Below are 230686 nucleotides of genomic sequence, written 5' to 3' on the forward strand. Positions count from 1 at the left end.
TGATTTTAAGCTTCTATTCGGTGATTGCCGGCTGGGCGATTCACTACACTTGGCTGATGCTAACCGGCTCACTGGTCGGTGCCGACGCTCAGACCATTAGCACTGGCTTTGACGCACTACTGGCCGCCCCTGGCCTAATGACGCTCTATCACACTCTTTTCATTGCCGCGTCCGCGCTGATTGTCGGCATGGGGATTCATAAAGGCATCGAATCAGGCCTTCGCATTATGATGCCCGCGCTGTTTGTGATTCTGTTGGTGGTGCTGGCCTACGGCGTAGTGAATGGCGATATAGGTGCCGCTGCCAGCTTCCTGTTTACCTTTAATATCGCCGACCTCAGCCTTGAAGGCTGGCTGCAGGCCATGGGCCAGTCATTCTTCACCCTTAGCCTGGGGATGGGGGCAATTATGGCTTACGGCGCTTACATGCCCAGCGAGATCTCACTAACCCGCACCGCCTTTGCTGTTGCCATCGTCGATACCGCCGTGGCGATGGTGGCGGGCCTGGCCATTTTTGCTCTGGTGTTTGGCGCCGGTCTGGAAACCGGGCAAGGCCCTGGGCTGATGTTTGTTACCCTTCCGCTGGCGTTTGCCGAAATGCCGTTTGGCGCTTTGGTCGGCGGCGTGTTCTTTATTCTGGTGCTAGGCGCCGCTATCAGCTCCTCTATTTCGTTGATCGAGCCCGTCGCGGCGTTCCTGGTGGAGCGTTTCGACATGACCCGCCCACAAGCCGTTACCATTATGGTGATTGCCGCCTGGGCAATGGGTCTGTTGACGGTGGTTAGCTTCAATATGTGGGCCGAGGGGACGATTTTCCATAGCCTGTTTGGGCGCAGTGCGTTTGAGTTTATCGAGCTACTCACCAATATATTTATGCCGGTGGGCGGCCTGCTGATAGCCCTATTCGCCGGTTGGGCGCTAACCCAGAGCGAAGTGATGAAGGAACTGGGCAGCAGCGTCACTTGGTTTAAATTCTGGCGGTTTCTGGTGCGCTTTGTGGCCCCCGCCGCCGTAGCCTTTGTGTTTTTACGCACCATTCCTCAGGTGGATGGCTATCTTATCCCCACCCTCGGCGCACTGCTCATTATTGGTGCCTTTGCAGCCAGTCAGCGGTGGCTGAAAAAACCACGACAAACAACTTAATAACAGTGTGCAGGCGGCTTAATTAGCCGCCTGTATCGCGTGGAGACACCATGACCCCTCTTATTGAAGTACAGCGAGTCAACAAAGCGTTCGGCGGCCTACAGGTGATTAATGACTGCTCCATTCAAGTGGAGAAGGGCTCCATTACCGGGATGATTGGCCCCAACGGCGCGGGGAAATCAACCTTGTTTAATCTCATTGCTGGCGCCCTGACGCCTGACAGCGGCCATGTGCTGCTTGATGGAGAAGACATTACCTCGCTCAGCGCCGACCAGCGCTTTCATCGCGGCTTATTGCGCACCTTTCAGATCGCCCACGAGTTCAGCCAGATGAGCGCGCTGGAAAACCTCATGATGGTACCGCCCAAGCAAGCCGGTGAAGACCTCTTCAGTGCCTGGCTAAAGCCTGGCAAGGTGCAGCGGGAAGAGGCTGAGGTGCGCCGTCGTGCCCTGGAAGTCATCGACTTTGTTGGCCTACACCATGTACGCAACGAACTGGCGGGTAATTTGTCCGGGGGGCAAAAGAAACTGCTGGAGCTTGGCCGCACCATGATGACCAACGCCAAGATCGTGCTACTTGATGAGATCGCCGCCGGGGTGAACCGCACCCTACTGGGCGATTTGATCGGTAATATTGAGCGGCTCAACCGCGAAATGGGTTACACCTTCCTGGTCATTGAGCACGATATGGAGATGATTGCCCGCCTTTGCGACCCGGTTATCGTGCTGGCTCAGGGCAGCGTGATGGTGGAGGGGCATATCCACGACATCCAGAATAATCCTGAGGTCATCGAGGCCTACTTCGGTACCGATGCCGCTTAAGTGTGACGTTTTCTCCCGTTAGCCAATTAATATAATGATGTCGCTGCCAAGCGACCTTGCTGGAATACTTTCATATGTCATCAACAACCAGGCCATTAATCGACGCACGGGATGTGCACGGCGGCTATGGCGGCATGAACATCCTTAACGGGGTGAACATGACGCTGGCAGCCGATGAGGTCGGTGTTATTGTCGGCCCTAACGGGGCGGGTAAATCCACCATGCTGAAAGCGGTCTTTGGCCTGCTGCATGTTAATCAGGGCGAAATACTGCTTAACGGCCAGCCAATCCAAAACCTGCCGCCTAACCAGTTAGTGCAGCGCGGCATGGGCTTTGTACCCCAGGAGAAGAACGTTTTTCCCAGCCTTTCGGTGCAGGAAAACCTGGAGATGGGTGCCTTTTTAAAGCCGCAAAACGTCAAGCGCATGCTCGCTCAGATCTACGAGTTTTTCCCACCGCTATACGAAAAGCGCCGCCAGCCTGCCGGTGAGCTTTCCGGTGGACAGCGCCAAATGGTCGCCATGGGCCGCGCCCTGATGGCCGAGCCGAGCCTACTGTTGCTGGACGAACCCACCGCGGGGCTGTCGCCACTGTATATGAATGAAATCTTTGACCGCGTCAAACAGATCAACGCCGCTGGCGTGGGTATTTTGATGGTGGAACAGAATGCCAAACAGGCACTCGCGATAGCCGATAAAGGCTTTGTGCTGGCCGCTGGTCAAAACCGCTTTACCGACACCGGAGCGGCCCTTCTCGCCGATCCTGATGTCGCCAAAAGCTTTTTGGGCGGCTAGCCCCAGGGAGATACACGTGAACGAACTGGTTTTTTTCATTAATAATGTGGTGATTTCGGGCAGCGTCAGCGGCTCCATTTATGCCATCGGGGCAGTTGGGGTAACGCTGATTTTCAGCATTATGCGCTTTGCCCACTTCGCCCACGCCGACATGATGACCTTCGGCGCCTTTATGGTGCTGTTACTCACCACGCTATTTCCGGCGGCTGGCGCCAGCCTAGGTGTACCCACCGCCGTGCTAATGCTGCCTCTGGCGATGCTGCTCACCGCCGCTTTGGCCGTGGGGATCGACAAAACCTTCTATAAGCCGCTACGCGCCCATGGGGTAAAGCCAATCGTGTTAGTGATTGGCTCACTGGGTGTCACGTTAATTTTGCAGGGTTTGATTCGCCTGTTTTCCGGTACCGGCGGGCAGAGCCTCTATGTAGATGATCGCAAGGAGATCTTTCGCCTGGCGCTACCCTTTGAGGGCGCCCGGGCGCCGATTGTGGTAACCGAACCGCAAATCTACCTGTTTGTGATTACCCTCGTCGCCGTTGTGGCGCTGCACCTTTTTCTTAACCGTTCGCGGCTGGGCAAGGCAATGCGCGCCATGTCGGATAATCCTGAACTCGCCCAAGCATCGGGGATCAATACCAATACCATTGTGGCGGTAACCTGGATCATTGCGGGTGCCCTGGCCGCCATTGCAGGAACACTGCTCTCCCTGGATGTCACTTTCAAGCCCGACTTAAGCTTCTTCCTGCTACTGCCTATTTTTGCTGCTGCCATCGTGGGCGGTGTGGGCCACCCTTATGGGGCGATTGTCGGTGGCTTTGTGGTCGGCTTTGCCGAGACACTGGCCGTGTTCAACTGGAACGTGCTACTACGTCCCTTCCGCGACAGCCTGCCCGCCTGGCTCGAGCTACCGTCGAATCTGGCCTTTGTGGGTACCGAGTACAAAATTGTGGTGCCGTTTTTCATTCTGGTAGCCATTTTGGTGTGGCGTCCCACCGGACTCTTTAAGGGCAAGGTGATCTAATGAGCAACTCAGAAAAAACGCGCAACCCTGCCTACACTCCCCAAGACGCCACGTCTGCCCGTCGCTTCCCGCTGCGCGAGCTGATTCTGTTTGGTGTGCTGCTCGTAGCGGTTTTGGCGGTCTACGCCATCATGGGCGCCGCCTACAGCACGCGCATGCTGGTAGAAGCTGCCTGCTACGCCATCCTCGCGCTAGGATTAACCATCCAGTGGGGCTATGCCGGTCAGTTCAACGCCGGGGTAATGGGCTTTGTCGCCCTGGGTGGCTTCTGTGCGATGTTTTTCAGTGTACCGGTCAACGATGCCTTCTGGGGCACGGCGCTACCCGGCGAATTTGGCCGCGTGCTGCTTTATGGCGCAGCCGCTATTGTATTGATTGTTGGCGCCAGCAAGCTGGATCGACTGGGCGTACCCAAGCCCCTGCGTACATTTATCGCGGTGGTGCTGGGTGTCGTGCTTTACCTCGTGGTGATTAGCCAGCTGCGTGAAGTCACTGATGCGATTGAAAGCCAGGCAGGCTTCGTCGGTGGGCTGGGCTTACCGCCCTGGATCGGCTGGATTGTCGGTGGCGCGCTGGCGGGTGGCGTCGGCTACTTTATTGGCCATATCTGTTTGGGCTTACGCAGCGACTACCTAGCCATTGCCACCCTGGGCATTGCCGAAATCATTAAAGCGTTTTTGAAAAACTCTGATTGGCTGACCCGAGGCACCGCCACGGTGTCACCGCTCCCCTGGCCAACGCCGGGCCCTGCCGAGCTGGGGTTTACCCTATCGCGAGCGATTTATCTTTCGTTTACCGCGGTGATCATTGCGGTGATCTTCTTTCTGCTCAATCGCGCCTACAACGCCCCCTGGGGTCGTATGATCCGGGCGATTCGCGATAATGAAGTCTCCGCTGCGGCGATGGGTAAGGACATCAACAAACGGCGTCTGGAAATCTTCGTGCTAGGCTGCATTCTGATGGGCTTGGGCGGCGGCATACTGGGCACCTTCAACAGCCTCTTCGACCCTCAAGGCTACCTGCCGCTTAACCATACCTTCCTGGTGTTGGTGATGGTGATACTTGGCGGGCCGGGCAATAACCTGGGCACTATTTTTGGCGCTGTGGCAGTGTACATTATCTGGATTATGTCCGAGCCCCTGGCGCTGTTCTTAATGCAGCTAGCCGTGGCCTTTGGCGAAGGCGCTTTCGGCTGGGATGCACCAGGCAATATGGATAGCCGCGCCCTGCAGGCACGGGTGCTGGTGATTGGCTTATTGATCACCATGGTGCTGCGCTTCGCGCCCAAAGGGCTACTACCCGAGAAAATCAAAAGTCACAGTTGATGGGACAATTGATATGACCGATGAGCTAAGCCCGGCGCGCCAGATCTGGCGCGCTTTCGGGCAGCAACAGGTCACCAAGCGCCTTCAGTACGACAAGTTTTGGTAACAATCAATACTCGTATAACGAAAAGCGTGGGGTGGGGCTCACTCACTGATAATCTCCCAATGGCCCGACTTATCTGACCCTACTCTTTTCAACCTGCCCGCTTGCTGTAACTTGGCCATCGCACGGCCAATAGTACGTATGTCTTTCCCTGTGGTGTCGGCTATTTGCTGGCGAGTAATCGCCGGGTTGTGCTGAATTAACGCCATGATCGCTTCAGGTGTTTTTAGCCCAGAGACATTTACAGGGGCGTTTACAGGGACATTTACAGGGGCGTTTACAGGGGCGTTTTGTACTAGTGTCTGAGCGATGACCGATAACATAAAATGAATAAAGGGCGTGCTCTCGGCTTGCTGATCCGCTTGTTCGAGCGCTTGGTAATAGCGCTGCTGGTTGTCTTTGATAACGCTTTCCAGCGGCAACGATAAAAACAGCGGATGCCATTGCGACAAAATCAGCGTTTGCCACAAGCGTCCCATGCGACCATTGCCATCGTTAAAAGGATGGATAAATTCAAACTCGTAATGAAATACACTGCTGGTAATTAAAGGATGGTCTTTAGCCTGTTTTAGCCAATGGGTTAAATCCGCCATTAGCCCCGATACCTGATGAGCAGGTGGCGCAACATGATGTACTACATTCCCTTTGTGGATGCCCACCCCTTTATGCCGAAACTCGCCAGCATTTACCAGAATATCCGACATCATCAAGCCATGGGCGGTGAGTAAGTCATTGATGCTATCAGGTTGCAGCTTGGGTAAGGCATCGTAAGCCTGAATCGCCCCTTTGACCTCAGCCAACTCGCGCACACTCCCCATCACGCGCTGGCCGTCTACAATCGCGGTGACCTGCTCTTCAGTCAGGGTATTGCCTTCAATCGCCAACGTTCCGGTAATGGTTTTAATGCGGTTTTGCTTGCGCAACTGAGGCGAAGCATCCAGTGCATTAGCGTTCAGTCTGCCCACTTGCTCGCTGATCTCTGCGACCAGATTGAGAATATCGGCGGTGATGGTAAACGGGGGTTTATAACTCATGGGTTTAATCATCCCCCCACACATTCAGAATTTAATTCTGATCCTATCACACGTGGAATTGCAGGGAAGATTAAGGACAACAAGGTGGGCCATGCCAAATAAAAAATGCCCGACTTAATAAGCCCGGCATTTTTAACACTAATGCTGAGAATTAAAGATCAACCTGACCTTTGCTGGTAAAGGTGCCGTCTTCCACAGCCATCTCGACCACCACGCCAGGCACGTCGCCGTTGTCATCGAACTCATGCGAGCCAGAGGCGCCTTCGTAGTTGATATCGGTACCTGCGGTAATCAACTCAACCGCTTTTTCCCACTCGCCGGGCAGAATGACCTCGCCGGGGGCGCTGGAAACACTACGCAGCGCTTCGGAAAGGCCTTCACGCTCCGCGCTGCCGTTCTGCTCAATCGCCAACGCGATCAGGAAAGCGGCATCGTAGGCCTGGGCGGCAAATACTGCGCTTGGATCGAAGTCAGCAGCTTCGGCGGCTTCGATAAAGATATCGGTACCGGGCAGGTCAGGGCTGCCGGGGCGCGTGGCGATCATGCCATCCAGCACGTCTGCACCGATGGCTTCAATAAGGCTATCGCCGACCATGCCGTCAGCACCTACGTACTGGGTAAACATACCGCTTTCATAGGCTTGGCGCAGCACGGTCTGACCCGAGGTGTCGGCGTAGGCCAGCACGACGAGAGTATCCACGCCACTGACTGACAGTGAGCCTAGCTCAGAGCGATAATCCGCGCGGTTATCTTCGTGGGCAAGGTTCTCAGTAATCTCACCTCCGCCGGCTTCAAAAGCAGCGCTAAAGGCGTCAGAAAGCCCCTGACCATAATCATTGTTGACATAAGTGACCGCCACTGCGTCGATACCTTTTTCAAGCAACAGCTTGGCAAGAATCTCGCCCTGGAAAGCATCCGACGGCACGGTACGGAAGACGAGATCATTATCGTCCAGCTCAGATACCGCAGGGGCAGTAGAAGCGGGCGACACCATCAACACACCACCGGGAATGGCGGCGTTATTAGCCGCAGCAATGGTCGCACCAGTACACAGCGCACCGACAATCGCGGTGACATTTTCAGAGTTCACCATGCGGTCGGCGGCGTTAGAGGCAGCCGATGCATCGGAACAGGTGGTATCACCAGACGGCATCACCAACGTTTGGCCATCTAGAATGCCGCCCTGCTCATTGATCTGCTCTACAGCTAGCTGAGCACCTTCAAAAATGGGTGGCGTTAAACTTTCGATTCCCCCGGTAAAGCCGCCCAAGAAGCCAACTTTGACCTCTGCCTGTGCGAACCCGGTCATTGCCAGGGTTGAGGCCGCCACAGCGGTGGCTAATGCGCGCTTATTGATCATATTATTTGTCGCTCCCAGTGTCGTAAAAAGTTGTGCAATTTTTTAGTGTGCCTCAGCGGACAATCGTTAAGGCTGCTATTAATCTGGAACTGGAACGGCAAAAACACAAGCAACGCTTTCTAACGCTCCTCGCCTTCCTCAAGATATCGCCTGCGTTCAGCGAGCTGCTTTTGAAGGCGTTTGCGTCGGTAAAGCCGCACCAGCGCAATCGTTAACGCAGTGATCAGCATGGCGGCCAACACCACACCCTGCCAGGGGCGAGCCGCATTGCCCATCACCGTTTCCAGAGTCATTATCAGGATCAAGCCAATCGCCTGGGATCCGATCGCTAGTGCGCGCAGCTTATCGAAAGCGGGTGGGGGCATAACGTCTCCGTAATTTTCAGCTCAAATGATATGGTCTCCTAGTGTACCTGCTTCGCAGCATGCTTAACTGGGAACCCAAATTAAAAACCTACGTTGAAAACCTGAACGGGAAATCCATGAACGCCATTGCTCTCGGCCCGCTACTGATTTCGCTACCACGCCTGTACGCCGTTGGCTGCGCGCTGCTGCTACTGCTCTGCGCGCGCTTCTTGCTAGGGCTGCCTCGCCCGGCTCAGCAGCGCTGGTTTACCGGGCTTATTATTGTTTGGTTAGTGGGCGCTCGGGTGGGCCATATCCTGCTCAACCTGGATAGCTATAGCGCCGCCCCGCTTGAAGCGCTCAAAGTGTGGCAACCCGGCTACCATGGCCTATGGGGGATGACGGCTGGCTTGGTATGGACGGCCTGGACGCTGCGGGCGCGGTTATTGGCTATGGGCGGTGCAATGGCCATGCTGGTCGCCGCCTCCAGCCTATGGCTGGTGCTGGTCACCCTGGCGCCCCTGGGCAATGACTTTGCGGTTGACGCCCTACCGAAGATCACCCTTGAGGATGTGGAAGGCAATGACGTGCATCTGCCCTCACTGACCGACAACGCTGACCTGATTATCGTCAACCTGTGGGCGACCTGGTGCCCTCCCTGCCTGCGTGAAATGCCGCTGCTCGAGGAGGCCGCAAAACGCGATGGTGTCAGCGTGGTGGTTGCTAACCAAGGCGAAGACCTACTGCCCATGGTGCGCTACCTGGATGAGCAGCAGCTTGAATTTCGCTACGCCCTGCGTGACCCCAGCCAGCAGCTGATGGCGCTTTTTCAAGCACCGGGATTGCCCACCACAGTGCTGTTCGACGGCCAGGGGAACACCCTGGATATCCACGTTGGCGAGCTTACTCGCGCCCAGCTGGATAGCTGGTTACAAGATTGATGCCGATACACCTTAATCCCCCCGCTGCTTTGCGTTAGAATCCCCCGCCCTGTTGCTGCCGGCGCTCACTACCGGCGGCAGTCGACCCGTTTTGCAGACTCTCCCGAGGCATCATGAGCGATTTTTCTCCCGGCCAACGCTGGATTAGCGACGGCGAAGCCGAGCTTGGGCTCGGTACCGTGCTTAACTGCGACGCCCGTAGCGTTACCATTTTGTTCAGTGCCAGTCAGGAAACCCGTACCTACAACACCCGCCAAGCCCCGCTGACCCGCGTTATGTTCGGCAGTGGCGACCGCGTACTCTCTGCTGACGGCTGGCAGATCGTTGTCGATGACAGCAAAGAGTCCAACGGCCTGATCACCTATATCGGTGAAGACAAGGAAGGCAATCTGCGCGAGCTGCCCGAGGCCAAACTCGCCGATACCATGCAGTTCGACCAGGCTCGCGACCGCCTGCTGACCGGCCAGGTCGATCGCAACGACTGGTTTGATTTGCGCTTTCGTACCCTGCACCACTATCAACGTATCGAGCAGCACAGCGCGCTAGGCTTTTCCGGGCCGCGCATCGATCTGATACCCCATCAGCTCTACATTGCCAATGAAGTGGCCAACCGCCATGCACCCCGGGTACTGCTGGCGGATGAAGTGGGCCTGGGTAAAACCATTGAAGCTGGCCTGATTCTGCACCGCCTGCTGCTCAATGGCCGTGTTGAGCGGGCGCTGATTCTTGTGCCCGACAGCCTCACTCACCAGTGGCTGGTCGAGCTGCTGCGGCGCTTTTCGCTCAACGTCTCGCTACTGGATGAAACCCAGAGCCAGGCCCACGGCAGCGCCAACCCCTTTGAGAGCGCCCAGCTGGTGCTAGCGAGCCAGGGCTGGCTATTTGCCAACCCTCAGCGTCAAGAGCAGGCACTGGCCAGCCAGTTCGACCTGCTGATTGTTGACGAAGCGCACCACCTCGACTGGAGTGAAGAAGGCAGCGGCCCCGGCTATCGGTGCGTTGAACAGCTTTCGGCGGTGATTCCCGGCCTGCTGCTGCTCACCGCGACCCCCGAACAGATGGGTATCAAGAGCCACTTTGCCCGCCTGCGGTTGCTGGATAGCGAGCGCTACCACGATCTTGAGCGCTTCAAAGCCGAAGAGAGCCACTACACCGAAGTGGCCCGCGCCATCGACGCCTTGGAGGCACTGCCTGACGACCCTAGCGCCCGTAGCGACGTCTCCGCGGTAGCCGATGACCGCGACAGCCAAGCGCTGCTGGCCATCCTGTGCAACCCAGAGGCAAGCAAAGCGCAGCAGGACACCGCTCGCGCCCAGCTCAGCGAAGCGCTGCTGGATCGCCACGGTACCGGTCGAGTGATGTTCCGCAACAGCCGCCGTCACGTAGGGGGCTTCCCGGAGCGACGCCTCAACCTAGTGCCCTTAGCGCTGCCTTCGGCCTACCGTCGCGTCGTGCGCCGCTTAGAGCGCGATGATGATTACCTTGACGAGCTGCTGATCGAGACCGGCATGGATCACCCCGACGTGCTGATCTACCCCGACGCGGCCTACCGCGAGCTCAGCAATGACCCGCTCAACGGCGAAGACTGGTGGCACATCGACCCGCGGGTTAACTGGCTGCTGGAAAAGCTCAGCGACGACAGTGAGAACGGCTTCGCTAACGAAAAAGTTCTGGTCATTGCCCACCACCGGGAAACCGCCGAAGGCCTTGCTGAAGGGCTACGGGTACTGGGTGGCTACCACGCGCCGGTGTTCCACGAAGACCTCTCTCTGATTGAGCGTGACCGCGCGGCGGCGGCGTTTGCCGATGAGGATGAGGGCGTACAGGTGCTGGTCTGCTCGGAAATTGGCTCAGAGGGGCGCAACTTCCAGTTCTGCCGTCACCTGGTGATGTTCGATATGCCTCAGCATCCGGATCAGCTCGAACAACGCATCGGCCGCCTGGATCGCATCGGTCAGCGCCACGCCATTGAACTGCATATTCCCACCTTCGAAGGCAGCCCCGGCGAGCGCCTGCTGCGCTGGTACCACGAAGGTATGGATGCGTTCAGTGCCCCCCATGGGGTCGGCAACGAGCTGTTTGATGCCTTTGGTGACGCCCTGGCTGATGCCTTGCTGGATGATGAGGCACTTGACGAGATCATCGCCGAAACCCGCACGATGTTTAGCGCCAAGCTGGCGGAGCACGATGCGGGCCGCAACCGACTGCTGGAGCTCAACGCCTGCCGCCCCGCCCGCGCTCAGCAGGTCATCGACGCAGTGCGCGAGCTTGATGATGACGCCGCCCTGCCGCGCTATCTTGAGCGAGCGCTGGATATTTTTGGCGTGGATAGCCAGGACATCGGCAAGGGTTTAATGCACCTGCAGCCCAGCCAACATATGCTGGATGGCCTACCGGGTCTGGTTAAAGGTGAAGAGGGCTTTACCGCCACCTACAGCCGCTCCCAGGCGCTGGCCCGTGACGATGTGCAGCGGCTCTCCTGGGAACACCCACTGCTGCGTGAAATGATGGGTCGGGTGCTGGATGGCACCATGGGCAACTCGGCGCTGGCTCTGCTGCGCCACGACGCCATTCCCAGCGGCCGCTTGATGGCCGAGCTGGTGTTTCGCACTCACTGCCCGGCACCCAAGAAGCTGCACCTTAACCGCTTCCTGCCACCCACCGCGGTGCGTTTGCTGCTGGATGAATCGGGCGCCAACCTGACCAGCAAGATCTCCTTCACCGGCTTGGGCAAAAACCTGCAGAAGGTCAACAAGTCGCTGGCGCGGGATTTGATCAAGAGCCGTCACGACCAGCTGCGTGAACTGCTAACGCAGGGTGAAGGCGAAGCCGAGCGCCAGTTGCCCAGCATCGTCGAGAACGCCGAAGCGCGTATGCGCACTCAGTTGGACGCCGAGATTGCCCGCTTAACCGCCCTGGCTGAGCACAACCCGGCGGTGCGCAGTGCGGAAATCGACGCGCTAAAAGATGAGCGCAAGGCACTTAGCGAAGCCATTGAAAACACCCGCCTGCGGCTGGACTCAGTACGGGTGATTATCACCGTTGATGCCGACCGCTAAAGGATCGCCTCAAGCGCCTTGTCCAGGGTGGGGTATTGGAAGCTAAACCCTGCCTCTTCCAGGCGCACGGGGCGCATATCTGCTCCGGTCAGCAGTAACCGCGACATTTCTCCAAAGCCCGCTTTTAATACAAAAGCGGGTACTGGGAAAATGGCCGGGCGATTGAGGTGACTGGCCAGGGTTTTAGTGAAGGTGGCATTAGTCACTGGATGCGGGGCACAGCCATTGAAGGCACCGCTCAAGCCCTCTTGATTGATGAGAAACAGGATCGCCGCGACTAAATCGTCGCGGTGGATCCACGGCATAAACTGCTCGCCGCTGCCAAAACGGCCACCCACCCCCCACTTAAACGGCGGCAGCATCTTCTCCAGGCTGCCTCCACCCGCCTCTAGCACTAGGCCAATGCGCACAATTGCCAGCCGCACGCCCATGGCCTCAATAGGCTTAGCGGCTGCCTCCCACTGTTTGCACAGCCGATGGGCAAACTCATCGTTAGGCATGGTCTTCTCAGTCACCACGCGCTTGCCCTGATCGCCGTAGTAGCCCATCGCTGAACCCGACACCATCACCTTGGGCAGCGGCTGGCCGTTAGCTTTGAGCTGCTCGCAAAGCGCCACCAACTGCTCGGTCGCCGCCACCCGGGAGTTAATCAGCTTGGCTTTCTGCTCATCGCTCCAGCGCTTGGCGGCAATCGGCTCACCGGCCAGGTTAACCAAGGCGTCCGGCGGCGATTCAATAAACGCCTGGGCGCTATCGCGAATGTCACAATTGTTCGGCAAACGATCCCGCACTTGGTGAGGCGAGCGGGAGACCACCTGCACCTCGTGACCCTGTTCAACTAACTGCCGGCATAGTCGCTGGCCGACAAAGCCACTGCCTCCGGTGATTAATACACGCATGGGGTTTTGCTCCTGTTGGTGGCATCGTTGAAATCCTGCATAGCCGCCTGGCCGACACTTACCTATCAGGCTAGTTCACGCGGCCGTCAGGCGCACAATGATGATCAAAAGCGCTGCTTATCGCTGGCGCTATGCGCAGCCATCAACTACTTGCGCACATGATTTCTTATACAATGCAAGTGGCCTGGCTCTGTGCGGCGACAGCTTCCGCGACGGCCGCGTTGAGGATGCTTGGCTATCCGGCCACCGTTTAGGAAAGGCGCTAATAGGCCGGTCGGTTCAATAAAGAGCGAGCTTAAATGATTAAGAAGGATTCTTATAAAGGTTGTACCGGGTAGCGACAAGTTGTACAAATGGGCATACAGTATCGTGCTAATGTTTAGTTTTTAAATCAGGCAACCTTTAAATGGAACATGAATCACCTTCGCCGCGGCGAACAATAACAAGCCCCTGCAGCGCCGCGCTGCAGTCAACGAAGAGGTACTGGCGCCCATGAGTCTTAAGGCGACCCACCCCCCCGATACGCCACTCTATCCGATACGCGAGGTTTCTCGCTTAACTGGGGTGAATTCGGTCACGCTTCGCGCCTGGGAACGACGTTACGGGCTAATTCGCCCCCAGCGCACTCCGAAAGGTCATCGTCTTTACGCTCAGGACGACATCACCCGCATCGAACGCATCCTGCAGTGGCTCAATCGTGGTGTGCCGGTCAGTCAAGTCGCCGACTTGCTTGACCAGCCAGAAACAATTGAAGCCCCGTCACCTGATGCCGGAGACTGGGCGAGCCAGCGCCAGCAGTTGCAAGCTATTATCGAAGCGTTGGATCTCGCCAAGCTGGAGGCGTTTTATCATCAGAGTTTGGCGCTCTACCCACTGAGCGTGGCCATTAATGAACTCTGGCAGCCAGTTATTTTGACCTTAGAAGCCAAGTGGGCCATTCAGGCAGACCAGCTTGTTCGCCGCACGTTGGAAGCCTTTCTGCGCAGCCAGGTGGGCATCCGCTTGCACTATGCCAATCAGGCTACCCGTGGCCCGCTGATTCTACTCAACGCCATGCCCGACGACCCCGGCCCGCTGTGGGTACTGATGTCGGCGCTAATGGCCAGCGAGCAGGGCTACCGGGTGCAGATGCTTGACCACTCGCTGCCGCTTGAGGATCTTCCCCAGGCAGTGGCGCGGCTGCACTCGTCCATGGTGCTGCTCTCTAGCGGTCAGCGGGAGAGCGATAGCTATATCAACCAGGCGCTGCCTAAAGCGGCTGAGACGCTTAACGTACCCATCGGCGTATGCGGCGAAGTGGCTCGTCTGCGCGAAAACGATTTGCGCGATGGGCCAGTACACATGCTGGGCGATGACCTGCCTCAGGCGATTGCCCGGTTGCGCCCACTGTTACGCGAGTCTGGCGTACTCTAACCAGCGCGCCTTCATTCTGGCCGTTCGCCTTCGTGGCGACCGGCCATTTTTTTGTGTCGCAGGAGGCTCCTATGACCGGAAAGCCTATAAAGCATCAGTTGATATGGCTGCGCAGCGACCTGCGTATTGACGACAACAGTGCCCTCGCCGCCGCCGCGGTTAAGGGCCCTGTGATAGCGGTGTTTTTGCGCAGCATTCCTCAGTGGCAAGCGCATGGCCACGGCGCTAATAAGCTGGATTTTTGGGCGCGCGGCGTCGCTAGCGTCAAAACGGCGCTTAACGGTTTGAATATTCCGCTGCTGCATCGCGATATTGAACGTTATGACCAGGCACCCGAGGTGCTGCTTGAGATCGCTCGCGAATATGATGTTGAGCAGTTGCACTTCAATCACGAGTACGCGCTCAATGAGCGCCACCGCGACCAGGCTGTGCAGGACGCCTTTAAGCAGGCCGGGATTACCGCACATGGCTACCACGATGCCATAGCGTTTGCCCCCGGCAGCCTGCTAACCGGGAAGGGCGACTACTACGGGGTATTTACACCGTTCTCCAAGGCGTGGCACAAGCAGGTCAGCGCTGATCAGTTGGCGCTGCGCGCGACGCCACAGGTACAAGCGGCGCTGGATATTCAAAGCGACCCGCTGCCTGAACTGCCCGAACTTGATAGCTCCCCTATCGATGGGCGGCTGTGGCCTGCCGGTGAAAATGCCGCGGCGGATAACCTAGCCCGCTTTCTGCGTTTTCGGGGCCGCCACTACAACGCCCAGCGCGACCTACCCAAGGTGCGCGGCACCAGCGAACTATCGCCCTACCTGGCACTCGGCATGATCTCCCATCGCCAGTGTCTACAAGCAGTGATGGCAGAGAACGGCGGGGATTTAGCCGATGGCGATATTGGCCTTACGACCTGGGTCAACGAGTTGGTCTGGCGGGAATTTTATCAGCACGTAGCGGTGGGGTTTCCGCAGGTATGCCGTTACCAGCCCTTTCAGGAGCATACCAAGCAACTAGCTTGGCGTGACGATGACGAAGGCTTTCAGGCTTGGTGCGAGGGGCGTACGGGATATCCCATTGTTGATGCCGCCATGCGCCAATTAGTGAACACCGGCTGGATGCATAACCGACTGCGCATGATCACGGCGATGTTTTTAAGCAAGCACCTCCTGATTGATTGGCGGCGCGGCGAGGCTTTCTTTATGAAGCATTTGGTGGATGGTGAATTCTGCGCCAATAACGGCGGCTGGCAATGGGCGGCCTCTACGGGTACTGATGCTGCGCCCTACTTCCGTATTTTCAATCCCACCACCCAATCCACCCGTTTTGATGCGGACGGTGAGTTTATTGCCCACTGGCTGCCTGAGCTTGCCAAACTACCCGCCAAAGCGCGCCACGCGCCACCTCAGGATCTGCTTAGCGACGTCGATTATCCAGCGCCTATTGTCGATCACAAGGCAGCACGTCAGCGCGCCTTAGAGGCATTTAAATCGCTCTCTAAATAAATCTGTTGTAGCAACTACTAGGGAGACCGTGATGGCTGAGCCTGCGGTATTAGAGGCGTTCTGCGCCTTTTTCAATAAACTAGACAATACCTGTACAGAAAAGCTATACGAGGTATATACTGAAAATATAATTTTTAGTGACCCGCTGCACCATATTGAAGGTCGCGACGCGTTAGCGCTTTATTTTTCAACCATGTATGAAAATGTCGAGCAGTGCCACTTCACTTACCACACTCGACAGTTACAGGGTCAGCAAGCATTTGTCACCTGGAGCATGACGTTTATTCATCCCCGATTGGCAGGTGGCCAGCCGGTCAATGTGGAAGGCTGTAGCGCACTTACCTTTGCCGCCGATGGGCGCGTTGAGCGTCATCGCGATTATTTTGATGCGGGCGCCATGCTTTACGAACATTTACCGCTGATGGGAAGCGCCATTCGCTGGTTAAAAAAACGCCTTGCCTAAGCGATAACATCACCGCAGGGAACCCGAGGAGGCTTAATGAGCACATGGAAAACGCCCCAACGCATTTGGTTAACCGGTGCCACCTCCGGCATTGGTGAAGCGCTTGCGCGTAAGCTCATCGCCCAAGGCCACCAGGTAGTGCTTAGCGCGCGCAGTGACGAAGCACTCGAAGCTCTGTGCCGGGGCCACCCCAATGCCCACCCTCTCCCGCTGGATATCAGCGACCGTCAAGCAGTGCTCAAGGCGGGTAACGACATCCGCGAGCAGCTCGGGGCGTTAAATTTGGCGCTCTTTAATGCCGGCACCTGCGAATATCTGAATGCTCAGCAGTTCGATATGGACTTAGTCGAGCGGGTTTTGAAGCCCAATCTATTCGGCACTTTGTACGGCGTCGAAGCCGCACTGCCGCTGTTGCGCGCGGCGCGCAAAGAGGGCCTCCTGGCTCGGTTAGCCGCCACCTCCAGCGCTTCAGCCTATTTACCGCTACCTCGTGCGGAAGCCTATGGGGCGTCTAAAGCCGCGGTAAGTTACTTTTTAGAGTCGCTGCGCTTAGACCTTGATCAGGAGGGCATTGAGGTCAGCCTGATCCACCCTGGCTTTGTGAAAACGCCGCTCACCGAACGTAATGACTTCCCTATGCCGATGCAGGTAACGGCAGAGCAAGCAGTTGATGCCATTATCGCGGGGCTGGTGAAGGGGCGGCTGGATATCCACTTTCCACGCCGGTTTACCTATCTGGTCAAATTGCTGGGCATTTTGCCCCCCACTGTGCGCCGTCAGATTGGCCTGCGCATGACCCGCAGCCAAAAGGAGTCGTCATGAGCGCCATGGCATCGCAAAGTTCTGGGGCATCACAACGTATTGCCATTGTTGGCAGCGGTATTAGCGGCATGGCAGCAGGCTGGTACCTCTCCGCCCAACATGACGTCACGCTGTTTGAAGCAGATTCACGCCTGGGAGGGCACACCGCCACCATGGACGTGAACGTTGCGGAACACTCCTACGCTATTGATACCGGCTTTATTGTCTTTAACGACTGGACCTATCCGCACTTTCAGCGCCTTATGGCCACCCTGGGCGTCGCCTCACAAGCCACCGAAATGAGTTTCTCGGTACATGAAACAGCGCGGGACTTTGAGTACAACGGTCATACCTTGGGCTCGCTGTTTGCCCAACGACGCAATTTGTTTAATCCCTCTTTTTATCGCCTGCTGGGCGACATTCTGCGCTTTAACAAGCAGGCCACCAACGCGCTGGAGAGCCAACAGCTTCCCGAATATATAACCCTGGGTGAATACCTGGATCGCAACCACTACAACCGCGATTTTCAGCAGCGCTACTTACTGCCCATGGGGGCTGCCATCTGGTCGGCCAGCATCAGTGATTTACGCGCTTTCCCGCTGGCGTTTTTTGTGCGTTTTTTTCGCAATCACGGCCTGCTATCGGTCAACCATCGCCCCCAGTGGTACACCCTGGTGGGCGGTTCGAAAAGCTATATCCCCGGTCTGACGGCGCCCTATGCATCGCGTATTCACCTCAATACACCGGTCACCCGAATTACCCGCAACAGTACCGGCGTTAGTATCACCACGCCCTCCGGAACCCAGCGCTTTGACCAAGTAGTGCTCGCCTGCCACGCCGACCAGGCCCTGGCCATGCTGGGCGACGCCAGCGGCGACGAGAAAGCGATCCTCGGCGCCATGCCGTACCAGGATAACGAAGTGGTGCTACATACCGACACCGCCCTGCTGCCGCGGCGCAAGCGCGCCTGGGCGAGCTGGAATTACCGCCTGGATCAGCGCGATAGCGAAGCACGGGTATCGGTCACTTACGCTATGAATATCCTTCAACGGATAGAGAGCGACACCACTTTTTGCGTGACCCTGAACGACAGCGCCAGCATCGATCCCAGCAAGGTGCTGGGCCGCTACACTTACGCACACCCCCAGTTCACCCTGGCTGGCCAAGCGGCTCAGGCACGACACGCCGACATTTCGTCTACGGCCCATCGCACCCACTTTTGCGGTGCTTACTGGCGTAACGGCTTCCACGAAGACGGCGTGTGGAGCGCACTGCGGGTGGCGCAAGCGTTAGGCTGTGATGAAGCCGCCCCGCCGCCTGCGCCACCTTCCGCGCTACCTGCCCATGAGCTGCTAACGCCGCAAGGTGTCGAGGGGCTGAGTTGATGGCTAGCATGCTGACTGAAATGACAGCTGGGATAACCACCCAGCCACGCTCGCGTATTTATCGTGGCACCCTACGCCACCGGCGCTTTACGCCCAAATCCCACGCCTTTAGTTACCAGCTATGGATGGCCTGGCTGGATCTGGACGAGCTGCCCGAGCTGTTCGACAAAGTGCCCGGCTTTAGTACCCGTCGCCCTGCGCTGGCACGCTTTCGCCGCGAAGACTATCTGGGCCCGGTTGACCGCCCGCTAAAAACCGCCGTTCGCGAAGAGCTAATTCGGCAGTTGGGAAGTGCACCTAATGGCCGTATCTGCGTGCTTACCCAGCTGCGTACATTAGGCTGCATGTTTAATCCTATTTCCGTCTACTACGCCTACGACCATCTGGGGCGACTGACAGCCGTATTGAGTGAGGTCACCAACATGCCCTGGCGGGAACGCACCCGCTACGCCAGCGCGTTGGATCCCTCACGCCATAGTCACCAAGCGCATTTCGATAAAGACCTCCACGTCTCGCCGTTTAACCCCATGGAGATGACTTACCGTTGGAAGTTTAATGCACCCGGCGAAAAGCTCTTTCTGCATATGGAAAATTGGCAGGATCAGCAGTGCCATTTTGATGCCACGTTGACCCTTGACGCCTCACCCGCCACCCGCGGCACGTTGCTAAAAGCCTTGGCTCGCCAGCCATGGATGAGCCTGAAAACCATTGCGGGTATTCATTTTGAAGCACTTCGCCTGTGGCTGAAGCGCGTCCCCGTTTATAACCACCCCAAGCGCAAGGAGACTTCAAAGTGACGACCCTGCGTTCCACGCCCCCTAACCTTCAACCGGTTGCCGAAAGCCGCTTAACCAAGTGGCTAAAGCCACGCCTAATGGCCCAACTGGACACCTTTCGCGGCGGTCGTATCACCCTGATTGAAGGCGATCAGTGTCATCACTTAGGTCAACAAGGCCCGTTGCAAGTGACCGTGGTGATTCGCCACTCTCGTGCCTGGAAGCGCCTTGCCTTTGGCGGTACAGTGGGGGCTGCAGAATCGTACATGGACGGCGATTGGGACGCCGACGATCTGGTCACCCTGGTACGGCTGTTCGCTGCCAACCTTGAGCATGTGAATGGGAAAATGGAGAACGGCAGCGCTCGCATTGCCCGCTGGCTGCTGGGTGCCGCCTACCGCTTTCAGCGCAACAGCCTAACTGGCTCGAAACGCAATATTGCCGCCCACTACGATATTGGCAACGATCTGTTTTCGACGTTTTTAGATCGCCACCACTGGATGTATTCAAGCGCCGTGTTTCCCTATCCCGAAGCCAGCTTGGAAGAGGCCTCTACCTACAAGCTCGACTTGATGCTGGAAAAGCTCGATGTGCAGCCCGAGCATCACCTGCTAGAGATTGGCACTGGCTGGGGAGGGCTGGCGATTCATGCAGCCAAAACCCGTGGCTGCCGTGTCACCACAACCACCATTTCGGACGAGCAGCACGCCCATACAGCAAAACGCATCATGGAAGAGAGGCTGGAGGACAGAATCACCCTGCTTAAGCAGGATTACCGGGAATTGACCGGCCGCTATGACCGGCTCATTTCGGTAGAGATGATTGAAGCGGTGGGGCATCAGTACCTCGATACCTACCTCAACAAGCTGGATAGCCTGCTGACCGACGATGGGCAGGCCATGCTGCAAGCCATCACCATCCGCGATCAGCGCTTTGAAGAAGCTAAACGCGATATGGACTTTATCAAGCGCTACATTTTTCCTGGCGGCTTTCTTCCCTCGCACCACGCCATGTTAACCAGCGTTATGCGTAAAACGTCGCTGAACATCGTCGCGCTGGATGAAATTGGCCCGCATTACGCGCGCACATTACGCGAGTGGCGCCACCGCTTCGAAGCCAGCCTGGAGCAGGTGAGAACACTGGGCTACGACGAGCGCTTTATTCGCATGTGGCGTTACTACCTGTGCTACTGCGAGGGTGGTTTTATCGAGCGCTCCATCGGCACCTGCCACCTACTGCTGGCGAAACCCGCGGCGAAACCCCTTCCGCTCACAGGCGCGCTCTAAATGGTATCGTGCAAGTGGCAGACGCTGGTGTTGAATGCCCTGCGCTTTGAGGCTGGCTGGCTACTATGCGTACTCGGTGGTTCATGGGTAGCAGCCTTTGCAGGGGGCAGCCTGTTGGCCTGGCATCTATGGCGCTGCGCGTGGCCCGGAGAGTGGCGCTTTATCGCCGGATTTGCGCTGCTGGGACTAGTGATTGATGGAGGCTTGCAATTACTAGGTGGTTTCAATTTTAACGATCAAACGCTGGTGCTAGGGCTTCTGCCGCTATGGCTATGGATGCTCTGGCCGCTGTTTGCCACCCTGGTCTATCACTCACTGGCCTGGCTGTGGCGCTACCCGCTGCTAGCCGCGCTATGTGGTGCCATTAGTGGCCCACTCTCTTATTATGGCGGCGCACTACTGGCAGAGGTGACCCTGTCGGCTTGGTTACTGCCCGCTCAGGCGCTCGTTTGGGCGTTGCTTTGTGTGGGTATTAGCTATTTTAAGCCTATGAGGCAGAGGGAACGGTGACTGGTGCAGGCACCAGACGTTTTTCCAACTCAGCGGCGGCAAGCGGCCGAGCAAAGTAGAACCCCTGTACGGACGTGCACCCGGCATTAACCAAGAACTGACACTGCTCTTTGGTTTCAACACCTTCGGCAATCACTCCTAGCCCCATGCCTTCCGCCATCGCTAGCACCGCCTTAACAATCGAGGCGTCCGCCTGATCGTGCGGCAGCTCTTTAATGAAGGCCCGATCGAGTTTAATTTTGTCCACCGGCAAGCGCTTCAAATAGCCAAGCGACGAATAGCCCGTACCAAAGTCGTCGATGGCAATCGCAAAGCCTTGATCCCGTAGCGCCTGCAAGCGTGGCCCCATATCCCCCGCACGCTCGTCGAGTAGCACCGACTCCGTCAGCTCTAAGCCAATTTGCGAAGACTTCAGTTGGTAACGCTTTAGGCAGGTCGTCAGTTGGCTCTCCAGGTCACCTTGAAACAGCTGCAGTGCCGAAATATTGACCCAAATTGTTAGCTTGGGCATAGCACTATTACGCCAATGGGCCTGCTGGGCACAGGCTTTTTCGATCACCCAGGCTCCCAGTTGACTCATTAAACCATGCCTCTCGGCCAACGGAATAAAGTCGCCTGGGGAAATCATGCCATCCTTGGGATGGCGCCAACGCAGTAACGCCTCCATGCCCACCAACTCGCCGCTGGCAGGGTCATGCTGGGTTTGATAATGCAGTTCCAACTGGTCACCGGAAATAAGCGCGGCGCGCAGGTCACTGACCAGCGCCAGTTGAGGATTATCCTGCTTATCCAGCGCCGGGCGAAAGCGCTGACTTAAGTTACGTCCTAGCCGTTTGGCGCTATAAAGCGCCGACTCTAAGCGCTGGAAGAGTACGCCGGAGTCGTTACCATCTTCAGGCACGCGACAGCTGCCAATCGTGAGCCCTAAGCGCAGCGAGTGGTCGTTAATTTCAAAGGGCCGACTCATATGCTCACGCAGGGTGGCTACCCACTGGTCGTGATCGTCAAAAGTGGTGGTACGGATTACCATAAACTCATCGCCGCCCAGGCGCCCTACCACGCTCCCTGCTACATAGCCTGTTAGCCGCTGGGCAAAACGTGCTAACAGCCGATCACCCTGCTCAACCCCCAGGCTATCGTTGACTGATTTCAAACCATCTATATCCACCAGCGCCATATCCAGGCTCTCACCTGCGCGTAAATGGCGCAGCCGAGAGGCAAGCAGATCGTGGAGACGGCGACGGTTAGGCAGCCCAGTGAGAGGGTCCTCATAGCCGATACGGCGTAAATCGCGCTCACGAGCTTTTTGTGCCGAAATATCGGCAAACAAATTAATAAAATGGGTAATGTTGCCGCGTTTGTCGGTCACGGCACGGACTTTTAGCCACTCGGGGTACTCGTCGCCGTGTTTACGGCGGCTCCACATTTCACCTTCCCAGCGGCCGGTGCTTTTTAGCGTACTCCAAAACGTTTGATAAAAGGCTTTGTCATGGCGCGGGGCTGCCAGTGTCTCCAGCTTCAGCCCTTGAATCTCTTGGCTGGCATAGCCGGTAATTTCGGTAAATGCTGGGTTAACCACCATCACGCGATTTTGCGCATCGCTAATCACCATGGCATCGCTGGCAAGTCTTAACGTATCTTGCGACAGTCGCAGACGTAGCTGCTGTTGACGCACTTGTTTCCAGGCGTCCCACAGCCCAAGCGCGACCAGCGATGCTGCCACCAGACGTAGCATCGCATCAGGTATCCAAACACAGGCGGGAAGCGCCGTCAGTGCGACCCAAACTAACGGACGATTGAGTGAAACAGGAAGCCACATGGCGATTCGCTATACCCTATACAAATTAACTCAGATAAAAATTAGCGTTAGGTGCCATGCTGATCATGCCGCCTAATAAGTCACTTGGATACTCTATATTACGGCAATGGAACACTTATTGTGCATAATCGGTTATTAATGAGCCAAGCCGCTCACTTTTAGTGCTATCGGCCAACCCGCTAAAATCTCTAGTGATGGACGATAAATAGCCTGTTACGTGCATTCAGCGGTTTCGGGAAGTAGACTAGCCACACAACCAATTTGATATTCGGAACGATTCAGTGACCAAGCAACATTCCTTTGATCGCGAAGAACTGCTGGCCTGCTCCCGCGGCGAGCTATTCGGCCCCGGAAATGCACAGCTCCCGGCTCCTAACATGCTGATGCTTGATCGCATCAAGCACATTCACGAAGAGGGCGGTGAGCATGGCAAGGGCGAGCTGATCGCCGAGCTGGATATCACGCCTGACTTGTGGTTCTTTGACTGCCACTTCCCTGGGGATCCCGTTATGCCTGGCTGTTTAGGGTTAGACGCCATGTGGCAGCTAGTCGGGTTTTACCTGGGCTGGCTAGGCCACCCTGGTCGCGGACGTGCGCTTGGCTGCGGCGAAGTTAAATTCAGCGGACAGATCCTGCCGGATGCACAAAAAGTGACCTATAGCATTAATATTAAGCGTATTATTACCCGACGTCTTATCTTGGGTATCGCCGACGGCACCGTAACCGTCGACGGACGCGACATTTATCAGGCTAATGATCTGCGCGTTGGCCTATTTACCTCCACTGCGAATTTCTGAACAGGAGGCTCCCATGCGACGAGTGGTAGTCACCGGCCTTGGCATCGTATCGTGCCTTGGCAACGACCAACGACAGGTCCTGGACGCGCTCAAAACTGGGCGTAGCGGTATTCGTTTTAAGGAAGAGTATGCCGAGCGTGGCTTCCGTAGCCATGTGGCAGGCAGCGTCGATATCGATCTTGAAGCACTCATTGACCGCAAACTGCTCCGCTTTATGGGCGACGCGGCGGCCTATGCTTACGTTTCTATGGCCCAAGCCATCGAAGACGCTGGACTAAGCGAAGCGCAGGTCTCCAACGAGCGTACGGGGCTTATTGCGGGCTCTGGCGGTGCTTCAAGCGCTAATCAGGTTGAAGCAGCCGACATACTGCGCGAAAAAGGTCTGCGCCGCGTTGGTCCTTATCGCGTCACTCGGACAATGGGTAGCACTGTGTCAGCGTGCTTGGCAACGCCGTTTAAAATCAAAGGCGTCAATTACTCCATCTCTTCTGCCTGCGCGACCTCCGCACACTGTATTGGCAGCGCGATGGAACAAATTCAGCTTAACAAGCAGGATGTGGTATTTGCCGGTGGCGGAGAAGAGGAGCACTGGACCCTCTCCTGTTTGTTTGATGCCATGGGTGCGCTCTCTACCCACTACAACGATACCCCTGAAAAGGCCTCACGCCCTTACGATAAAGCTCGTGACGGCTTTGTTATCGCCGGCGGCGGTGGCATGCTGGTGTTGGAAGAACTCGAGCACGCTAAAGCCCGCGGCGCCAAGATCTATGGCGAACTGGTGGGTTACGGCGCGACTTCTGACGGCCATGATATGGTCGCCCCTTCGGGAGAAGGTGCTACGCGTTGCATGCGTCAGGCGATGGCAACGGTCGATGGTGATATTGACTACATCAATACCCATGGCACTTCGACACCCGTCGGCGATGTTGCCGAACTGAAGGCGATACGCGAAGTGTTTGGGAATACAACACCCGCCATGAGCTCGACCAAATCGCTCACCGGCCACTCCCTGGGGGCTACCGGTGTACAGGAAGCGATCTACTCACTGCTGATGATGCAACACAACTTTGTTGCCGCCTCAGCGAATATCACCGATTTGGATGAGCAGGCCGACGGCTTTGATATTGTCACCGAACGCCGCGATGACGTGACGATAGAACGTGCCTTGTCTAATAGCTTCGGCTTTGGCGGTACCAATGCGTGTTTAGTCTTCCAGCGTTTCAACGACTAACGCTACGGCTACTCGCATGATAAGCATAAAAACGGCGCCCATTGGGCGCCGTTTTTATGCTCAGGCTTTTATGTACAGGCGTAACGTATACGCAAAAGACGGTTACCGAGAGGTAGGCCGTGGCACGTCTGAAATTTCCTGTAACTGCGCTTCAATCCACGCCTCGACGTCTGCGAGCACTTCATCGGGCATACGCCCGGCTGTTTCAATCGGCTTACCAATGCGCACACGCAGTACGCCTGGCCGCTTAACCCAGTGGCGGCCTGGCCAGCGTTCACCCGCATTATGAGCCACCGGCAATACCGGCACCCCTGCCCGACACGCCACCACGCTACCACTTTTGTTATAGCGTTTGCGGATGCCTGGATCTACCCGTGTCCCTTCAGGAAAAATCAGTACTGAAAGCCCCGTTCCCAAACGCTCGACGCCTTGAGTAAGCACTTGCTTCATCGCCCGTGCTGGTTTCGAGCGGTCCAGACTAATCGGGCGAAGCAGACGCAACCCCCAGCCAAAGATTGGCAGGCGCAGTAATTCGCGCTTTAACACGGTACATACCGGTGGCTTCATCACCTGTAGAAACACGGTTTCCCACTCACACTGGTGGTTGGCTTGAATCACACACGGGCCACTGGGCAGGTTTTCCCGCCCTTGGATGTCGTAGCGCACCCCACAGGCAATACGAAACCACACCATCAAAAAGTAGTTATACAAGTTAAGCAATCGGTAGCGGCCAGACAGTGGAAGAAACGGCGCAATGGGCAGAAACAGGATGCCGATCATCAGCATGGCCAAAAAGTAGCCAGCATAAAAGACCAAGCTGCGAACCACATTTATCAAGCCGACGCTCCTGTATTGCTGACACGGTTACTTTCACGGGTTAAACACCACGTATCCAACATACGCCCAGCCTCTAACCGCCACGGTTTTTGATGAACGCCAAACACATCCAGCACACGCCGGCAGTTCAAAACGCGCCGTAGCTTTGCATCATGATGATGTTTAAGCGGCTGAACCTCGCCGAGGGTAATCTGCTCACCGCGCCCCTCAAGGTGCGTTAACAGCTGAGTACGCACCATGGAGGTAAAGGTAAAGGCGCTGACCGGCTCGGTGCCAGCAAGATGGTAAGCCCCCCAAGCCTCAGCACCGCTGACCTGCTGCTGTAGCATGCCAATCAGCGCCATGGCAACGGCATCCGCGGAGGTCGGGCAAAAAATCACATCCTCCGCAGCGCGCACTGCCTTCCCGAGTACCAAATCACCAATGATGTCATTTAGCCACGCATGGCTTCCTTCCAGCGCAAACAGCGGGCCTAAGCGCACAATCAAATGACGCCGAAACTCCGCACGGATGCGATCACCGGTCTGCACCAGACGGCGCAAGCTATCATCCCGTGGCGCGGGCACCACATGCTCATCAATGGGGACATCCAAACCATCTTCATAGAGCTGATCGGAGACACACCATATCAACGCTACGTCTTGCGCCTGGCAGGCATCCAGACAAATATCTACCGCATCGGCATGCGCCGTCACATCCGCTGGCGCCATATTCAGTGGATGGGCCAACGGTGGAATAATCACGGCGTCGGGGGCTATCGCCTCAAGACGAGAGGCGGTAATGATTGTACCCTGTTCAATGACTAACTCCGTATCGGCGCGACGGCTTGCTTCCCGAGCCAGTGCCAAGTTTAAGCAGTGGCCGGCATCCAATATCAAAAGTTTCACAACCATCCTCTGCACAATTTACAAACATTAGTGCCAACCACCCAGTCGTACAAGATAAGGCTCATGGCTGCCGCTCGGCGACAGGAGCGGTACACTTTACTGGTTCTCGCCCCCCGTAGGAAGCCTCCTCACCGCCGTGACCGACGAATTTGGCCGCTATTACGGTCAGAATAAACCGCGTGAAAAACCAATCTTAAATAGCTGCATAATGGATATTATCAGAGTAAAGCGCCTTAAACACTGGTGACGAGATGGAATCAACCATAGTCTATTGCTTAAAAAACTAATAACTCTCTAATGACATTCTTGACTATATAGGCAGTAAAAAGAGTTCAAATAGTAATCAATCATCAACTCCAAAAAACTAAATCCTCATTATAAGATAATTATTTTTTTAGCCATATTTCTAAACAACTTACCAAACACTCATATTACATGAGCTATAACCCTCTACTTTCTAAAAATAATATTTAATAAACCAACCAAACAATACAACAACATTAGAAATTTAACCCTTGTGAGATATGAGAGGTTAACTAAGGTAGAAAATTGTAACGAGCATGGAGCCGAGGTGGCCACTACACGGCTCATGGGGATCTGATGCTCAGCACCTTCTCAATATCAACAACCCTAATATGCCAGGTGTTGCCTGCAATTAGCTAATTACATCACAGGGGTGTCTTATGTTCTCTATTTCTTGGGTCGATGCAGCGAGTGGTGAAGTCCAGCGTGGCTTAAACAGCGCACAGACAGTGGCAGTAGATGAAATAGAAAATAGTGCAATCCGTATCATTCCTATCATTAATACCCCCCTTGATTCGTTATCTCTTACGGAATCAATCGAATTAACCATCATTAATAGCGAGGGTGAGTCACTAACGCTCACGAAAACATCTCCACCTTTTATCTTCGATAACCTCCCTAACCTTACCAATGGTGACGTTCAACTACTGATTAGCGCACTCGACAGTGGAGGCAACTTAATTGAAGCTGGCAGTGAGGCGGTCACCTTTGAAGTCACCGAAAGCCTTCCCGTGCCCCCTGTTTTCATCCCCATCCGTATTCAGGCAGAAGATACCGACAATACAGATGGCGACAGCAACTATGCTGTTATGACAGGCGGCGTGACCACGTCCGCCGTCGGTGAACCCAATGCCGTTAATGCTGATGGCAATGCCTATGCCGATTTTGTCGGCCCGAGTGGTGAAACTCTTACCTTCAATATCGATGTCCCGGAGGCGGGTGAATATGAACTGGCGGTAAGCTACGCCTTGAGTCGAAACAACGATGCTGTCGCCAGCGAACGTAACCGCCCTCTGCGTCTAGAAGTGAATGATCAGTTGGTTGATCGCATGTTTGACCTACGCAGTACCAGCCCCGAAGGCAATAATAATGCAAGTGACTTCACTACCTTCGCTGAACGCACCATTATTGTGCAGCTTCAAGAGGGGCAAAACAGCGTCAGCTTTACGTCCAATGGCCTCAGCGGCCCCAATGTGGATTATCTCGAGATCCGCAAACCCGCGCTAGGCAGTCAGGTGATCCAAGGCGAAGAGCTTTTTTTGTCACCAGAACCCGACCTAACCCCAGATGGCATCGATACCAATCGCCCGGTGACTACCGCCAATATCGTAAGCCTCAACGACACCTTTCGAGTAGGTGCCGAAGAGGCTAGCTACCTGGATTGGGCATTTGGCAATGTAGATGCTTATGGGGAATTTGTTTATCAAGCCCCCGTCGCGGGCACCTATTCCATGACCGTAACCTATGCCAGTTCCAGCGGCAGGCCGCTTGATTTGTCGCTGGTCGAAGGCAGCGGCTTAACGAGTATTGGCACCTTTGCATTTGCAGAAACAACGCCCGCCCTTTATATGCCCGATGATCTCGGTGATCTGCCCAGCGGCGTAACTACCAGTACGCCCGCTGCCACGCAATGGGAAGGTTGGACGACAGAAACACTCGAATTCACGCTAGCCGCTGGCGAAAACTTACTGCGGCTGGGCGGCCGCGCCAACGGCCCCAATATCGATAAAATTGAGATGGCGTTGGTGGCGGCAGAGCCTTCCGCACCCACCGCCCTGCTGCTAGATAACAACAGCGTGCTGGAAAACCAGGAAGGCGCCGTTATTGGTCAGCTCATTGTGGAAGACCAGGATGACGACACCCATAGTTTTACTGTCAGCGACGAGCGCTTCGAGGTAGATGTCAGCGGCGTATTGCGCTTGAAAAGCGGCACAAGCCTTGATTTTGAAACGACAACCTCGGTCAGCGTCGAGATAACCGCCACTGACCCGGCGGGTGCGAGTGTTAGCGAAACATTCGTCATTGCCGTTGGTGATGTTGAAGATAGCGTTACACCTCCTCCCGAGCCCGCCGATCCCATCCGTTTACAGGCGGAGGCGTTCGATACTGCCACAATCTTCACCATCGAGAACATCGCCGCCGCCGATGGCGGCCAAGCTATTCGCTTACCCGGCAGCAACGAAGGCACGGCCAGCTATGCACTTGATGGCAAGGTGGCTGCCGGTACCTATACCATCATCGTCGGCTATATCGACGAGAGCGATGGCGAAAGCACTGCTCAACTGAGCATCAGCAACGCCGAAGGCGAAAGCTTCAGCGGCGATTGGACGTTTGACGACGATGCCGACAGCGGCAACGGTGTTCAGCCGCAAAACTTTCGCACTGCCACCTTTACCGACGTGACCGTAGGTGATGACGCTACCCTGTCACTCAGCGCCAGCTCGACGGCGCTGGAGTACGCACGCATCGACTATATCGAGTTTGTGCCCACCGGCAGCGTAGATCCGGAGCCCACTATCCTGCTGGGCATTGCCGATGCCGACCCGTTGGTAGAGAGTGGCGATGAAGGCGTCACCACGCTGAGCTTTGCGTTGAGCGCCTCAAACGCTTTTAGCGGTGACGTGGAGCTTACCCTGGAAATTAATGGCGTTGCCGACACCCGCACGGTCACCTTCACTGACGGGGTCGCCACCCTAGCGGTTGATGTCGCCAACGACGACGAAGATAACGGTAGCGAAACCGTCACGGTCGCCCTTATCGGCGCCACCGATGACAGCTTCGCCATCGACAGTACCGCCGCGACGGCCAGCGGTAGCGTCAGTGAAGATGACGAAGCGGTAGTGCCTGCCGATCCCATCCGCCTCCAGGCGGAAGCGTTCGACACTGCCACGACCTTTACCATCGAGAACATCGCCGCCGCCGATGGCGGCCAGGCCATTCGCCTGCCCGGAAACAGCGAAGGCACCGCCAGCTACGCCCTGGAGGGCAAGGTGGCCGCCGGTACCTATACCGTCATCGTCGGCTATGTCGACGAGAGCGACGGTGAAAGTAGTGCCCAGTTGAGTATCGGTAACGCCACCGGCGAGAGCTTCAGCGGCAATTGGATCTTCGATGACGACGCTGACAGCGGCAACGGTGTTCAGCCGCAAAACTTTCGCACTACCACCTTTGCCGACGTGACCGTGGGCGATGACGCTACCCTATCGCTCAGCGCCAGCTCGACGGCGTTGGAGTACGCGCGCATCGACTATATCGAGTTTGTGCCCACGGGCAGTGTAGACCCGGAGCCGACTATCCTGCTGGGCATCGCCGATGCCGATCCGGTGGTAGAGAGTGGCGATGAGGGCGTCACTACGCTGAGCTTTGCATTGAGCGCCTCAAACGCTTTTAGCGGTGACGTGGAGCTTGCCCTGGAAATTGATGGCGTTGCCGATACCCGCACGGTCACCTTTATCGACGGTGCCGCCACCCTAGCGGTTGATGTCGCCAACGACGACGAAGATAACGGTAGCGAAACCGTCACGGTCGCCCTTATCGGCGCCACCGGTGACAGCTTCGCCATCGACAGCGCCGCCGCAACAGCCAGCGGTAGCGTAAGCGAGGATGATGCCGTTCCAGACACTGTCGCGCCCATCGTTATCCAGGCAGAGGATGCTGCTCTGGTCACCGTCAATGATAGTGGCCTACCCTCCAATGCCGATTTCACGCGAGTGGTAGATCCTAATAATCCCGATGCCTTCACTAATTACCGCGAAGGAGCCGTCGGTGGTGCCTATATGGACTTTGGCACAAACCCCGGCGACGAAGTTATCTTCAACGTTGAAACCGAGGTAGCTGGCACCTACACCGCGGTAATTCGTTACGCCAACGGTAGCGCAGGGCCCCGCCCCCTTGACCTAATGATCAATGGAACGCCTGTTCCCCAAGCGGCTTTCCCGCCGGCAGTCAATGATGGCGTCAACGACCCATGGGATAGCTGGCTAGAGCTTGAAGTGGAGATGGAGCTTCAAGCTGGCCCCAACAGCGTCTCATTTGCCATACCGGCAGTGGCCGATGGCGGTGTCAATAACGGCCCCAATATCGATCAGATTATCTTCAACTACCAGCAGGACGACGGCGGTGAAGCACCCACCGAGCCCTTCCTGTTTGAGATTCAGGGTGAAGCGCTCACCATCGACGATGATGAGCCTACCCCTGATACAGTGGTTCGCGACGCTAGCAATCCCGAAACCAATGCAGCCGCTGGCCCGGACGGCCTATGGGATGGTTTTACCGGCAGCGGCTACCTCGATATGGGCAACGAAGCCGGTGATGCGGCCTTCTTTGAGGTAGCCGTCGAAGAAGCGGGCACTTATACCCTGAATGTGCGCTATGCCAACGGTGATGGCGCCGGGGCTAGCCGACCGATGACTCTCCTGGTAGGTGGCGCCCCCCAGGGCCAACTGGCCTTCCCCACCACTGGCGCAGGCAACGACGGCTGGGTGAATTGGCAAGACGCCACCATTGAGCTGGAACTGATGGCGGGCAACAACACCATCCGGCTGGAGAACGTCGGTAATGCCGGCCCCAATATTGATAGCCTGAGCGTCAGCCGAGAGGGTACTCAAGAGCCACCGGTTGTCGAGCCAGGTGAGCGCTTTGCCGTCAAGATTAATTTCGAGCCCGATGGCTTTGCCACTCCGGAAGGCTATATCGCCGATACCGGCTTAGCGTTTGGCGATCAATCCGTCGAGATCGATGGCCAAGTTTACCAGTACGGCTGGGTTACCGAGGCCTCCATCGCCGATGGCACCGAAAATGGCACTATACCGATGGCGATCAATACCCTCTCCAGTGTCGCCGTCAACGACCGTACCGATGAGATTGCCGGGCTTGATCCTCGCCAGGGCACCTACGCTCACTTCGACCAGCCTGCGGAAGGCTATGTACGCGCCGGATGGGAAATGGAACTGGACGACGGCTATTATGAGGTCACGATTTCTATCGGCGATACCTCAGGGCCTTACGACAGCGTCAATCTGATCAACGCCGAAGGTGAGCAATTCAGCACCCCCTTTACGCCGTTCCGGCCCGATGATTTTCCAGCCGACAATAGCCCCAGCAACGACACCGAAGGCTTCCGCTCCGAGTTGGTCACCCGCGTGGTACAGGTTACCGATGGCCGCTTGACCCTAGATTCGATTGGCCTTGGTGATAATACCGAGGTCCAGTATATCGAGATCCAGTCGATTCCCGACCTGACACCGGAGGATGACCGTGAGGCACCGGAAGATTACGCCTTCTTCACCGACCCGCGTGCTATCGCCGGAGTGGGCGAGAACGAGATTCGGGTCGAGTTAGACGCCGAAGACGGCACGCCCCCCACCGGCGTCGATCCCGATTCGGATATTTTCGTGGGCATCTCGGTCGTCGATGGCCGTGGTGGTGCTCTGCTGGAAAGCTTAGGTGACGGCTCCGTACGGCTCTTCGAAACTGTCAGCGGCGAAGAGGTAGCTCTCAACGTCAACACTACCGGCGGCTTCGATTCGTTGACGATTTCTCCCAACAGCATGCTCAAAGAGTTCACCAGCTACACCCTGGTCATCGAAGGCTTTCAGGATCGTGGCGCCAATGACGACCCAGACGCACCGACCCGGGAATTTCAGAAATTCACCAACACTTTTGTCACCGGTGAAGCCTCTGAAATTGTGCCAAGAGAAGTAGCGTTCAACGATGTCATTGAGCTCAACGGCGCTGCTGACAACGCTTACCAATTCACCTCGCTGGAGCTATCACCTGATGGTAGCAAGATGTACATCTCGAATATGCTGGGCGAGATCAAGCGTTACGACGTTAACCCGCAAACCGGCGCGCTCTCCAATGAGCAAGTGTTGGCACTCGACTATTTTGCAGGGGATTCGGCAGGATCGCGGGGCATTATCGGCCTAACCTTCGACCCTACCGATCCCAATGTCCTGTGGGTAAGCGATAACTATCCGATTCCACTTGAAGGGCGTGATAATGGCGTCCCCGATTTCAGTGGACGCATTTCCAAGATTACCCTGGAAGAAGGTGACGCTTTCAACGCCACTGCTGAAGCCTATATCACCGGACTGCCGCGCTCCAACGGCGACCACGTTACCAATAGCCTCGAATTCCGCGCCAACCCCGAATTCGACGCCAACACCAACCCAGACGTACCGAGCCACTTGCTGTATCTACTTCAGGGATCGAACTCGGCGATGGGGGCACCCGATAGTGCTTGGGGTAACCGTCCGGAGCGCCTGCTCAGTGCCGCTGTCATGGAAATAGATCCGACCCGTGAAGCGCCAGCAGGTGGCTTTGATGTAACCACCGAGCCCTTGCCTGAGGATGGCTTCAACCGCCGTTTCACCGACGATGACGGCGTTGATTTCAAGGCAGACCCGATTGCCATGGGTGATGACCGTTTTCTGGTCTTCGCGGCCAACGGTACCGCAACAGTAGAGGATTCCGATGGTAACTTGATCGAGAGTTATTATGATCCTTTCGCCGATGACGCTGTGGTCAAGATTTTTGCCACCGGCGTACGCAATGCCTATGACCTGGTGTGGCACTCCAATGGCAATCTCTACATCCCGACCAACGGCTCGGCGGCCGGCGGCAACGTACCGGATGACCCCTCGACGCCGCAAAATGAGTACGTAAGTAACGTCGAAAAACAGGACGACTACCTGTTTACGGTTAAGGAAGGAAGCTATTACGGACATCCCAACCCCCTGCGCGATGAGTTTATCCTCAATGGCGGTAACCCAACCGCAGGCAACGATGCCAACCAGGTAGGTAACTACCCTGCCGGCCAAGACCCTGACCCCAACTACGACATCGAGGGAATCTATTCGTTAGGCGAGAACCGTTCTCCCAACGGCGTCACCGAGTACACCAGCGGCGTGTTTGGCGGCAACCTGCAAGGCAGCGTGCTGTTCACCGAATATTCTGGTGGTGACGATATACGCTCCATTACTTTCGACGCCGCAGGCAACATCACTGGGGACGAAGTGCTCCGCGATGTGAATGGTAACGTTATCACCTACATAGACCCGCTGGATATTATCGAAAACCCGGCCACCGGCCAGCTCTACCTGCTGACGCTGAACCGCAACAACGGTCAGAGCCAGATCATTCGCCTCGACCCAGCGCCAGGTGGCGTCATTGTCGATCCTGAAGAGCCTGATGATGAGCTGGTGTCGCTACTCACTATTCAGGCAGAAGACAATACGCCCAACGATGGTACCAGCGTATCAATTGCTCAAGGTGGTGGTGCTGAGATTCAGATCCGCACGGTGAATAACCCCGAAGCCAACCAGCCAACCGGTGTGCGCCCTGGCGCCTTCGGTTTGGACGGTAACAATGATGATACCGATGGCGTATTAGGCGGCTATGCCGATTTTGGCAGTACGAATAGCGACTTTATCACCTTCAGTTTCGAGCTATCAGGGGCCGATGCGGGTGATTCAGTGCTGCGAGTTCGCTACGGTAACGGCGACACCGTAAACCGCCCGCTGGAAGTGTTCGTCAATAATGTCAGCGTGGGCACCTTCAACTTCAGCCCGCCAACGGGTGTGACCGGCGACGACGCCTGGAACGAGTGGCTAACGCTGGATATCCCAGCGTCGCTGGTATCAGGGCTTAATACGGTACGCTTCCAGGCCGTCAATAATACGGGCCCCAATATCGACCAGTTGGAGATCCTACAGGCCCCCGAAGACACATCGCCCGGCTACACCGACTACGAAGCTGAAAACGCTCAGCTCGATGGGCCGGTGATTATCACCAACAGTGAGGATGACCGCAACGCCTCGGGTGAAGGGTTCGTCGATTTCAATGGCACCAGCGACCAGAGTATTACCTGGACAGTAGAGGTCGATGAGGCTGGCACCTACGACGTTGGCTTCCGCTATGCCCTGGCAGCCTCCAAGGCTGACCGTCCAATGGTAGTCACCGTCAACGGTATCGATATTGGCACGCTCAATTTCCCAGGTCAGAGTAACGAAGCTGAGGATAACTGGTTCTTCCAGTCAACCGAGTTAACCCTGGGCACAGGCAGCAATACTATTACCGTCACAGCCCCGGGGGCCAATGGCCCCAATGTCGACCTGCTGCGCATCGCGGATACCCCATTGGATACCTTCGAGCCCGTTTACGCAGACATTGATGGCAGTGGCCGTATCGAGCTTGAAAGCGGCGATAGTGCCCGGGCTGTCAATGACCGTACCGCCGACTTCTACTTCACGGTGAATGAGGACGGCGCCTACAAACTTGACCTGGCCGCCAATGCGGGCGCACCGGATGGTGGTGCGTTGACGCTGCTGCTCAACGGGCAGCCGGTGGATGAGATGAGTTTCCCAGGCGTTGGCGAGGCCGGCGAGCAGTCCGCCTATATCGAGCTTCAGGCGGGACTCACCTACAACCTGCGGGTTGTTTCCACGGCGGATGGCGTCGATGAAATCGACTACCTCGATATCTCGCCCGCCCCCGGCAACCCCGATGCGGATATCGGTATCCAGAGCAACGATGCGGCCTACTACTCCGACCGCTTGCACTTCAGCTACCTGGAGAACGACAGCGCCTCCAACCCTAACCGTGACTATAAAGAGGATGCCACGGTCACCATCAGCAATACCGGCACCAATGAGCTGGTCTTTATTGACACCGATCTTGATGGCCCCTTCACTCTCGTCGATCCCGATATCTTCGCTGGCCTGACACTGGCTGCAGGAGAATCGATTGACGTGCAAGTGCTGTTTGACCGCGCGGCCTATACGCCACCCACTAACGATGCCGGCGACGGCGTCTTCGAGGGAACGCTGCGCCTGGTCACCAACGATGCGGACACCCCCGTCGCCGAAGTGCACCTGGCAGGCTTCTGGCAGGCGCGTGACGAAGGCGGCTGGGAGCCCAACGTCAACGAGGTCTGGGAAGTGTTCGGTTTTGGCAACGTCATCCAGGGGCTAACCACCGTAGGTGGTGGCGAGAACTCGGTTCTCAACGACTTCGACCTTTACCGGCCGGTCAATGATGACGAGGTGATGTCACGTTACTGGAAGATAGCCGATGGCTTCGAGTCGGCCACGATTACCCAGTTGGCGGCCTACCACGGCAACGGTGGAGCAACACTGGGGATTCATAATCCCGGCAATAAAAACCAGGATATTATCCTTTCCGATCATGCAGGCGACAATAACCAGTCGCTACTGCCTATCAAGGCCAATGGACAATTCGCGACGGCAACGTTCACTCGCGACCAAATCCCCGACGGCTGGATCGGTAACGATATCTTTGGTATCGAGGTTGCCAATCTCTCAACCGACCCGTCGCTCAATCCCACTGGAGGCGGCACGGTACCGCCAGGGGCGGAAGACATCGAACGTGGCTATACCGTGCGGGTATTCCAGGCACTGGATGCCAATGGCAACGTAATCCCTAACACCTACCTGGGCGTGATGGATTACACCGGCATCAACTATGACTACAACGACAACATGTTTGTCATTGAAGGGATCTCACCGGTTTCCGGCGGCGAGATCTCCATCACCAACCTGGATGGGGTACCCTCGGATGATCGCCTGGTGATGAGCCGAATAGAAAACCCGGCCAACGCCAGCCAGGTGTTCCACGACGAATCGACCTTTACCATCACCAACGATGGCTTCGCCGACCTGGAGATCAGCAGCCTGGCAATTTCCGATCCGAGCCTATTTGAGATCGTGGGAGCCACCGAAAACCTGATCATTCCCGCCGGCGGCACACTGGATGTCACCGTTCGCTTTATCGCCGAGGATTTCGATGACGGTACGCTGTATGAGTCCACGCTGACCATTAACTCAAACGACGGTGATGAGGGAACCAAAACGATCCAGCTGGCGGGGATTGCCCAGGGCCAGTCGGAGAATGGCCAGGAGCCGCTGGTACAGGAGATCATCGACGCCTTCGGCTTCTCGACCAATGTAGCCGAGGGGCAGATGAATCAGGGCGGGCTGGTGGAAGCGAACGGGGATGAGATTCTCTCGCCCTACTTCCAGCGTGCCGACGGTCAATCGCCGATCAAGATCACCCAGTTGGCGGCATATCATACCCAAGGCGATGTGGCGCGACTGTTTATCCACGATGTGGATAGCCGGGATCGTGACGAGATACTGGCCCACGACGAGCAGGATGGGCAAACGCTGCTGCCGCGGGCACTCAATAGTGGCGACTTGCTGACCACCACCACTCTGGATCGGGACGCGCCCTTTGGCTTCTTTGCGGACATTACCGGTCGCCAAGGCTACATCTCCTGGTCTGACCCCGATGCCAACCTCTACGAAGACACCATCGATGCTATCGGCAGCCCCGGCACCAACCTGAACTGGGACGAAAACGACGGCCACCTGATTCGCGTCTACGTAGCGAAAGACGCAGCAGGCAACGTCATTCCCAATACCTATATCGTGATTCAGGACTATGCGGGGGTGAACTACGACTACAACGACAATATCTTCCTGGTCGAGAATGTTCAGACCTATGACCCCACCGGGGTGGAGGATGCCGATGGCAACGGCCGCATCGATCTCTATGACGACAGTGACGGCGATGGCATTCCGAACTTCCTGGATGACCAGGCACCTGTAGAGCAAACTGCTTACAACACAGGCGAAACGCCGTGGACACTCGGGGCGGATGGATTGACGCTGGAAGCCAAGCTGTTCGATAACGGTGGCCAGGGCGTGGCCTACAACGACACCACCACCGCCCATCAGGGTGCAGCGTTCCGCTCCGACGAAGCGGTGGATATCTCCAACGGCACCGAAGCCTTGGGTTATATCGCCGATGGCGAGTGGGTCGAGTACACGCTCAATGTTGAAACGGCAGGCACCTATGCACTGAGCTTCCTCACCTCGGCAACATCAAATGGAAAATCCATCACCGCCGCTTTTGAGCAGGATGGCAACTTCCAGAGCAGTGCCTCGATCAACCTGCCCAATACCGGCAGCTTCACCAGCTTCCAGACGGTTGGCCCACTGGAGTTCGATCTTGATGCTGGCGAGCAAGTGTTGCGACTGACGTTCAACGGCGGCCAGCTTGACCTGCAGTCGTTCAGCTTCGAGGCGATCGACCTGGGAGAGGAGGAGCAACAGCCCTTCAACACCAACCAAACGCCATGGCTGGTAGAGGATGAAGGCCTCGTGCTGGATGCCGTCAACTACGATAGCGGCGGTCAGGATGTCGCCTACAACGACAGCAGCGAGAATCAGGAAGGTAGCAACTTCCGGGGCGATGGCGTGGACATCGTCGGTGACGGTTCGGCCATCGGCTGGATCGAAAACAATGAGTGGGTCGAGTACACGCTCAATGTGGCTCAGGCAGGCACTTACGAGCTCTCCTTCCTCTCGGCGCTGGGGTCGACCGGTGGTGCCGCACGCTCCATTACTGCGTCCTTCGCCCAAGGAGATAGCCCTTACACCACCGCCTCGCCGGTCAGCGTGAACTACAGCGGCAGTTGGACGACCTTTGTACCCACCGACAGCGTACAGGTAGAACTGGAAGCCGGTGAACAGGTGCTGCGCTTAACCTTTAACGGCGGCTCCCAAGACCTGGCCTCGTTCTCACTCGCCCCGATCACTACTACCGGCAGCCAAATACCCTTCAATGACAGTGGAACCCCCTGGGAGGTGGGCGACAGCTTCACGCTGGATGCCGCACTATTTGATGTCGGCGGTGAAGGCATCTCTTACAGCGATAGCGATCCTCAGCAAGAAGGTAGCAATTTCCGTGAAGGCGGCGTTGATATCGTCGGTAATGGCACAGCGATCGGCTGGGTTGATGTTGGAGAATGGGTTGAGTACACCATCGACGTGGCCCAATCCGGCACTTACAGCCTATCGTTCCTCGCTTCGACTCCCTCAAGCGATGTCACCATCACTGCCGCCGTCGAAAAAAATGGGGCGTTCTATCTGGAAGCCAGCTCACCGCCGCTGCCCAACACTGGCTCCTGGAGCAACCCTGTTGCCAGTGACGGTATGTTGCTCGATTTACAGGCCGGGGAGCAGACCCTGCGGTTAACCTTCAACGGGTCAGCGGGCAGCGACTTGATGGACTTCCAATCATTCACCCTTGAACGTGAGAACGTACAGCAAGCCTTTAACGAGGAGGGCACCCCCTGGTTGATTGACGACGACGGCCTGTTTCTCGACGCTATCAACTACGACCAGGGTGGCGCGGGCATAGCCTACAACGATAGCAGCGAAACCCAACTGGGTAACGCCAGCATTCGCGGCGAAGGTGTGGATATTGTTGGCGACGGTGAGGCCATAGGTTGGATCGCCAATAATGAATGGGTAGAGTACACCGTCGATGTCGTTGAAGCTGGCGAACACACCTTCTCGTTTATTACCGCGACACCTTGGTCTGGCCGCAGCATAACGGTCGCCGCTGAGAAAGATGGCGTGTTCTACGCACAAGCCTCCCCGCTTAGCGTTCCCAATAGCGGCGACTGGGGAAACTATGTCCAAGGGCCGGAGGTGACGCTCAACTTGCAGGAGGGGGAACAAGTAGTACGGTTAACCTTCAATGGTGGCTCAATGGATCTTCAATCACTCATCATTGAGCAAAGCGAGAACCAGCCCTCAGCACTAAGCCTTAATAGCGGTGAAGATGCCCTGGGGGTGACGGGAGTTCAAGAGCCATCAACGAGTGAGCTGTTGTTCTAACCGCGGTTACCAAGCCTGGTACGCAATATAGCCCGCTTTTTAGCGGGCTATATTGTGATCTCGTTAATCGTTTTAGGCGTTTTGCGTCTTTAGAACGGGATCTCATCGTCGAAGTCGTCGAAGTTACCCGGATCCGGAGCGCCGTAGCTGCTGTTCTGCTGGTTGGGCGGTGGAGCCTGGTTGCCCTGGTGCGGTGCTGGCTGAGCGGGCCGTGGTGGCTGTTGTGGGCTCTGCCCGCCAGGGTAGTTATTTCCGCCTTGAGGCGCACCACCCTGAGGGGGATAGCCGCCTTGGTGATTAGCAGCAGGATTATTTTGAGCCGGCGCATTCTGGGGGGCGTTCTGAGGAGCGTTCTGGGAATAGTTATTGTGCGGAGCGCCACCGCCCTGGTAATCACCGCTACGGCCATCAAGCATCTGCATATCGTTGGCAACGATTTCCGTCGAGTAGCGATCTTGCCCATTCTGATCCTGCCACTTACGGGTTTGCAGGCGCCCTTCAATATAGACTTTGGAGCCTTTTTTCAGGTACTGCTGGGCGATCTCAGCGGTTTTATTGAACATCACCACGCGGTGCCATTCGGTGCGCTCTTGGCGTTGACCGCTTTGGCGATCCATCCAGGTATCAGTGGTGGCCAGGTTTAGGTTGGCCACAGCGGTGCCGCTGGGAGTGAAACGCACCTCTGGATCCTGCCCGAGGTTGCCAATCAGAATGACTTTGTTAATGCCGCGAGCCATAAGGCGCTCCTTTAATAGCTGTCATGTAGAGTTTATTGCCAACCGCCGCCACACTTCATCGGCACGGCTGGATTAAGATTTGGGGGGTGCCATGAGCTTGTTCAACGCCGCCTGATCGAGCTGCTGGCGGTTCACCTTTAAATAGACCAAACGCTCTTCTGGCACCACCATTACGTCTTCGACGCCGACCACATCGGCTAAGTGTTCCATCAACAGGTCGAGCGCATCTGCCTGGGTCTCGTGTAGCGCCACCACTTCGCTGGAGAGCGGGGGCGGTGCGGGCATCCGCCACATGGCGATCCACCAGCATAGCGCAAGCCCAGCACAGCCAATAAAAACCGCGTTGAGGCCACCGTAATGCGCCAGTAAACCGCCTAGCGTACCGCCTAAAAAAGCGCCTAAAAATTGGCTGGTGGAGTAGACCCCCATCGCGGTACCTTTGGCGCCCGCCGGGGCTAACTTACTGAGCATGGAAGGTAGCGTCGCTTCCAGCAAGTTAAAGCCGGTGAAGAACACAAACAGCCATACAAACAGCCAGTAACTTGGCGAGAGTGGCAACCCCAGCCCGGCCAAACTAATCACAATAGCGCCGATCGCAACCAAGCACATCAAACGCATGCGCTGCTGCTTCTCGGCCACAATTATCAGCGGCACCATGGCCACAAACGATAGCGCCATAATGCCAAGATATGCCAGCCCGTGATACTCAATCGCTACACCGGCGTCTAGCAGGCGAAAAGGTACCGCGACAAATATCGCCATCAGCACTAAATGCAGGGCAAAAATCGACATATCCAGCCGCCATAAATCGGGGCGGGTGATGACACTTTTAAACTGCTGGCGATCCATGCCCACATCGCGGTGACGTCGCCGCCGCGGCGCGGCAGGCACCCAGCGCCATAGCACCAGCAGCCCCACCAGCGTTAGTAGCGAGGTAAACCAGAAGACCCCAGCCAGCCCAGCCCAGGCGGCAAGCCATGGCCCCAGCACCATCGCAATCGCAAACGAAACGCCAATAGAAAGCCCAATGGTGGCCATAGCGGCGGTGCGCACTTCTTCACGGGTTTGATCCGCCAGCAGCGCCATAATCGCCGCGGCAACGGCACCGCCACCCTGCAGCGCTCGCCCGGCAATCACACCAATAATGGTATCGGATAGAGCGGCGACCACGCTGCCGAGTGCAAATATCAATAGCCCCATGGCAATCACCCGCTTACGACCAATGCGGTCAGAGAGTAAGCCAAACGGGATTTGCAGCGTTGCCTGGGTTAAACCATAAATCCCCAGCGCCACGCCCACGAGTAGCGGGGTCGAACCCTCAAGGGTGTCGGCATACAGCGCCAACACCGGCAGCACCATAAACAGACCCAGCATGCGCGATGCATAAAGCCCGGCCAAACCACTGATCGCACGTCGTTCAGAGGCCAGCAATAGTGCGGAAACCTTGCGCATAATGCCCTTTTATATGGTGGTTAAGCATGTGGTGAGTCAGAGTGGATTGTGACAATCCTCTATTCTAGCGGTTTGGGCTGGCGCTGGAAACGTCGCGAGTTGCCGCAGGTTATCTTGGGTTATGAAAGCGGTTTTGCCGGGAGGGTGCCGACAAACGTATAATCACGCTTTTGCCGCGCGATTCGAGGTGTTGATGGACAGCATTCTGGTCAGGGGTGCCCGCACCCACAACCTCAAGCAGATCGATGTGGAGCTGCCCCGTAACAAGCTGATTGTGATTACCGGCCTCTCCGGCTCGGGTAAATCGTCGTTAGCATTCGACACCCTTTACGCCGAGGGGCAGCGCCGCTACGTGGAATCGCTCTCCACTTATGCGCGCCAGTTCCTGTCGATGATGGAAAAGCCCGATGTGGATCACATCGAAGGGCTGTCACCTGCGATCTCCATTGAGCAGAAGTCCACTTCCCACAACCCGCGCTCGACCGTGGGCACCATCACCGAAATTTACGACTACCTGCGTCTGCTGTTTGCGCGTGCCGGGACGCCCCGCTGCCCAGAACATGGCGAAGACTTGGAAGCCCAGACCATCTCGCAAATGGTCGACCAAGTCATGAACCTCGCCGAAGGCACCAAGCTGATGCTGCTGGCGCCGGTAGTCAAAGGCCGCAAAGGCGAACATTTACAGTTATTAGCCGAGCTGCGCGCCCAGGGCTTCGTACGCGCCCTGGTCGATGGCCAAGTGCTGGAACTGGACGACATCGCCCCACTGGATAAGCGCAAAAAACACGATATCAGCGTCGTCGTTGACCGCTTCAAAGTGCGCGACGACCTTGCCCAACGTTTGGCGGAGTCCTTTGAAACCGCGCTGAACCTCGCCGACGGCACCGCCATGATTCACTTTATGGACGGTGAACGCGACGATATTGCCTTTTCATCGCGCTTTGCCTGCCCGGTGTGCGGCTACTCGCTGGCGGAACTTGAGCCACGCATGTTCTCGTTCAACAATCCTGCGGGCGCCTGCCCTACCTGCGACGGGCTAGGCGTACAGCAGTACTTCGACCCGGACAAGCTCATCAGCCACCCGGAGCTATCGCTTGCCGAAGGCGTGATCAAAGGCTGGGATCGGCGCAATATTTACTACTTCACCCAGCTCCAGGCACTGGCCAAGCACTACGGCTTTGAGCTGGAAACGCCCTGGCAAGAGCTCGCCCGCCACGAGCGGGAGGTTATCTTAAACGGCAGCGGCGACGAACAGATACCGTTTGTGTACGTGGGTGATCGCGGCCGTAAAGTGACCCGCGAACACGCTTTCGAAGGCGTACTGCCCAATATGCAGCGCCGCTATCGGGAAACCGAATCCAATATGGTGCGCGATGACCTGGTCAAATACATCGCCGTACAGCCCTGCGCCACCTGTAATGGCTCGCGCCTGCGTAAAGAGTCACGCCATGTTTACGTGGATGATCACAATATCGCCGAGATTGTGCGCTTTCCGATTGGTGAGGCGTGGCGCTACTTTGCCGACCTAAGCCTGCCAGGACGCAAAGGTGAGATCGCCGATAAAATCGTCCATGAGATTCACGCCCGGCTAGAGTTTCTGGTCAACGTGGGGCTGGACTATCTCAACCTGGAGCGCAGTGCCGATACCCTTTCCGGCGGTGAAGCCCAGCGTATCCGTTTAGCCAGCCAAATCGGCGCAGGCCTGGTCGGGGTCATGTATATTCTCGATGAGCCGTCGATTGGCTTGCATCAGCGCGACAACGACCGACTGCTGAAAACCCTTGAGCGACTGCGTGACTTAGGCAATACCGTGATTGTGGTAGAGCACGATGAAGACGCTATTCGCGCCGCCGACCACGTGCTGGATATCGGCCCAGGTGCGGGTGTGCACGGCGGTGAAATCGTTGCCCAGGGCACCCCGCAAGACGTGATGGACAACCCCAACTCGCTGACCGGCCAATACTTATCTGGCTCCCGGGAAATTGCCGTGCCGCCCTACCGCATACCCGGCAATCCAGAAAAGCAGCTGATTGTGCGCGGCGCTACCGGCAATAACCTGCAGAACGTCACCCTTAGCCTGCCGCTGGGGCTGTTTATCGCCATCACCGGCGTTTCCGGCTCAGGTAAATCGACGTTGATCAACGGCACCTTGATGCCGATTGCGGCGCGCGAATTAAATCGCGCGACAACATTGACCGCCGCGCCCTATGAGAAGATCGAGGGGCTCGACCAGCTTGATAAAGTCATCGATATCGACCAGAGCCCGATTGGTCGCACGCCACGCTCCAACCCGGCCACCTATACGGGTATTTTTACGCCGATTCGCGAGCTGTTTGCGGGCACCCAAGAAGCGCGTTCCCGGGGCTATAAGCCCGGTCGTTTTAGTTTTAACGTCAAGGGTGGGCGCTGCGAGGCGTGCCAGGGCGAAGGCATGATCAAGGTAGAGATGCACTTTCTGCCGGATATCTACGTGCCCTGCGATGTCTGTAAGGGCAAACGCTACAACCGCGAAACCCTGGACATTCATTACAAGGGTAAAACCATCCACGAAGTGCTGGCCATGACGGTGGAAGACGCCCTGGAGTTCTTTAGCCCAGTGCCCGCCATTGCACGTCGCCTGCAAACCTTGCTAGATGTAGGCCTTTCCTACATTCGCTTAGGGCAGAGCGCCACCACCCTTTCCGGTGGCGAAGCGCAGCGGGTTAAACTCGCCCGTGAATTGGCCAAGCGTGATACCGGCAAAACGCTGTATATCTTGGATGAGCCCACCACCGGCCTGCACTTTGAGGATATTCGCCAACTGCTGACGGTACTTCACCGTCTGCGCGATCACGGCAATACCATCGTGGTGATTGAGCACAACCTGGATGTGATCAAAACCGCCGACTGGATTGTCGATCTTGGCCCCGAAGGGGGTTCAGGTGGCGGACAGATCATCGCCGAGGGCACGCCGGAACAGCTCGCCAAACAGGACGTTTCGCATACCGGCCGCTTCTTAGCGCCGCTGCTCGCGCGAGGCAAGCGTGCAACGAAGCGTTGACGCTGGTTTTCGAGGGGTGAGCGCTGCTCACCCCAGGCTAAATAGGTACGCTAGTTAGCCTATTTGGGCGACGCAGTAGATGGCCACATCGTTTATAGTGGCGGGCAGATAATCGTTAGCAGTATTATCCAATCCTGTGCTGGAGGGATACGTCGTGGGTCAGGAAAACAGCTGTATTATTAAGCACTTCAATCACTACTGCTCATTAAGCGATGATGAGAAGGGATTGCTCATGGCGCTAGAGGAGAGCCCAACCAATATTAAGTCGGGCACGCTACTCTGGGAGATGGGCGATGCGGCCAATGAGTTTTGCACGCTAAAAAGTGGTTGGGCCTACTCCTACCGTCACTTAGAGAATGGTGACCGACAGATTCTCGAAGTGTTTTTGCCGGGCGATATCATCGGGTTGCGCGAGTTTGCCTTCTCGCAGCGGCTTGAAAATGTGCGCATGATTGATGATGGCGTGATTTGCCATTTCCCGCATAAACGTATGCTGGAAATATTTCGCCAGTCGCTGCCTCTCACCTCGGTGATGTTTGCCATTGGCAGCCGTCAGCAGGCGCTGCTCACTGAGCGCCTCGTCACTCTGGCCAGACGCAGTGCACGTAAGAAAATGGCGCATTTTCTGTATGAAATGTATTTAAGGCTGCGCCAAACCAACCCGGATATTAGCAACCAGTTCCGCCTGCCGCTCTCACAGGAGCAGTTAGCCGATGTGCTCGGGCTAAGCCCGGTACACGTTAGCCGCACCTTTACGGCGCTTAGTGAAGACGGCCTAGTATTTCGCGACCGCCACCATGTCACCATTCCAGACTTATCCGCGCTATGCACCGAAGGTGAATTTGACGATTGCTACCTCACCGACAATGTCCGGCCACTGTTAGGCGATTCCGCCTGAGAAAACTAACCACACTTTGACCAGCCGCAGCCAGCATAGCAGGTCGGGCAGCCATCCATCATGATCAGCTCACCGCGGCACTCGGGGCAGTTACCCACTATGGCTGGGCCACTGCCTTCAGGCTTTTTTCCCTTCGTTGCCTTATCACCGCCAATCGACTCCACCGCGCCTGTTTCAATGGGTGCATCATTAGCTTCGTCTTCAGCACCGGGCTGCCAAGCGTGGCCGTGAGCCATACGATGAGCATAACGCTCTACCAGCTTTTCAACCGGCACCTGGTTGCCATCCCGATCTAGAAAACCGCGGCGATAAAGAATCTGCTGAATCGACCAGGCAATCGCCGCCACTTCCGAATCGTGGAACATTGGCTTATTCCAACGGTTCATACCACAGCGTACCAAGCCTTTGTCCCAGGCCACTTTGCGTAGATCCGCCACCGCTTGGGTGACGTAACCACCGCGGGCCGCCAGCGAAAGGCTGCGCATGGTCGCGGTGATCCACTGGTGCTCGCTGGAGAGCTGCCCTGACGGAAAAAAGAACTCCACCGGGCGCTCAATCACCACGCGCTTACTGCCAATCACGCCTTCCACTGGCATAAACGACACCAGCAAATAGACTTTTTTACGCCCTTCCGCGCCTACGTATGAAATCTTTTCAGACACGGCTTCCAAAGTGCCTTCCGGACGGGAAGGTATACGTACCGTTAGCGGATCTTCATCTTGTAGCTCAGGAACGGGAACGGCCTGCTCCTGCTGCTTGATACGGTAACCAACAATTTTTGAGGTAATTTCTACAGCCATGGTGTTCTCCACTTAGCAAAGGTGTGCGTTTTTAAACAGATGGCGCTTAACGCGGCATCACCATTTGCCGTAGGTGCCTTCTTTTAAGCCATCAAAGAGGTTGGCAGCGTTATGCTCTTCACCGTCGTAAATCACCTTCTCATCCCCGGCTAGTTCGAGGGTTTCACCGTTTTCCAGTTCAAATACGTAGGTCGTGTTTTTAAGATCATCTTCCCGCACGAGCACGCCCTGGAAAGCTTCGGGATTAAAGCGGAAAGTAGTGCAGCCTTTTAAGCGGCTTTCATAAGCCTGCAAATAGAGGTTCTGGAACTGTTCAAAGGGGAACTCGGTAGGCACATTGACCGTTTTCGAGATCGCTGAATCCACCCAGTGCTGGGCGGCGGCCTGAACGGCAACGTGCTGTTCGGGAGATATCGCATCGGCGGTGACGAAGTAGTCAGGCAGGTCGCTGTCCACCGCATCAGATGCAATAAAGTGACGGTAGGCGGCCAGTTCAAAGGAGACGACTTCGACCTGCTCTTTGGTCTTCTTGCCCGACTGAATAATATTGCGGAAATAGCGGTGCGAGAAGGAGGGTTCGATACCGTTGGAGGCATTGTTACCCATCGACAGGCTGATCGTGCCGGTCGGCGCGATCGAGCTGTGGTGGGTGAAGCGCGCACCGTGCTCGGCTAGCTGTGACACAAGCTCCGGCTCCAGCTCGGCCACTTGGGCCATGTACTGACTATAACGGGCGTGTAGGATACGCCCCGGCACTTGATCGCCCACTTCGTAGCCATCTTTGGCCAACTGAGGCCGCTCGCGCAACATTTTGGGAGTAATGGTGTGCTCCTGCTCAAGCACCGGCGCCATGCCTTTCTCTTGGGAGAGCTCCAGCGCCTGCTTCCAACCCTCTATCGCTAAGTGCCGGCTCACCTCATCAGTGAACACCAACGACTGCTTAGAACCGTAAGGGATTTTGAGCATGGTGAGCGTTGAGCCTAAGCCCAAAAAGCCCATACCGTGACGGCGCTTGGCTTCTATTTCACGCTGCTGCTGGGGCAGCGGCAAACCGGCAATCTCGACCACGTTATCGAGCATACGCGTGAAGATCGCGACCACTTTGCGGTAGCGTTCCCAATCAAAGCGCGGCTCGGCGCCGAAGGGGTCGATCACGAACTTGGTTAGGTTGACAGAACCTAGCAGGCAGGCGCCTTCTGGCGGCAAGGGTTGTTCGCCACAGGGATTCGTCGCACGGATATCTTCGCAGAACCAGTTATTGTTCATGCGGTTAACCTGGTCGATCAGGATAAAGCCAGGCTCGGCGTAGTCATAGGTGGAGGACATAATGGTGTCCCACAACTCCCGCGCTTTAATCACTTCGACAATGCGGCAGGCGACGCGGCCTTCGGCATCGACCGTGTAGCCCTCTTCAACTACCGGCCAGTCACGGTAGATCAAGTCTTCCGCTTTGACATCCTCTTTTTCACCGGGGTGCAGCGGAAAAGCCAGCGGCCAGTCAGCATTGTTCTTGACCGCTTCCATAAATTCGTCGGTGATCAGCAAGCTGAGGTTAAACTGTCGTAGGCGCCCCGCTTCGCGCTTGGCCTGAATAAACTCGCGCACATCTGGGTGGCCCACATCGAAAGTACCCATCTGAGCACCACGCCGACCACCAGCAGAGGCGACGGTGAAGCACATCTTGTCGTAGATATCCATAAACGCCAGTGGGCCGTTGGTGCCCGCGCCAGCGCCGAATACGAACGCGCCCTTATGACGCAGCGTCGAGAAGTCGTAGCCGATACCCGCCCCGGATTTCAGCGTCATACCCGCATCAACCACTGAGTCGAGGATATCGCGCATGGAGTCACGAATGGTGCGGGAGACAGTGCAGTTAATCAGGCTCACCGCAGGCTTGTAGGCCTCAGCCCCCGCGTTGGAGAGAATACGACCGGCAGGAATCGCGCCGTTTTCCAACGCCCAGCGAAATTTGGGCAACCACTCTTCCGCTTTATCTCCCTCCACCGCTGCCAGGGCACGAGCAACCCGTTCAAACGTAGCACCAACGTCCTGATCAACGGGTTGGCTATGACGATCCTTAAGACGGTATTTGGCGTCCCATATTTCCCGCGAGGGGGCCTGCATAGGGACATCGTTAGAGGTCTTCATAGCCTTGGCAGCGGTGCTCATGTCGCAAAACTCCTTCACAGCGAGGGTGAATTATAGCGCTCAAATAGGGCGATTATACGTAGCATCGAAGTGAAGTATAGACGTGACCTCCCACCATATGAGGCACTTTTTTTAATTTTTTCTACCATATATAGGAAAATCAGCGCGTTACTATTTTGCCAATCCCAAACACGATATAGACTGGGGTTTTGGGTTAAATGGCTTTGATCATGTCCGCAACTCACTTCCTGCGCTCTCCATCCCAGTATCTTTGCACGCTCACGTTTACCGTTGTGGCGATAGCGACCATGTGGATGGTCGCTACGCCCGTCGCTAACGCGACCACCTTCAATACTGACGATGTGGCCACCCACGACCATTGGCAGTCAATGACGCTCTCACTGGGGGGCGAACGCCACTATCGGGCGGTAGAAACCCACAGCTACTCGGATGCGACGCTGAGCTTGAATGCCACCTCGGGCGTTTGCGATTTACCCTGGCTGGAGATGCGCGTCACCCTTGAGCAGCAGCAGGGAGAGAGCCGTACAGTAAACCTGGTGCCCACTCGGCTGCGCATCGATGAGCGGCCCGTTATCGACACCATGGCGGAATTTATCACTGAGCGCGGCGATGACGGGTTTTATGCTCACTTTTATTTAAGTGACTTGGCATCACTGATGGCCGACATGCGCCAGGGGGAGCAGCTATTTCTCGGCTTCGACCAGGACGAGCGCGAGCCGTGGTATATGACCTTTAGCCTAAAAGGCGCCGATGCGGCGATCAACCGGATGCTCACCCAGTGTGAAGGTAGTGGCACCTAAAGGTTTGCTTAAATCAGCACCACAGGCTCAAGCGCCATTTCAACGCGGTTGCGTCCGCCATGCTTAGCGCGGTACATGGCGTCATCAGCCCGGGAGATAAGGGTTTTACAGCTGTCACCCGGCTGCCAAACGGCGACACCGATACTCACTGTAACCGTTTGCTCAACGCCCTCTATACGCAGCTCTTCTACCAGCGAGCGCAGCCGCTCAGCCAGGCCAGTGGCGGCATCAACATCGGAATGAGTCGCCAGCACAATAAACTCTTCGCCTCCCCAACGGCCCAGGTGGTCGCAGCCACGCAGCGAGCTTTCCACTAAGCGCGCCAGGGCCACCAGCACATCGTCACCCACGCTATGGCCGTGAGCATCGTTGATCTGCTTAAAGTTATCCACATCGAACAGTAGCAAGGCAAAAGCGGCCGCATAGCGCCTGGCAGCCACCAGCTCTGCATTGATCGCTTCTTCGATGCGGTAACGGTTCCACACCTTGGTTAGAGGATCGAAATGGGCTAATTGCTCAAGACGTTGGTTGGCTTCGGCAAGGGCTTTGCGTTCGTGCTCCAGGTGCATATTCAGTGAGCTAATTTCATAGGCAGAAATCGCCAGCGTCAGGTCTTCCCCCAAGTCTACCGCCGCTAAGCGCTCTACCCGCAGCCACGCTTCACTTCTGCCGACTACCTCTTCAGACCAAGCAACCGATGGAGCCAATATCACGGCCGGTTTAGGGTTGGTTGTAGGCTGCATCGCCCAATACAGCGTTTCCACCTGCTCGGGGCGAAAAAAAAATCAGCCAGGCGCGCTGGGTCGAACTCATTGGCAGCGGCACTGCTAGAGCCCCACACTGCTCGGGCATGGCTAGCGAAGCGGTTAACGTCTCTTTGCCGATTTCGCGCGTGCACCAAGGGCCGCTATGTACATGAGTTCTTTCCAGGCGCAGCACAAACTGGCTTATCGCTTCTGGAGTCGGCGTCACACCCGCTTGATAAGCGCCACCATTCACCCACAGCACCACGCCATGGGCGCGAAACAGCTTCATCCAGATAGCCGCCTGCTCATGAAGTAACTGTTGGGGACTTTGCGGCTCGCTGCGCGCTCGCGCACTGAGCACGAGGCTATCCTGAACCCGTTGTAGGTAGCGGGCTTCTTGACGCGCCCGTAGCAACAGCATGCGCTGGGTGGCCATTTGCACGAGGGTGCGAACGGCATCACGCACGGGGGGGTCAACCGAGTGCGGTGCTGGCGAATGGCAAAACACTAGACCCCATAAGCCAGTATCCCCCTGCATGGCCAAACTGAATGACCCACGCACCCCCAGGCGATTTAAATATCGCTGCCGCTCAGGGGCAGGGGCGCGTAAAAAGCTGCCGCTAAGGCTCACTCCCGAGTAGGCGGGAGTCAGCGTTTCAGGCGGCGCATCGACGTCTTCAATTAACCGAACGGGGTAATGTTGGTAACTTTTGCGTAAGGCGACAGGGAAGTCGCTTGAGGGGAAGCGCTGACCCAACAGCGAGGGCAGCTGGTTGCCCAGCGCTTCGGCAACCATTAAACCATGCCAATCACTGTCGAAATGGCACACGGTGACGCGATCATGGCCGGTGAGCTGTTGAATAGCGTTAACCAAGCAGTCGAGCAGCTCTTCCTGGTGGGTTGCGTCGGCTAAATGCATCAGCCGCTCATTGACTGTGCCAAGCAGGCGGCGCTTACCTTGGGGGTTGAGTGGCTCAATCTCGACGATGACCTTCCCACCTGCTCGGTAAGCATAGAGCTGAAAACGCATGTTGCTATGCTTGGAACGAATAAACACCAGCGGGCCGGAGAGTTTCTGCTGCCCCTGCAACTCGCGGCGCACCCGCTGGCTTAGCCGTTTTCCTAACACATAGGCAAGAGTGTGCGGCCCATTTTCAGGGCGCTCAATACCGGTCAAGCGGGTTAAGTTGGTGCTACTGGCTTGAATGCGGCGACAATCGGCATCTAAAACCAGCAGAGCTCCAAACGACTGCAACCGCGGGTGGTACATGGACACAAACGTGGCCTCGCAATCTATTCACCCTCGACCTGCTGCCTTAGCAACAACTCTACGCGACGGTTGGCAGCTCGGCCCTCCGCCGTTGCGTTCGGTTCCATGGGTTGGGTGTCGGCATAACCGACGGCCCGCATACGAGAGATATTGAATCCTTGGCGCTCTAAATGCCTCACCACAGCGATAGCCCGCGCTGATGAAAGCTCCCAATTAGAGGGGAAGCGGGCCGTTGAAATAGGCACGCTGTCGGTGTGGCCTTCTACCGAAATCTGACCGTCAAAACGGGTCAGCACATCGATAAGGCTTTCTACCACCTCTTGCCCACGGGAAGTCAGTACAGCTTGACCGCTGGGAAATAAAAGGCTGGTATCAATACGTAACGTGACCCCTTCACTCCCTTGCGAAACACTGACACCGGGGATGTCGAGCCCATCAAACTGCGGCTGAACCCCTGAATGGCGGGGCTGAATACCAGTGGCTAGAGACGCCAGCGGCAATGATGATACAGCGCTAGCCGAGCGCATGAAAGCAGTATCAGCCGCCTCACCGCCTCCCGGCGGTGTCAGTGAAAGCAGCAGCACAAAGAGCGTGATTAGCAGCGTCAGCACATCCAAATAGCTGGTTAGCCAACCCTCGTCACCATCGCCTGGCGACGGCGTCATTTCCAGTGCGTGGCGCGTATCACGGTCAAGCATCTGGCCTACCCCTTCGCCGCCGCACTAACCGACGAATCAGGCCTTGGTTTGACGCTGTTATCACGGATCTCATCGTGATAGTTAGCTACAAACGAGTTGAGGGTCTCTTCAATAAACGACGGCAGGCGGCGCTTGGTAATCAGCGAAATACCTTCCAGCACCATGTTCATGGTAATCAGCCGCTCTTCGGTGCGGCGCTCGAGTTTCACCGCAATCGGCTTAAACACCAAGTTGGCGAGTAAAATGCCGTAGAAGGTGGTGAGCAGGGCCACCGCCATGCGCGGGCCGATCACCTGCAGGTCGCCTGCGTCCATGACTTCCAGCATATTGACCAGCCCCACCAGGGTGCCGATCATGCCAAATGCGGGTGCGTAGGTGGCCATGGTACGGAATATTTGTGCCTCGGCATGCTCACGCGCTTTAAGACGGGCAATGCGCCAACGCAGCATGTCAAAAATTTCATCCTCTTTGGTGTTGGCAATGACCAGTTGGATCCCGGTACGCAAAAACGGGTTTCGGGTATGCTCCAACTCGCGCTCGACCGCACGTACATCGCCCTTAAACCAGAGTCGCGACATATCCACCAATTCGCGGATATCGTCACGCATATAGGTATTTTCGCGCCGGAATACCAAGCCCACCAACCGTACGACGCGGAGCACCTCTTTCAGCGGATAGCTGATAAAGGTTGCCGCTAGGGTACCGGTCACCACAATGGCCAAACCCGGCAAATTGATAAAACTTTCAGGGGACTCTGCGGTGAAAAACAGCACGCTCACCAACAGTAGTATGCTGGCAAATATGCCTATCAGCGTCGAAGGGTTCATCCACGGCTCCTTGCCGGTCACAAGTGAGTAAAAAGAGGTGTTATGCCGAGTCGTGTAAACGCGCGCGTAAGCGGCTGACGGCTTGGCTGTGCAGTTGTGAAACGCGTGACTCCGTGACGCCCAACACAGCCCCTACTTCCTTAAGGTTGAGTTCTTCTTGGTAGTACAGCGCCATTAGCAGCTTTTCACGCTCTGGCAGCGCTTCAATTGCCTCAATCAACGTTTGTCGTTGCTGGCCGTCTAGCAACTGCTCGAACGGTGAATTAGCCAATTCATTATTGCTAGGCTCGCCACCGTCGGCCACCAGCTCTTCAAACGGCAACAGTTGACCACTGTTGGTGTCGTTGAGGAGCTGCTGATACTCACTCAACGGCATTTCAAGGTGTTGGGCGATTTCGTTCTCTTCTGGTGCCCGTCCGAGCTGTTGCTCTAATTGACGAACGGCACTGTCAACCGCTCGCGCTGAGCGGCGCACGCTGCGGGGCAACCAGTCGCGGGTACGTAATTCATCCATCATTGCACCGCGAATACGCTGACTGGCAAACGTCGCGAACGTTGCCCCCTGGGTGGCATCGAAGCGCCCCAGCGCTTCCAGCAGCCCTACCATCCCGGCTTGAATAAGGTCGTCGAGCTCAATACTGGCTGGCAAACGGACCTGAAGCGTCAAGGCCTGACGTCGTACCAGTGGCATGTATTGCGTCAACAGCTCACTCTGTTTGATCCTGCCTTGTGCTGTGTACATCCTCTCGCCTCGCGTCTATCCAGCCTTCACTGATAGTTCACAATCATTTGCAGCCCCTGGACACGAACAGGCCGCTGCCCCGGACGTAAAGCGAAGCGAAAATGCAACGGCGCATCCGCGGCAAACCCCGCCAGGGCAGTGGTAGTCCCCCGCATGCCAGCTAACGCAACGCACTGCTCAGGATGGCACAGCCAAGCGTTTAATAACGCACCAGGGGGATATTGAAACTGCCAATGAATACGCCCGAGCTGTGCTGACTCCACATTGTTAGCAGCAGCAGGTGGGGTAGCGTTTTGGCTAGCGCTTGACCGATCACTCATCGCTACCATCAGACCTGGTATCTGGCTGCTCCAGCTACCGGGTGTCGCCTGGGCGTTTCCCGTTACCCCTGCTAGTAGACACCCTGTCAGCAGTACTGGGCTCAGTAGCAGTCTCCCTCTTAATAGCCAGCTTAGCATGCTTGGTCTCCTCGGCAGAGTGCGCTCATCGTGCAAGTACCAACAGCTCCATATTTAAGTAGTAATCAGCTGCCTCACGCAAGTTATTGAGCAACCCTTGACGCGGCAAGTGCGGCTCGTGGAGCGCCAGCAAACGGCGCGGCCCGCCACGCTCATGTAGTTGACGCAAGGTACGGAACATGGAAGCAAAGGTATCGGCATCGCTACTGATCCACAGTGCCCAACGGCTGTATTGATCGCAAAGTTGGGCTAGGTCGGCCGTTTCGGCCATGACGATATGAATATCCCAATCCTCAGGATCACCGGCCCAGCTTCGACCTAACGTCGACCACTGCCCTAATCGTGCTTTAACCTTGTTCACCTGGGCTGCACCACTACCCGGTAGTCCGACCACAATAAGCGGAATTTTGGGCCGGTGCGCTACCACCGTTGCTGGCTCTTCCACCGCTGCAGTTGTCGGCTTTAACAGAGAGCTAGGCTGTTCAGATTCCGGCACGTGTTCTGCCGCCGCAACATCAACTGTACCCTCAGCTTGCTGCTGTTGGCGCTGCAGGTTTGCCCACTTGCGTAGACCCGATGCTTGATCCTGTTCGCTCACGCCACGCCCTCTCGACTAACACTGCCCATTTGACGAATCGCATCTCGTGCCATAAAGGCGTAGACCAGTGCATCAAGCATGCCGGTATCGCGGCGGCGACGGCTGTTGCCTAATAGGTTGAGCAGATCGCCACGCAGCGTCTGCGCCTCCTCATCATCAGCAACATCGAGATGCCCGGCGACCGATGCCACACCGCTGGCCATCAATAGGCGAACTTCAGCATTTAGATCCCCGCTATCGGCCTCTTTTAACTGCTGCCACGCGCGACGCGTCAAGGCGGCCAAGCCTTCGCTTTGCAGCTGGGTTAACAGCAGTGAGAGCACCTCTGCTCCTAGCCGAGCGGGGGTAAGCCAGTAGCGGCGCGCCACTACTTTGGCGCTTTCCGGATCGCGAACTTCACCGAACCAGGCGAGTAGCGCCGTGCCGCTGGCGTCCTCGACTTCGGCGTAGGCAGTCCACAGTTGCACCGATTGGCCACGAAAACGCACGCCCACATGGTGCGTTAGCACACTGTCACTAAATAGCTGGCGGATAGATTGACGTTCGTGGTGAAAGCGTAACCGATGACTGGGGGCCACTTGGCTGACCCAGGTCAAGTGCTCGGCTTCCAGCCACGCTAGTGCATCCGGTTCAGGGAAGCGCGGTAGTAAGTGCACCGCAACGCCGCTCGATGCCGACAGAGCGGCTAAGCGTGGCTGCCACCCTGCGGCGTGGCGATGCTGCAGCCAGGGTAGCGCCAGCCAGGCACCATCCGTGTCCAGGCCAATGTCCGGCATTGCCCAGTCGCAGCCGCGCTCATTGCGCCGCGGAAACCACGCCATCCCTAAGGTGGTCTTTGCCGCTGGATAACCGGCAAGTAATGCATCCAAATGTGTTTCCTGCAAACGACTAGGCAGCGAAGCTAGGTTCCAGATCTCTTCTAATTCCGCAAACCCCGTGACGCGTTGGCGCAACCTCGCCAGTAGCGACGACAAACGACGCCCTTGGCCCAGGACATCCCGCGACCAGCGCGGCATTCCCATCGGCGCATCGGCACTTTGCACCCGTTCACGCTGAGGTGTCGCGGTACTCAGCGCTTGATCCACTAGCGCATCGGGGGCGGCAAGGGCCATATCTTCGGGCACCTGCTGGCCATTAGAGCCAAACAGTACGCGCATCCCGTGACGCATAATAATATCTAACACTGGAGCCAGACGTCCCGCCTCATCCTGTTTGGTGATAATACAGTCATCTAACTCTGCGCCCGCCGCCCGCGCGGCCTGACGGTAGCGCAGCACCACTTCTTCGAGGGTTTCCGGTTGGCTGGCAGCATTGAGTAGCAGCACCAAACGTACCCGCGAGCGTCCGCCTTGCAGGTGGGCAATCTGCTCTATCACCCGCTGGTCACGCTGACTCATGCCTACGGTGTCGATAATTACCCACTGCTTGCCCTGCAGGCGGCCCAGCAAATCGTCGATGGGCTGTTCGGCATCCAAGGCGTACATCGGGGTATCCAGCAGGCGCGCATAAATGCGCAACTGCTCATGGGCACCGATCCGGAAGCTGTCGGTGGTAACCAGCGCTACCGGGCGCGTGCCGTGGCGCATCACAAAACGAGCGGCCAGCTTGGCGGTGGTGGTGGTTTTACCTACCCCCGTTGGCCCCACCAGGGCAACAATGCCGGTTTGGTCGAAAAAGCTTGCTTCATCGTTGAGTACGTAAAGGCGATCCATTAACTGCTGTCGCAGCCACTGCAGTGGGGCTTCGCTATCGCCGTCTAACCTGGTTAGCGATGCAGGCAACCCAGCCAGCAGTTCATCGGCAATTTCGCTGCTAAAACCCACATTCCACAGCAGTTGACGCAGCCGTGCAGCCGTTCCGGTGGGCGCTGCTGGCGATGGTGAAGCAGTATGGGTTGACTGGCTGTTTGCCAGCAGCGCTCGCATATCCTGCATTTCGCGCAGTAAGCGCTCGCTCATCGCCTGCATGGGGTCTTGCGCTGAAGGTGCTGTCGGCGTTTCGGGTGGTGCAGGTTCTGGTGAGGGTTCAAAGTGGTCAATGGCTTCATCCGCCATCGCTAAAATTTCAACGCCCCCTTCGGTACGCCGATTTGCGACAATCAAGGCGTCTTCACCGAGCGTTTCACGCACTTGGCGCATCACATCACGACTATTGGCTCCCACGAAACGTCTAACGCTCATGATTTACCCTTGCCTGTTCTGAAAATGGACGACGCTAGCCTATCACGGCGTGCCATCTTTAACGTCCGCCGACCACTGTGGTCACTCTTAATGTGCGATCGTCGGGAATTTCAGCCTGGGACAGTACCGACATATGGCGTAACCGGCGGCGTAAGAAGCGCGACAGCACCGCCCTTAGCGAATGTTGCACAACCAACACCGGTGGTTCGCCTGAGCTTTCGTGACGCTCCAGCGCCTGCTGCGCCTGAGTCATCAGCGTTTCTGCCAAACCGGGCTCCATGGCGCCGTTGCCATTCATGGCCTGTACCAGCACTTGTTCCAGTTGGGCATCCAGCCCCATGACATTGAGTGTCTCCTGCCCCGCAAACCACTGCTGGACAATGGCGCGCCCCAGCGAGACTCGCACCAGCGCCGTCAGCTCATTAGGATCTTTTTGCTGGGTGGCGTACTCGGCCAGGGTATCGAGAATAGTGCGCATGTCGCGGATAGAGACATCTTCGTCGAGCAGGTTTTGCAAGATACGCTGCAGTACCGTCAATGAAATAGCTTTGGGGATCACCTCTTCGACCAACGCTTTTTGATCATCGCCCATTTTATCCAGCAACTTCTGTACTTCCTGACGGCCCAGCATCTCGGGTGAATGACGGTGCAACAAGTGGTTCAAGTGGGTCGCTATGACGGTACTGGCATCCACAACGGTGTAGCCATACACCTGGGCATGCTCACGCTGGTTGCTATCAATCCAGACAGCGGGCAAGCCAAAGGCGGGATCCTGAGTATGGGTGCCCTGCAGCTCGCCCGATACCTGCCCAGGGTTAATCGCTAGCCATTTGCCCGGCTGTGCCTCAGCGCGACCAATCTCGGCGCCTTTCATGGAGAGCACATAGGCGTTCGGCGGCAGCTCCAAATTATCGCGGATATGCACCACCGGTGGCAGGAAACCCACTTCTTGGGCAAACTTCTTACGTACGCTCTTAATGCGCCCGAGCAGCTCGCCTTTTTGACGCGAGTCCACCAGCGGGATTAAGCGATGGCCCACTTCCAGGCCAAGCGTATCGACCAGTTGCACATCTTCCCAACTCGCTTCGGGAGTCTCCTGTAAAGGCACCGGTGCCGCGGCAATCTCCTCCTTGACCAACGCCTTCTCTTTTTGGCGCGTTAACAGCCATGCCAGGCCAGCCAACAACGCGGTAAAGAATAGAAATACGAAATTGGGCATGCCAGGTACCATACCCAGCATGCCCATCACCACGGCAGCCAAAATCAGTACCTGAGGATTAACGAACAATTGGCTAAGCATTTGCTGGCCAATATCTTCGTTCGTATCCATGCTGACCCGGGATACTGTGACACCCGCGGCGGTGGAGATCACCAAAGCAGGGATTTGCGCCACCAGGCCATCGCCAATCGCCAACAACATATAGGTCTGACCAGCAGCGCCAAAGCTCATATCGTGCTGCAGCATGCCAATCATCAGCCCGCCGATGATATTGACCACCATAATCACCAAACCGGCAATGGCATCGCCACGGACAAACTTACTTGCGCCGTCCATGGAACCAAAGAAATCCGCCTCTTGAGAAACCTCCGCGCGGCGCTTTTTGGCGTCTTCTTCGCCGATCAAGCCGGCGTTCAGATCGGCATCGATGGCCATCTGCTTACCCGGCATCGCATCCAACGTAAAGCGCGCACCCACTTCGGCAATACGGCCAGCACCTTTGGTGATAACCATAAAGTTGATGATGACAAGAATCAGGAAGACCACTAGGCCAACAGCGAAATTACCGCCGACCAGAAACGCCCCGAACGCTTCAATGACCTTACCCGCAGAGGCGCCGCCTTGGTGGCCCTCCATCAGCACCACACGGGTAGAAGCCACATTGAGCGACAGGCGCAGCAGCGTAGTAAATAGCAACACGGCAGGAAACGCCGCAAAGTCCAGCGGCTTCTGCGTAAACATGCTGACCATTAACACCATAATGGCCAGAGCGATATTGAAGGTGAAGAGTAAATCCAGGGCAAAGGGGGGCAAGGGCACGATCATCATGCCCAAAATCATGAGGATGAGCAGCGGCCCGACCAGCAGCTTCATGCGCACATCACCCATCCAGTCGCGCCGACCTACTAGCTGACTCAAGCCTTTCATGGTTGCGCCTCATTACCACCGGCGCCATGCCCGGGGCTTTCCATCTCCGGCGGAACCGGCAGGTTATCGGGGGTTGGGGGCACCTCGCCTCCTTGTTGTGATACTTGCTTGAGGCGGTAGGCCCAGGCCATTACTTCCGCCACCGCGGTATACAGTTCGGCAGGTACTTCTGCATCTAGATCGACGTGATGATACAGGGCCCGCGCCAATGGTGCTGCCTGCAAGCGAGGCACGCCTGCCTCTTCAGCGATTTCGCGAATGCGCGCAGCCACTGCGTCGGCGCCTTTTGCCACCAGCCGCGGGGCGCCCATACTGCCTTCCTGATAAGTCAGTGCTATCGCGTAGTGCGTAGGGTTGGTAATGATGACATCCGCTTCGGGTACTTTGCTCATCATCCTGCCCCGCGCCATGGCCTGCTGCTGCTGGCGAATGCGTGCTTTCACTTGCGGGTCGCCTTCGGACTCTTTGTGCTCACGCTTAATCTCTTCCTGACTCATGCGCAGCTTCTTAGCATTGTCCCAGAGCTGGAAAGGGACATCGATCAAAATGACCACGATCAACACCAACACCATTAGCCCAGCTGCCTGAGCCGCCATGCTTAGGGCATTGGTCAGCGCTTGCTGGATAGGCTGATCCATTAGCGCCATAAATTTGCCGATGTTGAAATACAAAAACGTCGCAGCCACGCCCCCCACCAGAAACGATTTGGCAATCGCTTTTGCCAATTCGATCAGTGCCTGGGTGGAGAAGATACGCTTTACGCCCTTAATAGGGTCTAACTTGGAAAACTTGGGCTGCATCGATTTACCCGATATCAGCCAGCCCCCCATCAGCCCAGGGGCTACTAACGCAATGATGGCTAACAGTAAAAACAGCGGCATCATGGCAAATAGCGTGCGCTGACCAAGATCCAGCGCATTGACCAGCATCGGCGTACTTTCCATTGCCTGGCGGCGCTCAAACAAGAAAGCTTGTTCCATCACCGCACCCAATTGGTCGTAGAGCATGTTGCCCATGCTATAGAGGCCAATCACACCACCCAGCAAAAGTAAAAACGTATTTAACTCGCGGGAACGGGCAACTTGGCCCTCTTCACGGGCTTTCTCTTTCCGCCTGGGCGTGGCCTCTTCGGTCTTTTCCTGGTCGCTATCGTTATCTGCCATACGGGTATCCGGCCAGGTGAAGCAAAGCTTATCACGTATTCAGCCGTCCATAGGGACGGCTGAATGGCGTACTTGCGTGCCCAGAGGGCGTTTAATAACGCATCTTAGAAGCCTAATTCGTCCAATAAGTCGTCTACTTGATCTTGCCCAGAGACGGTATCAGGGACATTATCCTTCACTTGCGGCCCATTCAAAAGCTCTTCGTTACGCCGTGCACTGTCGCTTTTCCACTGATCCTCGGCCTTGCGCTGCAGCGTTTCTCGTGCATGGGCGCCCGGCGCGTTATCGATCAACACTTGCACCAACTGATGTTCGATCTCATGGATCACGTCCATCATCTTCTTAATCACTTGGCCGGTCAGGTCCTGAAAGTCCTGAGCCATCATGATTTCCATCAGTTCTTTGTTAGTCGCTGAAACCACATCGGGTACTTCGCTAAGATAAGTGCGTGTCTCGACAACGAGCGCTTTCGCCTCATCCAGCTCTTTCGGTGCTTCAAACCACTCGGCCCAGCGCTTATCCAGCGCTTCCGCCCGGTCTGACAACTGATCCTGCAGCGGCTGCGCACGGTCAACGGCATTGAGCGCTCGATCTGCTGCCTGCTCCGTCATGGTGGCGACATAGTGCAAGCGGTCGCGTGCATCGGGGATGGCTTCGGCCGCCTTCTCAATCTCTTTATCAAGCCCCAGTTCACGCATGTTTTCGCGCAGCATACGCGTCAACTTACCGATGCGATGAATTAAGTCTTCGGCGGCTTGTTCGGACGATTGGGCAGAATCGGACTGCTCATTCTGGCTCATAACGTTGTCTCCTCGTTAACCAAGCACATAGGCCCAGTTGCTCACATACCCAGTTTGTCGAAGATCTTATTGAGCTTCTCTTCGAGGGTAGCGGCAGTGAACGGCTTGACGACATAGCCGTTAGCGCCCGCCTGAGCAGCCGCTATAATGTTCTCTTTCTTCGCTTCTGCGGTCACCATCAACACAGGAAGGTCTTTCAAGGCGTCATCCTGACGGATCTCCTTGAGCATCTCCAGGCCATCAAGGTTCGGCATGTTCCAATCGGAAACGACGAACTCAAACTTGCCGGCACGCAGCTTATTGAGCGCATCTTGTCCATCTTCGGCTTCATCCACGTTGGTGAAGCCCAACTCCTTAAGCAGACTACGTACGATCCGACGCATGGTGGGAAAGTCGTCTACAACCAGGAAACTCATATTCTTATCTGCCATGGGTCATCCTCTAATCAATCAGTATATGGCACAAGGGCGACTGAAAAGTACAGTCAGGGGTTTAAAACGGCTACTTTGAAACGGCTCTTTCAAAACGGTTCTTCAGAATTCCTCCCACTCTTCGTGGTCGCTGCGCTGCGAGGCTGGAGCTGGGCAACGAGCTTGCTGGTCGGCCCTAGGCGCAGGCATAACGTCCGTTGCTGGCGATGAGGAAGGCAGCGCCTGATGGGACGCCCCCTGCATACCTAACAGCTTAAACACGGCTACGGCTTGCTCCAACCGGTTGGCCTGTTCCTCAAGGGAGGCCGCCGCCGCAGAGGCTTGCTGTACCAGCGCGGCATTTTGTTGGGTGACTTGATCCATCTGGCCCACGGCTTGGCTGACTTGCTCAATACCGTCACTCTGCTCTTGGGAGGCAGCGGAGATTTCATCCATGATGTCGGTAACACGGCGTACTGCAGTAACCACATCCGACATCGTGGTACCGGCCTGCTCGACCAGAGTGGAGCCTTGCTGAATTTGTGTTACCGAGGCATCAATCAGGGTTTTAATCTCTTTGGCCGCATCCGCACTGCGGCTGGCCAAATTACGCACTTCCCCCGCCACCACCGCAAATCCGCGACCTTGCTCGCCGGCGCGGGCGGCCTCTACCGAGGCGTTGAGAGCCAGAATATTGGTTTGAAAAGCAATTGAGTCAATAACGCTGGTGATATCGGCGACTTTTTTCGAGCTGGTGGAGATACCGTGCATAGTTTGCACCACTTGCTCCACCACTTGTCCACCGCGCTCAGCCGTGGTGGAAGCGTCTGCTGCCAGGGTGCTGGCTTGACGAGCATTGTCGGCGTTCTGTTTTACCGTCGCGGTCATCTCTTCCATGCTGGCCGCGGTTTGTTGAATCGATGCCGCCTGCTGCTCTGTACGTGAGGAGAGATCAGCGTTGCCGCTGGCAATCTCACGGGTGCCGTGGTGAATTTCGTTACTGCCTTCACGCACCCGGCCAACGATATTGGTGAGGTTTTGCTGCATGGTGCCCATAGCACCAAACAAACGGCCAATTTCATTTTTACCTGCTTCCGGCAGCGGGTTAGTCAAGTCCGCCTCAGCAATCGCATCCAGCCGTTGGATTGCGCCTCTTAGCGGCGCAATCACTGTACGGCGTAAACCTAGGTAGATTACCAAAGTCATCAGTAAGGCAAAAATCACCGCTCCAGCATTGATCATGGCAAACAGATTGCCTTGGGCATCCGCGTCAGCGCGAATGGTATCTACCCGCTGGAAGCCGTAGGCGACAAACGCCGTCATACTTTCAGATAAGCTATTTATCGGCTCTACCAGCTCATCGCGCAGGTTGTTGTAGCTGGTTAAATCCATATATTCAAAGGTGTCGTGCTGTTGTTTAACTAGCCCCATTACGGTATTAAAATCTTCAATTAGGGTGTTCGCCAATGCCTCGCCTTGCGGTGAAAATGAGTTTGCCGCAAAGCGCTCGAAACGCTTTTCAGAACGCTCAATGCGATCAGCGGCAACGGCAACCTGCTCATTGGATTGCTGGGTCTGTCCTACCATCAGGTAGTTGGAGGCAGTTTCCATAGCCAACATGGCTTGGTTAAGCAACGAATCGGCACGGTTAACCTCATTTAACTGCGCATCGCTGATACCGCTTAGCGTGGCTAAGTTATTTTGTGAATTGCGATCGGCCACCACACTCAAGCCCGAAATCATTAAAATCAGCACGACAAAGCAGCAAAGCGATGTGACCACGGCGGCGTGAATACTCAAGTTGCGCAGTAAACGGTTCATTGTGATTTCCCTTGCGAGCTTATTTAGTTTTTATGATTACTAACTTTTTATGAATTGCACTACACACGCTGGGCGCGGCCGGAGGCGGCGATCAGCGCCATCATTCGCGAGGGAATGTCATCTAACGCCACCACTTCCACAGCCCCCCCGACAGCAATAGCTTCACGGGGCATACCGAAGACCACACAGGTCTGCTCATTCTGGGCAATGGTGGGCGCACCCGCCTGGCGCATCTCTAGCAGCCCTGCCGCACCGTCCTTACCCATGCCGGTCAAAATAACACCGATGGAGTTCTTGCCCGCATGCTGAGCCGCTGAATGGAACAGCACGTCTACCGAGGGGCGGTGGCGATTAACCGGTGGGCCGCTATCTAACCGCGCTACGTAGTTGGCACCGCTACGCGCTAACTTAAGGTGTTGATCCCCTGGGGCGATATAAGCGTGCCCAGGTAGAATCCGCTCGCCGTCGGCGGCCTCTTTCACCGTAATCCGGCACAGCCGGTCTAAGCGTTCCGCAAACGAACGGGTAAAACCGCCAGGCATATGCTGGGTAATCAAAATCGCCGGGGCGTTGGCGGGCAGCGGCTCAAGTACCGCACGAATCGCTTCGGTGCCCCCCGTAGACGCGCCAATAATGATCAGCTTTTCACTCGACACTAAAGGGGCTTTCAGGGCTTCCGGTGGCGGAGTGTTTTTATGCCGCGCCTGACGGGGCCGCGAGCGCGCAGCGGCGCGCAGTTTTTCGGCAATCTCGTCAGCATACTCCATCATCCCATTGCGGATGCCCAGACTCGGCTTGGCGACAAAATCCAGCGCGCCAAGCTCTAGCGCACGCAGGGTAATCTCCGAACCGCTTTGGGTGAGCGACGACACCATCAATACCGGCATAGGACGCAGGCGCATCAAACGCTCAAGAAAATCCAAGCCATCCATACGTGGCATTTCCACATCAAGGGTGAGCACATCAGGATTGTGCTGCTTGATCAAATCCCTGGCGGCAATGGGGTCAGGCGCTACCGCAACGACTTCCATATCGGGCTGGGAATTAATAATTTCCGTTAACAAATCGCGAATTAGCGCCGAATCATCGACACACAACACTTTGATCTTGGCTGCGCTCAAAGCACGCCTCCTCTTGCTGTAGACGCCTGATGTGTTATTGCAACCGCCGGAGCCACAGCGCCTAAAGCGATTATAAAGACACGATAGTTATTCATTTTTTGGCCAGGTTATAAACGGTTTGACCACGCAGCTTGAATGCGTCGCTGATATACGAGAAGTTTTCCGAGTGGCCTGCAAACAGCAAGCCATCGGGCTTCATCAGTGGTGCAAAGCGCTTAAGAATTTTTGATTGAGTATCTTTATCAAAATAAATCATGATGTTTCGGCAGAACACGGCATCAAAAGGGCCTTTAATTGGCCATTGCGGCGCTAGCAGGTTCAGTGGCAAAAACTCCACCAGTGCGGATACTTCTGGGCGAATCCGTGCAAAGCCCGCATGGTTACCCGTTCCTTTCTGAAAAAACCGCTTTACCCGTGCCTCATCGATCTTGCGCACCTGTTCCAGGGGATAAACGCCAGCGCGAGCCCTGGCCAACGCATCCGTATCAATATCGGTGGCGATCACTTTGGCCTGCGACGCTTTAGCGCCCAACGTTTCTAACAATGTCATTGCCAGCGAGTAAGGCTCCTCCCCGGTGGAGGCGGCCGAACACCAAATAGTGACCGGGTCTTGTTTATTCTTTATATGCTCAGCCAACAGCGGAAAATGGTGCGCCTCACGAAAAAAGGCCGTGAGGTTAGTGGTCAGTGCATTGGTAAACGCTTCCCACTCCTTGGCTTCTGGCTGACGCTCCAAGCGCACCAAATAGTCGGTAAAGCGTGTCATGCCATGGTGGCGTAGCCGCTTTGCTAGGCGGCTATAGACCATTTCACGTTTATGCTCAGCCAGCACAATGCCGGCGCGCTGATAAATCAGCTCGCGAATCCGTGTAAAATCCGCATCCGTCAGTACTAGATCGCGCTCAATCTGACTGCTCGATGTCCACTGACCTGCGTCTACCACCCGTTCACGTTGTTCGGTCAAAACGCTTCCCACTCCTCTGCTGAGGCTGCCTGCCGTTTAACGGGCGAATTCGGCGACGATGTGCTAGGCAACTGAGCAGTGTGCTTAGTCGCTGTCACTGCTGGCGGACGTAGCGCCCCCTGACTGTTTAATCGAAACGCTTCCACCGATAGCGCTAATAGCCCCGCCTGCTTCTCAAGCGAGACCGCCGCGCGTGCAGTTTCCTGTACCCGCACCGCATTACGCTGGGTACCTTGATCCATCTCTGCTACTGCTTGATTAACCTGGGCAATACCATGGCTCTGCTCTTCGGAGGCGGCTGAAATCTCGTGCATGATCTGCGTCACACTGCGCGCGGCTTCCGCCACTTCGCTAATCGCAGCTTCGGCTTTGGTGACCATACTGGCACCCGCACTTACCTCACGGTTAGAGCCATCAATCAGACCGCGAATTTCTTGGGCGGCACCAGCGCTACGGCCAGCCAGGTTACGCACTTCTTCGGCCACCACCGCAAAACCACGCCCATGCTCGCCGGCCCGAGCCGCTTCTACCGATGCATTCAGCGCCAGAATATTGGTCTGAAACGCGATCGAATCGATAACATTGATAATATCGGCCATCTGCTGGGAGCTTTGGGTAATCCGCTGCATGTTGTCGACTAACTGTGTCATCAACTCGCCAGTATTCGTTACCTGGATAGCATTGTTATCGGCTAGACGACGGGCTTCTTGAGCGTTCTCACTGTTTTGCCGCACAGTGGCAGTCATTTCTTCCATGCTGGAGGCGGTTTGTTGCAAAGAGGCCGCCTGCTGTTCAGTACGCGACGACAGCTCTTCGTTGCCGCTGGCAATGTCCTGGGCAGCCGGAGTGACCACATCAATACCGCTTTTGACATCGGAGATGATACTGCTGAGGCTTTTGCGCATAGTATTCAGCGAGTCCATCAATTGGCCCACTTCATCGCGTCTCTGGGTGGGGACTTTAGCGGCCAAATTACCGCCAGCAATTTGCAGCGTAAAACCTGCAGCACTTTTTAGCGGCCTGGTAATCGCCCTCAGAGTAACCATGCCGATCAAAATAAGTAGCAGTAAACCAATTCCAAGTACTATGGCTTGAGCGCTCAGCATCGTAGTTTGACCTTGCTGAGCATCAACGGCCATGGCCTCAGCTGCCTGCTGTTTCTGGGAAATCAGTTGATTAACCATGCCTGACAGGATGCGGCCCTCGCTGGTCATGACGCTAATCACAGCATCGAGACCGGTAAAGGCTTGGTAGGTCTCTTCTGCCTGAAGCACGCTGGCCGCCTGGCCCATGCCGTTCTGCAGGAAGGTCTGTAGCTGCTGGTCAAACTCGGTGGCAAGCTCAGTCGCATTGACCTCACGGGAATAATACTCCTGCCACACCTCAGCAACCTCTGCGGCGCTCTCCTCAATGCTTTCACCCATCTCGAAGCGTTGATTGATCAGTTCCATACGCTCTGGCTCAATCATCGCCTGGCGGGTTTGGGCAATGGTTTGATCGATTTTCTGCAGGCGAATAACATCACGCAGACCGTCATTATTCAGTTGCCCCAAGCGCTCGCCGGAGACATTCAAACCATACAGACCAAGCCCACCGCTGATTAATAACAACAGCCCTGCAACGACAATCATGCCTACCAATTTGGCACGAATGGTGTCGAGGCGTACCCGGGCCAAACGCTTAATCACACCTTTCTGGCGTAACCGGCCTTTATCTAAGTAAAGCCGCTTGTTGCGGCCTTCGCGTATTTCAGCGTAGGCCCGCTCGGCCTGCTCAATGGCTGCGCGGCTGGCCTGTACACGTACCGAGGTGTAGCCCACGACTTGCCCATCTTCAATAATCGGCGTAACGCTGGCATTTACCCAGTAGTGGTCGCCATTTTTGCAGCGGTTTTTGACCAGCCCTCGCCACGTTTCCCCCGTTTTGACGGTTTTCCAGAGGTTTTCAAAGGCTGCCGGCGGCATATCCGGGTGGCGTATCAGGTTATGCGGCGCACCTATCAGCTCTGCGTGTTCAAAGCCGCTAATATCGATAAACGCAGGGTTGGCATAGGTGATGCGTCCCTTGGTATCGGTACGCGAGACTAGGAAGTCGTCTTCTTTTAGTTCGATTTCACGCTGAGAGACTGGTTGGTTATTACGCATGGTGTGCCTTTTTTTAATGTTTTATTTTTCAAAAAGAGTGCGCCTGCCCTACCAAGCAAATTAAAACGATGACCACTCTTCTGTTTCTGCTACTGGCTGTGGACGCCTTGTTGCGGGTTTTGACGCTGCCGCTGGCAATACAGCCGGAGTGCACGGGGCAGATAATTCAGTGACCCGAAAGCGCTCAACCGCCTCGCGTAAGCGTGCGGCTTCGCTTTCAAGTTCATTGGCGCTGCGCGCGGCTTGCTGCACCAGTTGAGCATTTTGTTGCACAACCTGATCCATTTGCGCCACGGCCTGATTCACTTGGCCAATGCCGCTACTCTGCTGCTCAGAAGCGGCGGCGATTTCATCCATGATATCGCTGACGCGCTGCACAGCACCCACGAGATCCTGCATGGTTTGTCCAGCTTGATTGACCCGCTGAGTGCCGGTATCTACCTTGCTGAGCGATGTATCAATCAGCGTGCGAATCTCTTTGGCGGCAGCGGCGCTGCGACTGGCTAAGCTACGTACTTCCTGTGCCACCACGGCGAACCCTCTGCCATGCTCGCCAGCACGCGCCGCTTCCACCGAAGCATTCAGCGCCAGAATATTGGTCTGAAACGCAATATTATCGATAACGGTAATAATATCAGCGACTTGATGAGAACTTGCGCTTATGTCTTGCATGGTGCTGACGATCTCACCAACCTCTTCTCCACTACGGCGGGCTGTCAGGGTCGCGCTCCCGGCCAATTGGCTGGCTTGGCGGGCATTTTCAGCATTATGACCCACCGTTGAGGCTAACTGCTCCATGCTGGAAGCCGTCTCCTCTAACGAGGTGGCCTGCTGCTCGGTGCGCGAAGAAAGGTCGTTATTGCCGCTGGCTATTTGCTGAGAGCGCTCATAAATCGATGTACCGCTGGTGCGCACGGTACCTACCGTTTGCGAGAGTGAGCTCTGCATATGGGCCATGGCGCTATAAAGCCGCCCTATTTCGTTATTACCCGGAGAGGTAATGGCCTGGCTTAGATCCCCCTGGGCCATACGCTCAAAATAGCCCACCAAGCGATCTAGCGGGCGCAACACATTGGCCGTCACCCCCCAGATAACCACGATTACCGTGGCGATAGTCATTACGACTATCCCGAGTAGTGCCCAGCGAATTGTCGCGGCAAAAGCACTGAAAGCGGCCTGTTGTGCCTGCACATCGTCAGAGGCCTGCACGATTGCTGCACCATGGTGCAGGGCATAAAGACCAATACCACTGGCAATTAAAACAAGCACCGAAAGTGTCGCTAGCACTAAGCCCCAACTCAAGCGCACCGTCATATTATTCATTAATTGCCGCATTCGCTGTGTCACGCCCTTTTCTCCACGCACAACCGGCACTCGCTGGCACTTTCCGTAGCGCGAGAATGCATCATTGAGTAGAACTGATTTGGCACGCTCCCTGTGCCATGTTTTTTAGTCTTACTGGTTGCTGGTGCTTTCCACCAGTGCCATCTCGTCGCTGGTGAGCAACTTATCGATATCCACGAGTACCAGCATGCGGTCATCCAGACTACCCAAACCGCTCAGGAAGTCAGACGAGAGCGTGACACCAAATTCTGGCGCCGGTTTAATCTGATCAGGGGTCAGTGTCATCACGTCGGAAACGCCGTCCACTACGATGCCGACCACCCGGTCTGCAACATTGACCACGATCACCACTGTTTGGCCACCGTATTCGACTTTATCAAAGTGAAACTTAATGCGGAGATCTACGATTGGCACAATGACGCCGCGCAGATTAGTGACCCCTTTGATAAATTCAGGTGCATTGGCAATCCGGGTTACGTTTTCGTAGCCACGAATTTCCTGCACTTTCAAAATATCAATGGCGTACTCTTCATCGCCTAATGAGAACACTAGGAATTCGCGGTTTTCGGCTTCTGCGGCTAGTACCGCACCATTGTTGGCTTGACTCATGACGGCTCAGCCTCCTTAAAAGATGAAAGGTTTTGATTGTTTACTACTTTTTTGCCTGCCTCTTTTTTATATCGGCTCAGGCGGTGTAAACCAGTAATATCCAGAATCAACGCTACACTACCGTCACCTAAGATGGTCGCGGCCGAGATCCCTGGTACTTTGCGGTAATTGTCTTCCAGATTTTTGACCACGACCTGCTGCTGTCCGATCAACTCATCGACCAACATGGCGTAACGACGGCCTTCGCCCTGCACAATGACAGCGATGCTTTTGGTCGGGTCGGTAATCGCATTCTCGACGTTCAGCACTTCGTGAATGGCAATCACGGGCAGATATTCGTCGCGGACTTTGATCACCACGTCGTCACCGGCCATGGCGTACATATCGTCTTTGGCGGGCTGCAGTGATTCAAGTACGGTAGAGAGCGGAAGAATAAACGTCTCGCCGCCGACCTTGATCGACATACCGTCCAGAATGGCCAACGTAAGCGGCAACACGATACGGGTGTTGGTGCCTTCACCTAGCTTCGACTGGATTTCAACCCGACCGCCCATGCTCTGAATGTTGCGCTTCACTACATCCATGCCCACGCCACGCCCAGATACGTCGGTCACTTCATTCGCCGTTGAGAAGCCGGGAGCAAAAATGAGCTGGAAGACCTCTTCGTCCGACATGGTGTCCGACACATTGAGGCCGTTTTCGCGCGCCTTGGCTAGCAGGCGTTCACGATCCATGCCGGCACCATCATCGCGCACTTCAATCAAGATATTGCCACCCTGGTGACGTGCGGAGAGGGTTAATTTGCCAACACGCGGCTTGCCAATGGCTTCGCGCACATCGGGCATTTCCACGCCATGATCGAGGCTATTGCGCACCAGGTGCGTTAACGGATCAGTGATCCGTTCGACCAAACTCTTATCCAGCTCGGTCGACTTGCCTTCGGTAATTAATTCGATCTCTTTACCCAGCTTACCGGCGGTGTCGCGCACCACGCGGGGGAAGCGACTGAATACAAACTCCATGGGAATCATGCGAATAGACATGACCGCTTCTTGGAGATCACGGGCGTTGCGCTGCAGTAGGCTCATGCCATTTTGCAGTGAGGCATTGCCCACCGACTGATCTTCTAAATCGCTAACCGTTTGATCGAGCATCGACTGGGTGATAATCAGCTCACCCACCAAGTTGATAATTTGGTCGACTTTATCTACCGATACGCGGATTGACGAAGACTCGGCGGCAGCTTTTTTGGGCTTCTCTTTGGCAGCAGGCTTTGGCGCGCTTGCCTTAGAGGCCGTGCTTTCTGCCGGCGCTTGCGGCGCTGGGGCTGCAGGCGTCGAGGCTTCTGGCTCGGCTGGGGCTGGCTCAGTAGCGACGCCCTCAACAGCCGTAATCTCAATCTGATCAGGTTCGATAATAAAGCACATGACCGCTTCAATATCGTCAGCACTGTCGCTGCTTTTGAGCACTACCTCGTAACGCTTTGCGTCGCCTGACTGGGACTGCACTTCACCGAGCTGCTCTAACTCTTCAACCAGCAAAATGCGGTCTTTATCTTCAACGTTGAGCAGTGCCACTAGCAGATGGCCGTTCGAGGACGCCTCTGCATTATTACTGTTTGCTTCCGCGTCGTTTTCACTTGGCACAGGCGTCGGCGCAGCCTTGGGCTCAGCAGCAGGAATAGTCGGCCCATCGAGCTGTTGGCCAATTTCGTCCAAGGCAATTTGCTGCAGCGTTTGGCAAATGCGTTCAAATGCCTCTTGATTAGGCTCCTCTTCGCTGCGGTAGGCATCGAGTTGCTCATGCATGATGTCTTTAGCCTCTAAAAAGGTATCCACGAGGTCGGCTCGCAGCGTCAGTTCGCCTTTACGTGCGTAATCGAGGAGGTTTTCCAAAATGTGCGTGGTTTTCTGTAGCACGGTAAAACCAAAGGTTCCCGCCCCCCCCTTGATCGAGTGGGCGGCACGGAAAATAGCATTGAGCTGCTCACTGTCTGGATCATCAACATCCAGCTCCAGTAAATGCTGTTCCATATCCGACAGCAGCTCTTCAGCCTCTTCAAAAAAGGTGTCAAAAAAATCCGCTATATCCATACACCGCTCCACCTTAACGTCGTCTTTTATGACAGGCTCAGATCACTCTTGCGCTTGAACCTGAGGCTCGTCTTGTTGTGTTGATTCAATTTGCGCTTCGGCTGAAGCTTCTAGTGCTTCGATTGAAGCTTCTGGCGATGCATCTCCCGACTCCATTACAGTAGGATTGCGAATCGCATCAGCAATTTCCGGAAACAACACCACCAGCTCTATGCGTCGATTGATAGGATCGGTTGGCTCAGTCTCGGGCAATAACACACGATCTGCAAAGCCAGACACGCGAAGTAACTGACCTGGATCAAAGCCACCCGCAATAAGCTCGCGGCGCGACGCATTAGCGCGATCATTGGAAAGTTCCCAGTTACTGTAACCACGATAGCCTCCCGCATAGGGGACGCTATCGGTATGCCCGCTGATACTTAGCTCATTGGGAAGCTCATTTAGCAGCGGTGCGATGGTACGTAACAAGCTGCGCATATAAGGCGCCACTTGGTCGCTACCCAGCTCAAACATGGGCCGCTGGTCGGTATCGAGTAGCTGTATGCGCAGCCCTTCGCGGGTCAAGTCAAACCGCATTTGATTGCGCAACTGGCGCAGCTCGGGATCTCGCTCAATGGCCCGTTCAATACGCTCTTGTAAATCCCGGAAAAAGTTTCGTTCCTGCATGCTTGGACGAGTGCGCTGAAGGCTATCAATGCGCGCCCGCTCCCCATCGCTATGCGTGGGATCGGGCCCGCCGCCGGGAATCGCGCTGGTGCTGCCCGAACGATCGCCACCGGTTATCGCCGTCACCAGGGGGGTGCTAAAGTACTCTGCCACCCCCTTGCGCGTCTCTTCACTGGAAACGCTCAAAAGCCATAGCACCAAAAAAAAGGCCATCAGAGCAGTCATAAAATCCGCTAGGGCAATTTTCCAGGCACCACCGTGATGAGCATGGACGACTTTTTTGCGTCGAATGACAATCGGACGCTTGTCACCACCCTTACTCATGCGTTACCGGCCTTTTTTGCATCCCTTACATACTCTTCAAGCTCCGTAAAACTAGGGCGCTCGGCGGCAAACAGTGCCTTGCGACCAAATTCAACAGCCAACTGCGGCGCATAACCGTGCAAGCTAGCGAGCAGCGTAATGCGAATACACTGGAGCATTTTTTCGGCTTCTTTCGCCTGCCGTTCGATGTAACTTGCCAGCGGACTAACAAAACCATAGCCCAGCAAAATACCCAAGAAGGTGCCCACTAGCGCTTGGCCGATCATCACACCCATCTGAGTCGGCGTAGCATCGGCGTAGGTGAGTGTTTTAACGACCCCCATTACTGCCGCCACGATGCCGAAGGCAGGCATGGCATCGCCGACTTTGGCAATGGCATCGACAGGAATATGAGCTTCCTGCTCAAAGACCTCAATCTCGTGCAGCATCAGCTCATCAATTTCCATGGGTTCCATGCCACCGCTTACCATTAAGCGCAGATAGTCCGTTAGAAAATTCATGATATGAGGATCAGCCAATACCGTAGGATGCTCTTGAAACAGCGGGCTCTCCTCGGGATTATCAATATCCCGTTCAATGCCTAACATGCCTTCACGGCGAATTTTGGAGAGTAATTTATACTGCAGCGCCATCAGCTCCATATAAAGTTCTTTGTTATATTTTTTGGCGCGCTTGAGCCGGGGCAAAATTTTAAAGGTCGCTTTAATCGCTTTGCCATTGTTCGCTGCGATAAATGCACCAACCCCGGCTCCGCCAATAATCAGCAGCTCAAGAGGTTGATACAAGGGGCCTAAGCTGCCACCTGCCAGCACATAGCCACCAAACACAGATAGCAATACGATTACATAACCTAGAGGTATCAGCACAAGCAGGATCCTTGCGGTATTCAGTATTAAATTAGGGAACCAAAACTTAGCCACCTGATCTGATGTTTAAGCAATGTTCCATTCCAAGCATGTCTTAGCCCTATTATACTAGGGCCAGACGTCTGTTTAATGAAAAAGCACCACTGGCTTTTAGGCCTATCTAAGCCAATACACTTATTTCTTGTTAGTACTCATTACTGTCTTATACCCTACTTCACACCATCAGTGATGTAATCGCAGAGATTGTTACATTTTTTCACTATTCTCCCGCTGTGCTTTGCGCGTTTTACCCGCTCTTGAGGGGGGCTGACAAATACCGCACACATAGTGTTGAGCGGGGCTATGAGCGTGCGCCACAAACTGCCCAGTGCAACGCGTACACTGATTAAGCTGGAGCAAATCACTCTCGAAAAAGCGTATCAGCGTCCACGCACGGGTTAACCCGAGAACCGGCTCCACCTTTTCCAGCGACATTTGCTCGTCATAGAGCCGATATGCTTTGACAAAGGCATCGATGCGATCACAGCCTGCCGCCTCCTTCAGGCTTAAATAAATGTTGTAAAACAGCGACGAATGCACATTGGGAAGCCAAGTAATAAACCAGTCGGTGGAAAAAGGCAGCATGCCCTTAGGCGGTGACATGCCACGCACTTCCTTATACAGCTTGATCAAACGCGTGCGGCTTAATTCCGTTTCTGTTTCCAGCACCTGAAGGCGCGCACCCAGCTCAATCAATTCGATTGCCAGCTGCACTTGGTGCATTTCATCGACCAAGCTTTTCTGGCTCACTTCTCGCCTCCCGATGGCATTGGCTCGAATGCATCGCTTGCCAACAGCAGTGATGCATGAAGCCCTGCCAACCCCTGATCGCGGGGATTATCTGTAAGCTGTTGAAGCCGCTCGGCACTCGTTTGGCTAAACCGGCACAATAATTGGCTGGTTCGTGCCAACTTGGTAAGCTGGCGAGCATTAAGCGAGACAATCAGCTCGGCAACATCGCTGTCTATTTTTAAGCGAAACATAGCAGCCTCACGATCTTCATCAAGCAAGCGCTGCGCCAGAAGCAAATAAGCTAAATTAATTTCCTGAATTTCATCGAGAAAGTTGGTTTGACTCATAATGTCCCATTAAACGACTCAGGCGCGGTGTTGTGACCATTATACTGGCGCCATTAATGACTTTTTATTACCTACCCTCATGGTTGCATACAATGTCTGTAAATGGCTACTCAGGCGTTTCACGATGAGTTAGCCCTTCCTCTGATAGTTCGAACACCCACACCAGCAGTTCTGCGACAATTTGATAGAGACTTGCCGGAATTTCCGCATCCAGATCTAGCTGCATTAAAAGCGCTACCAACTCAGGCGCATTGTGCACATAAATACCCTGACGCTGAGCTTCAGCCATAATACGTTCGGCCAGATCACCATAGCCTTTCGCCACTACCCGTGGAGCACGGTCATTATCCTGGTAAGCCAGGGCAACAGCTTGACGGCGTCGCTCACCCGGCGTAGCCATGGGGTGCCTCCGCTTCGATATGGCGCGCGCGAAGCTGCACTTTTTGTAAGTCCAAGGCGCTAAGGCGCTTCTCTAACGCGGGCAGTCCAGCGTCAATACGCTGATAAACGTGCGTACTTTCGGTGGTGAAATCGATGCTTAACACGTTTCGATAGAGCCATAGCGACGCGCTGAATGCCCCTAAACTGGGAACATCGAGCTGCATATCAGAACGCCATCCACCGTCTGGCTCTCCCCCCTGCTGTTTTCCTTCCTGGCCCTCTTCACGAGCAGGCAAATTGATTACTAAAGCCATAAAAATGCCTGCCCAGACATCACCTTCCCAGCGAATAGACGGCATCACCAACATTTCAAGCTGGTGGCGCACCAGGCTCTGTAGGCTTTCGTGAACGACCTCGCGAGCCGGTCGATTGGCCATCAGATCGCTCATCTCCCTAGCCTGGCTATACTCCGCCCTTGCCTGATGGCTGTCGCGCGCCTCGCCAGGCATAGGGGCCGGCTGGGCAGGATTAGTCGACACCTGCGAAGCAGCCCCTTGAGCGGGGGTAGTGGAGGCAGCAGCCGTCGAGCCAGTTGCTAAAAAATGGGACGCGCTCGCCAACCGAATCGCTAAGCCTTGCTCATGAGTAACAGGCACTAGCGGCACGTTGGGTAAAATAGCCATGCCTCCCTGCCCTACCGGGGGAGCTGCCAAAGGCGCTCCCGCCCCCACCTGCGTAAGCGCCTGTGCTGTCAGGGGCGCTCCAGCTGACTGCGTAGGCATTTGTGGGGTCAGTGGCACCCCAACTGAGACAGCTGTAGACAAGGCAGACGCCGTCGAAGGCGCTGCAGCTGGGAGCGACACATTCGGGCCTGTCGATAAAAGAGGAGTCAGCGGACGAGGGCCGGATTGCATTTGCGGTTGGTTCATTAGCTGCTGGCGGGTTCCCTCACCCTGAAACCAGCGCTTTAGATGCGACTCATAAAACAAACCACTATCGCGAATACTTGCCTCTAAGCGTGTTGCCACTGTACTCGCTGCTGGCGCTTCCTGACTGGTGATAAGAGGTGCTTCGGGCCGCATTACCGAGGGAGGGGCTGGAAAGCGCAGCAGCACGTCGGCGATTGTTCGCGCTGCAGGACTAAAATGGGTCTGTGTTGAACCTGTCGTCGAAGGCTGCGCCTCACCTCGGGGTAACGTTCGCCCCCCATCAAGAGGGTGCGGTAAACGCTTTAGGTCGCCTAGCGGCGATGTCGACGCACGGCCATCCAGATTGGCATCACCCATTACGGCACGCGGCCCCTCGCCGGGTGAAACGGGCTTCACAGGCTGACTCAATGCCCGCTGCAGCGACAACTCGCCTTGCCGCCCAAGCACTTGGTGCAAGAGCGTATCAATCAGAGGGGTAATACCACTCACGATGACCTCGTGGAATCAGCATCATCGGCGTCATAAGCTACCGGAGCCCCTTGCTGTGGTGCGTAGGCCCTATGTAAATTCCGCTGACGCTGGGATACCCCTATGAGCTTACCCAGCTCATCACGGCGCGCCACCAAACGACGCCGTATTTCCACATCGTGCTCAAGGATGCGCTCCAGCAGTTCTGCCTTACGCTGCTGAGCAGCGGCATCAAGCACAACGGTGGTATCCAGCTCACGCAACTGATCCACCAACATTACATAGTTGGTACGCTGATCAATTAGCTCTGCCCACTGTTCGCCATTAGCCAGTTCGTGCATGTGCTCAACGCGGCTCAATAGCGTTTCATAGCTAGTGAGCAGCGTCTGTTGAGCATTTTTATCACGAGCGGATATAGGAGCTGACATTATTGCCTCACGCGCTCTGCTGTTGACCAATATCACGCCAGGCTGAGGCGATATCTTCGAGCAGGCGTTCGGCCTGATTTAAGCTCTCTTCATCGTTACGCAGATTCGCCGCCAACAGTAGGCGCGAAATATAGTCATAAAGCGACGCTAAGCGCTCAGCAATCTCGCCGCCCTGCTCTTGATCAAGAGCCGCTGCGAGGCCATTATTCACAATATCCAACGCCTTCGTTATCGACTTGCCTTTTTCGGCTGTATTACCCGCCTGGATATGGATGCGTGCAGCACGAATAGCGGCCTGGGCGCCGTCAAACAACATCACAATAAGCTGATGAGGATCTGCCGACATCACTCCGCTTTCTACGCCAACACGCGCATAAGCGTTAGCTCCCCGCCCATAGGCGGCGCCACCGCGAGAGTAAGTCATAAGCGGAACTCCTGTGCGTGATTTTATGCTCACCCTCGATTGGGTGAGACCACGATTATTAAAAGGTAAAAATAAACGGCACTACTAGTAACTATCGGCGTGAGTCTGGGGGACTTTAACGGCTTACAACGCTTTTTTCAGCGCAGCCCATGACATCGACCAACTGCCATCACGCATTCACTTCATTGCCACTCAAGTAGACACTGCGATCTCACCGACGGTTCGCCCAAGTCGCTCAGCGATATTGCTCCGCACGACCACTCCCACATTGTCACGCATTGGCGGCTCGACCTGTGGCGCAAGCAATACCTCCGTGGGGTTGCCTTTAGCATCAAGACGTAAGATCCACCCCTTCTGCTGGCTAGAGAAGTGCGCCAGCGAACCTATTGGCAATCCCTTGAAATGATCGATATAGCGTTTAATCCAGCGCATATCAAAATGGTGTGGGTGCTGCAATAAATGCCGGTAAATTTGCTGTGCTGTTTTAGCCGGACGATCTGCACGATCACGCCGCATAGCCTCTACTACGTCGACAACGGCACTCGCCTTAGCCAGCTCACTGAGGTCAGCCCCACTCAATCCACTTGGATACCCACTACCATCCATACGCTCGTTAACCCCCCCAATCACCGCCTGGACAATACCCGCCGACAGCCATTGGCAGTTATGTAAACGGTCTAGCAACAGCTGGACATGCTCACTGATCGCCTCTCGATGCTTAGCTTCAAAGTGCGGCGCCTTGAACAGCACCTGAGGCACAAGCGCCTTGCCAAGATCGTGAATAAGACCGCTGGCCACTATCGCCTTGCGCAACTCGCGAGGCATGCTGGCACCCACAAAATCGAGCAAATGCACAGCCACAGCAATACCGTGGCGCACTATTAAAGGCTCGGGAGATAAGCAACGTGAAGCGAACAGCAGCGCCTCACGATCCTCTTCATGAAGACCCAATATGCGATCAGCATAGCGGGAGAGCTGACGCCCATCGATATCGCTACCTTGTTGTAACGACAGCAACTGTGTATCCAGGTAGGCAGCGACCTTGACAAGCCGACGCGCCATAGGTGTCGCGTAGCGCTTGACATCACGCCGCCCAAGCAACTCTCCTGCACCCGGTCGCTTGCTTGGCAGCGCGAACAGCGGAGAGGGCTGACGCTCGTTTTGTTCTTCTTTTTTATAGCGTGCCGCTTCGCGCTCTATTTCGCACACGAAATACCAAATTTGCCGCTCTTGCTCCGCACTACACTCAACGAAGTTAAAACCGACGCGCAGCAGATGACGCTCAGCGTCGGTTTTTTGATGACGAGCCTCTCCAAGCACTTCAAAGTAGGTGCCGTCGGGGAAGGTAAACGCCAACTTTAGCGGGCTAGCGGCTCCCGCCAGCAGCCCGCTAGCGGCCAATGGCAATTCAAGCTGGCAGCCATCCTGGGACAAATCCCTCAACTCACCCTCTATCTCGGCATCACCACCATACAAACCTGTCGACACCACCATCCCCATGCGCAGCTCAGCACGGAAGGACTCACGACGCTGCAGCACTTCCAACGATGCAGGATAATCACTGCAACACAAAAAGCGCCCCCCGGCCTGACGCGTCTCCGTCAGTTGCAGGAGCGGCGTTTGCAGCACTTTCCCCTGCGCCTGCCCGCGCAAGTAAAACGCAGCACCACCCTGTAAATGGTGAAGTAAATAGTCAACAGAGGAAAGATCCATCACCAATGCTTGGCCCTGGTGCTGCTCCATCAAGACAATGGGCTCTGGACGAGCTCCCGTCGCAGCAAGACAGAGCGAAACGCCACCGGTTTCGATCAAGGTATTCAGCAGAGACTTGATCACTGTTGTACTTACTATTGTTTCAAACTCATCCTGCTGCGCCACCATTCTCGCCTCGCTTACTCTTATGCGTTAATTAGTTCACCGCAAACTCGAGAAGCATATCAGATGCCCACAGCATGGCGTATGCACAAAAAGCCATCTTTCTCATGCTTATTAGGCGGGCTATAGAAAAGCAAAGAGACAGAGCGTGTAGTGTCGACGCTACCAATAACAAGCAAACACAATGCCATGCCAGTAAGCGTAAAGTTTTTCAGCATCCTGCCGATACCAATGTAGAAACGCTTACTAACTAGCAAAAAACCGAGCTATGGCTGCCGTTTCACGCTATCGCACCACTAACTGGCTGCCAAAGCTGACATTAAAAAGGAACGTGCCCCATGAGCTCACTACCCACCGAAGTAATAACACCACTGTCATCGCCCCTAACTCACTTAAATCCCCGCCAGCGGCTAGAAAACACACTGGCTCAGCTAGCGACAACCAACACTCAGCTTATAAGCGCAGATACCACCGAACAGGAAACTTCTGCCAAACAGAAAACTTCTGCCAACGAACTCGTCGCACCCATTCAACGCATCAACGAGATAATGCGCCCACATGGCTTAGAATTCGAATTAAGCGAAGAAACATCACGCGTGATCACGCGAGTCGTAGACAGGGAGTCTGGCGACGTCATACGCCAGATCCCAGCAGAAGAAGTACTCAAGATTGCCGAGCGACTTGAAGAAATGCAGGGACGAATAATCTCAATTGAAGCCTAATGCGTGACGTAGACAACCCTACACTTGCATGTTCATAACATCACGATATGCAGATACCAAACGATTGCGAACCTGAAGCCCCATTTGAAACGCAACGCTGGCCTTCTGCATGTCAACCATCACGTCATTGAGCTGCAAATCAGGATCACCCGCCTGAAAAGCCATCGCCTGACTGTTAGCCGTCTGCTGAAGTCGGTTAATGCGCTGAATCGAGGCCTGCAGCTCACCACCAAAACCGCCCTGCCCGACAGCCGCTGACGCCTGCGCACCACTAAGGGGCTGCGTGGATGCCGCTTGAGTCGCCATGCCTTGCATCTGCTGTAGCGCAGCCTGTATTGCGGGAGTACTCATACGCTCACCTCAATTCGCAAAAAATATCTAATGCAAAAAGCCTAACACCAAAGCGCCCCGCCTCATACGGACAAATGCGCATAAAAAGCGAAGCTTATCGTTCCTTTATGCTCGACTAGTCACCGGATAATGACTGTCATCACAATTCCGCCTCATCTTTTTGGCGGATAACCGCGATCGACGGATATAGCCTATGCCTTCTTTGGTGATGCGCCTGGGCCGACACCAGTTTTGCCTGCCCCTCTGGAGGGTCGCATGAGCGAAACCGGTGCAACGGCAGGCCGTCAAAACAGTACGAATCAAGCCGCTCCCCGCAGTGGAAATATCAATAGTGGAAGCAACGGTAGTGGAAATACCGAACGCGACACCAGCGGCTCAGCTTTTGAGCGTACGCTGAAACAGCTGCGTGGCAATCCGCTAGTCGCACTGCTTATCGCAGGCGCCGCCTCAATTGCTATTGTGGCGGCTCTATTTATGTGGGCCAGTAGCCCTGAGTACCGCGTGCTGTATAGCAACCTAAGCGAAGCTGATGGTGGCAGCATCATCAATGAGCTCGATACCCGCGGCATTCCTTACCAGTTCAGCGAAGGTGGCCAGGCATTAATGGTGCCTAGTGATCAAGTCCACACACTGCGCCTGCAGCTTGCTGAGCAGGGGTTACCCCGCGGGGGCAACCTTGGCCTTGAACTAATGGACAGCCAGGCATTTGGGATTAGCCAGTTTGCCGAGCAAATTAATTACCAGCGAGGTCTTGAAGGTGAGCTTGCGCGCTCAATCGAATCGCTGGGGCCGGTGGAAAGCGTGAGAGTGCACCTCTCCATGGCCAAGCCATCAGTCTTTATTCGCGACCGTGAGCCAGCTAAAGCATCCGTTGTGATGACTCTTCTACCAGGCCGGGTTTTAGGTGAAGGTCAGGTCAGCGCGATCGTTCATATGGTTTCGGGCAGCGTGCCTGACCTAGCCGCTGAAGATGTCACGGTGGTTAATCAGGATGGCCGACTGCTGTCTGCCGAGACAAGCAACGGTAATGACCTGGATGGTTCACAGCTTGAATATATTGTCGAGGTTGAGCGCTCTTACCAGCAGCGTATTGAGCATATTCTAACGCCCATCTTGGGTCGTGATAATGTGCGCGCCCAGGTTGCAGCGCAAATCGACTTCTCTCGACGCGAGCAGACCTCTGAACGCTACGGGCCCAATCAACCCCCCAACGAAGCAGCCGTACGTAGCCGCCAGCTAAGCCTTACATTTGACGGTGAAGACCCATTGGCCACCGGCATTCCAGGCGCGCTGAGCAACACGCCGCCAGGCACACTGCCCTCCCCCATCAACCAGCCGGAGGGCGAGGAAGAGGATGCTAATCAGCAAGAGGATGTGCCCCCCGAAGCGTTGCGCAACTTGCGTCAGGATGACGTCATCAACTACGAAGTTGATCGCAGCATTGAGCATGTCCAGCATCGCCTTGGTCAGATAGAGCGGCTATCCGCCGCGGTGGTCGTAAACTACCGTTCGGAAATGAACGATGAAGGCGAGTGGGTCGACGTTGCGCTAACCGATGAAGAAATTGCCCAGATTGAGCGTCTAGTTCGTCAAGCAATGGGCTTCTCGCAACTGCGAGGCGATGAAGTGGAGGTCGTCAACTCTCCCTTCGCGCGCAGTGTCGAGGAAACCGCGGAGGTCGAATGGTGGAAAGATCCCAGCGTTCTGTCACTGGCTGGCAAGGTAGGTCGCTACCTATTGGTTGCCCTGGCGATTCTATTGCTCTACCTGCTGATTTTGCGCCCCTTAATTAAACGCTATACCCAAACACCGGTTATGGCGGCAGCAACGCCCGGCGGCACGCTGGCCGCCAGCGTAGGCGGTGAAGATGATGACGAAGAAGGCGAAGAGCCATCAGGCGAGAGCGATGAGACCTACGCCAAGCCGAAGCGTCGGCGTAAAACCTCACTCTATGAGCATAACCTCAATGACCTGCGTGAAATGGCTCAAGAAGACCCCCGCATGGTCGCGATGATCATTCGTAGCTGGATGAATGCCAATGAGTAGTTCAATTGCTGAAATGAACGGGGCTCGCAAGAGCGCCATCTTATTGCTTGCACTCGATGAAGACAGTGCCGCTGAGGTCTTTAAATACCTCGGCGCTGCGGAAGTGCAAGAAATCAGTATGGAGATGGCCCGGCTGAACCAGGTCTCCCATGACGACATGAAGGCGGTGCTCGAAGCATTCCATAAAGAGACCGAAGAGTTTGTAGCGCTTAATCTTAACTCCAGCGATCACATTCGCTCAGTGCTGACCAAAGCACTGGGCAGCGAACGCGCGACGAGTCTGATTGAAGATATTCTAGAGACCACTGGCAATAATTCGGGCATTGACGCGCTTAACCTCATGGAAGCCTCCATGGTGGCCGAACTCATTCGCGACGAGCACCCGCAAATTATCGCAACCATTCTAGTTCACCTGGATCGTCATCAAGCCTCCGACATCCTTGAGCTATTCGAGGAAAAACTGCGCAATGACGTGGTTCTTCGTATCGCTACTTTCAGCGGCGTTCAGCCCGCCGCACTGCAAGAGCTGACCGAAGTACTCACTAGCATGCTGGACGGTCAGAACCTCAAGCGCAGCAAAATGGGCGGCGTAAGAACCGCGGCCGAGATCCTCAACTTGATGAACTCCTCCCAAGAAGAGACCGCCATCGAGACCGTGCGTGCGCACAGTGAGGATTTGGCTCAGAAAATTATCGACGAAATGTTCTTGTTCGAGAATCTGCTCGACCTCGACAACCGCGCTATTCAAATGGTGCTCCAAGAAGTCGATACCAACTCGCTGGTGGTGGCCCTTAAAGGGGCTCAGGACGCCTTGGTGGACAAATTCCTGCGTAATATGTCACAGCGCGCTGCCGATTTAGTTCGTGAAGATATGGAAGCCCGCGGCCCGATCCGCGTCTCTCAGGTGGAAACCGAGCAGAAGGCTATATTGCAGGTCGTTAGGCGCTTAGCTGATTCTGGTGAAATCGTCTTGGCAGGTGGAGACGACGAGTATGTCTAATACTCACTCGCCGAAATTTGATCGCCATGGCGATTGGCGCCGCTGGCAAATGGAAGAACTGGCGTCCACGAAGAGTAGCCATGCCTCAGAGGGCGAGGTACCCACGGCCCATCAACGCAAAGTACAGGCGGCACAAAAAGCGGCTGAACTGGCACGCCAACGTGAAGAGGATGAGCGCCAGGCACTGCACGAGCGTATTCGTCAGCAAGCCGAAAAAGAGGGCTATGACGCAGGCTTTGAGCAGGGTCGCAAAGAGGGGTTGGAAAAGGGGTTAGCAGACGCTGCCGAACAGGCCAAAAAAGAGCTAGAAGCACAAATCCACAAGACCGTTGCGCCGCTGGAAACACTGGGCAAACAGTTTTCAAATGCGCTTGAACGCCTTGATGACACCATCGCCTACGACCTGGTTGAGTTAGCACTGGCCACCGGCAAACAACTTGCTAGCGATGCCCTACAGGACACACCTGAACAAGTTTTGGCCATTGTCCGCGAGCTTCTGCACACCGAGCCTCCCTTGGTAGGCCAGCAACGTCTTTGGCTTAACCCCGATGATCACGCTTTAGTAGAGGAGCACTTGGGTAATGAGCTCAGGGCCGCCAATTGGAAGCTCCAGCCTGATGACCAACTGGCCCGTGGCGGGTGCCGGGTAACCAGTGCTCAGGGTGAAATTGACGCAACCTTTGAAAGCCGTTGGCACGCTATTCAAGCCCAATCGCGCAAACGCGGTCTCAATTCTCCACCCTCCTCTAACGTCCCTTCATCCTAGGCGGATACGCTATGGCAGATACCACCTGTCCCCATCAACATCGCTGGAATAAGGCATTGCGACGCACGCAGCAGCGTGTTAGCCATCTGCCTCGCTACCGCAATAACGGCCGCGTCATTCGTGCGACGGGAATGGTGATTGAAGTGGTTGGGCTACGTGTCGCCGTAGGTAGCGCCTGTCGGATTGAATTGCCGGGCAGCGACGGTCGCTTGTCCGACAGCGATAGGCATGCCGAAGCGGAAGTCGTCGGCTTTTCTGGTGATAAGCTATTCCTGATGCCCTTGGAAGAGGTCATAGGGCTAATGCCTGGCGCTCGCGTCGCGCCTCTTGATGAAAGCGGCAACAACAGTGCCCGCCGCTTCCCTATGGGCGATAGTCTGCTGGGCCGGGTACTGGATGGCAATGGCAATCCGCTTGATGATCGGGAGGGCATCGATGAGATACCTCGAGCAACACTCAGCTCGCCGCCGCTTAATCCGCTTTCTCGCGCGCCAATTGATGCGCAAATTGACGTAGGCATTCGCGCTATTAATGCGCTGCTTTGCGTAGGTCGCGGTCAGCGTATGGGGCTATTTGCAGGCTCCGGTGTGGGCAAGTCAGTATTGCTAGGCATGATGGCACGCTACACCAAGGCCGATGTCATTGTGGTGGGCTTGATTGGTGAGCGGGGCCGTGAAGTACAAGACTTTATCGATAACATTTTGGGCCCTGAGGGTCGACGGCGTGCTGTTGTCGTCGCCGCCCCCGCTGATACCTCACCGCTACAGCGCTTACAGGGTGCCGCGTATGCGACTCGCCTGGCAGAAGGTTTTCGTGACGAAGGTCGCGATGTCCTGCTGATCATGGATTCGTTAACCCGGTACGCCATGGCACAGCGGGAAATTGCCCTGGCCATTGGTGAGCCACCCGCTACTAAAGGTTATCCGCCGTCGGTTTTTGCAAAGCTGCCCGGCTTAGTGGAGCGCGCAGGTAATGCTGAGCGTGGTGGTGGTTCCATTACGGCGTTTTATACCGTGCTAACCGAGGGCGATGATCAACAAGATCCTATTGCCGATTCTGCTCGCGCCATTCTAGACGGGCATATCGTGCTGTCGAGAACGCTAGCGGAAGCAGGTCATTATCCGGCCATCGATATTGAAGCTTCAATTAGCCGCGCAATGACCTCCATCGCCTCAGCCGATCAGCTTCAGGAAGCACGAGTGTTCAAACAGCTCTTCTCGCGCTACCAGCGTAACCGGGATCTTATCAGCGTGGGGGCCTACAGCCCTGGCCATGATCCCCAGCTCGACGAAGCAGTGAAACGCTTTCCATCGTTGGAAAACTTCCTTCAACAGAATATTGATGAGTGTGCAACGCTTGCCGATGCTCGCCAAGCGCTGCACGCACTGGTAGGAGGACGCACATGAGTACTTCCCAGCTCGAAATGTTAACCGACTTAGCCAGAGGTGCCCGCGACCAAGCGGGTAAAGTACTGGCACAAGAGCGACAAACGGAGCAACAAACGACCGCTCAGTTACAGTCGCTACTGAGCTATCGGGCGGAGTACGCTGAGCGCTTGCAGAAAGCGATGCGTGACGGCATTGACCCTGCCACTATGTACAACTATCAGCAGTTCTTAGCCTCTTTGGACGCGGCCCTAAGCCGCGCTCGACAAGCGTTAGCGTCTCAACAGGCAAGCGTTGAACAGAGTAAAAAGAACTGGCAACAAGAGCAGCGAAAGCTCTCTTCCTACGATACACTGGCGTCGCGTCGACTACTTGAAGAGCACCGCCGCAGTGAACGTCATGAACAAAAAACTAACGATGACTTGGTGACAAGCCGCGCGGCTCGTCAGCATAACGACACTCCGCATTAGCGGGGCCAGGGAACTGAACATGAACATTCACCAGTTGCTTTCGGTCAGCCAAAATTCGCCTCAGACGCAGTCTCAAGGCACTTTCGGCCAACAAGACACAGCTAAGGGCGTATTTCATCAAACGCTGTTGCAAGCGTCTGGCGCTCAGCGATTATCAGCGTCTGCTTTCAGTGAAGCTGCTGCTTCTCATACGCCGCGATCGCAAGCTCAGCTAAATGAACTCAGCTCTCTTTTGTCGGATGCATCAGCTGACGATGTAGAAAATTTGAGTGAAGTCCTGCAAACCCTGGGACTGGATGTCAGTGAGCGCGATTTGTCTGAATTATTGGCTCAGTTGCAACAGCCGAGCTCAGAGGTCAGCCTAGAAACGCTAGGTCTAGATGCTGGAGAAGCATCGACTCCCCTTGACGAAATTGCCGGCCGTCTCGCGCTAATGGCATCTTTTACGGAAAGCAGGCCTGAGTTGGCTTCACCCGCTGCCCCAGCCACGCTGGAAGCAATCGCTGAACAGTTAAATATTAGTCAATCGGAAGCGGCACAGCTGGTCAATTCCAAGGGACTCAAGACAATTGCCCAGTATCTAAGTATGGATAAAAGTGGGCCTGGGCAGTCTATCGACCCAGCCGCGCTGGAAGCCATTGCTGATAAGTTAAATATTAATCAAACGGATGCTGCACAGCCTATCGTCCCAGCAGAGCTGAAGGTCGTCGCTGAGCAGTTAAATATTAGCCAAACGGAAGCAGCACAGCTGGTAGATTCCAAGGGACTCAAGACAATTGCCCAGTATCTAAGCATGGATGAAAGTGGGTCTGGACAGCCTATCGACCCAGCCACGCTGGAGGTCATTGCTGAACAGTTAAATATTAATCAAACGGATGCTGCGCAGCCTATTGTGCCAGCAGAGCTGAAGGCCGTCGCTGAGCAGTTAAATATTAGCCAAACGGAAGCAGCACAGCTTGCCTCCACGCTAAATGCGCTGGCTGGCCAGCTACAAAGTACCTCCCCCCGCTCGGCAGAGTCGGCTCAGTTAACCAATGCCCGTTCGCCTGTCGCCGAGCTCCAGGCAGCCTTAAGGCCACAGCCTGATACGTTCTTTACTCAAATAAACACTGGTAATGCAGCTCAGCAGGCTAACTCCCCCACTGCAGCCACGCAGATCAGTAGCGAAGCCCTGATGTCCGCTCTATTGACAGGAGACGGGGCTTCGAAAGCAAGCCCAAGCAGTGAGCACTTGCTTACTGGTTTATCGTTAAATACCGGCAGCAGTTCGGTAGCTACATCGCAATCTAGCCAGGGCTTTTCGCCCACTGTCGCGCCGACAGCGGCCACTTTAGCGACACCTGTCACCAGCCCCGCCTGGCCACAGCAGTTAAGCCAGCAGTTAGTGCAGATTTCACAGCGCGGTGGCGAGCAGCACGTTCAGATGCAATTGAACCCTGCAGAATTAGGGCCGCTGTCTATCTCCCTGAAGTTTGGTGAACAGGGGGCGCAAGCGCACTTTTTGTCCGCCCATGCCCAGGTACGCCAAGTGCTCGAACAAGCGATTCCCCAGCTGAGGGAAGCGCTGGCTGAGCAAGGCATTTCGCTAGGCGAGACATCGGTTGGCGAACAGCGTGACCCCAACGAGCAGGCTTTTGCTCAATCAGGCGGCAAACAGGGTGCCGAGGCTGGGAGCGGCAACGGCGATATAGGCTTGGATGAATCACTTACCCAAAGCACCGAGCGCAGCCCGCTAAGACTGGATGGGCGGGTCGATCTATACGCCTAAGCATTGACAGAGTGCATGACCATTCTAGAACTACAACGATTAATACGCTCATAAATACGTACGTGAAATAGCTAAACCAAAAGATAGGCTTGCCAAATAAGCCTGTTCATTTCATCACCAGCATGCGCTTTAGGCATAATACATTGCTAGTGATACGCATGGAGTTCACAGGAATCGCAAATGGCAGAAAAAAGCGGCGGGTCAAAAAAACTGCTCTGGATAATGATCATCCTGGTCTTGCTGTCGTCAGCAGGCGCAGCGGCAGCTATTTATATGGTAATGGATCAGCGTGATGACGGTTCAGAAGACGCTGAGATGCAGCAAGCGATGGAGCGCGAGCCGCCTATTTTTATGCGTATTGAACCCTTTACCGTCAATCTTGCCGATGACAGTTATGGTTCACGCTTGCTCTATACAGGCGTGACTCTTCGTGTGGGTAATGAAGAGAGTAAAACCATTCTAGAAGAGCATATGCCTCAAGTACGCAGCCGTTTGCTGATGCTGCTATCCGGCAAGCAGGCTGATGAACTTACTTCCTCGGAAGGTAAGCAGCAGCTTGCACAAGCGATTGTTGATCGACTCAACGTCCCGCTGACGGAGAATCAGCCGCCACTTGATTTGCGTGAAGTTTTATTCACCGAATTTATTGTGCAATAACCTCGGGAACTGGAGCCGTTCATGTCACAGGACGATCTACTGTCCCAGGAAGAAATAGATGCCCTGCTAAAGGGCGTTAGTGGAGACGATGAGCCATCGGCTTCATCTTCCCATGCGTCAGATGAAGCCCGGGTTCGCCCTTACGATCCGTCGACCCAGCATCGCGTTATTCGTGAGCGTTTGCATGCGATTGATTTTATCAACGAGCGCTTTGCTCGCTACTTTCGTACTGGCCTGTTTAACCTACTGCGGCGTAGCGCGGACATTACCGTCGAGTCAGTTCGCTATCAAAGCTTTAGCGAGTTCTCACGTAATGTTCCCGTGCCTACCAACCTGAACATTGTGTCGATGAAGCCACTGCGGGGTTCAGCGCTCGTCGTATTCCCCCCCAATCTCGTTTTTATGGTGGTGGATAACCTTTTCGGTGGTGACGGTCGTTTTGTCACTAAATCGGACGGTCGGGAGTTCACTAATACTGAACAGCGTATTATCCAGCGCCTGCTCAATCTCGCTATTGATGCATACCAAGAGGCCTGGAAAGTCGTTTATCCGCTGGATGTCAGTTTTTTACGCTCAGAAGTGCAATCAAAGTTTGCCAACATTACCAACTCACCCAATGAAATTGTGGTGAACACCAAGTTCAACATTGAAGTGGGCAACCTATCTAGCAATTTTCAGATATGCATGCCGTACGCCATGATTGAGCCGCTACGCGACTTACTAGCTAACCCAATTAATGACAGCAATCACGACCAAGACGGCAGTTGGTCACGCCGAATGGCAAGTGAGCTGCGTCAGTCGGAAGTGGAGCTAGTCGCTGAATTTGCTCAGATACCCAGCCGTATCGCCCATGTGATGGGATTGAAAAAAGGCGACGTGCTGCCGTTAGACATTCCAAGTTCAATCACCGCAAGCGTTGACGGGGTGCCCGTCATGGAGTGCGAGTACGGAAGTCAACGTCAACAGCATGCACTGCGTGTGTTACATATGATTGACCATGCCGCTATGAATAATGCATCGTCCAAGGACTTCATTAAAGGGTCTACGCGACAGAAAGCCAAGGAATCCAAAGCATGACTGATCCCAATAAGCCTGATCAGAACGTCTCTGACGACGATTGGGCGGATGCCATGTCCGAGCAAGAAGAACCCACCTCCAGCGCCGATGCTGCCAGCGAAGAGGAAGATCCTTGGGCAGCCGCAATGGCGGAACAAGAAGCTGCTGAAGAGAGCGAAGAAGAGACAGCTGCTGCCCCAGAAGAGCCCAAAGCACCTGCAGCGAAAGCGGCAAGTGAGGATATCTTCCGTCCGTTGAGCCCAGACAGCGGCTCTTCCCAGGCGCGTGAGCTTGAGATGATCATGGATATCCCGGTGAAGCTCACCGTGGAACTCGGCCGTACAAAGCTAACTATTAAGCAGTTACTGGAGTTGGCACAAGGGTCTGTTATTGAGCTTGAAGGACTCGCCGGAGAGCCGATGGATATCTTGATTAACGGCTACTTGATTGCTCAAGGCGAAGTTGTTGTGATCGAAGATAAGTACGGCATTCGGATTACTGAAATCATCACGCCTTCTGAACGTATTCATAAATTGAACCGATGAGCGTTGCAACCTCTTCGGCGCAGAATGGTTCGCTCGATGCACTAGGTAACGGTGGCGAGGCATTGGTAGGGATGGCCGTTTTGGGCAAGACTGCCGCGGCTTTAGCTCTCGTTATTGCGATCATTTTAATCTGTACAGCGCTTTTAAAGCGCTGGAGCAACCATACCACTCGCCATGGCGCCCACCTGCGCATTGTGGGCAGTACGGCTGTGGGAAATCGTGAGCGTATCGTGATTGTTGAAGTAGAAGATACCTGGTTGGTTGTTGGAGTGGGAGGTGGCCGAATTACTAAACTCCACGAGCGCCCGGCCCCTGAAGAGCGCCCGCCAACCGCATCAGCTCCGCCTTCCTCACGCTTTGCGCGTCGTTTATCCAAAGCGCTAGCCGCAGGCCGTCGCGACTCGTCTGCGCCCACCGATCCACATCAGACGCCATGAGGTACCGGATGCACCTTTTTTGGCCCTGTGTTTTGAAGAACCGTTTTTTGAAGAGCCATGTTTTGAATAGCAAAACGGCTAAACCGTTCATGATGTGGCTTGTGTTTGCTGTCGCGTGTTTTATAGCCAGCCCTGTGCATGCACAACAGATTCCCGGCATTATTTCTCAGCCGCTTGATGACGGGGGCCAGCAGTGGTCATTGTCGCTGCAAACCCTGCTTTTCCTAAGTTCTCTAGCGTTTTTGCCCTCCATGCTGCTGATGATGACGAGCTTCACTCGTATCATCATTGTGCTTAGCCTATTGCGGACAGCGATGGGCACCCAGGCAACGCCGCCCAACCAAGTGCTGTTAGGGATAGCGCTGTTTTTAACTTTTTTTATCATGTCACCCGTATTGGCCCAGGTATATGACAACGCCTGGGTGCCGCTGACTAATGAGACGATAAATTTTGAAGAGTTTTTACTGCTGGCTCAGGATCCATTTCGGGAATTTATGCTCGCTCAAACCCGAGAGCCGGATCTGGCACTGTTTGTTCGCCTAGCCGATGTGGGCCCCATGCAAGGCCCGGAAGAACTGCCAATGCGTGTCTTGCTGCCCGCCTTTGTCACCAGTGAACTAAAAACGGCCTTTCAAATCGGCTTTACCATTTTCATTCCGTTTTTGATCATTGACCTCGTGGTGGCCAGCACATTGATGGCATTGGGGATGATGATGGTTCCGCCCATCACTATCTCATTACCTTTTAAACTGATGCTGTTCATTTTAGTGGATGGCTGGCAGCTTATTATTGGCTCGATGGCAGAAAGCTTTTACATGATATAGCGCGTTATACCGCACATTGTTTATACAGCCCACAGGAACCCAGCTATGACACCCGAGATGGTGATGAGCATTGCTTATCAAGGAATGCGAGTAACGCTTCTACTTGCTGGCCCCATGCTGTTGGCGGCGCTATTCACCGGCCTTATCATCAGCTTATTTCAAGCCGCGACTCAGATAAATGAAATGACACTAACCTTTATTCCTAAAATTCTGGCTGTGTTCGCGGTGTTGGTATTAGCAGGCCCATGGCTGATTGGCTTAATTACCGATTTTACTCACCGCCTATTTACTAATATCCCCAGTATGGTGATGTAGCGCTATGGTGGAAGTCACTTTCGCACAGCTGCAAGGGTGGCTAGTGGCTTTTTTATGGCCGTTTGCGCGCATTACAGCTTTCATGGCAGCGTCGCCTCTATGGGGCCACTCCAGCGTTCCCAACCAAGCCAAAGTAGGTTTGGCAGCCTTAATTGCCATTGTCATCGCGCCGATTTTACCGGCCATGCCGGATATAGCTGTAATGTCCTGGGCAGGCGTGGGGATTATGATCGAACAGATTCTAATCGGCTTGGCGATGGGGCTCGTCATGCATATCATGTTTGCGGTTGTTCAAGCGGCGGGGGATTTTATCGGTCTGCAAATGGGCCTAGCGTTTGCGAGCTTTTTTGATGCTTCGAGTGGTACCAACATTATGGTGCTCTCACGCATTCTCTACATGATCACTCTGCTCATGTTTTTGGCCATGAATGGTCATCTGATGGTGCTTGAAACCTTGATTATGAGCTTCCAAACGTTGCCCATTGGCATTGGGACATTCAACCCAGATGCGTTTATTTTGTTATCTCGTTATGCGGGCACGATTTTTGCGTCGGGAATGTTATTGGCGCTACCGCTGGTGGGCTCCCTGCTGACCATCAACCTGGCACTGGGCATACTGAACCGTTCTGCCCCCCAGCTCACCGTCTTCAATATCGGCTTTCCTACCTCTCTTATCGTGGGGCTAATATTAATGATGGTGCTCATGACCGACATTAACCGCTTTCTACAGCGGTTGTTTACGCAAGGCCTAGGGTTTATGCAGACGTTAATCGAAACGATGGCGCCCTTAAACTAAAATTCCCCTGTTTTCATGACGTTTTAGCCATAAAAACAAGGGAATAAGCAGAACTCCGCGACACGCAAGCGATAAGGTGCCGTAATAATTGAGCTACACTACATATAGTTAAACAACGATAAGCCTTTAATATCTACAAACGCTTTTTGTGCTGCCTGCATACCAACTTGTCGCAAACTATACTCAGATATTGCCTCAGTGTAATCCAGATCGACTAAATCCGATAGCGTTTGATCGTAGTTCAGCATTCGATTACTGCTTACCGAATCGATAACATCAAGCTCATTCAAACGCGCCCCAGCGGAAGCGCGCACGGTTAGAACATTATCCAAACTATTGTCCAGATCGCGCATAGCAGTATTCAAAGTATTACGCTGATCGGCTTTTTTGGTGGCATTATCAGCAGGGTTTTCTAATACGCGAATGGCTTCTTCCATAGTGCGAAACAGGTCGGCACCACGAACATCACCCCCTGATTTAGCAACCAGTATTTCATCATCCGGCGCAGGTGTACCTTCAAGGCTAATCGATAAGCCACCGAACTCTAATGAGAGAGAACCCTCTTCGCTAATATCATCTGTCCAGTTGCCAGAGCTTAATGCTGCCCCATCCGTGTCGTTGTCCACCCAAGTATCCGTTTCATTATCAAATCGTTGAACCTGATATGTTGGATCAGCAGCAGTTCCATCAAAACTGACACGGTAATCACTACCGTAATCAGCGTCATTGACGTCAAGAGTTTGGGGCCCGCGAAATGTCACATTACCTTGATTCAGAGTGCCATCTTCTTTCTTTGCTTCTGCTACATATCCAGCACCGCTGGGTACACTTTGGAAGATAGTCACGCCATTATCAGCTACCGGTATCAAGCGCGTAGAATCTACACGCTGTTCGCGTGTATTCGTATCGCCTCTATATTCCACACTACCGTCAGCAGACTTCACAAAGGGTGGAGTATTATCTTTATAACCACCAAACAAATAACGACCGTTACCATCGGTAGAATTCGCTTGGCCTATCAGTGTTTCATAAACGCCTTTAAGCTCGCTGGCGATGGACTCGCGGTTTTCGCTAGTTAGCGTGTCGCTAGACGCCTGAATCAACAATCCTTTGGCACTTGTTATTGCATCACTAACGCTATTGATAATATTTTCAGTCTGCGACAGCGAATTACGGGCGGATACGCGAGAATCTGAAAATTGTTCAGTAACCGCCTTTGCCTGATCAACGCCAATCGCCCGCGAGGCGGCCTGTGGGTCGTCGGATGGGTTAACCACACGTCGGCCGCTGGCAATCTGCTGACTGACCCTCATCAGGTCACTTTGTTGGCGGTTCATGGACGCCGTGCTTTGCTCAAACATGGTAACGGTACTAATACGCATCACTTAAGCTCCCGAATTAACCGCGCAGGTTCAAGATGGTGTCCATCAGCGTACCTGCGGTGTCAATCACACGCGCATTGGCCTGATAGTACTGTTGGTAACGGATCAAGTTAGCAGCTTCTTCGTCTAGATTAACTCCAGACTCTGATTGCTGTACGGCACGCAATTGATCGGTAAGGCCTTGACGAGCATCCAAATTAACTTCTGTAATGTTGGTTCGGTTACCAACATCGCTGACTATGGATGCATATGCACCGGTGACCGTTGCGCTAGCACCGACAATAGATTGGGACTGCAGGTCTTGCAGCGCTAAAGCATTACGGTTATCGCCACTGGCAAAAATAGTCTGGCTAACTGTTAGTGACGACGTTTCACCTGCATCAGGAAGGTCGCCAACCGTAAAGCTGATACCATCAACTTCAATCTCATCACCCACTTCCAGCTCAATGTCTGATATGTCTGATGCATCAACAGTAGTACCGTTAAGCATTATGTCTGTTGCCGGTTGCACTGTTAGCGTGCCAACTGTGCCGTCAGACTCCACTTCAAATTGATATTTTCTGTTTTCGGCGAAAGCGTCTGAAGATATACCTAAATCGCTAACGTTTAAATCACCCTCACGTTCAAACGAGTTGCCCGTGTTATTTCCTACGTTAATAAAGCCTGCGTCCCCTGCTGCAATTTTGTCTACGTCAGCAATATTGACTTCCATACCATTGGCGGCGCGCCGTACCGGCTGAATTTCAAAGCGATCACCATCTTGCGGTACACCGCTAAATTGAATACTGACACCGCCAAAATTTAATTCGCCATCATCATCCCAGGCGTCTTGATCGAAATCTACAACCTGCCCATTGTCTTTACGGGTAACCACGGGCTCACCAGCCTCAAAACTGACGGTATAGTCAGTCGCCCTAAGGGCATCAACTTGATCGGGGTCAAATTCAGCGCTGGTGATAGTGACGGCGGGCAAGCTATTACTCTTATCGGCATACGTTTGTGGGTCACGCACTGCAAAGAAGTTTTTGCCCTGATCACCGTTAAGGTCTACACCTTGCTTATGCTGCTCATTGAAAGCCGTCGCCAATGACACAGACAATTGACCAATTTGGTTCTGCGTCTTATCTAAGGTTTCTGAACGGAAGGCCATCAAGCCTCCCAATGCCCCGCCTGTTATCGTCGACTCATCTAGCTGAACGACGTTACCACCGCCATCCCGATACCCCACCACCGTTCGCTGAGGGTCATAATCCGCTTGAACTGCTTCAAGCTGGAACGAGTCGGTGCCTGTTACCAGCGGCTGACCATTGGGCAGGCTAATATTGTAGGTTTTGCCATCCTGAATATTAAGGCGCAAATCCATACGCTCATTTAGCTCCGATACCAATTGATCACGCTGGTTGAGCAGGCTATTGGGGGCCTCCCCACTCCGAGCGCGAGCCAAAGCAATCTCTTTATTTAAACCAGCGATCTGCTCGGTGGTGTTATTAATCTGGGTAACTTCATCCTTGATCTGGCCATTAATATTACCCTGCATATCTTGCAGGTAGCCATCAAAGGAGCGGAACTGTGAACTCAGCGTATTAGCTTGGCCAAGCACGCCCTGGCGAGCCGCTGGGTCAGAGGGTGAGGCCGCCAGGTCTTCTAGCGATGAGAAAAAATTCTGCATCAGAGGGGCTAAGCCTGCCGCGCGATCAGCCAGCAGGTTATCGATTTGCGTTACCTGACTATAGTAAGTGTTTAAGGCACTTGACTGAGTTTTTGCACTATTTAACTGGTCAGCTACGTACGTATTGAACTGACGCTCGATATCATTGACACGAACCCCGCCACCTACACGCCCCTCACCCAACTGGGCCAACTCTCGGTTATAGCCGGGCGTATAGACATTACTAATATTATTACTGCTTGTATTCAGGGCATTCTGCGCGGCATTGAGGCCGCTTAAGCCGATCGAAAACATGCTCATGGTTCAATTCCTTAGGCCGATACCTATCACTACTTTAATTATCGGCGCTGCACAGAAAAACTTGAGGAAAGGGCTAGCGAGCGTCAGCCAGGAAATTTCCCTCAGCGTTAAGCGGCCCCATGGTATTCATCACTGCGACTAACTTTTCAGCGTAGAGCGGATCAGTCGCATACCCACCTGCCTGCAGTTCACGCGCCGCCTGCTCAGCGGAGGGTGCTTGAACAACCCCAGCATAGCGAGGGTTATTGCCGATTAGGCTGGCATAATCAGTAAAAGCGTGTTCAAACGAGTCGTAGACACGGAAGGTGTCAACCACCTGCGTTCGCCGCCCATTAATATATTCATGAGTCACAATATCGGTGGTTTCACCCTGCCAATGGCTACCGGCTTTGATACCAAACAGATTATGACTATTATTGCCATTACGAGTCGCGATTTCGTGCCGTCCCCAGCCTGTTTCTAACGCCGCCTGGGCCAAAATGAGTTCAGCAGGAACGCCGGTGGACTCACTGGCCGCTTGGGCTGGTGCCGCTAACGTTTGAATAAATTGATCGACGTGAGCAGAAGCCGTCGTTTGCGCTCGCGGGTTTAGCGCAGATTCTGCTACCGCATTCCCCTTCTCGAGGCCTTGGCGAATGGCCTCTAGCTCGGTTAAGAATCGACCGCTGCCCTGCTCATGCTGGGTTTCAATCGTGTCAGGATTAGCTGTGAATGAATCGTCGAGCACACGCGGGGTGCCACGGGGGATGCCTGCTATCAGTGCTTGTAACTCTTGATCCGCATCTGGCTGCGTTTTTGAGATGGCTCCTTGGCGCTCCAGTTGCTCAACAAGCACATCTGCAAGACCCATTCCACGCGAAGCCATCACCTGTGACCACTGTTGATCCAGCATCGATTGATAGGTATCCGTCGCACTACTGTTCATCAGTCCTGAACTGGGTGTCGCGTCACGCATACTCTTCATCATCATCTGAATAAATAGCGCTTCAAACTGCTGGGCTGCCCCCCCCACGCCAGCCTCAGGATCTACTCGTGCATTGTGTTGGAGCCGCTGAAAGCCGTTCATGTCCAGGGCGAACTGACTGGTCATATCACTCGCGCTCATTAAATGACCTCCAGTTCTGCACGTAGCGATCCCGATGCTTTTAACGCCTCCAGAATCGACATCAAGTCTTGAGGGGTAGCGCCTAACGCATTCAATGCATTGACCACTTCGTTGAGCTGCGCGCCCTCTACGATCTGTAGATAAGCTTCTTGCTGCTCAATATCAATATCTGCGTCGGGCACCACAACTGTCTCGCCCTCGCCAAACGGATTCGGCTGGCTAACGCCAAATTGGGTATCAATCATGATCGACAGACTGCCGTGAGCTACGGCTGCTTCACGCAGTGTGACGGCACTGTTCATCACTACCGAACCGGTACGTGAGTTCAGCACAACGCGTGCCGGAGCCTCCGTTGGTGTGACCTGAACGTTTTCAATACGCGCCATAAAGTTGACCCGCGCATTATCATCAGTAGGACCGTCAAGGGCGATTACTCGGCCATTACGTGCATATGCCACCGACTGACCAAACTCGTTATTGATCGCCGTTACCATGCGCTGAACGGTGCCAAAATCAGAGTCGTTAAGCTGTAATTCAAGCATGCCACCATTGCCACCTAGGTTAAGCGGCACTTCCTTCTCAACCAGTGCGCCATTGGGAATACGCCCCGATGCCTGCTGATTGATTTGCACACTACTGCCACCCGCTTGGGCGCCAGCGCCGCCCACGAGCATGTTGCCCTGGGCAATGGCATAGGTATCACCATCGGCCCCCTTTAAAGGTGTCATCAACAGCGTGCCGCCGCGCAAGCTGCGTGCGTTGGCTATCGACGAAACGACTATATCTAGACGCTGGCCCGGCCTTGAGAACGGCGGGAGATCAGCGGTCACCATCACCGCAGCTACGTTGCGCAGCTGCAAGTTCGTGCCTGCAGGCACGGTCACCCCAAGCTGGGACAACATATTAGTCAGGCTTTGGCTGGTAAAGGGCGCCTGGGTCGTTTGGTCGCCGGTACTGTCGAGGCCGACGACCAAGCCATAGCCGACCAGTTGGTTATCTCGAACGCCGGCAAAGCTCGCCAGTTCACGAACGCTTTCCGCCTGAGCAGGCAAAGCCAGCGCGCACATTAGCACTAAGGTGATCAGTTGAATAAGCCCGGCGTTGATGGCTTGCCGACAATTAATCCACACATTTCTTAACCGCATCACGATAACCCGCTGTCCCGCGTTCATTGGTCGACCTGCCATTGAAGGGCCTGTCTGGCGTAGCTCTGTCATTGATGGCTCCCCATAGAGCTAGAACGGCGAGACGTTTAAGAAGAAACGTTGTAGCCAACCCATGTGCTGCGCTTCATTAATATAGCCGTCACCGACATACTCAATGCGCGCATCCGCTACTTGAGTGGAAGGAACAGTGTTTTGAGCGGTAATCGTACGTGGGTTAACCACGCCGGAAAAACGAATAAACTCAGTTCCCTGATTGATGGCAATTTGCTTCTCGCCACGCACACGTAAATTGCCGTTATTCATTACTTCTAACACCGAAACCGTGATAGTACCGGTAAAGGAGTTATTGGCCCGCGACCCACCACTACCGGTAAAGTCGTTTTCACCTGAAATATCAAAGCCATATTCTGCAAGCGTATCAAGGACATCAGGCAACTGTGTTAACTCCAGGCTAGCGCTACCGCTACGCCCTGCATTGGATTGCGAATTTTTGCTTGCACTGACCTCCTCATCCAACACAATGGTCAAGATGTCGCCCATGGCGCGCGGCCGACGATCTTCAAAAAGTGGCTGATAACCTTGCCTAGCCTGGTAAATAGAGCCATTGGGGATGGGTGGCGGACGATCAACAATGCTGATCTGCTCTTGCTCACCCACCACTGAAGCTCTTGGAACTTGAGCGCAGCCGGCTACAACCAATAAAAAAAGCACCAGTCCTGCTAGCGCAATACGACGTGACATGTGGTGCAACTCCAGCATAACGCAACCTATAAGTAAGCCCGGTAAGTAACAACCGTTACAGCTGGCTTAAGCGTGCCAACATTTCATCGCTAGTGGACACCGCTTTGCTATTAATTTCATAGGCTCGCTGGGTCTGAATCATATTGACCATCTCTTCAACGACATTGACGTTAGATGTTTCCACATAGCCTTGGAACAGCCGACCCGCACCATTCATACCCGGCATATTCTCATTGGGTGCGCCTGAGGCTCCCGTCTCTAGATAGAGGTTGCCACCAATACTTTGTAGACCTGCTGGATTAATAAAGGTACTGACGCTGATTTGTCCCACCTCATTATCGACCGCAACGCCTGGCTGGCGTACGCTCACCGTGCCATCTTCACCAACATTTACCGACAACGCATTGGCCGGTAAGAAGATTGCTGGTTCAACAGGGTAACCATTGGCTGTGACCATTTGGCCATTTTCATTTAGCTGAAAACTACCGTCACGGGTGTAAGCCGTCGTACCATCTGGCATCAACACCTGAAAGAAACCTTCGCCATTGATCGCGAGGTCTCGCGAATTTTCAGTCTGTTCTAACCCACCTTGGGTATGCAAACGCTCAGTGGCCACGGCACGTACACCGGTGCCCACCTGCATACCGGATGGCAGCCGATCCTGGATATTATTTTGAGCGCCGGGTTGACGCATATTTTGGTATAGCAGGTCTTCAAACACCGGACGTGAGCGTTTGAAACCATTGGTGCTTACGTTAGCTAGGTTGTTCGAAATCACATCTAACTTGGTTTGCTGAGACTCCAAACCCGTTTTAGCTGTCCATAAGGACTTAATCATAATTATGCTCCCTTGACCGACTGACTCACATCAGCACTGAGTGGCCAACATCAACCTTGAATGGATAGAATCCCGTTGGCGCGCTGAGCGTTTTCGTCAGCGGTGCTCAGCACTTTCATCTGCATATCATAGCGGCGTGCCACATCGATCATTGAGACCATAGCATCGACAGCGCTGACATTACTGCCTTCCAGTGCACCACTCACCAACTTGGCATTTTCGTCGGCAGGCAAGGCCCCTGGCTCACCTTCTTCATTAGGAGGTGCACGGAAGAGCCCGTCCTCACCACGCGTTAACGCTCCCTCTTCAGGCGTCACCAGCTTAATTCGGCCTACCTCGACCAGCGCTTCCGGCCCAACACCTTCGGGAATGGCGCTAATCGTCCCATCGGCACCAATCGATACTTGCGCCCCTTGCGGGATAGCAATGGGGCCACCTTCGCCCATTACCGGTCGCCCAACGCTGAGCAGCACACCGTCACTGTCTATCTGCAGATCGCCACGGCGGGTATAGGTTTCAGTACCGTCATTCGCTTGCACGGCCATCCATGCGTCGTCCTGCATAGCGACATCAAGCGTGCGCCCGGTATACTCGACCGGGCCCTGGGAAAAATCACTGCCAGGCGTGGTGGTCACCGCTGAGGTGCGCGTTGCCAGTAACGCTTCACCCTGAACGGGCACCGCTCGGGCAGCCTGCAGCTGCCCACGGAAACCGGTGGTGCTCACATTCGACAGGTTGTTACTCACCACCGACTGCTGATCCATGGTGTGCTTAGCACCACTCATGGCGGTATAGATCATTCGATCCACGGTACTGACTCCTTACCTAAATGACCGATCATTAAAGGTTAATAATGGTCTGCAGGAGCTCGTCCTGGGTACTGATTGTGGTCGAATTAGCCTGGTAAGCGCGCTGCGCTACTATCATATCCACCAATTCCTTAGGCAAATCCACATTGGAGGCCTCTACCGCGCCGGACTCAATCTTGCCGAACAGACCGGTACCGGCCGTTCCGTAATTCTCGCTGCCAGAGGCGTTCGTTACTCCCCAGAGGTTATTGCCCAGTGGCTGCAAGCCTTCCACATTGCGGAAGTTGGCTAAAACAATCTGCCCTGCCGCCGAAGATTGCTCATTGGAAAAGTTCCGCATCACGGTACCATCTTCCTGAACGGTAATACCCACTAAAGCCCCGGTAGCAAAACCATCTTGATCAATCGAAGTCTGTATTGAATTAGAGGCGAATTGAGTCGTCCCTCTCAGCTTCAAAGCGACATTCATTGGTTCTGCCCCATCAGGGGGAGTGAAGGCCAGGGTTGTTTCAAAATCATCAGCCTCGGTGCCTGGACCAGTAATACGCCCGCTTGCATCAAATGTCAGATTAAACGTAGAAGTTCCTAGTGCTGCGTCTCCATCCATATATGCTGTTGCGTTCCAAGCCCCATCCCCAGTCTTCTCAAAATAAGTTGTTATACTTCTAGAGGTACCAAGAGAGTCATAGACTGTGTAAGTGCTAGAAAAATGGTAATCAATATCATCAGTGCCGTCACCATCTATATCTTTTGACTCGAGTTGATCCGGGTCAGTATGATCAACTGTTGAATCAAAGTTATAAACAGCATTTATCTCTGAGGTTTCCTTTGCGGGCATATTATCCGGATAAACTTGGAGTGCAATCGGATCGGTTCCTGTCAAAACATCAGAAAAAGGAAATGCCAATTGATCATCAGTATCTTCAGTTACGTTCTCGTCTAGGCCATAGCCCATCAGACGATCACCCTGAGCATTGACAATGTAGCCATCAGCCGTGAGGCTCATCTGGCCATTACGCGAGTAACCGATCTCGCCGGTACTTTGCTCCAGACGATAGAAACCTTCTCCAGAAATAGCTAGATCCAAATCGCGGTTGGTGGCCTCAATGCTGCCCTGAGTGAAATCCTGACGCTCGCCTGCGACGCTCACCCCAATCCCTCGCGCCCCCGCATATACATCCGCAAAAAGCACATCGGAATTTTTGAAGCCCACGGTCTGGGAATTTGCAATGTTATTACCTGTGGCGCCTAGTTTCTGTTGCTGGGCGTTTAGGCCACTCAGTGCTTGTGAAAAACTCATGCTGTTCCCCTCATAAAGCTGTGTTTAATCAAATGCTGTGGTTTATGACTGTGTTTAGTCAGCAATTAAAGAATTTGTTTAACGTCGTTCAGATTGATTTGACCGTAAATAGCGCCCAAATCCAGTCGAACGCTGCCACTGCCGTCATTCGGCGTTACCCGGTTAACCACCGCGTACTGTAAGGCAGTAGATTCAATTTTTTCACCTTCAGCGTCAGTTGCTTCTAGCTGCACCGTATACCGGCCGCTGGCAGCCGCTTCGCCTTGGTCATTGACCCCAGGCCAGTCGAACGAATGAACACCTGCTTTCAGTGGACCGAGATCATCGTAACGTTTGATGATTTGTCCACCGTCACCAACGATGGTAGCTTTTACATTCTTCGCTGGCTCGGCCAGCTCTATTCCGAAAGGCGTTGTATAAGTGTTGCCGTCGCCATCTTGCTCCAGCAATACATCCTTCCCAGGCACCATGACACCTTTACCAATTAAGCCGCTCGCCTGCAGTGCCTGATTGGCATCCATTTGGCTGGTAATGCCTTCCAGCGTGCTATTCAGCTCTTCAATACCACTAACCGTGTTAATTTGCGCTAACTGCGAGGTCATTTCCGAGTTTTCCATCGGATTGAGCGGATCCTGATTCTCCAATTGGGTAATCAGCAGCGTCATAAAGCTTTCACGCAGCTCATCAGACTGACGGGCAGAGAGGCCATTAGCACCACCGCCATTTATGTTATTCAATACACTCGTATCGACATTCATGGTTTACCCCTCACCCAGTGACAGCGTCTGCATCAACATCTGCTTACTGGTATTAAATACTTCAATGTTGGCTTGATAGGAACGCGAGGCAGAAATCATATTGACCATCTCATGCACTGGCTCAACGTTGGGCTTTGCCACATAACCCTCTTCATCTGCAGCCGGGTGGTTGGGCATGTACTCCATCCGCAGGGGTGAGTCATCTTCCACTACCTCGGTGACGCGCACGCCGCCAACGCCATAGCGGTTACCTTGTGACTGGGTCTCAAACATCACCTGCTTGGCTCGGTAGGTTTCACCATCGGGCCCGGCAACGCTGTCGGCATTGGCCATATTGCTAGCGGTAACATTCATGCGCTGGGATTGGGCACTCATTGCCGACCCGGCAATATCAAACGCAGAGAACATCGACATCGTGGATTAACTCCTCACTAATTTAGACAGAATCATTCGGGCTGCATGGCATTCTTCAGCCCCTGAATACGGCTGTTGAGCATCGTGAGGCCGACTTGATAACGAACAGCGTTATCTGCAAACTGCGTGCGCTCACGATCCATATCGACCGTATTTCCATCCAAACTGGGCTGGTCGGGAATGCGGTAAAGCAAATCGGGGTTGCCCGCTCCACGCCATGCAGGACCTTCTCCAGCAATATGGTTACCAGAAGTGCGCGCTAAAGTCAGACCGCCTCCGGTATGGCTAGATGCACTCTGAGTACCTTCGACTGCTTTTTTCAGCTCACTAGCAAAGTCAATGTCACGCGCCTTATAGTTAGGCGTATCGGCATTGGCGATATTAGCCGCTAACACCTCGTGACGCGCTTGACGTAACCCTACTGCTTGCTGATGAAAATTAAAGGCAGATTCCAGTTGATCAATCATGCCGACCCTCGCGTGAGGCAAAAAATAAAATGGATTTTGTTGATGATGAAGAATACGTCTGGAGCTGTCAGCCTAAAGCATGGAACAGCTGGCGTTTCCACCAGCATTTCGCGTGATACGGCTACTACCTTTTCGCTACACTGAACGATGGATTCTCCTCGTTACGTTCCTTCTTCTTCAGCTCCCAAGTAAGCGGCCTCCCCATGCTCCGACTGCGCTTTACTAAGCCAAGCACGCTTCGCTTTTGGCAATTAGCCTTCTTCTGGGCAATCCTAAGCGTTACTGCCTTCACCAGGATTCAAGCTGATGACGACAATCTTCTCCAACAAGTGCATCAATTTTTGTACGAAGAGACACAGGCATTAGGCGAGGAAGTGGTCATTGACCTACGACCACCCTCTCCGCATTTGCCAGAGTGCGTTCAGCCAGAACCTTTTTTGGCCAACGCCAATCAAGCACCCTTGGGCCGCGTTTCCGTTGGGGTGCGTTGCGGTGAAGATGGCCGGCAAGTTCGCTATTTGCAGGCGCAGATTGATGTCATTGGTGATTATGTGGTGGCAGCCAGGGATATTGAGCGAGGTACACTGATTACATCAAGCATGCTTAGCGAACGCGGGGGCAATCTCGGCGATCTCTCAGCTCAGGCTTTGACAGCTGAAGAGGATATCGTGGGTAAAATAGCTCAGCGTCCTATTCGTAGTGGTAGTGTCTTTTTAGCGCATTACTTACAAGCGCCTCATTTAGTTGAACGCGGACAGCGCGTTACTGTCATAGCTCAAGGTTCTGCCTTCCGAGTTTCACGCGAAGGCGAAGCATTGGAAGATGGTGCTCTTGGTGAGCAAATTAGAGTTCGTTTTGGCCCACGAGAAATCATGACTGCTCGTGTCGCCGAGCGTGGTATTTTGGTCGTGGATTTTTAATTCGCAGCCTAAAGTTAGGCCCAATGCTGCCGATATACTGTTATACAAGCTACACTAAGCGCCAAGCGCATCGACGTTGACGATGAGGCAGACAACGTGAAAATTGATAACATTAATTCGCTATTACGCTCAAGCCAAGCCCAGCAGCGTGATGAAACGCAAAAGGCTGATAGCGTATCACCCGTCGCACCGGGCGGCGCAGCTCGCGAATCGACTCAACTGAGCCAATCAAGTATCGATGAATCTCAGGACGTCGATACTGCTAAAGTTGAAGAAATTCGCGATGCTATACGTGAAGGTCGCCTTGAAATGCGCGCCGACCGTATCGCCGAGGGCTTAATTGCCAATCTTAAAGATCTATAAAGGGACGCTGTAAATGAGCCTTGCATCCTTGCTTACCGACCAGCAACAGCGCCTTGAGGCGTTAATTTCGTTGTTGTCCAGCGAGCAAAATTTATTGACGCAAGGTGATATTGACGGTGATGCATTATCGCAAGTTGCACTAGACAAACAGTCTTTATTGGCCGAACTCGAGCGCATTGAGACTGTGCGGCGCAATGTGCAAAAACGTCTTGGTTATGCCGAAGGCGCAAACGGCGCCAGAGCGGCAGCTCATGATGCCGGCTGCCTGGCAGCTTGGGAAAGCTTGCTTGAAAAAAGCGAGCGAGCCGCGCGTATGAATGAGCTAACGGGCCAGATGTTGTCCGTACGAATGAAGCATAATCAGGCAATGCTTGATTATATTCGTCAAATCGCTGAAAAAACACTCTATAAGCCTGATGGACGCAACAGCGCCCAACCCGGCAGAATCAACGCTTCCGCCTGATACCTCCCTCGACAAGCCATCAGCATGACGTTTCAATGAAAACCCACTCTCAGCGGCAAATCAAAAGACGATCATGTTCAATTTATTGCCTCATCATTATACAGCGGTGGTTGTAGGCGCCTCGGGGGGAATAGGTGCTGCTATTATTAATCAGCTACTCTCTTCCTCTCAGGTCGGCCATGTTATTGCGGTAAGCCGGCAGCCACCACGAATTGACAACCCCCATCTTACACACCTAATGCTCGATGTTTCTCAAGAGCAGGGCCGGCAGGCGCTTAAAACAGAACTAGCCTCGCAGCCAATCCACTTCTTTTTCAATGCCATCGGCACCCTTCATGATGACGCGCAACGACTCTTGCCCGAGAAGTGCCTCGACCAGCTTAATGTCGAAAGCCTTGCACAAACAATGAACATCAATGCCTATGTGCCAATTTTATTGCTAGCGGCACTGAAAGACTCTTTCAAAGGGTCACACCCTGCAGTGATTGCCAGCCTTTCGGCTCGCGTTGGCTCAATCGAAGATAATCAGTTAGGAGGCTGGTACAGCTATCGTGCCAGCAAAGCAGCGCATAACATGCTGCTTAAGACAGCATCCATTGAGCTCAAGCGGCTGAATAAGCAATCGCTAGTGCTTTGTCTTCATCCTGGCACCACCGACACAGCCCTCTCTAAACCTTTTCAAAACCGAGTACCTAGCGAAAAGCTATTTGCACCCGCATTTGTAGCAGAGAAGCTGCTGGCAGTCATCTCTCAGCGAACGCCCGAAGATAGTGGAACCTTCTGGGCCTGGGATGGCAAATCTATCGACTGGTGAGGTGTTACGCAAAAAAAAAATCCCCCAAGGCATCAGCCCTGAGGGATTTTTCATAATAAGTGCCTGACGATGACCTACTCTCGCATGGGGAGACCCCACACTACCATCGGCGCTAAGCGGTTTCACTTCTGAGTTCGGCAAGGGATCAGGTGGTTCACGCATGCTATGGTCGTCAGGCGTAACTGTTAATGTACATCATGCTGACGAGCAGGCTTTCTAGCGTTGCTTGCTCAATTGTGTGCGTCTCATCGCCTGCCGCCCTGGCGTTATGTCGCTTGGGCCACACGCTGCGTATCCGGTTTTCATTGACGTCATCATCGCGACCAGACCCCTTGGGTGTTATAGGGTCAAGCCTCACGGGCCATTAGTACACGTTAGCTCAACGCCTTGCAGCGCTTCCACACCGTGCCTATCAACCAGCTGGTCTCGCTGGGCCCTTCAGGAGGCTCTAGGCCTCAGGGATGTCTCATCTTGAAGGGGGCTTCCCGCTTAGATGCTTTCAGCGGTTATCCCGTCCGACCATAGCTACCCGGCAATGCCACTGGCGTGACAACCGGAACACCAGAGGGTCGTCCACTCCGGTCCTCTCGTACTAGGAGCAGCCCTTCTCAAACATCCAACGCCCACGGCAGATAGGGACCGAACTGTCTCACGACGTTCTAAACCCAGCTCGCGTACCACTTTAAATGGCGAACAGCCATACCCTTGGGACCGACTTCAGCCCCAGGATGTGATGAGCCGACATCGAGGTGCCAAACACCGCCGTCGATGTGAACTCTTGGGCGGTATCAGCCTGTTATCCCCGGAGTACCTTTTATCCGTTGAGCGATGGCCCTTCCATACAGAACCACCGGATCACTAGAACCTGCTTTCGCACCTGCTCGACGTGTCTGTCTCGCAGTCAAGCACCCTTATGCTCTTGCACTCAATGCACGATGTCCGACCGTGCTGAGGGTACCTTCGTGCTCCTCCGTTACTCTTTAGGAGGAGACCGCCCCAGTCAAACTACCCACCACACACTGTCCTCGATCCGGATAACGGACCTGAGTGAGAACGCCAATGATGCCAGGCTGGTATTTCAAGGTTGGCTCCCTCCGAACTGGCGTCCAGAGTTCAAAGCCTCCCAGCTATCCTACACAGGCAACATCAGCGTCCAGTGTGAAGCTATAGTAAAGGTTCACGGGGTCTTTCCGTCTAGCCGCGGGTACACCGCATCTTCACGGCGATTTCAATTTCACTGAGTCTCGGGTGGAGACAGCGTGGCCATCATTACGCCATTCGTGCAGGTCGGAACTTACCCGACAAGGAATTTCGCTACCTTAGGACCGTTATAGTTACGGCCGCCGTTTACCGGGGCTTCAATCAAGAGCTTCGCCTTGCGGCTAACACCATCATTTAACCTTCCGGCACCGGGCAGGCGTCACACCCTATACGTCCGCTTGCGCGTTAGCAGAGTGCTGTGTTTTTAATAAACAGTTGCAGCCACCTGGTATCTTCGACCGGTTCGGGCTAGGAGAGCAAGTCTCTTCACCCTATGCCGGCGTGCCTTCTCCCGAAGTTACGGCACCATTTTGCCTAGTTCCTTCACCCGAGTTCTCTCAAGCGCCTTGGGATTCTCACCCTGACCACCTGTGTCGGTTTGGGGTACGGTCGCACATGATCTGAAGCTTAGAGGCTTTTCCTGGAAGCGTGGCATCAGTGACTTCCTGACCGTGGTCAGTTCGTCTCGTGTCTCGGCTTTAAGACCCCGGATTTACCTAAGGTCTCGGCCTACTCACTTTCACCAGGACTACCAACGCCTGGCTCACCTAGCCTTCTTCGTCCCCCCATCGCAACCATGTCCGGTACGGGAATATTGACCCGTTTCCCATCGACTACGCCTTTCGGCCTCGCCTTAGGGGCCGACTCACTCTGCTCCGATTAGCGTCGAACAGAAACCCTTGGTCTTCCGGCGAGGGTGTTTTTCACACCCTTTATCGTTACTCATGTCAGCATTCGCACTCGTGATACCTCCAGCGAACTTCTCAATTCACCTTCATCGGCTTACACGACGCTCCTCTACCGCGAATTCCTATCGAAATAGAAACTCACCCGTAGCTTCGGTACCTGGTTTAGCCCCGTTACATCTTCCGCGCAGGCCGACTCGACTAGTGAGCTATTACGCTTTCTTTAAAGGATGGCTGCTTCTAAGCCAACCTCCTAGCTGTCTGAGCCTTCCCACATCGTTTCCCACTTAACCAGGATTTCGGGACCTTAGCTGACGGTCTGGGTTGTTTCCCTTTTCACGACGGACGTTAGCACCCGCCGTGTGTCTCCCACGCGTTACTCACCGGTATTCGGAGTTTGCCTCGGGTTGGTAAGTCGGGATGACCCCCTAGCCGAAACAGTGCTCTACCCCCGGCGGTACTACGTGAGGCGCTACCTAAATAGCTTTCGAGGAGAACCAGCTATCTCCGAGCTTGATTAGCCTTTCACTCCGATCCACAAGTCATCCAAATCTTTTTCAACAGATCCTGGTTCGGGCCTCCAATTGATGTTACTCAATCTTCACCCTGCTCATGGATAGATCGCTCGGTTTCGGGTCTATATCCAGCGACTGTGTCGCCCAGTTAAGACTCGGTTTCCCTACGGCTCCCCTATACGGTTAACCTCGCCACTGAATATAAGTCGCTGACCCATTATACAAAAGGTACGCAGTCACAGAACAAGTCTGCTCCTACTGCTTGTACGCACACGGTTTCAGGATCTATTTCACTCCCCTCTCCGGGGTTCTTTTCGCCTTTCCCTCACGGTACTGGTTCACTATCGGTCAGCCAGGAGTATTTAGCCTTGGAGGATGGTCCCCCCGTCTTCAGTCAAGGTTTCTCGTGCCCCGACCTACTCGATTTCACATGATCAGATTTTCGACTACGGGGCTATCACCCGCTACGGCCACGCTTCCCAGCGTGTTCGCCTAATCAGTCACATGCTTAAGGGCTGGTCCCCGTTCGCTCGCCGCTACTAGGGGAATCTCGGTTGATTTCTTTTCCTCAGGGTACTTAGATGTTTCAGTTCCCCTGGTTCGCCTCGTACACCTATGTATTCAGTGCACGATACTCATCTTGTGATGAGTGGGTTTCCCCATTCAGAAATGCCCGGGTCACAGGTTGTTGCCACCTCACCGAGCCTTATCGCAGGCTACCACGTCTTTCATCGCCTCTGGCTGCCTAGGCATCCACCGTGTGCGCTTCATTGCTTGACCCTATAACCCGAAGGAGTCTGGATGTCGCAATGATCACGTTTCATTTTGCCGGATACGCTGACGCGTATCACAATTTAAGACCACTTCTTGCGAAGTGTTCTTGTCAGCATGATATACATTGTTAAAGAGCAGCTGCTCAATGAACAGTGATAAGGCGGCGTGCGATAACTAAAACAACGGCTACAACACAGCGACTTATCAATGGTCACGAAACATTCACAAACGGTATTGAAGGTTAAACAGGGTAGTAACGTAATGGTGGAGCCAAGCGGGATCGAACCGCTGACCTCCTGCGTGCAAGGCAGGCGCTCTCCCAGCTGAGCTATGGCCCCATCTAGTCACTCTTAGTCACACTCACCTCTGGCCAATTTTATTTAGCGCAAGGCATTTTATGACGACGCATAGCCTGCTATGCGAGTTATAAAATAACGCAGCGATAGATAAAATTTGGTGGGTCTGGGCAGACTTGAACTGCCGACCTCACCCTTATCAGGGGTGCGCTCTAACCAACTGAGCTACAGACCCAAGAGGGGATCGTGCTTTTACCGTTTGCTCTATATCTGATCAGGTAATTCATTGTGGACGCTTACCGACTGTGACGCATCGTTTAAGGAGGTGATCCAGCCGCAGGTTCCCCTACGGCTACCTTGTTACGACTTCACCCCAGTCATGAACCACACCGTGGTGATCGCCCTCTTGCGTTAGGCTAACCACTTCTGGTGCAGTCCACTCCCATGGTGTGACGGGCGGTGTGTACAAGGCCCGGGAACGTATTCACCGTGACATTCTGATTCACGATTACTAGCGATTCCGACTTCACGGAGTCGAGTTGCAGACTCCGATCCGGACTGAGACCGGCTTTAAGGGATTCGCTGACTCTCGCGAGCTCGCAGCCCTTTGTACCGGCCATTGTAGCACGTGTGTAGCCCTACCCGTAAGGGCCATGATGACTTGACGTCGTCCCCACCTTCCTCCGGTTTGTCACCGGCAGTCTCCTTAGAGTTCCCGACATTACTCGCTGGCAAATAAGGACAAGGGTTGCGCTCGTTACGGGACTTAACCCAACATTTCACAACACGAGCTGACGACAGCCATGCAGCACCTGTCTTACAGTTCCCGAAGGCACACCAGAATCTCTTCCGGCTTCTGTAGATGTCAAGGGTAGGTAAGGTTCTTCGCGTTGCATCGAATTAAACCACATGCTCCACCGCTTGTGCGGGCCCCCGTCAATTCATTTGAGTTTTAACCTTGCGGCCGTACTCCCCAGGCGGTCGACTTATCGCGTTAACTTCGCCACAAAGTGCTCTAGGCACCCAACGGCTGGTCGACATCGTTTACGGCGTGGACTACCAGGGTATCTAATCCTGTTTGCTACCCACGCTTTCGCACCTCAGTGTCAGTGTCAGTCCAGAAGGCCGCCTTCGCCACTGGTATTCCTCCCGATCTCTACGCATTTCACCGCTACACCGGGAATTCTACCTTCCTCTCCTGCACTCTAGCCTGACAGTTCCGGATGCCGTTCCCAGGTTGAGCCCGGGGCTTTCACAACCGGCTTATCAAGCCACCTACGCGCGCTTTACGCCCAGTAATTCCGATTAACGCTTGCACCCTCCGTATTACCGCGGCTGCTGGCACGGAGTTAGCCGGTGCTTCTTCTGCGAGTGATGTCTTTCCTACCGGGTATTAACCGATAGGCGTTCTTCCTCGCTGAAAGTGCTTTACAACCCGAGGGCCTTCTTCACACACGCGGCATGGCTGGATCAGGGTTGCCCCCATTGTCCAATATTCCCCACTGCTGCCTCCCGTAGGAGTTCGGGCCGTGTCTCAGTCCCGATGTGGCTGATCATCCTCTCAGACCAGCTACGGATCGTTGCCTTGGTAAGCCATTACCTTACCAACTAGCTAATCCGACATAGGCTCATCCAATAGCGGGAGCCAAAGCCCCCTTTCTCCCGTAGGACGTATGCGGTATTAGCCTGGGTTTCCCCAGGTTATCCCCCACTATCGGGCAGATTCCTATGCATTACTCACCCGTCCGCCGCTCGTCAGCGGGTAGCAAGCTACCCCTGTTACCGCTCGACTTGCATGTGTTAGGCCTGCCGCCAGCGTTCAATCTGAGCCATGATCAAACTCTTCAGTTTAAGATCTATGTGATCCTTACATGTCACCCGAGGGCAACAAAAGCGGATCAAACTTGGCTCAAGGTTCAAACGAATTCATTCAAACTTACGTTTTCATGACCGCTTGCCTTGATATTGGGTGATTTATCACCAACATCAGCAAGCGCCCACATGAATTACCTGATCAAATTGTTAAAGAGCTGTTTCGCTGCGGTGGCTAGCTAATAAACCAACTGGGCCACACGGCTTGCCGTTGAACTGGCTTGCCTCAGCGAGGAAGGCGTATTCTACGCATTTCCTGGTGGTTGTCAAGGGCGTTGTTTTCGATGCAAACCTGACCACATCCAAAACCGCTGGCTTTCGTAAAAGCACTAACTACCTGACAAACCGAAGCTTTTACACTTCATTCACCGCTGGTAACGCTTGGCGTCCCCGGCAGCGGATGCGTACTTTACGGATTCGCTGACGGGTTGGCAAGCGGTTTTTAACCCTAATACTGATAGAGGTACTGACAATGGCCCTCAGATACCGCGGAGCGAGTCTGGCACCAGCGAATCAGCCCCTAGGTCGGCGATGCTACGCGCCCCGGTGAGCGTCATTGCAACCCGCATCTCCTTTTCAAACAGCTCAAGCAGATGGGAAACGCCCGCCTCTCCGGCTGTAGCAAGTGCATAGATAAAAGCACGCCCAATCAATACGGTATCCGCCCCCATGGCGATCATGCGCACAACATCAAGTCCACTGCGTACGCCGGAGTCGGCTAGAATGGCCAAATCGCCCTTAACCGCATCAGCGATAGCAGGCAGCGCACGCGCGGTAGAGGGGACACCGTCTAGCTGACGACCACCATGATTGGAAACAACGATACCATCCGCGCCGAAGCGAACCGCATCACGAGCATCCTCGGGGTCGAGAATCCCTTTGATGATCATTGGACCCTCCCAGAGCTCACGAATCCACTCCAAGTCCTTCCATGAGATGGCCGGATCAAAGTTGTCACCCAGCCAGGCAATATAGTCTTCTAGCTCCGTTGGCTTGCCGCGATAATCAGACACGTTACCCAAGTCATGGGGACGGCCATTAACACCCACGTCCCAGGCCCAAAAAGGGTGTGTTGCTGCTTGAAGCATACGCCGCATTGGGCCGCGCTTACCGCTCATGCCTGAATGTGCATCTCGATAGCGTGCCCCCGGCACGGGCATATCGACGGTAAAGATCAGTGTCTTGACGCCAGCGGCTTTGGCTCGCTCCAAGACATGCTTCATAAATCCTCTATCTTTCAACACATAAAGCTGAAACCAGATAGGCCGATCAACCGCAGAGGCCACTTCGTCGATTGGACACACCGATACTGTCGACAGTGTAAACGGCACCCCCTTATTAGCAGCTGCCCGCGCAGCTTGCACTTCACCACGCCTAGCATACATTCCTGCCAACCCCACCGGCGCCAAGGCGACCGGCATAGCAAGCGCTTCGCCGAACAGTGTGGTCTCCAATGATAGTGAAGACATATCCTTCAACACACGCTGACGCAAAGCGACACCAGCAAGATCCTCAACATTGCGTCGCAGCGTATGCTCCGCGTAGGAACCACCGTCAGCGTAGTGAAATAGAAAAGGGGGGATACGACGCTTGGCCGCTTGGCGATAATCAGTGGAAGCAGAAATGATCATGGATAGCCCTGTGTAATAGCCCTATACAATGGATGCGCTATACACCGGCGCCCCAAAGTGGAAAATTGGTTTTACCAATTGACAAAAAAACTAGCACCAACAGTAGTGAGCCGCCCTAAGCGTGTCAAACGGTGATATCACTCCTTAGCACCTCATCCCGCTATACTTTAGTTTAAAGTCGCTATTAATGCGTTTTATTAGCGTTAAATCCTACTTCGCAGACGCTTGAGATCAAACCTCAAAGATCTTAATATTGGTCTTACCAATTGCGGACGCAAATCGACATGAGCTATTCAATATGAGCTACCCACCGCTCCGCCAGCAGCGCTTGGCCGATGTAATTACTGAACGCCTTGAAGCTATGATGCTAGAAGGCAGCCTAAAACCAGGCGAGCGCTTACCTCCCGAACGTGAATTAGCCGAACGGTTTGGTGTTTCGCGCCCCTCTTTACGGGAAGCTATTCAGAAACTAGCCGCTCGTGGCCTACTAACCAGCCGCCAAGGCGGCGGCACTTTTGTTAACGATGACCTCAGCAATGGTTATACCGACCCCTTGCTGGAGATGCTCTCTCGTCACGGCGAATTTAACCTAGACTTACTTGAATTCCGCGACGCTATGGAAGGTATATCCGCCTACTACGCTGCGCTGCGCTCAACACCCGCCGATAAGTCCGTGCTTATTCAGCGCTTTGAAGAGCTCGACGGCGGTTTTGCCGGTGCCGACCCTATCCAAGAAGCCAAACTAGATGCAGCGTTCCACTTAGCGATTGCCGAAGCTGCTCACAATGTTCTACTGCTGCATACCATTCGCGGCATTTTTCACCTGCTAGAGAAGAGCATTGTAAATAACCTGGCCCATTTATTCGCCAAGGAGGGTTCGCGCAGTCAGTTAATGCAACAGCACCGCGCCCTACTCAATGCCATTTTGGAAGGCCGCGCGGAGGATGCCCGCACTCGCGCTCATGAGCACTTAGTGTTTGTCGAAGAAGGTCTACTTGAGATGGCGAGGGCTGAGACGCGCGCCCAGCGTGCCCTTCGCCGCGCTCAAGGCAGTAGTAAGACGTCAGCATGAACAGCGCTGGTATGAATAACCAAGCGCCCACCCCCTTGCCGCCACGCTGGCGGCGCCTGTGGCTGCTGGTTATTTCACTCGGCTTGCTGTTTTGCATGTGGCAGGCCGCCCAGTTGGCGCGTGAACAAGCGCTTTCCAACTTACAGGATGATGCCGAAAACGAGCTGCGGCTGTCTGCCGCCAACTTAAACGGCTATTTACTGCGCTACGACTACTTGCCGCAAATGCTTGCCACTCGGGAAGGCGTGCAGCGTTTTTTGGCCTCTCCCGATAGCCAAGACCCGATGCCGCTAAATATGCTACTGGATCGTTTCCGCTTTACAGCGGGGGTTTCAGACGTCTATTTACTCAATCACGATGGCGACACGATCGCCGCCAGCAATTGGCACCGCCCTAACACCTTTATTGGCCAGAACTATGCTTTCCGCTCCTACTACACCGATGCCATTGCCGGAGGCCAGGGGCGCTTTTTTGGTTTGGGCATCAAGTCTCTTGAACGGGGCTACTACTTTTCATCGCCCATATGGCTAGACGACACCTCGCCCGATGCACAGCCAGACGGCGTGCTAGTAGTTAAAGTGCTTTTAGATGATGTTGAAGAGAGCTGGGCTGAGCAGGATGCCGAGCTATTTGTCACTGATAGCGACGACATCATTTTCATGGCCAGCCACCCCGAACTACGCATGAACGCGCTCTACCCACTCACCGATGAGCAGCGTCAAGCCCTAAGAGAAACGCGCCGCTATGCCATGGAGCCATTGTCACCCTCGGGTATTGAAATCAATGCACCTTACCGACAGGGAAGCCAGTTGGTCAGTTTCTCCCAAGGCCCATTGAGCAGTAGCGACTATCTTAGTTTGACCCGACATGTCCCTGAATTTGGCTGGCAAATGCATATTTTAAAGCCGCTAACACCGGTGATTAGCGCTCAGTGGATTGCCGCCCTCATGGCAGGCGGCCTCTACGGCGTGGTCACTCTCGGCGCAGGTATTGGCTGGCAGCGCCTACGGCTGCGCCGTGAACGCGAAGCGTTTGCCGAGCGCGAGCGCAATACCTTGGCACGCGTGCGTGACGAACTTGAGGTAAGCGTAGAGCGCCGCACCCGTGATCTGGTGGCCAGCAACCAACGCCTATCGGATGAAATTGAAGAGCGCCGCCGTGCAGAGGCCAATTTACGCCAGACCCAAGACGAGCTTATTCAAGCCGCCAAACTCGCTGTGTTGGGGCAGCTCGCCGCGGGCATCAACCATGAACTTAATCAACCACTGGCGGCTATTCGCGCTTACGCGGAAAACGCCCGCCGTTTTATGGCATTAGCACGCCACGAAAAAGCGGATGCCAACCTTGAACAAATTGTTGAACTGACCGAGCGTATGGCGGACATCAGCGCTCAGCTGCGCCAGTTTTCACGTAAGAGCAGCGAGCACCAGGAGGCGATTTCGGTACAAGCCTGTATCGACTATGCTCTTCGCCTGTTTCAAAGCCGCCTGCGCGAAGGCAACATCTCCATTACTCAGGAGTGGCCCAATGAAACACTATGGGTGCAAGGCGATCTAGTGCGTCTGGAACAAGTGTTGGTCAATTTAATCGGTAATGCGCTGCAGGCCATGAAAGGCGTACCTGCGCCACAACTTACTCTGGGCGCCCAAATACACCAGCAGCAGGTCATTATTAGCGTTACCGATAATGGCCCTGGCATTCCCGAGGAGCACTTAGGGCAAATTTTTGAACCCTTTTTTACCACCAAAGCGCCGGGGAGTGGTTTAGGCCTAGGACTCTCGATTTCGTCGCGTATCATGGACGATTTAGGCGGCAAGTTACAGGCAACTAATCGACCCGAAGGCGGCGCTTGCTTCACTATCGCCCTGCCCCACTCACCGCTAACTCACCCCCAGGAGAACTCCTCGTATGCATGAGCCGTCGACGCTGCCGGTCATGGTGATCGACGACGAACCGCATCTGCGGATCACCGCCAGCCAAACCCTCGAGCTTGCAGGCTACACGCCCTACTGCTTCGAATCAGCGGAACAAGCCCTGGCAGCATTAACACCGGACTTCCCAGGTGTCATTGTCAGTGATATCCGCATGCCGGGAATGGATGGTATGGCACTGCTCCATGAGTTACACAGCCGCGACGCCACTCTGCCGATTATTTTAATCACCGGTCACGGCGACATTTCCACGGCCGTAGAAGCCATGCGCGCAGGAGCATGGGATTTTCTTGAGAAGCCGTTTGCCGGTGATCAGTTGCTGGACGTAGTACGCCGAGGCATAGAGAAGCGCCAACTCAGCTTGGAAAACCACCGTCTTAAAGCTGAACTTGAAGTGCAACAAGCCGCGTTGGGACCGCGACTCGTTGGGCGCACACCCATCATATCCAGGCTCGCGGCGATGATTCAGCGTATCAGCCAAGTAGAAGCCGACGTTCTGCTATTCGGTGAAACAGGTACCGGTAAAGACCTCGTGGCCCGTGCAATTCACGAACGCAGCGGCCGGCGCAACAGCCCCTTTATGGCGATCAACTGCGGCGCGGTGCCCGAAAACACCATTGAGTCCGAGCTGTTTGGCCATGAAAAAGGCGCTTTCACGGGTGCAGTAGAGCGGCGAATCGGCAAGTTTGAACACGCTAACGGCGGCACCGTGTTTCTGGATGAGATCGAATCGATGCCCATGGCGCTGCAGGTCAAGCTGCTGAGGGTGCTGCAGGAACGCAGCGTCGAGCGGTTAGGCGCCAATGAAACAGTTCCGCTCAATATTCGGGTGATTGCGGCCACCAAGGTGGATCTCAAAGCCGCCTCCGAAGAGGGGAGTTTTCGCGAAGACCTTTACTATAGGCTAAACGTTGTCACCCTGCCGCTGCCTGCTCTGCGCGAGCGGCGTGAGGATATCCCCTTGCTGTTCCAGCACTTTGCCGTGGTCGCTGCCAATCGTAGCGGGCTAGAAGCACCGACCCTCGACAGCCCCGCCATTGCCGCCCTGCTGGCCCATGATTGGCCCGGCAACGTGCGCGAGCTGCGGAACCTTGCCGAGCGTTACGTGCTACTGGGCGCCGCCTTTGACTATCGTCTGGATGCGCTGCTGGAAGGGGTCAACGCCGACACCGAAGAGCCTACTTTGCCGCGCCAGGTAGAGCTGTTTGAAAAGAGCCTGATCAGCCAATCTCTGTCGCGCTACCATGGACGGGTAACCGATGTTTGTCACCACTTGGGCATTCCGCGCAAAACCTTTTACGACAAACTTAAAAAGCACGGCCTCAATGCCGACGACTATCGCCACAGCAGCGAGCCTTGATGCAACAACTCCCCCAAGACAGACCAGGGCGGCACCCAGGGCACCAGCGTTAATGTGGCAATCAACATTAGCAGGTTAGACATTGGCCGCCGGCTGTCGCCTAGCTTGAGCGCCGTACCAAACGAGCGTTTTAGCCGCGCGCCTTCAAGATCAACGCTGTATATCTCATCCAAACTCAAGTGGATCAAAAACCCTACTAAGGTGGCCGCACCGTGAGACCACGCTAGCCACGCTGGTTGGCTGAGCAAATTAAAACTTAACGCGGCGGTGAGCAGGCTGCATAGCCCGCCCGCTAGCAGTGAATGCCAAATACCGCGGTGCACGGTAAAACGCGAGAACAGCACCCCCGCCAAATAGCGCACACAGAAGTAGATTCCGCCACAGGCAATCAACAACGCGCCCGGCGTGAGCCATGGCTGTAACAACAAGGCGCCTAATACCAAGGCGGGCACCGAAAGCAGATTGAATATCAAACGGATAGAGTGGGAACGATCAGCATCAATGTCGGGCAAAATGCCGCCAAAGGTGACTAATGCAATCATCACCAGCGCTTGGGAGGGTGGCCACCACTGGCCTTTCCAACCTACGTAAGCTATCAGCATGCCGCCCGCCGCTGCCACCGTAATATGCGTGCGAAAATTAGCCATGACGCGGCATCCTAAAGTCTGCAAAACAGAAAACTGTATAAATTAACAGACTTTTAGTGTTCGCGACATGACTAATTTAAGAAAAAAGGTTGGCTTAGCAATCGCTTAGGGAAAGCTTAGAAAAAGTCGCTAGCGGGTGACTTCGGCCAGAAAGCGGTCTTTCAATTTAACGTAGTTACCTGCGGTATAGGGAAAGAAAGCGCGCTCTTTGTCTTTGAGTGGTCGCATCGCTTTGGCGGGGTTACCGGCATACACATAGCCACTCTCCAAATGCTTACCCGGCGTTACCACGGCGCCTGCGGCAATAATGACCTCGTCCTCAACGACCGCGCCATCCATTACAATCGCGCCCATCCCTACCAGGATCCGACTTCCCAAGGTGCAGCCATGCAGTATCGCTTTATGGCCGATGGTCACATCATCGCCAATGGTGAGCGGAAACCCCTCCGGACTAAAATCACTGGCGTGGGTAATATGTAGCACGCTGCCGTCCTGCACGCTGGTACGCGCACCGATACGAATACGGTGCATATCGCCACGGATAACCGTCATCGGCCAGACAGAGCAGTCGTCACCCATCACCACATCACCAATGACCACACTGGCCGGATCAATATAAACGCGCTCACCCAATTGGGGTTCCATACCTTGATAGGGCCTTAATGCACTACTCATAACTCGCTCCTAGGGTTGTTGGATAGCTTAGAGAATTCAGTTACCCCACTATAGCAACCCGGCCAGCAGAACAATAAAGGTCAGCGGAATCGACACCCAGCGAATGATATTGCGCCACACCAGATAGCCACTTTCACCAATGCCTAACGCGCTCACCACTCTATCGCGAGGCATTACCCAAGCCGCAAAAACGGCTATCAATAGGCCGCCCAAAGGCAGGAAAACATCCGGCGGTATACTGCTGACAAGCTCGAAGACATTGCGTCCAAATAGCGGCCGAAATTCCGCCAGGGTTGAAAAAGAGAAGGCCGATAACAGCCCGATCAACCAGACGCTGAGCGCCACAATGGCAGTCGAGATACTGCGACGCAGCCCCAAACCCTGTAACGTTGCGACCATCGGCTCCGCGAGGTTAATGGCCGATGTCCAGGTGGCCAGTAGCAGCAGTAAGAAGAACACGCTCAGCCATACAGAGCCCCAGGGCAGCTCAGAAAACGCAATGGGCAGGGTGACAAACATTAACCCTGGGCCATCAGTGGGATCCATGCCTTGAGCAAATACCACCGAGAAAATAGCGATCCCCGCCAGTAACGCCACGCTAATATCGAGTACGGCGACTGCCACAGCGGCTTTAGGCAGGCTTTGCTCTTCCGGCATATAAGCGCCATACGCCATCAAAGCACAGGCGCCCACCGCCAAAGTAAAGAACGCGTGCCCCATGGCGTGAACCACCACCGCCGGGGTTATCGCCTCGAAAGAGGGTAAAAACAGCCACGCCAAGGCGGGGGCAAAGCCATCAGTCGTCGCGGCATAGCCCGCTAATAGCAGCAACAACAGATACAGCAGCGGCATCAGCAGGTTATTGAGCCGCTCTAACCCCTTGGCAATACCCGCCGCCACAACGGTCATGGTCATAAACAGAAATAGCGAGTGGTTGAAGATCAGCAGCCCAGGGTTAGCCAAGAAGGCTTCAAAACCGGCGCCAATCTCTGCGGCACTCGCGCCATTGAAATGGCCATTAACAGAGGCCACCAAAAACTCAATCGACCAGCCGGACACCACCGAGTAGAAAGATAAAATGCAGAACACGGTGAACGCCCCGAATAGCCCCAACCAGCGCCAGCGAGGCGAAGCCCCCGCCTCGGCCGCCAAGGCACTCAACGCTTGCATTGGCCCGCGTCGCCCGGCACGGCCAATCAGAATCTCCGCCATCATGACCGGAATACCCAGCAGCAGCACAAACGCCACATAAATCAGTAAAAACGCCGCACCGCCGTTCTCTCCGGCCACGTAAGGGAAGCGCCAGATGTTGCCTAACCCCACCGCAGCACCTGTTACCGCCAAGATAAAGGCCCGCTTCGACCCCCAGCGCTCCAGCGTTTCGCTCATCACATGCTCCTGCCATTGGTGGCATTAAAAGGCGGCAAGACTAGCAGGCGCTTGCGTGCAGGCCAAACCCTGGCATTAAACATAGTTGTTGAGGCTAACATTGAAACACAGCACCACCGCCCACACTGTGTCATTATTATTGCGCGTTTTGCGCTCACTAACGGTTTTTAAAACGATGCCAATCGAGGTGCCCATGTCCACCAATCCGCTGCTTGAAACGCACGCGCTGCCCCCCTTTGCTGAGATTCGCGCCGAGCACGTGGAGCCTGCCGTGGAGACGCTGCTAAGCGAAAGCCGAGAGGCCATTGATCGCCTCGCCGAGCAGGCAGCCGCTACCCCGCCTACCTGGGACACTTTTGCAGCGCCCCTTGAAGCGGTGAATGATCGGCTCACCAAGGCGTGGTCACCGGTTTCGCACCTCAATGGCACCATGAACTCGCCGGAAATGCGCGAAGCGTATCAGGCATGCCTTGGGAAGCTCTCCGACTTCGGCACCTGGGTAGGCCAGCACGAAGGGTTATTTCATGGCTGGCAAGCATTGAAAGATGGCCCGGCCTGGAAGCACCTGGATGCCGCACAGCGGCGCACCGTGGAGAACGCCCTACGCGATTTCCGCCTTGCCGGTGTTGATCTTCCTGCTGACCAGAAAGCCCGCTACGGCGAGATTCAGTCGCGGCTCTCACTGCTGTCAAATCAGTTCTCCAATAACGTGCTGGATGCTACCCAGGCATGGCACAAGGACATCGATAGCCAAGAGACGTTAGCGGGGGTGCCGGAAAGTGCTCTCGACACCTTAAAAGCCACCGCCGAGGCGAAAGGCGTTGCGGGCTACCGTATTACCCTGGATTTCCCCAGCTTCTTCCCGGTGGTTAGCTATGCCGATAACCGCGAGCTGCGCCGGGAGGTCTATACCGCTTTTGTTACCCGTGCGTCTGATGAAGGCCCAGATGCGGGCAAATTCGATAACGCGGCGATCATGGAAGAGATCCTGGCACTGCGCAATGAAATGGCCCAATTGCTCGGCTTTGCCACCTATGCCGATTACTCTCTCACCACCAAAATGGCGGAATCTCCCGAGCAGGTGCTCGATTTTCTCAACGACTTAGCCCGCCGTGCGTTGCCTCAGGCGAAGGAGGAGTTTGCAGAACTCAGTGCTTATGCCCGAGAAGAACTCGGCCTAGAGACGCTGGAACCGTGGGATGTTGCCTATGCCAGCGAAAAACTACGCGAAGCGCGCCACTCGATCTCCCAGGAGCAATTACGCCCCTATTTTCCAGCACCCCAGGTAATCGATGGCTTGTTTCAGGTGGTTGAACGCCTTTACGGCGTGCGCTTTGAAGAAGATACCCAAGCACCCCGCTATCATGATGACGTGCGCTATTTCCGCCTCACCGAAAACGGCCAACCCATTGCCGGTTTCTATCTGGATCTCTACGCCCGCGAAGGTAAGCGTGGCGGTGCCTGGATGGCCGACTGCCGGGTGCGTCGTCAAACCGAGCAGGGTCTGCAACTGCCCGTCGCCTTCCTGACCTGCAACTTTACTGCCCCGGTAAACGGCCGCCCGGCACTGCTCACCCACGACGAAGTCACCACGCTGTTCCATGAGTTTGGCCATGGCCTCCACCATATGCTGACCCAGCAGCAGATCGCCGATATTTCCGGCATTAACGGCGTCGCTTGGGATGCCGTCGAGCTGCCCAGCCAGTTTATGGAAAACTACTGCTGGGAGCGTGAAGGCTTAGATCTACTCGCCAAACACGTGGATAGTGGTGAACCGCTGCCAGCAGAGCTGCTTGAGCGCCTGCAGGCAGCCAAGAATTTCCAGTCAGCCATGGGTATGATGCGCCAAATCGAGTTCTCGCTATTCGATCTACGTCTGCACCATGAATTAAGTGCTCCCAGCGCCAGCGACGTGCAAGCCTTGTTAGATGAGGTGCGTGAAGCAGTGTCGGTGCTGCCAAAAGTGCCGTTCAACCGCTTCCAAAATAGTTTTGGCCACGTGTTTGCCGGTGGCTATGCGGCTGGTTACTACAGCTACAAGTGGGCTGAAGTGCTCTCGGCGGACGCCTGGAGCGCCTTTGAAGAGACCGGCATTTTCGATCCTGAAACAGGCCAGCGCTTTCGTCGCGAAATCCTGGAGCAGGGCGGCGCCCGCGATGCAGCCGACCTTTTTGTCGCCTTTCGAGGCCGAGAGCCGAGCGTCGAACCGCTACTGCGCCATAGCGGCATTCGCGCTGCTTAAATCTGCAAAACCTATGCGCGCCCTCCACTTAGAGAGCGCGCTCTTGGAGTCTAATGATGTCTAGTGTGAAACGCTTTATCGCCGGTGTTACTTGCCCGCGCTGCGCAGCGATGGATCGGATCCGTGCCTGGGAGCAAAACGGTATTCGCTACCGAGAATGCGTCAGTTGCGATTTCTTCGAGCAACTGCCCATCGAAGAGGATGCGCTTACCGAAATGACCACCCGGGTCAACCAGGTACGTGACGATCAGAAGCAGCAGGATGTGCAACCCGTACGTATTTTGGATCCAGGTAAATCCTCGCGTTAACTCCCTCCCCGCCAAGGATGGCGTGTTCATTCTTTCCTTAACGCCCCACAAGCCGATAGCGTACAGGCAACACCATTTAGTGTGCGGTTATCCGCACACTAAATAACCATTGTCGTGCGAACAATCGGACACTATGACAAAAAGTGCTTTCCACCAAAGTTGAATAAAAAAATCATAAGCATCTGATTTAAAAATCATAACCCTTAAATGGCACAACTATCGCTGTTAAATACTTTGGATACCCTGCTTAACGCAGTATCGACTGGCCGCATTTATCGACGCTGTCAGTATATAACCCCAATAACAGCTAGGAATTTTCGCCATGCGCAAACATATGCCTAAAACGTTCACTCTTCTCGCCAGCAGCGCTCTGCTTGTAGCCGCTGCCAGCAGTGCCCAAGCGCAAGCAGACCGCTCTGATTGGCCCGACAACTTTACCGTGGGCACCGCTAGCCAAGGCGGCACTTACTTCGTCTACGGTTCAGGCTGGGCCAACTTTATCGCTGATGAGCTGGGTGTATCTGGCGGTGGTGAAGTCACCGGTGGCCCGACTCAAAACCTGGCCCTGGTGCACACAGGCGATATGGCATTTGGCTTAACCACCATGGGCCCTGCTTCTGATGCCGTTAAAGGTGAAAGTCCGCTAGCGCCTGGAATGAAGATGGACAATGTATGCGCCATGTTCCCCATGTACGAAACGCCGTTCTCCATTACCGCGCTTTCTGACAGCGGTATTGAGTCAATTTCCGATATTCCTGATGGCGCGCGCATCGGTTTTGGCCCGGCTGCCTCAACCTCTGACACCTACTTCCCAGCGATTCTAGAAACCCTGGGCGTTAACTTTGAGCGTCGCAACGGCGGTTGGTCAGACTTGGGCGGTCAATTGCAGGATGGCCTGCTTGACGTGGTCGCCTTCGCTGCCGGCATTCCGATTCCCGCCGTTAGCCAGTTAGAAGTACAAACTGACGTCAACATTATTGAGTTTAACGAGGAAGAGCTGGCCACGGTGCTGGAAAACTTCCCCGTAGCTGAATTCATGATTCCGGCCAACACCTATACGACGCTGGAAGAAGATGCCCGCGCTGTCTCCATGTGGAACTTCGCTATCGCAGGCTGCGACCTGCCGGAAGATTTCGTTTATGAAGTCACCAAGGCGACCATGGAAAACAACGACCGCATGCGCTCTGTGCACCGCAGCGCTGAAACCACCATTCCAGAAAACATCAAGCACAACACCGTGCTGCCGTTTCACCCCGGCGCTGCACGCTGGTACGAAGAGAACGGCTATGAAATTGCTGATGACATGATCAACTAAGCAACGTTTACCGTTCTGACTGCCCCGTTTCCGGCCCAGCCGGGCGGGGCAGCTTTCGCTGCTGCTACCCCTTTGTCTGCTTTTGCTGTGAGGGTGAACTCTAATGAGTCACAAAACCGACCAAGACCCCAATGATCTCAAGGATGATGCCCACGCGGCGTCAGTGATACCAGAGTCCATTGCCGATGGTGTCGATGAAGACGTTGTTGAACCCAATCGCCGCCTGTTTACGGGCTGGCAGTTCCTACTGTTTGCGGCATTAGCGATCGCTTACTCAAGTTTCCATCTGATTTCACTCAACGTGTATCCGATGGAAACCTGGTCGTTTCGTATCGTGCATATTGCCGGTGCGCTTATTCTCGGTTACGGGCTCTTTTCTGGTGCCCGTTTTGCCGACGACGATCACCAGGCGTCAGGTGCCTGGATCAAATGGCTTAGCTACGCGTTACTGATTCCTGCCGCCTATACTCTGGCGCAAGTTCTGTTGATGTATCAAACGCTCAGCGGCGGCGCCATGCGCATCGACCCGAGCATTGAAAACTGGCACTACGGCTACCCGTTAATGGCGACGACAGCGGCGGCTGTTGTGTTGTCATGGTTTTATCGTCAGGCACGTCATCGCTTCAATCCTGCAGACTTGGTACTGATGGTCTGCGCGCTGGCCAGCGCTGGTTATTTGTTAGTGGCTTATAACACCAATATCCGCATGTCGACGGGTACCTCTTTCGCACCGTCAGGCATTTCCTGGGCGGCGATTGCGGGCTCACTACTGATTCTGGAGCTCACCCGCCGGGTCGCAGGCCTGGCCCTGGTGGTTATTTCTGCGGTTTTCCTGACCTACGTTTTCGCCGGGCCCTATCTGCCAGGCTTTTTAGGCTATCCGGGGCTGTCACTACAGCGCTTCTTTAGCCAGGTGTATACCGACGCAGGCATTCTCGGCCCCACCACCGCCGTGTCGTCGACCTATATTATTCTGTTCATTATTTTTGCTGCCTTCCTACAGGCCTCTAAAGTAGGCGACTACTTCGTTAACTTTGCCTTTGCCGCCGCTGGCCGTGCCCGTGGTGGCCCTGCCAAGGTGGCCATTTTTGCCTCTGGCTTGATGGGTATGATTAACGGTACTTCGGCAGGTAACGTGGTTTCCACCGGCTCATTGACCATTCCCCTGATGAAGAAAGTCGGCTACCCATCACGTAGCGCAGGCGCGATTGAGGCAGCCGCCTCAACCGGTGGGCAAATCATGCCGCCGATTATGGGCGCGGGCGCGTTCATCATGGCCGAAGTGACCGGTATTCCCTATACCGAAATCGCCCTTGCCGCTGTTATTCCGGCGATTCTGTATTTTGCCTCTATCTATTTTATGGTCGACTTTGAAGCCGCCCGTAAAGGCATGCGTGGCATGCGCAAAGATGAGATTCCGCTGTTCTCGAAGCTGGTAAAACAGGTCTATCTGTTCGCGCCGATTATTATCCTGATTGTCGCCCTGTTTATGGGCTACTCGGTGATCCGCGCGGGCACCTTGGCAACCGCGTCAGCCGCGGTGGTTAGCTGGCTATCACCCAATAAAATGGGATTTCGGGCGATTCTTAAAGCGCTGCAAATAGCGGGCACTATGTCGATTCAGATTATCGCCGTGTGCGCCTGCGCGGGCTTAATCGTCGGGGTTATCTCGCTGACCGGTGTGGGCGCGCGTTTCTCGTCACTGCTACTTGGCTTAGCGGGCGTGAGCCAACTGCTGGCACTAGTGTTCGCCATGCTGATCAGTATTCTACTCGGCATGGGTATGCCTACTACTGCTGCCTATGCGGTGGCCGCTTCCGTGGTCGCTCCCGGCTTGATCAATATCGGCATTGAGCCGCTGATTGCTCACTTCTTTGTGTTCTATTTTGCGGTCGTCTCCGCGATTACCCCCCCTGTTGCCTTGGCCTCCTATGCCGCGGCCGGTATCTCCGGCGACAACCCCATGGGCACCTCGGTGGCCTCGTTCAAGATTGGCTTGGCCGCGTTCATTGTGCCGTTTATGTTCTTCTACAGCCCGGCCATGCTGATGGAAGGCTCACCGATGCAGATCCTGCGCGTTGGGTTAACTGCAACGCTGGGCATTGTGCTGCTTTCAGGCATGGTACAGAAATGGTTCTTTGGCCCCGTTAACCTAGTGCAGCGTGTCGTCATGCTGGTAGGCGCGCTGTTTTTAATCTACGGCGGTATCTATACCGACATTGCCGGCCTTGCGATTGGTATCGTGCTATTCATGATGCAGCGTAAGGTGAACGGCGGTGGTAGCAAAACGGCGCAAGCTGGCTGATTGGTTTAAGCCGCTAAACGCTAAGCGTAAAAAAACCCTGCTCAACAATGGTTGAGCAGGGTTTTTAATGGGCACAAGGTAAGCAAATAAAGCGGCTTGGTTAACCAGCCAGGTTATCGACGATTCTCAGCACCGGCGCCGCCTGGTTAAGCGTGTAGAAGTGCAGGCCTGGCGCTCCGCCCTCTAGCAATCGCTGGCAAAGACGGCTCACCACATCGGTGCCAAAGGCGGCAATCGCTTCACTGTCGTCGCCATAGGACTCCAACTGCTTGCGAATCCAGCGCGGGATCTCGGCACCGCAGGCGTCAGAGAAACGCGCCAGCTTGGTGTAGTTGGTAATCGGCATGATACCGGGAATAATCGGCTGCTCGACGCCCAGCGCACGGGCTTTATCAACGAAGTTGAAATAGGCGTCAGCGGTGAAGAAGTACTGGGTGATGGCCATATTGGCGCCCGCCTTCATTTTACGCGCAAAGTTTTCCACATCCTTATCAAGATTAGGCGCCTGTGGATGAGATTCAGGATAAGCAGCCACTGCGATGTCGAAATGGGCGCCCGTCTCCGTGCGAATAAACTCAACCAGTTCGTTGGCATAACGTAGCTCACCAATGCTTCCCATACCTGAGGGCATATCACCACGCAACGCGACGAGGCTCTCGACCCCTTCCTCACGGTACTGCGCCAGCAGATCACGCAACTGCGCTTTTTCACTGCCTATGCAGGAGAGATGCGGAGCGGTATTAATGCCACTTTCACCGACCGCACGCACCACCTCACGGGTACGCGCCTGGGTAGACCCACCAGCACCGTAAGTCACCGAGAAAAAACGTGGTTTTCGGGCGGCCAGTTCATCGCGAACGTGAATCAGCTTGTCGCGCCCAGCATCGGTACTGGGCGGAAAGAATTCAAAGCTGATACCTAGCGGATGCTCATGGCTGCTCATGGGGTTTCCTTATTAGTGATCAAACATGATGATATTTTGAGGTATTCTCGCTGTTCCAGCGCGCTGGGGCTAATGAAAGATTCCACGCTTGGCCTTTAATTCGGCTCATGTTAGCGAGCCACCACATACGACGGGAGGATAAATGGATCTTGCACCTGGGGCGCTCGTTGGGCCGCTACTCATGCTACTCAGCTACGTGGGGCTAGGCTGGCTCGCCGCCCAACGACTCAAGCTAGATCCTCGCCCGATTGCGACGCTGCTGGTTTACCTGATAGCGCCTTTTACGATTTTTCGCGCGCTGATGAACGGCGGCCCAACACCTGACTACCTCTTACTCACATTAGCACTGTTCATTCTGGCAAGCCTGATGGCACTGGTGGTACAGCGTATTACTCGCCACCGTTTTGGTGAACAGGAGGCTGCTCTGCTGGCGTTCTCCTCAGGAACGGGTAATACCGGCTATTTCGGCCTACCGATTGCGCTGATTTTGCTCCCCCCTGAAGGCGTTACTCTTTACCTGTTCTGTATGCTGGGGATTAATATTTACGAATTCACCGTGGGCTTTTACCTTAGCGCACGCGGACGTTTTTCCGTACGTGAGAGTCTGATCAAAATTTCTCGCTTACCGCTTATCTATGCGTTCCTATTCGCGTTACTGCTTAGCGCCCTTGAAATAACCATACCCGCTGCAGTAATGAGTTCGCTGCAAGTCTTCCCCGCCACCTACACGCTGCTGGGCATGATGATTATTGGCATGACGCTTAGCCAAGTAACGCTTGCCGCCTGGGATTCACGCTTTGTAGCCACCTGCCTGGGTCTTCGCTACCTGCTCTGGCCGCTCGTTATGTTGGGGGCCGCTTTAATACTACAGTGGGCGGCGCCTCTTTCCACGGAACTGGCCATGGCGCTGCTGTTGATAGGCGTAGTACCCATGGCTTCCAACGTAGTGGTGGTGGCCATGGAGCTGGGCATTCAACCGCAAAAAGGCGCATTAGCGGTGCTGGTGACGACACTGCTCGCGCCGCTGCTGATTCCGCTTTATCTGGGTTTGATGCTGCGTCTCACAGGACTAGGCTAAAAACCAGCCACACCTGCTTCGTTAAGCTGTCGAGCCATGTGCTGTATCTCGGGGTGGCTAAAAAATGCTACCAGCGCGTCAGCGCGAACCGGGCCAACGCCGGGAACGGCTTGCCACTGTTCGCGCTGGTAGCCCGCTAGCTCATCCCAATCCCCGCGAACCGACTCGCTACCTGGCGGCGCCCCCAGCGCGCTTAACCAGGCCGAAAACGACTTGCCCTTGGCGACTTGAAACTGTTCCAGTAACGTTTCAGCGGTCGCCTCACCAATGCCGTAGGCCTGTTGCAGCTGGCGCGGTTCGACATCCAGCCAGTCCAGTAAATGCGTGACTACGCCCGCATCCATTAGCGCTTGCCAAGTACCTTCACCGATACCCTGCATACCAAGCTGCTCGCCAAGGTAGCTAAGCCGCGCCAGCAATTGATCATCGCAGCCGGGCGTTAATTCAAAGCAGCTCAGCAGGTTAAAGCGCTGGGGTGAAGGCGGTGACAGCGGCGAGCGCTCCTGGGTGTGCCACACCACCTCGGTTAACTGGGGAATCGTTAATCCCGCTAGCGAAATCGCCACTTGGTCACCGGGACGGACATCCAGTGACTCCCAGCGCTCCAGTGAGCCTAACGAGACGCGGCTAATACGCCGCCCCTCCAGCAGCACCGGATTAAGCCACACCAGCGGCGTCACACGCCCAGTGCGCCCAACGCGAAACTCAATGCCGCGCACTTCCGCTAGCGCCTGCTGGGCGGGATATTTCCAGGCAATGGCCCATTCAGGCGGTGATGATGACCAGCGGCGTACACCGGGTCGCTCGGCTTGCTTAATCACCACCCCGTCGGTAGCAAACGGCAACGGCCCGTTAAACCAACTATCGCGCCAATAACCGGCATCATGGCGGTCATCCAGCGGATGAGTGTAGTCAGCGCTATCAAAGCCCAGTTCACTTAGCCGTGCTAAACGTTCCTGCATTGCGGTAGGGCCATCGGGCCAGCCCCAGACAAACAGGCCAATACGCTCAAGGGTGGCCGCTGTGGGGGAGGCTTGTGCCATTGCTCCCGCCACGGCACCCCGTGCACCCGATGCGGGTGAACGCGACTGCACGTGTTGGCTTAACCGCCAATACAGCTCGCCTTGGAGTACTGCAGAAATAGGCTCGGGTAGCGTATTGGGAATGGCAGGGAGTTGCCGGGCACGGGCCGTCCAATCCTGGCCCCGCTCGCCATCGCCACGGCTAACGGCTTCGACCAGTTCGCCATTTTCATAGCGCAACGTAATCGCCACGCCGTCCACTTTGGGCTGGATCCACAGGTCTTCGCGGCGGCTGGTAAAACGTCTGACGCCATCGTCATCGGCTTTATCAAGCCCACGCTGCGCAGCCGGATGCTCAAGAGTGCCGCTGCTACGTGTAACGCGTGTAAGCGGGCGATGATCCGGTACAGTGCCCAGGCAACGCTGCCAAGTGGCTAGGCGCTCAACCGCTTGGTCGTAAAGGGCATCATCGATCAGCGCGGCGCCCTCGTCATGGTAGGCAGTGTCCCAGCGGTGAACCTGCTCAGCCAGCGCCTTGCTTTCGCGGCTTAGGCGCTCCTCCGGCCAATCAGGGCATTGGGCAGCCTGTGCGGAAAAAGTGACAAGCCAGATCAGGCTACCCAATAGCCAAATTCGTACACTCAACAACATTGCTTACCCCCGCGGTAACACATCAGCTTTTAGGCTTAGCCTAGCGCAACGGACATAAAAAAAGCCCCTCGGCCGAAGCCAAAGGGGCGATTTAATCCATTTCTTACAAACGGTGTAGCGAATCTCTTACAAACCGGCGGCCTTACGCAGTGCTTCAGCCTTATCAATCTTTTCCCACGGGAAGGCGGTAAAGGTTTCGGTATGCGCTTGGCCTTTATCGTCGTTCCAGGTGTAGCTGTGCTCGAACGGTGCCCGGCCAAAGTGGCCGTAAGCGGCGGTGAGCTGATACATCGGGTGCAGCAGATCAAGCATTTTGGTGATCGCGTAGGGGCGCAGGTCAAAGTGCTCGCGAACCAGTGCAACGATCTTGGCATCGTCAATTTTACCGGTGCCGAAAGTGTCGATGGAGACCGAGGTCGGCTCGGCAACGCCAATCGCGTAGGAGACCTGAATCTCACACTTGTCAGCCAGGCCTGAGGCTACTACGTTCTTGGCCACATAGCGGCCCGCATAGGCGGCGCTGCGATCCACTTTAGAGGGGTCTTTGCCCGAGAACGCGCCACCACCGTGGCGTGCCATGCCGCCGTAGGTGTCGACGATAATTTTACGTCCAGTCAGCCCACAATCACCTACCGGGCCACCAATCACGAATTTGCCGGTCGGGTTGATATGGTACTGGGTGCTGTCATCCAACCACTCAGCGGGGATCACCTGCTCGATGACCTCGCGCTTGATCATTTTGCGCAGGTCTTCCTGATCAATATCTGGGTCGTGCTGGGTAGAGAGAACGATGGCATCGACACCGCAGGGCTGGCCTTCGGCGTTATAGCGGAAGGTTACCTGACTCTTGGCATCCGGGCGCAGCCACGGCAACAGGCCATTTTTACGCAGTTCGGCCTGACGTTCGACCAGCCGGTGAGAGTAGTGGATCGGTGCCGGCATAAAAGAGTCGGTTTCGTTAGTCGCGTAGCCAAACATCAAGCCCTGGTCGCCAGCGCCCTGATCTTCCGGTTTGCTGCGGTCAACGCCTTGGGCAATCTCGACACTCTGCTTGCCAATCAGGTTAACCACGCCGCAGGTCGCGCCGTCAAAGCCCACGTCGGACGAGTTATAGCCAATGCTGATAATCACATCACGCACGAGGGTTTCTAAATCGACCCAGGCGGAGGTGGTAATTTCACCGGCAATGATCGCCACCCCGGTTTTCACCATGGTTTCACAGGCAACGCGGGCCTGTTTATCGCGGGCGATAATGGCATCTAGCACTGCGTCAGAGATCTGATCGGCAATCTTATCGGGATGACCTTCGGAGACGGACTCGGAGGTAAACAGGGAATATTCGCTCATCGCGCACTCTACCCTCTGTATGACGGCTGTATTTAATCCACAGCATCAGCAGGAAATCATGGCAGGTGTCCCCTGCCCGTATTAGTGAAGCGATAGCATTACTTTTCTACCGCGTCGGGAGGCAGAGTCTACACGCTGTCGGCGATGCTTCCCAGAACGTGATCCCCAGAATTTGCCGCTACATTTGCCGCAACATGGGAAGTCAGCGACAATAGCGCCTTTATAATTTCTGTTTTCAGGCGAGGAGCACCCCCATGCCGTCCCGTTTTGAGCTAGCCAATGCCATTCGCGCCCTGTCCATGGATGCCGTTCAGAAGGCCAAATCCGGCCACCCGGGCGCCCCCATGGGTATGGCTGATATCGCCGAGGTGCTATGGAATGACTACCTCAAGCACAATCCCGAAGACCCCAAGTGGGCCGATCGTGACCGCTTTGTGCTCTCCAATGGCCACGGCTCCATGCTGCTTTACTCGCTGCTCCACCTCAGCGGCTACGAGCTAAGCCTGGAACAGCTGCAGAATTTCCGCCAGCTGCATTCGCCCACCGCGGGCCACCCGGAATTCGGCTACGCGCCCGGCATTGAAACCACCACTGGCCCACTGGGTCAGGGTTTTGCCAATGCCGTGGGCTTTGCCATCGCGGAAAAAACTCTGGCGGCGCAGTTTAACCGCCCCGGCCACACCATCGTTGACCACCACACATGGTGCTTTGTAGGTGACGGCTGCTTAATGGAAGGGATCTCCCACGAAGCGGCCTCCCTGGCCGGTACTCAGCAGCTGGGTAAGCTGATCACTGTATACGACGATAACGGCATCTCTATCGATGGTGAAGTGGAAGGCTGGTTTACCGACGATACCGCCAAGCGTTTTGAAGCTTACGGCTGGCACGTGGTGCCCAATGTAGATGGTCACAAGCCTGAAGAAGTGAAAGCCGCTATTGAGCTGGCCAAGAGCCACGACGATAAGCCGAGCCTGATTATCTGCAAAACCATTATCGGCTTTGGTGCGCCCAACAAGCAGGGCAAAGAGGACGCCCACGGTGCGCCCTTAGGCGATGACGAAGTGGCTCTGGCGCGTACCCAGCTCGACTGGCCCCATGCCCCGTTCCATATTCCCGAGCCGATCTACTCCGCTTGGGATGCTCGTGAAGCTGGCAAAGCAGCTCAACAGGCGTGGGACGCGCGTTTCGCCCGCTATGCAGAAGCCTTCCCCACGGAAGCGCGGGAGTTCACCCGCCGGATGAAGCGCCAGCTGCCCGCGGAACTGCCCACTGAAGCCTTAATTGAGCAGGCCCAAGAGCGTGGCGAGACCATTGCCTCACGCAAAGCCTCGTTTGAAGCACTCAATGTGATCGGCCCGCAAATGCCGGAACTGTTGGGTGGCAGTGCCGACCTGGCGCCGTCTAACCTGACCTTCTGGAAAGGCGCCCAAGCGATCACCCCGGAAGACGCCAGCGGTAACTACCTGCACTACGGTGTCCGTGAGTTTGGCATGGGGGCGGTCATGAACGGCATCGCCCTACACGGCGGCCTGGTACCTTACGGCGCGACCTTCCTGATCTTTATGGAGTACATGCGTAACTCGATTCGCATGGCGTCGCTGATGGGCCAGCAGGTGATTTACGTGTTTACCCACGACTCCATCGGCCTGGGTGAAGATGGCCCGACTCACCAGCCCATTGAGCAGCTCACCAGCCTGCGTACCACGCCGAACCTCAATACCTGGCGTCCCTGTGATGCGGTCGAAACCGCCGCCGCCTGGGATGCGGCCATCAAGCGTCACTCTGGCCCCACGGCGCTGGTGCTGTCACGCCAGAACCTGCCCCACCAGCAGCGCACTAAAGCTCAGTTGGCAGCCATTCAGAACGGTGCGTACGTTCTTAAGGACAGCGAAGGAACGCCCGAGTTGATACTGATTGCCACTGGTTCTGAAGTCGGCCTGGCCATGGACGCCGCCGCCGAGCTCGAGCAGCAGGGCAAAGCGGTACGCGTGGTCTCCATGCCCTCGGCCTATCGCTTTAACGGCCAGGACGCCGAGTACCGTGAGAGCGTGTTGCCCAAGGCGGTGACCAAGCGTATCGCCATCGAAGCCGCCCATGCCGACTACTGGTACAAGTATGTGGGTCTTGACGGCCGCGTGATCGGCATGACCACCTACGGTGAATCCGCACCAGCGGGGGATCTGTTCAAGCACTTCGGCTTTACCGTCGACAATGTGGTCAAGCAAGCCAACGAACTACTCGGCTAAGCCATGCCAGCACTCAGTGGCTTTCTATGGCTGATTAGCTACTGGCTTATCGGTGAAGTGGTAATCCATTTCACCGCTTTGCCGATCTCGTCAGGCGTGATCGGCATGTTGCTGCTCTGCGCTACGCTCGCCGTTCGAGGCCGAGTCCCTACTAGCATTGCCGCTGCCGCCCAACCACTCATTGCGCTACTCGCCATGCTGATTATGCCTGGCGTTGTGGGTGTGTTTTTCATCATCGGTGAACTGGCCGGGCAGTGGAGTGCCATTCTTATTGCCTTGGTGTTGGGTACGTTACTCAGCGTGATAACCACGCTGTGGCTGCTCAAGCGACTAATCGGGCAGCCGCATGTCCGCTGATACACCGCTGCTCACTCTATTAACCACCACCCCGCTATTTGCGGTGGGGTTAACGCTCGCCGCTTATTTGCTTGGTAGTGCTCTGTTCCAGCGTTTAAAGCGCCCTTCTTGGCTTCCCGCTATTTTGATCGCGGCGCTGCTACTGGCGGGAGCGTTAGCGCTGATAGGGCTGCCTTACGCTACCTATCAGCAGGGGGCCACATGGCTAACGGTGCTATTGGGGCCAGCCACGGTGGCGCTGGGTATGCCGCTTTATCAACAGTTGCCGCGGATTGTTGAATTATGGCGACCGCTGGCGATTTGTTTACCCATCGCCGCAACGCTGGCAGCTTGCTATTCACTGGCAATTGCTTGGTTACTGGGCAGCTCGGACACCATACTCGCTTCCATTGCCGCTAAATCGGTAACCGCGCCTATCGCTATCGGCATTACGGAACAGCTTGGTGGTACGGTAGCCCTGCTGTTGGGTGCGCTGCTGGTCACCGGGGTGATCACGATTCCCTGTGTCAGCCTCGCTGCGCGTTGGCTGCATATTGACGATGAGCGCTTGATCGGTTTCGCCCTGGGGCTTAACGGCCATGCCATTGGCACGGTAAGAGCATTTGAGATCAGCCCCACCGCTGGGGCTTTTGCATCACTGGGCATGAGCCTTACCGGTATTTTCACCGCAGTACTGCTGCCACTCGCCTGGCGATTAATAAGCATGGGCAGCTGATAGGCACCGGCAGTTAATAAGAATCGTCCGCTGAAATACGTTATCATCACAACGAGTTCTAGCCTATTTCGATTATTGTTGATTCACTTTTAAGAGCCACCCTTCTGCATGGCTAATTCTGCTCCCAGGTATCGCATCGCCATTAACGGTTACGGACGCATTGGCCAATGCGTGTTGCGGGCGCTCGTCGAGCGGCGACACCCCGAACTTGAAGTGGTCGCCATTAATGAACTCTCTGATCTCGCGACCATCACCTATCTAACCCGTTACGACACCACCCATGGCCGCTTTCCCGGTGACGTCGATAACGACGGTCAGTACCTTATCGTCAACGGCCAGCGCATCCAGGTACTCTGCGAACAAGATCCACACAAGTTACCCTGGAAGGCGCTTGATGTGGATCTGGTGCTGGAGTGCTCCGGGAGCTTTAAAGATCGTGCCACCGCTGAGCTGCACTTAGCGGCAGGCGCTAAGCGGCTGCTGTTTTCCCAGCCAGCGGAAAATGATGTCGATGCCACCATTGTGTGGGGCATTAATGAAGGCGAGCTGGCGCCTTCCCAGCGCATACTCTCTGCCGCTTCGTGCACCACCAACTGCCTGGTGCCGCTGTTGACCGTTCTGGATGAAGCTCTCGGCCTTGAGCACGGTGTCACCACGACGATTCATTCGGCGATGAATGACCAGCCGGTGATCGATGCCTACCACCAGACCGACCTGCGTCTGACCCGCTCGGCAATGCACTCCATTGTGCCGGTGGATACCGGCTTGGCGCTGGGTATTAGCCGCTTGATGCCCAATCTTGCGAACCGCTTTGAGTGCCTGCACGTACGTGTTCCCACTATCAATGTCTCTGCCATGGACGTGGCACTCACCGTCAGCCGCGACACTCACCGCGACGATGTAAATAACCTGCTGCTGGCCGCCAGTCAGCAGCGCTTAAAGGGCGTGCTTGGCTATACTGAAGCGCCTATGGCGTCGGTTGATTTTAATCACGACCCTCGCTCAGGCATCCTGGACGCTACCCAAACCCGAGTGGCTGGCAAGCGCCTTATCAAACTGCTGTGCTGGTTCGACAATGAGTGGGGGTTCGCTAACCGTATGCTCGATATTAGCCAGCGACTGGCCAGACTTTCGACAGAAACGTAACCTATTTGCATTAACTGTTTATATTGAGTTCCACGGCCTAAACACGAGGAAACCGCTTCCATGAATGTAAAAAAGATGACTGACCTTCCCCTGGAAGGACAACGCGTGCTGATTCGTGAAGATTTGAATGTGCCCATCAAACATGGCCGCGTCTCCAGCGATGCCCGCCTGCGCGCCGCACTGCCGACCATTCAAGCCGCCGCAAAGGCTGGGGCGAAGGTGATGTTGATGAGCCATTTAGGGCGCCCCACCGAAGGTGAACCCGCTGAGGAGTTTTCCCTCGCGCCGGTGGCTGAGCACTTGGGTGAACTGTTAGGCCGCCCAGTGCCGCTGATCAAAGCCTATCTCGGTGAAACGGTCGGCGAAACGCTGGATCTCGCCAATGGCGACGTCGTACTGCTAGAGAACGTGCGCTTTAACAGCGGCGAGAAAAAAGATGATGAGCAGTTGGCGAAACAGTACGCCGCGCTGTGCGATATCTTTGTGATGGACGCTTTTGGCACCGCCCACCGTGCCCAAGCCTCTACCCATGGCGTGGCGCGTTTTGCCCCTAGCGCCTGCGCTGGCCCTTTGCTTGCCCAGGAACTCGATGCACTTGAGAAAGCGCTGGCACACCCGGCTCGGCCCATGGCAGCCATCGTCGGCGGCTCGAAGGTCTCTACCAAGCTGGATGTCCTCACCGCGCTGGCTGATAAATGTGATCAACTGATTGTCGGCGGCGGCATCGCCAACACCTTTATTGCCGCCGCGGGGTACAATGTCGGTAAATCACTCCATGAGGCTGATTTGGTGGGCCAAGCCAAAGCACTGATGGAGAAGGTCTCGATTCCACTTCCTACCGATGTTGTCGTTGCCACCGAGTTTTCTGAGTCGGCCAAGGCCGTTGTCAAGCCGGTCGACCAGGTGGCTGATAACGAGATGATTCTGGATATTGGCCCAGACACCGCTGCACATTTGGCCAGCATGCTTAAGGATGCTGGCACTATTTTATGGAATGGGCCTGTCGGCGTCTTTGAAATCGATCAATTCGGTAAAGGTACCCAGGTAATCGCCCAGGCTATCGCTGATAGCGCAGGTTTCTCTATTGCCGGTGGCGGCGATACCTTAGCGGCCATTGATAAATATGCTATTGCGGATCGCGTTTCGTACATTTCAACCGGTGGCGGCGCCTTTCTTGAGTATGTCGAAGGCAAGCAGTTGCCTGCCGTTGCTGCACTCGAAGCCGCCGCCAAACGCGGTTAACATTACACGACTTGAATCTAAACACTCACCATCGTTCAAACTGGTAGCTCAGTCTTTAAACCCAATTTTGACAACCCAGTCTTTACAACATAGATAAGGTAACTTCATGGCTTTGATCAGCATGCGCCAGATGCTCGACCACGCCGCCGAATATGGTTACGGCATTCCGGCGTTCAACGTCAACAACCTTGAGCAGATGCGCGCCATTATGGAAGCCGCTGATGCCACCGATTCGCCGGTCATCGTGCAAGCATCTGCCGGTGCACGCAAGTACGCGGGTGCGCCCTTCCTGCGCCATCTGATTTTGGCGGCCGTCGAAGAGTTTCCGCATATCCCTGTGGTCATGCACCAGGATCACGGCACCAGCCCTGCGGTCTGCCAGCGTTCTATTCAGCTCGGCTTCTCCTCGGTGATGATGGATGGCTCGCTGGGTGAAGATGGTAAAACGCCCACCGACTACGACTATAACGTCAATGTTACCCGCCGCGCGGTGGAAATGGCTCACGCCTGTGGCGTTTCCGTCGAAGGCGAGTTGGGCTGCCTGGGCAGCCTGGAAACCGGCATGGCCGGTGAAGAAGACGGTATTGGCGCGGAAGGCAAGCTGGATATGGAGCAACTGCTTACCGACCCAGAAGAAGCCGCAGAGTTTGTGAAAGCGACCCATGTGGACGCACTGGCGATTGCCATTGGCACCAGCCACGGCGCTTACAAGTTCACTAAGCCGCCTACCGGTGACACGCTCTCTATCCAGCGTATTAAAGAGATCCACGCGCGAATTCCGGACACCCATCTGGTCATGCACGGCTCTTCTTCTGTTCCCCAGGAGTGGCTGGAAGTGATTAACCAGCACGGCGGTGAGATCCCCGAAACGTACGGCGTGCCAGTCGAAGAGATCGTTGAGGGCATTAAGCACGGCGTGCGTAAGGTCAACATCGACACCGACCTACGCTTGGCGTCTACCGGTGCCGTGCGTCGCTTTCTGGCTGAGAACCCGTCAGAATTCGACCCACGTAAGTTCTTGAAAGAGACCGTTACCGCGATGCGCGATCTATGTATCGCCCGCTACGAAGCCTTTGGTACAGCCGGCAATGCCAGTAAGATTAAGCCGATCAGCTTGGAAGAGATGTTCCTGCGCTATGAGCGCGGCGAACTGGCTCCCAAGGTAAAATAAGCTTGTAATTGGCCCACTTTCGAAAAAGACGACCAACCGGTCGTCTTTTTTTGTGGCTAATTAAATAGATATTGCAATGCAGCATAGATGCGCTAACACTGGAGATGAGGTCACGATGTCTCGTGTTCCAGCAAGGAGGCCACAACGCTGATGAAACCCACAACTTCCCTTCCCCTAATGCCCACTCCCCCGGTAGCGATGTTCGATATATGGAAAGTCGGTATCATGGCCTTTGAGCTATGGTCGACGTCTTTGTCGACGATCACTATGCGAAATCATTTATGGCAAACACAGCCGTTTTTCAGCCCCAAAATGATGCAAGAAAATCAACGTATGGTCACCGAAAAACTCGAGGCCAGCATGGAAGCTGGCCTCGTCATGCAAAAAGCGCTGCTCAACTCAATGAGCGGCAAGCAGGCTCCCTGGTGGGTGACCAGCCAGCGCACAATGAAGCCTTACCATCAGCGTAGTAGCGCTAACTCGCGCCGACTCGCCCAGTAACGCTTAGGCACTGACGTTATTCATTATCGTCGGTGTCATCCTCGTCATCTTCGCTATTCTCTTCTTCGCTACTGTGAATAGCATCGTCGGGACTACCAGTGCCGCCCGTGCCCGCCTCTGGGTTTCGCTCTTCACTCTCACCAGATTCTAACTCGACGTCAGCCTCGCCCTCGCTAGTGGCTACTTCTTCGTTTTTCTCTTCCTCCTCTTCTTCTTCACGGACGCGTGCCTGCTCATCAGCGCCTTCGGAATCGCTAGAAGAAGCGCCTTCACCTTCATCACGCTTTACTGATCCCGCTTTAATGCCGTACTCCTCTTCAAGCGTTTCATCATCCAGAGGTTCGTGCTGTTCACCCTCAGACGCATGATTATCAGCAAACACATAGCCAGTGGTCGTTAATAAGGCAGCGCTAAGTGCAAAGGGTAGAAACCAAGGGGTTAATCGCATTAGGCATTCTCCATGTTGTGATTATGAAAGAATAGTGCATCCCCACTATCTCTTCAGCGCAGCTGAGGCATTTCCATCGCTTGTACTACTGCGTCTGCTGACGCTAGATGGCCTACAACAGTAGCCAGCAAAATGAGTGTAGCCATTTAAGCTGGCTCAAGAGTCACGCTCAGGCAAGCAAAAAATAACAAAACAGTGTTCACAAATGACGTAAAATCCCGTTCAATAGCAGTATGGATGGCTTCAACTAACACTGGCAGTGCATAAGCCGCTGCAAGGAACCACAATGCCGCTCCCACTTTTGCTGTTTGACTGTGATGGCACTCTTGTCGATAGCGAGCCGCTACTGGCTGAAGAGATGGCTGCCGGGCTCAATTCAGTAGGCCTGCCTTTCGCGTCTACTGATTATCTTGGCGAATTTCGTGGAGCGCGCTTTCGACGCATCGTTGCTGAACTGCAACAACGCTACGGTAACGTTGACCCTGACCAGCTTGACCGCATGGAAGTCTCTATGCGAGCCAATCTAGCCACCCGGCTTGCCCAAGAGCTGACCACCATCCCCGGCGCCCAAGAAGCGCTGGATACTCTGGCGGCTTATCCCAGTGCAGTGGTTTCTAATGGGCCTGAAAGCAAAATTCATACGGCTTTAGAAGCGACAGGGCTCAGCCACTACTTCGGTAAACGTTTTTTCAGTGGCTATACCGCTAATTGCTGGAAGCCCGAACCCTGTTTACATCTACACGCAGCGAGTATCATGGGCTATTCAGCGCATGACTGCATTGCCATAGACGATGCCTTAGTAGGCGTACGCGCGGCGCTTCAGGCGGGAATGACGGTGATCCACTTAAACCGTTTCCCGGATGCCGAGACAACGCCTGAAAACGCTATCATGATCAGTAATATGTATCAGCTACCCGCTGTAGTGGAGCGACTCACCCGTGAGTATTGGCAAACCCCTGTGCCCCAACACTCAATTGGAGGATAAAAATGGCCTCTTTACGAGACCAGCTCGGTGGGCTGGTTTATTCCACCGAACATGGCAAAACCTGCCCCACTTGCCGCGAGCCACTCAATGACTGCCACTGCGATGATCTGAGCGAACAGCAGCGGCTGGCGGCGCTTGATGGCGTAGTACGCATTCGCCGCGAAACGAGTGGCCGTAAAGGTAAAGGCGTGACCACCGTCAGTGGCATTCCTCTGCCTGGCGAAGAGCTTAAAACGTTAGCTAAAACGCTTAAAAAGCGGTGTGGAACGGGTGGGGCAGTTAAAGAGGGTATTATTGAAATTCAAGGCGACCACCGCGACACCCTGCGTCAGGAGTTAAGCGCCCTTGGCTACCAAGTTAAACTCGCTGGGGGTTAGCCTCCTCTACGCCACTATAACTTTCCATCGGGGCTTACCATCGGGTAAGTCACTATAGAGCAAGGCACTGCAATGGCTTGGCTGGAATACGTGCTACCCCTGATTTTTTTATTCCCCATGGCGGCAATGGCCAGTATTGTCCTCGCGCTGCGCAGCCTGCACGATGCTCGCGTTCACTCTCCATTCAACGCCCCCCTTCATGAGCCGGGTCAAGCGCTACGGCACCGCCTTGACCAAGCGTTTTCCAGCCTTTTTTTAAATGGTGCATTAGGGCCCATTATCAGCCTCGCTCCGCTAGTTTACGGAATGGGCCGTATGTTGTTTGTGGATAAGCAGGACTGGGTTGAGTGGGCGCTGTATGGGCTGCTTAGTACGTTGCTGGTACTGACTTTTTCATTATTGCTGGTACGCGACTATCAGCGTATCCGACGGCTAAAGTTAGGCTTAGCCTGTGAGCTCGCCGTTGGCCAAGAGCTGGAGCGCTTAGTCCGCCCTGATGCACACCCTTACTATGTATTCCACGATGTGCCTACCGATAGCTTCACGATCGATCACATCGTAGTAACGCCCCATGGCGTATTTGTGGTTGAGACACGGGCAAGAACACTCGCTATCGGCACCGATGGCAATGAGCTCAATACAGTCGCGGTGGAACGCGAGCGGTTGCGCTTTCCCCATGGGCAAGAACGTCGGCCACTGCATAAAACTCGCCAAGGGGTTAACTGGCTGACTCACTGGTTAGAGCGGCGCTGTGGCGTGCCCGTCCCGGTACGGGGCGTATTGGTGCTGCCGGGTTGGAAAATAGATAACAGCGAAGCCGCTCCTGATATTTTAGTGGTCAGCGGGGACACGCTTGCTAAGCAGCTGACCGAGCTGACCCCAGGCCCACTCAACGATGCCATCCATGACAAGGTCATTAATGTGCTTCTTGAGCGCGCTCAGTTGATGGAGTTGAAGCACCTGAGCCAACCTTCGGTTTAATTAAACAGTACTCAATCACCGCGCAGTCGGCCGCCCATCTCCTGGGCTAGATCCACCGCGTAGTGGTCTGTCATCCCACCGATAAAGTCCAGCATTCGCCGATAGCTATCGTAGAGTGACCAAGATGGCAGGGGCGTGTTTTCACCTATCAGGGCCAGTACACGCTGGTGTTTAAACGATGAGTGCCCTGTGTGGTGAAGCTCGTGTGCAGCGCCAATAAAGGCTTCCAACAGGATACCCAGTGTCGTATAGGCGCCAATCTCGAGCTTCGCCTTACGCTCATTCTGGAAAATGCGCTCTCGAGCCAACTGCTTCGCCGCTTGAACACCCCATCCCAGGTCAGGGTGGCACAGCTCCAACAGATCCTCACTGAGTGTGCCGCTCAGCAGGGCCTGCTCGTGCTGCACAAACACCGTGCCAACATCATTGACCGCGCGCTCCATCGCAGCTCCTCGCAGCAGTGCAATGCGGCGCCGCTGTGACACATTACGATCTTGCATTTCGGCATACTCGGGCGGAAACTCTCCGGCAATTTGGCGCAGTATTTCGACAACCTCTTCATAGCGCAAGATGCCCATCTCCAAACCATCTTCCAGATCCAACAGGGCATAGCAGATATCATCTGCCGCCTCGACCAGCCACGCCAGTGGATGGCGACACCAGCGCTGCTCGCCTTGGGGCAACAACCCTACCGCTTCAGCCACCTCTTTGAGCAGCACCTGCTCTGACTGATAGGCGCCAAACTTGCCCGCTCGACCACCATAACGAACCGTCCAAGGGTATTTAAGCAATGCACCCAAGGTGGCCGCAGAAAGCCGCATACCGCCATTAAACTGGTTATATTCGATCTGGGTAATCACCCGAAAACCCTGGGCGTTGCCTTCATAGGTCAACAGATCTTCGCGCTCAGCGTTTGAAAGGCCTTCTAACAGGCCACTGCTTTGAGCGCGCTGAAACCAATCACGGATTGCATACTCTCCCGCATGGCCAAAAGGGGGATTCCCGATGTCATGTCCCAGGCACGCTGTTTGGACAATGACGCCAAGGTCAGCAGGCGTAATCCATTCAGGCAGGCGATCGCGCAGCAACTCCCCCACAATCATGCCCAAGGAGCGGCCTACACAGCCAACCTCCAGCGAGTGAGTTAGGCGCGTATGAATATGATCGTTTTCGGTTAGCGGATGCACCTGGGTCTTGCGCCCTAGGCGTCTAAATGAACCTGAGAAAACAATACGGTCGTGATCTTTATGAAACGGGCTACGACCGATTTCACGGGTACTTGTTGAGCGTTGATCGTGAAGACGTCGTGGGGAAAGTAACTGTTCCCAGCGCATATGAGTCATGGGCATTCCTCCTGAGGAGTGCATTCTGACATAAAACGCCGGAAAACCGCACGTTAGTGTGAGGTGTGAGGCGTGAGGCGTGAGGCGTGAGGCGTGAGGCGTGAGGCGTGAGGCGTGAGGCGTGAGGCGTGAGGCGTGAGGCGTGAGGCGTGAGGCGTGAGGCGTGAGGCGTGAGGCGTGAGGCGTGAGGCGTGAGGTGGAACAGGATATTCGTTAGATACCCCTACACCAACGTTTTCTACTCACTATTCCCCTCACTCCTCACTATTTACCCCTCACGCCCATGCAAAAAAAATCCCCCAAGGCATCAGCCCTGGGGGATTTTTCATAATAAGTGCCTGACGATGACCTACTCTCGCATGGGGAGACCCCACACTACCATCGGCGCTAAGCGGTTTCACTTCTGAGTTCGGCAAGGGATCAGGTGGTTCACGCGTGCTATGGTCGTCAGGCGTAACTGTTAATGTACATCATGCTGTTTGTGATCGTCTCATTGTGCCGCCTGCTCGTTTGAGTCAGGCCACACGCTGCGTATCCGGCTTTTTAATGCTTCGTCATCATCACGACCAGACCCCTTGGGTGTTATAGGGTCAAGCCTCACGGGCCATTAGTACACGTTAGCTCAACGCCTTGCAGCGCTTCCACACCGTGCCTATCAACCAGCTGGTCTCGCTGGGCCCTTCAGGAGGCTCTAGGCCTCAGGGATGTCTCATCTTGAAGGGGGCTTCCCGCTTAGATGCTTTCAGCGGTTATCCCGTCCGACCATAGCTACCCGGCAATGCCACTGGCGTGACAACCGGAACACCAGAGGGTCGTCCACTCCGGTCCTCTCGTACTAGGAGCAGCCCTTCTCAAACATCCAACGCCCACGGCAGATAGGGACCGAACTGTCTCACGACGTTCTAAACCCAGCTCGCGTACCACTTTAAATGGCGAACAGCCATACCCTTGGGACCGACTTCAGCCCCAGGATGTGATGAGCCGACATCGAGGTGCCAAACACCGCCGTCGATGTGAACTCTTGGGCGGTATCAGCCTGTTATCCCCGGAGTACCTTTTATCCGTTGAGCGATGGCCCTTCCATACAGAACCACCGGATCACTAGAACCTGCTTTCGCACCTGCTCGACGTGTCTGTCTCGCAGTCAAGCACCCTTATGCTCTTGCACTCAATGCACGATGTCCGACCGTGCTGAGGGTACCTTCGTGCTCCTCCGTTACTCTTTAGGAGGAGACCGCCCCAGTCAAACTACCCACCACACACTGTCCTCGATCCGGATAACGGACCTGAGTGAGAACGCCAATGATGCCAGGCTGGTATTTCAAGGTTGGCTCCCTCCGAACTGGCGTCCAGAGTTCAAAGCCTCCCAGCTATCCTACACAGGCAACATCAGCGTCCAGTGTGAAGCTATAGTAAAGGTTCACGGGGTCTTTCCGTCTAGCCGCGGGTACACCGCATCTTCACGGCGATTTCAATTTCACTGAGTCTCGGGTGGAGACAGCGTGGCCATCATTACGCCATTCGTGCAGGTCGGAACTTACCCGACAAGGAATTTCGCTACCTTAGGACCGTTATAGTTACGGCCGCCGTTTACCGGGGCTTCAATCAAGAGCTTCGCCTTGCGGCTAACACCATCATTTAACCTTCCGGCACCGGGCAGGCGTCACACCCTATACGTCCGCTTGCGCGTTAGCAGAGTGCTGTGTTTTTAATAAACAGTTGCAGCCACCTGGTATCTTCGACCGGTTCGGGCTAGGAGAGCAAGTCTCTTCACCCTATGCCGGCGTGCCTTCTCCCGAAGTTACGGCACCATTTTGCCTAGTTCCTTCACCCGAGTTCTCTCAAGCGCCTTGGGATTCTCACCCTGACCACCTGTGTCGGTTTGGGGTACGGTCGCACATGATCTGAAGCTTAGAGGCTTTTCCTGGAAGCGTGGCATCAGTGACTTCCTGACCGTGGTCAGTTCGTCTCGTGTCTCGGCTTTAAGACCCCGGATTTACCTAAGGTCTCGGCCTACTCACTTTCACCAGGACTACCAACGCCTGGCTCACCTAGCCTTCTTCGTCCCCCCATCGCAACCATGTCCGGTACGGGAATATTGACCCGTTTCCCATCGACTACGCCTTTCGGCCTCGCCTTAGGGGCCGACTCACTCTGCTCCGATTAGCGTCGAACAGAAACCCTTGGTCTTCCGGCGAGGGTGTTTTTCACACCCTTTATCGTTACTCATGTCAGCATTCGCACTCGTGATACCTCCAGCGAACTTCTCAATTCACCTTCATCGGCTTACACGACGCTCCTCTACCGCGAATTCCTATCGAAATAGAAACTCACCCGTAGCTTCGGTACCTGGTTTAGCCCCGTTACATCTTCCGCGCAGGCCGACTCGACTAGTGAGCTATTACGCTTTCTTTAAAGGATGGCTGCTTCTAAGCCAACCTCCTAGCTGTCTGAGCCTTCCCACATCGTTTCCCACTTAACCAGGATTTCGGGACCTTAGCTGACGGTCTGGGTTGTTTCCCTTTTCACGACGGACGTTAGCACCCGCCGTGTGTCTCCCACGCGTTACTCACCGGTATTCGGAGTTTGCCTCGGGTTGGTAAGTCGGGATGACCCCCTAGCCGAAACAGTGCTCTACCCCCGGCGGTACTACGTGAGGCGCTACCTAAATAGCTTTCGAGGAGAACCAGCTATCTCCGAGCTTGATTAGCCTTTCACTCCGATCCACAAGTCATCCAAATCTTTTTCAACAGATCCTGGTTCGGGCCTCCAATTGATGTTACTCAATCTTCACCCTGCTCATGGATAGATCGCTCGGTTTCGGGTCTATATCCAGCGACTGTGTCGCCCAGTTAAGACTCGGTTTCCCTACGGCTCCCCTATACGGTTAACCTCGCCACTGAATATAAGTCGCTGACCCATTATACAAAAGGTACGCAGTCACAGAACAAGTCTGCTCCTACTGCTTGTACGCACACGGTTTCAGGATCTATTTCACTCCCCTCTCCGGGGTTCTTTTCGCCTTTCCCTCACGGTACTGGTTCACTATCGGTCAGCCAGGAGTATTTAGCCTTGGAGGATGGTCCCCCCGTCTTCAGTCAAGGTTTCTCGTGCCCCGACCTACTCGATTTCACATGATCAGATTTTCGACTACGGGGCTATCACCCGCTACGGCCACGCTTCCCAGCGTGTTCGCCTAATCAGTCACATGCTTAAGGGCTGGTCCCCGTTCGCTCGCCGCTACTAGGGGAATCTCGGTTGATTTCTTTTCCTCAGGGTACTTAGATGTTTCAGTTCCCCTGGTTCGCCTCGTACACCTATGTATTCAGTGCACGATACTCATCTTGTGATGAGTGGGTTTCCCCATTCAGAAATGCCCGGGTCACAGGTTGTTGCCACCTCACCGAGCCTTATCGCAGGCTACCACGTCTTTCATCGCCTCTGGCTGCCTAGGCATCCACCGTGTGCGCTTCATTGCTTGACCCTATAACCCGAAGGAGTCTGGATGTCGCAATGATCACGTTTCATTTTGCCGGATACGCTGACGCGTATCACAATTTAAGACCACTTCTTGCGAAGTGTTCTTGTCAGCATGATATACATTGTTAAAGAGCGACTGCTATAAGCAGTGATAAGACAACGCCGAAGGCGTCTGGCTTATCACTGCTCATCAACAGCTATCTGATCAGGTAATTCATTGTGGACGCTTACCAACTGTGACGCATCGTTTAAGGAGGTGATCCAGCCGCAGGTTCCCCTACGGCTACCTTGTTACGACTTCACCCCAGTCATGAACCACACCGTGGTGATCGCCCTCTTGCGTTAGGCTAACCACTTCTGGTGCAGTCCACTCCCATGGTGTGACGGGCGGTGTGTACAAGGCCCGGGAACGTATTCACCGTGACATTCTGATTCACGATTACTAGCGATTCCGACTTCACGGAGTCGAGTTGCAGACTCCGATCCGGACTGAGACCGGCTTTAAGGGATTCGCTGACTCTCGCGAGCTCGCAGCCCTTTGTACCGGCCATTGTAGCACGTGTGTAGCCCTACCCGTAAGGGCCATGATGACTTGACGTCGTCCCCACCTTCCTCCGGTTTGTCACCGGCAGTCTCCTTAGAGTTCCCGACATTACTCGCTGGCAAATAAGGACAAGGGTTGCGCTCGTTACGGGACTTAACCCAACATTTCACAACACGAGCTGACGACAGCCATGCAGCACCTGTCTTACAGTTCCCGAAGGCACACCAGAATCTCTTCCGGCTTCTGTAGATGTCAAGGGTAGGTAAGGTTCTTCGCGTTGCATCGAATTAAACCACATGCTCCACCGCTTGTGCGGGCCCCCGTCAATTCATTTGAGTTTTAACCTTGCGGCCGTACTCCCCAGGCGGTCGACTTATCGCGTTAACTTCGCCACAAAGTGCTCTAGGCACCCAACGGCTGGTCGACATCGTTTACGGCGTGGACTACCAGGGTATCTAATCCTGTTTGCTACCCACGCTTTCGCACCTCAGTGTCAGTGTCAGTCCAGAAGGCCGCCTTCGCCACTGGTATTCCTCCCGATCTCTACGCATTTCACCGCTACACCGGGAATTCTACCTTCCTCTCCTGCACTCTAGCCTGACAGTTCCGGATGCCGTTCCCAGGTTGAGCCCGGGGCTTTCACAACCGGCTTATCAAGCCACCTACGCGCGCTTTACGCCCAGTAATTCCGATTAACGCTTGCACCCTCCGTATTACCGCGGCTGCTGGCACGGAGTTAGCCGGTGCTTCTTCTGCGAGTGATGTCTTTCCTACCGGGTATTAACCGATAGGCGTTCTTCCTCGCTGAAAGTGCTTTACAACCCGAGGGCCTTCTTCACACACGCGGCATGGCTGGATCAGGGTTGCCCCCATTGTCCAATATTCCCCACTGCTGCCTCCCGTAGGAGTTCGGGCCGTGTCTCAGTCCCGATGTGGCTGATCATCCTCTCAGACCAGCTACGGATCGTTGCCTTGGTAAGCCATTACCTTACCAACTAGCTAATCCGACATAGGCTCATCCAATAGCGGGAGCCGAAGCCCCCTTTCTCCCGTAGGACGTATGCGGTATTAGCCTGGGTTTCCCCAGGTTATCCCCCACTATCGGGCAGATTCCTATGCATTACTCACCCGTCCGCCGCTCGTCAGCGGGTAGCAAGCTACCCCTGTTACCGCTCGACTTGCATGTGTTAGGCCTGCCGCCAGCGTTCAATCTGAGCCATGATCAAACTCTTCAGTTTAAGATCTATGCGGTTCTTACCTGCCACCCGAAAGTGACAGAAGCGAACCAAACTTGGCTCAAGGTTCAAACGAATTCATTCAAAACAGATCCCAAAGGACGAATCCTTTAAAACCTTATTGCTTGAGTCGCTTGCCTTGATATTGGGTGATTTGTCACCAACATCAGCAAGCGCCCACATGAATTACCTGATCAAATTGTTAAAGAGCTGTTTCGCTGTTAGGTTGCTGTGAAAGCAACCGGGCTGCCGTTGACTTGGCTTGCCTCAGCGAGGAAGGCGTATTCTACGCATTTCCTGGTGGTTGTCAAGGGCGTTGTTTTCGATGCAAACCTGACCACATCCAAAACCGCTGGCTTTCGTAAAAGCACTAACTACCTGACAAACCGAAGCTTTTACACTTCATTCACCGCTGGTAACGCTTGGCGTCCCCGGCAGCGGATGCGTACTTTACGGATTCGCTGCCGGGTTGGCAAGCGGTTTTGTAGAAAAATTACAGATTGTCCGCCATGCGTGAATGAAAGCCCTTCGGCACTACCCTCATTGGCGGTTACACTAGCGCTATCTACCACCTTACTGAGGTCCGCCATGAGCCACCACCTGCTAACTGTCGACTCATTAAACCGCGAAAGCGTTGATCATTTACTGCGTGTGGCTGCACGCATGGAGCCGATTGCTCAGCGGCGCCAAGTAACGCGGGTGTTAGAAGGAGCAGTACTGGGTAATCTTTTTTTTGAAGCAAGCACCAGGACAAGGGTGAGTTTCAATGCCGCTTTCTGCCGCTTAGGCGGCAGCGTGTGCGATACCACCGGCTTTACCTTTTCCTCTATGGCCAAGGGAGAATCGCTATACGATACCAGCCGGGTAATGAGCGGTTATTGTGATGCGATTGTAATGCGTCACCCCGACCAGGGCTCGGTGGCTGAGTTTGCCGCGGCGACCAATGTGCCGGTAATTAATGGCGGCGATGGCCCAGGGGAGCATCCCAGCCAAGCGCTGCTTGACCTCTATACCATTGATAAGGAGTTTCAGCGACTGGGCAAATCACTCAGTGGCGCCCACATTCTTCTCACTGGCGATTTAAAATTCGGCCGTACTGTCCATTCACTGATTAAGCTCCTGTCACTCTATGACCCGCTGCGTATTACCCTGGTATCACCGCCGGGTCTTGAGATGCCTTCCAAGCTCATTGACTTAGTGGCGTCTCGCGGTCACCGCATTGAGCAGCGCGACTCACTGGCCACCGACTTTGCAGATTTAGATGTGGTGTACACCACGCGCATCCAAAAAGAGCGCTTCACCGACGAAATGAATGAGAGCTTTCAGGGGTTATCCGATGACTTTATGGTCAATCGCGACTTCTTGGATCACCGCTGCAGTCAAAGCACGATTGTGATGCACCCGCTGCCGAGAGATAGCCGACCCGGCGCGAATGATTTAAATGTGGATCTTAATGGCGACCCACGTCTGGCGATTTTCCGACAAACCGATAACGGCATTCCTATGCGGATGGCGATTTTCGCAACGTTGTTAGATGTCGACAAATTGATCGAGCAAGATTTGCGCCCTGTGCGCTGGTACGTTCCAAGCCAAACGGGCACGCTGGATCGTTAAAGCTCAAGAACTTAAGAAGAGAATTTAAAGATAGCGGTTATAGGGATAGACGCCCGCCAGGTAAACCTTCCTGGTGGGCAAACCAGCCTTCAAGAATAAGAATAGCCGCAATACCATCGACACTATCTTGACGATAGTTACCTTTATGGCCTGCCTCGCGAGCGATTATTTTCGCTTCCCGCGTGGTGCCTCGCTCATCAACCATTTCACATGGCTTGCCAAAACGGCCATGCAGACGATTACCAAACTTACGAGCGCGAGCGCTCATCTCTGACTCGCTACCATCCATATTCAGCGGTAACCCCACCACTAGCAAATCCGGCTGCCACTCGTTAAGTAGCCGTGAAACGACATTCCAGTCGGGAATCCCATCCCGTGCCGTCAAGGGAGTCAACTCCCGAGCGCTGTGCAGTAGCTCGTTGCCTACCGCCACACCGATACGCCGGGTGCCATAGTCAAAGGCCAGGATTAAGCGTTGCCCCGCCTCGGCCATCAGGCGTGCCCCGCGTCTCGGGTCATTAAATTAAGATCAATACCTAACAAACCAGCCGCCGCGGTTAAACGCTCGATAGGTGGGGTATTGAAGAGCACGTTGCTCTCGGCTTCTACCGTTAGCCAGCTGTTCTCCTTCAACTCCTCTTCCAATTGCCCGACTTCCCAGCCCGCGCAGCCTAAGCAGACTAAAAAGTGCTCTGGCCCCTCGCCAGCGGCAAAGGCCTGAAGAATATCCAGCGAGGTGGTCAGCGCAATACCGTCCTCCACCTGGATACTCGAGTCCCACTGCTGGCTATCGCCGACATGCAGAATGAAGCCACGGTCTTTATGCATAGGCCCGCCATAATAAACCGGCGCATTACGATGTGGGCTTGTTTCACCGCCTAATTCCAGCTGATCAAACAGCGCCTCAAGCGTGATCTCTAACGGTCGGTTAGTAATCACCCCCATGCAGCCGTTGTTATCGTGATCGCAAAGATAGATCAGACTACCGGCAAAATTAGGATCTTCTAAATGCGGCATAGCCATTAGAAAGTGATGTTTCAAACTTTGCATGCGTCTCCCACTGCCTGCTGGCATCTCAGCAGACATAGCGTAATAAGTGTCATTATAAGAGTGAAGCCGTGCCTAGGCTAAGCGGCGCTCGATGGCATCCAGCAGTAAACCGGCAATATTGGTGCCCCGCTGATCATCAATTTCACGCACACAGGTGGGGCTGGTGACGTTGATTTCAGTAATATAGTCACCGATGACATCGAGGCCGACAAACATTAAGCCTTTGTCCCGAATCATGGGCTGTACCTGCTGAATTAGCCAGCGATCACGATCAGTAAGCTCGCGACTCACGCCCCGCCCTCCGGCAGCTAGATTGCCACGAGTCTCGCCCGCAGAGGGTATACGCGCCAGTCCAAAAGGAACGGGCTCACCATCGACTAACAGAATACGCGTATCGCCATTCTTAATTTCCGGCAGGTAGCGCTGAGCCATAATTTGCCGCTGCCCGCGCAAGGTAAGCTGCTCAATGACCGCGCCGATATTACGGCCTTCCGGGCCAATATGAAAAATGCCGGTACCGCCCATGCCATCCAGTGGCTTGAAGATTACATCGCCGTGCTCCGCATGGAAGGCGCGCAGTACATCGTCGCGGCTGGCCACAAGCGTCGGCGCGCAGCACTGAGGAAACTGTTGCGCAAACAGCTTTTCATTACACTGCAACAGCGCTGCCGTGGGGTTAACCACCAGCACACCCTCACGCTCAGCAAAACCTAATAAATGCACGGCGTTAGTGAAATCGGCATCGACGGGCGGATCTTTACGCATCAACACCACATCCAGCTCAACCATTGGACGCGCAGAGGGCTCGCCCAGGTCGTACCAGTGGTTCGGATCACGATGCACCGTTAACGGCCGCATACGTGCGTAGGCTTGCCCTGCATTCAAGAAAAGGTCTTCCTGCTCCATATAGTGCAGGGTATAACCGCGCTCCTGGGCGGCCCATAGCATGGCCATGGTGGTGTCTTTCTTGTAAGCGATGTCGCTGATGGGATCCATCACAACGCCGAGATGCAGATTTGATTGGCTCATCGGGGGCACTATCCAAACATGAACAATAGAGGCCCAGTATGCCGTACTGCCCGCTAGGCTCCAACTGCCCCAGCTAACTACTCGCCGAGCGCGCTAGGCACTATGCGAATAGCATTAGGCTCCAGAGTGATTAACTGCTGCTTATAAAGCCGCCCAATGGCTTGTTTATAAGCACTTTTACTCACCCCTAAGCGTGCTTTAACTTCATGGGCAGGGCTTTTATCCCCGAGTGCCAAATAGCCGCCGCTTTCACGTAGCGCCTGCATAATTTTGTCACCGACTACATCTAAACGCGCAGCGCCTGGCGGTAGCAGCGAGATATTGAGGCGGCCATCTTCACGACGCTGCTTCACATAGCCTTTAACGGATTGGCCACGGCGCAATGGCTGAGTGACGTCGTCCTGGTAAATTAGCCCCCAGTAGCGGTGATTCACCGCCACCTTCATCCCCAGGTCAGTTCGCTCCGCCACCACTACGGCGACTTCGTCGCCCTTTTCCATGGCCCAGGCGTCATCGGTCAAAAAACGATCCAGCTTCATCGACGCCACTGGCCGCCCCTGGTCGTCGCTGTACAGCATAACCAGAACACGTTTACCGGGATCAGGGCGAAAATGCTGCTCGCTAAACGGTAGCAACACATCTTTTGGCTGCCCCCACTGCAAAAACGCGCCGATGTTATTGACGGCCGTAACCGTTAGGTACGCCACTTCTCCCAACTGGGCGGCTGCATCGCTGGCGGATCGGGGGGATGAGTATGACTCACGCACCATGGGTAACGTCCTTCAAGAAAATAGACCAACATTATGGTGCCTGACACCCACAGGGCAAAGCGAGATAGCATTTTTTAGTGGTTGAAAGCATGTCTGCCGCCTGAAAAAGCAAACACCACACAACCTGCTACTCTCAAAACACTAGACAAAATTAGGCGTAGAGGAGCGAACATGGAAGGGTTCACGCTTTTTGATACGGTAGTTTTGATTGGTTACATCAGCTTAATCGCCTGGATTGGTTCACGCTTCGGCAAAGATCAGCATAACCCCGAAGACTATTTTCTAGGCGGTCGCAAAATCCCCGGCTGGGCCATCGGTCTTTCGGTCATGGCAACCCAAGCCAGCGCGATCACCTTTATCGGGGCGCCGGGCTGGGGCTTCGAGGGAGGCCTTGAACGCCTGGTGACGTTTATCAATGTGCCCTTGGCCATGATCGTGTTGATTTTGGTGCTGGTACCTATTTTCCACCGCGCGGGCATCTATAGTATCTACGAACTGCTGGAGCGTCGTTTCGGCCCAGCGACGCGTACCCTTACCGCCCTGCTGTTTCTGATTGCCCGCGGCCTAGCCACTGGCGTGGTGCTCTATGCGCCAGCGCTCGTGCTTGCGGTGGTGACCGGTTGGAGCGTGAACCTCACCATTATCATTATGGCGGTACTGGCGATCAGCTATACCGTGCTGGGCGGTATCAGCGCGGTGATCTGGACTGACGTGGTGCAAATGTTCGTGCTCTGGCTTGGCGCGCTGTTAAGCATCTTCTTTTTAGTGACCAGCCTGCCTGGCGGTTGGGGCGATGTCTTCGAGTTTGGCGCGGCCAGCGGGATGTTCAACGCCATCGATTTGTCCTTCGACCCCAGCGTGACCTACTCGCTATGGGCCGGACTGTTCGGTGGCTTTTTCCTGCATGTGGCCTACTTCGGCACCGACCAGAGCCAAATCCAGCGAGTGCTCTCAAGCCCATCAGTGCTCGATGCTCAGCGCTCGCTGCTGATTGGCGGCTACCTGCTGATTCCGCAGATGCTGCTGTTTCTATTTATTGGCGTCATTTTGGCCACCTATTACCAGCAGCATGGGCTAACACCACCCGAGGATCTCAATGAGCTGCTGCCCCGCTATGTCGTCAGTGCCTTTCCCTCAGGCATGGCGGGACTAGTCATTGCCGGAGTGTTTGCCGCGGCGATGTCGAGCCTCGACTCGGCGCTCAACTCGCTTTCGGCGGTAACCGTGCGGGATTTTTATAGTCGCTATATCAACCCCAATGCCAGCGATGCTCATTATCTGAAAGCATCACGCATGGCCACCATTTTCTGGGGGCTTTATGCCACCCTGTTTGCTTTCTTCGCCGGTAATCTTGGCCCTGTGATCGAGGCGGTCAACCAAATCGGCTCGTGGTTTTATGGGGCGCTACTAGGTACCTTCCTATTGGCTATTTTTAGCCACCGCTCCAACGCACGAGGAGCGATGGCCGGACTGATTGCCGGTATGCTCTCCGTATGGGCTGTCTCTGCGCTCCTCGATATCTCGTGGCTGTATAACAACACGGTGGGGGTAGTGGTTTCGATGAGCGTTGGCTACCTCGTTAGCCTAACAGCGCCCGCCCCCAGCCAAGATCAGCTAAGCGATGTGATGATGGCCGAAGCCGCGCCGGATATGCAGGCCGTATTGGCCGCGAGAGCCGATAACGCCCAGGTGATTGGTCAAGAGGCACGGTTGACGCGCCGTCGCTGTATCGGCCTATTCGCTTGGTTTTGTCTCATACTGGGCATGCTAGCGCTGCTGCAGGGGTGGGCAAATGGCTGAACGCTTAACACTTGCGCGGCGGATTGAAGAAGATACTGCTAAACGGTGCTTACAGCGACTTGGCGCGACGGCTTGCGAACCTGCCTGGGTTGGCCTCTGGGCGACCGCACTTGGCCTGCCTAATGGCACGCCGGGGGCTTGGCTACTGTGTGCTAAGGAAATGCGCCGCGCACTGCTATTAGTGGGTGCCGAACTACCCACCCAGGTCGAAGAACCCAGCTCAGCACTTAACATTGATAGCGGTTTACCGCCAACGCCAGAAGCACTGAACCGGCTGTGGCTATGGGAGCGTATGGCGACACCACGTCACTGGCGAATCCAGGTGCTGGGTAGCACCCCGACGCCGATATGGCTGCCTTGCTGGCTGGGCTATGCGCGCGGCCGGCAACACCGCTTGCTGGTGATCAGTGGGCTATCAGGTGAACCGCTGCCGATGCTTAAACCCATCGTGCTTAAGGGCCTTCAGCAGGCATATCGAAATGGGCCGGAATCAGAGACAAAGCGTTCAGAGGCAAGCGAACGAAGGGAAAAAGCAGTTTGATAAGGCCTTGGCAGGTAGTAAGTACTTACAAATCGCCAAAGTAGTGCTGCAGCAACGAAAGCGCCACCACCGGTGCCGTCTCCGTACGCAAAACCCGTGGGCCGAGAGTCAGCGGCGTAAAGTCAGCGGTTTGGGCAGCGGCGATATCACTCTCGCTTAAACCGCCTTCAGGGCCGATAAGCAGCGCTACCGAAGCCGGTCGGTCTTGGCGATCAAACGCATTGCCGGTCGCTAGATGCAGCATCAAGCGCAGCGGCTCTTGGCGCTCTTCAAGCCATGCTGATAACGGCATCGGTGAATTCACTTGGGGCACCACCGCACGGCCACTCTGCTCGCAGGCGCTGGCAGCCACTGCCTGCCAGTGGGCTAGCTTTTTATCTTCACGGTCGCCCTTTAAGCGCACATCACCGCGCTCGGTATACAGCGGAGTAATCGCCGCAACGCCCAACTCGACGGCCTTCTGGATGGCATAATCCATTCGGTCGCCTTTAGAGATGGCCTGGCCTAAATGGACAGACAGCGGCGATTCACCACTGCCCGACCATACCGCTTCGACCCGCACGAGCGCCTGCTTGCGGCTAACGTCCGCCAAGCGCACCCCCGCCTCAAGACCTTGGCCGTCAAATAGCACCAACGGTGCACCTTCGCCCATGCGCAACACGCGGGTGATGTGGCGCGCCGGGCCATCAGGCAATGCAAGTTCTCTGCCTGCTACGAAAGCAGCAGGCACATAGAGACGTGGCATTTTGCCATGCAGGGCGTACCAATCAGCGGCGTGCGTTTCTGACATGGCTTTTGGCATCGCTTAGTGAGTGTTTTCGGCGGCTTGCTTAGCTTCGCGCTGCTTACGCTGAGCGTACATCGCTTCGAAGTTAACCGGTGCCAGCATCAGTGGCGGGAAACCACCACGGTTGACCAGGTTATCCACGCACTCGCGGGCGTAGGGGAACAGCAGGTTAGGGCAGAAGGCACCTAAGGTCTGATCCAACTGCGCACCTTCAATACCGGCAATACGGAAAAGGCCCGCCTGTTCTACTTCCGCCAGGAAAGAGGTGGTACCGGTTTCGTTGTCGTTCACCTGGGCAGTGACTTTGACCACCACTTCATACTGGTCATCAGCAATTTTAGTGCTGGTAGTATTAAGATCCAGGTTCACCTTAGGTTTGAACGCCTGCTTAAACACCGAGGGCGAATTGGGCGCTTCAAACGAAATATCTTTTACATAAATACGCTGCAGCGAGAATTTGAGCTGCGGTTTTTCGTCCGCCGCGGCACCAGCCTGCGGGGTGTTGTTATCTTCCGCCATGAGAAAACTCCTGATTGTTCATTAAATAAAGGTAGCGTTGCTTACTTTTTAACCACCGGAAGGCCGTCGCCTTGCCACTGCGCCATACCGCCTCTCAACTTGTAAGCACGCTCAAAGCCTGCTTTGGTGAGCTTGGCCTGTGCGGCGCCAGAACTCTGACCGTGCTTGCAAACCACGATGACCGGCTGGGCTTTTACTTTATCCAGTTCGCTCATGCGGCTATCGAGGTTGCTCTGCGGAATGTTGCGCGCCCCCGCGATATGCCCGGCTTTGAAGTCTTTGTTTTCACGGATATCCAGCACCACCGCGTCTTCGCGGTTGATAAGCTGAGTGGCCTGCGAGGCAGTCAGTGCATTCGTGGCGGCGCTGCGCGTTTCATAAATAATCCACGCTATCAGCACCAGCAAAAATGCCCCAACTAGCAGGGGGTGGTTCTGTACGAATTCGAACACCTGATCGATCATCGCGAACACAATCTCTTGGTCTATGCAGAAAAAAGCGGCCTAACCGCTGCCAAAACGCGACAAGTATACACGTCAGATAGCTTCCCGCGCAGGCCAGGAGGTTGTACGGCTTGGCCGATCGTCGCGAGAAGCACGGATTCTGATCCAAATTTATCGATCGATTGAGGCGAATAGCGCGCTATTTAACGAAATCGATCGACTAAAGTTGGCCAAAATACCGGGATTCGCAGTAGATCAGTGTTAAGCCGGACAGGCTCCTAAATCATGACGCCTGGCAGTTGCCTGCGTTATGATGCCCCAAGCGTGCGCCTGTCGCGACCCCGAATTTTCGAGTCGTTCGGCTTGCCAATCTTAACGAGGTTTTTTTATGGATACTTCTCGCACCCCGCGCCCCGTGGCGCTGATTATTCTCGACGGCTACGGCCACAACCCCGAGAGCGACCATAATGCGGTGGCCGCTGCCCATACGCCGACAATGGATAAACTGTGGGAAAGCCGCCCTCACGCCTTCGTTCACACCGATGGCCTTAACGTGGGGCTCCCCGAAGGTCAGATGGGCAACTCTGAAGTTGGCCATATGAATATTGGTGCCGGACGTATCGTTTATCAGGACTTTACCCGTATCAGCAAGGCGATTGAAGACGGTGACCTGGATGTTAATGACAACCTCACCCAGCCGATTGACGAAGCTGTCGCCAATGGCCGGCCGGTACACTTGATTGGCCTGCTCTCCCCCGGTGGTGTCCACAGCCATGAAGGCCACTTCATTGCCATGGCCGAACTTGCGGCACGCCGTGGGGCGCAGCGTATTTTTATTCATGCCTTTCTCGATGGTCGTGACATGCCACCGCAAAGTGCGTTGGCCTCAATAGAGCGCGCCAATGCTCGCCTGGCCGAGCTGGTGGGCGCTGACAATGGCTTTGTCGCCTCGATTATTGGCCGTTTCTACGCCATGGATCGCGACAACCGCTGGGAGCGCGTCGAGCAGGCCTACCGTCTGCTTACCGATGGCCAAGCAGAGTACTACGCCACCAGCGCTGAAACCGCACTGCGTGACGCCTATCAGCGCGGTGAAACCGACGAATTCGTATCGGCTAGCAGCATACCGCTCAAAGATGGTTCCAAAGAAAATGCAATTACTTTGCAGGATGGCGATGCAGCAATTTTCCTTAACTTCCGCTCCGACCGCGCCCGTGAGTTAACTCGTGCCTTTGCCGAGCCGGATTTCAACGGTTTCGAGCGGCGGGCATGCCCTAAGCTTGCCGGTAAAGGGCTGGTAATGATGACCCAGTACGCCGCTGACATTCCTGCGCCATCCGCCTTCCCGCCATCTGATCTTAATGACACTCTGGGGGAGGTCGTCGCCAAGCGTGGCTTGAAGCAGCTGCGTATTGCCGAAACCGAAAAGTATCCCCACGTGACGTTCTTCTTTTCAGGCGGTAACGAAGCCGAGTACGAAGGCGAAGAGCGCATCCTGGTGCCCTCTCCCCGTGATGTGCGCACCTACGACGAAAAACCTGAAATGAGCGCCTTTGAGATTACCGATAAGCTTGTCGATGCCATTGACGGCGGCAGCTTCGACCTGATCGTTTGTAACTACGCCAACGGCGATATGGTCGGCCACACCGGCGACTTCAATGCGGCGGTAAAAGCCATTGAGACCGTCGATACCTGCGTGGGTCGTGTCGTTGAAGCCATCGAGCGTGCAGGCGGCGCCTGCTTAATTACCGCCGACCACGGTAATGCCGAACAGATGGTTCATCCTGAAACGGGTGCACCACAAACCGCCCACACCACCTTTGTGGTACCGCTTATTTACGTTGGCAAGCGCCCAGCCTCGCTTGAGGAGGGCAAGCTATGCGACCTAGCCCCCACGCTGTTGACCATGATGGATCAGAAACAGCCCGAGGCGATGACGGGTAAAGCACTGATTCATTTCAAGTAATGTCTATTTGGCGCTATTTGGCAATGACCCTCCTGCTGGCGCTAAGTTATGCGCCAGCAGGCTTCGCCCAGCAGGATGAAAGTGCTGCGCGTCGGCAGTTGGATGCAATTGGCCAAGAGATCGAGTCCGTTGCCCAACGCCTCAGCGCCACTGGCGAGGCTCGCGATAGCGCCGAACGTGAGCTCAAGGAAGTCGAAACCAAGCTTGCCGAGACTCATCAGCGCTTAGACACGCTACAAGCTGAGCGCCGCCAGTTGAATGATGAAACGACCCAGCTCCGTCAACATCGTGACCGACTGGAGAGCGAGCGTGCCGACCAATATGCAGCCTTGGGCCAGCAGCTCTCAGCACTTTACCGCCTTGGCCCAACGCCGCAGCTCAAACTGCTGCTTAACCAGGGCGACCCGTCCGAGCTTGATCGTATGCAGGCGTATATGAATCGGCTGACCGAAGCACGCAATCGCCGCTTAAATGCTATCGCCCGCCTCGATACGGCGCTCGCCGATACTCAGGAGGAACTAAGCGAGCGGCAGGCCCGCCTCGATACGCTGGCCGACGAGTTAGAAGAGCAAAGCGCGCTGTTAGCCCAACGCACCACCGAACGGCGAGGCGTTGTTTCCAATCTGGATGACCGCTACGGAAGCGAAGAGGAGCGGCTAGCCGACCTCAATCAGAGCCGCGAAGAGGCCGAAAGGGTACTGCGTAATATCCAGGCGGAGATGGCAAAACTTGCTGAACCCACGCCTACTACGCATATTGTAAGCACCCAAGGTGATTTGCCTTGGCCGGTACAGGGTTCAATCAGCAGCAGTTTTCACCATCGCGACGGCGTGCACTATAACGGTATTGTGATTCAGGCCAGCGCGGGCACCCCGGTCACTGCCGTACACACTGGCCGGGTGGTATTCGCTGACTGGATGCGGGGGTTTGGTAACTTGTTGATTATCGACCACGGTGACCAGATCATGACGCTGCATGCTCACCTGCAACAGTTTAGCGTCAGGCCTGGTCAGCAGGTCAGTCGCGGTGATGAAATTGGTCGCGTAGGTGATAGCGGTGGTCAAACCCGCGCGGCACTCTACTTCGAAGTTCGCCGCGGGGGTGAACCAATTAATCCACAGCGTTGGATTGCGCGTCGCTGACGGGATAAGCTGCATGACTATTGATGTCTCAATGTTCATTTTCAACTAAACACTTTCCACGACAGGGTGCGCGCTATGGCGCCACCTATCGCCCTGCGGAGTCTGCATGACGCTATCAGTTACCGGGGTATCAGCCCCCGCCAAGCGCTTCTTGGCTACCCTGCTCCCGATTGCTTTACTGGCGGCCCCGCTACCGTTGCTCGCCCAGCCAGCCGGTAGTGGTGCGGTGGATGAGCCATCCTACGACCAACTACCCCTGGAAGATATTCAGACCTTCGCCGAGGTGTTTGAACGCATTAAGCGTGCCTACGTTGAGGAGGTCGATGACAGTACGCTGCTGCGCAACGCTATGCGTGGCATGCTGAGCGAGCTAGACCCCCACTCCGCCTACTTGGATGAGGAGGAGTATCAGAGCCTGCGCGAGTCGACTCAGGGCGAATTTGGCGGCATCGGTATCGAAGTGGGCACCGAGAATGGTCAGCTCATGGTGATTACGCCTATCGACGACACCCCCGCTTCCCGCGCGGGGCTACTTTCTCGCGATATTATCGTCGCCATTGATGGCACCCCCACCGACAGCATGTCGCTGCAAGAGGCCGTCACCCTGATGCGCGGTGAGCCGGGCACCGATCTACGCATTAGCGTGCTGCGTTCAGGCGAAGATTCGCCGCGGGAATTTATTCTGACCCGCGAGGTTATTCGCAGCGAAAGCGTTAAACATGAGCTGCTCGAGCCCGGTTATGGCTACCTGCGCGTTAGTCAGTTTCAGGCGCGCACACCGGAACAGGCGCGCGATGCGCTTGAGCTTATGGCTCGCGAACAGCCTTTAGAAGGGTTGATACTCGATTTACGTAATAACCCCGGTGGGGTGCTACAGGCCGCCGTCGGCATTGCCGACCTGTTCCTGGATGAGGGCCTGATCGTGTATACCGAGGGGCGCCTCTCAGATACCGAAATGTCGTTCTCTGCCTCACCCACCACGCCCGCTGCCGATGTGCCGCTGGTCGTGTTGATCAATGGTGGCAGTGCGTCAGCGGCGGAAATCGTCGCCGGGGCGCTGCAGGATCAGCGGCGTGGTGTGATTATGGGCACCGATAGTTTTGGTAAAGGTTCAGTGCAGCAGATTATGCCACTCGGTAATGGCGAAGGACTCAAACTTACCACGGCGCTCTACTACACTCCCAACGGTCGCTCCATTCAGGCCCAAGGCATTGAGCCCGATGTAGACGTTGTGCGTGGTCGCTTGGAAGTCGCCGAGAGCCGCCGGGAGATTCGTGAAGCCGACCTCGAGGGCCACCTAAGCGCTCAGCAGGCGCCACGGGATCGCCAGGAGATGGCCGAGCGACTACTCAATGATTACCAACTCAGCGAGGCGCTTAATCTGCTTAAAGCACTCAACGTAGTCGACCGTCAACGGCGTTGACGGCAACCTGATTTAACGACAGCTAAGCGGCAGGCGGCCGCGCTCCCCGGTCGCCTGCCGCATCAATACCCGTTTTAGCGGCACCAACTGGTTCATGCCACTCATTCCCAGGTTACGCGCCAGCGTCAACGCCGGGTCGTGGCTGCCGAACAGTACTTTAAACCCCTTCATCAGCCCCAGCATGGCGCTGTTATCAAAGCGCCGCCGGCGTTCATAGCGCTTCAAGGTGCTTAACTCTCCCCAGGGCGCACCGCGCTGCCAGGCATACACCACCTCTTCTGCCAAGACCGCCGCATCCATAAGGCCTAAATTGACGCCCTGGCCCGCCAGCGGATGAATGCTGTGGGCAGCGTCCCCCACCAATGCGAAATGCGGTTGCACATAGTGACGGGCATGGCGCTGCACTAACGGAAAACGGTGGGCCTTATCGCAGACCGTTACCTCACCTAGGCGATGACCAAATGCTCTCCCCAGTGCCTCCCCAAGCGCTTCGCGGGGCAGTTCACTCAGTTCAGCGGCGTGCTCCGGCGTAGTCGACCATACAATTGAGCAGTAATGGTCATCCCCTTCCACGGTTAACGGCAGAAACGCCAGTGGGCGACCATCAATAAACGCTTGCCGAGCCGCCCCACCATGGGGCTTGGCGCACTTAACGGTGGTTACCACAGCCTCCTGCTGCATATCGTCACTGGCCACCTCAATACCGGCCATTTCGCGTAGCACCGAGTGGGCACCATCTGCGGCGATGATTAACGGCGCATGTAGCTGTCGCCCATCGTCAAGTATCAGCCAGTCGCCACTTGAGGCTTGCTTTGAAGGATATGAGCTTGGGCGCTGCAGCGCCTGTAGGCGAGCGCCAAAAAATGGGGTGACATTGGGATGGTCAACGACCTGGCTATTGAGCGCGGCCAGCGTGACCGCGTTCTCAACGATATGGCCCAGCACCGCGACACCCGCCTCGTCGGCAGAAAAGGCAATTTCACCACTGCCTTCGGCATCCCATACCTGCATGCCTTGGTAAGGAGTCACTCGGGTTTTCTGCATCGCAGGCCAAGCGCCCAAATGGGTTAGCAAACGCTGAGAGACCGGCGTTAACGCGCTAACCCGCGGGGCTGGCAGCACGCTAGTAGCATCTTCAAGGCTTAACGGCGCGGGCTTTGCCTCAACAAGCGCTACCTGCATGCCTGCCTGGGCTAACAGCGCGCAGAGCGCGGTACCGACCATACCACCGCCAACAATAATCGCTTCAAAGCTTTCCACCGACGGCTTCGCAATAGATGAGTCCGTATGCATAGCGTTCCCTTGTTCGTGGGCTAGGATGTATAAGCTTAACGTTCTAAGCCCATGGCGCGGCGAGCCAGCCCTCGCCGCAAGGGCCCAACCAGATTCAAACCTATTAACCCCGCGGCCCGAGCATGGGGCAGCAGCGGGAAGGAGAGCCCGAACAGCCGCACCAGCCCGTCGCTAAAGCGAATCACATTGGCGCGGTCTCGGGAGCGCTGCTTTTCAAAGGCTTGCAGCGTACTCATATCGCCCAACGGCCGCTTGGCCTGCTCACCCTGCTCCAGGGCCTCGACAAGATCCATTACCCCACGCAGGGCTAAGTTGAACCCCTGCCCCGCGACCGGGTGCAAGGCATGAGCAGCGTTACCCAATACCGCCAGCCCTGGACGCACCGGTTCTTCAGCGGTGACCAGTGAAAGCAGATAGGCGTGTCGGGTGCCTACCTGGGTAAAGCGACCCACTCGATCACCAAAGGCACGTTGAAGTTGCAACAGAAATTCACGCTCGGGAAGCGCCATACGCGCTGTTTCACTGCCAGTGGGGTGCGTCCAGATCAACTCCATGGCCTGGCCGGGGAGCGGCAACAGCGCCATTGGTCCTTGGGAGGTAAAGCGCTCATAAGCGACGCCCATGTGGGGCTGGCTTACCCCCACGTGGGCGATCAGCGCCGTCTGTTGGTAAGACTCATGGCGGCTGCCAATGCCTAACTGCTCTTTAAGACCAGAGCGTCCCCCATCTGCCAATACCGTTAGTCCTGCCGTCAACTGGCTACCGTCTGAGAGCTGCAGATCATGCCCATTAGCCACGGGAGTAAGTTGCTCAACCTTCGCCGGGCAGTGCCACTCCAGCGGTAGTTGGGCAAGCCGTTGGTGCAGCACACGTCCCATCCACGCATTGGGGATGACATGCCCCAGCGCGGCGACACCCAGCTCGTCAGCACTCAGCCGTGTCGCTCCTAAGCGGCCGCGCTCACTGATGTGAATGCGTTTGATAGGCGTGGCCTCACTCCGCATCGCTTCCCACACACCCAGCTGCTGGAAGCGTTGGGCTGAACCTTCTGCAATCGCACTGGCCCGGGCATCAAAACTGGGCTGCCAAGTCGTTTCCTGTGGCTGAACAGCCATCGGAGCCGACTCAATGATCGCCACGCGCCAGCCATAGCGCTCAATCAGCGGCGCCAGGGCGCAGCCTAAGCTGGCGCCTACCAGCCCCCCGCCCACAATTACAATGTCATGCGTCGGCATTCCCTTAACCGCCTGATTAGACTGCTGCATTGGCTTCTCCCGGCCACGACGCCACTTCATAAAGAGGTAATAATAATTTCGTAACGTAATTTACATAAAGGCCACTGAAGACATTGAGAGCTGGTTACTTTTTAGCCATCAATACCTCAATTTCGTCGACCTGTTTAGGCACGTCTGCGGTCAGCACTTCATGACCTTCGTTAGTGACGACCACATTGTCTTCAATACGAATACCAATACCCTGGTAGGCGTCAGGAATATCGTCATCGCTAGGGATATACAGGCCAGGCTCCACGGTGAGCACCATGCCTGCGACCAGTGGCCGAGGTGTTTGCTCATTCAGCCGGTAGGTACCGACATCGTGTACGTCCAGCCCCAACCAGTGTGACGTTGAGTGCAGGTAAAAGCGTCGATAACTCTCGTCATCGATACGCGCCTGTACATCACCTTCCAGCAGACCAAGCTCAATCAGCCCAGCAGTTAGGTCATGCACCACGCCCTGGTGTATATCAGCAAGGGTGGCCCCCGGCTGAACCGCACTCACAGCGCGCTGCTGGGCATCGAGTACGACCTGGTAGAGCGCCCGCTGGGCATCATTAAACCGCCCGGAGACCGGGAATGTGCGGGTGATATCACCAGCATATAACTCAAACTCGGCCCCCGCATCGATAAGCACCAAGCCGTCTTCACACAGCGGTGCGCTGTTTTCAATATAGTGCAGTACGCAGGCGTTGGCACCGCTACCTACAATCGTACTGTAGGCAGGGCCACTGGCCCCATGCCAGACAAACTCATGCTCTAACTCGGCCTGGAGCTGAAATTCGCTCAGCCCTGGGCGCGCCACCTGCATGGCGCGCCGGTGAGCATGGGCAGATATCAGCGCCGCATGTCTGAGCAGGGCAATTTCAGCATCGCTTTTGATTAGCCGCATGGCGTGAACCAACGGGTTGATATCCAGCCAACCTTTTAGCGGTGGCCGACCGCGTCTAAGCCCGACCAGGGCTTCATGTAAAGCATCTTCAGCCATGCTGACAGCTTCAGCATTGTCTAGCGGCAGATAAAGTAGCTCACGACCTGCCAACAGTTCAGGTAGCCGCTCATCACGTACTGCGTTTTCAAACGCCTGATCGATGCCGTAATCAGCGACCACGCCTTCGGCACCCAAACGGCGCCCTGTCCAGGCTTCCATGGTGGGGTCGCGATCCTGACAGAACACCACGCTTTCACCTTCAGCGCGTCCTGGTAGCAGCAACAGCAGTGCATCTGGTTCGTGTATGCCCGTCAGGTAGTAAAAATCGCTGTTCTGACGGAAGGCAAATTCACTATCCCGTGAACGGGTCATCAGTCCGGCACCGGGGAGCACCACCGCTGCGTTATCCGGCAGCTGGGCCATTAAGGCGTCACGGCGGTGGCGGTACTCGCCCATACTGATCGCAGGGGGGCGAGGTAACAACGTAGGCAACACAGGGTCGGACAGCATAGCGGCTCCTATCTAGGCAACGGGATTAGTGAACGGGTGCGTCAGTTTGCTCGACTTGCGGCATACCGGGGTGCTGCTCGGTATACAGCAGCATAGCGGCCATGCGGGCATGCTCGGTAAGCGCAAACAGATCGTTTTCGTTTTCGGGGCTGTCGTCGATATCGGTATCTATCCGACCCAGCGCCTGCAAGTCATCAATCGCCTCACGGAGCGCCTGAGACCAACGCTCGCGCAGCTCGTTGTCGGCCACTTCATCGACCACCTCAATAAAGCCCAGCGTCCACTCTTTAAGACCCTGCGCCTGCTCGCCCAGGGAGAACAGCTCGTCGGGTAGCAGTGGGGTATAGTCCAGGTCGCTGGCGCTAAGCGCCTCTACGGTTTGCCGCCGCCAGCCTAATAGCCGCTCGGCACTTGCCTGATCGCGGGGCTGCTCAACACCAAGGCTCTGGCAGACTTCGTCCAACCAAGCCTCTGCATTCACATCGCGTAACGCCAGCAGCGCACATAAGCGGCCATCCAAAAACGCCGGCGACTGCATGCTGCCATGGAGAAGAAAGACATCTGCGACATCGGAGAAGTCCTGACGCTCATCAATCAATGACATAGTATTTAATAACCTCGTATTTATTGGGCGTGTGGGGGATAGGGTGGCGGCAATGGTACGAGATGCACTCGCCCGCGCGTTGACCGCGCACAAGTGCCTCTCTTATAGTGAGTGACACCTATCTTCCTATGCTGTGATGTTAACGCATTGGGCCCCTTGCTGGCCCGTGCTGGAGTCTTTGATGAGCAACGCCAAGCGGCCAACCAAAGAAATAACCCTATTAGGGCGCGGCTATATCATTGCCTGCGACACGGGCGAAGAAGCCAAACTTGATCGCGCCGCGCGCTACTTAGACCGCGCCATGCAGGGTATCAATGCCCAAAGCAGCGTGCTGGGGAGTGAGCGTGTGGCGATCATGGCGGCCCTCAATATCACCCACGAACTTCTTGAAGCCATGGATGAGCACCGTGCCGGTGAAGAGAGCCTGAACCGTTTAAATGAGCGCCTTGAGCGGGCATTATCCAAAACGCGCCAGTCTTAGGCTTTACCTGAAAGCGCTGTCAACGATCTAAAGACTCGGCGAACGTTTAACCCAGACCTTTGGCATTAGCCGTCGCTCTGTTAGGATGGCGGGGTTCTCTGGGGTGTACGCCAGTCGTTATAGTCCCTCGAGCCTATGCGTAATACCCAGGGGGCCAAATGCTAGCCAGGCCCGTGTGCATGTCCGTGCGTCGGAAAGCCTGACGGTCTGGCTGCGGCCACCCACCTGAACCAGTAGGTTCAGGGCCAGAATGACAGCGGCACTCTGGAGAACACCCAAAGTCTAGGCTATGCGAAAATATAGAGGATAAAAGAATATCTGCATGGAAAGCCTCTATCTGGACGACGATAAGCGCGCGCTCCGCCGCTCTTTACGTCACCAACGCCGAGCCCTTTCTGAGCATGAGCAACGCCTTGCGGCACAGCGCTTGTGCCAACGATTGAAAACCCTGCCTGAAATACGCCGCGCACGGCGCTTAAGTCTTTATCTGCCTGTCAACGGCGAAATCGATCCTACCCCGCTTATTCCCTGGCTACGTCAGCGTAACGTCAATATTTATCTCCCGGTTTTACGTCCGTTTAGCGCTAACCGCCTGTGGTTTGTTGCCTACCGTCCTGACACCCCAATGATAAAAAACCGTTTTGGTATTTGGGAGCCTGACGTGAGATTCAGTGCCCAGCGGCGTAATCGGCTGCCCACTTGGGCGCTAGATACGCTGATTGTGCCGCTAGTCGGATTTGATGCTAATGCAAACCGCATGGGCATGGGGGGTGGATTTTACGACCGCAGCTTAGCGTTCATGCACCGCCCCGGCCCATCGCCTACTTTGATTGGCGTCGCCCATGCCTGCCAACAGGTGGCTTCTCTGCCTGTGGAGCCATGGGATGTGCCTTTACAGGTGGTGGTCAGTGACCAAGGCTACGTTCGCCGGCAATCGCTGTCCTTAAAAACTGGCCATAAAAAAGGGCTGACCCCATAAAGGATCAGCCCCTCTCATCTGCTATCTGTCACCTTGCGGGGAATTAGCTTCCCGACAACGCCTGCGCATAGCCGGTAGCCAGCACTCCTAATGCAAATACCACCATCAACGCCATTACCATATCAGGCTTCTTCCGCCGCATGCCGCTTCTCCAACACCTTTACCGTTGCCGAATGTGCTAAATCCACCACACTTTACGGTTTCAAAAGGGTGGCAGATTTGCTTAATTTCGTTCACGACTATAGGGCTATTAGGCCATCGTTGACAACTAGTTTAGCGACCTTTTTTAGCCTCATTTCTGAGGATTAAGTTACGTTATGTTACTAGCAGCTCTGACGTTAAAGGTAAGCAACCACTTACACACAACTATTTACGCACGTCTTATGCTTACCGCAGGGCAGCGCTAAGCCATAAATAATCGGTAGGCCGGATTATCGCTTTCACGCCAGTAACGGTAGCCGATGGCATCTAAGTACTCTGCCACATGAGTACGGTCACCGTTTGGGACTTGCATTCCCACCAACACTCGGCCGTAGGCAGCGCCATGGTTGCGATAATGAAATAGCGAGATGTTCCAGTCGTGTGGCAACTGCGTCAAAAAGTTCATCAGCGCACCGGGGCGCTCGGGGAACTCAAAACGGTATACCTCTTCTTCGAAACGTTCGCTGGGGCGGCCACCACTTAGGTGACGAATATGCAGTTTCGCCAGCTCATTGTCAGTCAAGTCTTCTACTTGATAGCCACTCTCACGCAGCTTGTCGATCACTGCCTGTCGATCTTCACCGCCGGGCTTAACCTGCACGCCTACATAGATATGCGCTTCACTGCTGTCAGCGTAGCGATAGCTAAACTCGGTCACCATACGCTTGCCTAGCGTGCGGCAAAACTTCTTAAAGCTACCGGGTTTCTCGGCAATGGTCACCGCCAGGATCGCTTCACGCTGCTCGCCTAGTTCCGTGCGCTCGGCAATGTGCTGTAGGCGATCAAAATTGGTATTGGCGCCTGAGTTAATGCACAGCAGCGTCTCGCCTTCGGCACCGGTCTGCTGCACGTATTTTTTTAGCCCTGCCAGCGAGAGCGCGCCAGAGGTTTCCGCCACGGCACGGGTATCTTCAAAAATATCTTTCACCGCTGCACACATTTCATCGGTATTGACGGTGATAACGCCGTCAATCAGATCTTTGATCAACGAAAACGGCACCTCGCCAATTTGTGCCACCGCGACGCCTTCGGCAAATACACCCACTTGCTCGAGCACCACACGCTCACCCGCCTCTAAGGCGGCTTTGAGGCAGGCGCTGTCTTCGGCTTCGACACCGATTACTTTGATATCCGGGCGGAGGTACTTCACATAGGCCGCGACACCGGCGATCAAACCACCGCCGCCAACCGGCACGAAGATGGCGTCTAAGCGCCCAGCGTGTTGGCGCAGAATTTCCACGCCGATGGTGCCTTGACCGGCCACCACATCAATATCGTCAAACGGCGGAATATAGGTGTAACCGTGCTCTTTGATCAGCTCTTGAGCATGCTCGGCTGCAGCAGCGAAGGCATCCCCTTTGAGGATGACCTTGGCGCCCCGGGCGCGCACCGCCTGCACTTTGATATCGGGGGTAATACGCGGCATCACAATGACGGCTTTGACACCCATCAGCTTCGCGGCCATGGCCAGCCCTTGAGCATGGTTACCGGCGGAAGCTGCAATCACGCCTTTATCTTTTTGATCCTGGGTGAGCTGCGCCATTTTGTTATAAGCGCCACGGATTTTGAACGAAAACACCGGCTGTAGATCTTCGCGCTTAATCAAAATCTGGTTGTTGAAACGACGCGACAAAAAGGGTGCAGGGGAAATCGGGGTCTCACAAGCGGCTTCATAAACGCGGGCTTGGAGGATCTTTTTGACGGTTGCTTCGAGCATGCGGGTATCCCAAGGGAAGAACGTGAACGGACAAAGCTTTTATTGGTAGCAGATTACGTATAGCGGCGTCTAGCCGCGTTTCCATCGGCAGGCAACGTTTAGGCCGTTATACTAACGCCACTACCTCTTTTCTCTAACTCTCCTCTGACTCACAAGGCTATTTATGAACCAAGCTATGAACCAGGATGAATTAAAGGCCGCCGTGGCGGACGCCGCCATTGCAGAAATTAAATCTCAGTTGGAAAAGGATACCATCTTAGGCATTGGCACCGGCTCCACGGCTAACCTGTTTATTGATCGCCTGGGGCCCCTGCGCCATCATTTTAAAGGCGCGGTGGCGAGCTCTAAGGCAAGTGCCGAGCGCCTTGAGAAACTGGGCATTGAAGTTTTTGAGCTCAATAGCGTTGGCACAGTTCCTTTTTACATCGACGGTGCAGACGAAGTAAATGCTAACTTACATATGATTAAAGGCGGCGGTGCTGCGCTTACCCGCGAGAAAATCGTGGCTGCCTGTGCCGAACGCTTTATCTGCATTGCCGACGGTTCAAAGTACGTGCCTCAGCTAGGTCATTTTCCGCTACCGGTAGAAGTCATCCCCATGGCTCGCTCCTATGTCGCCCGCGAGCTGGTAGCGCTTGGTGCCGAGCCGGGTTATCGCCAGGGGGTAGTCACCGACAATGGCAACCAAATCATCGACTGCTTTGAATTTATGATCGAAGACCCGGTAGCCATGGAGGCGCGTATCAACGCTATCGTCGGTGTGGTGACCAATGGCTTGTTTGCCGCCCGCGGCGCCGATGTTCTGCTGCTGGGCAAAGAAGATGGTGTGGAGCGCATAGCGCTTAAATAAAGATTCTTCGATACAGGCAATGGCTAACGAGACAGTAACGACGCCAATCCTGTCAGGGTGCGATCAAGTGCGCCTTTTTGCGTCTCAATCACCGCGCGGCCAGCGCGCCCAGCCTGTTGGGCGCGCTCAGGGTTAGCAAAGTAGTCCGCCAAGGCATCTGCCAGGGCATCCGAGCTATCGACCAGCGTTAGCGCACCTGCCGCTTGAAGCGGTTCAGCGACATCGGCGAAGTTCTCAATTGAAGAACCGCTAAGCACCGGCCTACCGAGCGCCGCTGGTTCAAGCACATTGTGCCCGCCCAACGGCACTAGGCTGCCCCCCACAAAGGCCACACGACCTGCTGCATAAAGAACGGCCAGTTCACCGAGCGTATCCCCCAGGTAAACCTGAGTTTGCTTTGTGGCAGGCTGCTGTAGGCTGCGGCGGCTTAGTGTCCAGCTTTCTGTTTGGCAAAGTTTAGCCACCTCATCAAAGCGCTGGGGGTGACGAGGCACCAGCACCAGCAACGCGTTCGGATAGCGCCTAAGTAGCTGACGATGGGCTTGAAGCACAAGTGCTTCTTCGCCGTCTCGGGTGGAGCCCGCTACCCAAACCGGACGCCCTTCCCATTCTTGAAGTAAGCGCTCACTCTCTTCAGACACCTTATCTTGGCAAGCTATTTCAAATTTCAGCGAACCAACGATGCGTGTAATATCCGTGCCGCAGCCAAGGGCATTAAAGCGTTCGGCATCTGCCGGTGATTTTGCGGCTAGCCAGCTAATATTGGCGAGCGTGCTGGCCATTAGCGGGCGCAGGCGTTGGTAGCGCTTAAAGGCGCGGGGCGATAGGCGACCATTCACCACTGCCACCGGCACACCCTGCTGGCGACAGGCGTGGATCAGGTTGGGCCACAGCTCGGTTTCAAACAGGATCGCAAGTTCGGGCTGAACGCTGCGTACAAAGCGTCTGGCAGCACCGGGAAAATCCAACGGTAGGAAGCGATGGGTAAGCCTTGCTTGATCGCTTGGGGTTTGCTCGCTAATAAGCGCTTGAGACTGCTGAGCACCTGTCGCAGTCATGGTAGTGAGCAGCAGGCTATGCGTTGAATAACGCGCTAGTAGCCCCTCAATCAACGGTCGAGCGGCGCGTACTTCTCCCACCGAGGCACAGTGCAGCCAAATACGTGGCGCGGAAGGCAGCGGTTCGAGGCGTAAACCCAGCCGCTGAAGGCGTGAGTAAGTGGGTACTTGCTCACGCCATATGCGCCAGCCAATCAGCGGTGAGAGCGCATACAGTGCCGCTGAGTAGGCAAGCCGAGGCCAGGCAGGTGAAGACATCAGAGGTTTCTTAGCGTTCACGATCTAGAATCGAACTAATCATCGCCGAGGTCGAAACGCCATCTTCAAAGCCCAGTACTTTAACCTCACCACCATTAGCGATAACGGCCGCGCCCCCGGCGATATCTTCTGGACGATAATCGCCACCTTTGACCAAGATATCGGGTAGCACCGCTTCGATCAGCGCCTGAGGGGTGTCGTCACTGAACGGCACAACCCAATCGACAGCCCCTAACCCCGCCAACACCTGCATCCGCCGGTTAAGCGGATTAATCGGACGTTTGGGCCCTTTCAGGCGACCAATAGAGGCGTCGTCGTTAACCGCGACGATTAAACGGTCACCCAGACGTTTAGCCTGCTCCAGGTAGGCGACGTGGCCCGCATGCAAAATATCAAAGCAGCCGTTGGTCATGACCACCCGCTCACCGCGTAGCTGGGCAGCACGCACCGCCTCGATCAATACATTCGGTTCAATCACCCCAAACTCGGCCAGCTTATCGCCGTGTAAGGCAGTGTAGAGCTCGGCGATAGAGAGCGTGGCCGTGCCCGGTTTGGCCACTACCAGCCCTGCCCCCAAATTAGCCAGCATCATTGCTTCGGGAAAGGCGTGGCCTGCCGCTAGCGCTAGCCCCATTAAGCCAATAACGGTATCGCCTGCCCCTGTTACATCAAAAACTTCCTGAGCGCGAGTAGGTAGGTGTAGCGGCGCATGCCCTTCACGAATCAGCGTCATGCCCTTTTCGCTGCGAGTAATCAGCAACGCTTCCAGCTCCAACTCAGCACGTAGCGCTTCACCCCGGCGGGATAACTCAGCATCGGTCGCACAATGACCAACCACGGCTTCAAATTCGGTCAAATTGGGAGTGATTAAACTTGCCCCACGGTATTTGCTGAAATCCTGCCCTTTCGGATCGATTAGCACGCGCTTGCCCTGAGCTCTTGCGTTGGCTATCAGGTTCTCTACTTGGTTCAGCGTGCCTTTGCCGTAGTCGGAAAGGATCACTACGTCGCAGTCGGGGAGCGCCTTTTCTACCTGAGTCACCAGCACATTGGTATCGACACTGTCCAAGCGCTGCTCGAAATCCAGGCGCAGCAACTGCTGGTTACGACTCATCACACGCAGCTTGGTAATCGTGGGTATCTCAGCACTGCGCTGAAAGTAAGTACTCACACCAGAGGCAGTCAAACTGGCTTGTAGAATCTGCGCGTTGTCATCGTCTCCGATCACACCCGCCAGCACCGCGTGGCCGCCCAGGGAGGTAATGTTCAGCGCCACATTAGCCGCTCCGCCTGGACGGTCTTCAACATCTTCTACCCGAACTACTGGCACAGGCGCTTCGGGGGAAATCCGCGAGGTACCTCCATGCCAATAGCGGTCAAGCATGACATCGCCGACCACCAGTACACGGGCATGTTCTAACGCGGTTAAATCAATCTTCATCGGAGCTCCCTGCGCTGGCAGTCAAAGCGGTATGCGCCAGCAATGTATCCAGTTTAGCGATAACGTCGTCTGCTTTAATCAGCATCATGGCGCTTGGGTGACGCACCCGCTGGCCCCAGCTCACCTCGTCTACCGACTTATGCAGATAAGTACGTACCGCGTCAGGGTATGCGTTGACAGCAAAATCGCGCCACAGATAGGGTGCGGCACGCTGGGGATTGGTCGATGCATAAAGACCCAATGCCGGCGTTCCCATGGCATTGGCCATATGGATAGGGCCGGTATCCGGCGCTATCACCGCTTGGGCTTGATCGATCAGCGCTAAAACCCCTTTCAATGAGGTGCCGCCGATGGCGTTAATGACACTGGCTGGCTGACAGAGTGCTTCAATTTGCTCGCCTATTTCACGCTCCAGAGCACTGCCGCCACCGGTCAATACGCTTTTAAGACCGTGCTGCACCCAAGCGTGTTCAATCACGCTCGCGTAGCCCTCTACCGACCAGTTGCGAAAATTACGCAGGCGAACGTTGCTACACGGGTTAATGACGAGGTAAGGGGTCTCACCGCTGATCACCTGAGCCTCATTACGTGCCGTATCGGGCACAGGTAAATCCCACGCTAAGCGGTCATCCTCTACCCCGAGCACCCGGGCGAAGTCCATAAAGGACTCCAACACATGGGCATTGGGGTGCGGCGCAAGCTGATGCTGGGTAAACCAGTGCTGAGCATCTTTGGCACGCGCCTTGTCATAGCCCACGCGTACGTCGGCCTTCAGCCCAAGCGACAGCACGCTGGCCCGAATGGCCTGCTGCATATGTAGCAACACATCGAAGCGCGTATCGGCAAGCTGCCGCCATAACGCGCGCATTCCGGCAATACCTGTCGACTTGTCGTAAACAACGAACTCGACCCCGGAAAGCCCCGCCAGTAGACTGTGCTCCCCCTTACCGATAATCCAGGTAATGCGCGCATCGGGCCACTGGCGCTGCAACGCCCGCACCGTGGGCACGAGATTGCACACATCTCCTAGGGCGGAGAGGCGCAAAATGGCAATGTGGTTAGGCTGAACAGGCAGAGAGGGCTTCATGCGCTTAGCGGCACTCCGGCAGAGAAATTGGCTGATTTTACATGATGTAGACAGTTTATGTGACGGGCCGGGAACACACCAAATTGATCCAGACTTATTCACGCGCGATTACTGGCGTGAGCGCGGATTAATTGTGGGCGAAGCACCAGGCCGGGGCAGCAGTCTGTTTTTACAGGCAACGCCGACCGAGCAGTGGGTATTAAGGCCCTATTGCCGGGGGGGCATGGCGGCCAAACTCAGTGAGAAACGCTACCTATGGACTGGCGCTGAGCGCACCCGGGCATTTCGTGAACTGCGCTTAACCGCCACGCTTTTTGAGCAAGGGCTGCCGGTACCTCGCCCCGTAGCAAGCTGTGTTACTCGCTATGGGCTTACGTATGAAGCCGCGTTGATTACCGTGCGCATTGCTGGTGCCAAAGCATTCGCTGAGCTACTCGCCGACGATCTGGCGGATGAAGCGTTGTTAAAGCGTGTAGGTGCTATGATTTACCGCTTTCATCAAGCGGGGCTTGATCATGTTGACCTGAACGCCCGCAATATTTTGATCGACCCCAGTGGCGCACCTTGGTTGATTGACCTTGATCGCTGCCGCCTCCGTGCGGCGGGAAAGTGGCAGGAAAAGAATTTAGCTCGCTTAGAGCGCTCGCTAGGAAAGTTTTCTGCCATCTCCCACAGCTCAGAATTAATGGGCAGCATTCGACAAGGTTACTGTAGTTAAATTTTTATCGCGACTTGTTAAAACAGCTTTTAAAATACCGGTCAGTTCACCAATGAACATTAATTTTTCATAGATACAGAAAACAACTGAGAAACTGAGTATATGTTAAGAAAGATCCCTTCAAGCTTATGGGAAACACATTATTTTGGAAAAACGCCCCTACCCTTAATAGCGATAGGCGTATTAACTACGTTGTTTTATGTTTTTTCAAAGCCTCACTTTGATGATTTTAGCGATTTCAATAAATTAGTACTATCTCTCTCTGGTTTAATTAGCATTAAAATTTATGCCGTACCAGTATGGAAACACCCTGTTTTTCATATGTTTTGGTGGGCCTTACTGTTAGCAGTGTGTCATTGGTTTTTTTTAACACTGGCACTTCCTGATCTGGCAGGTGACTACCCTAAACTGGATCACATTGCCCGACTGTTCGTATTTATTATATTTGCATGGTGGCTTGCTGGCAGCACACAGAACACGCTACTTTTCTGGAGTATTGCTAGCGCAGCTGTCGTATTGGCGCCATGGATCGCTGGCGATGGCCTCGCTGATTTTCAGCGTGGTTTTCTCGGCGAACGCATTGGGTTTGGTATTCGTAACGTTCAGCATTCAGCGATGTTTTTCGGCACAGTACTGCTTGGATTGCTTATTTTTTTACCACGGCTGTTAAGGGCCCCTCTACAACACTATGGCAAACTAAGTTTATGGGTGCTCGCTTTTATTATCATTATAGCCGGCGTTATCATTTCACAAACTCGCGCCACTTGGCTAGGTGTAATAGCAGGCTTATTAACGGCACTTTTCCTAATCTTTATTGAGCATCGGAAAAGCTTTTCAAAAAAACATCTACTCATATTTTTTATTTTATCAGCATGCCTGGCGATTCTTATTATTACCAATAGCTCTTTAGTCATTGAAAGAGCTACTGCAGAATTGGATACCATTCAGGCACTACTGAGAGGTGACTGGAGTTCTGTTCCCCTATCAACCAGTGAAGTACGCTCTAGTGTAGGAGAGCGACTATATAGTTGGCGCGCCGCGATCGATATGATTGCCCAACGCCCCTTGCTAGGCTGGGGTGAGCAAGGCATTGATTATCTATTTGATAACATCCAATATAATCAAGCACACTATCAAGCTTTAAATTTTGGTCACCTACATAACCTCTATCTTGAAATCACACTACAGTATGGCTTGTTAGGTCTAGCTGCTTACTTTTATCTACTAGGGTGGTTTATAGCAAACGCACGGCTTGCTTGGAAGCGTGGCGACATGCCGGGTGATGTACTGCTATTTTTCTATGCTTTTTTATGCTTTTGGAGTGTAATTAATCTTTTTGAATCATATTTGATATTTTGGACAGGTGTATTTCTGTTTAATGTTGTTATGGCGGGCGGCCTCGTCCATATATGGAAACCCACATTGCGCACTAACAGTTCAACACCCTCTGTTATATCAGGAAAGGATCGCAAATGATTGATATTGTCCTGTGCTCCGATGAGGCTTATATAGATAAAGCCGCTGCCGTGATAGCGTCAACCGTTTGTCACAGCGAGACACCTGAGGCGCTGCATTTCTATATATTAGGATATAAACTATCTGCAAGTACTCATCAAAAGCTGCACAACTGGTTTACGACACTGCCTGCTGAGCTAACGATCATTGAAGCTGAGAATAGTCGCTGGCCCGAGTTAACATTGGGCCGTTTTGGGCCCGCCGCCATGCTGCGTCTAGGCATGCACAACTGGCTGCCACCAAGCTGCCAGAAAGTTATTTATTTAGACTGTGACCTTGTAGTGCTAGACGATATCGCCAATTTGTTGGCATTCGACATACAGGGCGCTCCCATAGCTAGTGTGGCTAATCTACAAGGAACCCAGCAGAGTAGAATGGGCCTTGGTTATCAACACTATTTTAATTCCGGCGTCCTTCTGGTGGATCTAGAAGGATGGAAAGCTCGCAATGTGCTAGATCAAGTAGAGCAAATATTAAAGCAGCGCGATTACACCTTAAGTTATCCCGATCAGGACGCATTAAATCTCATTTTCCAAGACTGGTATCGACTACCCATGCGCTGGAATATGCAGCCATACGCTTATCCGGCCGTAGAAAAAAAAGCAGCTCACTATGCTGATTGGCAGAAGGAACTTGAACACGCTATCCGTGAACCCGCGATCATACATTTTATTGGCGCACGTAAACCATGGCACGCCGACAGCCGCCACCCGCTTGCCTATTTGTATCGGCACTATCTTTCGTTAACACCGTGGCAGACATCTGTACAAGCTACTCATCCTTCCCTGCAACGACGTCTGAAGCAAATGCTGGCGTGGTTTAAGAATCGGCGGCGTCGCCAGCGGTTGCAGTGCAGTCCTGTGATGCAACTTCCGCCCCACCAAAAGGACTCGCCCACATGAAGGTATTGATTGTCGTGCGTACGTTAAAAATTGGTGGCATGGAACGGGTAGCGGTGAACCTTGCGGACGCCTTTGCGGAACACGGCCATGAAAGCCATTTGATGTACTTTAAACCGCGTCCCCCCCAGCTAGAGCCGAGCAATGAGAAAGTTAAAGTGCACCATTTCGCACTGTCTCGTGTCATGTGGAAATCAGGTGTAGGCGGCGTTATTGAGGTGGCAGCACGCCTGCTCAATAGCGTGTTGAGGAAAAGCTATTTTTTATTGTCAGGCTGGTGGGGGGGAAGCTTTTCCATCGCGAAGTACGCCGCCTTGAGCGTCAATATGGCGCTTTTGACCGGATTATTTTCCGCGGCATTGGTACCTTTGAAACGGTATGGTCTTTCCAAGATCCCCGCGCCTATTATGTGCTGGAAAATATCGTCAAAACTACCGGAGGTCATGCTCCCTGGCTAGAACGACTAAAAGCACGCTGCCTATTTCATAACAAACACCTCGTCACCGTCTCCCACGGAGTGGAAAAGCAAATCGCCTCTGCCATGCAGACGCTACAAGTCAAACCGTCCTCGCTGAGAACCATCACCAATCCATGCCCTTTAGCGGCGATTCGCAAAGCCATGTGCGAAGACTTCGCGGAGCACCCCAATTCCCCATATTTACTCAACGTAGCCCGCTTGGTTCCGCAGAAAAACCATCATCTCCTACTGCGGGCGTACGCCAAGATGCGCACAACGCTGCCCTTGGTGATTGTCGGCGAGGGACCACTGCGCAAAGAGCTGGAATCACTCGCCATTGAACTGGATATTGCAGAACGGGTTACTTTTGCCGGTCGCCAATTAAACCCTTACCCTTGGATGCATAATGCGCGCCTATTCATCTTGAGCTCTGCCCACGAGGGCCTTGGCATCGTATTGCTTGAAGCGCTGGCCTGCCAAACCCCTATTGTCTCGGTCGATTGCCCTGGCGGGGTACGTGATATTATGGCCGGTGAGCTGGAAGCTTACCTATGTGAAATGACACCGGAGGCGTTAGCAGCCCGTGTCGATGCCATACTTGATGCTGACGGCTACGCTATTGATGAACATTGGCTGGAACGCTTTTCTCCAGCGCACATTACTACTGCCTTTTTGCAAGAGATGCCTGCTTCATGATATCGGCTAATATTATTACCTTTAACGAAGAAGCCAATATTGCGGACTGTATTGCTTCCGCTCGCCAAGTATGTGACGACATCGTTGTAGTGGATTCAGGCAGCCAAGATCGAACCACCGCTATCGCGCGTGAGTTAGGTGCCAAGGTGGTTCAACAAGCCTATTTAGGCGACGGCGTTCAAAAAAATATCGCGCTAGCGCATGTCAAGAATGACTGGGTGCTCAGCTTAGACGCCGATGAACGCCTAACTTCAGAGATGGTCGAAGCGATTGGACAACTCGACCTTGCTGCAACCGAACACGACGCCTTTGCCTTTCGTCGGCGCAATATGATTGGCTCACGTTGGATTAAAGTCTGTGGTTGGTATCCAGATTACTGTATTCGGCTCTACAACCGGCACCATGCTCGCTTTGCTGATGTAAAACAGCACGCCAGCATAGGGGCTACCAACCCGAAGCGACTTAACGCCGATATAGTGCATTACTCTTTTGCTAACTTAGGTCAGTTATTTGCCAAGCCAGGCCGCAACTTCAGTGGTCGTGCGGCCAAAATCATGTTTAAAAAGGGGAAGCGGGCCAACGCCTTTTCACCGTTTGCACATGGCCTGAATGCCTTTGTACGCAAATATATATTCCAGCGAGGCTTCATGGGCGGAGTAGATGGCATGACCGTTGCGATCAGCGCAGGTCTCAATAGCTACTTAAAGTATGCCAAGCTGCTTGAATATCAGCGCGACCCAAAAGTGCTTGAAGCGGAAGACTTTAATAAGGTTTGGTGATTGATGCATATTACGCATGTCAATTTAGCGCGTGGTTTTCGCGGCGGAGAGCGCCAAACCGAATTATTAATCAAGACGTTAGCAGAACAGGCATCCAACGATATTTCACAAACGCTGGTTTGCCGTCGAGACTCACCCATGCGCCAACACCTGCAGGGTGTAGCGCGACTCAATTTTCAGGCAGCCAATCACCAGCTAGCGGGGCATTTTGATCTCGGCGAGACAGCGCTCGGCAAGACTCAGTTAGTTCATGCCCACGATGCAAAAGGCGTTCATTGGGCTTACTTACACTATCGTTTAAAAGGCACTCCCTATTTAATTACGCGCCGTGTCGATTCGCCCGTCAAACGTAAGTGGTTCAACCAGCAGTGTTACTCTTATGCATCCGCCAGAGTAGCCCTTTCCCACGTTATAAAGCGTCTTCTGGAAGACAATCAGTGTGGCGACGTTACCTTGATACCCAGTGCCTATGCGCGCTTAACGCCCTCGCCTGAGGCGATCAAAAATTTTCGCAATGACTTTGCCAACAAATTTTTGGTTGGCCATGCAGGCGCCGTGGTAGACCGTCATAAAGGCCAGCGATTGCTGTTACAGGCTGCGCAGAAGCTTGAGCATCAAGCACCTGATATGCAGTTTATTTTTCTAGGTGACGGTGAAGATACAGAAACGCTAAAAGCAGAATCCTCGTCACTTAGCAATGTTTCCTGGCTGGGATTTAAAAGCAATATTGCCGACTATCTAGCTGGCCTGGATGTGTTTGCATTTCCTTCACGCAATGAAGGCCTGGGCTCTGTGCTGCTGGATGTCATGCAGCTAGGCGTTCCTGTCATTGCTACCAAGGTTGGCGGCATACCCGATATCGTCAAGCACGAACAAACGGGGTTGCTGATACCGTCCGGCGACGCCGATGCACTGGCTAACGACATTATGCGATTAAGGCAGGATCCCGCTCTTCGGCAACGATTGGCCCAAGGAGCCACTGAACGTTTAGATCATTATAGCCCTCAGTCAATGACTGCAGCGTACTGGCACCTCTATCAAACAATAGTGAGTTAATGATTATGCTTGCAGCTTCTGCAAAAGCGCATAAAAATCTTCATAAACTAGGCTTTTATGCGCAACATACCGTTCACCGCCTAATTCCCAGTACGTTTCTGCAACGGCAAAGATTAAATTTACTTCGCTCATTAAAGCAATTGTCAAAAGAGGAGCAGCAGCAGTTACTTCTCCGAGTTAACTACTGTAATCAACTGGAAAACAACGTTGAACTGCCTAAGGAGGCTATAAGTTTATCTAGTTTCAAACGCGAGAAAAGCGGCACTTATTACTTGGATTTGCTCAGTGTGTTGCGCTATTTTCCGCCTGAACTACGCTTCTGCCATCGCTTTGGTGATGTAACCACCGTGCCGGATGCACCTACCTTAGTGAAAAGCCGGCCCATTAATGACCACAATCAAAACTCAGTTTTACTTAAGTTAAACCGTGTTCGTCATTACTACACGGTGAAAGATCCTCACCGCTATGATGACAAGCTTGACCTTGTGGTATGGCGTGGTTCTTGTCATCAAGAACATCGGCGACAATTCATTCGAGACTTTTATGATCACCCGCTATGTAATGTGGGCGATATTCACAAAAATGCGCAAGGTCAGCCCTGGCATAGCCAATTTATGTCGGTACTGGAGCAACTGAAATATAAATTCGTACTCAGTATCGAAGGCAAAGATGTTGCAACGAATCTCAAATGGATAATGGCCTCTAATTCACTCTGTTTTATGCGACAACCGCGCTTTGAAACATGGTTTATGGAAGGCACTTTGTTACCTGACTATCACTATGTGCAGCTCAAAGATGATTACTCAGACCTTGAGGAGAAAGTCACCTATTACCTTGAAAACCCCGCGGCGGCGAAAAAAATTATCGGTAATGCTAACCGCTACTTCGCTCAATTTATGAATACTGATAAAGAACGCTTGATGGGTCTTTTGGTTATGCAGAAATATTTCGAGCGCACCCATCAACTTCTCCCGTAGTAGCCGTTATCATCAGAGCTATCAATTTTCTGTAGTGTCCCCTTTTTCACTGTTTATATTAGGTAAATGTCATCATACGTTATCGCTCTTTCATTGCATGGGATACCGCTAGGCTAGCCACCATTGCATTGACACTAATTGGCCTCAGCCTGGGTTACACGGTCACGGTAATGACCCGTCTGCCCTGGTGGACGCTATTTTTAGTAGCGGCCGCATGGATTGGTGTGGGGCTTAAGCTGCGCTGGGGCCAGCCTGCCAATGCTCGCTATCGTAAAATGTGGCCCTGGTCGCTTGTACCGTTAAGTCTTTGGGGTGTGTACGTTTACTTGGCGGACAGCTTTGGCATTGTCGATTTGGGTGCGGTGTTTTTTCACCTCCAGGCAGGCATAGCCAAGCATGGTGGCGCAGGCAAAATGATTTCCGCGGTGCTCTATACGTTAATAATGATTGGCGTACTGGCGGCCGTGACGTGGCTATCACGCCACGACCAGCGCTGGCGGTTAGCCGAGCGCTTTTTCGCTATTATATTATTGGCTAGCAACCCGCTACTTTATGGCATAAGCCAACGCAGCGCGGCCATTGTCACTGATGACGGCGCCTGGCTGGATCGACGCTACAAGCCGCCCCCTGCCGAGGAACTTAGGGACGCCCCTAACTTACTCATTCTGTATTTGGAAAGCATAGAGCGTACCTACTCTAATGACATATTTGGGGATGCCTACGCCAGTCTCAACGCCCTAGGGGAACGAGGTGCCGTTTTTGAGGGCGTGCGCCAGATGGATAATACGGGCTGGACAATGGCGGGCATGATTGCCAGCCAGTGCGGCGTGCCATTGATGCCTGCTGGACTCCTTCACGACAGCCAGTTCGAGCCTCTTTCCAAGGTTGTTCCCGGGGTCGATTGTCTCGGCGACATTCTTGCTGCACAGGGCTACCAACTAAGCTATCTAGGCGGTGCTAGCACACAATTCGCGGGTAAAGGACTATTCTATCGCGGCCACCAATTCGATACGGTGAAAGGACGTGAAGATTTAGAGCCCCTGCTAGAGAATCCTGAGTATGTAAATAGCTGGGGCCTGTATGACGACACGCTGTATGACATCACCGCCGATGAGATCCGGCATTTAGATAGCCAGAATAGCGGCCCCTGGGGTGTAATTAGCCTCAATCTGGCGGGTCATGCGCCTAATGGTTATCCCTCCCAGTCGTGCGTGGAACGTCAAGGAGAGTTTGACGGCCAGGATATTCTTTATTCGGTGGAATGCGCGACTTGGCTGGCTCAAGATTTGGTTGAACGGTTGGATTCTGAGGGTCTTCTCGATAATACCTTGGTGGTCATACTGAGCGACCATCTGACGATGCGCGTTTCTGTGTGGGATCAATTGACCGCGCTAGACCGCGACAACACGCTGATAATGCTCGGCAACGATATCGAGCCACAGCGTATTCGCCGAGACGCTACCATGCTGGATGTTTTCCCCACGATACTCGATGCGCTGGGCTTTAGTTTAGAACGCGACCGCGCTGGATTGGGCACTTCGCTTTTCAGTAATAATCGTACGCTGGTAGAGGCCCACGGTATCGAAGTGCTTAATGAGCGTTTACGGGAAGAGACGGCGCTTCAGCACCGCCTTTGGGAGGGCATTTCCCCTCAGCGGCGTGAGTCCGACGAGCCTTCTCAAGAAGTTACTCAAGAGCAAACCCTAGAGACGCCTGCTGACGCGGCAGACGAAGTCGAGCTCATCCATTAACGATCACGCTCTCCCACTGATGAGCCGCGTGAATCTGTTGGTAGACTTGCTCAACGCTGAGCAGGTTCAGGCAATTGGTATGCCCCAATGGGCAGGTACGCTGAAAGCAAGGAGAGCAAGAGAGCGCTAGGTAGTGAATGACGGCGTTATCAGTCAGCGGCGGCGTGTAGGCGGGCGATGAGGAGCCATACAGCGCATGGACACGAACACCTACCGCTGCAGCCACATGCATTAACCCCGAGTCGTTGGTGACTACCTGCCGGCAATCCGCCAACAGATCGACCGCATCAGCCAGCTGCGTCTTACCACACAGGTTATGGGCATGGGAAAGCCCCTGTGTGATCTCCTCGCCCGCCGGGTGATCCTTTGCCCCCCCGAGTACGCGTACTTCAAAACCCTCTTCCACCAGCCGTTTGGCTAAGCTGTGAAAGTAGCTGACCGGCCACTGCTTGGCGGGACCGTATTCAGCGCCCGGCATCATACCAATCGCCGTGCGCGAAGAAAGCGAGTGAGTTAGCCGCAAATTGACCAAGTTATCACGGTCAATCTGCAGTCTCGGTTTGGGCAGCGCAAAGGCGCCGCTAGCCGCTTCTTCCAGAGGCAGGCCGAGCGATACAAAGCGCTTTACCGTTTGATCCAGCACCTGTTTATCGAGTTTGCGGCGCTCCTTGAGAAGCCCATAGCGGTGTTCGCCTAAAAAGCCTATGCGTTCAGGAATGCGCGCCATAAAGGGCACCAGCGCTGCCTTCCAAGAGCGTGGCAAGACAATGGCTCGGTCAAAACGGCCACGCAAACGGTTGGCCAGTTCACGGCGGCTGGCCAAGCCAAATTCACCGTGCCCCACTGCCAGCGGCAGCACTTCATCCACTTCGGGCATACGCTCTAAAATAGGCTGTGACCACTTTGGTGCAACCACCCCTATCGTCGCGCCTGGCTGGCGGGCTTTTAAGGTCATAAACAGGCTTTGTGCCATGACCATGTCACCGACCCACGAAGGGCCAATCACCAGCAAGCGCTGAGCTGAATTAGCCATTTAACCACCCCAAGTAGGCCTTCACCCCTTGAGCAACGGTTTTAAACTCAACATCGCAGCCGCTCTCACGTAGCTGACCAATGTCAGCTCGGGTATAGCTCTGATAGCGTCCTTTGAGTTCTTCGGGGAAGGCAATGTAGTCGATCTCACCTTTACCGTAAAAGTCGATAACCGCCTCGCCAATGGCTTTAAAAGGTTCAGCCCGACCAGTGCCAAGATTGAAGATTCCTGACTTGTCAGGATGATCCAAAAACCAAAGATTCACATCGACTACATCGCCCACATAAACAAAGTCACGACTCTGCATGCCTGCCTCGTAGCCGTCATAGCCGCCAAACAGCTTGAGCGTTTCACCATTACGAATTTGCAAGTGGTTGTGATAGGCCACACTGGCCATTTTGCCCTTGTGCTGTTCACGGGGGCCATAGACATTAAAGTAACGAAAGCCCACTACTTGAGTGGTTAACTCGCTCCAGCGCGAACGCACGTGCTGATCAAACAGCAGCTTGGAATAGCCGTAAACGTTAAGCGGCTTTTCGCATTCGGGTACCTCTTTAAATACCTCGCTGCCGCCATAGGTGGCGGCTGACGAGGCGTATAAAAAAGGAATACTCTGCTGCTCGCAGTAATTAAGCAGCACTTTGGAGTACTCGAAGTTATTCTCCATCATGTAGTGGCCATCCCATTCGGTAGTATCCGAGCAGGCGCCTTCATGGAAAATAGCATCGATTTTAGGTAGCTCGACGCTTTCACCGCGCAGGGCAGCTTTTACCCTGGCGAGGAAATCATCTTTATCGAGATAATCGGCCAGCGTGCAGTCGGCTAAATTGACGAATTTGGTACCATCGCGTAGATCGTCAACGACCATCACATCGTTTCGACCGCGGGCGTTCAATGCTTTAACTATGTTGGCCCCGATAAAACCGGCACCGCCTGTTACCACAATCATACTGTTCTCCTTACCTAAAGCAGCTTGTTGGCATACGTGCCTATAACCCATCTGCCTAGGATTGTATACTTGACGCCTTATGAATTCATGGCCAACGGTGCTTTCCGCGATGAGTGTCTCGACAAACCAATCGACACCCGATGTGTCGACCTTTCAAGGCTTGATCCTTGCTCTGCAGCAGTACTGGGCAGAACAGGGTTGCGTTATCCTTCAGCCGCTCGATATGGAAGTCGGCGCGGGCACCTTCCACCCCGCTACCTTTCTGCGGGCGATTGGTCCCGAAACCTGGAATGCTGCCTATGTACAGCCTTCCCGCCGCCCTACTGACGGCCGCTATGGCGAGAACCCTAACCGCCTTCAGCACTACTACCAGTTCCAGGTGGTGATGAAGCCATCGCCAAGCAACTTGCAGGATCTCTACCTTGGCTCACTCAAACGCCTTGGTCTTGATCCGCTGGTTCACGATGTGCGCTTTGTCGAAGATAACTGGGAATCTCCTACTTTGGGCGCCTGGGGCCTGGGCTGGGAAATCTGGTTAAACGGCATGGAAGTGACCCAGTTTACCTACTTTCAGCAGGCCGGTGGCATCGAATGCTATCCGGTCACCGGCGAACTGACCTATGGGCTTGAGCGCATCGCCATGTACCTGCAGGACGTCGACAGTGTGTATGACCTCGTCTGGGCCATTGCCCCCGATGGCAGCAAAGTGACTTATGGCGATGTCTATCTGCAAAACGAGCGCGAACAGTCCGCCTACAATTTCGAACATGCCGATGTCGATCAGCTATTTGCTAACTTTGACCATCAGGAAAAAGAGTGCAGCAAGCTGCTCGCTGCCAGCCTGCCGCTGCCAGCCTACGAACAAGTCCTGAAGGCATCACACACGTTCAACCTATTAGATGCCCGTCACGCTATCTCGGTCACTGAGCGTCAGCGCTTTATCCTGCGCGTTCGCACTATGGCCCGGGATGTCGCCACTGCTTACTTTGAGTCGCGTAAGGCCGAAGGTTTCCCCATGGCGCCAGAAATACTTCGCCGCGAACTGTTACAAGAGCTACTCGCCGATCAGGGAGAGGACTAATGGCTGTTAATACGCTTTTACTAGAACTCGGCGCAGAAGAGCTGCCGCCCACGGCCCTGGACGCTCTTTCCGATGCGTTCGCCGCGAGCATCGAGAAAGGCCTGCAAGAAGCCGATGTTCCCTTCTCCAACGTTACCGCTTTTGCGACACCCCGGCGTTTAGCGGTACAGGTACATGAACTGGCCGACAAACAGCCTGATCGTGACGTTGAGCGCCGTGGCCCAGCGCTGGCAGCTGCCTTTAAGGATGGCGTTGCCACTAAAGCCGCGGAAGGCTTTGCCCGCTCTTGTGGTGTAAGCGTTGACGAGCTGATTCATTTAGAAACCGATAAAGGTACTTGGTTAGGTTTTCGTGAGCAGCAGCAGGGAGAATCTATTCAAGCGCTGCTGCCTGAGATTATCCGCAAATCAATCAGCACCCTCCCCGTGCCTAAAAACATGCGCTGGGGCGCTTCACGGGTTGAGTTTTCCCGTCCCGTTCATTGGCTGGTAGCCATTTACGGTAGCGACGTAGTGGCCGCCGAGGCACTTGGCCTAGAGGCTAGCTGCACGACCTACGGTCACCGCTTCCACGCCCCTGATGCCATTCAGCTGGCGCACGCTGATGAGTATGTGGCTACGCTGGAAAATGCCTATGTACTGGTGGATCGTGAGCAACGCCGCGAGCGCATCCGCGAACAGGTATTAGCAGAGGCCGAAGTGCAGGAGGCCAATGCGGTTATCGACGAAGAGCTTCTGGTAGAAGTGAGCGGCTTGGTGGAATGGCCAGTCGCCCTTACCGGTAGCTTTGATGAGCGCTTTCTGGAAGTGCCCGCCGAGTGCTTGATCTCTTCGATGAAGGCTAACCAGAAATATTTTCACCTGTTGGACGACGCTGGCAAGCTGAAACCGCTATTTATCACCATTGCCAATATCGACAGCACTGACCCCGACCAGGTCATTGCCGGTAACGAGAAAGTCATTCGCCCGCGCTTAGCCGATGCCGCGTTTTTCTACGACACCGATCGCAAGTACACATTAGCGTCGCGCATTCCACAGTTAGAGAGTGTGGTATTCCAGCAGCAGCTAGGCACCCTGGCGGATAAAGCTCGCCGCAGTTCGGTTATTGCGACATTTATTGCCGAACGTATCAATGGCGACGTGGCTCACGCTCAGCGCGCCGTGGCACTCGCCAAGTGCGACCTTGTGACGGAGATGGTGCTCGAATTCCCTGAACTTCAGGGCATTATGGGACGCTACTATGCTCAGCAAGATGGCGAACCCGCGGAGGTTGCCCAAGCCCTTGAAGAGCAATACCTGCCGCGCTTTGCTACTGATGCGATTCCCCAAAGTGCTACAGGCAAGGCATTAGCCCTGGCGGATCGCCTGGATACCCTGGTAGGCATCTTCGGGATAGGCCAACGCCCAACCGGTGCGAAAGATCCTTTCGCTTTACGTCGTGCTTCGATTGGTGTGCTTAACATTTTGGTCAAAGGCGAGTTGGATCTTGACCTGCGCGAGCTGCTTACGGTTGCCTCTGAACAGCACCAGAGCCTCCCCAAAGCTGACGGGCTGGTTGAGGACGTGCTGACGTACATGTTGGATCGCTTCCGCGCCTGGGGCCAGGATGAAGGCATCAGCGCAGAAATGTACCTTGCCGTTCGTGCGCGCCCAGTCACAAACCCCCTCGACTTCGCTCGCCGCCTGCGCGCGGTGCAGGCCTTCGCCCAGCGTGACGAAGCCACAGCGCTGGCGGCGGCTAACAAGCGCGTTTCGAATATTTTAAGCAAGCAGGAGCATGACGGCAGCACACAGGTCGATCAACACTTGCTGCAGGAAGATGCCGAGCGGGCACTGTTCGACGCTGTGACAGGTAGCCAGGCGCAGGTGGCACCGCTATTTGCTGCGGGTGACTACCAGCGTGCACTCGACGCACTTGCCACACTGCGAGATCCAGTAGATGCCTTCTTTGACCAAGTAATGGTGATGGCGGACGACCCGGCTATTCAGCGTAATCGGTTAGCGCTTCTTGCAAGCCTTCAAGCGCTGTTTTTAGAAGTCGCCGATATTTCGCTGCTCCCTCAGTAGTCGTCGACTAATGGATCGCAAATCCAAGCCCAGCCCTAACGGCTGGGCTTTTTTTATTGTTTGGGGAGTACGTGTTTCACGTGAAACATCTTTGTTAGATCGGGGTAAAATAGTCTTAAATCTCGCGGGCAGAAAGTATCGCCGACAACCGTACCAATAGGATCACTATGCTAAGTGCCGATAACCTTGTCATCCTGGATCGAGACGGCGTCATCAACCATGACTCTGATAACTACATCAAATCTCTCGAGGAGTGGGTGCCCTACCCCTCTTCAATCACTGCCATTGCCCGCCTCACCCGCGCGGGATACACCGTTGCCATCGCAACGAATCAATCCGGGATTGCCCGAGGCTATTATGATGAAGCAACCCTCCATGCGATGCATGAACACTTAATTTCGTTAGTAGAAGCGGAAGGCGGGCATATTGCTCATATTGCTTACTGCCCCCATGGGCCAAATGATAATTGCCAATGCCGTAAACCATTGCCAGGAATGCTAATACAGATCCAGCAGATCCTGGGACTAGAAAGTTTAACGGGAAGCTGGATGGTCGGTGATAGCCTTCGCGATCTCCAGGCGGGCGAAGCCGTAGGTTGCGAAACAGCGCTGGTGAGAACTGGGAAGGGAAGTAAAACGGAGCAAGCAGGCGCTGGTCTTGAAAAGAGCAATATCTTCGATGATTTAGCGCAATTTGTTGAATGGCTCATTAAATAGCTAAGCGACACCGAGCTGGTAGTCATGATCGCTCTGCGTTGCATGAGTAACTGTTGCATAAGAAATTTGGCTGAAACTAACTACCCTCTTCTGCTACACGTATCCTGATCCTGCCAATCTATCTATCAATAAAAAAAGCGTCGCTATGAATTTCATAGCGACGCCTGTCATAGTGGCATTAAACCATACTGAGGCTAAGGATCGTTAAAGCAGTGTTTCACGTGAAACATCTTAACGAAAGCAATCCACCTTACACGTCTAAATTTGCCACCAACGCGTTGGTCTCAATAAAGTCACGGCGCGGTTCTACATCGTCACCCATCAAGGTATTGAACATCATATCGGCACCCACGGCATCTTCGATCGTCACCCGCAGCATGCGGCGGCTATCGGGATCCATGGTGGTGTCCCAGAGCTGATCCGGGTTCATTTCACCCAAGCCTTTATAGCGCTGTACAGACAACCCGCGCTGGCCCTCTTGCATTAGCCACGCCAGTACTTCCGAGAAGTGCGATACCGGCTTCTGCCGCTCGCCACGAGCAATAAAGGCGCCCTCTTCCAGGAAGCCATCCAGGGTTTCGCCCAGCTCAGCGATACCGCGATAGTCGGCGCTTTCAAAGAAGTCGAGGCCCCACCTATACTCAGTCGTCACACCGTGAGCAACCAGCGAGACGGTAGGTAGGAAAAGCCCGCGCTCAGAATCTTCGTGGAGATGGAAGTGGTAACGGGGCCCGCCTTCATAGGCAACCATGTCATCCATGATCTTCTGGAGTTCATCAATCCAGTTCTGCATGGTCACACGATCTTTCAGGCTCTCCTCACCTTTCAGTGCCGAAGCATGAACGATTTGCTTAAGTACTTCATTAGGATAAACCCGCGACAAGCGATCAATCCGCTTCATCACGTTGCGGTACTGGTTCACTAACGCTTCAAGCTGTGAGCCGGAAATACTCGGTGCATTAGCGTTAACATGCAGGCCGGCACCGTCCAAGGCCGTGGTGGTTAAATAATCCACCATCGCCTGTTCATCTTTCAGGTAAAGCTCTTGCTTGCCGCGCTTAATTTTATAAAGTGGTGGTTGAGCGATGAAGATATGACCACGCTCAATCAACTCCGGCATCTGACGGAAGAAGAACGTCAACAGCAGCGTACGAATGTGCGATCCATCGACATCGGCATCGGTCATGATAATAACCGAGTGGTAACGCAACTTATCGGGGTTAAACTCTTCACGGCCAATGCCGCAACCCAGGGCAGTGATAAGCGTGCCCACTTCTGCAGAGGAGAGCATTTTGTCGAAACGTGCTTTTTCCACGTTCAGAATTTTACCTTTGAGCGGCAAGATAGCCTGTGTACGGCGGTCACGGCCCTGTTTGGCACTGCCACCTGCCGAGTCACCCTCCACCAAGTAAAGCTCTGACTGACTGGGGTCTTTTTCTTGGCAATCCGCCAACTTGCCAGGTAAACCGGCAATATCCAGCGCGCCTTTACGGCGGGTCATATCCCGCGCTTTGCGTGCCGCCTCACGTGCACGCGCGGCATCCAGCATCTTATTAACGATCGCCTTGGCTTCGTTAGGCTTTTCAACAAGATACTCGGAAAAGAGACGGCTCATTTCCTGCTCAACCGCTGTCTTCACTTCGCTGGAGACCAGCTTATCTTTCGTTTGAGACGAAAACTTAGGATCCGGGACTTTAACTGAAATAATAGCTGTTAGCCCCTCACGAGCATCATCGCCCGTGGTATTCACCTTGGCTTTTTTCAGCAGGTTTTCAGCTTCAATATAGTTATTGAGCGTACGGGTAAGACCTGCCCGGAACCCCGCCAAGTGCGCCCCGCCGTCTCGCTGCGGAATATTATTGGTGTAGCAGAAAATATTTTCAGTGAAGGCTTCGCTCCACTGCATGGCTACCTCTACTTCAACACCGTCATCACGAACAGCGTTAAAGTGGAATACCGGATTAATCACACTCTTATTGGTATTGAGGTGATCAACAAAGGCTCTCAAGCCACCTTCGTAGTGAAACAGCTCCTCTTTGCCGCTGCGCTCATCCAGTAAACGGATAGCCACACCAGAGTTCAAGAAGGATAGTTCGCGAAGTCGTTTGGCTAAAATATCAAAATGGAACTCGATATTGCCAAAGGTTTCTGGCGATGGGCGGAAGTGAACCCGGGTACCGCTTTTTTCGGTTTTGCCCACAACGCCCAATGGTGCTTGAGGAACACCGTGACGGTACATTTGTTCGAACACTTCACCCTGACGCCAAATCGTTAAGCGCAGCTCAGCGGAAAGCGCATTGACAACAGAAACACCGACGCCGTGCAACCCACCGGAAACCTTGTAGGAGTTATCATCGAATTTACCGCCTGCGTGCAGAACCGTCATAATAACTTCTGCAGCGGAAACACCTTCCCCTTCATGAAGCTCGGTAGGTACTCCACGGCCGTTATCACTCACGGTGACCGACTCATCCGGGTGGATGACAACGCGAATTTCACTGCAATGCCCAGCCAACGCCTCGTCGATGGAGTTATCCACCAATTCGAAGACCATGTGGTGGAGCCCAGTACCGTCGTCGGTGTCACCAATATACATACCTGGCCGCTTACGCACCGCGTCCAGCCCCTTGAGCACCTTGATGCTTGATGAATCGTAAGCCTGCTCGCTCATTGACCACTCCGTTGTGAAGTCTGTCTCATCCTGTATCGTCCTACCCTTCTCTGCGCTAGCTGATTCTCTCTAAACCACTCCCCCCCTCCTTGCTATGTTTCACGTGAAACATATTTACGGGGGTATCAGTTCGCCAGGCATTCTTCAATGCGGAAGGTTCGACACTGGTAATAAATGCTTGGCACTGCATATCTTCGAGTAAACCACAAAACTGGTAACGATTTTGCTCGTCAAGTTCTGCGGGCAAATCATCGATAAGATAAATACAGTGCCGCTGTGCTGTTCTTTCCAGAAACCGCCCTTGGGCAAGCTTTAATGCACTCACCACTAACTTTTGCTGGCCTCTGGAAAGCACTTCTACAGCAGGCTGTTTGTTTATCCTGATACGCAAGTCAGCGCGCTGCGGACCTTGCTGAGTAAACCCCATCTGCTGATCAGTTGGCCGACTATCGTGTAACACAGTCACAAGAGTTCGATCTTTATCCCAACCTCTGGCGTAGTGAAGCGACAATCCCGGCAAGGGAAGCAATACCTTAAGTGTCTCTTCAAAGACAGGCAAAAAGTCACCAAACCAAGCACGGCGTAACGAGTCCATCTGTTCACCCCAAAGGGCTAGTTCATGCTCCCACACCGCCATTTCCTGAGGTAGTATTCTACCACGCCTGAGCAGTGCATTCCGATGTTTCAACGCACGCCGGGTGCGCTTCCAGATTGCTAAAAAGTCATGTTTCACGTGAAACACGCCCCAGTCGAGAAACTCACGACGTCCGGCTGGAGAACCTTCAAGCAATCGAAAAGCATCAGGGTTAATTAATTGAAGCGGCATAGCCTCTACCAGTTCCGCCAACCGAGCGTTTTTATCTCCCTTTAAACGAAGCTCCAGCTCCCGCTGAGCTCTTAAACGACGCACACCAAGGGTAACCTCAGGCTCACCACTTAAACGTCCGTACAGCGTCATATACGGCTCATCCGTTTGGATCGCGTTTTTTAACTGGCGAGTACGAAAAGAGCGGCCCATGCCAAGAATATGTACCCCCTCCAACAGACTGGTTTTACCGCTGCCATTAGCACCGCTAATGACGTTGATATGCGAAGAGGGCGTCATCTCAACCGGTCTGAGATTGCGCAAAGCGTGGAAATTAAGCAGTGTCAGGCTCATCCTATTATCACCACTTAAAATATCCTCGAAAAAAGGGAGTATTCCAACGCGTTAGCGGCGCTTCTGCTACCAGAAGCGCCGCTAACGTAGCTTGCTTACGTATTGCTGTTACCCGCCCAAAGCGTTTACAGGCGCATCGGCATAACGACATAAAGCGCATCACCGCCGCCGGGCTCTTCCAGCAGCGCGCTACTATTGGGATCGGCCAGGGTAATCTGCACGCGATCTTCATTTAGCACTGTTAGTACATCAACTAAATAGCCGACGTTAAAACCAACTTCCATTGCCCCGCCATTATACTCAACGGCGATATTCTCCTCCGCTTCCTCCTGCTCGGGGTTGTTGGCCATTACCTTAAGGTTGTTCTCCTCAAGATAAAGGCGCACTCCACGGTACTTCTCATTAGAGAGGATAGCAGTACGTGAAAGTACTTGGCGAAGCTCCGCACGCTCGGCAATCAATACTTTATCGCCATTGCGCGGCACGACGCGCTCATAGTCAGGAAATTTACCGTCGATTAACTTGGAGGTGAAGGTAAAGTCGCCTGTATGAGCACGCACATGGCTGGAGCCAAGCGTCAGGCTGACAGGCTCATCGCTATCGTCTAGCAAGCGCGACAGCTCTAAAATCCCCTTCCGGGGCACAATCAGCTTTTGAGACTGGCTCACAGAGACCTCGATTGGCCGCGAGCACATCGCCAAACGGTGCCCGTCAGTAGCGACCGTGCGAAGCAAATTGCTTTGAATTTCCAGCAGCATACCGTTGAGGTAGTACCGCACATCCTGCTGCGCCATGGCAAACGAGGTCGCTTCTATCAGGTGCTTTAGGGTACCGCGGGGTACGCTAATCTCCTGGCTGCCGTCCGCATCTTCGATATTGGGAAATTCAGCGACCGGGAGCGTCGACAACGTAAAACGCGAACGACCACTGCGTAGTACCGCGCGGCCCTCTTCAACGGCGAGCTGAATGTCGGACTGATCGGGCAATGATTTACAGATATCCATCAGCTTACGCGCGGGCACTGTCGCGGAGCCCGCCTGATCGACCTGGCTTGCCACCGTGCGGCCCACGAGCTCGACTTCTAAGTCTGTACCGGTGAGCGACACCTGGTCGCCCTCTACCTGAATCAGCACATTAGACAGTACTGGCAGCGTTTGACGGCGCTCAACAACACCAGCGACCAGAGTCAGCGGACGTAGCAGCGCCTCTCGGGAAATCGAAAATTTCATCAATACTCCGGTTCTATATCCTGAAAGACCTGCGTGTAACAGGCCCGTCCCATGGAATGATTAACTGGTCAACAGGCGCAGTAAATTCTTGTAATCCTCACGAATATCCGCGCTCTCTTCCTGCAATGATTTCACTTTTCGGCAAGCGTGCAACACCGTTGTGTGGTCACGCCCGCCAAAGGCATCGCCAATCTCAGGTAAGCTGTGATTGGTGAGCTCTTTAGCAAGCGCCATCGCCACCTGACGAGGGCGGGCAACTGAGCGTGAACGGCGCTTCGAAAGCAGATCCGCCACCTTAATCTTGTAATATTCGGCGACCGTACGCTGAATATTATCTACCCCTACCTGCTTATCCTGAAGCGCTAACAGATCTTTCAGAGACTCACGAATAAAGTCTTGGGTAATCGTTTTACCCATGAAGTGCGAATCAGCAATGACTTTTTTCAGCGCACCTTCCAATTCGCGCACGTTGGAACGAATTTTTTGCGCAATGAAGAAAGCCGCATCGTGAGGCAAATCGACCTTAGCTTGGTCGGCCTTTTTCATCAAGATGGCCACACGGGTTTCAAGCTCTGGCGGCTCTATCGCGACCGTAAGCCCCCAACCAAAGCGTGATTTAAGGCGCTCCTCTACCCCACTGATCTCTTTAGGATAGCGATCAGAGGTCAGAATCATTTGCTGACCACCTTCTAATAACGCATTGAAGGTATGGAAAAACTCTTCTTGAGAGCGCTCTTTTCCAGCAAAAAACTGAATATCATCAATAAGTAACGCATCAACACTGCGATAAAAACGCTTAAAATCATTAATCGCATTAAGCTGGAGCGCTTTAACCATATCGGCGACAAACCGCTCTGAGTGCAGGTATACCACCCGGGCGTTTTCACGCCGGGTTGCCAATGCGTTCCCCACTGCATGCATTAAGTGGGTTTTACCCAAGCCTACGCCACCGTATAAAAACAAGGGGTTATAAGCGCCACCAGGGTTTTCAGACACCTGGCGGGAGGCAGCACGAGCCAGCTGGTTAGACTTACCTTCCACGAACGTATCGAAAGTAAAATTCGGATTGAGCCCGCTGCCATGTTTCAGGCTGCCTTCTACCTGTACCTGACGTTCATTATTACGCCGACTCGGCGCTTCATCGCGCAGCCTATCGATTTCGCGCTCATCGGCAATATCGCCGCGTGGCGGCGTATGTACCGCTGGCGATGCTGGCCGCGACGGCGAAGCCGATACAGGATTACCTAAATCACGATGCTGAGGGGCCTGGGCTGCCAAACGGCGACTACCCACCGTCAGGCTGACCTTTGGCGGCTTGGCCGGTGCGAGTTCACGCATCAGCTCACTAATCCGCTTGGCATACTTATCGCTCACCCAATCGCGCACAAAACGATTCGGCGCCAATAAGCGCAGCTCGTTGGACTCTCCTTCTTCTGCCTGCAGCGGGCGTATCCAGGTATTGAACTGCTGTGAATTCAGCTCATCCTGCAGGTTGTCCAGGCACTGTTGCCAAAGCGTCAGTGACACTCATCTCACCATCGGTTGAAAACGGCCGACCATTGTAGCGCCCAAAGCCTCGGTTATCCACACGGGTTTAGCCTTCAATATTGGCCTGTGGACAACTAACGATGAGCCCATGGGAAAACCTTGTGGAGGGACGGGGATAATCGTTAAATACGTGTCTTACACACGGGTTAATCACATCTCGCCAACACCTTGTAGACGGCTTATACGGGACTTACACACAGATTTTTTATTGTTATAAGCAATTGAAAAATATCGCCTAAAACCACTTATCCACAAATAGTATCCCCACTATTAATAACAACAGGTTTAGAACTACCTATTAGTAATAATAGTGACTTCATTAATGGCTACTCTTACCGTATCAAGCACGCTGGCTGAGGCGTGATAACGCTTTTATGCAAGGAAAAATTGCACCCAGCAGAGGAAGTCTCTACAATTTCCGGTCTTGAATTGAATCTCCCCGGCTAGTTCCTCACTGGACCGGGCTTTTTGGAATTCACTTTCCGTCCTAAACCACGTGGGAATAACGAGTTATGAAACGCACTTTTCAACCTAGCGTTCTCAAGCGCAAGCGCGCGCATGGCTTCCGTGCTCGTATGGCAACCAAAAACGGTCGCGCCGTCCTCGCACGTCGCCGTGCCAAGGGCCGCAAGCGTCTGAGCGCCTGATCTCAGATTGCGTGTACCGCAGCAAGGCTTTCCCCGGCAATTACGGTTACTAAATGCTGGGGACTTTAGTCACGTGTTTGAGCAAGCCGACCTGAAAGTGCATGGCAAAGGTATGATGGCGTTAGTTCGCTTTAGTACTCGGGGACACCCCCGCCTTGGACTGGTGGTCAGCAAAAAAAATGTTAAACGCGCCGTAGATCGCAACCGTTTCAAGCGTCTGGTTCGAGAATCCGTTCGCCTTCGTCAAGATCACCTACCCTCTGTGGATATAGTGGTACTTGCGCGACGTGGCGTTCAGGATCTCGATAACGACACCTTGCATCGCCAGTTACACGGCATGTGGAAACGACTACAGCGTGACGCACAGGCGGTGATCGCAGCACCAACGCCTAAGCGTGACACGTGACCTTTGGTGCACCCCTCGCCGCTCGACCTCGGCCTGCCAACTGGCAGGCTTTCGTGTGTCAAGAGTCGAGTAAATGACACTGCGCCATTAGCATGTTCACCACCCAGCGGGCAGAACCCTCATGGACGTAAAACGACTTTTATTACTGATTCCACTAGCCGTACTCGCTTACTTGCTAGTCGTCCAGTGGAATCAGGATTACGGGCAGCCGAATTACGATTCAGTGCCTGAAACGACGCAACGCAGCAATTCCACGTCTCCTAGCAATGCTGAAGATGGAGAAAGCGGCTTAGCGGTGCCGAGCACGTCTTCACAGCAAAGTGCGGTAGGTGAAGGTATTCCTGATACCGAAAGCGAGACATCAAGCCGCGACTTCATTGCCGTGACCACCGATGTTCTGGATGTGCGTATTGATCCACACGGTGGCGATATTGTTTATGCCGCGTTACCGCAGCACAAACTCTCTCTGGATTCAGACCGTAACTATGTGCTGTTATCCGATAACAGCAGCCGTAGTTACGTGGCTCGCTCAGGCCTGCAGCTCGATGGCCAAGCCAGCCGTATCGCGTTCACGCCTGAAAACTCGGAGTATCGTTTAGGCGATAACGATGACGAGCTAAGCGTTGATCTAACCGCTGATGTTAACGGCGTTGAGGTCATTAAGCGGCTTACCTTTGAGCGCGGCAGCTATGCGGTCAACGTCAACTACTACCTGGCCAATAACACCGACGCACCGGTTAGTGCGCGCTTTATTGGTCAGTTGGCACGCGACAATAGCCCTGACCCATCAAGCGGTGTCTCCATGGGTATGAAATCCTACTTAGGGGCCGCTTACTCAACGCCAGATGCACGCTACGAGAAGATCGACTTTGAGGATATTCAAAGCCATAACTTCGAAAACCGTGAAGCACAGGGCGGCTGGATAGCCATTATTCAGCACTACTTTGTGTCGGCATGGGCGCCTCAGCAGGATCAGCAAAACCTTTTCTACGTCACCACCGACTCCAGTAATCGTAACGTCGTAGCCTTTGCTGGCCCCACCAGCACTGTGGCCGCCGATAGTGAAACCACTCTAGGCGCCACTCTGTACGTCGGGCCAAAAGTGCAGGACTATCTGGAACAAGTCGCTCCCAACCTGCAATTAACCGTAGATTATGGCTGGTTATGGTTTATTGCTAACCCCCTCTTCTGGCTGCTGGATCATATCCACGAGGTAGTCGGTAACTGGGGTTGGTCGATTGTCCTGTTGACCATACTGGTTAAGACAGTGCTGTTCCCGCTTTCAGCCAAAGCTTACAAATCCATGGGTAGGATGCGTAAACTCGGCCCGGAAATGCAGCGCCTGAAAGAGATGTATGGCGACGACCGGCAGAAAATGTCGCAAGAGATGATGAAGTTCTACCAGAAGGAGAAGATTAATCCGCTGGGGGGCTGTCTACCTATTGTGATTCAGATGCCTGTCTTCATCGCTCTCTACTGGATGTTGCTTGAGTCGGTTGAACTGCGGCATGCGCCGTTTATCTTCTGGATTCAGGATCTATCGGTGAAGGATCCGTACTTCATTCTGCCGATTCTGATGGGCATTTCGATGTTCGTTCAGCAAATGTTGAACCCGACACCTCCGGATCCTATGCAGGCGAAGATCATGAAGATGCTACCCATCATCTTTACTTTCTTCTTCCTGTGGTTCCCGGCCGGTCTGGTTATTTACTGGGTGGTCAACAACATCATTTCGGTGGCGCAGCAGTACTACATCACGCGCAAAATCGAAAATGATCCGAGTATCGGCAAAGGCATGAAAACCAAATAGACTGCCTTTGTCATCGCCCTTCAGACCCCCGCCCCGAGCGGGGGTCTGGCGTTTTAAGGTCGACAAATCCAAACTATGTAGATCGATGCTAGACCGATCAAATGCTACTTCTGCCAATTGACTAAGAGATTCACCATGGCCGAACGCCTCTATACGCCTGACACCATTGCGGCGCTGGCAACTCCCCCAGGACGCGGCGGCGTGGGTATTATCCGCGTCTCCGGGCCCGCCTGCCGCGAAATCGCTCAAGCCATGGTTGGGCATTGCCCTGCCCCGCGATACGCTCACTACGGCCCATTCCAAGGCGCAGAAGGGAGCATTGATGAAGGCATCGCCCTGTTTTTCAACGGCCCCCATTCGTTTACCGGTGAAGACGTACTGGAACTCCAGGGACACGGCGGCCCGATTATTATGGATATGCTGCTGGAGCGCTGTGTGGTCTTGGGTGCCCGCCTGGCGCGGCCGGGAGAGTTTTCCGAACGGGCATTTTTGAACGATAAGCTCGATCTGGCTCAGGCGGAAGCGATTGCCGATCTCATCGATGCCACCTCACGCTCGGCGGCAGAAAACGCTGTACGCTCGCTCCAGGGTGAGTTCTCGAAGCGCGTTTCTGCGCTGGTGGAGCGCTTGATCGAACTGCGCGTTTACGTTGAAGCGGCGATCGACTTCCCCGAAGAGGAGATCGACTTTCTTGCCGACGGTCACGTTGCCCAGCACTTAAGCAGCGTCCAGCAAGCGCTGAGCGACGTACGCCAGGCGGCAGGCCAAGGTGCACTGCTGCGAGAAGGAATGAGCGTGGTCATTGCCGGGCGACCCAATGCGGGGAAGTCGAGCCTGCTAAATGCGCTGACCGAACAAGATACCGCCATTGTGACGGATATCGCGGGCACGACCCGGGACGTGCTCCGTGAGCACATTCATATTGACGGTATGCCCCTACATATCATCGACACCGCTGGATTGCGCGATACGCCTGATGCGGTGGAGAAAATTGGTGTCGCACGTGCCTGGGCCGAAATAGAGAAAGCCGACCGAGTGCTGCTACTCGTTGATGCCAGCACCACTACTTCAACCGACCCCATGGCCATCTGGCCGGAGTTTGTCGCTCGCCTGCCCGACCAGAGCCGCTTAACCCTGGTGCGTAATAAAATCGATACCAGTGCCGAGCCGGCGGGCATTGATTTATCCACAACCATACCCATTGTGCGCCTATCGGCGAAAACCGGTACGGGTGTGGATAACTTGAAAGCGCATCTGAAGGATGTGATGGGTTTTGCCGCCACCACCGAGGGTCGCTTCTCCGCCCGCCGAAGGCACCTGGACGCCCTAGATCGCGCCATGGCAGCCCTTGATACCGGCCGTGCTCAGTTGGATGGATATGGCGCAGGGGAACTGCTGGCGGAAGATTTGCGCGACGCCCAACAAGCCTTAGGCGAGATCACTGGCGAATTCAGCGCCGATGATTTATTGGGCGAAATTTTTGGCAGTTTTTGCATCGGCAAATAGAGTTACTTTTTTCGACAACTACTCTCCCACCCACCAATCCGCCTGATAGCGGCTATCAGCGCCGAGCAGCGGGGTAATTTCTGCCATCGCTGCTGCCAGGCGTTTATCCAACCCCCAGGGCGGATTGATCACCAGCATACCGCTACCGAACATGCCGTGAGCCTGCTCGCCAGGTTCGCGCAGCAGCAGCTCGCTGCGCCATATCTTGCGTATTCCACTGGCCTGCAGCACGTCCAACAGCATTTGGTGATGCCCGGCAGGCAGCAGCGGGTACCAGATCATCATCACCGCATGGCGAGCCTTTTCCAGGGCCTGGATAGCAGTGTCAGCGACCTCCTGGTACTCCACCTTGCGCTCAAAGCTTGGGTCAATCAGCACGCATACCCTGGGTGTTGCTACCGGCAGCATCGCTCTAAGCCCTGCCAGCCCGTCGCCATACACGCGCTTGACCTGCGCAGGGAGCGCCTGGCCATTCAAGTGCTGGTGTTCGCCCGGGTGCAGCTCAAACAGGCACAGACGATCGTGCTCGCGCAGCGGCTGGCTCAGCCACCAGGGCGAGCCTGGGTAGAGGGTCAATTCATTATGATCTGGCTGCGCCCCAACAATAGCGTTTAACCAGCTTCCCAGCAGCGCGTCGGTTAGCTGTTCACGCTTCTGCCACAGTGGCCAGATGCCCTCACGGTACTCTTGGAGTCGCTGGGTCTCTTTGGTGGCTAATGGATAAAGCCCTCTACCGGCATGTGTGTCTATATATGTAATAGGTGTTTTTTTACGTAATAGGTAATCAGTGACGGCGTAAAGCGTCAGATGTTTGTGTACATCGGCAAAATTACCGGCGTGGTAGGCGTGTTGGTAGGACAGCATGGTAGCTCGTAAACAGGTGAACGAAAAAAGCCCGCTATAGGAGCATAGCGGGCTTTGAACGGCAATGTGCAGCTTTAAGAGGCTTAGCCCTGGCCGTTACCGGTAGGCGTCAAGGTAATTTCTACCCGACGGTTTTGAGCACGGCCCTGCTCATTGTCGTTGCTGGCGACTGGCTGAGTAGCACCGTAACCAGAAGTATTCAGGCGCATGGATGAAACGCCGTTCTGAGACAAGTAGCTGGAGACGGCTTGGGCACGGCGCTCAGATAGACGCTGGTTATAGCTCGCGTCACCGGTACTATCGGTGTGGCCAGCGATACTAACGCGGGTATCCTGGTACTGAGAAAGTACGTTAGCAACTTCATTGAGTGAGCCACGCGCTTCACTAGTCAACTCAGCAGAGTCAAAGCCAAAGGTAACGCCGCTGGGCATATTGAGCACGATATCGTCGCCACGGCGATCGATTTCAATGCGTGACCCCTGTAGGTTTTCACGTAGCTGCTGCTCTTGGCGATCCATATAAACACCAATACCAGCGCCCGCTGCTGCGCCCACGGCAGCACCAATTAGTGCACGGTCACGACGGCTGGTGCTGCCATCACCAGACAGAGCGCCTGCAGCGGCCCCCACGGCGGCACCAATCCCGGTGCCCATAGCGGTGCTAGAGCGCTGCGTTTGGCCACCGTAAGGATCCGATGTAGCACAACCGGCCAGTAGAATAGCAGCCGCCAACGGTGTCAGTAGTCGAGAAATTCGCATCACTCACTCCTTGTAAGTCGTCAAGCTTGATGGTTCAAGTCTGTTATTTCAGAAAAAAATTTCTGTAGATTGCTGGTCAATCATCACTGATCAAAGCTAGCAACTCATTCAAGAATAATAGACCTTGAGGCGATGCACGCAGTTTTTCAGGCATTTGCATCAAAAGTCCTTTTTTCTCGGCAGATTGTAAACGCGTGAGTAACCTTGCAGGCGCTTCACCGGTGTTAGCTCTCCATGTTTCAAGCGACACCCCGTCGGTGAGACGTAAAGCGTTCATGGCAAACTCCAACGGTAGCTCATCCGTTTTTATCAGCTGTTTACCGGCGATAAAGCCACGCAGATCATCTACGCGCTTTAGGTAGGCGTCTGGCTGGCGAGTTTTCCAGCGCCGTTCAATGTGCCACTCTCCATTTGAGTCAATACGGCTAAGCTTGCCATGGGCACCAGCGCCAATCCCTAGGTAGTCACCAAACTGCCAGTAATTAAGGTTATGGCGACTCTGGTGACCGGCACTAGCGTAAGCCGAGATCTCGTAGCGTTTGAAGCCCGCCTGCTCTAGGAGCTGATGCCCTTTATCCTGAATATCCCAAAGCGCCTCTTCCTCTGGCAGTACCGGGGGGTGGGAGTGAAAGGCGGTATTCGGTTCAAGGGTCAACTGATACCAAGAGAGATGTTCAGGTGCCAATGCCAGCGCTTGGGCAATATCATCCATCGCCAATTGAGGCGTTTGATCAGGCAAACCGTGCATAAGGTCAATGTTAATGTTGGTAAAGCCTGCCTGGCGCGCCTGTGCTACCGCAGTAATCGCTTCATCACCGCTATGAATTCGCCCCAGCGCATGCAGTTGATCAGGCTGAAAACTTTGAATACCCAGCGAAAGACGGTTAATGCCTGCTTTCCGGTAACCAATGAAACGCTCTTGCTCCGTGGTACCTGGATTAGCCTCTAAGGTAATTTCTATCTCTTTAGAGAAGGGTAAACGGATCCGGATCTCTTTCAGTAATCGTTCATAAAATGCGGGGGACAGCAGGCTGGGAGTCCCACCGCCTATAAAGATGGTTTTAATTTCTCGACCAGCCGCCAGGTCAAGATCACTATCCAGGTCTTGTAACAGCGCATCTAGATAGGCGGCTTCAGGTAAATCTCGCGGTGTAAAACCGTGTGTGCCCGGCTCATGAGAATTGAAATCACAGTACGGACATTTACGGACACACCAGGGCGTGTGGATATAGAGAGAGAGTGGCGGCAACGTATCAGCCATGCGCCACCTTCAGTAACTCCACTAACCCCTGCAACGCGCGACCACGATGGCTAAGGCGATTTTTACTTTCGCTGGGCAGCTCGGCGACGCTCATACCCTGATCAGGTAACCAGAAAAGCGGATCATAGCCAAACCCCTCCTTCCCTCGGGGATGAGCAAGAATTTCGCCTTCCCAACTCCGTTGCACAATGACCGGCACCGGATCCTTCGGATGGCGCAAATAAACCAGCACACACCAGTAACGTCCACTTCTCTGCCCTTCCGCACAGTCACTTAATGCGGCTAACAACGTTTGGTTATTTTTCTCGTCGCTTCTCGGCTCACCGCCATACCGAGCGGAATAGATACCGGGCGCACCATTGAGTGCGTCTACTTCAAGCCCAGAATCGTCAGCTAATGCAGGTAATCCACTGATGAGGCTCGCTTCACGCGCTTTTAACAGTGCATTTTCGACGAAGGTTAGCCCCGTCTCTTCCACATCCGTGACGCCAAAATCCGCCTGGGGGCGAACATCGAACCCCAAAGGTGAAAGTAACTGACTGAATTCTCTTAATTTTCCTGTATTGCCACTGGCAAGTACAAGGGTATTGACGGCGGCCATGGTATGTACTCCTAACAGTAGAACTGCAGTTTACGCGCTCACTGCTGGTATCAAAAGCCATCAAAATGTTACATAACGTATCTAATAATTAGGTAATTAATTTATTGCTTAATTAATAATAAACATTTGTTAAATAACAATATTTTCCATATTAATGAAAATATTGAAGAGATGAAAAATATTTTTACCATATATTTAATAACAAAACTTTACTAAACGTATCTTATGGTCAACACTTCAGTGGTTACCTGCTCACTCTTTCTTTCCACGAGGGCCACCCAATGTCGCAGGAAAAGTCTACCGGAACGGTGTATGTCGTTACCGAAAAAAGTCCCCAGGTTCAGTTGTTCGCTGAGTACTTGAACAAACACACCGGCTGTCAAATTAGTATCCATTCTCCTCATACAGCATTACCTATTTCCGCATCGGGCAACTTGCTGATTCTCATTGACAGCGATCATATTGGCATTGATGCACTGCCAGAGTGGCAAGATAAGTTACCCGACACGTTAACTAAAACTCCCCTAGCGGCCTTCAATATTCATGATATGGATCACGCCCTTGAAGCACTTTCGTGCGCTCAGTTAAAAGGCGTTTTTTATCGCAATGAAAGCCTTGAGGTAATTTGTAAAGGCATCCACTCGCTGCTTGAAGGGGAGCTGTGGATGTCACGAGATTTAATGGCGCGTTTAATCCTGTTTTATCGCAAATACCAAAGTAATGCTTTCCGCCCAGCCTGCGGACTCACTAACCGGGAAATGGAAATTATTTCCCTACTTAGTGCTGGCTCTTCTAATCAACAAATTGCCGAAAAGCTGTTTGTTAGCGAACACACCGTTAAGTCACACCTATACAACATTTTTCGCAAAATTAACGTTCACAACCGCATTCAAGCGCTCAACTGGATTCATCAGAACCTGGGCCCGATTCTGCCCAATATTGAGACCGCACGCAGTCTTCAACGACATCGTTAGCGCTAATGCGCAAGGGTAACTGTCATGCCATCAATACGCCGTTTGAGCATCGGCTCTTTAACCATAGCGATGTGGATCATGTCGTCTTTAGTACTGGCCAACGAGCCAGTTCCTTCGGACGAAGTGTTGCCCGCTAGCGAACAAGCGGCCATCGACGCGATTAATCAGCTCTCAAGCCCTGATGGGCCTGAAGTGCGCGGCAACGCTAACGGGGGAAGTGAGCTGACTGGCGTCATGGTAGACCGCACGATCACCATGGCCGGTAAAACCTTTTATCGTGCCTTTAGCCAACGGGCGATGGATAACCTGATTATTGGCAATGCCACCATCACCATTAAAGAGCGCCCAGATGCCCGATGGGGTAGCCAAATATGGGTAATGGAAGGCAATCGTATGTATTTCCGCACACAGCTCTCCCCAAGAATAAATGAAGCCGATAGGGCGGCTGGGGAAGCCGTGCAGACCGTCGAAAGAGCACTGATTGAACGGCAAATATCCGCAGCGGTATCTTCCGACCAAGACTTGGGGAAAGAGGAGTTATTCTAATGAAATCTATAAAAAATGGCTTAGTCGTAACCGGGTTGTCCGCTTTACTATGCGCAACATCCCAGGCTGGGGATTTAATCTACAAGCCACTTAATCCATCCTTTGGGGGCGACCCCTTTGTGGGCAGCTATTTGCTAGGGAAAGCGCAGGCGCAAGATACAAATAAAGATCCAAATACACGCAGTTTTCAAAGCCTATCTTCAACTGAACGCTTGTTACAAAATTTGGAAAGTAGACTTATTTCCCAGCTAATTTCTGACGTCAGTCGTGGAGAGGTCAGTGAAGGAAGTTTTGATAGTGATGAGTTTGGGGTAGTGGTGAGTGATAATAGTGGGCAACTCGTCGTACGCGTTGTTGATAAAATAACTGGTGACGTTACAGAAATCAGTGTGGGTGGCCTATTCAATCCTTAAAAAATAGTTAAACAACAATTCCAAAGAAATTAAAAAAGACAAACCCAACCTGTTTCATCAGGGGAACACCATGAAAATTATTGTATCTATCATACTAGCCAGTTTACTCACTGGCTGTGCAGGTATGGTCGCGACGTCTGAAAACTTGGAAGGTGCACAACCAACTCTCACTCCAAGAGGCGCCACTTACCAAGATCTGGTCTCTTTACCGCCACCGGCAGGGCGCATTTTTGTTTCAGTTTATGACTTTCGTGATCAAACTGGCCAATATCGCCCAGCCCCCGCAAGCACGTTTTCGACCGCTGTTACCCAAGGTGCCGCAGCAATGCTGACCGGTGCATTGGCGGATTCTGGTTGGTTTATACCGCTTGAGCGTGTGGGGTTACAAAACCTGCTTACCGAGAGACGCATTATCCGCGCCGAATTCGAACGCTTTGGTCAGCCCGATACACTTCCGTCGCTGCGTGCTGCCTCAGTGATGTTGGAAGGAGGTATTATAGCTTATGAATCCAACGTACGCACAGGGGGAGCTGGCGCTGAATATTTCGGTATTGGCGCCTCAGGTCAATACCAAGTTGATCAGGTAACGGTCAATTTACGTGCGGTTGAAATATCCACCGGGGAAGTCTTGGCTAACGTAACCACTACAAAAACAATTTACTCTAAAGAGATGCGAGCAGGAGTTTATCGTTTTATCGATTTTCGTCGTCTACTCGAGGCTGAGGTAGGACTTACCACGAATGAGCCTGTTCAGTTAGCGGTCATGTCAGCGATTGAATCTTCCGTAATTCACCTCATCGCAAGAGGTATTGAAAACCAACTTTGGAATTTAGCACCGGATACAAATATTCAAGATACTATTTTAAGTGAATATCTTAACGCCTCCATACCAATGCTTTAAACGTACTTTTATAAAACACTAAAAAAGCATTAGCGATATTGACTATAGCTGCTCATTGAGCAGCTTTTTTTATTCAAAAGCTACTGGTATTAGAAAAATGGTAAATCAAAAACCACAAACCTAAACAATTATTAAATATAAATTACTACAATAACAAACTAAGTCTTAATAAAAAATATGATAGAAATTATCTCAAATTAGTCCAAACTCAACCCATGAAACAAAAAGATACAATTAGTTTCAAAGGGACAATGTATGCAACCTTCAGACAGCTACAAAATTACAAAATGTAAAGCCAATAAGAACTGGCACTACTCTCTTGTAGCAGCCGTTCTTATGATAGTGGCAATTACTACAGCCGAAGCTAACGATAAATTTTCAACAAATTTAGTAGAAAGTTCACGAGTTTATCAATATGCAGCTCAAGTGGATAACTCAGTATTAGCAGGAAATGTTAGCATTATTCAACAACAAGGTTATAACAACCAAGCTAATGTAACCCAATCACGCTCTTCAAGTTATCAATTCGCAAACTTTTCACATATTAATCAACTTGGCAATAATAACCAAGCCAATATTACGCAAAGTAGTGGTGACAATGTTGGCGTGATTTGGCAAGTGGGTAACGACAACGCTGCCAACATTTCCCAACAAGGAAACAATTTATCCTTTAGGGCTGATATTCATCAATTAGGTATTAGCGGAGATATATCAATTTCACAATCGGGCAGTGGCCAACGCAGCATTAGCGTCGAACAACAAAATTACTCGGGCAATGCACGACCGGTCGCTATCGATACCTACTGAGTCGCATTTAGCTTCTCAGTAACAACCAGCGCAAGACGATCAAACCAAGGGGAAACACCATGAAAACTCAAATCGCTACTCTCGCTGCCGCCATCGCACTAGTTAGCGCATTTTCAGCTTCTGCTGATCCGCGAGACTATCAAAACTCAACTACAACGCCAAGTGCGAACACTACAACTAAACCCGTGTTCGATGCGCAGCTGGGTATTCGCTCTGGATTAAATGGATTTGACCGTGATCCAACACGTACATCATTAATCCTTCAATCTGGTAACGGTAACGATGCTGAAACTACCCAAGGCGGTAGCAAACAATACTCACGCGTTGGGCAATTGGGTGATGATAACACTTCGTCGGTATACCAAACCGGCGCAAAGCATGAATCAATTGTTTACCAAATTGGTACTAGCAATGATGCCTCTGTCGTGCAATCCGGTGGAGAGCTAAATGATTCTTATATACTGCAAGACGGCAGTCACAATACTGCAAATGTAAGACAAGTATTAAACTCTGATAAAAGTGACTCCATCATTGAGCAAACAGGTAATGGCAACTCAGCCGATGTTTACCAAACGCTCAGTACTGATGAAACTTGGAGTTTAATTAGCCAGAACGGTAATGACAACGATGCGAATGTAATCCAGGTCAATGCTGACTTAAGTGCATCTTACATTTATCAAGACGGCGTTGGTCATGTGGCGAATGTGGGTCAGTATGGTATGGAGAACGTATCTACTATCCGTCAGAATTCCACCGCCGCAGTAGCTACTCATGTGCAAGTTGGCAATAACAACTCCGCTATCTCTACTCAGTGGTAATAAATCGAGTTCATGTAAACCGCCCCTTAAGGGGCGGTTTTTTTATTACTGTAAGAATGCAAACATTAACGAATCATCAACGTCAATGTCCCCCCTGCCCCCTGAGTCGACGAACGCGACCGGTTACTGCCCTTTTGAATGTCCACCTCTAGCCGCTCATCGTCACTTAACAGCTTTACCGTGCCTTCGAGTTCTGTACCGGTAAAGGTGTATTCAGCAGGTACCGTCCCACTCTCTTCAACGTGTTCGGTGGTTTCGCCTTCATGGGTAATGCGCCAATGGGCGGAAAACGCAGCACCCGGCGAACCGCTCATGGTGATATGGATCTGGGTCATGTCCTGCTCCTGAGGCGACTGAGCAGCCAGCGGGAAGCAAACCAGCAGCCCCGCTGCGCAGATCATGTATCGCCAAGCCGTTGGTCGTGCCATGAGTGTAACTCTCATATAAGCCAAGAGCCGCTCAAGTTGAGCGGCTCTTGACAGTATAGCTGGCTTTAGGTTACGTGCCGTTACATTACCGCAAAGGCTTTTTCTGCTGCATCCAGCGTGAACTGAATGTCTTCCGGGGTATGAGCACTGGACATAAAGCCTGCTTCGTAAGCAGAAGGCGCCAAGTAAACGCCATGATCGAGCATCGCGCCAAAGAAGCGGCGGAAGGCATCCGGGTTACAGGCGGTGGCTTGGGCAAAGTTATCCACACGGCTTTGAGAGGTGAAGAAAAGTCCAAACATACCGCCCGCCGACTGCGTCATCATCGGCACCCGTGCGGCATTGGCACGCTCCTGAAGGCCCGCACAAAGGGTGTTAACCCGCTGGGTAAGCGCATCGTGGAAGCCCGGTACCTGTAGTTTGGTTAGCAGTGCCACACCTGCAGCCATCGCCAACGGGTTACCCGACAATGTGCCCGCTTGGTAAACCGGCCCCAGGGGGGAGATGTTTTGCATTATCTCGCGCTTGCCACCAAAGGCGCCCACCGGCATGCCGCCACCGACAATTTTTCCCAAGCAGGTTAGATCAGGCACTATACCGTAGTGGGCTTGGGCACCGCCCAATGCCACTCGAAAACCAGTCATCACTTCGTCAAAAATCAGCACGCTGCCATACTCGTTACATACTCGGCGCAGCGTTTCCAAAAAGCCCGGTTGAGGCGGAATACAATTCATATTGCCGGCAACGGGTTCAACAATGATGCAGGCAATCTGATCGCCAATTTCGCTAAAACACGCTTCAACCCCTTCAGGGTCGTTAAACGACAGGGTAATAGTGTGTTCAGCCAGCGACGTGGGCACGCCCGGTGAGCTGGGTTCGCCGTGGGTAAGCGCGCCAGAGCCCGCCTTAACCAGCAGTGAATCAGAGTGGCCGTGGTAGTTACCCTCGAACTTAACGATCTTATCGCGGCCGGTGGTACCTCGCGCCAGGCGAATCGCCGACATGGTGGCTTCGGTGCCCGAGCTGGTCATACGCACCATATCCATGGAGGGGATCATCTCGCAGATCAAATCCGCCATGGTGGTTTCGACTGCGGTAGGGGTACCAAAGGACAGGCCGTTGTCTAATCGCGCCCGTACGGCTGCCAATACGTCTTGGTCGGCATGCCCAGTGATCATGGGCCCCCAGGAGCCGACATAATCCACGTAGCGATTGCCTTCGACGTCAAACAGAAAGGCACCTTGAGCACGCTCCATAAAGACCGGCGGGCGGTGCAACCCTTTAAACGCCCGGACGGGTGAGTTTACTCCGCCCGGTATATGGCGACTGGCAAGATCGAACAGTTCAGCTGATGTAGTCATGGCATCCTCTCGGTCAATGGCGTACAGAAGATAGGATCAAAAACGGGCAGCCCGTGAAAAACGATGTGGCAAACACTGGCCGCTGGGCGGTTGAAAGCCTTGAGACAAACTTTGCCAAGTAAAGTGCTGAGCCTGCTCACAAGCTGTTGGTAAGCGCTCACCAACAGCGAGACGAGCAGCTAGAGACGATGCCAGCGTGCAGCCAGAACCATGGAACAATTCAGGCAAACGTGGCCACTGCCACTGGCGAGTAGTATCAGGCGAGTGCAGGGTGTGCACCACCTGTTGGTCGTTGCCGGGCAGCGGCTCATCCGTGGCAGTGACCAGAATGGCTTGGCACCCCTGTGACATCAGTGCCACCGCACGGGCCGTATCATCGAAAGGAGTGATGATGTCGGGCGTAAGCTGAGCCAACTCAGCGCGATTCGGGGTTAAGATATCCACAAGCGGTAACAAGCGATCAATAAACAATTGTCGCAAAGCAGGTGTGGATAACTCAGTTCCGCCACCGGCCTTAAAGACCGGATCGGCCACCACGGGAATGCCTGGAAAACGACGAATAATTTGCTCCGCTGCGCGCAGGGTGTCTTCGTCAGCGAGTAGGCCAATCTTAATCGCCGCGACCTGCATCTCACTAATTGCCTCGGCCATTTGGCGCATCGCGGTCGGCTCAGCAGGGATCACGCGGGTCACATTATGACAATTCTGTACCGTCAGCGCAGTGGGGATCGTTACCGCCCAACCACCACAGGCCGCAATGGCTTCACTGTCAGCGATCAACCCAGCGCCACCAGTCGGATCATGTCCGGCGAGTACCAACACCACGGGGGGAAGCGGTTGGCGCATCAAAAGGGCTTCACAACGGCAAGCAGAATAATCGCCACGAGCGCAATCACCGGCGCCTCATTAAACCAGCGAAAAAACACATGGCCTTTGGTACAACGATCCTGGGCAAACTGCTTCAAATAGATCAAACAAACGTGATGATAGGCGATAAGCAGAACCACTAGCGCCAGCTTGGCATGCATCCAGCCCTGGCTAAACCATTCGGGCACCAGATAGAGCATCCAGCCACCAAAAATGAGTACCGCAATCATCGATGGGGTCATGATGCCACGGTAGAGCTTACGCTCCATGGTTTTGAAATAGCTGATGGCCTGTTCGTCGCCGTTATCCCGCGCAGTGGCGTGATACACATACAGGCGGGGTAAATAGAACAGCGCAGCGAACCACGTCACTACGGCCATTAAGTGAATGGCCTTTACCCATAGGTACATTGTCGCTCCTTAAAGTGATGAGTCCTTCTTACGGGTATCATTCTCTCGTACTTCATTGTCACGAAGGTCGGCACCACGGGGGTCAGTGTAGTGATAATAACGTTCGATGGCGCCACGGGTGATAATACCTGAAATACGCCGCTGCTTTGGGCGATAGCCATGAACGACGTAGAGCGCCCCCAGAGCGTTATCCTGCAGTTTTAGAAACGCTTCGGAAAGCGTCGCCTGTAAACCAATCGGCGCCAGCTCTAAACGCTGGCCGGGGATTTCCAGTAGATCAATCAGCTCATCCTCAGGCGGCTCATCCCCCTGCAGCGCCTCATCGTGCTCAAGTAGCCAGCGTGCCAATTCAGCGGCTTTTAGCGCCAGCACAGGTTTTTCCTCTGTTGACCGCTCAATCACTAACCACACTGGGTTCTTCTCTAATAAAAGCCGCGCTTGATCAGGGGTGATCATTCGCTCGGTGCGCACCAGTTGACGCTCCATCACCGCAGGCACCGAAACCCGTGAGAGTGCCTGCATCAAAGGCTGCTGAAGCGGGTGAAGCCCGTAGCGCACCGTGCTAATAAAGAAACCTTCACAGCCGGTCAATTGACGCGAGGTTAAGCACGCCACCACCACCGCCAGCATGCCGGGAAGCATGATACTCGGCGTATGGGTTAACTCCAAAAGCGCCATTAGGGCAGCAAGAGGCGCTTGTAACACCGCCCCCATCATTGCGGCCATGCCTAGCATCGCGTAAATACCAGGATCCGCGGCTTTATCAGACCAAAGCCAGCCTCCCAGTAAACCAAACAGTGCACCTGTGGCAGCACCTATGACCAACACCGGGCCGATAATACCGATGGGTACGCCGCCAGCGACAGTTAGCGCTGTAAGCAGTAGTTTGACGATCATCAGCGCCAGCAGCACTTTAATTTCCAGCTGGTTATTGAGCGCCGCCGCCACGCTGTCATAACCGATGCCCTGAACCTGAGGGAACCACCAAGCCACCGCGCCAGTTGCCACACCCACCAAGCCAAGGCGCATCCAGAGCGGCCACAGCATAATCCGCTGGTTGCGTGAAATATGAATAAACAGCCCCGCTAACAGACCAATCACCAGCCCGGTAGCCACAATCCACGGCAAGTTGATCAGTGAACCTAGTGCTATCTCGGGGATACGAAAAGCGGGTTCATTGCCATAAGCCAACTGTGCTACCAGCGCACCCATGGTAGAGGCCAAAATCACGGGCATAAAGCTCACCAAGGTGTACTCCATCATCACCACTTCCATGGCAAAGATGACACCCGCGATAGGCGTGTTAAAAGAAGCGGAAATAGCTGCTGCGGTACCGCACGCCACCAGTACCCTGAGACTATTATTGGGCAAACGCATCTGTTGGCCTAGTCCACTGGCCGCCGCCGCGCCCAAATGAATCGCCGGGCCCTCGCGCCCAGCAGAGAGCCCGCCCAATACCACCACAACACCTACCCACCACTGATTTAACCAATTGCGTAACGGAAAACGGCCCTGATGATAGGTAAGCCGCTCAATTACATGGCCAACGCCCAGCTTGCGCGCTGCCGGTTTTTGCCGGTACAGCAGCACACCCACAAGGGTAACCGCCAACATAGGTAGCAGCGCACGCAGCCAGGGCACCATGCTTTCAAACGCTTCTGGGTCGCCATCGGTCATGTAGAGCGCGGCGCCCGCTTCCAATAGCAGCCGAAACGCCACCATCACAGCGCCGGTAATAACCCCCGAGACAAGGCCCAGCAAACAGAGTTGCGGAAGGGCGTCGACATTGGCCAACTGGCGACGAAAACTCTCTAAGGTAAAATCCGATCGGGAAAAACGCGCCACAGCGACCTTCCTTACTCTTGTATCTTTACACTCTTGTGTATCATAGCTGGATACGCTTAAACAGCTTGGTGTCCTATGCTTAAGCTAATAGCGAATTTGGTTTTCTACTCAGCAGCATCCGTAAGGAGTGATTTGTGATTAAGGTCGGCATTGTTGGCGGTACAGGTTACACCGGCGTTGAACTACTGCGGCTACTCGCCCAGCACCCCCAAGTCAACGTAGCCATGATTACCTCGCGCTCGGAAACCGGCGTCAAGGTGTGCGATATGTACCCCAACCTGCGCGGCCATTACGACACCTTGGCGTTTAGCGAGCCGGACGCCAAACAGCTGGGCGACATGGATGCGGTATTTTTTGCCACACCCCATGGCGTTGCCCATGCCCTAGCCGGTGAGCTACTCGAAAACGGCACTCGGGTGATTGATCTATCGGCCGATTTCCGGCTGCGCGATGCTGACGAGTGGAGCCGCTGGTACGGCCAGGCCCACGGTGCCCCGGAATTGTTGCAAGAGGCAGTATACGGGCTGCCGGAAATGCACCGAGAGAAAATCAAAAACGCACGTTTAATTGCGGTTCCCGGTTGCTACCCCACCAGCGTTCAGTTGGGCTACCTGCCGCTTCTGGAAGCGGGTTTGATCGACCCAAGCCAACTCATTGCTGACTGCAAATCCGGCGTTACCGGCGCAGGCCGTGGCGCTAAAGTGGGTTCACTGCTTGCCGAAGCCAGCGAGTCGATGAAGGCCTACGGCGCTTCGGGCCACCGCCACCTGCCGGAAATTAGCCAAGGACTTAGGGATATCCAGCAATCCACAGTGGGTTTAACCTTTGTGCCCCACCTAACGCCGATGATTCGCGGCATTCACTCCACACTCTACGGCCAGCTAACCGCTGAGCCGGGCGACCTGCAGACACTCTTTGAGCAGCGCTACGCCGACGAACCCTTTGTCGATGTGATGCCCGCGGGGAGCCACCCTGAAACGCGCAGTGTCAAAGGCATCAACACCTGCCGCTTGGCAGTCCACCGCCCGGGCAATGGCAACACCGTCGTCGTGCTATCGGTGATCGATAACCTGGTCAAAGGTGCTTCGGGTCAGGCGATTCAAAACCTCAACCTGATGTTCGGTTTTGACGAGAACACCGGTCTCTCAGCCCCGGCCTTGATGCCTTAATGTTTTAGTAATTCCCAGGAATAGTTGACCAATTTGCTGGGAATTACCCATAATCACCCCCCAATGCCGATTTATTCGTTCTTAAAGCTCGCGGGAGGTACCCATGAGCGGTGCAGAAGCCTTTGTTCCTACTCCACTACTGCTCTCTGATAGCGCACGAAAACGTATTAATGCGCTGATTGCAGAAGAAAATAACCCATCCCTTAAACTGCGGGTCTATGTAACTGGTGGCGGCTGTTCAGGTTTTCAGTACGGTTTCGACTTTGCAGAAAACGTCGCCGACGATGACACCGTAATAGAGTTCGGTAACGCAGCCCTAGTGGTTGACCCCCTCTCCTACCAGTACTTGGTAGGCTCCACCGTCGACTACGAAGAGGGCCTGGCGGGCGCACGTTTTCGCGTTCAAAATCCTAATGCCACCACCACCTGCGGCTGCGGCGCCTCCTTTATGGTCTAAACAGCGTTGGCCCGCAGCGCTCCCCGTGACTTGACGCCCTGACGGTTTCTCGCCAAGGTTAATAGGTCAACAACGGCTTAAATAACGGTTTATAAAGAGCATCAAACGGTAAAAAACCGCTTTGTAACCCGCCATCAGCCATATAAAGCACGGGGAAACTTATGAAAATAGCACTACCACTCAGCCTAACCAAAACAACGCTGGCGCTTGCACTGGGATTGGGCAGCGCCACTGCCGCCATGGCCCAAACGCCATCGGTGAACGTGGCCACTGACCCAAGCTTTGTGCCGTTTGAAATGATGGATCAAGAGACCGGCGAAATGGTCGGCTTCGATATGGATATCATCAACGAAGTCGCCGAACGCGCAGGTTTTGAAGTCAATCTCACGACCATGGAGTTCTCCGGCATCATTCCCGCCGTGCAAACCGGCAGCCAGGAAATCGCCATTGCCGGTACCACCATTACGGAAGAGCGTGCCGAAGTTGTCGACTTCTCCGACCCCTACTACGATTCCGGTCTTCGCATTATTGTGCGTGCCGACAATGACAGCGTCGAAACACTAGAAGACCTTCAGGATCTCGCCGTTGGTACCAAAATTGGTTCCACCAGCTACGACTACCTGCAGCAAGAGCTTGGCGAAGATGCTGACATCACCCCCTTCCCGGGTACTGCCGACATGTACATGGCGCTGCTAGGCCGCAACGTTGACGCGGTGCTCTATGACGCCCCTAACGTTGCCTACTTCTCGCAAACCCGTGGCGAAGGCCGTACCAAGGTTGTTGGCCCGCTATATGAAGGTCAGCAGTACGGCATCGTCTTCCACAAAGGCAGCGAGTGGGTGGAACCCACCAACGAAGCGCTCGCCGCGATGAAAGAAGACGGCACTTACGATGAGATCTACACCAAATGGTTTGGTGAAGCCCCCAGCGAAGAGTGAGTGTAAAACCTCTATAATAGCGTAACGCCATTACAGGGCCGGGTGGCCAAAACCCCCGGCCCTGCTGCGTTGATCATGTGTTTTTTGCCAACTGCTTTTTTGTTTCAGGAGTCTACGCGTGGACGTCAATTTTCAGTTTGATTGGTCGGCGGCGTTTGGGTCTATCCCTTACCTGCTGCCGGGTATTCCCTGGACGCTACTTATCTCATTTGGCGGCTTGGCCATTGGTTTTTTTATCGGCATATTCTTTGGCCTGTTACGCATTAGCCCCCTGCGCTGGCTACGCTGGCCGGCCATCATTTATGTCGAAGTGTTCCGCGGCACGCCGATTCTGGTTCAAGTACTGTTTATTTTTTACGGCTTACCACAACTGCTGGGTGGGCCAATTAACGCCCTGGTCGCCGGTATTGCCGCGATCGCCGTTAATTCCGGCGCTTACATCTCTGAAATCGTGCGTGGCGGTGTGCAGTCAATTGAGCGCGGTCAAGGGGAAGCTTCGCTCTCTCTGGGCCTTTCCCGCACTCAGGCGTTTCGCTACGTTATCTGGCCCCAGGCGTTTCGGCGCATGATCCCGCCTCTTGGTAACCAGGGCATCATCAGTATCAAAGATACCTCCCTGTTTTCAGTGATTGGCGTCAGTGAGCTGGTGCGCCAAGGGCAGATCTATATCGCCACCACCTTCACGGCCCTTGAGGTCTACTTTATGGTCGCCCTGATGTATCTCGCGATCACCTGGACGCTCTCCATCATCCTGCGCCAACTTGAGCGCAGAGGCCTGGCCGGACAATAAGGACACGCGCAATGAGCGAGACATTGAACAACACAACGCAACCAATTGTGCGTATGCAGCAGCTCAACAAGCACTTTGGCAGCCTGCACGTACTCAACGATATTGACCTTACGATTGTGCCCGGTGAAGTTGTCGTGATCATCGGCGCCAGTGGCTCAGGTAAATCGACGCTGATTCGCTGTATTAACGGCCTGGAAGAGTTCCAATCAGGCAGTCTGGTGGTCGATGACAATGAACTGCTGCCCTATGGAAAGAGCACCCAAGCACTGCAAACCATCCGCACCGAAGTGGGCATGGTTTTTCAGCAATTCAACCTGTTTCCCCATCTCAGCGTCATTGATAATGTCACACTGGCGCCGATGAAAGTGCGCGGTTTAAGCCGTGACGACGCGGTCAGCAATGCCAAACGTTTGCTTGACCGGGTGGGTATCGCCGACCAGGCCGATAAGTACCCCAGCCAGCTCTCAGGCGGCCAGCAGCAGCGTGTGGCGCTCGCTCGTGCCTTGGCCATGGAACCCCGGCTGATGCTATTTGACGAGCCCACATCGGCGCTTGACCCGGAAATGATCGGTGAAGTGCTCGATGCCATGCGTGAACTGGCCAAAGAGGGCATGACCATGGTGATTGTTACCCATGAAATGGGCTTTGCCCGTGAGGTTGCCGACCGGGTGATTTTTATCCATAAAGGCGAGATTACCGAGCAGGGACACCCGGAAAAACTGTTCGATTCACCGCAACATGAACGTACTCAATCCTTCCTTGCGCGGGTGCTGAAACACTAGATGTGAACACTCAATGCCCTCGCGTAGACTTGCGCTTGGCACCTAAATAACGCGTTCGCTAATGCGAAATGACGCTTTTTTACCGGCCTGTCGACACGACAGGCCATTTTTTTGCCTGTGGATAAACTTTTTTTACATTAATCGTTTTTATCTCCGCAAGGACTACCATGGGCGTCTCTCAGCGTTAGCTCCACACCCAACGTTGCTTGTTCACAGCTGCGGTAACAACCCAGGTACTGGCCGGTGGATAAGCCGTGGCCAATTGCATCTGTGGATAAGGCGCTATTTCATCCACAGGCTTAGCACCCTTTCTACCCAGGCACTCCCGCCTTCAAACATGTAGAAGTCAACAATATAAGTTGATGAAATAATTAATAATTAATCGCTTATACACAGAAATTGTCCACACTAGTAGTTACAACATTTACAGAACTTCTCTTATTTTATATTTATGTTGTTATTAATAGAGGCGGTTTAGCGATTTGGGGTGTGGAAAAACCTGACGGTTACACACAGGGGGTTTATACTTGCCGACTCATTTATCTAAGGTGGCTGCGTCTAGAATCGACTGCATTGGCCACATCATCCGTGCCGACAGGCACAAGACGAGGTGTCTCTTGAATTACCCCGACCGCTTTGACGTGATTGTCATCGGCGGTGGCCATGCGGGAACTGAAGCCGCACTGGCCTCTGCTCGCATGGGCTGTCAGACCCTGCTGCTCACCCATAACATCGAAACTCTGGGCCAAATGTCGTGTAATCCCGCGATTGGCGGCATCGGCAAAAGTCACTTGGTCAAGGAAATTGATGCACTGGGCGGCGCCATGGGGCTTGCCACGGACTTGGGTGGTATCCAGTTTCGTGTGCTCAATGCCAGCAAAGGGCCCGCCGTTCGGGCCACCCGTGCCCAGGCTGACCGCATCCGTTACAAGTCAGCGATCCGCGGAATGCTGGAAAACCAGCCCAACTTAACGATTTTCCAGCAAGCCGCTGGTGATCTGATTGTGGATAACGACACCGTACGAGGCGTCGTCACGGAAACCGGCATTCGCTTTCATGCCGACAGCGTCGTGCTGTGTACCGGGACATTTTTGGGTGGCGTGATTCATATTGGTTTGGATCAAAGCAAAGGCGGCCGAGCGGGCGACCCGCCTTCCAACGCGCTGGCTGAACGTCTGCGCGCCCTGCCGTTTCGGGTTGACCGCCTAAAAACCGGTACGCCGCCGCGCATCAATGCCAAAAGCGTGGATTTTTCCCAGTTGGAAGAGCAGCCCGGTGATAGCCCAACGCCGGTTATGTCCTACCTGGGATCGCGGGAGATGCACCCTCAGCAGGTGAGTTGCCACATTGCTCACACCAATCAGCACACCCACGATCTGATTCTGGCCAATCTTGATCGCTCGCCGATGTATTCCGGCGTCATCGAAGGGATTGGGCCACGTTACTGCCCATCGATAGAAGACAAGGTTCATCGCTTTGCCGATAAATCCAGCCACCAGGTGTTTATCGAACCCGAAGGCTTGGATACCCATGAGCTCTACCCCAACGGTATCTCGACTTCGCTGCCCTTTGACGTGCAGATTCAGGTGGTGCGTTCCATCAAAGGCTTGGAAAACGCCCATATCACCCGGCCTGGCTACGCCATTGAGTACGACTTTTTTGACCCACGAGACTTAAAACACTCGCTGGAAACTAAATTTATCCACAACCTGTTTTTTGCCGGTCAAATCAACGGCACTACCGGCTACGAAGAAGCCGGTGCTCAAGGTTTGCTCGCAGGCCTGAATGCCGCCCGCCGCGCTCAGGAGCTGGACGCCTGGTATCCCCGCCGCGATGAAGCCTATCTCGGTGTACTGGTTGATGATCTGATCACTATGGGTACCAAAGAGCCCTACCGGATGTTTACTTCCCGTGCGGAGTACCGCCTGCTGTTGCGGGAAGACAACGCGGATTTGCGCTTAACCGAAGCGGGCCGGGAATTGGGTCTTGTCGACGACACGCGCTGGGCAGCGTTTAGCCAAAAACGCGAGGCTATCGAACAAGAGAGCGCGCGGCTAAGCATCCTGTGGATACAACCGGGAAGCCCAGCGGCTGAGCAAGTGGCCGAAAAAACCGGGGCACCGCTCACTCGCGAGTATTGCTTGAGTGATCTGCTTAAACGCCCTGAATTGAATTACAGCGATTTGGCCAATCTACCCGGCATTGAGGGCACCCTGGTCACTGACCCAGCAGTCGCCGAGCAGGTGCAGATTCAGGCTAAGTATCAAGGCTATATCGATCGTCAGCAGCATGAGATCGATAAACTCAAGCGCCACGAAGCCACGCCACTGCCTGCGGAGCTGGATTATTTAAAAGTCGAAGGTTTGTCTAACGAAATTCGCCAAAAGCTGGCTGAAGCGCGGCCGGAAACGCTTGCTCATGCGGCGCGGATTTCAGGCGTTACACCGGCGGCCGTCTCTATTTTGCTGGTGCATCTGAAAAAGCGCCGGTTGGTAGCCGCAGCTGAGGTAGTTAACGGATGAGTTCGTTGAACCCACTGTTGAAGACGCTACCTACAAGCGTTGCACCACGGCTCGATCAAGGCCTTACCCAATTAGGCATCGCCGTTGACGAACATCAACGCCAACAGCTGCTAGGCTTATTGGCACTGTTGCACAAGTGGAATCGGGCTTATAACCTCACAGCGGTGCGCGATGTGGACGACATGGTGTCGCGTCATGTGTTGGATAGCGCCGCTGTGTTGCCCTATGTGCAGGGGCCGCGGCTACTGGATGTAGGTGCGGGTCCTGGGCTTCCTGGTATCGTATTAGCGATATTAGCCCCCCAGCTTGATGTAACACTGCTGGATAGTAATGGCAAAAAGGTGCGCTTTCAGCGTCAGGCGGTAATGGAGTTAGGGCTTGAAAACGTCACTCCCGTACAGGCGCGGGTGGAACAGTTTGAAGCCGCCGCTTTTGATCAGGTGATTTCCCGAGCATTTGCCAGCTTGGTCGATTTTGTCACCTTGACCCGCCAGCTACCCAGCGCCGATGGCCAGTGGTTAGCCATGAAAGGCCCGGGGGCGGATGATGAACTGCGCGACCTGCCCGCCGGTATACGTTTATATCAGCGTCACCTATTGGAAGTACCCTTTGAAGCGGCCCAGCGGCAGCTGCTGATCTTGGATGTTGAAAGCTAAATGTGAAAGCTGAATGTTGATTCTGACCCCCAGAAGGAGTTGAGTAAGTGAGCCAGATCATTGCCCTGACCAACCAAAAAGGCGGCGTGGGCAAGACCACCTCGGCCGTTAACCTGGCGGCCAGTCTCGCTGCGCTCGACCGTCGCGTACTGCTGGTGGATCTTGACCCCCAAGGCCATGCCAGCATGGGCAGCGGCATCGATAAATATGAGCTCGATAAAAGCGTGCTTGACGTTCTACTGGGCGAAGCAACGGCCGCTGATACGATTGTCAAAAAGCTGGCGGTCAAGTACGACGTACTGCCGGGTAACGGTGATCTCACCGCCGCCGAAGTCGAGCTGCTAGATCGCGATAAAAGCGAGAGCTGCTTAACCAACGCACTAGCTTCGGTCTCGGATGCCTATGACGTAGTGTTGATCGACTGCCCGCCCTCTTTGAACATGCTAACCGTGAATGCATTAACGGCTTCCGATAGCGTGCTGATCCCTCTTCAGTGCGAATTTTACGCCCTGGAGGGGCTGTCGGCCCTGCTCGATACCGTTGAGCAGATTAAGCAAAATGTGAATCCTGATCTTGCCATTGCGGGCATTTTGCGCACTATGTATGACAAGCGCACCAGCTTAACGCGGGAAGTGGATAAGCAGTTGCGTGACTATTTTGGCGACATGCTGTTGAAAACGACCATTCCTCGCAACGTCAAAGTTGCCGAAGCGCCAAGCCACGGGCTACCCGTTACGCAATATGCCCGGTTCTCCCGTGGTAGCCAGGCCTATCGTGTGTTGGCGAAAGAGATGATTCGTCGCCTAGCGTTATAAAATGAGGAAAAGCGAATGACGCGTAAACCCGCGCTGGGACGTGGCCTGGATGCCCTGATTGGTGCCGGTGCCCGTCGCCGTGACAGCTTAGAACTTGCCGGTAGCGGCACCCCGTTGGAGCTTTCTGACGCCGCGCGTAGTGCCGCGGCCGATGACGTTAGCGAAGATCGCCTTGAACGTCTGCCGTTAGGGCAATTAACGCGAGGTAAATATCAGCCGCGCCGGGATATTCAGCCCGAAGCGCTAGAAGAGCTGGCAGACTCCATTCGCGCCCAGGGCGTGATGCAGCCCATCGTCGTGCGTCCAATTGGCGTGGATCGCTACGAAATTATTGCCGGTGAGCGTCGCTGGCGGGCAGCCCAACTTGCTGAGCTGGACGTTATCCCGGCGGTGATCCGGGAAGTCAGCGATGAAGTTGCCCTGGCGCTGGCGCTGATCGAAAACATTCAGCGTGAAAACCTCAACGCCATCGAAGAAGCCATGGCGCTCAAGCGCCTGGGCGAAGAGTTTGAGCTTACCCAGCAGCAGATTGCCGACGCAGTGGGTAAATCGCGCACCCAGGTAGCCAACCTGTTGCGCCTGCTGGCGCTAGATCCGGAAGTGCAAACCCTACTCGAACGGGGTGACCTGGATATGGGCCACGCAAGAGCTTTGCTGACGCTGAACAGCACCCAGCAGCGGCAGGTGGCTCATGAGGTGGTCAATAACGATATGACGGTGCGGGCCACCGAAGCGCTGGTGAAAAAAGTCCAAACCAGCCAAACACCAACCAAAACGCCTAACCGTCAAAGCAAGCAGCCCGATGTGGCCAAGCTTGAAACACATCTTGGCGAACTGCTCGGTGCGCCTGTCTCCATTGATCATGGTCAAAAAGGCAAAGGTAAGTTAACGATACGTTATACCAGCCTCGAAGAATTGGATGGCATCTTGAATCATATTAAATAGCAGGCTATTCAATATCACGTAAGAAGCGCACACGTTTTCCCCCTTTGGTCGCAAATCAGCCCTTAAGCGGGCAAAATCGGTGCGACTTCGGTTGAAGGTGTGATAGCGCTTCCCTATAATCGCGCAAGATTTGTGCAGGTTGCCTTGGTTTGTCTAGCTATTAGCTGGTCGAGGTATTGGTTTTTATCAGTGAGGCTGGGCCGGTATGCAGCGATACGAAACCCAGCGTCGAAAAGCCTACATCGTTCGGCTCACGATCGCGCAACTGATGATCACCTTCGTTGGTATGTTGGCCGCCTATCTAGTCGCCGATTTAGAAGGCGTGTCATCGGTTTTTAAAGGGGCGCTGGTAGCCTTATTACCGCACGCCTTTTTTATCAAACGAATGGGGGTTTTACGCGCGAGTAGCCCTTCAAAGGCAGCGATGCGCCTGTTTCGCGCCGAGGCAGGCAAGTTTGGTTTGACGGTGGCACTGTTTGTTGCAGTGTTCGTGGCAGCGCCCCCCTCAAACCCTACTTTCTTTTTTTATGCTTATGTTGCAGTTGTTCTAACGCATTGGCTTACGCCTTGGTTAATGCCAAAAAACGCTAATGCCTAGAAAATTGCACAACTGATTGAGGTGACACATCCATGGCCGCAGGAAACGAAGTCTCAACGACTTACTATATCCAGCACCACTTGCAGAATTTGACCTTTGGCAACCATCCTGAGAACGGCTGGTCGCTGGCGCATTCAGCAGAAGAAGCAAGTGAAATGGGCTTTTGGGCCATTCACCTGGATACCATGGGCTGGTCGATTGCCATGGGGTTGCTGTTTATCTGGATTTTCCGCAAAGCGGGCAAAATGGCCACCACGGGAGTACCCAGTGGTCTGCAAAATGCCGTTGAGATGGTCGTAGAGTTTGTCGAGGACATGATCAAGGGGACATTTAAAGGGCATAACCCGATCATCGCTCCCCTCGCGTTGACGTTGTTCGTGTGGATTCTGTTCATGAACACGCTCAAAATTATTCCGGTCGACTACTTCCCCGTGCTGTTCAGCAAGCTGGGCGTGGACTACATGAAAATTGTCCCCACCACCGATGTGAACGCCACGCTGGGTTTGGCATTAGGGGTATTCGGACTGATCCTTTACTACAGCTTTAAGGTTAAAGGCGTGGGTGGTTTCGCCAAAGAGCTGTCATTGACCCCGTTTAACCACTGGGCGCTGATTCCCTTTAACCTCCTGCTGGAAATTGTCGCGCTGCTGGTTAAACCGTTTAGTTTGGCAATGCGTCTGTTCGGCAACATGTTTGCCGGGGAAGTGATCTTTATTTTGATCGCCATGCTGCCGTTCTGGGCTATCTGGGTGCTGGATGTGCCGTGGGCCATTTTCCATATTTTGATCGTCGTACTACAAGCTTTCATCTTTACAGTGCTGTCCGTGGTGTATCTAAGCGCTGCACACGAGCATCACTAATCCGAGCAATGCTTGAAACACATTAACCCTTAACCTCAACCCTCGACCTTTAACTTGAAAAACTAGGAGCATTACCATGGAACTTATCTACATTGCCGCTTCCATCATGATCGGTCTCGGCGCTCTAGGTACCGGCATTGGCTTCGCTATTTTGGGTGGTAAGCTGCTGGAATCTACAGCGCGTCAGCCTGAACTGGGCGACCAGCTGCAAACCAAAACCTTCCTAATGGCAGGTCTGTTGGATGCCGTTCCGATGATCGGTGTTGGTATCGCAATGTACCTGATCTTCGTTGTTGCCGGTTAATGACAGCTCAGCCGAGCGTTAAGCGCTCGGTTTTGTTTCACTCCGGTCGCCACGAACTTGTCAGAGGTACATTCCTGTGAATATCAACATGACGCTAATCGGGCAGACGATCGCCTTCGCGATCTTTGTCTGGTTTTGCTTAAAGTATGTGTGGCCTCCGATCAGCAACGCGCTTCATGAGCGTCAGAAAAAAATTGCTGATGGCTTGGATGCAGCCAGCCGTGCTAACCGTGATCTTGAGCTTGCTCAAGAGCGGGCGGAGCAGACGCTGCGCGAAAGCAAGGAGCAAGCTTCTCAGATTCTTGAGCAGGCCAACAAACGCTCTGCCCAGATAGTTGAAGAAGCCCGCGAACAGGCCCGCGCCGAAGGCGAACGCCTAGTAGCGAGTGCACGTTCCGAGATTGAGCAAGAAGTGAATCGCGCTAAGGATGAACTTCGTGCCCAGGTCTCTTATCTCGCCGTTATGGGTGCCGAGCGTGTTCTTGAAGCGTCGGTCGACGAACAAGCCCATCGCAAGTTACTCGATGAGCTTGCTGCTGAACTGTAAGGAGGTGAACCATGGCGGAATTACTTACCGTCGCTCGTCCTTACGCTAAGGCAGCGTTTGAATACGCGCGTGATCATGAGGCGCTTGATAGTTGGTCACAAGCGCTGAGTTTTTTAAGTGTTGCGGTAGCAGATGACGTCGTGCGCCATCGGCTAAGCAGTCCCAAATTAGACAGCGAGCAAAAAGTGTCGCTGCTTGTCGAGCTTATTCCTGAGCAACAGGATGAGGCTTTACAGCGATTTTTGACTGTTTTGGCTGACCAGGGCCGCCTGATGGCGTTGGCCTCCATTGCTGATCAGTTCGAGCACCTGCGTGCTGAACACGAGCAGCGGGTTGAAGTGAACGTCACCTCTGCTTACAAGTTAGATAGTAAGCAGAAGACCAAACTAGCGAACGCGCTTAAGAAACGTCTGAATCGCGAAATCTCTATTACTACTCAGGTGGACAAGTCGCTGATTGGCGGTGTCATCCTGCGTGCTGGCGATACCGTTATTGACGGCTCCGTACGTGGTCGATTGAACCGCCTTTCCGAAGCGCTAACCGCTTGAGTCTGAGGGACATGGCATGCAGCAACTGAATCCTTCCGAGATCAGCGACATCATCAAGCAGCGAATTGAAAAGCTTGACGTCGCATCCGAAGCCCATAATCAGGGCACCATCGTGACCGTTTCCGACGGTATCGTGAAAATTCACGGCCTCGAAGACGCGATGTTTGGTGAAATGATCGAATTCCCCAACAGCATCTTTGGCATGGTACTCAACCTGGAGCGTGACTCCGTGGGTGCCGTTGTGCTGGGTGACTACCTGCAGCTCGAAGAGGGCATGACCGCCAAGTGTACCGGTCGTATTCTCGAAGTGCCGGTAGGCCCTGAGCTGATTGGTCGTGTGGTCGATGCGCTGGGTAACCCCATTGATGGTAAAGGCGACATTAACACCACCATGACCGACGCCGTTGAGAAAGTGGCGCCGGGCGTTATTACCCGTCAGTCCGTCGATGAGCCGATTCAAACCGGTCTGAAATCGATCGATGCCATGGTGCCGATCGGTCGTGGTCAGCGTGAGCTGATCATCGGTGACCGCCAGATCGGTAAGTCCGCCATTGCCATTGATGCGATCATCAACCAGAAAGGCAAAGGTGTGACCTGTGTCTACGTGGCGATCGGTCAGAAGCAGTCGACCATTGCCAACGTGGTGCGCAAGCTCGAAGAGCATGGCGCCATGGAGCACACCATCGTTGTCGCTGCTGGCGCTGCGGATCCGGCGCCAATGCAGTTCCTGGCCGCCTACTCCGGCTGCACCATGGGCGAATACTTCCGCGACCGCGGCGAGAATTCGCTGATTGTGTATGACGATCTTTCCAAGCAGGCTGTTGCCTACCGTCAGGTATCGCTGCTGCTGCGTCGTCCGCCCGGCCGTGAAGCTTACCCCGGTGACGTTTTCTATCTCCACTCGCGTCTACTTGAGCGTGCTGCGCGGGTTAACGTCGACTATGTTGAGAAGTTCACCAACGGTGAAGTGAAAGGCAAAACCGGTTCCTTAACCGCGCTGCCGATCATCGAAACCCAGGGTGGCGACGTTTCTGCGTTCGTTCCGACCAACGTGATCTCGATCACTGACGGTCAGATCTTCCTGGAAACCAACCTGTTTAACTCCGGTATTCGTCCGGCGATTAACGCAGGTCTGTCGGTTTCTCGTGTGGGTGGTTCGGCGCAGACCAAAATCATCAAGAAGCTCGGCGGCAGTGTCCGTCTGGCGCTGGCTCAGTACCGTGAACTGGCGGCGTTCTCGCAGTTTGCCTCTGATCTTGACGAAGCCACGCGTAAGCAGCTTGAGCACGGCCAACGTGTCACCGAGCTGATGAAGCAGAACCAGTACTCGCCGATGTCGATCGCTGAAATGGCGCTGTCGCTGTATGCCGCCAACGAAGGCTTCCTGGATGATGTCGAAGTGAACAAGGTGCTGGACTTCGAGCGTGCCTTGCACGACTACATGAAGTCTGAGCACGCTGATCTACTCGACAAGATCAACCAGAGCGGCGACTACAATGGTGAGATTCAAGACAGCTTGAAGTCGGGTCTCGAGAAGTTCAAGGCGACTCAGAGCTGGTAATGTCTGGCCCGCCTGCGGGCGGGTTTGCATGCTTTCTGAGAGCCACGAACGAAGGGTAGATCGCTATGGCAGCTGCAAAAGAGATACGCACCCAGATCGGGAGCATTAAAAATACGCAGAAGATCACCAGCGCCATGGAAATGGTGGCTGCATCTAAAATGCGTAAAGCGCAAGATCTGATGAGAGCTAGTCAGCCTTACGCTAAGCAGATCCGCAATGTGGTCGGCCACATTGCCGACGCGAACCCCGAGTACAGGCACGACTATATGGTCGAGCGTAGCGAGGTTAAGCGCGTTGGTTACATTGTGGTCTCTACAGACCGTGGTCTGTGCGGTGGCTTGAACCACAACCTCTTCAAAGCCTTGCTCAAACAGGCCAGCGAGTGGAAAAAGCAGGGCGCAGAGCAGGATTTTTGCGCTTTGGGCGCTAAGGCCAGCACCTTTTTCCGCAACTACGGTGGCAATTTGGTGGCGGCGAAGAGTGGTTTAGGCGAAGCCCCGACCGTTGAAGGTCTGATTGGCAGTATTAAGGTCATGCTCGAAGCGTACGATGAAGGACGTCTCGACCGGCTTTACGTGGTGCACAACGAGTTTGTGAACACCATGACACAAAAGCCAGTGGTTCGTCAGCTTCTTCCGCTGTCGCCTGATATGGGTGCAGACGCTGAGCAAGACAACGAAAACGCCCGTCCCGGAAGCTGGGACTACCTGTATGAACCGGATGCCAAGGCGTTGCTCGATAGCCTGCTGGTTCGTTTCATCGAATCGCAGGTGTATCAGGCGGTAGTGGAAAACGGCGCTTGTGAACAAGCCGCCCGAATGATCGCTATGAAAAGTGCCACTGACAACGCAGGCGGCCTTATCGATGATCTGGAGATGGTCTACAACAAGGCCCGTCAGGCCGCCATCACCCAGGAAATTTCTGAGATCGTCGGCGGCGCTGCTGCCGTATAACGCCTAGGGAGTCGACTATTTAAGCGACTCCCGGCAGACAGGTTTCATTTGCAGGTTTTAGAGAGGAACCAAGATGAGCGGACGTATCGTACAAATCATCGGCGCGGTGATTGACGTAGAGTTTCCGCGGGACTCTGTGCCCAAGGTCTACGACGCGCTGAAGGTCTCCGATGTTGAGACCATCCTCGAAGTCCAGCAGCAGCTGGGCGACGGCGTGGTGCGCACCATCGCCATGGGCTCCACTGAGGGCTTGAAGCGTGGCATGGACGTGACCAGCACAGGTGCCGCCATTTCCGTACCGGTAGGTAAGGAAACGCTGGGCCGTATTATGAACGTACTCGGCGAACCGATCGACGAAGCGGGACCGATCGGTGAGCAAGAGCGTATGCCGATCCACCGTAAAGCACCGAGCTATGCCGACCAAGCAGCTTCTAACGAGTTGCTGGAAACCGGTATCAAGGTTATCGACTTGGTCTGCCCGTTCGCTAAGGGTGGTAAAGTTGGCCTATTCGGCGGCGCCGGTGTCGGTAAGACCGTTAACATGATGGAGCTTATCCGCAACATCGCCACCGAGCACAGCGGCTACTCTGTATTCGCCGGTGTTGGTGAGCGTACGCGTGAGGGTAACGACTTCTATCACGAAATGACTGAATCCAACGTTATCGATAAGGTATCGCTGGTTTATGGTCAGATGAACGAGCCTCCGGGTAACCGTCTGCGCGTAGCGTTGACCGGCCTGACCATTGCCGAGAAATTCCGTGATGAAGGCCGCGACGTTCTACTGTTCGTCGATAACATCTACCGTTACACCCTGGCGGGTACCGAAGTATCGGCACTTTTGGGTCGTATGCCATCAGCGGTAGGTTATCAGCCTACGCTGGCTGAAGAGATGGGCGTTCTGCAGGAGCGTATTACCTCGACGAAAACCGGCTCAATCACCTCCGTACAGGCCGTTTACGTACCTGCGGATGACTTGACCGACCCGTCGCCGGCGACCACCTTCTCGCACCTGGATGCTACCGTGGTATTGGCACGTTCTATCGCCGAGCTGGGTATCTATCCGGCGATCGATCCGTTGGACTCCACCTCACGTCAGTTGGATCCGCTGGTCGTCGGTGAAGAGCACTACGCCACCGCTCGTGGTGTGCAGAACGTTCTTCAACGCTACAAAGAGCTTAAGGATATTATCGCCATTCTGGGTATGGACGAGCTGTCTGACGAAGACAAGTTGGCCGTTTCCCGGGCGCGTAAAATCCAGCGCTTCTTGTCGCAGCCGTTCTTCGTGGCCGAAGTATTTACCGGTTCACCAGGTAAGTATGTCTCACTGAAAGACACCATCAGTGGCTTCCAGGGCATTCTTGCTGGCGAATACGACGATATGCCGGAACAGGCCTTCTATATGGTCGGCTCCATCGACGAAGCCGTCGAGAAAGCCAACCAGATGAAGAAGTAATCCCGTCCATTAGGGGGATTCGCTATGGCGAATAGCTTTACTTGCAATATCGTCAGCGCTGAAGCATCGATCTTCTCAGGTACCGTTGAGCAGGTGATTGCTTCCGGGATTATGGGTGACCTGGGTGTTTTGCCGGGTCACGCCCCGCTGCTGACCGAGCTTCAGCCGGGTCCGGTACGCGTGATTCACGATGGCGGCAAGGAAGAGAACTTCTTTGTCTCGGGGGGCTTCATGGAAGTCCAGCCGAATGTCGTGACGATTCTGGCCGACTCTGCATCACGTGCCAGCGACCTCAACGAGGCCGCTGCCGAAGAAGCGCGTCAGCAGGCGCTGAGAGCCTTTAATGAGAAGTCATCGGAGCTCGATTATACTCGTGCTGCCGCTGAACTTGCCGAAGCCGTTGCACAGCTGCGAACGATTCAGCAGCTGCGTAAAAAGGCGGGTAAAGGCTAATACTCACGCACTTGGCGTGTGTCCAACGCCCCTTAAACCCGCTACCAGGGTTTAAGGGGCGTTTTTTTGTTTGGTAGTCAAATAAGTAAGTATGATGAGCTTGGTCAGTAGAATGGGCCGGGTGATGGATTAGCTCGGCAGCACGACGCTTGTAAGCGCAAGGGGGGAGAATCATGGCACTGAATGATGAAAGCCTACAGGAATTAAAAGCCGAGCTGCTCGACGAGTTGGGCAAGGAAGTGCCCAGTAAATCGGTGCTCTCTTTGCGTTTGGCCGAAACCCGCTCCGCGGATATCGGTGAAGTGCTCGAAGAGATGATCGAGGATGACGAAGAGCTGCCTGCGGCGCTCGCCCTTCTGGATATTCTTTCTGCGGAACGGGCAGCCAATGTGCTGGGCTATTTGCCTGGGGAGAGCCAGCTCGAGGTGGTAGGAAAGCTGGATGACAGTCAGGTTCTCAAGCTGCTCGAAGAAATGGGGTCGGACGAACGTGCCGATCTGTTCAATCTTCTCAATGAAGACCGTCGTGAGGCACTGCTGCGTCGCATGGCTCACCGCGAGCGAGAAGATCTGAAGCGGCTTGCCAGCTACGAAGAGGGTACCGCAGGCGCCATCATGACCTCTGACTATGTCTCCATAGCCAGCGGCATGACGGTGTCGCAGGCGATGATGAGGGTACGCCAGACCGCTCCGGATGCGGAAACGGTCTATCAGCTGTATATCCTGGATAGCGACGGACAACTGATCGGTACCATGTCGCTGCGTCAGCTTATGGTGGCACGCCCCGGCGCCATTGTTGATGACATTATGATCAAGGATGTCATCAGTACACGGGTTGATAGTGCCCAGGAAGATGTCGCCCGTATTGTGGCGAAGTATGACTTGTTGGCGCTGCCAGTGATCGATGCCGATGAACGCATGGTCGGTATAGTGACCCACGATGACGCGATGGATGTTGCTGAATCCGAGGCGACAGAGGATTTCCACAAGGGGATGTCGATCGGCCAACTGGAAGATGGCGTAAGCCGCGTGAAGCTCTGGAGCCTCTACCGTAAACGCGTGTTCTGGCTGGTACTGCTGGTCTTTGCCAATCTGTTTTCGGGGGCCGGGATTGCCTATTTTGAAGAGACCATTGCCGCCCAGGTAGCGCTGGTATTCTTTTTACCGTTATTGATCGGTAGTGGCGGTAACGCCGGGGCTCAGGCAGCCACGTTGATGGTGCGCGGTATGGCGACCGGTGACGTTGGCGTCAAAGATTGGGGCAAACTACTGGGCCGCGAGCTACTTGTCGCCGGGTCACTGGGTATCACCATGGCCATCGCGGTAACGCCTATTGGCATTATGCGCGGGGGAGAAGAGCTGGCAATGGTGGTCGCCTTGAGCATGGTGACCATCGTGCTGTTTGGCAGCCTGTTGGGGATGTGCCTGCCGTTCGTACTCGAGCGCTTTAAGGTCGACCCTGCCACGGCATCAGCGCCGCTGGTCACCACCTTGATTGATGCCTCTGGGGTGGTGATCTACTTCAGCATCGCCACACTGCTGTTGACGGGGTTATAAGAGGAAACAACCAGCGGGTAGTGGCTCTAGCGCATCGAGCTACTGGCGGCGCGGGTGATAAACAGCACCTCGACGTGGCCGAGCCACTCGATATCGCTAGCCAGCGCTTTTAGTTGGCTAGCGAGGCACTGGGGCGGCTGATGCACTGCGTCATCAATGATCAATGATACCGACACCTTATCGTCCAAGTAGTGCAACTGGAGCTCGTTCAGGGTGCGCCACACAGGGTGCTTGTACCAGCGTGCATCCAGGGCAGCCTCTACTTCAGGGCGGAGCGGAAGGCCGGGAAGGCGGCTAGGATCACCCGCCCCGGCGTCGTCTTCGGGGTCAACGTGGAAGATCACGTCGGTCAGTGCGGGGAACTCGTGGCGTAGGCGACGGCTGACTTCGTTACCGATTTCGTGGGCTTCCGACACGGTAATTTTCGGCCCGACCACCACGTGTAGGTCGACCATTACCCAGCCGGCGGATTGCCTGGTACGCAGATCGTGAACACTATCCACCCCCGGAACGCTGCAGGCAACATCGTGCATCTGATCCTGTACGTCCTCTGGTAGTGCGGTATCCACCAATTCCCGCGCCGACTCCCACAGCAAGTCCAAACCTACCTTGCCGACTAATAAACCCACAATGATGGCGGCCACGGCATCCAGCCAACCCAAGCCAAACTGGGCGCCCACCAAAG

At 54.4% G+C, this 230686-nt stretch carries 199 protein-coding genes, 2 tRNA genes, 6 rRNA genes and 1 other RNA gene (2 of these 208 only partly in view); 108 read left to right on the top strand and 100 right to left on the bottom strand.

Translation table 11 applies throughout. The features are described from left to right. From AC4EYZ_RS10820 to AC4EYZ_RS10840, 5 genes are all read left to right on the top strand, one after another. Positions 1–1142, top strand: partial view of a sodium-dependent transporter gene (locus AC4EYZ_RS10820; protein WP_474191284.1) — the 3' portion only. Its footprint begins 304 nt before the window's first position; 1142 of the gene's 1446 nt are visible here — the last part of the coding sequence; the start codon falls outside the window, past its left edge; the stop codon is at positions 1140–1142. A 50-nt stretch (positions 1143–1192) separates the two neighbouring features. Then, entirely contained in the window at positions 1193–1963 is a 771-nt protein-coding gene (locus AC4EYZ_RS10825; RefSeq protein WP_474191285.1) for an ABC transporter ATP-binding protein, read from the top strand. 74 nt (positions 1964–2037) lie between these two features. Then, positions 2038–2757 (top strand): ABC transporter ATP-binding protein, encoded by a 720-nt coding sequence (locus AC4EYZ_RS10830; protein WP_474191286.1) that lies wholly within the window; start codon positions 2038–2040, stop codon positions 2755–2757. A gap of 16 nt (positions 2758–2773) precedes the next feature. Beyond that, positions 2774–3778 (top strand): branched-chain amino acid ABC transporter permease, encoded by a 1005-nt coding sequence (locus AC4EYZ_RS10835; RefSeq protein WP_474191287.1) that lies wholly within the window; start codon positions 2774–2776, stop codon positions 3776–3778. Continuing rightward, the gene (locus tag AC4EYZ_RS10840) at positions 3778–5103 is read left to right on the top strand and encodes a branched-chain amino acid ABC transporter permease (protein ID WP_027958789.1); all 1326 of its coding nucleotides are present in this window, start codon (positions 3778–3780) and stop codon (positions 5101–5103) included. Before AC4EYZ_RS10835 ends, AC4EYZ_RS10840 begins: the two co-directional genes overlap by 1 nt. 144 nt (positions 5104–5247) lie before the next feature. Here AC4EYZ_RS10840 and AC4EYZ_RS10845 read toward each other — a convergent pair whose 3' ends face one another. The 3 genes from AC4EYZ_RS10845 to AC4EYZ_RS10855 form a co-directional block, all read right to left on the bottom strand. Beyond that, complete coding sequence (locus AC4EYZ_RS10845; protein WP_474191288.1) at positions 5248–6240, bottom strand: Fic family protein; 993 nt, start codon at positions 6238–6240, stop codon at positions 5248–5250. Positions 6241–6391: 151 nt separating this feature from the next. Continuing rightward, positions 6392–7600, bottom strand: coding sequence for an ABC transporter substrate-binding protein (locus AC4EYZ_RS10850; RefSeq protein WP_474191289.1), 1209 nt, complete (start codon positions 7598–7600; stop codon positions 6392–6394). Positions 7601–7719: 119 nt separating this feature from the next. Next, positions 7720–7965, bottom strand: coding sequence for a hypothetical protein (locus tag AC4EYZ_RS10855; RefSeq protein WP_474191290.1), 246 nt, complete (start codon positions 7963–7965; stop codon positions 7720–7722). Between the two features lie 116 nt (positions 7966–8081). Between AC4EYZ_RS10855 and AC4EYZ_RS10860 the strand changes: the two genes are divergently transcribed. Next, positions 8082–8885: a TlpA family protein disulfide reductase gene (locus tag AC4EYZ_RS10860; protein WP_474191291.1), complete on the top strand. Its 804-nt coding sequence runs from the start codon at positions 8082–8084 to the stop codon at positions 8883–8885. Positions 8886–8998: 113 nt separating this feature from the next. Further along, positions 8999–11944: an RNA polymerase-associated protein RapA gene (rapA, locus tag AC4EYZ_RS10865; protein WP_233974751.1), complete on the top strand. Its 2946-nt coding sequence runs from the start codon at positions 8999–9001 to the stop codon at positions 11942–11944. Here the strand turns inward: rapA and AC4EYZ_RS10870 are convergent. After that, positions 11941–12843: a TIGR01777 family oxidoreductase gene (locus tag AC4EYZ_RS10870; RefSeq protein WP_457548008.1), complete on the bottom strand. Its 903-nt coding sequence runs from the start codon at positions 12841–12843 to the stop codon at positions 11941–11943. The two genes, rapA and AC4EYZ_RS10870, sit on opposite strands and share 4 nt — an antisense overlap. A gap of 492 nt (positions 12844–13335) precedes the next feature. On the opposite strand from AC4EYZ_RS10870, the gene AC4EYZ_RS10875 reads away from it, so the two are divergent. The 8 genes from AC4EYZ_RS10875 to AC4EYZ_RS10910 all read left to right on the top strand — a co-directional run bounded on the left by AC4EYZ_RS10875 (position 13336) and on the right by AC4EYZ_RS10910 (position 20976). After that, the gene (locus AC4EYZ_RS10875) at positions 13336–14256 is read left to right on the top strand and encodes a MerR family transcriptional regulator (RefSeq protein WP_009288159.1); all 921 of its coding nucleotides are present in this window, start codon (positions 13336–13338) and stop codon (positions 14254–14256) included. Positions 14257–14327: 71 nt separating this feature from the next. Next, positions 14328–15755 (top strand): deoxyribodipyrimidine photo-lyase, encoded by a 1428-nt coding sequence (phrB, locus tag AC4EYZ_RS10880; RefSeq protein WP_474191292.1) that lies wholly within the window; start codon positions 14328–14330, stop codon positions 15753–15755. Positions 15756–15786: 31 nt separating this feature from the next. After that, entirely contained in the window at positions 15787–16218 is a 432-nt protein-coding gene (locus tag AC4EYZ_RS10885) for a nuclear transport factor 2 family protein (protein ID WP_022520889.1), read from the top strand. Positions 16219–16254: 36 nt separating this feature from the next. Then, the gene (locus tag AC4EYZ_RS10890; protein ID WP_474191293.1) at positions 16255–17040 is read left to right on the top strand and encodes an SDR family NAD(P)-dependent oxidoreductase; all 786 of its coding nucleotides are present in this window, start codon (positions 16255–16257) and stop codon (positions 17038–17040) included. After that, entirely contained in the window at positions 17037–18404 is a 1368-nt protein-coding gene (locus AC4EYZ_RS10895; RefSeq protein ID WP_474191294.1) for an NAD(P)/FAD-dependent oxidoreductase, read from the top strand. The genes AC4EYZ_RS10890 and AC4EYZ_RS10895 overlap by 4 nt, the downstream gene beginning before the upstream one ends. Next, complete coding sequence (locus AC4EYZ_RS10900; protein ID WP_474191295.1) at positions 18404–19201, top strand: DUF1365 domain-containing protein; 798 nt, start codon at positions 18404–18406, stop codon at positions 19199–19201. Before AC4EYZ_RS10895 ends, AC4EYZ_RS10900 begins: the two co-directional genes overlap by 1 nt. Beyond that, positions 19198–20466, top strand: coding sequence for a class I SAM-dependent methyltransferase (locus AC4EYZ_RS10905; protein WP_474191296.1), 1269 nt, complete (start codon positions 19198–19200; stop codon positions 20464–20466). Before AC4EYZ_RS10900 ends, AC4EYZ_RS10905 begins: the two co-directional genes overlap by 4 nt. Then, entirely contained in the window at positions 20467–20976 is a 510-nt protein-coding gene (locus AC4EYZ_RS10910; protein ID WP_474191297.1) for a DUF2878 domain-containing protein, read from the top strand. Here AC4EYZ_RS10910 and AC4EYZ_RS10915 read toward each other — a convergent pair. Then, positions 20954–22795 (bottom strand): putative bifunctional diguanylate cyclase/phosphodiesterase, encoded by a 1842-nt coding sequence (locus AC4EYZ_RS10915; protein ID WP_022520894.1) that lies wholly within the window; start codon positions 22793–22795, stop codon positions 20954–20956. The genes AC4EYZ_RS10910 and AC4EYZ_RS10915 overlap by 23 nt on opposite strands. 281 nt (positions 22796–23076) lie before the next feature. Between AC4EYZ_RS10915 and fabA the strand changes: the two genes are divergently transcribed. Together fabA and fabB are read left to right on the top strand one after the other, a co-directional pair. Further along, positions 23077–23592 (top strand): 3-hydroxyacyl-[acyl-carrier-protein] dehydratase FabA, encoded by a 516-nt coding sequence (fabA, locus tag AC4EYZ_RS10920; protein ID WP_022520895.1) that lies wholly within the window; start codon positions 23077–23079, stop codon positions 23590–23592. 13 nt (positions 23593–23605) lie between these two features. Then, positions 23606–24823 (top strand): beta-ketoacyl-ACP synthase I, encoded by a 1218-nt coding sequence (fabB, locus tag AC4EYZ_RS10925; protein ID WP_022520896.1) that lies wholly within the window; start codon positions 23606–23608, stop codon positions 24821–24823. 102 nt (positions 24824–24925) lie between these two features. On the opposite strand, the gene AC4EYZ_RS10930 is transcribed toward fabB, so the two are convergent. Together AC4EYZ_RS10930 and AC4EYZ_RS10935 are read right to left on the bottom strand one after the other, a co-directional pair. Further along, the gene (locus AC4EYZ_RS10930; protein ID WP_022520897.1) at positions 24926–25660 is read right to left on the bottom strand and encodes a lysophospholipid acyltransferase family protein; all 735 of its coding nucleotides are present in this window, start codon (positions 25658–25660) and stop codon (positions 24926–24928) included. Next, a complete protein-coding gene (locus AC4EYZ_RS10935) occupies positions 25657–26547 on the bottom strand; it encodes a sugar nucleotide-binding protein (RefSeq protein ID WP_022520898.1) in 891 nt (296 codons plus the stop codon). The genes AC4EYZ_RS10930 and AC4EYZ_RS10935 overlap by 4 nt, the downstream gene beginning before the upstream one ends. A gap of 683 nt (positions 26548–27230) precedes the next feature. On the opposite strand from AC4EYZ_RS10935, the gene AC4EYZ_RS10940 reads away from it, so the two are divergent. Beyond that, a complete protein-coding gene (locus AC4EYZ_RS10940) occupies positions 27231–39557 on the top strand; it encodes a carbohydrate-binding protein (RefSeq protein ID WP_490204262.1) in 12327 nt (4108 codons plus the stop codon). Positions 39558–39646: 89 nt separating this feature from the next. Here AC4EYZ_RS10940 and AC4EYZ_RS10945 read toward each other — a convergent pair whose 3' ends face one another. Both AC4EYZ_RS10945 and AC4EYZ_RS10950 read right to left on the bottom strand, forming a co-directional pair. Beyond that, positions 39647–40294, bottom strand: coding sequence for a single-stranded DNA-binding protein (locus tag AC4EYZ_RS10945; protein WP_474191705.1), 648 nt, complete (start codon positions 40292–40294; stop codon positions 39647–39649). Between the two features lie 72 nt (positions 40295–40366). Continuing rightward, positions 40367–41746: an MFS transporter gene (locus tag AC4EYZ_RS10950; RefSeq protein WP_009288452.1), complete on the bottom strand. Its 1380-nt coding sequence runs from the start codon at positions 41744–41746 to the stop codon at positions 40367–40369. Positions 41747–41939: 193 nt separating this feature from the next. On the opposite strand from AC4EYZ_RS10950, the gene uvrA reads away from it, so the two are divergent. Then, entirely contained in the window at positions 41940–44786 is a 2847-nt protein-coding gene (gene uvrA / locus AC4EYZ_RS10955) for an excinuclease ABC subunit UvrA (RefSeq protein ID WP_041159373.1), read from the top strand. Between the two features lie 154 nt (positions 44787–44940). Continuing rightward, complete coding sequence (locus tag AC4EYZ_RS10960; RefSeq protein WP_022520912.1) at positions 44941–45684, top strand: Crp/Fnr family transcriptional regulator; 744 nt, start codon at positions 44941–44943, stop codon at positions 45682–45684. Between the two features lie 5 nt (positions 45685–45689). Here AC4EYZ_RS10960 and AC4EYZ_RS10965 read toward each other — a convergent pair whose 3' ends face one another. Together AC4EYZ_RS10965 and AC4EYZ_RS10970 are read right to left on the bottom strand one after the other, a co-directional pair. Then, positions 45690–46484 (bottom strand): hypothetical protein, encoded by a 795-nt coding sequence (locus AC4EYZ_RS10965; RefSeq protein WP_022520913.1) that lies wholly within the window; start codon positions 46482–46484, stop codon positions 45690–45692. 57 nt (positions 46485–46541) lie between these two features. After that, the gene (locus tag AC4EYZ_RS10970) at positions 46542–48653 is read right to left on the bottom strand and encodes an adenosylcobalamin-dependent ribonucleoside-diphosphate reductase (protein WP_022520914.1); all 2112 of its coding nucleotides are present in this window, start codon (positions 48651–48653) and stop codon (positions 46542–46544) included. Positions 48654–48850: 197 nt separating this feature from the next. Between AC4EYZ_RS10970 and AC4EYZ_RS10975 the strand changes: the two genes are divergently transcribed. Further along, positions 48851–49453 (top strand): hypothetical protein, encoded by a 603-nt coding sequence (locus tag AC4EYZ_RS10975; RefSeq protein ID WP_009288449.1) that lies wholly within the window; start codon positions 48851–48853, stop codon positions 49451–49453. 8 nt (positions 49454–49461) lie between these two features. On the opposite strand, the gene AC4EYZ_RS10980 is transcribed toward AC4EYZ_RS10975, so the two are convergent. From AC4EYZ_RS10980 to AC4EYZ_RS11115, 28 genes are all read right to left on the bottom strand, one after another. Then, positions 49462–50196 (bottom strand): GGDEF domain-containing protein, encoded by a 735-nt coding sequence (locus tag AC4EYZ_RS10980; protein WP_490204263.1) that lies wholly within the window; start codon positions 50194–50196, stop codon positions 49462–49464. After that, positions 50174–51469, bottom strand: a complete 1296-nt coding sequence (locus tag AC4EYZ_RS10985; protein ID WP_490204285.1) for a GAF domain-containing protein — start codon at positions 51467–51469, stop codon at positions 50174–50176. Before AC4EYZ_RS10985 ends, AC4EYZ_RS10980 begins: the two co-directional genes overlap by 23 nt. A gap of 23 nt (positions 51470–51492) precedes the next feature. Next, positions 51493–52167 carry an OmpA/MotB family protein gene (locus tag AC4EYZ_RS10990; RefSeq protein WP_022520916.1) on the bottom strand — a complete coding sequence of 225 codons (675 nt, stop codon included), beginning with the start codon at positions 52165–52167 and terminating at the stop codon, positions 51493–51495. 5 nt (positions 52168–52172) lie between these two features. Beyond that, entirely contained in the window at positions 52173–52994 is an 822-nt protein-coding gene (locus AC4EYZ_RS10995) for a motility protein A (RefSeq protein WP_022520917.1), read from the bottom strand. A gap of 40 nt (positions 52995–53034) precedes the next feature. Continuing rightward, positions 53035–53736: an RNA polymerase sigma factor FliA gene (locus AC4EYZ_RS11000; protein WP_009288446.1), complete on the bottom strand. Its 702-nt coding sequence runs from the start codon at positions 53734–53736 to the stop codon at positions 53035–53037. 26 nt (positions 53737–53762) lie between these two features. After that, complete coding sequence (locus tag AC4EYZ_RS11005) at positions 53763–54194, bottom strand: flagellar protein FlhE (RefSeq protein ID WP_022520918.1); 432 nt, start codon at positions 54192–54194, stop codon at positions 53763–53765. 25 nt (positions 54195–54219) lie between these two features. Further along, on the bottom strand, positions 54220–54792 hold the full coding sequence (locus tag AC4EYZ_RS11010; protein ID WP_138801285.1) for a C15 family peptidase: 573 nt from the start codon (positions 54790–54792) through the stop codon (positions 54220–54222). Further along, entirely contained in the window at positions 54789–56972 is a 2184-nt protein-coding gene (gene flhF, locus AC4EYZ_RS11015) for a flagellar biosynthesis GTPase FlhF (protein ID WP_022520920.1), read from the bottom strand. The genes AC4EYZ_RS11010 and flhF overlap by 4 nt, the downstream gene beginning before the upstream one ends. A gap of 58 nt (positions 56973–57030) precedes the next feature. Next, the gene (flhA, locus tag AC4EYZ_RS11020) at positions 57031–59118 is read right to left on the bottom strand and encodes a flagellar biosynthesis protein FlhA (protein WP_474192383.1); all 2088 of its coding nucleotides are present in this window, start codon (positions 59116–59118) and stop codon (positions 57031–57033) included. Then, a complete protein-coding gene (flhB, locus tag AC4EYZ_RS11025) occupies positions 59115–60281 on the bottom strand; it encodes a flagellar biosynthesis protein FlhB (RefSeq protein WP_190374167.1) in 1167 nt (388 codons plus the stop codon). The genes flhA and flhB overlap by 4 nt, the downstream gene beginning before the upstream one ends. A 104-nt stretch (positions 60282–60385) precedes the next feature. Beyond that, positions 60386–61081, bottom strand: a complete 696-nt coding sequence (cheZ, locus tag AC4EYZ_RS11030) for a protein phosphatase CheZ (RefSeq protein ID WP_009288441.1) — start codon at positions 61079–61081, stop codon at positions 60386–60388. A gap of 41 nt (positions 61082–61122) precedes the next feature. Beyond that, positions 61123–61512, bottom strand: a complete 390-nt coding sequence (gene cheY, locus AC4EYZ_RS11035) for a chemotaxis response regulator CheY (protein ID WP_022520923.1) — start codon at positions 61510–61512, stop codon at positions 61123–61125. 102 nt (positions 61513–61614) lie between these two features. Then, a complete protein-coding gene (locus AC4EYZ_RS11040; RefSeq protein ID WP_022520924.1) occupies positions 61615–63312 on the bottom strand; it encodes a methyl-accepting chemotaxis protein in 1698 nt (565 codons plus the stop codon). Between the two features lie 59 nt (positions 63313–63371). Further along, on the bottom strand, positions 63372–64433 hold the full coding sequence (locus AC4EYZ_RS11045; RefSeq protein WP_009288439.1) for a protein-glutamate methylesterase/protein-glutamine glutaminase: 1062 nt from the start codon (positions 64431–64433) through the stop codon (positions 63372–63374). A 91-nt stretch (positions 64434–64524) separates the two neighbouring features. Then, positions 64525–65397, bottom strand: a complete 873-nt coding sequence (locus tag AC4EYZ_RS11050) for a CheR family methyltransferase (RefSeq protein WP_022520925.1) — start codon at positions 65395–65397, stop codon at positions 64525–64527. Then, on the bottom strand, positions 65394–67541 hold the full coding sequence (locus tag AC4EYZ_RS11055; protein WP_022520926.1) for a methyl-accepting chemotaxis protein: 2148 nt from the start codon (positions 67539–67541) through the stop codon (positions 65394–65396). The genes AC4EYZ_RS11050 and AC4EYZ_RS11055 overlap by 4 nt, the downstream gene beginning before the upstream one ends. A gap of 60 nt (positions 67542–67601) precedes the next feature. Next, positions 67602–68864, bottom strand: coding sequence for a methyl-accepting chemotaxis protein (locus tag AC4EYZ_RS11060; RefSeq protein ID WP_236557216.1), 1263 nt, complete (start codon positions 68862–68864; stop codon positions 67602–67604). A 132-nt stretch (positions 68865–68996) separates the two neighbouring features. Then, positions 68997–69494, bottom strand: coding sequence for a chemotaxis protein CheW (gene cheW, locus AC4EYZ_RS11065; protein ID WP_009288435.1), 498 nt, complete (start codon positions 69492–69494; stop codon positions 68997–68999). After that, complete coding sequence (cheA, locus tag AC4EYZ_RS11070; protein WP_022520928.1) at positions 69491–71587, bottom strand: chemotaxis protein CheA; 2097 nt, start codon at positions 71585–71587, stop codon at positions 69491–69493. The genes cheW and cheA overlap by 4 nt, the downstream gene beginning before the upstream one ends. Positions 71588–71629: 42 nt before the next feature. Beyond that, positions 71630–72577: a flagellar motor protein MotB gene (gene motB / locus AC4EYZ_RS11075; protein ID WP_022520929.1), complete on the bottom strand. Its 948-nt coding sequence runs from the start codon at positions 72575–72577 to the stop codon at positions 71630–71632. Next, positions 72574–73443, bottom strand: coding sequence for a flagellar motor stator protein MotA (gene motA / locus AC4EYZ_RS11080; protein WP_027958761.1), 870 nt, complete (start codon positions 73441–73443; stop codon positions 72574–72576). Before motA ends, motB begins: the two co-directional genes overlap by 4 nt. A gap of 246 nt (positions 73444–73689) precedes the next feature. After that, complete coding sequence (flhC, locus tag AC4EYZ_RS11085) at positions 73690–74232, bottom strand: flagellar transcriptional regulator FlhC (protein ID WP_009288432.1); 543 nt, start codon at positions 74230–74232, stop codon at positions 73690–73692. Continuing rightward, on the bottom strand, positions 74229–74561 hold the full coding sequence (flhD, locus tag AC4EYZ_RS11090; RefSeq protein WP_138801288.1) for a flagellar transcriptional regulator FlhD: 333 nt from the start codon (positions 74559–74561) through the stop codon (positions 74229–74231). Before flhD ends, flhC begins: the two co-directional genes overlap by 4 nt. 106 nt (positions 74562–74667) lie before the next feature. Beyond that, positions 74668–74961, bottom strand: a complete 294-nt coding sequence (locus tag AC4EYZ_RS11095) for an EscU/YscU/HrcU family type III secretion system export apparatus switch protein (protein ID WP_474191267.1) — start codon at positions 74959–74961, stop codon at positions 74668–74670. Next, on the bottom strand, positions 74945–76360 hold the full coding sequence (gene fliK, locus AC4EYZ_RS11100) for a flagellar hook-length control protein FliK (protein ID WP_474191266.1): 1416 nt from the start codon (positions 76358–76360) through the stop codon (positions 74945–74947). The genes AC4EYZ_RS11095 and fliK overlap by 17 nt, the downstream gene beginning before the upstream one ends. Next, complete coding sequence (fliT, locus tag AC4EYZ_RS11105; protein WP_022520934.1) at positions 76357–76767, bottom strand: flagellar protein FliT; 411 nt, start codon at positions 76765–76767, stop codon at positions 76357–76359. The genes fliK and fliT overlap by 4 nt, the downstream gene beginning before the upstream one ends. 7 nt (positions 76768–76774) lie before the next feature. Then, positions 76775–77191, bottom strand: coding sequence for a flagellar export chaperone FliS (gene fliS, locus AC4EYZ_RS11110; RefSeq protein WP_022520935.1), 417 nt, complete (start codon positions 77189–77191; stop codon positions 76775–76777). Positions 77192–77383: 192 nt separating this feature from the next. After that, on the bottom strand, positions 77384–79072 hold the full coding sequence (locus AC4EYZ_RS11115) for an HD domain-containing phosphohydrolase (RefSeq protein WP_474191265.1): 1689 nt from the start codon (positions 79070–79072) through the stop codon (positions 77384–77386). 332 nt (positions 79073–79404) lie between these two features. Here AC4EYZ_RS11115 and AC4EYZ_RS11120 point away from each other — a divergent pair, with 332 nt between their 5' ends. Further along, positions 79405–79788 (top strand): flagellar protein FlaG, encoded by a 384-nt coding sequence (locus AC4EYZ_RS11120; protein ID WP_159175897.1) that lies wholly within the window; start codon positions 79405–79407, stop codon positions 79786–79788. 18 nt (positions 79789–79806) lie between these two features. Here AC4EYZ_RS11120 and fliE read toward each other — a convergent pair whose 3' ends face one another. After that, complete coding sequence (gene fliE / locus AC4EYZ_RS11125; protein WP_039860567.1) at positions 79807–80139, bottom strand: flagellar hook-basal body complex protein FliE; 333 nt, start codon at positions 80137–80139, stop codon at positions 79807–79809. A 255-nt stretch (positions 80140–80394) separates the two neighbouring features. Here fliE and fliF point away from each other — a divergent pair, with 255 nt between their 5' ends. The 13 genes from fliF to fliR all read left to right on the top strand — a co-directional run bounded on the left by fliF (position 80395) and on the right by fliR (position 92204). Then, a complete protein-coding gene (gene fliF, locus AC4EYZ_RS11130; protein WP_159175896.1) occupies positions 80395–82185 on the top strand; it encodes a flagellar basal-body MS-ring/collar protein FliF in 1791 nt (596 codons plus the stop codon). Next, positions 82178–83185: a flagellar motor switch protein FliG gene (gene fliG / locus AC4EYZ_RS11135; protein WP_027958752.1), complete on the top strand. Its 1008-nt coding sequence runs from the start codon at positions 82178–82180 to the stop codon at positions 83183–83185. The genes fliF and fliG overlap by 8 nt, the downstream gene beginning before the upstream one ends. Further along, entirely contained in the window at positions 83178–83951 is a 774-nt protein-coding gene (locus AC4EYZ_RS11140; RefSeq protein ID WP_027958751.1) for a flagellar assembly protein FliH, read from the top strand. The genes fliG and AC4EYZ_RS11140 overlap by 8 nt, the downstream gene beginning before the upstream one ends. A gap of 11 nt (positions 83952–83962) precedes the next feature. Continuing rightward, positions 83963–85357 carry a flagellar protein export ATPase FliI gene (fliI, locus tag AC4EYZ_RS11145; RefSeq protein WP_233975313.1) on the top strand — a complete coding sequence of 465 codons (1395 nt, stop codon included), beginning with the start codon at positions 83963–83965 and terminating at the stop codon, positions 85355–85357. Beyond that, positions 85354–85806 carry a flagellar export protein FliJ gene (gene fliJ, locus AC4EYZ_RS11150; protein WP_027958749.1) on the top strand — a complete coding sequence of 151 codons (453 nt, stop codon included), beginning with the start codon at positions 85354–85356 and terminating at the stop codon, positions 85804–85806. The genes fliI and fliJ overlap by 4 nt, the downstream gene beginning before the upstream one ends. Positions 85807–85825: 19 nt before the next feature. After that, positions 85826–87574: a flagellar hook-length control protein FliK gene (locus AC4EYZ_RS11155; RefSeq protein WP_474191262.1), complete on the top strand. Its 1749-nt coding sequence runs from the start codon at positions 85826–85828 to the stop codon at positions 87572–87574. A 180-nt stretch (positions 87575–87754) separates the two neighbouring features. After that, positions 87755–88231 (top strand): flagellar basal body-associated protein FliL, encoded by a 477-nt coding sequence (fliL, locus tag AC4EYZ_RS11160; protein ID WP_138801290.1) that lies wholly within the window; start codon positions 87755–87757, stop codon positions 88229–88231. Between the two features lie 21 nt (positions 88232–88252). After that, on the top strand, positions 88253–89308 hold the full coding sequence (fliM, locus tag AC4EYZ_RS11165) for a flagellar motor switch protein FliM (protein WP_474191261.1): 1056 nt from the start codon (positions 88253–88255) through the stop codon (positions 89306–89308). Next, a complete protein-coding gene (fliN, locus tag AC4EYZ_RS11170) occupies positions 89305–89832 on the top strand; it encodes a flagellar motor switch protein FliN (protein ID WP_027958747.1) in 528 nt (175 codons plus the stop codon). The genes fliM and fliN overlap by 4 nt, the downstream gene beginning before the upstream one ends. Further along, entirely contained in the window at positions 89829–90269 is a 441-nt protein-coding gene (gene fliO, locus AC4EYZ_RS11175; protein ID WP_027958746.1) for a flagellar biosynthetic protein FliO, read from the top strand. Before fliN ends, fliO begins: the two co-directional genes overlap by 4 nt. Positions 90270–90358: 89 nt before the next feature. Further along, positions 90359–91093, top strand: coding sequence for a flagellar type III secretion system pore protein FliP (gene fliP, locus AC4EYZ_RS11180; RefSeq protein WP_051052194.1), 735 nt, complete (start codon positions 90359–90361; stop codon positions 91091–91093). Between the two features lie 45 nt (positions 91094–91138). After that, the gene (gene fliQ / locus AC4EYZ_RS11185) at positions 91139–91408 is read left to right on the top strand and encodes a flagellar biosynthesis protein FliQ (protein ID WP_027958744.1); all 270 of its coding nucleotides are present in this window, start codon (positions 91139–91141) and stop codon (positions 91406–91408) included. Positions 91409–91412: 4 nt separating this feature from the next. After that, complete coding sequence (gene fliR, locus AC4EYZ_RS11190; protein ID WP_474191816.1) at positions 91413–92204, top strand: flagellar biosynthetic protein FliR; 792 nt, start codon at positions 91413–91415, stop codon at positions 92202–92204. A 98-nt stretch (positions 92205–92302) separates the two neighbouring features. On the opposite strand, the gene flgL is transcribed toward fliR, so the two are convergent. The 11 genes from flgL to flgB all read right to left on the bottom strand — a co-directional run bounded on the left by flgL (position 92303) and on the right by flgB (position 103153). Further along, positions 92303–93586, bottom strand: coding sequence for a flagellar hook-associated protein FlgL (gene flgL / locus AC4EYZ_RS11195; RefSeq protein ID WP_159175892.1), 1284 nt, complete (start codon positions 93584–93586; stop codon positions 92303–92305). Between the two features lie 16 nt (positions 93587–93602). Beyond that, the gene (gene flgK / locus AC4EYZ_RS11200) at positions 93603–95555 is read right to left on the bottom strand and encodes a flagellar hook-associated protein FlgK (RefSeq protein ID WP_474191817.1); all 1953 of its coding nucleotides are present in this window, start codon (positions 95553–95555) and stop codon (positions 93603–93605) included. A gap of 73 nt (positions 95556–95628) precedes the next feature. After that, positions 95629–96660: a flagellar assembly peptidoglycan hydrolase FlgJ gene (flgJ, locus tag AC4EYZ_RS11205; protein ID WP_474191818.1), complete on the bottom strand. Its 1032-nt coding sequence runs from the start codon at positions 96658–96660 to the stop codon at positions 95629–95631. Further along, complete coding sequence (locus AC4EYZ_RS11210) at positions 96660–97727, bottom strand: flagellar basal body P-ring protein FlgI (RefSeq protein ID WP_474191822.1); 1068 nt, start codon at positions 97725–97727, stop codon at positions 96660–96662. The genes flgJ and AC4EYZ_RS11210 overlap by 1 nt, the downstream gene beginning before the upstream one ends. A 168-nt stretch (positions 97728–97895) precedes the next feature. Further along, complete coding sequence (locus AC4EYZ_RS11215; RefSeq protein WP_474191819.1) at positions 97896–98585, bottom strand: flagellar basal body L-ring protein FlgH; 690 nt, start codon at positions 98583–98585, stop codon at positions 97896–97898. A gap of 37 nt (positions 98586–98622) precedes the next feature. Further along, positions 98623–99405: a flagellar basal-body rod protein FlgG gene (flgG, locus tag AC4EYZ_RS11220; RefSeq protein ID WP_180090544.1), complete on the bottom strand. Its 783-nt coding sequence runs from the start codon at positions 99403–99405 to the stop codon at positions 98623–98625. Between the two features lie 50 nt (positions 99406–99455). Next, positions 99456–100214: a flagellar basal-body rod protein FlgF gene (gene flgF, locus AC4EYZ_RS11225; RefSeq protein ID WP_159175887.1), complete on the bottom strand. Its 759-nt coding sequence runs from the start codon at positions 100212–100214 to the stop codon at positions 99456–99458. 31 nt (positions 100215–100245) lie between these two features. Next, complete coding sequence (gene flgE, locus AC4EYZ_RS11230; protein ID WP_474191820.1) at positions 100246–101514, bottom strand: flagellar hook protein FlgE; 1269 nt, start codon at positions 101512–101514, stop codon at positions 100246–100248. Positions 101515–101579: 65 nt separating this feature from the next. After that, a complete protein-coding gene (locus AC4EYZ_RS11235; protein WP_474191821.1) occupies positions 101580–102272 on the bottom strand; it encodes a flagellar hook assembly protein FlgD in 693 nt (230 codons plus the stop codon). 3 nt (positions 102273–102275) lie between these two features. Further along, positions 102276–102686: a flagellar basal body rod protein FlgC gene (flgC, locus tag AC4EYZ_RS11240; RefSeq protein ID WP_159175884.1), complete on the bottom strand. Its 411-nt coding sequence runs from the start codon at positions 102684–102686 to the stop codon at positions 102276–102278. Positions 102687–102718: 32 nt separating this feature from the next. Continuing rightward, positions 102719–103153 (bottom strand): flagellar basal body rod protein FlgB, encoded by a 435-nt coding sequence (gene flgB / locus AC4EYZ_RS11245; protein ID WP_159175883.1) that lies wholly within the window; start codon positions 103151–103153, stop codon positions 102719–102721. A 203-nt stretch (positions 103154–103356) separates the two neighbouring features. Here flgB and flgA point away from each other — a divergent pair, with 203 nt between their 5' ends. From flgA to AC4EYZ_RS11265, 4 genes are all read left to right on the top strand, one after another. Beyond that, positions 103357–104073, top strand: a complete 717-nt coding sequence (gene flgA / locus AC4EYZ_RS11250; protein WP_009288414.1) for a flagellar basal body P-ring formation chaperone FlgA — start codon at positions 103357–103359, stop codon at positions 104071–104073. Positions 104074–104169: 96 nt separating this feature from the next. Further along, positions 104170–104436 (top strand): flagellar biosynthesis anti-sigma factor FlgM, encoded by a 267-nt coding sequence (gene flgM, locus AC4EYZ_RS11255; RefSeq protein WP_039860564.1) that lies wholly within the window; start codon positions 104170–104172, stop codon positions 104434–104436. A 13-nt stretch (positions 104437–104449) separates the two neighbouring features. Then, the gene (locus AC4EYZ_RS11260; protein WP_141440185.1) at positions 104450–104899 is read left to right on the top strand and encodes a flagella synthesis protein FlgN; all 450 of its coding nucleotides are present in this window, start codon (positions 104450–104452) and stop codon (positions 104897–104899) included. A gap of 73 nt (positions 104900–104972) precedes the next feature. Next, the gene (locus AC4EYZ_RS11265) at positions 104973–105713 is read left to right on the top strand and encodes an SDR family NAD(P)-dependent oxidoreductase (protein WP_159175882.1); all 741 of its coding nucleotides are present in this window, start codon (positions 104973–104975) and stop codon (positions 105711–105713) included. Between the two features lie 61 nt (positions 105714–105774). Here AC4EYZ_RS11265 and rrf (AC4EYZ_RS11270) read toward each other — a convergent pair. The 6 genes from rrf (AC4EYZ_RS11270) to lldD form a co-directional block, all read right to left on the bottom strand. Then, positions 105775–105890, bottom strand: a 5S ribosomal RNA gene (gene rrf, locus AC4EYZ_RS11270). Positions 105891–106056: 166 nt separating this feature from the next. Continuing rightward, a 23S ribosomal RNA gene (locus AC4EYZ_RS11275) occupies positions 106057–108954 on the bottom strand. A gap of 256 nt (positions 108955–109210) precedes the next feature. After that, positions 109211–109286 (bottom strand) — tRNA-Ala (locus AC4EYZ_RS11280). Between the two features lie 116 nt (positions 109287–109402). Beyond that, positions 109403–109479, bottom strand: a tRNA-Ile gene (locus tag AC4EYZ_RS11285). Positions 109480–109562: 83 nt separating this feature from the next. Next, positions 109563–111095: ribosomal RNA gene (locus tag AC4EYZ_RS11290) — 16S ribosomal RNA — on the bottom strand. The 16S, 23S and 5S rRNA genes sit together here with 2 tRNA genes alongside, the layout of an rRNA operon. A 500-nt stretch (positions 111096–111595) precedes the next feature. After that, the gene (lldD, locus tag AC4EYZ_RS11295; protein WP_009288646.1) at positions 111596–112747 is read right to left on the bottom strand and encodes an FMN-dependent L-lactate dehydrogenase LldD; all 1152 of its coding nucleotides are present in this window, start codon (positions 112745–112747) and stop codon (positions 111596–111598) included. Between the two features lie 298 nt (positions 112748–113045). Here lldD and AC4EYZ_RS11300 point away from each other — a divergent pair, with 298 nt between their 5' ends. From AC4EYZ_RS11300 to AC4EYZ_RS11310, 3 genes are read left to right on the top strand one after another with little or no spacing between them, the layout of a single operon-like run. Further along, positions 113046–113819: a GntR family transcriptional regulator gene (locus tag AC4EYZ_RS11300; RefSeq protein WP_027958892.1), complete on the top strand. Its 774-nt coding sequence runs from the start codon at positions 113046–113048 to the stop codon at positions 113817–113819. Further along, on the top strand, positions 113816–115735 hold the full coding sequence (locus tag AC4EYZ_RS11305; protein ID WP_490204264.1) for a sensor histidine kinase: 1920 nt from the start codon (positions 113816–113818) through the stop codon (positions 115733–115735). Before AC4EYZ_RS11300 ends, AC4EYZ_RS11305 begins: the two co-directional genes overlap by 4 nt. After that, entirely contained in the window at positions 115728–117110 is a 1383-nt protein-coding gene (locus AC4EYZ_RS11310; protein ID WP_009288649.1) for a sigma-54-dependent transcriptional regulator, read from the top strand. The genes AC4EYZ_RS11305 and AC4EYZ_RS11310 overlap by 8 nt, the downstream gene beginning before the upstream one ends. Here AC4EYZ_RS11310 and AC4EYZ_RS11315 read toward each other — a convergent pair. The 3 genes from AC4EYZ_RS11315 to AC4EYZ_RS11325 form a co-directional block, all read right to left on the bottom strand. Continuing rightward, positions 117086–117757, bottom strand: a complete 672-nt coding sequence (locus AC4EYZ_RS11315; RefSeq protein WP_027958894.1) for a metal-dependent hydrolase — start codon at positions 117755–117757, stop codon at positions 117086–117088. The two genes, AC4EYZ_RS11310 and AC4EYZ_RS11315, sit on opposite strands and share 25 nt — an antisense overlap. 129 nt (positions 117758–117886) lie before the next feature. Next, a complete protein-coding gene (locus AC4EYZ_RS11320; RefSeq protein WP_027958895.1) occupies positions 117887–118432 on the bottom strand; it encodes a gamma carbonic anhydrase family protein in 546 nt (181 codons plus the stop codon). 48 nt (positions 118433–118480) lie between these two features. Continuing rightward, entirely contained in the window at positions 118481–119821 is a 1341-nt protein-coding gene (locus AC4EYZ_RS11325) for a sodium-dependent transporter (protein WP_490204265.1), read from the bottom strand. Positions 119822–120014: 193 nt separating this feature from the next. Between AC4EYZ_RS11325 and prlC the strand changes: the two genes are divergently transcribed. From prlC to AC4EYZ_RS11345, 4 genes are all read left to right on the top strand, one after another. Continuing rightward, positions 120015–122063 (top strand): oligopeptidase A, encoded by a 2049-nt coding sequence (gene prlC / locus AC4EYZ_RS11330; protein WP_490204266.1) that lies wholly within the window; start codon positions 120015–120017, stop codon positions 122061–122063. A gap of 56 nt (positions 122064–122119) precedes the next feature. Next, on the top strand, positions 122120–122371 hold the full coding sequence (locus tag AC4EYZ_RS11335; protein WP_027958898.1) for a YheV family putative zinc ribbon protein: 252 nt from the start codon (positions 122120–122122) through the stop codon (positions 122369–122371). Positions 122372–122693: 322 nt separating this feature from the next. Continuing rightward, complete coding sequence (locus AC4EYZ_RS11340; protein ID WP_138801677.1) at positions 122694–123686, top strand: TAXI family TRAP transporter solute-binding subunit; 993 nt, start codon at positions 122694–122696, stop codon at positions 123684–123686. Positions 123687–123789: 103 nt separating this feature from the next. Next, on the top strand, positions 123790–125991 hold the full coding sequence (locus AC4EYZ_RS11345) for a TRAP transporter permease (RefSeq protein WP_027958900.1): 2202 nt from the start codon (positions 123790–123792) through the stop codon (positions 125989–125991). A gap of 100 nt (positions 125992–126091) precedes the next feature. Here AC4EYZ_RS11345 and metF read toward each other — a convergent pair whose 3' ends face one another. After that, entirely contained in the window at positions 126092–126934 is an 843-nt protein-coding gene (gene metF / locus AC4EYZ_RS11350; RefSeq protein ID WP_474192322.1) for a methylenetetrahydrofolate reductase [NAD(P)H], read from the bottom strand. A 142-nt stretch (positions 126935–127076) separates the two neighbouring features. On the opposite strand from metF, the gene AC4EYZ_RS11355 reads away from it, so the two are divergent. Beyond that, positions 127077–128012: an AEC family transporter gene (locus AC4EYZ_RS11355; RefSeq protein ID WP_159175975.1), complete on the top strand. Its 936-nt coding sequence runs from the start codon at positions 127077–127079 to the stop codon at positions 128010–128012. Here AC4EYZ_RS11355 and ligB read toward each other — a convergent pair. Together ligB and metK are read right to left on the bottom strand one after the other, a co-directional pair. Next, positions 128009–129679 (bottom strand): NAD-dependent DNA ligase LigB, encoded by a 1671-nt coding sequence (ligB, locus tag AC4EYZ_RS11360; RefSeq protein ID WP_474192321.1) that lies wholly within the window; start codon positions 129677–129679, stop codon positions 128009–128011. The two genes, AC4EYZ_RS11355 and ligB, sit on opposite strands and share 4 nt — an antisense overlap. A 132-nt stretch (positions 129680–129811) precedes the next feature. Continuing rightward, positions 129812–131032, bottom strand: coding sequence for a methionine adenosyltransferase (metK, locus tag AC4EYZ_RS11365; RefSeq protein ID WP_027958904.1), 1221 nt, complete (start codon positions 131030–131032; stop codon positions 129812–129814). Positions 131033–131286: 254 nt separating this feature from the next. Here metK and tkt point away from each other — a divergent pair, with 254 nt between their 5' ends. The 7 genes from tkt to AC4EYZ_RS11400 all read left to right on the top strand — a co-directional run bounded on the left by tkt (position 131287) and on the right by AC4EYZ_RS11400 (position 138410). Continuing rightward, entirely contained in the window at positions 131287–133278 is a 1992-nt protein-coding gene (gene tkt / locus AC4EYZ_RS11370; protein ID WP_476488826.1) for a transketolase, read from the top strand. Between the two features lie 3 nt (positions 133279–133281). After that, positions 133282–133635, top strand: a complete 354-nt coding sequence (locus AC4EYZ_RS11375) for a CidA/LrgA family protein (RefSeq protein WP_159175972.1) — start codon at positions 133282–133284, stop codon at positions 133633–133635. Continuing rightward, entirely contained in the window at positions 133625–134350 is a 726-nt protein-coding gene (locus tag AC4EYZ_RS11380) for an LrgB family protein (RefSeq protein ID WP_009288691.1), read from the top strand. Before AC4EYZ_RS11375 ends, AC4EYZ_RS11380 begins: the two co-directional genes overlap by 11 nt. Before the next feature lie 108 nt (positions 134351–134458). Further along, a complete protein-coding gene (locus AC4EYZ_RS11385) occupies positions 134459–135496 on the top strand; it encodes a type I glyceraldehyde-3-phosphate dehydrogenase (protein ID WP_278371159.1) in 1038 nt (345 codons plus the stop codon). A 60-nt stretch (positions 135497–135556) separates the two neighbouring features. Next, positions 135557–136738, top strand: a complete 1182-nt coding sequence (locus tag AC4EYZ_RS11390; RefSeq protein WP_041159554.1) for a phosphoglycerate kinase — start codon at positions 135557–135559, stop codon at positions 136736–136738. 106 nt (positions 136739–136844) lie between these two features. Beyond that, positions 136845–137909: a class II fructose-bisphosphate aldolase gene (gene fba, locus AC4EYZ_RS11395; RefSeq protein WP_009288694.1), complete on the top strand. Its 1065-nt coding sequence runs from the start codon at positions 136845–136847 to the stop codon at positions 137907–137909. Between the two features lie 150 nt (positions 137910–138059). Beyond that, positions 138060–138410, top strand: a complete 351-nt coding sequence (locus AC4EYZ_RS11400; protein ID WP_223828045.1) for a hypothetical protein — start codon at positions 138060–138062, stop codon at positions 138408–138410. A 16-nt stretch (positions 138411–138426) separates the two neighbouring features. Here the strand turns inward: AC4EYZ_RS11400 and AC4EYZ_RS11405 are convergent, their stop codons facing one another. Continuing rightward, positions 138427–138858: a hypothetical protein gene (locus tag AC4EYZ_RS11405; protein ID WP_138801699.1), complete on the bottom strand. Its 432-nt coding sequence runs from the start codon at positions 138856–138858 to the stop codon at positions 138427–138429. A gap of 286 nt (positions 138859–139144) precedes the next feature. On the opposite strand from AC4EYZ_RS11405, the gene AC4EYZ_RS11410 reads away from it, so the two are divergent. The 3 genes from AC4EYZ_RS11410 (at position 139145) to AC4EYZ_RS11420 (ending at position 141201) form a co-directional block, all read left to right on the top strand. Next, positions 139145–139843, top strand: coding sequence for an HAD family hydrolase (locus AC4EYZ_RS11410; RefSeq protein WP_027958964.1), 699 nt, complete (start codon positions 139145–139147; stop codon positions 139841–139843). Between the two features lie 2 nt (positions 139844–139845). After that, positions 139846–140220 (top strand): translation initiation factor Sui1, encoded by a 375-nt coding sequence (locus AC4EYZ_RS11415; RefSeq protein WP_027958965.1) that lies wholly within the window; start codon positions 139846–139848, stop codon positions 140218–140220. Positions 140221–140292: 72 nt separating this feature from the next. Next, positions 140293–141201: a nuclease-related domain-containing protein gene (locus AC4EYZ_RS11420; RefSeq protein ID WP_474192871.1), complete on the top strand. Its 909-nt coding sequence runs from the start codon at positions 140293–140295 to the stop codon at positions 141199–141201. Between the two features lie 11 nt (positions 141202–141212). On the opposite strand, the gene AC4EYZ_RS11425 is transcribed toward AC4EYZ_RS11420, so the two are convergent. The 5 genes from AC4EYZ_RS11425 to AC4EYZ_RS11445 all read right to left on the bottom strand — a co-directional run bounded on the left by AC4EYZ_RS11425 (position 141213) and on the right by AC4EYZ_RS11445 (position 148393). Beyond that, a complete protein-coding gene (locus tag AC4EYZ_RS11425) occupies positions 141213–142544 on the bottom strand; it encodes a deoxyguanosinetriphosphate triphosphohydrolase (RefSeq protein WP_474192870.1) in 1332 nt (443 codons plus the stop codon). A gap of 336 nt (positions 142545–142880) precedes the next feature. Continuing rightward, positions 142881–142996: ribosomal RNA gene (rrf, locus tag AC4EYZ_RS11430) — 5S ribosomal RNA — on the bottom strand. A 134-nt stretch (positions 142997–143130) separates the two neighbouring features. Beyond that, positions 143131–146028, bottom strand: a 23S ribosomal RNA gene (locus AC4EYZ_RS11435). A gap of 245 nt (positions 146029–146273) precedes the next feature. Next, positions 146274–147806 (bottom strand): 16S ribosomal RNA (locus tag AC4EYZ_RS11440). A 392-nt stretch (positions 147807–148198) separates the two neighbouring features. Next, positions 148199–148393, bottom strand: coding sequence for a hypothetical protein (locus tag AC4EYZ_RS11445; RefSeq protein ID WP_041157474.1), 195 nt, complete (start codon positions 148391–148393; stop codon positions 148199–148201). On the opposite strand from AC4EYZ_RS11445, the gene AC4EYZ_RS11450 reads away from it, so the two are divergent. After that, on the top strand, positions 148392–149417 hold the full coding sequence (locus AC4EYZ_RS11450; RefSeq protein WP_159177875.1) for an aspartate carbamoyltransferase: 1026 nt from the start codon (positions 148392–148394) through the stop codon (positions 149415–149417). The genes AC4EYZ_RS11445 and AC4EYZ_RS11450 overlap by 2 nt on opposite strands. A 37-nt stretch (positions 149418–149454) precedes the next feature. Here the strand turns inward: AC4EYZ_RS11450 and ruvX are convergent, their stop codons facing one another. The 4 genes from ruvX to AC4EYZ_RS11470 all read right to left on the bottom strand — a co-directional run bounded on the left by ruvX (position 149455) and on the right by AC4EYZ_RS11470 (position 152266). Continuing rightward, positions 149455–149910 (bottom strand): Holliday junction resolvase RuvX, encoded by a 456-nt coding sequence (gene ruvX / locus AC4EYZ_RS11455; RefSeq protein WP_144810127.1) that lies wholly within the window; start codon positions 149908–149910, stop codon positions 149455–149457. Continuing rightward, complete coding sequence (locus tag AC4EYZ_RS11460; protein ID WP_159177874.1) at positions 149910–150467, bottom strand: YqgE/AlgH family protein; 558 nt, start codon at positions 150465–150467, stop codon at positions 149910–149912. The genes ruvX and AC4EYZ_RS11460 overlap by 1 nt, the downstream gene beginning before the upstream one ends. 72 nt (positions 150468–150539) lie before the next feature. Beyond that, the gene (gene gshB / locus AC4EYZ_RS11465; RefSeq protein WP_027958467.1) at positions 150540–151496 is read right to left on the bottom strand and encodes a glutathione synthase; all 957 of its coding nucleotides are present in this window, start codon (positions 151494–151496) and stop codon (positions 150540–150542) included. Between the two features lie 77 nt (positions 151497–151573). After that, positions 151574–152266, bottom strand: a complete 693-nt coding sequence (locus AC4EYZ_RS11470) for a CvfB family protein (RefSeq protein WP_159177873.1) — start codon at positions 152264–152266, stop codon at positions 151574–151576. Between the two features lie 171 nt (positions 152267–152437). Between AC4EYZ_RS11470 and AC4EYZ_RS11475 the strand changes: the two genes are divergently transcribed. Both AC4EYZ_RS11475 and AC4EYZ_RS11480 read left to right on the top strand, forming a co-directional pair. Continuing rightward, positions 152438–154066, top strand: a complete 1629-nt coding sequence (locus tag AC4EYZ_RS11475; protein ID WP_159177872.1) for a sodium:solute symporter family protein — start codon at positions 152438–152440, stop codon at positions 154064–154066. Next, positions 154059–154607: a hypothetical protein gene (locus AC4EYZ_RS11480; protein WP_159177871.1), complete on the top strand. Its 549-nt coding sequence runs from the start codon at positions 154059–154061 to the stop codon at positions 154605–154607. The genes AC4EYZ_RS11475 and AC4EYZ_RS11480 overlap by 8 nt, the downstream gene beginning before the upstream one ends. Positions 154608–154632: 25 nt before the next feature. On the opposite strand, the gene AC4EYZ_RS11485 is transcribed toward AC4EYZ_RS11480, so the two are convergent. The 3 genes from AC4EYZ_RS11485 to AC4EYZ_RS11495 are packed head-to-tail and all read right to left on the bottom strand — an operon-like array spanning position 154633 to position 156377. Then, positions 154633–155397, bottom strand: coding sequence for a 16S rRNA (uracil(1498)-N(3))-methyltransferase (locus tag AC4EYZ_RS11485; RefSeq protein WP_414120777.1), 765 nt, complete (start codon positions 155395–155397; stop codon positions 154633–154635). A 15-nt stretch (positions 155398–155412) separates the two neighbouring features. After that, complete coding sequence (gene secB / locus AC4EYZ_RS11490) at positions 155413–155913, bottom strand: protein-export chaperone SecB (protein ID WP_027958471.1); 501 nt, start codon at positions 155911–155913, stop codon at positions 155413–155415. Positions 155914–155954: 41 nt separating this feature from the next. Further along, positions 155955–156377: a rhodanese-like domain-containing protein gene (locus tag AC4EYZ_RS11495; protein ID WP_027958472.1), complete on the bottom strand. Its 423-nt coding sequence runs from the start codon at positions 156375–156377 to the stop codon at positions 155955–155957. A 367-nt stretch (positions 156378–156744) separates the two neighbouring features. On the opposite strand from AC4EYZ_RS11495, the gene gpmI reads away from it, so the two are divergent. The 3 genes from gpmI to AC4EYZ_RS11510 all read left to right on the top strand — a co-directional run bounded on the left by gpmI (position 156745) and on the right by AC4EYZ_RS11510 (position 160887). After that, positions 156745–158322: a 2,3-bisphosphoglycerate-independent phosphoglycerate mutase gene (gene gpmI / locus AC4EYZ_RS11500; protein ID WP_490204267.1), complete on the top strand. Its 1578-nt coding sequence runs from the start codon at positions 156745–156747 to the stop codon at positions 158320–158322. Next, on the top strand, positions 158322–159464 hold the full coding sequence (locus AC4EYZ_RS11505; RefSeq protein WP_159177868.1) for a murein hydrolase activator EnvC family protein: 1143 nt from the start codon (positions 158322–158324) through the stop codon (positions 159462–159464). The genes gpmI and AC4EYZ_RS11505 overlap by 1 nt, the downstream gene beginning before the upstream one ends. Before the next feature lie 106 nt (positions 159465–159570). Next, positions 159571–160887: a S41 family peptidase gene (locus AC4EYZ_RS11510; protein WP_159177867.1), complete on the top strand. Its 1317-nt coding sequence runs from the start codon at positions 159571–159573 to the stop codon at positions 160885–160887. 12 nt (positions 160888–160899) lie between these two features. On the opposite strand, the gene AC4EYZ_RS11515 is transcribed toward AC4EYZ_RS11510, so the two are convergent. From AC4EYZ_RS11515 to AC4EYZ_RS11530, 4 genes are all read right to left on the bottom strand, one after another. Then, positions 160900–162180 (bottom strand): UbiH/UbiF/VisC/COQ6 family ubiquinone biosynthesis hydroxylase, encoded by a 1281-nt coding sequence (locus tag AC4EYZ_RS11515; RefSeq protein ID WP_190374192.1) that lies wholly within the window; start codon positions 162178–162180, stop codon positions 160900–160902. Between the two features lie 35 nt (positions 162181–162215). Further along, positions 162216–163445, bottom strand: a complete 1230-nt coding sequence (gene ubiH / locus AC4EYZ_RS11520; RefSeq protein WP_474192326.1) for a 2-octaprenyl-6-methoxyphenyl hydroxylase — start codon at positions 163443–163445, stop codon at positions 162216–162218. A gap of 94 nt (positions 163446–163539) precedes the next feature. Beyond that, a complete protein-coding gene (gene pepP / locus AC4EYZ_RS11525) occupies positions 163540–164880 on the bottom strand; it encodes a Xaa-Pro aminopeptidase (protein ID WP_053857153.1) in 1341 nt (446 codons plus the stop codon). A gap of 40 nt (positions 164881–164920) precedes the next feature. After that, positions 164921–165499 (bottom strand): UPF0149 family protein, encoded by a 579-nt coding sequence (locus AC4EYZ_RS11530; RefSeq protein ID WP_022521010.1) that lies wholly within the window; start codon positions 165497–165499, stop codon positions 164921–164923. A 181-nt stretch (positions 165500–165680) separates the two neighbouring features. On the opposite strand from AC4EYZ_RS11530, the gene AC4EYZ_RS11535 reads away from it, so the two are divergent. From AC4EYZ_RS11535 to AC4EYZ_RS11545, 3 genes are all read left to right on the top strand, one after another. Then, positions 165681–165980 (top strand): cell division protein ZapA, encoded by a 300-nt coding sequence (locus AC4EYZ_RS11535; RefSeq protein WP_022521011.1) that lies wholly within the window; start codon positions 165681–165683, stop codon positions 165978–165980. Positions 165981–166072: 92 nt separating this feature from the next. Beyond that, positions 166073–166255: non-coding RNA, 6S RNA (gene ssrS / locus AC4EYZ_RS11540), on the top strand. Positions 166256–166302: 47 nt separating this feature from the next. After that, positions 166303–166959 carry a 5-formyltetrahydrofolate cyclo-ligase gene (locus tag AC4EYZ_RS11545; protein ID WP_009286373.1) on the top strand — a complete coding sequence of 219 codons (657 nt, stop codon included), beginning with the start codon at positions 166303–166305 and terminating at the stop codon, positions 166957–166959. A 403-nt stretch (positions 166960–167362) separates the two neighbouring features. Here AC4EYZ_RS11545 and ilvA read toward each other — a convergent pair whose 3' ends face one another. Then, on the bottom strand, positions 167363–168877 hold the full coding sequence (gene ilvA, locus AC4EYZ_RS11550; RefSeq protein ID WP_009286372.1) for a threonine ammonia-lyase, biosynthetic: 1515 nt from the start codon (positions 168875–168877) through the stop codon (positions 167363–167365). Between the two features lie 175 nt (positions 168878–169052). Here ilvA and rpiA point away from each other — a divergent pair, with 175 nt between their 5' ends. Continuing rightward, on the top strand, positions 169053–169727 hold the full coding sequence (rpiA, locus tag AC4EYZ_RS11555) for a ribose-5-phosphate isomerase RpiA (RefSeq protein ID WP_474191770.1): 675 nt from the start codon (positions 169053–169055) through the stop codon (positions 169725–169727). Positions 169728–169750: 23 nt separating this feature from the next. Here the strand turns inward: rpiA and waaA are convergent, their stop codons facing one another. From waaA to AC4EYZ_RS11570, 3 genes are read right to left on the bottom strand one after another with little or no spacing between them, the layout of a single operon-like run. Continuing rightward, complete coding sequence (gene waaA, locus AC4EYZ_RS11560) at positions 169751–171043, bottom strand: lipid IV(A) 3-deoxy-D-manno-octulosonic acid transferase (protein ID WP_022521012.1); 1293 nt, start codon at positions 171041–171043, stop codon at positions 169751–169753. A gap of 10 nt (positions 171044–171053) precedes the next feature. Next, positions 171054–172484, bottom strand: a complete 1431-nt coding sequence (gene hldE / locus AC4EYZ_RS11565) for a bifunctional D-glycero-beta-D-manno-heptose-7-phosphate kinase/D-glycero-beta-D-manno-heptose 1-phosphate adenylyltransferase HldE (protein ID WP_490204268.1) — start codon at positions 172482–172484, stop codon at positions 171054–171056. Further along, positions 172474–173571 (bottom strand): glycosyltransferase family 9 protein, encoded by a 1098-nt coding sequence (locus AC4EYZ_RS11570; RefSeq protein WP_474191767.1) that lies wholly within the window; start codon positions 173569–173571, stop codon positions 172474–172476. The genes hldE and AC4EYZ_RS11570 overlap by 11 nt, the downstream gene beginning before the upstream one ends. Here AC4EYZ_RS11570 and AC4EYZ_RS11575 point away from each other — a divergent pair. From AC4EYZ_RS11575 to AC4EYZ_RS11615, 9 genes are all read left to right on the top strand, one after another. Beyond that, positions 173570–174289: a 3-deoxy-D-manno-octulosonic acid kinase gene (locus AC4EYZ_RS11575; RefSeq protein ID WP_414120794.1), complete on the top strand. Its 720-nt coding sequence runs from the start codon at positions 173570–173572 to the stop codon at positions 174287–174289. The genes AC4EYZ_RS11570 and AC4EYZ_RS11575 overlap by 2 nt on opposite strands. A 102-nt stretch (positions 174290–174391) precedes the next feature. Then, on the top strand, positions 174392–175765 hold the full coding sequence (locus tag AC4EYZ_RS11580; RefSeq protein ID WP_474191766.1) for an O-antigen ligase family protein: 1374 nt from the start codon (positions 174392–174394) through the stop codon (positions 175763–175765). Further along, entirely contained in the window at positions 175762–176706 is a 945-nt protein-coding gene (locus tag AC4EYZ_RS11585) for a glycosyltransferase family 8 protein (RefSeq protein ID WP_474191765.1), read from the top strand. The genes AC4EYZ_RS11580 and AC4EYZ_RS11585 overlap by 4 nt, the downstream gene beginning before the upstream one ends. Beyond that, on the top strand, positions 176703–177161 hold the full coding sequence (locus AC4EYZ_RS11590; protein ID WP_490204269.1) for a hypothetical protein: 459 nt from the start codon (positions 176703–176705) through the stop codon (positions 177159–177161). The genes AC4EYZ_RS11585 and AC4EYZ_RS11590 overlap by 4 nt, the downstream gene beginning before the upstream one ends. Before the next feature lie 83 nt (positions 177162–177244). Then, positions 177245–177856, top strand: a complete 612-nt coding sequence (locus tag AC4EYZ_RS11595; RefSeq protein WP_490204270.1) for a glycosyltransferase — start codon at positions 177245–177247, stop codon at positions 177854–177856. After that, positions 177853–178635, top strand: coding sequence for a glycosyltransferase family 2 protein (locus tag AC4EYZ_RS11600; RefSeq protein ID WP_280112125.1), 783 nt, complete (start codon positions 177853–177855; stop codon positions 178633–178635). Before AC4EYZ_RS11595 ends, AC4EYZ_RS11600 begins: the two co-directional genes overlap by 4 nt. A gap of 3 nt (positions 178636–178638) precedes the next feature. Next, positions 178639–179691, top strand: a complete 1053-nt coding sequence (locus AC4EYZ_RS11605; protein WP_474191763.1) for a glycosyltransferase family 4 protein — start codon at positions 178639–178641, stop codon at positions 179689–179691. Positions 179692–179696: 5 nt separating this feature from the next. Next, positions 179697–180668 (top strand): glycosyl transferase family 90, encoded by a 972-nt coding sequence (locus AC4EYZ_RS11610; RefSeq protein ID WP_041157508.1) that lies wholly within the window; start codon positions 179697–179699, stop codon positions 180666–180668. Positions 180669–180838: 170 nt separating this feature from the next. Next, positions 180839–182419, top strand: coding sequence for a sulfatase-like hydrolase/transferase (locus AC4EYZ_RS11615; protein ID WP_101148389.1), 1581 nt, complete (start codon positions 180839–180841; stop codon positions 182417–182419). On the opposite strand, the gene waaF is transcribed toward AC4EYZ_RS11615, so the two are convergent. Beyond that, the gene (gene waaF / locus AC4EYZ_RS11620) at positions 182409–183452 is read right to left on the bottom strand and encodes a lipopolysaccharide heptosyltransferase II (protein ID WP_009286366.1); all 1044 of its coding nucleotides are present in this window, start codon (positions 183450–183452) and stop codon (positions 182409–182411) included. The genes AC4EYZ_RS11615 and waaF overlap by 11 nt on opposite strands. After that, positions 183445–184401 carry an ADP-glyceromanno-heptose 6-epimerase gene (rfaD, locus tag AC4EYZ_RS11625; RefSeq protein WP_039857862.1) on the bottom strand — a complete coding sequence of 319 codons (957 nt, stop codon included), beginning with the start codon at positions 184399–184401 and terminating at the stop codon, positions 183445–183447. The genes waaF and rfaD overlap by 8 nt, the downstream gene beginning before the upstream one ends. A gap of 109 nt (positions 184402–184510) precedes the next feature. On the opposite strand from rfaD, the gene glyQ reads away from it, so the two are divergent. The 3 genes from glyQ to gmhB all read left to right on the top strand — a co-directional run bounded on the left by glyQ (position 184511) and on the right by gmhB (position 188264). Beyond that, positions 184511–185482 carry a glycine--tRNA ligase subunit alpha gene (gene glyQ / locus AC4EYZ_RS11630; protein WP_022521024.1) on the top strand — a complete coding sequence of 324 codons (972 nt, stop codon included), beginning with the start codon at positions 184511–184513 and terminating at the stop codon, positions 185480–185482. After that, positions 185482–187548, top strand: a complete 2067-nt coding sequence (glyS, locus tag AC4EYZ_RS11635; protein ID WP_474192454.1) for a glycine--tRNA ligase subunit beta — start codon at positions 185482–185484, stop codon at positions 187546–187548. Before glyQ ends, glyS begins: the two co-directional genes overlap by 1 nt. Positions 187549–187715: 167 nt before the next feature. Beyond that, entirely contained in the window at positions 187716–188264 is a 549-nt protein-coding gene (gene gmhB / locus AC4EYZ_RS11640; RefSeq protein ID WP_474192453.1) for a D-glycero-beta-D-manno-heptose 1,7-bisphosphate 7-phosphatase, read from the top strand. A gap of 250 nt (positions 188265–188514) precedes the next feature. Here gmhB and gyrB read toward each other — a convergent pair whose 3' ends face one another. The 4 genes from gyrB to dnaA form a co-directional block, all read right to left on the bottom strand. Beyond that, on the bottom strand, positions 188515–190935 hold the full coding sequence (gyrB, locus tag AC4EYZ_RS11645) for a DNA topoisomerase (ATP-hydrolyzing) subunit B (RefSeq protein ID WP_474192456.1): 2421 nt from the start codon (positions 190933–190935) through the stop codon (positions 188515–188517). Positions 190936–190990: 55 nt separating this feature from the next. After that, positions 190991–192094, bottom strand: coding sequence for a DNA replication/repair protein RecF (gene recF, locus AC4EYZ_RS11650; protein ID WP_474192067.1), 1104 nt, complete (start codon positions 192092–192094; stop codon positions 190991–190993). A gap of 125 nt (positions 192095–192219) precedes the next feature. After that, complete coding sequence (gene dnaN / locus AC4EYZ_RS11655) at positions 192220–193323, bottom strand: DNA polymerase III subunit beta (RefSeq protein ID WP_022521028.1); 1104 nt, start codon at positions 193321–193323, stop codon at positions 192220–192222. Positions 193324–193383: 60 nt separating this feature from the next. Continuing rightward, positions 193384–194850: a chromosomal replication initiator protein DnaA gene (dnaA, locus tag AC4EYZ_RS11660; RefSeq protein ID WP_022521029.1), complete on the bottom strand. Its 1467-nt coding sequence runs from the start codon at positions 194848–194850 to the stop codon at positions 193384–193386. Positions 194851–195383: 533 nt separating this feature from the next. Here dnaA and rpmH point away from each other — a divergent pair. From rpmH to mnmE, 4 genes are all read left to right on the top strand, one after another. Continuing rightward, positions 195384–195518, top strand: a complete 135-nt coding sequence (gene rpmH / locus AC4EYZ_RS11665; RefSeq protein WP_008959105.1) for a 50S ribosomal protein L34 — start codon at positions 195384–195386, stop codon at positions 195516–195518. A 7-nt stretch (positions 195519–195525) separates the two neighbouring features. Next, a complete protein-coding gene (gene rnpA, locus AC4EYZ_RS11670) occupies positions 195526–195924 on the top strand; it encodes a ribonuclease P protein component (protein ID WP_027958493.1) in 399 nt (132 codons plus the stop codon). Positions 195925–196045: 121 nt separating this feature from the next. After that, positions 196046–197734 carry a membrane protein insertase YidC gene (yidC, locus tag AC4EYZ_RS11675; RefSeq protein WP_009286358.1) on the top strand — a complete coding sequence of 563 codons (1689 nt, stop codon included), beginning with the start codon at positions 196046–196048 and terminating at the stop codon, positions 197732–197734. Positions 197735–197869: 135 nt separating this feature from the next. Further along, positions 197870–199240: a tRNA uridine-5-carboxymethylaminomethyl(34) synthesis GTPase MnmE gene (gene mnmE, locus AC4EYZ_RS11680; protein ID WP_039857850.1), complete on the top strand. Its 1371-nt coding sequence runs from the start codon at positions 197870–197872 to the stop codon at positions 199238–199240. An 18-nt stretch (positions 199241–199258) separates the two neighbouring features. Here mnmE and AC4EYZ_RS11685 read toward each other — a convergent pair whose 3' ends face one another. The 4 genes from AC4EYZ_RS11685 to rdgB all read right to left on the bottom strand — a co-directional run bounded on the left by AC4EYZ_RS11685 (position 199259) and on the right by rdgB (position 202724). Next, a complete protein-coding gene (locus tag AC4EYZ_RS11685) occupies positions 199259–200104 on the bottom strand; it encodes a 23S rRNA (adenine(2030)-N(6))-methyltransferase RlmJ (RefSeq protein ID WP_009286356.1) in 846 nt (281 codons plus the stop codon). A gap of 83 nt (positions 200105–200187) precedes the next feature. Further along, positions 200188–200862: a YiaD family glycine zipper/OmpA-like lipoprotein gene (locus tag AC4EYZ_RS11690; protein ID WP_027958496.1), complete on the bottom strand. Its 675-nt coding sequence runs from the start codon at positions 200860–200862 to the stop codon at positions 200188–200190. 76 nt (positions 200863–200938) lie between these two features. Continuing rightward, positions 200939–202123: a radical SAM family heme chaperone HemW gene (gene hemW, locus AC4EYZ_RS11695; protein WP_027958497.1), complete on the bottom strand. Its 1185-nt coding sequence runs from the start codon at positions 202121–202123 to the stop codon at positions 200939–200941. Continuing rightward, positions 202116–202724 carry an RdgB/HAM1 family non-canonical purine NTP pyrophosphatase gene (gene rdgB / locus AC4EYZ_RS11700; protein WP_009286354.1) on the bottom strand — a complete coding sequence of 203 codons (609 nt, stop codon included), beginning with the start codon at positions 202722–202724 and terminating at the stop codon, positions 202116–202118. Before rdgB ends, hemW begins: the two co-directional genes overlap by 8 nt. 281 nt (positions 202725–203005) lie before the next feature. Between rdgB and AC4EYZ_RS11705 the strand changes: the two genes are divergently transcribed. The 6 genes from AC4EYZ_RS11705 (at position 203006) to AC4EYZ_RS11730 (ending at position 207183) form a co-directional block, all read left to right on the top strand. Continuing rightward, positions 203006–203698 (top strand): response regulator transcription factor, encoded by a 693-nt coding sequence (locus tag AC4EYZ_RS11705; protein ID WP_027958498.1) that lies wholly within the window; start codon positions 203006–203008, stop codon positions 203696–203698. Positions 203699–203722: 24 nt separating this feature from the next. Continuing rightward, the gene (locus AC4EYZ_RS11710; RefSeq protein ID WP_474193211.1) at positions 203723–204244 is read left to right on the top strand and encodes a CsgE family curli-type amyloid fiber assembly protein; all 522 of its coding nucleotides are present in this window, start codon (positions 203723–203725) and stop codon (positions 204242–204244) included. Next, a complete protein-coding gene (locus AC4EYZ_RS11715; RefSeq protein WP_051430502.1) occupies positions 204244–204657 on the top strand; it encodes a curli assembly protein CsgF in 414 nt (137 codons plus the stop codon). The genes AC4EYZ_RS11710 and AC4EYZ_RS11715 overlap by 1 nt, the downstream gene beginning before the upstream one ends. A gap of 70 nt (positions 204658–204727) precedes the next feature. Continuing rightward, positions 204728–205558, top strand: a complete 831-nt coding sequence (locus AC4EYZ_RS11720) for a CsgG/HfaB family protein (protein ID WP_027958501.1) — start codon at positions 204728–204730, stop codon at positions 205556–205558. Between the two features lie 255 nt (positions 205559–205813). Continuing rightward, positions 205814–206365 carry a hypothetical protein gene (locus tag AC4EYZ_RS11725; protein WP_342584589.1) on the top strand — a complete coding sequence of 184 codons (552 nt, stop codon included), beginning with the start codon at positions 205814–205816 and terminating at the stop codon, positions 206363–206365. A 59-nt stretch (positions 206366–206424) separates the two neighbouring features. After that, positions 206425–207183, top strand: coding sequence for a hypothetical protein (locus tag AC4EYZ_RS11730; protein ID WP_009286352.1), 759 nt, complete (start codon positions 206425–206427; stop codon positions 207181–207183). 65 nt (positions 207184–207248) lie between these two features. On the opposite strand, the gene AC4EYZ_RS11735 is transcribed toward AC4EYZ_RS11730, so the two are convergent. The 5 genes from AC4EYZ_RS11735 to AC4EYZ_RS11755 form a co-directional block, all read right to left on the bottom strand. Further along, entirely contained in the window at positions 207249–207611 is a 363-nt protein-coding gene (locus AC4EYZ_RS11735; RefSeq protein WP_231500647.1) for a hypothetical protein, read from the bottom strand. Positions 207612–207691: 80 nt separating this feature from the next. Beyond that, complete coding sequence (gene hemL, locus AC4EYZ_RS11740; RefSeq protein ID WP_009286351.1) at positions 207692–208972, bottom strand: glutamate-1-semialdehyde 2,1-aminomutase; 1281 nt, start codon at positions 208970–208972, stop codon at positions 207692–207694. Positions 208973–209008: 36 nt separating this feature from the next. After that, positions 209009–209818, bottom strand: coding sequence for a bifunctional hydroxymethylpyrimidine kinase/phosphomethylpyrimidine kinase (gene thiD, locus AC4EYZ_RS11745; RefSeq protein WP_022521042.1), 810 nt, complete (start codon positions 209816–209818; stop codon positions 209009–209011). After that, positions 209818–210249 (bottom strand): protoporphyrinogen oxidase HemJ, encoded by a 432-nt coding sequence (gene hemJ / locus AC4EYZ_RS11750; protein WP_022521043.1) that lies wholly within the window; start codon positions 210247–210249, stop codon positions 209818–209820. Before hemJ ends, thiD begins: the two co-directional genes overlap by 1 nt. 9 nt (positions 210250–210258) lie before the next feature. Then, positions 210259–212094, bottom strand: a complete 1836-nt coding sequence (locus tag AC4EYZ_RS11755; protein ID WP_027958503.1) for a chloride channel protein — start codon at positions 212092–212094, stop codon at positions 210259–210261. Between the two features lie 134 nt (positions 212095–212228). On the opposite strand from AC4EYZ_RS11755, the gene argC reads away from it, so the two are divergent. The 19 genes from argC to mgtE all read left to right on the top strand — a co-directional run bounded on the left by argC (position 212229) and on the right by mgtE (position 230001). Further along, a complete protein-coding gene (gene argC / locus AC4EYZ_RS11760) occupies positions 212229–213263 on the top strand; it encodes an N-acetyl-gamma-glutamyl-phosphate reductase (protein WP_027958504.1) in 1035 nt (344 codons plus the stop codon). Between the two features lie 103 nt (positions 213264–213366). Continuing rightward, complete coding sequence (erpA, locus tag AC4EYZ_RS11765) at positions 213367–213720, top strand: iron-sulfur cluster insertion protein ErpA (protein WP_007112206.1); 354 nt, start codon at positions 213367–213369, stop codon at positions 213718–213720. 161 nt (positions 213721–213881) lie between these two features. After that, positions 213882–214658 carry a transporter substrate-binding domain-containing protein gene (locus AC4EYZ_RS11770; protein ID WP_009286347.1) on the top strand — a complete coding sequence of 259 codons (777 nt, stop codon included), beginning with the start codon at positions 213882–213884 and terminating at the stop codon, positions 214656–214658. A gap of 118 nt (positions 214659–214776) precedes the next feature. Then, a complete protein-coding gene (locus tag AC4EYZ_RS11775) occupies positions 214777–215448 on the top strand; it encodes an amino acid ABC transporter permease (RefSeq protein ID WP_009286346.1) in 672 nt (223 codons plus the stop codon). 11 nt (positions 215449–215459) lie between these two features. Further along, positions 215460–216230, top strand: a complete 771-nt coding sequence (locus tag AC4EYZ_RS11780) for an amino acid ABC transporter ATP-binding protein (RefSeq protein WP_022521047.1) — start codon at positions 215460–215462, stop codon at positions 216228–216230. Positions 216231–216847: 617 nt separating this feature from the next. Next, complete coding sequence (mnmG, locus tag AC4EYZ_RS11785; protein ID WP_490204271.1) at positions 216848–218752, top strand: tRNA uridine-5-carboxymethylaminomethyl(34) synthesis enzyme MnmG; 1905 nt, start codon at positions 216848–216850, stop codon at positions 218750–218752. Then, positions 218749–219408 (top strand): 16S rRNA (guanine(527)-N(7))-methyltransferase RsmG, encoded by a 660-nt coding sequence (gene rsmG, locus AC4EYZ_RS11790; RefSeq protein ID WP_009286344.1) that lies wholly within the window; start codon positions 218749–218751, stop codon positions 219406–219408. Before mnmG ends, rsmG begins: the two co-directional genes overlap by 4 nt. Positions 219409–219455: 47 nt before the next feature. After that, the gene (locus tag AC4EYZ_RS11795) at positions 219456–220223 is read left to right on the top strand and encodes a ParA family protein (protein WP_009286343.1); all 768 of its coding nucleotides are present in this window, start codon (positions 219456–219458) and stop codon (positions 220221–220223) included. Between the two features lie 15 nt (positions 220224–220238). Further along, positions 220239–221168, top strand: coding sequence for a ParB/RepB/Spo0J family partition protein (locus AC4EYZ_RS11800; protein WP_009286342.1), 930 nt, complete (start codon positions 220239–220241; stop codon positions 221166–221168). Positions 221169–221373: 205 nt separating this feature from the next. Continuing rightward, a complete protein-coding gene (locus tag AC4EYZ_RS11805; protein WP_022521050.1) occupies positions 221374–221766 on the top strand; it encodes an ATP synthase subunit I in 393 nt (130 codons plus the stop codon). A gap of 32 nt (positions 221767–221798) precedes the next feature. Next, positions 221799–222626: a F0F1 ATP synthase subunit A gene (gene atpB, locus AC4EYZ_RS11810; protein WP_009286341.1), complete on the top strand. Its 828-nt coding sequence runs from the start codon at positions 221799–221801 to the stop codon at positions 222624–222626. 76 nt (positions 222627–222702) lie between these two features. Further along, the gene (gene atpE / locus AC4EYZ_RS11815) at positions 222703–222930 is read left to right on the top strand and encodes a F0F1 ATP synthase subunit C (RefSeq protein ID WP_022521051.1); all 228 of its coding nucleotides are present in this window, start codon (positions 222703–222705) and stop codon (positions 222928–222930) included. A 76-nt stretch (positions 222931–223006) separates the two neighbouring features. After that, complete coding sequence (locus AC4EYZ_RS11820) at positions 223007–223477, top strand: F0F1 ATP synthase subunit B (protein WP_022521052.1); 471 nt, start codon at positions 223007–223009, stop codon at positions 223475–223477. 11 nt (positions 223478–223488) lie between these two features. After that, entirely contained in the window at positions 223489–224025 is a 537-nt protein-coding gene (locus tag AC4EYZ_RS11825; RefSeq protein WP_022521053.1) for a F0F1 ATP synthase subunit delta, read from the top strand. A 16-nt stretch (positions 224026–224041) separates the two neighbouring features. Beyond that, positions 224042–225586, top strand: a complete 1545-nt coding sequence (gene atpA / locus AC4EYZ_RS11830; protein WP_041157451.1) for a F0F1 ATP synthase subunit alpha — start codon at positions 224042–224044, stop codon at positions 225584–225586. 65 nt (positions 225587–225651) lie between these two features. Beyond that, positions 225652–226539 (top strand): F0F1 ATP synthase subunit gamma, encoded by an 888-nt coding sequence (atpG, locus tag AC4EYZ_RS11835; protein ID WP_141440222.1) that lies wholly within the window; start codon positions 225652–225654, stop codon positions 226537–226539. Between the two features lie 73 nt (positions 226540–226612). Continuing rightward, positions 226613–227992: a F0F1 ATP synthase subunit beta gene (atpD, locus tag AC4EYZ_RS11840; protein ID WP_009286338.1), complete on the top strand. Its 1380-nt coding sequence runs from the start codon at positions 226613–226615 to the stop codon at positions 227990–227992. A 24-nt stretch (positions 227993–228016) separates the two neighbouring features. Beyond that, positions 228017–228445, top strand: coding sequence for a F0F1 ATP synthase subunit epsilon (locus AC4EYZ_RS11845; protein ID WP_027958509.1), 429 nt, complete (start codon positions 228017–228019; stop codon positions 228443–228445). A 173-nt stretch (positions 228446–228618) separates the two neighbouring features. After that, on the top strand, positions 228619–230001 hold the full coding sequence (mgtE, locus tag AC4EYZ_RS11850) for a magnesium transporter (RefSeq protein WP_009286337.1): 1383 nt from the start codon (positions 228619–228621) through the stop codon (positions 229999–230001). A gap of 26 nt (positions 230002–230027) precedes the next feature. Here mgtE and AC4EYZ_RS11855 read toward each other — a convergent pair whose 3' ends face one another. After that, on the bottom strand, positions 230028–230686 hold the 3' portion of the coding sequence (locus tag AC4EYZ_RS11855; protein ID WP_022521056.1) for a cation diffusion facilitator family transporter. 535 nt of this gene lie beyond the right edge of the window; the window shows 659 of its 1194 coding nt (coding positions 536–1194); its start codon lies beyond the right edge, outside the window — the gene reads right to left on this strand; it ends in the stop codon at positions 230028–230030.

It is taken from the genome of Vreelandella sp. 162(4c), from assembly GCF_058152265.1.

Coding starts and splice junctions, on each gene's coding strand:
- AC4EYZ_RS10825 (WP_474191285.1), top strand. CDS start 1,193: ATGACCCCTCTTATTGAAGTACAGCGAGTCAACAAAGCGTTCGGCGGC.
- AC4EYZ_RS10830 (WP_474191286.1), top strand. CDS start 2,038: ATGTCATCAACAACCAGGCCATTAATCGACGCACGGGATGTGCACGGC.
- AC4EYZ_RS10840 (WP_027958789.1), top strand. CDS start 3,778: ATGAGCAACTCAGAAAAAACGCGCAACCCTGCCTACACTCCCCAAGAC.
- AC4EYZ_RS10845 (WP_474191288.1), bottom strand. CDS start 6,240: ATGAGTTATAAACCCCCGTTTACCATCACCGCCGATATTCTCAATCTG.
- AC4EYZ_RS10850 (WP_474191289.1), bottom strand. CDS start 7,600: ATGATCAATAAGCGCGCATTAGCCACCGCTGTGGCGGCCTCAACCCTG.
- AC4EYZ_RS10855 (WP_474191290.1), bottom strand. CDS start 7,965: ATGCCCCCACCCGCTTTCGATAAGCTGCGCGCACTAGCGATCGGATCC.
- AC4EYZ_RS10860 (WP_474191291.1), top strand. CDS start 8,082: ATGAACGCCATTGCTCTCGGCCCGCTACTGATTTCGCTACCACGCCTG.
- rapA (WP_233974751.1), top strand. CDS start 8,999: ATGAGCGATTTTTCTCCCGGCCAACGCTGGATTAGCGACGGCGAAGCC.
- AC4EYZ_RS10870 (WP_457548008.1), bottom strand. CDS start 12,843: ATGCGTGTATTAATCACCGGAGGCAGTGGCTTTGTCGGCCAGCGACTA.
- AC4EYZ_RS10875 (WP_009288159.1), top strand. CDS start 13,336: ATGAGTCTTAAGGCGACCCACCCCCCCGATACGCCACTCTATCCGATA.
- phrB (WP_474191292.1), top strand. CDS start 14,328: ATGACCGGAAAGCCTATAAAGCATCAGTTGATATGGCTGCGCAGCGAC.
- AC4EYZ_RS10885 (WP_022520889.1), top strand. CDS start 15,787: ATGGCTGAGCCTGCGGTATTAGAGGCGTTCTGCGCCTTTTTCAATAAA.
- AC4EYZ_RS10890 (WP_474191293.1), top strand. CDS start 16,255: ATGAGCACATGGAAAACGCCCCAACGCATTTGGTTAACCGGTGCCACC.
- AC4EYZ_RS10895 (WP_474191294.1), top strand. CDS start 17,037: ATGAGCGCCATGGCATCGCAAAGTTCTGGGGCATCACAACGTATTGCC.
- AC4EYZ_RS10900 (WP_474191295.1), top strand. CDS start 18,404: ATGGCTAGCATGCTGACTGAAATGACAGCTGGGATAACCACCCAGCCA.
- AC4EYZ_RS10910 (WP_474191297.1), top strand. CDS start 20,467: ATGGTATCGTGCAAGTGGCAGACGCTGGTGTTGAATGCCCTGCGCTTT.
- AC4EYZ_RS10915 (WP_022520894.1), bottom strand. CDS start 22,795: ATGTGGCTTCCTGTTTCACTCAATCGTCCGTTAGTTTGGGTCGCACTG.
- fabB (WP_022520896.1), top strand. CDS start 23,606: ATGCGACGAGTGGTAGTCACCGGCCTTGGCATCGTATCGTGCCTTGGC.
- AC4EYZ_RS10940 (WP_490204262.1), top strand. CDS start 27,231: ATGTTCTCTATTTCTTGGGTCGATGCAGCGAGTGGTGAAGTCCAGCGT.
- AC4EYZ_RS10945 (WP_474191705.1), bottom strand. CDS start 40,294: ATGGCTCGCGGCATTAACAAAGTCATTCTGATTGGCAACCTCGGGCAG.
- AC4EYZ_RS10950 (WP_009288452.1), bottom strand. CDS start 41,746: ATGCGCAAGGTTTCCGCACTATTGCTGGCCTCTGAACGACGTGCGATC.
- uvrA (WP_041159373.1), top strand. CDS start 41,940: ATGGACAGCATTCTGGTCAGGGGTGCCCGCACCCACAACCTCAAGCAG.
- AC4EYZ_RS10965 (WP_022520913.1), bottom strand. CDS start 46,484: ATGGCTGTAGAAATTACCTCAAAAATTGTTGGTTACCGTATCAAGCAG.
- AC4EYZ_RS10970 (WP_022520914.1), bottom strand. CDS start 48,653: ATGAGCACCGCTGCCAAGGCTATGAAGACCTCTAACGATGTCCCTATG.
- AC4EYZ_RS10975 (WP_009288449.1), top strand. CDS start 48,851: ATGGCTTTGATCATGTCCGCAACTCACTTCCTGCGCTCTCCATCCCAG.
- AC4EYZ_RS10980 (WP_490204263.1), bottom strand. CDS start 50,196: ATGCAGCCTACAACCAACCCTAAACCGGCCGTGATATTGGCTCCATCG.
- AC4EYZ_RS10985 (WP_490204285.1), bottom strand. CDS start 51,469: ATGTACCACCCGCGGTTGCAGTCGTTTGGAGCTCTGCTGGTTTTAGAT.
- AC4EYZ_RS10990 (WP_022520916.1), bottom strand. CDS start 52,167: ATGCTTGACCGTGATACGCGCCACGCACTGGAAATGACGCCGTCGCCA.
- AC4EYZ_RS10995 (WP_022520917.1), bottom strand. CDS start 52,994: ATGAACCCTTCGACGCTGATAGGCATATTTGCCAGCATACTACTGTTG.
- AC4EYZ_RS11000 (WP_009288446.1), bottom strand. CDS start 53,736: ATGTACACAGCACAAGGCAGGATCAAACAGAGTGAGCTGTTGACGCAA.
- AC4EYZ_RS11005 (WP_022520918.1), bottom strand. CDS start 54,194: ATGCTAAGCTGGCTATTAAGAGGGAGACTGCTACTGAGCCCAGTACTG.
- flhF (WP_022520920.1), bottom strand. CDS start 56,972: ATGAGCGTTAGACGTTTCGTGGGAGCCAATAGTCGTGATGTGATGCGC.
- flhA (WP_474192383.1), bottom strand. CDS start 59,118: ATGAAAGGCTTGAGTCAGCTAGTAGGTCGGCGCGACTGGATGGGTGAT.
- flhB (WP_190374167.1), bottom strand. CDS start 60,281: ATGGCAGATAACGATAGCGACCAGGAAAAGACCGAAGAGGCCACGCCC.
- cheZ (WP_009288441.1), bottom strand. CDS start 61,081: ATGAGCCAGAATGAGCAGTCCGATTCTGCCCAATCGTCCGAACAAGCC.
- cheY (WP_022520923.1), bottom strand. CDS start 61,512: ATGGCAGATAAGAATATGAGTTTCCTGGTTGTAGACGACTTTCCCACC.
- AC4EYZ_RS11040 (WP_022520924.1), bottom strand. CDS start 63,312: ATGAACCGTTTACTGCGCAACTTGAGTATTCACGCCGCCGTGGTCACA.
- AC4EYZ_RS11055 (WP_022520926.1), bottom strand. CDS start 67,541: ATGCGTAATAACCAACCAGTCTCTCAGCGTGAAATCGAACTAAAAGAA.
- AC4EYZ_RS11060 (WP_236557216.1), bottom strand. CDS start 68,864: ATGAATAATATGACGGTGCGCTTGAGTTGGGGCTTAGTGCTAGCGACA.
- cheW (WP_009288435.1), bottom strand. CDS start 69,494: ATGAGTCAAGCCAACAATGGTGCGGTACTAGCCGCAGAAGCCGAAAAC.
- cheA (WP_022520928.1), bottom strand. CDS start 71,587: ATGGATATAGCGGATTTTTTTGACACCTTTTTTGAAGAGGCTGAAGAG.
- motB (WP_022520929.1), bottom strand. CDS start 72,577: ATGAGTAAGGGTGGTGACAAGCGTCCGATTGTCATTCGACGCAAAAAA.
- flhD (WP_138801288.1), bottom strand. CDS start 74,561: ATGAGTCAAACCAACTTTCTCGATGAAATTCAGGAAATTAATTTAGCT.
- AC4EYZ_RS11095 (WP_474191267.1), bottom strand. CDS start 74,961: ATGGCTACGCCGGGTGAGCGACGCCGTCAAGCTGTTGCCCTGGCTTAC.
- fliT (WP_022520934.1), bottom strand. CDS start 76,767: ATGTCAGCTCCTATATCCGCTCGTGATAAAAATGCTCAACAGACGCTG.
- fliS (WP_022520935.1), bottom strand. CDS start 77,191: ATGACTTACTCTCGCGGTGGCGCCGCCTATGGGCGGGGAGCTAACGCT.
- AC4EYZ_RS11115 (WP_474191265.1), bottom strand. CDS start 79,072: ATGGTGGCGCAGCAGGATGAGTTTGAAACAATAGTAAGTACAACAGTG.
- AC4EYZ_RS11120 (WP_159175897.1), top strand. CDS start 79,405: ATGAGCTCACTACCCACCGAAGTAATAACACCACTGTCATCGCCCCTA.
- fliE (WP_039860567.1), bottom strand. CDS start 80,139: ATGAGTACTCCCGCAATACAGGCTGCGCTACAGCAGATGCAAGGCATG.
- fliF (WP_159175896.1), top strand. CDS start 80,395: ATGAGCGAAACCGGTGCAACGGCAGGCCGTCAAAACAGTACGAATCAA.
- fliG (WP_027958752.1), top strand. CDS start 82,178: ATGAGTAGTTCAATTGCTGAAATGAACGGGGCTCGCAAGAGCGCCATC.
- AC4EYZ_RS11140 (WP_027958751.1), top strand. CDS start 83,178: ATGTCTAATACTCACTCGCCGAAATTTGATCGCCATGGCGATTGGCGC.
- fliI (WP_233975313.1), top strand. CDS start 83,963: ATGGCAGATACCACCTGTCCCCATCAACATCGCTGGAATAAGGCATTG.
- fliJ (WP_027958749.1), top strand. CDS start 85,354: ATGAGTACTTCCCAGCTCGAAATGTTAACCGACTTAGCCAGAGGTGCC.
- AC4EYZ_RS11155 (WP_474191262.1), top strand. CDS start 85,826: ATGAACATTCACCAGTTGCTTTCGGTCAGCCAAAATTCGCCTCAGACG.
- fliL (WP_138801290.1), top strand. CDS start 87,755: ATGGCAGAAAAAAGCGGCGGGTCAAAAAAACTGCTCTGGATAATGATC.
- fliM (WP_474191261.1), top strand. CDS start 88,253: ATGTCACAGGACGATCTACTGTCCCAGGAAGAAATAGATGCCCTGCTA.
- fliN (WP_027958747.1), top strand. CDS start 89,305: ATGACTGATCCCAATAAGCCTGATCAGAACGTCTCTGACGACGATTGG.
- fliO (WP_027958746.1), top strand. CDS start 89,829: ATGAGCGTTGCAACCTCTTCGGCGCAGAATGGTTCGCTCGATGCACTA.
- fliP (WP_051052194.1), top strand. CDS start 90,359: ATGATGTGGCTTGTGTTTGCTGTCGCGTGTTTTATAGCCAGCCCTGTG.
- fliQ (WP_027958744.1), top strand. CDS start 91,139: ATGACACCCGAGATGGTGATGAGCATTGCTTATCAAGGAATGCGAGTA.
- fliR (WP_474191816.1), top strand. CDS start 91,413: ATGGTGGAAGTCACTTTCGCACAGCTGCAAGGGTGGCTAGTGGCTTTT.
- flgL (WP_159175892.1), bottom strand. CDS start 93,586: ATGCGTATTAGTACCGTTACCATGTTTGAGCAAAGCACGGCGTCCATG.
- flgK (WP_474191817.1), bottom strand. CDS start 95,555: ATGAGCATGTTTTCGATCGGCTTAAGCGGCCTCAATGCCGCGCAGAAT.
- flgJ (WP_474191818.1), bottom strand. CDS start 96,660: ATGAGCGCGAGTGATATGACCAGTCAGTTCGCCCTGGACATGAACGGC.
- AC4EYZ_RS11210 (WP_474191822.1), bottom strand. CDS start 97,727: ATGTGCGCGCTGGCTTTGCCTGCTCAGGCGGAAAGCGTTCGTGAACTG.
- AC4EYZ_RS11215 (WP_474191819.1), bottom strand. CDS start 98,585: ATGCTGGAGTTGCACCACATGTCACGTCGTATTGCGCTAGCAGGACTG.
- flgG (WP_180090544.1), bottom strand. CDS start 99,405: ATGATTAAGTCCTTATGGACAGCTAAAACGGGTTTGGAGTCTCAGCAA.
- flgE (WP_474191820.1), bottom strand. CDS start 101,514: ATGAGTTTTTCACAAGCACTGAGTGGCCTAAACGCCCAGCAACAGAAA.
- AC4EYZ_RS11235 (WP_474191821.1), bottom strand. CDS start 102,272: ATGAATGTCGATACGAGTGTATTGAATAACATAAATGGCGGTGGTGCT.
- flgC (WP_159175884.1), bottom strand. CDS start 102,686: ATGTCGATGTTCTCTGCGTTTGATATTGCCGGGTCGGCAATGAGTGCC.
- flgB (WP_159175883.1), bottom strand. CDS start 103,153: ATGATTGATCAACTGGAATCTGCCTTTAATTTTCATCAGCAAGCAGTA.
- flgA (WP_009288414.1), top strand. CDS start 103,357: ATGCTCCGACTGCGCTTTACTAAGCCAAGCACGCTTCGCTTTTGGCAA.
- AC4EYZ_RS11260 (WP_141440185.1), top strand. CDS start 104,450: ATGAGCCTTGCATCCTTGCTTACCGACCAGCAACAGCGCCTTGAGGCG.
- AC4EYZ_RS11265 (WP_159175882.1), top strand. CDS start 104,973: ATGTTCAATTTATTGCCTCATCATTATACAGCGGTGGTTGTAGGCGCC.
- lldD (WP_009288646.1), bottom strand. CDS start 112,747: ATGATCATTTCTGCTTCCACTGATTATCGCCAAGCGGCCAAGCGTCGT.
- AC4EYZ_RS11300 (WP_027958892.1), top strand. CDS start 113,046: ATGAGCTACCCACCGCTCCGCCAGCAGCGCTTGGCCGATGTAATTACT.
- AC4EYZ_RS11305 (WP_490204264.1), top strand. CDS start 113,816: ATGAACAGCGCTGGTATGAATAACCAAGCGCCCACCCCCTTGCCGCCA.
- AC4EYZ_RS11310 (WP_009288649.1), top strand. CDS start 115,728: ATGCATGAGCCGTCGACGCTGCCGGTCATGGTGATCGACGACGAACCG.
- AC4EYZ_RS11315 (WP_027958894.1), bottom strand. CDS start 117,757: ATGGCTAATTTTCGCACGCATATTACGGTGGCAGCGGCGGGCGGCATG.
- AC4EYZ_RS11320 (WP_027958895.1), bottom strand. CDS start 118,432: ATGAGTAGTGCATTAAGGCCCTATCAAGGTATGGAACCCCAATTGGGT.
- AC4EYZ_RS11325 (WP_490204265.1), bottom strand. CDS start 119,821: ATGAGCGAAACGCTGGAGCGCTGGGGGTCGAAGCGGGCCTTTATCTTG.
- prlC (WP_490204266.1), top strand. CDS start 120,015: ATGTCCACCAATCCGCTGCTTGAAACGCACGCGCTGCCCCCCTTTGCT.
- AC4EYZ_RS11335 (WP_027958898.1), top strand. CDS start 122,120: ATGTCTAGTGTGAAACGCTTTATCGCCGGTGTTACTTGCCCGCGCTGC.
- AC4EYZ_RS11340 (WP_138801677.1), top strand. CDS start 122,694: ATGCGCAAACATATGCCTAAAACGTTCACTCTTCTCGCCAGCAGCGCT.
- AC4EYZ_RS11345 (WP_027958900.1), top strand. CDS start 123,790: ATGAGTCACAAAACCGACCAAGACCCCAATGATCTCAAGGATGATGCC.
- metF (WP_474192322.1), bottom strand. CDS start 126,934: ATGAGCAGCCATGAGCATCCGCTAGGTATCAGCTTTGAATTCTTTCCG.
- AC4EYZ_RS11355 (WP_159175975.1), top strand. CDS start 127,077: ATGGATCTTGCACCTGGGGCGCTCGTTGGGCCGCTACTCATGCTACTC.
- metK (WP_027958904.1), bottom strand. CDS start 131,032: ATGAGCGAATATTCCCTGTTTACCTCCGAGTCCGTCTCCGAAGGTCAT.
- tkt (WP_476488826.1), top strand. CDS start 131,287: ATGCCGTCCCGTTTTGAGCTAGCCAATGCCATTCGCGCCCTGTCCATG.
- AC4EYZ_RS11375 (WP_159175972.1), top strand. CDS start 133,282: ATGCCAGCACTCAGTGGCTTTCTATGGCTGATTAGCTACTGGCTTATC.
- AC4EYZ_RS11380 (WP_009288691.1), top strand. CDS start 133,625: ATGTCCGCTGATACACCGCTGCTCACTCTATTAACCACCACCCCGCTA.
- AC4EYZ_RS11385 (WP_278371159.1), top strand. CDS start 134,459: ATGGCTAATTCTGCTCCCAGGTATCGCATCGCCATTAACGGTTACGGA.
- AC4EYZ_RS11390 (WP_041159554.1), top strand. CDS start 135,557: ATGAATGTAAAAAAGATGACTGACCTTCCCCTGGAAGGACAACGCGTG.
- fba (WP_009288694.1), top strand. CDS start 136,845: ATGGCTTTGATCAGCATGCGCCAGATGCTCGACCACGCCGCCGAATAT.
- AC4EYZ_RS11400 (WP_223828045.1), top strand. CDS start 138,060: ATGAAACCCACAACTTCCCTTCCCCTAATGCCCACTCCCCCGGTAGCG.
- AC4EYZ_RS11405 (WP_138801699.1), bottom strand. CDS start 138,858: ATGCGATTAACCCCTTGGTTTCTACCCTTTGCACTTAGCGCTGCCTTA.
- AC4EYZ_RS11410 (WP_027958964.1), top strand. CDS start 139,145: ATGCCGCTCCCACTTTTGCTGTTTGACTGTGATGGCACTCTTGTCGAT.
- AC4EYZ_RS11415 (WP_027958965.1), top strand. CDS start 139,846: ATGGCCTCTTTACGAGACCAGCTCGGTGGGCTGGTTTATTCCACCGAA.
- AC4EYZ_RS11420 (WP_474192871.1), top strand. CDS start 140,293: ATGGCTTGGCTGGAATACGTGCTACCCCTGATTTTTTTATTCCCCATG.
- AC4EYZ_RS11425 (WP_474192870.1), bottom strand. CDS start 142,544: ATGACTCATATGCGCTGGGAACAGTTACTTTCCCCACGACGTCTTCAC.
- AC4EYZ_RS11450 (WP_159177875.1), top strand. CDS start 148,392: ATGAGCCACCACCTGCTAACTGTCGACTCATTAAACCGCGAAAGCGTT.
- AC4EYZ_RS11445 (WP_041157474.1), bottom strand. CDS start 148,393: ATGGCGGACCTCAGTAAGGTGGTAGATAGCGCTAGTGTAACCGCCAAT.
- ruvX (WP_144810127.1), bottom strand. CDS start 149,910: ATGGCCGAGGCGGGGCAACGCTTAATCCTGGCCTTTGACTATGGCACC.
- AC4EYZ_RS11460 (WP_159177874.1), bottom strand. CDS start 150,467: ATGCAAAGTTTGAAACATCACTTTCTAATGGCTATGCCGCATTTAGAA.
- gshB (WP_027958467.1), bottom strand. CDS start 151,496: ATGAGCCAATCAAATCTGCATCTCGGCGTTGTGATGGATCCCATCAGC.
- AC4EYZ_RS11470 (WP_159177873.1), bottom strand. CDS start 152,266: ATGGTGCGTGAGTCATACTCATCCCCCCGATCCGCCAGCGATGCAGCC.
- AC4EYZ_RS11475 (WP_159177872.1), top strand. CDS start 152,438: ATGGAAGGGTTCACGCTTTTTGATACGGTAGTTTTGATTGGTTACATC.
- AC4EYZ_RS11480 (WP_159177871.1), top strand. CDS start 154,059: ATGGCTGAACGCTTAACACTTGCGCGGCGGATTGAAGAAGATACTGCT.
- AC4EYZ_RS11485 (WP_414120777.1), bottom strand. CDS start 155,397: ATGTCAGAAACGCACGCCGCTGATTGGTACGCCCTGCATGGCAAAATG.
- secB (WP_027958471.1), bottom strand. CDS start 155,913: ATGGCGGAAGATAACAACACCCCGCAGGCTGGTGCCGCGGCGGACGAA.
- AC4EYZ_RS11495 (WP_027958472.1), bottom strand. CDS start 156,377: ATGATCGATCAGGTGTTCGAATTCGTACAGAACCACCCCCTGCTAGTT.
- gpmI (WP_490204267.1), top strand. CDS start 156,745: ATGGATACTTCTCGCACCCCGCGCCCCGTGGCGCTGATTATTCTCGAC.
- AC4EYZ_RS11505 (WP_159177868.1), top strand. CDS start 158,322: ATGTCTATTTGGCGCTATTTGGCAATGACCCTCCTGCTGGCGCTAAGT.
- AC4EYZ_RS11510 (WP_159177867.1), top strand. CDS start 159,571: ATGACGCTATCAGTTACCGGGGTATCAGCCCCCGCCAAGCGCTTCTTG.
- AC4EYZ_RS11515 (WP_190374192.1), bottom strand. CDS start 162,180: ATGCATACGGACTCATCTATTGCGAAGCCGTCGGTGGAAAGCTTTGAA.
- ubiH (WP_474192326.1), bottom strand. CDS start 163,445: ATGCAGCAGTCTAATCAGGCGGTTAAGGGAATGCCGACGCATGACATT.
- AC4EYZ_RS11530 (WP_022521010.1), bottom strand. CDS start 165,499: ATGTCATTGATTGATGAGCGTCAGGACTTCTCCGATGTCGCAGATGTC.
- AC4EYZ_RS11535 (WP_022521011.1), top strand. CDS start 165,681: ATGAGCAACGCCAAGCGGCCAACCAAAGAAATAACCCTATTAGGGCGC.
- AC4EYZ_RS11545 (WP_009286373.1), top strand. CDS start 166,303: ATGGAAAGCCTCTATCTGGACGACGATAAGCGCGCGCTCCGCCGCTCT.
- ilvA (WP_009286372.1), bottom strand. CDS start 168,877: ATGCTCGAAGCAACCGTCAAAAAGATCCTCCAAGCCCGCGTTTATGAA.
- rpiA (WP_474191770.1), top strand. CDS start 169,053: ATGAACCAGGATGAATTAAAGGCCGCCGTGGCGGACGCCGCCATTGCA.
- waaA (WP_022521012.1), bottom strand. CDS start 171,043: ATGTCTTCACCTGCCTGGCCTCGGCTTGCCTACTCAGCGGCACTGTAT.
- hldE (WP_490204268.1), bottom strand. CDS start 172,484: ATGAAGATTGATTTAACCGCGTTAGAACATGCCCGTGTACTGGTGGTC.
- AC4EYZ_RS11575 (WP_414120794.1), top strand. CDS start 173,570: ATGCGCTTAGCGGCACTCCGGCAGAGAAATTGGCTGATTTTACATGAT.
- AC4EYZ_RS11570 (WP_474191767.1), bottom strand. CDS start 173,571: ATGAAGCCCTCTCTGCCTGTTCAGCCTAACCACATTGCCATTTTGCGC.
- AC4EYZ_RS11580 (WP_474191766.1), top strand. CDS start 174,392: ATGTTAAGAAAGATCCCTTCAAGCTTATGGGAAACACATTATTTTGGA.
- AC4EYZ_RS11585 (WP_474191765.1), top strand. CDS start 175,762: ATGATTGATATTGTCCTGTGCTCCGATGAGGCTTATATAGATAAAGCC.
- AC4EYZ_RS11590 (WP_490204269.1), top strand. CDS start 176,703: ATGAAGGTATTGATTGTCGTGCGTACGTTAAAAATTGGTGGCATGGAA.
- AC4EYZ_RS11595 (WP_490204270.1), top strand. CDS start 177,245: ATGCAGACGCTACAAGTCAAACCGTCCTCGCTGAGAACCATCACCAAT.
- AC4EYZ_RS11600 (WP_280112125.1), top strand. CDS start 177,853: ATGATATCGGCTAATATTATTACCTTTAACGAAGAAGCCAATATTGCG.
- AC4EYZ_RS11605 (WP_474191763.1), top strand. CDS start 178,639: ATGCATATTACGCATGTCAATTTAGCGCGTGGTTTTCGCGGCGGAGAG.
- AC4EYZ_RS11610 (WP_041157508.1), top strand. CDS start 179,697: ATGCTTGCAGCTTCTGCAAAAGCGCATAAAAATCTTCATAAACTAGGC.
- AC4EYZ_RS11615 (WP_101148389.1), top strand. CDS start 180,839: ATGACCCGTCTGCCCTGGTGGACGCTATTTTTAGTAGCGGCCGCATGG.
- waaF (WP_009286366.1), bottom strand. CDS start 183,452: ATGGCTAATTCAGCTCAGCGCTTGCTGGTGATTGGCCCTTCGTGGGTC.
- rfaD (WP_039857862.1), bottom strand. CDS start 184,401: ATGATTGTGGTAACAGGCGGTGCCGGTTTTATCGGGGCCAACATAGTT.
- glyQ (WP_022521024.1), top strand. CDS start 184,511: ATGAGTGTCTCGACAAACCAATCGACACCCGATGTGTCGACCTTTCAA.
- glyS (WP_474192454.1), top strand. CDS start 185,482: ATGGCTGTTAATACGCTTTTACTAGAACTCGGCGCAGAAGAGCTGCCG.
- gmhB (WP_474192453.1), top strand. CDS start 187,716: ATGCTAAGTGCCGATAACCTTGTCATCCTGGATCGAGACGGCGTCATC.
- gyrB (WP_474192456.1), bottom strand. CDS start 190,935: ATGAGCGAGCAGGCTTACGATTCATCAAGCATCAAGGTGCTCAAGGGG.
- recF (WP_474192067.1), bottom strand. CDS start 192,094: ATGAGCCTGACACTGCTTAATTTCCACGCTTTGCGCAATCTCAGACCG.
- dnaN (WP_022521028.1), bottom strand. CDS start 193,323: ATGAAATTTTCGATTTCCCGAGAGGCGCTGCTACGTCCGCTGACTCTG.
- rpmH (WP_008959105.1), top strand. CDS start 195,384: ATGAAACGCACTTTTCAACCTAGCGTTCTCAAGCGCAAGCGCGCGCAT.
- yidC (WP_009286358.1), top strand. CDS start 196,046: ATGGACGTAAAACGACTTTTATTACTGATTCCACTAGCCGTACTCGCT.
- mnmE (WP_039857850.1), top strand. CDS start 197,870: ATGGCCGAACGCCTCTATACGCCTGACACCATTGCGGCGCTGGCAACT.
- AC4EYZ_RS11685 (WP_009286356.1), bottom strand. CDS start 200,104: ATGCTGTCCTACCAACACGCCTACCACGCCGGTAATTTTGCCGATGTA.
- AC4EYZ_RS11690 (WP_027958496.1), bottom strand. CDS start 200,862: ATGCGAATTTCTCGACTACTGACACCGTTGGCGGCTGCTATTCTACTG.
- hemW (WP_027958497.1), bottom strand. CDS start 202,123: ATGGCTGATACGTTGCCGCCACTCTCTCTCTATATCCACACGCCCTGG.
- rdgB (WP_009286354.1), bottom strand. CDS start 202,724: ATGGCCGCCGTCAATACCCTTGTACTTGCCAGTGGCAATACAGGAAAA.
- AC4EYZ_RS11705 (WP_027958498.1), top strand. CDS start 203,006: ATGTCGCAGGAAAAGTCTACCGGAACGGTGTATGTCGTTACCGAAAAA.
- AC4EYZ_RS11710 (WP_474193211.1), top strand. CDS start 203,723: ATGCCATCAATACGCCGTTTGAGCATCGGCTCTTTAACCATAGCGATG.
- AC4EYZ_RS11715 (WP_051430502.1), top strand. CDS start 204,244: ATGAAATCTATAAAAAATGGCTTAGTCGTAACCGGGTTGTCCGCTTTA.
- AC4EYZ_RS11720 (WP_027958501.1), top strand. CDS start 204,728: ATGAAAATTATTGTATCTATCATACTAGCCAGTTTACTCACTGGCTGT.
- AC4EYZ_RS11725 (WP_342584589.1), top strand. CDS start 205,814: ATGCAACCTTCAGACAGCTACAAAATTACAAAATGTAAAGCCAATAAG.
- AC4EYZ_RS11730 (WP_009286352.1), top strand. CDS start 206,425: ATGAAAACTCAAATCGCTACTCTCGCTGCCGCCATCGCACTAGTTAGC.
- AC4EYZ_RS11735 (WP_231500647.1), bottom strand. CDS start 207,611: ATGGCACGACCAACGGCTTGGCGATACATGATCTGCGCAGCGGGGCTG.
- hemL (WP_009286351.1), bottom strand. CDS start 208,972: ATGACTACATCAGCTGAACTGTTCGATCTTGCCAGTCGCCATATACCG.
- thiD (WP_022521042.1), bottom strand. CDS start 209,818: ATGCGCCAACCGCTTCCCCCCGTGGTGTTGGTACTCGCCGGACATGAT.
- hemJ (WP_022521043.1), bottom strand. CDS start 210,249: ATGTACCTATGGGTAAAGGCCATTCACTTAATGGCCGTAGTGACGTGG.
- erpA (WP_007112206.1), top strand. CDS start 213,367: ATGAGCGGTGCAGAAGCCTTTGTTCCTACTCCACTACTGCTCTCTGAT.
- AC4EYZ_RS11770 (WP_009286347.1), top strand. CDS start 213,882: ATGAAAATAGCACTACCACTCAGCCTAACCAAAACAACGCTGGCGCTT.
- AC4EYZ_RS11780 (WP_022521047.1), top strand. CDS start 215,460: ATGAGCGAGACATTGAACAACACAACGCAACCAATTGTGCGTATGCAG.
- rsmG (WP_009286344.1), top strand. CDS start 218,749: ATGAGTTCGTTGAACCCACTGTTGAAGACGCTACCTACAAGCGTTGCA.
- AC4EYZ_RS11800 (WP_009286342.1), top strand. CDS start 220,239: ATGACGCGTAAACCCGCGCTGGGACGTGGCCTGGATGCCCTGATTGGT.
- AC4EYZ_RS11805 (WP_022521050.1), top strand. CDS start 221,374: ATGCAGCGATACGAAACCCAGCGTCGAAAAGCCTACATCGTTCGGCTC.
- atpB (WP_009286341.1), top strand. CDS start 221,799: ATGGCCGCAGGAAACGAAGTCTCAACGACTTACTATATCCAGCACCAC.
- atpE (WP_022521051.1), top strand. CDS start 222,703: ATGGAACTTATCTACATTGCCGCTTCCATCATGATCGGTCTCGGCGCT.
- AC4EYZ_RS11825 (WP_022521053.1), top strand. CDS start 223,489: ATGGCGGAATTACTTACCGTCGCTCGTCCTTACGCTAAGGCAGCGTTT.
- atpA (WP_041157451.1), top strand. CDS start 224,042: ATGCAGCAACTGAATCCTTCCGAGATCAGCGACATCATCAAGCAGCGA.
- atpG (WP_141440222.1), top strand. CDS start 225,652: ATGGCAGCTGCAAAAGAGATACGCACCCAGATCGGGAGCATTAAAAAT.
- atpD (WP_009286338.1), top strand. CDS start 226,613: ATGAGCGGACGTATCGTACAAATCATCGGCGCGGTGATTGACGTAGAG.
- AC4EYZ_RS11845 (WP_027958509.1), top strand. CDS start 228,017: ATGGCGAATAGCTTTACTTGCAATATCGTCAGCGCTGAAGCATCGATC.
- mgtE (WP_009286337.1), top strand. CDS start 228,619: ATGGCACTGAATGATGAAAGCCTACAGGAATTAAAAGCCGAGCTGCTC.